The organism is Salinigranum marinum, from assembly GCF_024228675.1.
GTDB lineage: Archaea > Halobacteriota > Halobacteria > Halobacteriales > Haloferacaceae > Salinigranum > Salinigranum marinum.
Genome location: NZ_CP100461.1, coordinates 2,635,446 through 2,860,721, shown reverse-complemented (window position 1 = coordinate 2,860,721; position 225,276 = coordinate 2,635,446). Strand labels below are relative to the sequence as shown.

210 protein-coding genes, 3 tRNA genes and 5 pseudogenes (1 of these 218 cut by a window edge) are annotated in these 225,276 nt (G+C 66.5%); 116 read left to right on the top strand and 102 right to left on the bottom strand.

The window, feature by feature from the left end; all coding sequences use genetic code 11:
• The 4 genes from NKJ07_RS14160 to NKJ07_RS14145 all read left to right on the top strand — a co-directional run.
• A protein-coding gene (locus NKJ07_RS14160; RefSeq protein WP_318567454.1) for a carboxypeptidase M32 crosses the window boundary here: on the top strand, positions 1–1,261 show its 3' portion. Its footprint begins 266 nt before the window's first position; 1,261 of the gene's 1,527 nt are visible here — the last part of the coding sequence; its start codon lies off the left edge, out of view; the stop codon is at positions 1,259–1,261.
• A 133-nt stretch (positions 1,262–1,394) separates the two neighbouring features.
• On the top strand, positions 1,395–1,580 hold the full coding sequence (locus NKJ07_RS14155) for an HVO_0416 family zinc finger protein (RefSeq protein ID WP_318567453.1): 186 nt from the start codon (positions 1,395–1,397) through the stop codon (positions 1,578–1,580).
• Between the two features lie 128 nt (positions 1,581–1,708).
• On the top strand, positions 1,709–3,550 hold the full coding sequence (locus NKJ07_RS14150) for an ATP-dependent helicase (RefSeq protein ID WP_318567452.1): 1,842 nt from the start codon (positions 1,709–1,711) through the stop codon (positions 3,548–3,550).
• A 3-nt stretch (positions 3,551–3,553) separates the two neighbouring features.
• Positions 3,554–4,717, top strand: coding sequence for a M24 family metallopeptidase (locus tag NKJ07_RS14145; RefSeq protein ID WP_318567451.1), 1,164 nt, complete (start codon positions 3,554–3,556; stop codon positions 4,715–4,717).
• A gap of 53 nt (positions 4,718–4,770) precedes the next feature.
• Here the strand turns inward: NKJ07_RS14145 and NKJ07_RS14140 are convergent, their stop codons facing one another.
• Positions 4,771–5,019: a DUF7533 family protein gene (locus NKJ07_RS14140; RefSeq protein WP_318567450.1), complete on the bottom strand. Its 249-nt coding sequence runs from the start codon at positions 5,017–5,019 to the stop codon at positions 4,771–4,773.
• Positions 5,020–5,177: 158 nt separating this feature from the next.
• On the opposite strand from NKJ07_RS14140, the gene NKJ07_RS14135 reads away from it, so the two are divergent.
• Complete coding sequence (locus tag NKJ07_RS14135; RefSeq protein ID WP_425504768.1) at positions 5,178–7,004, top strand: SLC13 family permease; 1,827 nt, start codon at positions 5,178–5,180, stop codon at positions 7,002–7,004.
• 90 nt (positions 7,005–7,094) lie between these two features.
• Here NKJ07_RS14135 and NKJ07_RS14130 read toward each other — a convergent pair whose 3' ends face one another.
• Positions 7,095–7,754: a DUF502 domain-containing protein gene (locus tag NKJ07_RS14130; RefSeq protein ID WP_318567448.1), complete on the bottom strand. Its 660-nt coding sequence runs from the start codon at positions 7,752–7,754 to the stop codon at positions 7,095–7,097.
• A gap of 113 nt (positions 7,755–7,867) precedes the next feature.
• On the opposite strand from NKJ07_RS14130, the gene NKJ07_RS14125 reads away from it, so the two are divergent.
• Entirely contained in the window at positions 7,868–8,485 is a 618-nt protein-coding gene (locus NKJ07_RS14125) for a riboflavin synthase (RefSeq protein WP_318567447.1), read from the top strand.
• A 4-nt stretch (positions 8,486–8,489) separates the two neighbouring features.
• On the opposite strand, the gene NKJ07_RS14120 is transcribed toward NKJ07_RS14125, so the two are convergent.
• Positions 8,490–9,500 (bottom strand): PrsW family intramembrane metalloprotease, encoded by a 1,011-nt coding sequence (locus NKJ07_RS14120; RefSeq protein WP_318567446.1) that lies wholly within the window; start codon positions 9,498–9,500, stop codon positions 8,490–8,492.
• Between the two features lie 146 nt (positions 9,501–9,646).
• Between NKJ07_RS14120 and NKJ07_RS14115 the strand changes: the two genes are divergently transcribed.
• From NKJ07_RS14115 to NKJ07_RS14100, 4 genes are all read left to right on the top strand, one after another.
• On the top strand, positions 9,647–10,021 hold the full coding sequence (locus NKJ07_RS14115; RefSeq protein WP_318567445.1) for a DUF7532 family protein: 375 nt from the start codon (positions 9,647–9,649) through the stop codon (positions 10,019–10,021).
• Complete coding sequence (locus tag NKJ07_RS14110) at positions 10,018–11,421, top strand: ribonuclease FAU-1 family protein (protein WP_318567444.1); 1,404 nt, start codon at positions 10,018–10,020, stop codon at positions 11,419–11,421. The genes NKJ07_RS14115 and NKJ07_RS14110 overlap by 4 nt, the downstream gene beginning before the upstream one ends.
• A gap of 162 nt (positions 11,422–11,583) precedes the next feature.
• On the top strand, positions 11,584–12,093 hold the full coding sequence (locus NKJ07_RS14105; RefSeq protein ID WP_318567443.1) for a DUF8056 family protein: 510 nt from the start codon (positions 11,584–11,586) through the stop codon (positions 12,091–12,093).
• A gap of 128 nt (positions 12,094–12,221) precedes the next feature.
• The gene (locus NKJ07_RS14100; protein ID WP_318567442.1) at positions 12,222–12,704 is read left to right on the top strand and encodes a DUF5812 family protein; all 483 of its coding nucleotides are present in this window, start codon (positions 12,222–12,224) and stop codon (positions 12,702–12,704) included.
• A gap of 50 nt (positions 12,705–12,754) precedes the next feature.
• Here the strand turns inward: NKJ07_RS14100 and NKJ07_RS14095 are convergent, their stop codons facing one another.
• Entirely contained in the window at positions 12,755–13,162 is a 408-nt protein-coding gene (locus NKJ07_RS14095; protein WP_318567441.1) for a cupin domain-containing protein, read from the bottom strand.
• Between the two features lie 154 nt (positions 13,163–13,316).
• Between NKJ07_RS14095 and NKJ07_RS14090 the strand changes: the two genes are divergently transcribed.
• The 3 genes from NKJ07_RS14090 to NKJ07_RS14080 all read left to right on the top strand — a co-directional run bounded on the left by NKJ07_RS14090 (position 13,317) and on the right by NKJ07_RS14080 (position 17,066).
• Positions 13,317–14,150: a phosphoenolpyruvate hydrolase family protein gene (locus NKJ07_RS14090; protein ID WP_318570465.1), complete on the top strand. Its 834-nt coding sequence runs from the start codon at positions 13,317–13,319 to the stop codon at positions 14,148–14,150.
• Entirely contained in the window at positions 14,150–15,376 is a 1,227-nt protein-coding gene (locus NKJ07_RS14085) for a Tm-1-like ATP-binding domain-containing protein (RefSeq protein WP_318567440.1), read from the top strand. Before NKJ07_RS14090 ends, NKJ07_RS14085 begins: the two co-directional genes overlap by 1 nt.
• A gap of 535 nt (positions 15,377–15,911) precedes the next feature.
• Positions 15,912–17,066 carry an NAD-binding protein gene (locus NKJ07_RS14080; protein ID WP_318567439.1) on the top strand — a complete coding sequence of 385 codons (1,155 nt, stop codon included), beginning with the start codon at positions 15,912–15,914 and terminating at the stop codon, positions 17,064–17,066.
• A 285-nt stretch (positions 17,067–17,351) separates the two neighbouring features.
• Here NKJ07_RS14080 and NKJ07_RS14075 read toward each other — a convergent pair whose 3' ends face one another.
• Complete coding sequence (locus NKJ07_RS14075) at positions 17,352–17,678, bottom strand: DUF7968 family protein (protein ID WP_318567438.1); 327 nt, start codon at positions 17,676–17,678, stop codon at positions 17,352–17,354.
• Between the two features lie 97 nt (positions 17,679–17,775).
• Positions 17,776–19,275, bottom strand: a complete 1,500-nt coding sequence (locus NKJ07_RS14070; RefSeq protein ID WP_318567437.1) for a lipopolysaccharide biosynthesis protein — start codon at positions 19,273–19,275, stop codon at positions 17,776–17,778.
• A 497-nt stretch (positions 19,276–19,772) separates the two neighbouring features.
• Between NKJ07_RS14070 and secF the strand changes: the two genes are divergently transcribed.
• From secF to NKJ07_RS14055, 3 genes are all read left to right on the top strand, one after another.
• Positions 19,773–20,648 carry a protein translocase subunit SecF gene (gene secF / locus NKJ07_RS14065; RefSeq protein WP_318567436.1) on the top strand — a complete coding sequence of 292 codons (876 nt, stop codon included), beginning with the start codon at positions 19,773–19,775 and terminating at the stop codon, positions 20,646–20,648.
• Positions 20,648–22,210, top strand: a complete 1,563-nt coding sequence (locus NKJ07_RS14060; RefSeq protein ID WP_318567435.1) for a preprotein translocase subunit SecD — start codon at positions 20,648–20,650, stop codon at positions 22,208–22,210. The genes secF and NKJ07_RS14060 overlap by 1 nt, the downstream gene beginning before the upstream one ends.
• 191 nt (positions 22,211–22,401) lie before the next feature.
• The gene (locus NKJ07_RS14055) at positions 22,402–22,635 is read left to right on the top strand and encodes a DUF7511 domain-containing protein (RefSeq protein WP_318567434.1); all 234 of its coding nucleotides are present in this window, start codon (positions 22,402–22,404) and stop codon (positions 22,633–22,635) included.
• Between the two features lie 30 nt (positions 22,636–22,665).
• Here NKJ07_RS14055 and rnhB read toward each other — a convergent pair whose 3' ends face one another.
• The 5 genes and pseudogenes from rnhB to NKJ07_RS14030 all read right to left on the bottom strand — a co-directional run bounded on the left by rnhB (position 22,666) and on the right by NKJ07_RS14030 (position 27,179).
• Positions 22,666–23,310: a ribonuclease HII gene (gene rnhB, locus NKJ07_RS14050; protein WP_318570464.1), complete on the bottom strand. Its 645-nt coding sequence runs from the start codon at positions 23,308–23,310 to the stop codon at positions 22,666–22,668.
• Positions 23,311–23,518: 208 nt separating this feature from the next.
• A complete protein-coding gene (locus NKJ07_RS14045) occupies positions 23,519–24,859 on the bottom strand; it encodes a tRNA pseudouridine(54/55) synthase Pus10 (protein WP_318567433.1) in 1,341 nt (446 codons plus the stop codon).
• 348 nt (positions 24,860–25,207) lie between these two features.
• Positions 25,208–25,777 carry a DUF4112 domain-containing protein gene (locus NKJ07_RS14040; protein WP_318567432.1) on the bottom strand — a complete coding sequence of 190 codons (570 nt, stop codon included), beginning with the start codon at positions 25,775–25,777 and terminating at the stop codon, positions 25,208–25,210.
• Entirely contained in the window at positions 25,774–26,088 is a 315-nt protein-coding gene (locus NKJ07_RS14035) for a hypothetical protein (protein ID WP_318567431.1), read from the bottom strand. The genes NKJ07_RS14040 and NKJ07_RS14035 overlap by 4 nt, the downstream gene beginning before the upstream one ends.
• A 92-nt stretch (positions 26,089–26,180) precedes the next feature.
• A pseudogene (locus NKJ07_RS14030) lies at positions 26,181–27,179 on the bottom strand (sodium:calcium antiporter).
• A gap of 102 nt (positions 27,180–27,281) precedes the next feature.
• Between NKJ07_RS14030 and NKJ07_RS14025 the strand changes: the two are divergent.
• Positions 27,282–27,601, top strand: a pseudogene (locus NKJ07_RS14025) (succinylglutamate desuccinylase/aspartoacylase family protein); the annotation flags it as partial.
• Between the two features lie 24 nt (positions 27,602–27,625).
• On the opposite strand, the gene NKJ07_RS14020 reads toward NKJ07_RS14025, so the two are convergent.
• Positions 27,626–29,014 carry an MFS transporter gene (locus NKJ07_RS14020; protein WP_318567430.1) on the bottom strand — a complete coding sequence of 463 codons (1,389 nt, stop codon included), beginning with the start codon at positions 29,012–29,014 and terminating at the stop codon, positions 27,626–27,628.
• 319 nt (positions 29,015–29,333) lie between these two features.
• Here NKJ07_RS14020 and NKJ07_RS14015 point away from each other — a divergent pair, with 319 nt between their 5' ends.
• The gene (locus NKJ07_RS14015) at positions 29,334–30,089 is read left to right on the top strand and encodes a competence/damage-inducible protein A (RefSeq protein WP_318567429.1); all 756 of its coding nucleotides are present in this window, start codon (positions 29,334–29,336) and stop codon (positions 30,087–30,089) included.
• Here the strand turns inward: NKJ07_RS14015 and NKJ07_RS14010 are convergent.
• On the bottom strand, positions 30,086–32,311 hold the full coding sequence (locus tag NKJ07_RS14010) for a PAS domain S-box protein (RefSeq protein ID WP_318567428.1): 2,226 nt from the start codon (positions 32,309–32,311) through the stop codon (positions 30,086–30,088). The genes NKJ07_RS14015 and NKJ07_RS14010 overlap by 4 nt on opposite strands.
• 116 nt (positions 32,312–32,427) lie before the next feature.
• A complete protein-coding gene (locus NKJ07_RS14005) occupies positions 32,428–34,479 on the bottom strand; it encodes a DEAD/DEAH box helicase (RefSeq protein WP_318567427.1) in 2,052 nt (683 codons plus the stop codon).
• A gap of 145 nt (positions 34,480–34,624) precedes the next feature.
• Between NKJ07_RS14005 and NKJ07_RS14000 the strand changes: the two genes are divergently transcribed.
• Positions 34,625–35,896 (top strand): MFS transporter, encoded by a 1,272-nt coding sequence (locus NKJ07_RS14000; RefSeq protein ID WP_318567426.1) that lies wholly within the window; start codon positions 34,625–34,627, stop codon positions 35,894–35,896.
• A 41-nt stretch (positions 35,897–35,937) separates the two neighbouring features.
• Here NKJ07_RS14000 and NKJ07_RS13995 read toward each other — a convergent pair whose 3' ends face one another.
• Positions 35,938–36,321, bottom strand: a complete 384-nt coding sequence (locus tag NKJ07_RS13995) for a cupin domain-containing protein (RefSeq protein WP_318567425.1) — start codon at positions 36,319–36,321, stop codon at positions 35,938–35,940.
• Positions 36,322–36,478: 157 nt separating this feature from the next.
• Between NKJ07_RS13995 and NKJ07_RS13990 the strand changes: the two genes are divergently transcribed.
• From NKJ07_RS13990 to NKJ07_RS13980, 3 genes are all read left to right on the top strand, one after another.
• Positions 36,479–37,645 carry a M50 family metallopeptidase gene (locus NKJ07_RS13990; RefSeq protein ID WP_318567424.1) on the top strand — a complete coding sequence of 389 codons (1,167 nt, stop codon included), beginning with the start codon at positions 36,479–36,481 and terminating at the stop codon, positions 37,643–37,645.
• Positions 37,646–37,747: 102 nt separating this feature from the next.
• Positions 37,748–38,575, top strand: coding sequence for a DUF7847 domain-containing protein (locus NKJ07_RS13985; RefSeq protein ID WP_318567423.1), 828 nt, complete (start codon positions 37,748–37,750; stop codon positions 38,573–38,575).
• A 110-nt stretch (positions 38,576–38,685) separates the two neighbouring features.
• Positions 38,686–39,270: an NAD(P)/FAD-dependent oxidoreductase gene (locus NKJ07_RS13980; protein ID WP_318567422.1), complete on the top strand. Its 585-nt coding sequence runs from the start codon at positions 38,686–38,688 to the stop codon at positions 39,268–39,270.
• A 77-nt stretch (positions 39,271–39,347) separates the two neighbouring features.
• On the opposite strand, the gene NKJ07_RS13975 is transcribed toward NKJ07_RS13980, so the two are convergent.
• A complete protein-coding gene (locus NKJ07_RS13975; protein WP_318567421.1) occupies positions 39,348–40,025 on the bottom strand; it encodes an SOUL family heme-binding protein in 678 nt (225 codons plus the stop codon).
• A gap of 963 nt (positions 40,026–40,988) precedes the next feature.
• On the opposite strand from NKJ07_RS13975, the gene NKJ07_RS13970 reads away from it, so the two are divergent.
• Entirely contained in the window at positions 40,989–41,756 is a 768-nt protein-coding gene (locus NKJ07_RS13970) for an IclR family transcriptional regulator (RefSeq protein WP_318567420.1), read from the top strand.
• A gap of 33 nt (positions 41,757–41,789) precedes the next feature.
• On the opposite strand, the gene NKJ07_RS13965 is transcribed toward NKJ07_RS13970, so the two are convergent.
• Complete coding sequence (locus NKJ07_RS13965) at positions 41,790–42,890, bottom strand: zinc-binding dehydrogenase (RefSeq protein ID WP_318567419.1); 1,101 nt, start codon at positions 42,888–42,890, stop codon at positions 41,790–41,792.
• A gap of 207 nt (positions 42,891–43,097) precedes the next feature.
• Here NKJ07_RS13965 and NKJ07_RS13960 point away from each other — a divergent pair, with 207 nt between their 5' ends.
• Both NKJ07_RS13960 and scpC read left to right on the top strand, forming a co-directional pair.
• The gene (locus NKJ07_RS13960; protein WP_318567418.1) at positions 43,098–43,289 is read left to right on the top strand and encodes a hypothetical protein; all 192 of its coding nucleotides are present in this window, start codon (positions 43,098–43,100) and stop codon (positions 43,287–43,289) included.
• Positions 43,286–44,740 (top strand): succinyl-CoA:acetate CoA-transferase ScpC, encoded by a 1,455-nt coding sequence (scpC, locus tag NKJ07_RS13955; protein WP_318567417.1) that lies wholly within the window; start codon positions 43,286–43,288, stop codon positions 44,738–44,740. The genes NKJ07_RS13960 and scpC overlap by 4 nt, the downstream gene beginning before the upstream one ends.
• Before the next feature lie 325 nt (positions 44,741–45,065).
• On the opposite strand, the gene NKJ07_RS13950 is transcribed toward scpC, so the two are convergent.
• From NKJ07_RS13950 to NKJ07_RS13900, 11 genes are all read right to left on the bottom strand, one after another.
• On the bottom strand, positions 45,066–46,178 hold the full coding sequence (locus NKJ07_RS13950) for an NAD(P)-dependent alcohol dehydrogenase (RefSeq protein ID WP_318567416.1): 1,113 nt from the start codon (positions 46,176–46,178) through the stop codon (positions 45,066–45,068).
• A 1,280-nt stretch (positions 46,179–47,458) separates the two neighbouring features.
• The gene (locus tag NKJ07_RS13945; RefSeq protein WP_318567415.1) at positions 47,459–48,097 is read right to left on the bottom strand and encodes a LysE/ArgO family amino acid transporter; all 639 of its coding nucleotides are present in this window, start codon (positions 48,095–48,097) and stop codon (positions 47,459–47,461) included.
• Between the two features lie 127 nt (positions 48,098–48,224).
• Positions 48,225–48,608: a winged helix-turn-helix transcriptional regulator gene (locus tag NKJ07_RS13940; RefSeq protein WP_318567414.1), complete on the bottom strand. Its 384-nt coding sequence runs from the start codon at positions 48,606–48,608 to the stop codon at positions 48,225–48,227.
• A gap of 2 nt (positions 48,609–48,610) precedes the next feature.
• On the bottom strand, positions 48,611–49,195 hold the full coding sequence (locus NKJ07_RS13935) for an NADPH-dependent FMN reductase (RefSeq protein WP_318567413.1): 585 nt from the start codon (positions 49,193–49,195) through the stop codon (positions 48,611–48,613).
• Positions 49,196–49,305: 110 nt separating this feature from the next.
• Positions 49,306–50,244 (bottom strand): winged helix-turn-helix domain-containing protein, encoded by a 939-nt coding sequence (locus tag NKJ07_RS13930; protein ID WP_318567412.1) that lies wholly within the window; start codon positions 50,242–50,244, stop codon positions 49,306–49,308.
• 41 nt (positions 50,245–50,285) lie between these two features.
• A complete protein-coding gene (locus NKJ07_RS13925) occupies positions 50,286–51,485 on the bottom strand; it encodes an MFS transporter (RefSeq protein WP_318567411.1) in 1,200 nt (399 codons plus the stop codon).
• Positions 51,486–51,490: 5 nt separating this feature from the next.
• A complete protein-coding gene (locus tag NKJ07_RS13920; RefSeq protein ID WP_318567410.1) occupies positions 51,491–51,907 on the bottom strand; it encodes a DoxX family protein in 417 nt (138 codons plus the stop codon).
• Positions 51,908–52,285: 378 nt separating this feature from the next.
• Positions 52,286–53,422 (bottom strand): citrate synthase, encoded by a 1,137-nt coding sequence (locus tag NKJ07_RS13915; RefSeq protein ID WP_318567409.1) that lies wholly within the window; start codon positions 53,420–53,422, stop codon positions 52,286–52,288.
• Positions 53,423–53,729: 307 nt separating this feature from the next.
• Positions 53,730–54,680, bottom strand: a complete 951-nt coding sequence (locus NKJ07_RS13910; RefSeq protein ID WP_318567408.1) for a glutathione S-transferase family protein — start codon at positions 54,678–54,680, stop codon at positions 53,730–53,732.
• Positions 54,680–55,531, bottom strand: a complete 852-nt coding sequence (locus NKJ07_RS13905) for a DsbA family protein (protein ID WP_318567407.1) — start codon at positions 55,529–55,531, stop codon at positions 54,680–54,682. Before NKJ07_RS13905 ends, NKJ07_RS13910 begins: the two co-directional genes overlap by 1 nt.
• A 173-nt stretch (positions 55,532–55,704) precedes the next feature.
• The gene (locus NKJ07_RS13900; protein ID WP_318567406.1) at positions 55,705–56,955 is read right to left on the bottom strand and encodes an RNA-guided endonuclease InsQ/TnpB family protein; all 1,251 of its coding nucleotides are present in this window, start codon (positions 56,953–56,955) and stop codon (positions 55,705–55,707) included.
• Positions 56,956–57,177: 222 nt separating this feature from the next.
• On the opposite strand from NKJ07_RS13900, the gene NKJ07_RS13895 reads away from it, so the two are divergent.
• The 3 genes from NKJ07_RS13895 to NKJ07_RS13885 all read left to right on the top strand — a co-directional run bounded on the left by NKJ07_RS13895 (position 57,178) and on the right by NKJ07_RS13885 (position 60,209).
• Positions 57,178–58,026 carry an alpha/beta fold hydrolase gene (locus NKJ07_RS13895; protein ID WP_318567405.1) on the top strand — a complete coding sequence of 283 codons (849 nt, stop codon included), beginning with the start codon at positions 57,178–57,180 and terminating at the stop codon, positions 58,024–58,026.
• Between the two features lie 115 nt (positions 58,027–58,141).
• A complete protein-coding gene (locus tag NKJ07_RS13890; protein WP_318567404.1) occupies positions 58,142–58,786 on the top strand; it encodes a helix-turn-helix domain-containing protein in 645 nt (214 codons plus the stop codon).
• 166 nt (positions 58,787–58,952) lie between these two features.
• Positions 58,953–60,209, top strand: coding sequence for a PAS domain-containing protein (locus tag NKJ07_RS13885; protein ID WP_318567403.1), 1,257 nt, complete (start codon positions 58,953–58,955; stop codon positions 60,207–60,209).
• Positions 60,210–60,767: 558 nt separating this feature from the next.
• Here the strand turns inward: NKJ07_RS13885 and NKJ07_RS13880 are convergent.
• Positions 60,768–61,583, bottom strand: a complete 816-nt coding sequence (locus tag NKJ07_RS13880; protein WP_318566907.1) for an IS5 family transposase — start codon at positions 61,581–61,583, stop codon at positions 60,768–60,770.
• A 245-nt stretch (positions 61,584–61,828) separates the two neighbouring features.
• On the bottom strand, positions 61,829–62,800 hold the full coding sequence (locus NKJ07_RS13875) for a hypothetical protein (protein WP_318567402.1): 972 nt from the start codon (positions 62,798–62,800) through the stop codon (positions 61,829–61,831).
• Positions 62,801–63,464: 664 nt separating this feature from the next.
• On the opposite strand from NKJ07_RS13875, the pseudogene NKJ07_RS24430 reads away from it, so the two are divergent.
• The 4 genes and pseudogenes from NKJ07_RS24430 (at position 63,465) to NKJ07_RS13855 (ending at position 66,250) form a co-directional block, all read left to right on the top strand.
• Positions 63,465–63,774 (top strand): annotated as a pseudogene (locus NKJ07_RS24430) (calcium-binding protein).
• A 76-nt stretch (positions 63,775–63,850) separates the two neighbouring features.
• Positions 63,851–64,846, top strand: coding sequence for a DUF8137 family protein (locus NKJ07_RS13865; protein WP_318567400.1), 996 nt, complete (start codon positions 63,851–63,853; stop codon positions 64,844–64,846).
• Positions 64,847–64,892: 46 nt separating this feature from the next.
• Positions 64,893–65,894, top strand: a complete 1,002-nt coding sequence (locus NKJ07_RS13860; protein WP_318570463.1) for a DUF7983 family protein — start codon at positions 64,893–64,895, stop codon at positions 65,892–65,894.
• Entirely contained in the window at positions 65,891–66,250 is a 360-nt protein-coding gene (locus NKJ07_RS13855; protein WP_318567399.1) for a DUF7964 domain-containing protein, read from the top strand. The genes NKJ07_RS13860 and NKJ07_RS13855 overlap by 4 nt, the downstream gene beginning before the upstream one ends.
• Positions 66,251–66,294: 44 nt before the next feature.
• On the opposite strand, the gene NKJ07_RS13850 is transcribed toward NKJ07_RS13855, so the two are convergent.
• On the bottom strand, positions 66,295–67,992 hold the full coding sequence (locus tag NKJ07_RS13850; RefSeq protein ID WP_318567398.1) for an SWIM zinc finger family protein: 1,698 nt from the start codon (positions 67,990–67,992) through the stop codon (positions 66,295–66,297).
• Positions 67,993–68,042: 50 nt separating this feature from the next.
• Positions 68,043–68,195 carry a DUF7837 family putative zinc-binding protein gene (locus NKJ07_RS24595; RefSeq protein ID WP_484593986.1) on the bottom strand — a complete coding sequence of 51 codons (153 nt, stop codon included), beginning with the start codon at positions 68,193–68,195 and terminating at the stop codon, positions 68,043–68,045.
• A gap of 217 nt (positions 68,196–68,412) precedes the next feature.
• Between NKJ07_RS24595 and NKJ07_RS13845 the strand changes: the two genes are divergently transcribed.
• From NKJ07_RS13845 to NKJ07_RS13820, 5 genes are all read left to right on the top strand, one after another.
• A complete protein-coding gene (locus NKJ07_RS13845; RefSeq protein ID WP_318567397.1) occupies positions 68,413–69,840 on the top strand; it encodes a DEAD/DEAH box helicase family protein in 1,428 nt (475 codons plus the stop codon).
• Positions 69,827–71,188, top strand: a complete 1,362-nt coding sequence (locus NKJ07_RS13840) for a DUF790 family protein (protein WP_318567396.1) — start codon at positions 69,827–69,829, stop codon at positions 71,186–71,188. Before NKJ07_RS13845 ends, NKJ07_RS13840 begins: the two co-directional genes overlap by 14 nt.
• Positions 71,189–71,665: 477 nt before the next feature.
• Positions 71,666–72,223, top strand: a complete 558-nt coding sequence (locus tag NKJ07_RS13830) for a winged helix-turn-helix domain-containing protein (protein WP_318567395.1) — start codon at positions 71,666–71,668, stop codon at positions 72,221–72,223.
• Positions 72,171–72,692, top strand: a complete 522-nt coding sequence (locus NKJ07_RS13825) for a toxin-antitoxin system TumE family protein (protein WP_318567394.1) — start codon at positions 72,171–72,173, stop codon at positions 72,690–72,692. Before NKJ07_RS13830 ends, NKJ07_RS13825 begins: the two co-directional genes overlap by 53 nt.
• A 960-nt stretch (positions 72,693–73,652) precedes the next feature.
• Complete coding sequence (locus NKJ07_RS13820) at positions 73,653–73,898, top strand: hypothetical protein (RefSeq protein ID WP_318567393.1); 246 nt, start codon at positions 73,653–73,655, stop codon at positions 73,896–73,898.
• Positions 73,899–74,847: 949 nt separating this feature from the next.
• Here the strand turns inward: NKJ07_RS13820 and NKJ07_RS13815 are convergent.
• Together NKJ07_RS13815 and NKJ07_RS13810 are read right to left on the bottom strand one after the other, a co-directional pair.
• On the bottom strand, positions 74,848–75,579 hold the full coding sequence (locus NKJ07_RS13815) for a recombinase family protein (RefSeq protein ID WP_318567392.1): 732 nt from the start codon (positions 75,577–75,579) through the stop codon (positions 74,848–74,850).
• Entirely contained in the window at positions 75,576–75,965 is a 390-nt protein-coding gene (locus NKJ07_RS13810) for a hypothetical protein (RefSeq protein WP_318567391.1), read from the bottom strand. Before NKJ07_RS13810 ends, NKJ07_RS13815 begins: the two co-directional genes overlap by 4 nt.
• Before the next feature lie 297 nt (positions 75,966–76,262).
• Here NKJ07_RS13810 and NKJ07_RS13805 point away from each other — a divergent pair, with 297 nt between their 5' ends.
• The 9 genes from NKJ07_RS13805 to NKJ07_RS13765 all read left to right on the top strand — a co-directional run bounded on the left by NKJ07_RS13805 (position 76,263) and on the right by NKJ07_RS13765 (position 85,809).
• On the top strand, positions 76,263–77,357 hold the full coding sequence (locus NKJ07_RS13805; protein WP_318567390.1) for a hypothetical protein: 1,095 nt from the start codon (positions 76,263–76,265) through the stop codon (positions 77,355–77,357).
• Entirely contained in the window at positions 77,357–78,244 is an 888-nt protein-coding gene (locus NKJ07_RS13800; RefSeq protein WP_318567389.1) for a hypothetical protein, read from the top strand. The genes NKJ07_RS13805 and NKJ07_RS13800 overlap by 1 nt, the downstream gene beginning before the upstream one ends.
• Before the next feature lie 156 nt (positions 78,245–78,400).
• Entirely contained in the window at positions 78,401–80,686 is a 2,286-nt protein-coding gene (locus NKJ07_RS13795) for an Eco57I restriction-modification methylase domain-containing protein (RefSeq protein WP_318567388.1), read from the top strand.
• Positions 80,687–80,722: 36 nt separating this feature from the next.
• The gene (locus NKJ07_RS13790; RefSeq protein ID WP_318567387.1) at positions 80,723–81,232 is read left to right on the top strand and encodes an IS630 family transposase; all 510 of its coding nucleotides are present in this window, start codon (positions 80,723–80,725) and stop codon (positions 81,230–81,232) included.
• A complete protein-coding gene (locus NKJ07_RS13785; RefSeq protein ID WP_318570462.1) occupies positions 81,196–81,792 on the top strand; it encodes a transposase in 597 nt (198 codons plus the stop codon). Before NKJ07_RS13790 ends, NKJ07_RS13785 begins: the two co-directional genes overlap by 37 nt.
• A gap of 100 nt (positions 81,793–81,892) precedes the next feature.
• Positions 81,893–83,053, top strand: a complete 1,161-nt coding sequence (locus tag NKJ07_RS13780) for a hypothetical protein (RefSeq protein WP_318567386.1) — start codon at positions 81,893–81,895, stop codon at positions 83,051–83,053.
• A 275-nt stretch (positions 83,054–83,328) separates the two neighbouring features.
• On the top strand, positions 83,329–84,264 hold the full coding sequence (locus NKJ07_RS13775) for a nucleotidyltransferase domain-containing protein (protein WP_318567385.1): 936 nt from the start codon (positions 83,329–83,331) through the stop codon (positions 84,262–84,264).
• Positions 84,261–85,157, top strand: coding sequence for a nucleotidyltransferase-like protein (locus NKJ07_RS13770; protein ID WP_318567384.1), 897 nt, complete (start codon positions 84,261–84,263; stop codon positions 85,155–85,157). Before NKJ07_RS13775 ends, NKJ07_RS13770 begins: the two co-directional genes overlap by 4 nt.
• 4 nt (positions 85,158–85,161) lie before the next feature.
• Positions 85,162–85,809 (top strand): Cap15 family cyclic dinucleotide receptor domain-containing protein, encoded by a 648-nt coding sequence (locus NKJ07_RS13765; protein ID WP_318567383.1) that lies wholly within the window; start codon positions 85,162–85,164, stop codon positions 85,807–85,809.
• Here NKJ07_RS13765 and NKJ07_RS13760 read toward each other — a convergent pair whose 3' ends face one another.
• Positions 85,810–89,466 (bottom strand): helicase-related protein, encoded by a 3,657-nt coding sequence (locus tag NKJ07_RS13760; RefSeq protein ID WP_425504767.1) that lies wholly within the window; start codon positions 89,464–89,466, stop codon positions 85,810–85,812.
• 57 nt (positions 89,467–89,523) lie between these two features.
• Here NKJ07_RS13760 and NKJ07_RS13755 point away from each other — a divergent pair, with 57 nt between their 5' ends.
• The gene (locus tag NKJ07_RS13755) at positions 89,524–90,339 is read left to right on the top strand and encodes an IS5 family transposase (protein ID WP_318566907.1); all 816 of its coding nucleotides are present in this window, start codon (positions 89,524–89,526) and stop codon (positions 90,337–90,339) included.
• Between the two features lie 201 nt (positions 90,340–90,540).
• On the opposite strand, the gene NKJ07_RS13750 is transcribed toward NKJ07_RS13755, so the two are convergent.
• On the bottom strand, positions 90,541–90,759 hold the full coding sequence (locus NKJ07_RS13750; protein ID WP_318567381.1) for a phospholipase D-like domain-containing protein: 219 nt from the start codon (positions 90,757–90,759) through the stop codon (positions 90,541–90,543).
• A gap of 1,339 nt (positions 90,760–92,098) precedes the next feature.
• On the opposite strand from NKJ07_RS13750, the gene NKJ07_RS13745 reads away from it, so the two are divergent.
• Positions 92,099–93,484: a J domain-containing protein gene (locus tag NKJ07_RS13745; protein ID WP_318567380.1), complete on the top strand. Its 1,386-nt coding sequence runs from the start codon at positions 92,099–92,101 to the stop codon at positions 93,482–93,484.
• A 753-nt stretch (positions 93,485–94,237) separates the two neighbouring features.
• Positions 94,238–94,681: a VOC family protein gene (locus NKJ07_RS13740; RefSeq protein WP_318567379.1), complete on the top strand. Its 444-nt coding sequence runs from the start codon at positions 94,238–94,240 to the stop codon at positions 94,679–94,681.
• A 74-nt stretch (positions 94,682–94,755) separates the two neighbouring features.
• Here NKJ07_RS13740 and NKJ07_RS13735 read toward each other — a convergent pair whose 3' ends face one another.
• Entirely contained in the window at positions 94,756–94,983 is a 228-nt protein-coding gene (locus tag NKJ07_RS13735; RefSeq protein WP_318567378.1) for an SDR family oxidoreductase, read from the bottom strand.
• Between NKJ07_RS13735 and NKJ07_RS13730 the strand changes: the two genes are divergently transcribed.
• Entirely contained in the window at positions 94,891–95,613 is a 723-nt protein-coding gene (locus tag NKJ07_RS13730) for a hypothetical protein (protein ID WP_318570535.1), read from the top strand. The two genes, NKJ07_RS13735 and NKJ07_RS13730, sit on opposite strands and share 93 nt — an antisense overlap.
• A gap of 253 nt (positions 95,614–95,866) precedes the next feature.
• On the opposite strand, the gene NKJ07_RS13725 is transcribed toward NKJ07_RS13730, so the two are convergent.
• The 3 genes from NKJ07_RS13725 to NKJ07_RS13715 all read right to left on the bottom strand — a co-directional run bounded on the left by NKJ07_RS13725 (position 95,867) and on the right by NKJ07_RS13715 (position 97,682).
• Positions 95,867–96,046, bottom strand: a complete 180-nt coding sequence (locus NKJ07_RS13725; protein ID WP_318567377.1) for a hypothetical protein — start codon at positions 96,044–96,046, stop codon at positions 95,867–95,869.
• Between the two features lie 286 nt (positions 96,047–96,332).
• On the bottom strand, positions 96,333–97,448 hold the full coding sequence (locus NKJ07_RS13720) for a tyrosine-type recombinase/integrase (protein WP_318567376.1): 1,116 nt from the start codon (positions 97,446–97,448) through the stop codon (positions 96,333–96,335).
• A 162-nt stretch (positions 97,449–97,610) separates the two neighbouring features.
• Positions 97,611–97,682: transfer RNA gene (locus NKJ07_RS13715), tRNA-His, on the bottom strand.
• A 135-nt stretch (positions 97,683–97,817) separates the two neighbouring features.
• Between NKJ07_RS13715 and NKJ07_RS13710 the strand changes: the two genes are divergently transcribed.
• Both NKJ07_RS13710 and NKJ07_RS13705 read left to right on the top strand, forming a co-directional pair.
• Complete coding sequence (locus tag NKJ07_RS13710) at positions 97,818–98,348, top strand: redoxin domain-containing protein (protein WP_318567375.1); 531 nt, start codon at positions 97,818–97,820, stop codon at positions 98,346–98,348.
• An 81-nt stretch (positions 98,349–98,429) separates the two neighbouring features.
• Entirely contained in the window at positions 98,430–98,957 is a 528-nt protein-coding gene (locus tag NKJ07_RS13705; RefSeq protein WP_318567374.1) for an ArsR family transcriptional regulator, read from the top strand.
• A gap of 182 nt (positions 98,958–99,139) precedes the next feature.
• On the opposite strand, the gene katG is transcribed toward NKJ07_RS13705, so the two are convergent.
• Together katG and NKJ07_RS13695 are read right to left on the bottom strand one after the other, a co-directional pair.
• Entirely contained in the window at positions 99,140–101,284 is a 2,145-nt protein-coding gene (katG, locus tag NKJ07_RS13700) for a catalase/peroxidase HPI (RefSeq protein ID WP_318567373.1), read from the bottom strand.
• A gap of 354 nt (positions 101,285–101,638) precedes the next feature.
• Positions 101,639–102,112, bottom strand: coding sequence for a histidine kinase (locus tag NKJ07_RS13695; RefSeq protein ID WP_318567372.1), 474 nt, complete (start codon positions 102,110–102,112; stop codon positions 101,639–101,641).
• A gap of 160 nt (positions 102,113–102,272) precedes the next feature.
• Between NKJ07_RS13695 and NKJ07_RS13690 the strand changes: the two genes are divergently transcribed.
• A complete protein-coding gene (locus NKJ07_RS13690) occupies positions 102,273–102,734 on the top strand; it encodes a DUF5814 domain-containing protein (RefSeq protein WP_318567371.1) in 462 nt (153 codons plus the stop codon).
• A gap of 156 nt (positions 102,735–102,890) precedes the next feature.
• Here NKJ07_RS13690 and NKJ07_RS13685 read toward each other — a convergent pair whose 3' ends face one another.
• The 5 genes from NKJ07_RS13685 to NKJ07_RS13665 form a co-directional block, all read right to left on the bottom strand.
• Positions 102,891–103,313: a DUF8146 domain-containing protein gene (locus NKJ07_RS13685; protein WP_318570461.1), complete on the bottom strand. Its 423-nt coding sequence runs from the start codon at positions 103,311–103,313 to the stop codon at positions 102,891–102,893.
• A 194-nt stretch (positions 103,314–103,507) separates the two neighbouring features.
• Positions 103,508–104,110, bottom strand: a complete 603-nt coding sequence (locus tag NKJ07_RS13680; protein ID WP_318567370.1) for an RPA family protein — start codon at positions 104,108–104,110, stop codon at positions 103,508–103,510.
• Position 104,111: 1 nt separating this feature from the next.
• Positions 104,112–105,047: a replication factor A gene (locus NKJ07_RS13675; RefSeq protein WP_318567369.1), complete on the bottom strand. Its 936-nt coding sequence runs from the start codon at positions 105,045–105,047 to the stop codon at positions 104,112–104,114.
• Between the two features lie 120 nt (positions 105,048–105,167).
• Positions 105,168–105,956 carry an endonuclease/exonuclease/phosphatase family protein gene (locus tag NKJ07_RS13670; RefSeq protein WP_318567368.1) on the bottom strand — a complete coding sequence of 263 codons (789 nt, stop codon included), beginning with the start codon at positions 105,954–105,956 and terminating at the stop codon, positions 105,168–105,170.
• A 281-nt stretch (positions 105,957–106,237) separates the two neighbouring features.
• Positions 106,238–107,272, bottom strand: coding sequence for a PPC domain-containing protein (locus NKJ07_RS13665; protein ID WP_318567367.1), 1,035 nt, complete (start codon positions 107,270–107,272; stop codon positions 106,238–106,240).
• A 263-nt stretch (positions 107,273–107,535) separates the two neighbouring features.
• Here NKJ07_RS13665 and NKJ07_RS13660 point away from each other — a divergent pair, with 263 nt between their 5' ends.
• Both NKJ07_RS13660 and NKJ07_RS13655 read left to right on the top strand, forming a co-directional pair.
• Positions 107,536–107,835: a DUF7091 family protein gene (locus tag NKJ07_RS13660; protein WP_318567366.1), complete on the top strand. Its 300-nt coding sequence runs from the start codon at positions 107,536–107,538 to the stop codon at positions 107,833–107,835.
• On the top strand, positions 107,832–108,887 hold the full coding sequence (locus NKJ07_RS13655) for a mannose-1-phosphate guanylyltransferase (RefSeq protein ID WP_318567365.1): 1,056 nt from the start codon (positions 107,832–107,834) through the stop codon (positions 108,885–108,887). The genes NKJ07_RS13660 and NKJ07_RS13655 overlap by 4 nt, the downstream gene beginning before the upstream one ends.
• Before the next feature lie 48 nt (positions 108,888–108,935).
• Here NKJ07_RS13655 and NKJ07_RS13650 read toward each other — a convergent pair whose 3' ends face one another.
• Together NKJ07_RS13650 and NKJ07_RS13645 are read right to left on the bottom strand one after the other, a co-directional pair.
• Positions 108,936–109,463 (bottom strand): Tfx family DNA-binding protein, encoded by a 528-nt coding sequence (locus tag NKJ07_RS13650; protein WP_318567364.1) that lies wholly within the window; start codon positions 109,461–109,463, stop codon positions 108,936–108,938.
• Positions 109,464–109,529: 66 nt separating this feature from the next.
• Positions 109,530–109,976 (bottom strand): TRAM domain-containing protein, encoded by a 447-nt coding sequence (locus NKJ07_RS13645; protein WP_318567363.1) that lies wholly within the window; start codon positions 109,974–109,976, stop codon positions 109,530–109,532.
• A 300-nt stretch (positions 109,977–110,276) separates the two neighbouring features.
• On the opposite strand from NKJ07_RS13645, the gene NKJ07_RS13640 reads away from it, so the two are divergent.
• The 4 genes from NKJ07_RS13640 (at position 110,277) to NKJ07_RS13625 (ending at position 113,763) form a co-directional block, all read left to right on the top strand.
• Positions 110,277–110,426, top strand: coding sequence for a DUF7837 family putative zinc-binding protein (locus NKJ07_RS13640; RefSeq protein WP_318567362.1), 150 nt, complete (start codon positions 110,277–110,279; stop codon positions 110,424–110,426).
• A gap of 115 nt (positions 110,427–110,541) precedes the next feature.
• On the top strand, positions 110,542–111,255 hold the full coding sequence (locus NKJ07_RS13635) for a hypothetical protein (protein WP_318567361.1): 714 nt from the start codon (positions 110,542–110,544) through the stop codon (positions 111,253–111,255).
• Positions 111,256–111,655: 400 nt separating this feature from the next.
• Positions 111,656–112,153: a hypothetical protein gene (locus NKJ07_RS13630; RefSeq protein ID WP_318567360.1), complete on the top strand. Its 498-nt coding sequence runs from the start codon at positions 111,656–111,658 to the stop codon at positions 112,151–112,153.
• A gap of 191 nt (positions 112,154–112,344) precedes the next feature.
• Positions 112,345–113,763 (top strand): hypothetical protein, encoded by a 1,419-nt coding sequence (locus NKJ07_RS13625; RefSeq protein ID WP_318567359.1) that lies wholly within the window; start codon positions 112,345–112,347, stop codon positions 113,761–113,763.
• Positions 113,764–113,897: 134 nt separating this feature from the next.
• On the opposite strand, the gene NKJ07_RS13620 is transcribed toward NKJ07_RS13625, so the two are convergent.
• On the bottom strand, positions 113,898–114,893 hold the full coding sequence (locus NKJ07_RS13620) for a radical SAM protein (protein ID WP_318567358.1): 996 nt from the start codon (positions 114,891–114,893) through the stop codon (positions 113,898–113,900).
• Positions 114,894–115,080: 187 nt separating this feature from the next.
• Here NKJ07_RS13620 and NKJ07_RS13615 point away from each other — a divergent pair, with 187 nt between their 5' ends.
• Complete coding sequence (locus NKJ07_RS13615; RefSeq protein WP_318567357.1) at positions 115,081–116,205, top strand: DUF373 family protein; 1,125 nt, start codon at positions 115,081–115,083, stop codon at positions 116,203–116,205.
• 92 nt (positions 116,206–116,297) lie between these two features.
• Entirely contained in the window at positions 116,298–117,203 is a 906-nt protein-coding gene (locus NKJ07_RS13610) for a CHAD domain-containing protein (protein WP_318567356.1), read from the top strand.
• A 19-nt stretch (positions 117,204–117,222) separates the two neighbouring features.
• On the opposite strand, the gene NKJ07_RS13605 is transcribed toward NKJ07_RS13610, so the two are convergent.
• Positions 117,223–118,065 (bottom strand): polyprenyl synthetase family protein, encoded by an 843-nt coding sequence (locus NKJ07_RS13605; RefSeq protein WP_318567355.1) that lies wholly within the window; start codon positions 118,063–118,065, stop codon positions 117,223–117,225.
• Between the two features lie 142 nt (positions 118,066–118,207).
• Between NKJ07_RS13605 and NKJ07_RS13600 the strand changes: the two genes are divergently transcribed.
• Positions 118,208–118,663: a DUF4112 domain-containing protein gene (locus tag NKJ07_RS13600; RefSeq protein ID WP_318567354.1), complete on the top strand. Its 456-nt coding sequence runs from the start codon at positions 118,208–118,210 to the stop codon at positions 118,661–118,663.
• A 140-nt stretch (positions 118,664–118,803) separates the two neighbouring features.
• Here the strand turns inward: NKJ07_RS13600 and NKJ07_RS13595 are convergent, their stop codons facing one another.
• Both NKJ07_RS13595 and NKJ07_RS13590 read right to left on the bottom strand, forming a co-directional pair.
• Entirely contained in the window at positions 118,804–119,754 is a 951-nt protein-coding gene (locus NKJ07_RS13595) for an electron transfer flavoprotein subunit alpha/FixB family protein (protein ID WP_318567353.1), read from the bottom strand.
• Positions 119,751–120,539 (bottom strand): electron transfer flavoprotein subunit beta/FixA family protein, encoded by a 789-nt coding sequence (locus NKJ07_RS13590; protein WP_318567352.1) that lies wholly within the window; start codon positions 120,537–120,539, stop codon positions 119,751–119,753. The genes NKJ07_RS13595 and NKJ07_RS13590 overlap by 4 nt, the downstream gene beginning before the upstream one ends.
• A 101-nt stretch (positions 120,540–120,640) precedes the next feature.
• Between NKJ07_RS13590 and NKJ07_RS13585 the strand changes: the two genes are divergently transcribed.
• The gene (locus NKJ07_RS13585; RefSeq protein WP_318567351.1) at positions 120,641–122,854 is read left to right on the top strand and encodes a glycoside hydrolase family 3 N-terminal domain-containing protein; all 2,214 of its coding nucleotides are present in this window, start codon (positions 120,641–120,643) and stop codon (positions 122,852–122,854) included.
• A 14-nt stretch (positions 122,855–122,868) separates the two neighbouring features.
• On the opposite strand, the gene NKJ07_RS13580 is transcribed toward NKJ07_RS13585, so the two are convergent.
• On the bottom strand, positions 122,869–124,170 hold the full coding sequence (locus NKJ07_RS13580) for a helix-turn-helix transcriptional regulator (protein WP_318567350.1): 1,302 nt from the start codon (positions 124,168–124,170) through the stop codon (positions 122,869–122,871).
• Positions 124,171–124,450: 280 nt separating this feature from the next.
• Here NKJ07_RS13580 and NKJ07_RS13575 point away from each other — a divergent pair, with 280 nt between their 5' ends.
• A complete protein-coding gene (locus tag NKJ07_RS13575; protein WP_318567349.1) occupies positions 124,451–124,906 on the top strand; it encodes a type IV pilin domain-containing protein in 456 nt (151 codons plus the stop codon).
• A gap of 50 nt (positions 124,907–124,956) precedes the next feature.
• Here the strand turns inward: NKJ07_RS13575 and NKJ07_RS13570 are convergent, their stop codons facing one another.
• Complete coding sequence (locus tag NKJ07_RS13570) at positions 124,957–125,580, bottom strand: methyltransferase domain-containing protein (protein ID WP_318567348.1); 624 nt, start codon at positions 125,578–125,580, stop codon at positions 124,957–124,959.
• Positions 125,581–125,782: 202 nt separating this feature from the next.
• Here NKJ07_RS13570 and ahaH point away from each other — a divergent pair, with 202 nt between their 5' ends.
• The 13 genes from ahaH (at position 125,783) to NKJ07_RS13505 (ending at position 139,267) form a co-directional block, all read left to right on the top strand.
• Positions 125,783–126,115 carry an ATP synthase archaeal subunit H gene (ahaH, locus tag NKJ07_RS13565; RefSeq protein WP_318567347.1) on the top strand — a complete coding sequence of 111 codons (333 nt, stop codon included), beginning with the start codon at positions 125,783–125,785 and terminating at the stop codon, positions 126,113–126,115.
• Positions 126,102–128,375, top strand: coding sequence for a V-type ATP synthase subunit I (locus NKJ07_RS13560; protein WP_318567346.1), 2,274 nt, complete (start codon positions 126,102–126,104; stop codon positions 128,373–128,375). Before ahaH ends, NKJ07_RS13560 begins: the two co-directional genes overlap by 14 nt.
• 180 nt (positions 128,376–128,555) lie before the next feature.
• Positions 128,556–128,816, top strand: coding sequence for a F0F1 ATP synthase subunit C (locus NKJ07_RS13555; RefSeq protein ID WP_318567345.1), 261 nt, complete (start codon positions 128,556–128,558; stop codon positions 128,814–128,816).
• A 19-nt stretch (positions 128,817–128,835) separates the two neighbouring features.
• Positions 128,836–129,420 (top strand): V-type ATP synthase subunit E, encoded by a 585-nt coding sequence (locus tag NKJ07_RS13550; protein ID WP_318567344.1) that lies wholly within the window; start codon positions 128,836–128,838, stop codon positions 129,418–129,420.
• A complete protein-coding gene (locus NKJ07_RS13545; RefSeq protein ID WP_318567343.1) occupies positions 129,417–130,463 on the top strand; it encodes a V-type ATP synthase subunit C in 1,047 nt (348 codons plus the stop codon). Before NKJ07_RS13550 ends, NKJ07_RS13545 begins: the two co-directional genes overlap by 4 nt.
• The gene (locus tag NKJ07_RS13540; protein WP_318567342.1) at positions 130,460–130,777 is read left to right on the top strand and encodes a V-type ATP synthase subunit F; all 318 of its coding nucleotides are present in this window, start codon (positions 130,460–130,462) and stop codon (positions 130,775–130,777) included. The genes NKJ07_RS13545 and NKJ07_RS13540 overlap by 4 nt, the downstream gene beginning before the upstream one ends.
• A 3-nt stretch (positions 130,778–130,780) precedes the next feature.
• Positions 130,781–132,538, top strand: a complete 1,758-nt coding sequence (locus tag NKJ07_RS13535; protein ID WP_318567341.1) for an ATP synthase subunit A — start codon at positions 130,781–130,783, stop codon at positions 132,536–132,538.
• The gene (locus tag NKJ07_RS13530; protein WP_318567340.1) at positions 132,538–133,953 is read left to right on the top strand and encodes an ATP synthase subunit B; all 1,416 of its coding nucleotides are present in this window, start codon (positions 132,538–132,540) and stop codon (positions 133,951–133,953) included. The genes NKJ07_RS13535 and NKJ07_RS13530 overlap by 1 nt, the downstream gene beginning before the upstream one ends.
• A gap of 125 nt (positions 133,954–134,078) precedes the next feature.
• Positions 134,079–136,067, top strand: coding sequence for a bacterio-opsin activator domain-containing protein (locus tag NKJ07_RS13525; protein WP_318567339.1), 1,989 nt, complete (start codon positions 134,079–134,081; stop codon positions 136,065–136,067).
• 79 nt (positions 136,068–136,146) lie between these two features.
• Positions 136,147–136,881 carry a bacteriorhodopsin gene (locus tag NKJ07_RS13520; RefSeq protein ID WP_318567338.1) on the top strand — a complete coding sequence of 245 codons (735 nt, stop codon included), beginning with the start codon at positions 136,147–136,149 and terminating at the stop codon, positions 136,879–136,881.
• Positions 136,882–136,969: 88 nt separating this feature from the next.
• Complete coding sequence (locus NKJ07_RS13515; RefSeq protein ID WP_318567337.1) at positions 136,970–137,881, top strand: lycopene cyclase domain-containing protein; 912 nt, start codon at positions 136,970–136,972, stop codon at positions 137,879–137,881.
• Between the two features lie 36 nt (positions 137,882–137,917).
• Positions 137,918–138,619 (top strand): V-type ATP synthase subunit D, encoded by a 702-nt coding sequence (locus NKJ07_RS13510; protein WP_318567336.1) that lies wholly within the window; start codon positions 137,918–137,920, stop codon positions 138,617–138,619.
• Between the two features lie 234 nt (positions 138,620–138,853).
• A complete protein-coding gene (locus NKJ07_RS13505; RefSeq protein ID WP_318567335.1) occupies positions 138,854–139,267 on the top strand; it encodes a DUF6276 family protein in 414 nt (137 codons plus the stop codon).
• A 20-nt stretch (positions 139,268–139,287) separates the two neighbouring features.
• On the opposite strand, the gene NKJ07_RS13500 is transcribed toward NKJ07_RS13505, so the two are convergent.
• The 4 genes from NKJ07_RS13500 to NKJ07_RS13485 all read right to left on the bottom strand — a co-directional run bounded on the left by NKJ07_RS13500 (position 139,288) and on the right by NKJ07_RS13485 (position 143,955).
• On the bottom strand, positions 139,288–140,124 hold the full coding sequence (locus tag NKJ07_RS13500) for a helix-turn-helix transcriptional regulator (RefSeq protein ID WP_318567334.1): 837 nt from the start codon (positions 140,122–140,124) through the stop codon (positions 139,288–139,290).
• A 103-nt stretch (positions 140,125–140,227) separates the two neighbouring features.
• Positions 140,228–141,064 (bottom strand): helix-turn-helix transcriptional regulator, encoded by an 837-nt coding sequence (locus NKJ07_RS13495; RefSeq protein WP_318567333.1) that lies wholly within the window; start codon positions 141,062–141,064, stop codon positions 140,228–140,230.
• Between the two features lie 105 nt (positions 141,065–141,169).
• A complete protein-coding gene (gene prf1 / locus NKJ07_RS13490) occupies positions 141,170–142,411 on the bottom strand; it encodes a peptide chain release factor aRF-1 (protein ID WP_318567332.1) in 1,242 nt (413 codons plus the stop codon).
• A 137-nt stretch (positions 142,412–142,548) separates the two neighbouring features.
• Positions 142,549–143,955: an FAD-binding oxidoreductase gene (locus NKJ07_RS13485; protein WP_318567331.1), complete on the bottom strand. Its 1,407-nt coding sequence runs from the start codon at positions 143,953–143,955 to the stop codon at positions 142,549–142,551.
• Positions 143,956–144,175: 220 nt separating this feature from the next.
• Here NKJ07_RS13485 and NKJ07_RS13480 point away from each other — a divergent pair, with 220 nt between their 5' ends.
• Both NKJ07_RS13480 and NKJ07_RS13475 read left to right on the top strand, forming a co-directional pair.
• Positions 144,176–145,693: a MinD/ParA family protein gene (locus NKJ07_RS13480; RefSeq protein ID WP_318567330.1), complete on the top strand. Its 1,518-nt coding sequence runs from the start codon at positions 144,176–144,178 to the stop codon at positions 145,691–145,693.
• Positions 145,694–145,771: 78 nt separating this feature from the next.
• Positions 145,772–145,912, top strand: coding sequence for a hypothetical protein (locus NKJ07_RS13475; protein ID WP_318567329.1), 141 nt, complete (start codon positions 145,772–145,774; stop codon positions 145,910–145,912).
• Between the two features lie 33 nt (positions 145,913–145,945).
• On the opposite strand, the gene argS is transcribed toward NKJ07_RS13475, so the two are convergent.
• Positions 145,946–147,691, bottom strand: a complete 1,746-nt coding sequence (gene argS / locus NKJ07_RS13470; protein ID WP_318567328.1) for an arginine--tRNA ligase — start codon at positions 147,689–147,691, stop codon at positions 145,946–145,948.
• 205 nt (positions 147,692–147,896) lie between these two features.
• On the opposite strand from argS, the gene NKJ07_RS13465 reads away from it, so the two are divergent.
• Entirely contained in the window at positions 147,897–148,601 is a 705-nt protein-coding gene (locus NKJ07_RS13465; protein ID WP_318567327.1) for a DUF120 domain-containing protein, read from the top strand.
• A 1-nt stretch (position 148,602) separates the two neighbouring features.
• Positions 148,603–149,295 carry a 3,4-dihydroxy-2-butanone-4-phosphate synthase gene (ribB, locus tag NKJ07_RS13460; protein ID WP_318567326.1) on the top strand — a complete coding sequence of 231 codons (693 nt, stop codon included), beginning with the start codon at positions 148,603–148,605 and terminating at the stop codon, positions 149,293–149,295.
• Here ribB and NKJ07_RS13455 read toward each other — a convergent pair.
• On the bottom strand, positions 149,290–150,165 hold the full coding sequence (locus NKJ07_RS13455; protein ID WP_318567325.1) for an NAD-dependent epimerase/dehydratase family protein: 876 nt from the start codon (positions 150,163–150,165) through the stop codon (positions 149,290–149,292). The two genes, ribB and NKJ07_RS13455, sit on opposite strands and share 6 nt — an antisense overlap.
• A 103-nt stretch (positions 150,166–150,268) precedes the next feature.
• Between NKJ07_RS13455 and NKJ07_RS13450 the strand changes: the two genes are divergently transcribed.
• Positions 150,269–151,201 carry a branched-chain amino acid transaminase gene (locus tag NKJ07_RS13450; protein ID WP_318567324.1) on the top strand — a complete coding sequence of 311 codons (933 nt, stop codon included), beginning with the start codon at positions 150,269–150,271 and terminating at the stop codon, positions 151,199–151,201.
• A 200-nt stretch (positions 151,202–151,401) separates the two neighbouring features.
• Here the strand turns inward: NKJ07_RS13450 and NKJ07_RS13445 are convergent, their stop codons facing one another.
• A complete protein-coding gene (locus NKJ07_RS13445) occupies positions 151,402–152,034 on the bottom strand; it encodes a DUF502 domain-containing protein (protein ID WP_318567323.1) in 633 nt (210 codons plus the stop codon).
• A gap of 222 nt (positions 152,035–152,256) precedes the next feature.
• Between NKJ07_RS13445 and NKJ07_RS13440 the strand changes: the two genes are divergently transcribed.
• The 6 genes from NKJ07_RS13440 to NKJ07_RS13415 all read left to right on the top strand — a co-directional run bounded on the left by NKJ07_RS13440 (position 152,257) and on the right by NKJ07_RS13415 (position 157,763).
• Positions 152,257–152,799 (top strand): CDP-2,3-bis-(O-geranylgeranyl)-sn-glycerol synthase, encoded by a 543-nt coding sequence (locus tag NKJ07_RS13440; protein ID WP_318567322.1) that lies wholly within the window; start codon positions 152,257–152,259, stop codon positions 152,797–152,799.
• A gap of 98 nt (positions 152,800–152,897) precedes the next feature.
• A complete protein-coding gene (gene pyrE / locus NKJ07_RS13435) occupies positions 152,898–153,434 on the top strand; it encodes an orotate phosphoribosyltransferase (protein WP_318567321.1) in 537 nt (178 codons plus the stop codon).
• Positions 153,435–153,530: 96 nt separating this feature from the next.
• Positions 153,531–154,244, top strand: coding sequence for a phosphoribosyltransferase family protein (locus tag NKJ07_RS13430; RefSeq protein WP_318567320.1), 714 nt, complete (start codon positions 153,531–153,533; stop codon positions 154,242–154,244).
• Positions 154,245–154,424: 180 nt separating this feature from the next.
• On the top strand, positions 154,425–155,831 hold the full coding sequence (locus NKJ07_RS13425; protein WP_318567319.1) for an NCS2 family permease: 1,407 nt from the start codon (positions 154,425–154,427) through the stop codon (positions 155,829–155,831).
• Between the two features lie 134 nt (positions 155,832–155,965).
• Positions 155,966–157,366: an aryl-sulfate sulfotransferase gene (locus NKJ07_RS13420; protein ID WP_318567318.1), complete on the top strand. Its 1,401-nt coding sequence runs from the start codon at positions 155,966–155,968 to the stop codon at positions 157,364–157,366.
• 139 nt (positions 157,367–157,505) lie between these two features.
• Positions 157,506–157,763: a glutaredoxin family protein gene (locus NKJ07_RS13415; RefSeq protein ID WP_318567317.1), complete on the top strand. Its 258-nt coding sequence runs from the start codon at positions 157,506–157,508 to the stop codon at positions 157,761–157,763.
• Positions 157,764–158,021: 258 nt separating this feature from the next.
• Here the strand turns inward: NKJ07_RS13415 and NKJ07_RS13410 are convergent, their stop codons facing one another.
• Positions 158,022–158,996, bottom strand: a complete 975-nt coding sequence (locus NKJ07_RS13410) for a transcriptional regulator (RefSeq protein ID WP_318567316.1) — start codon at positions 158,994–158,996, stop codon at positions 158,022–158,024.
• Positions 158,997–159,240: 244 nt separating this feature from the next.
• Here NKJ07_RS13410 and NKJ07_RS13405 point away from each other — a divergent pair, with 244 nt between their 5' ends.
• Complete coding sequence (locus NKJ07_RS13405; protein WP_318567315.1) at positions 159,241–160,533, top strand: tRNA(Ile)(2)-agmatinylcytidine synthase; 1,293 nt, start codon at positions 159,241–159,243, stop codon at positions 160,531–160,533.
• An 11-nt stretch (positions 160,534–160,544) separates the two neighbouring features.
• Here the strand turns inward: NKJ07_RS13405 and NKJ07_RS13400 are convergent, their stop codons facing one another.
• The 3 genes from NKJ07_RS13400 to NKJ07_RS13390 all read right to left on the bottom strand — a co-directional run bounded on the left by NKJ07_RS13400 (position 160,545) and on the right by NKJ07_RS13390 (position 163,368).
• On the bottom strand, positions 160,545–161,066 hold the full coding sequence (locus NKJ07_RS13400; protein WP_318567314.1) for an NUDIX hydrolase: 522 nt from the start codon (positions 161,064–161,066) through the stop codon (positions 160,545–160,547).
• A gap of 3 nt (positions 161,067–161,069) precedes the next feature.
• Entirely contained in the window at positions 161,070–162,149 is a 1,080-nt protein-coding gene (locus tag NKJ07_RS13395; RefSeq protein ID WP_318567313.1) for a pyridoxal-phosphate dependent enzyme, read from the bottom strand.
• A gap of 262 nt (positions 162,150–162,411) precedes the next feature.
• The gene (locus NKJ07_RS13390; RefSeq protein WP_318567312.1) at positions 162,412–163,368 is read right to left on the bottom strand and encodes a succinylglutamate desuccinylase/aspartoacylase family protein; all 957 of its coding nucleotides are present in this window, start codon (positions 163,366–163,368) and stop codon (positions 162,412–162,414) included.
• 146 nt (positions 163,369–163,514) lie between these two features.
• Between NKJ07_RS13390 and NKJ07_RS13385 the strand changes: the two genes are divergently transcribed.
• From NKJ07_RS13385 to NKJ07_RS13375, 3 genes are all read left to right on the top strand, one after another.
• The gene (locus tag NKJ07_RS13385; protein ID WP_318567311.1) at positions 163,515–164,159 is read left to right on the top strand and encodes a DUF7504 family protein; all 645 of its coding nucleotides are present in this window, start codon (positions 163,515–163,517) and stop codon (positions 164,157–164,159) included.
• 88 nt (positions 164,160–164,247) lie between these two features.
• On the top strand, positions 164,248–165,540 hold the full coding sequence (locus NKJ07_RS13380; protein WP_318567310.1) for an MFS transporter: 1,293 nt from the start codon (positions 164,248–164,250) through the stop codon (positions 165,538–165,540).
• Between the two features lie 50 nt (positions 165,541–165,590).
• Positions 165,591–165,881, top strand: a complete 291-nt coding sequence (locus tag NKJ07_RS13375; RefSeq protein ID WP_318567309.1) for a DUF7536 family protein — start codon at positions 165,591–165,593, stop codon at positions 165,879–165,881.
• A gap of 51 nt (positions 165,882–165,932) precedes the next feature.
• Here NKJ07_RS13375 and NKJ07_RS13370 read toward each other — a convergent pair whose 3' ends face one another.
• From NKJ07_RS13370 to NKJ07_RS13360, 3 genes are all read right to left on the bottom strand, one after another.
• Positions 165,933–166,259, bottom strand: coding sequence for a DUF7344 domain-containing protein (locus tag NKJ07_RS13370; RefSeq protein WP_318567308.1), 327 nt, complete (start codon positions 166,257–166,259; stop codon positions 165,933–165,935).
• Positions 166,260–166,338: 79 nt separating this feature from the next.
• Positions 166,339–166,992, bottom strand: coding sequence for a helix-turn-helix domain-containing protein (locus NKJ07_RS13365; protein ID WP_318567307.1), 654 nt, complete (start codon positions 166,990–166,992; stop codon positions 166,339–166,341).
• 101 nt (positions 166,993–167,093) lie between these two features.
• Positions 167,094–168,320, bottom strand: coding sequence for a potassium channel family protein (locus NKJ07_RS13360; RefSeq protein ID WP_318567306.1), 1,227 nt, complete (start codon positions 168,318–168,320; stop codon positions 167,094–167,096).
• Positions 168,321–168,606: 286 nt separating this feature from the next.
• On the opposite strand from NKJ07_RS13360, the gene citZ reads away from it, so the two are divergent.
• From citZ to NKJ07_RS13320, 9 genes and pseudogenes are all read left to right on the top strand, one after another.
• The gene (citZ, locus tag NKJ07_RS13355) at positions 168,607–169,752 is read left to right on the top strand and encodes a citrate synthase (protein WP_318567305.1); all 1,146 of its coding nucleotides are present in this window, start codon (positions 168,607–168,609) and stop codon (positions 169,750–169,752) included.
• Positions 169,753–169,860: 108 nt separating this feature from the next.
• Positions 169,861–170,037 (top strand): FmdB family zinc ribbon protein, encoded by a 177-nt coding sequence (locus NKJ07_RS13350; protein WP_318567304.1) that lies wholly within the window; start codon positions 169,861–169,863, stop codon positions 170,035–170,037.
• Positions 170,038–170,084: 47 nt separating this feature from the next.
• Positions 170,085–170,474, top strand: coding sequence for a gamma-glutamylcyclotransferase family protein (locus NKJ07_RS13345; protein WP_318567303.1), 390 nt, complete (start codon positions 170,085–170,087; stop codon positions 170,472–170,474).
• Between the two features lie 276 nt (positions 170,475–170,750).
• On the top strand, positions 170,751–171,962 hold the full coding sequence (gene ilvA, locus NKJ07_RS13340; protein ID WP_318567302.1) for a threonine ammonia-lyase: 1,212 nt from the start codon (positions 170,751–170,753) through the stop codon (positions 171,960–171,962).
• Between the two features lie 204 nt (positions 171,963–172,166).
• Complete coding sequence (locus NKJ07_RS13335) at positions 172,167–172,433, top strand: RidA family protein (RefSeq protein WP_318567301.1); 267 nt, start codon at positions 172,167–172,169, stop codon at positions 172,431–172,433.
• Positions 172,430–172,633, top strand: coding sequence for a DUF7981 family protein (locus NKJ07_RS13330; RefSeq protein ID WP_318567300.1), 204 nt, complete (start codon positions 172,430–172,432; stop codon positions 172,631–172,633). Before NKJ07_RS13335 ends, NKJ07_RS13330 begins: the two co-directional genes overlap by 4 nt.
• A gap of 27 nt (positions 172,634–172,660) precedes the next feature.
• Positions 172,661–172,741: transfer RNA gene (locus NKJ07_RS13325), tRNA-Ser, on the top strand.
• Between the two features lie 826 nt (positions 172,742–173,567).
• Positions 173,568–173,855, top strand: a pseudogene (locus NKJ07_RS24425) (hypothetical protein); the annotation flags it as partial.
• 135 nt (positions 173,856–173,990) lie between these two features.
• Positions 173,991–176,642, top strand: a complete 2,652-nt coding sequence (locus NKJ07_RS13320; RefSeq protein ID WP_318567299.1) for a beta strand repeat-containing protein — start codon at positions 173,991–173,993, stop codon at positions 176,640–176,642.
• A 278-nt stretch (positions 176,643–176,920) separates the two neighbouring features.
• Here the strand turns inward: NKJ07_RS13320 and NKJ07_RS24420 are convergent, their stop codons facing one another.
• The 3 genes from NKJ07_RS24420 to NKJ07_RS13305 form a co-directional block, all read right to left on the bottom strand.
• Positions 176,921–177,193, bottom strand: coding sequence for a cupin domain-containing protein (locus NKJ07_RS24420; RefSeq protein ID WP_425504658.1), 273 nt, complete (start codon positions 177,191–177,193; stop codon positions 176,921–176,923).
• Positions 177,139–177,393: a hypothetical protein gene (locus tag NKJ07_RS13310; RefSeq protein WP_318567297.1), complete on the bottom strand. Its 255-nt coding sequence runs from the start codon at positions 177,391–177,393 to the stop codon at positions 177,139–177,141. The genes NKJ07_RS24420 and NKJ07_RS13310 overlap by 55 nt, the downstream gene beginning before the upstream one ends.
• 99 nt (positions 177,394–177,492) lie before the next feature.
• The gene (locus NKJ07_RS13305) at positions 177,493–178,878 is read right to left on the bottom strand and encodes a PQQ-dependent sugar dehydrogenase (RefSeq protein WP_318567296.1); all 1,386 of its coding nucleotides are present in this window, start codon (positions 178,876–178,878) and stop codon (positions 177,493–177,495) included.
• 151 nt (positions 178,879–179,029) lie between these two features.
• Between NKJ07_RS13305 and NKJ07_RS13300 the strand changes: the two genes are divergently transcribed.
• The 6 genes from NKJ07_RS13300 to NKJ07_RS13275 all read left to right on the top strand — a co-directional run bounded on the left by NKJ07_RS13300 (position 179,030) and on the right by NKJ07_RS13275 (position 184,083).
• The gene (locus NKJ07_RS13300; RefSeq protein ID WP_318567295.1) at positions 179,030–179,233 is read left to right on the top strand and encodes a hypothetical protein; all 204 of its coding nucleotides are present in this window, start codon (positions 179,030–179,032) and stop codon (positions 179,231–179,233) included.
• Between the two features lie 120 nt (positions 179,234–179,353).
• A complete protein-coding gene (locus NKJ07_RS13295; RefSeq protein WP_318567294.1) occupies positions 179,354–179,524 on the top strand; it encodes a hypothetical protein in 171 nt (56 codons plus the stop codon).
• A 73-nt stretch (positions 179,525–179,597) separates the two neighbouring features.
• Positions 179,598–179,990, top strand: coding sequence for a DUF7383 domain-containing protein (locus NKJ07_RS13290; RefSeq protein WP_318567293.1), 393 nt, complete (start codon positions 179,598–179,600; stop codon positions 179,988–179,990).
• Positions 179,991–180,207: 217 nt separating this feature from the next.
• Entirely contained in the window at positions 180,208–181,845 is a 1,638-nt protein-coding gene (gene thsB / locus NKJ07_RS13285) for a thermosome subunit beta (protein ID WP_318570460.1), read from the top strand.
• 397 nt (positions 181,846–182,242) lie between these two features.
• On the top strand, positions 182,243–182,935 hold the full coding sequence (locus NKJ07_RS13280) for a DUF7504 family protein (protein WP_318567292.1): 693 nt from the start codon (positions 182,243–182,245) through the stop codon (positions 182,933–182,935).
• A 146-nt stretch (positions 182,936–183,081) separates the two neighbouring features.
• Positions 183,082–184,083, top strand: a complete 1,002-nt coding sequence (locus tag NKJ07_RS13275) for an ornithine cyclodeaminase family protein (protein ID WP_318567291.1) — start codon at positions 183,082–183,084, stop codon at positions 184,081–184,083.
• A 52-nt stretch (positions 184,084–184,135) separates the two neighbouring features.
• Here NKJ07_RS13275 and NKJ07_RS13270 read toward each other — a convergent pair whose 3' ends face one another.
• From NKJ07_RS13270 to NKJ07_RS13255, 4 genes are all read right to left on the bottom strand, one after another.
• On the bottom strand, positions 184,136–185,695 hold the full coding sequence (locus tag NKJ07_RS13270) for a hypothetical protein (RefSeq protein ID WP_318567290.1): 1,560 nt from the start codon (positions 185,693–185,695) through the stop codon (positions 184,136–184,138).
• Positions 185,696–185,890: 195 nt separating this feature from the next.
• Positions 185,891–186,136 (bottom strand): DUF7535 family protein, encoded by a 246-nt coding sequence (locus NKJ07_RS13265; RefSeq protein WP_318567289.1) that lies wholly within the window; start codon positions 186,134–186,136, stop codon positions 185,891–185,893.
• A 66-nt stretch (positions 186,137–186,202) separates the two neighbouring features.
• Positions 186,203–189,118 (bottom strand): leucine--tRNA ligase, encoded by a 2,916-nt coding sequence (gene leuS / locus NKJ07_RS13260; protein ID WP_318567288.1) that lies wholly within the window; start codon positions 189,116–189,118, stop codon positions 186,203–186,205.
• 97 nt (positions 189,119–189,215) lie between these two features.
• Complete coding sequence (locus NKJ07_RS13255; protein WP_318567287.1) at positions 189,216–189,680, bottom strand: universal stress protein; 465 nt, start codon at positions 189,678–189,680, stop codon at positions 189,216–189,218.
• A gap of 588 nt (positions 189,681–190,268) precedes the next feature.
• On the opposite strand from NKJ07_RS13255, the gene NKJ07_RS13250 reads away from it, so the two are divergent.
• Together NKJ07_RS13250 and NKJ07_RS13245 are read left to right on the top strand one after the other, a co-directional pair.
• The gene (locus NKJ07_RS13250) at positions 190,269–190,733 is read left to right on the top strand and encodes a universal stress protein (protein WP_425504766.1); all 465 of its coding nucleotides are present in this window, start codon (positions 190,269–190,271) and stop codon (positions 190,731–190,733) included.
• A 54-nt stretch (positions 190,734–190,787) separates the two neighbouring features.
• Complete coding sequence (locus tag NKJ07_RS13245) at positions 190,788–192,053, top strand: DHH family phosphoesterase (RefSeq protein WP_318567285.1); 1,266 nt, start codon at positions 190,788–190,790, stop codon at positions 192,051–192,053.
• Between the two features lie 181 nt (positions 192,054–192,234).
• On the opposite strand, the gene NKJ07_RS13240 is transcribed toward NKJ07_RS13245, so the two are convergent.
• The 9 genes from NKJ07_RS13240 to NKJ07_RS13200 all read right to left on the bottom strand — a co-directional run bounded on the left by NKJ07_RS13240 (position 192,235) and on the right by NKJ07_RS13200 (position 203,033).
• Complete coding sequence (locus NKJ07_RS13240; RefSeq protein WP_318567284.1) at positions 192,235–192,849, bottom strand: 30S ribosomal protein S7; 615 nt, start codon at positions 192,847–192,849, stop codon at positions 192,235–192,237.
• Positions 192,846–193,274: a 30S ribosomal protein S12 gene (locus NKJ07_RS13235; protein WP_318567283.1), complete on the bottom strand. Its 429-nt coding sequence runs from the start codon at positions 193,272–193,274 to the stop codon at positions 192,846–192,848. Before NKJ07_RS13235 ends, NKJ07_RS13240 begins: the two co-directional genes overlap by 4 nt.
• Positions 193,275–193,455: 181 nt before the next feature.
• Positions 193,456–194,343: a mechanosensitive ion channel family protein gene (locus NKJ07_RS13230; RefSeq protein ID WP_318567282.1), complete on the bottom strand. Its 888-nt coding sequence runs from the start codon at positions 194,341–194,343 to the stop codon at positions 193,456–193,458.
• Positions 194,344–194,672: 329 nt separating this feature from the next.
• A complete protein-coding gene (locus tag NKJ07_RS13225) occupies positions 194,673–195,119 on the bottom strand; it encodes a NusA-like transcription termination signal-binding factor (RefSeq protein ID WP_318567281.1) in 447 nt (148 codons plus the stop codon).
• Between the two features lie 6 nt (positions 195,120–195,125).
• Positions 195,126–196,433: a DNA-directed RNA polymerase subunit A'' gene (gene rpoA2 / locus NKJ07_RS13220; protein WP_318567280.1), complete on the bottom strand. Its 1,308-nt coding sequence runs from the start codon at positions 196,431–196,433 to the stop codon at positions 195,126–195,128.
• Positions 196,426–199,359 (bottom strand): DNA-directed RNA polymerase subunit A', encoded by a 2,934-nt coding sequence (locus NKJ07_RS13215; RefSeq protein WP_318570459.1) that lies wholly within the window; start codon positions 199,357–199,359, stop codon positions 196,426–196,428. Before NKJ07_RS13215 ends, rpoA2 begins: the two co-directional genes overlap by 8 nt.
• Positions 199,360–199,392: 33 nt before the next feature.
• Positions 199,393–201,240, bottom strand: coding sequence for a DNA-directed RNA polymerase subunit B (gene rpoB, locus NKJ07_RS13210; RefSeq protein WP_318567279.1), 1,848 nt, complete (start codon positions 201,238–201,240; stop codon positions 199,393–199,395).
• Between the two features lie 3 nt (positions 201,241–201,243).
• On the bottom strand, positions 201,244–202,809 hold the full coding sequence (locus NKJ07_RS13205; RefSeq protein ID WP_318567278.1) for a DNA-directed RNA polymerase subunit B'': 1,566 nt from the start codon (positions 202,807–202,809) through the stop codon (positions 201,244–201,246).
• The gene (locus tag NKJ07_RS13200; protein WP_318567277.1) at positions 202,806–203,033 is read right to left on the bottom strand and encodes a DNA-directed RNA polymerase subunit H; all 228 of its coding nucleotides are present in this window, start codon (positions 203,031–203,033) and stop codon (positions 202,806–202,808) included. Before NKJ07_RS13200 ends, NKJ07_RS13205 begins: the two co-directional genes overlap by 4 nt.
• Before the next feature lie 241 nt (positions 203,034–203,274).
• On the opposite strand from NKJ07_RS13200, the gene NKJ07_RS13195 reads away from it, so the two are divergent.
• Positions 203,275–203,347, top strand: a tRNA-Asp gene (locus tag NKJ07_RS13195).
• Positions 203,348–203,847: 500 nt separating this feature from the next.
• Entirely contained in the window at positions 203,848–204,252 is a 405-nt protein-coding gene (locus NKJ07_RS13190; RefSeq protein WP_318567276.1) for a hotdog family protein, read from the top strand.
• A 41-nt stretch (positions 204,253–204,293) separates the two neighbouring features.
• Here NKJ07_RS13190 and NKJ07_RS13185 read toward each other — a convergent pair whose 3' ends face one another.
• The 4 genes and pseudogenes from NKJ07_RS13185 to NKJ07_RS13170 all read right to left on the bottom strand — a co-directional run bounded on the left by NKJ07_RS13185 (position 204,294) and on the right by NKJ07_RS13170 (position 208,894).
• Positions 204,294–206,594, bottom strand: coding sequence for a PAS domain-containing sensor histidine kinase (locus NKJ07_RS13185; protein ID WP_318567275.1), 2,301 nt, complete (start codon positions 206,592–206,594; stop codon positions 204,294–204,296).
• A gap of 127 nt (positions 206,595–206,721) precedes the next feature.
• Positions 206,722–207,084: a fluoride efflux transporter FluC gene (locus tag NKJ07_RS13180; RefSeq protein WP_318567274.1), complete on the bottom strand. Its 363-nt coding sequence runs from the start codon at positions 207,082–207,084 to the stop codon at positions 206,722–206,724.
• Positions 207,081–207,416, bottom strand: coding sequence for a fluoride efflux transporter FluC (locus NKJ07_RS13175; RefSeq protein ID WP_318567273.1), 336 nt, complete (start codon positions 207,414–207,416; stop codon positions 207,081–207,083). Before NKJ07_RS13175 ends, NKJ07_RS13180 begins: the two co-directional genes overlap by 4 nt.
• Positions 207,417–207,833: 417 nt before the next feature.
• A pseudogene (locus tag NKJ07_RS13170) lies at positions 207,834–208,894 on the bottom strand (ATP-binding protein).
• A gap of 76 nt (positions 208,895–208,970) precedes the next feature.
• Here NKJ07_RS13170 and NKJ07_RS13165 point away from each other — a divergent pair.
• The gene (locus tag NKJ07_RS13165; RefSeq protein ID WP_318567271.1) at positions 208,971–209,462 is read left to right on the top strand and encodes a DUF7382 domain-containing protein; all 492 of its coding nucleotides are present in this window, start codon (positions 208,971–208,973) and stop codon (positions 209,460–209,462) included.
• Positions 209,463–209,474: 12 nt separating this feature from the next.
• Here the strand turns inward: NKJ07_RS13165 and NKJ07_RS13160 are convergent, their stop codons facing one another.
• From NKJ07_RS13160 to NKJ07_RS13130, 7 genes are all read right to left on the bottom strand, one after another.
• Positions 209,475–210,215: a protein-L-isoaspartate O-methyltransferase family protein gene (locus NKJ07_RS13160; protein ID WP_318567270.1), complete on the bottom strand. Its 741-nt coding sequence runs from the start codon at positions 210,213–210,215 to the stop codon at positions 209,475–209,477.
• Positions 210,216–210,236: 21 nt separating this feature from the next.
• Positions 210,237–211,202, bottom strand: coding sequence for a methyltransferase domain-containing protein (locus NKJ07_RS13155; RefSeq protein ID WP_318567269.1), 966 nt, complete (start codon positions 211,200–211,202; stop codon positions 210,237–210,239).
• Positions 211,203–211,287: 85 nt separating this feature from the next.
• Entirely contained in the window at positions 211,288–211,947 is a 660-nt protein-coding gene (locus NKJ07_RS13150; RefSeq protein ID WP_318567268.1) for a protein-L-isoaspartate(D-aspartate) O-methyltransferase, read from the bottom strand.
• 45 nt (positions 211,948–211,992) lie between these two features.
• Positions 211,993–212,772, bottom strand: coding sequence for a DUF7001 family protein (locus NKJ07_RS13145; protein WP_318567267.1), 780 nt, complete (start codon positions 212,770–212,772; stop codon positions 211,993–211,995).
• 26 nt (positions 212,773–212,798) lie between these two features.
• Positions 212,799–213,728, bottom strand: a complete 930-nt coding sequence (locus NKJ07_RS13140) for a sulfide-dependent adenosine diphosphate thiazole synthase (RefSeq protein WP_318567266.1) — start codon at positions 213,726–213,728, stop codon at positions 212,799–212,801.
• A gap of 440 nt (positions 213,729–214,168) precedes the next feature.
• The gene (locus NKJ07_RS13135) at positions 214,169–214,834 is read right to left on the bottom strand and encodes an HVO_0476 family zinc finger protein (RefSeq protein WP_318567265.1); all 666 of its coding nucleotides are present in this window, start codon (positions 214,832–214,834) and stop codon (positions 214,169–214,171) included.
• A 340-nt stretch (positions 214,835–215,174) separates the two neighbouring features.
• Positions 215,175–216,128 carry an aminopeptidase gene (locus NKJ07_RS13130; protein ID WP_318567264.1) on the bottom strand — a complete coding sequence of 318 codons (954 nt, stop codon included), beginning with the start codon at positions 216,126–216,128 and terminating at the stop codon, positions 215,175–215,177.
• A 188-nt stretch (positions 216,129–216,316) separates the two neighbouring features.
• Here NKJ07_RS13130 and NKJ07_RS13125 point away from each other — a divergent pair, with 188 nt between their 5' ends.
• Entirely contained in the window at positions 216,317–217,378 is a 1,062-nt protein-coding gene (locus NKJ07_RS13125; protein ID WP_318567263.1) for a type II glyceraldehyde-3-phosphate dehydrogenase, read from the top strand.
• A 12-nt stretch (positions 217,379–217,390) separates the two neighbouring features.
• Here NKJ07_RS13125 and NKJ07_RS13120 read toward each other — a convergent pair whose 3' ends face one another.
• A complete protein-coding gene (locus NKJ07_RS13120) occupies positions 217,391–218,596 on the bottom strand; it encodes a phosphoglycerate kinase (protein ID WP_318567262.1) in 1,206 nt (401 codons plus the stop codon).
• A 187-nt stretch (positions 218,597–218,783) separates the two neighbouring features.
• Positions 218,784–219,833 (bottom strand): type I glyceraldehyde-3-phosphate dehydrogenase, encoded by a 1,050-nt coding sequence (gap, locus tag NKJ07_RS13115; protein WP_318567261.1) that lies wholly within the window; start codon positions 219,831–219,833, stop codon positions 218,784–218,786.
• Between the two features lie 190 nt (positions 219,834–220,023).
• Here gap and NKJ07_RS13110 point away from each other — a divergent pair, with 190 nt between their 5' ends.
• Entirely contained in the window at positions 220,024–220,389 is a 366-nt protein-coding gene (locus NKJ07_RS13110; protein ID WP_318567260.1) for an Hsp20/alpha crystallin family protein, read from the top strand.
• Between the two features lie 15 nt (positions 220,390–220,404).
• Here the strand turns inward: NKJ07_RS13110 and NKJ07_RS13105 are convergent, their stop codons facing one another.
• From NKJ07_RS13105 to NKJ07_RS13095, 3 genes are all read right to left on the bottom strand, one after another.
• Positions 220,405–221,274: an ATP-grasp domain-containing protein gene (locus NKJ07_RS13105; protein WP_318567259.1), complete on the bottom strand. Its 870-nt coding sequence runs from the start codon at positions 221,272–221,274 to the stop codon at positions 220,405–220,407.
• A gap of 43 nt (positions 221,275–221,317) precedes the next feature.
• Positions 221,318–221,848 (bottom strand): 50S ribosomal protein L16, encoded by a 531-nt coding sequence (locus tag NKJ07_RS13100; RefSeq protein WP_318567258.1) that lies wholly within the window; start codon positions 221,846–221,848, stop codon positions 221,318–221,320.
• 177 nt (positions 221,849–222,025) lie between these two features.
• On the bottom strand, positions 222,026–222,184 hold the full coding sequence (locus NKJ07_RS13095; protein WP_318567257.1) for a hypothetical protein: 159 nt from the start codon (positions 222,182–222,184) through the stop codon (positions 222,026–222,028).
• Positions 222,185–222,346: 162 nt separating this feature from the next.
• Here NKJ07_RS13095 and NKJ07_RS13090 point away from each other — a divergent pair, with 162 nt between their 5' ends.
• On the top strand, positions 222,347–222,985 hold the full coding sequence (locus NKJ07_RS13090; RefSeq protein ID WP_318567256.1) for a type 1 glutamine amidotransferase: 639 nt from the start codon (positions 222,347–222,349) through the stop codon (positions 222,983–222,985).
• Between the two features lie 10 nt (positions 222,986–222,995).
• On the opposite strand, the gene nucS is transcribed toward NKJ07_RS13090, so the two are convergent.
• Positions 222,996–223,802 carry an endonuclease NucS gene (nucS, locus tag NKJ07_RS13085; protein ID WP_318567255.1) on the bottom strand — a complete coding sequence of 269 codons (807 nt, stop codon included), beginning with the start codon at positions 223,800–223,802 and terminating at the stop codon, positions 222,996–222,998.
• A gap of 220 nt (positions 223,803–224,022) precedes the next feature.
• Between nucS and NKJ07_RS13080 the strand changes: the two genes are divergently transcribed.
• Complete coding sequence (locus NKJ07_RS13080) at positions 224,023–225,177, top strand: MFS transporter (protein WP_425504765.1); 1,155 nt, start codon at positions 224,023–224,025, stop codon at positions 225,175–225,177.
• The last annotated feature ends 99 nt before the right edge of the window (positions 225,178–225,276 follow it).

The following is a 225,276-nucleotide window of genomic DNA, read 5'->3' as shown; positions in this document are numbered from 1 at the left end:
CGTCCGGGAGGTACGCCGCGAGTACGACCGCGCGGTCCGCGTCCCGACCGACCTGGTCGAGCGCATCTCCCAGAAAACGTCGGAGGCGCTGCCGGTGTGGGAGCGCGCTCGCGAGGAGAACGACTGGTCGGCGTTCGCCCCGCACGTCGAGGAACTGCTCGACCTCAAGCGGCAGTACGCCGAACACATCGATCCCGACGCCGACCCCTACGAGGTGCTGTTCGCCGACTACGAGCCCTGTCTCTCGCTCGACCGGGCGGAGGAGATCCTCACCGAGATCCGCGAGACGCTCGTCCCGATGATCGACGAGATCAGGGAGTCGAAGACGCCGATCACGACCGACGCCTTCACCGGCGAGTTCGACCCCGACGCACAGGAGGAACTCGCCCGCGAGGCGCTCTCGATGCTGGGCTACCCGTGGGAGCGCGGCCGGCTCGACACCTCCTCGCACCCCTTCTCGACGGGGACGCAGTTCGACGCCCGGGTGACGACCCGGTTCAAACCGTCGGATCCGATCGACGCGCTCACCGCGACGATTCACGAGTTCGGCCACGCGACGTACAGCCTCGGCCTCCCGGACGACCAGTACGCCACGCCGCTTGGCGAACACCGGGGACTGTCGGTCCACGAGTCGCAGTCGCGGCTCTGGGAGAACCACGTCGGGCGCTCGGTGGCGTTCTGGGAGCGGTTCCTGCCGACGATGAAAGGGTCGTTCCCCCAGGTCGACGGGGTGACGCCCCGGGAGGCGTACGAGTCGGTCAACCAGGTGTACGAGGACAACCTCATCCGCGTCGAGGCGGACGAACTCACCTACCACCTCCACATCGTGCTCCGGTTCGAGATCGAGCGCGCGCTCGTCGCGGGGGATCTCGCGGTCGAGGAGGTGCCTGCGGTGTGGAACGACAAGATGGAGGAGTACCTGGGGATCCGCCCCGAGACCGACGCCAAGGGCTGTCTGCAGGACATCCACTGGTCGCACGGCTCGTTCGGCTACTTCCCGACGTACTCGCTGGGGAGCGCGATGGCCGCCCAGCTCTTCGCGGCCGCCGAAGCCGACCTCGGCGACGTCGACAGCCAGGTCCGAGACGGGGAGTTCGACCCCCTCCGGGAGTGGCTCCGCGACAACGTCCACCGCCACGGCCAGCGCTACGAGACGAACGACCTCGTCCACGAGGCCACCGGCGACGACTTCTCGGCGGACGCCTTCACTGACTACGTCACCGACAAGTACGGCGCGCTGTACGACCTCGATTCGGTCTGACGGCCCGGACTTCCGGTCGGTGTTGGTCGTCACTGACTGTCTCTGCTGACACACTGTATCCGAAATCATAATATGTCAACAAATATCGTGGTAACAGTAAGCATAAGTAACGGTATGCCCTACCATGGCCTGTATGGCAGCCGAACCCAGCGAATACGACGACGAGCTGTTCGACCAGTTCCTCTCGGACCGCGGCCACGACACGACACCGGTACGCTGGGATCGATCGTATAACAAGCTCCAGTGCCCCGACTGCGGGGCGCTGCACGACACGTCCGCCAGCCAGTGTACGGTCTGCGGGTGGAACCCGCGTTCCTGAGGCGGGCGTCGCCGACGCGGTTTTTTGCTCGTGACCGACGAACGGCCTCGCTCGCGCGGGCCGTTCGGACTGGCGGATGACACGACGAGGCACGCCGTTTATGAACCAGCGGGGCGTGCACGGGTACAATGAGCGAAGCTGAGACCGTGACCCGACTGTTCGGTGGGCCGGGGAGCGGGAAGACCACCGCCCTCCTCGACCGCGTCGAGACGCTGCTCGAAGACGAGAGCGTCGAGGTCAATGACGTCCTGGTCGTCTCGTACACGCGTGCGGCCGCCGCGGAGATCCGTGAACGGCTCGCGGAGCGGCTCGACACGACGCCCCGGTCGCTGAAGGGCAACGTCAGCACGATGCACGCGAAGGCGTACGAACTGTTGAACCTCTCGCGCGGCGACGTCGTCGGCGAGAAGGACAAACAGGCGTTCTGCGAGGAGTACGGCGTCGAGTACGAGGACGAGTACAAGAGCGGGGGCCGGCGAACCGCTCGCTCGACGACGTTAGGAAACAAGATCATCGCCACGTCGCAGTGGCTCCAGCGCACCAGTCGAGACGTCGCCGACTGGTACGACGTCCCGTTCCAGTGGAACGTCGAGGAGGTTCGGCTCCCGCCCGACGTCGACCCCAACGCCCAGGAGGGGAACAAGTACACCCCGACGTGGCCGTCCGACGACGACCGCGTCGACGTGCCCGAGACGATCCGGGCGTGGCGGGCGTACAAGGGCGACAACGGACTCGTCGGCTTCGCCGACATGCTCGAACGGGTGAAACAGCGCGCGCTCGTCCCCCACGTCGACTACCTCGTGATCGACGAGTTCCAGGACATCACTACCCTCCAGTACGACGTCTACGAGGAGTGGAAACCCCACATGAAGAAGGTCCTCATCGCCGGCGACGACGACCAGGTGGTGTACGCCTGGCAGGGGGCGGACCCGGACCTCCTCCTCGACACGCCGCGTGACGAGGACGTCGTCCTGCCGAACTCCTACCGCCTCCCGTCGAAGATCCTCAACGTCGTCAACCGCGAGATCCGCCACATCGAGAAGCGCCAGGAGAAAGACCTCAAACCCCGCAAGGAGGGTGGCACGGTCGAGGGCGTCTACAACCCCTCGATGCTCGACCTCGCGCGGAACGTCCGCTACACGGTCGAACAGGACGAGGGGACCGTGATGCTGCTGTTCAGAGCGCGCTACCAGATGTTCCAGTTCATCGACGAGTTCCTCCCGCTGGGGATGCCCTTCTCCGTGATGACCGACCAGCGGATGTGGACGGATCGCCTCTCGGACTACGTCCGCGCGGTCGAGAACCTCGCCGACGACGACCCCGTCACGGGGCTCGAAGCCCGCCGCCTGGCCGACATGCTCCAGGAGTCGGCGTTCGGGACGAACGAGCGCGACGACCTGTACGACCTCATCGACGAGTACGAGGAGGCCGCGGAGACGGACGACCTCGCCGCCATCGACATCTCGGCCGACGAGATCCGCTCGCTCGCGCCGTTCGTCCCCGACGGGGCCTCCGCCTCCGACATGGTCCGGAAGGTGACGAGCTTCCAGCGCAAATCCATCGCCGCGTACTTCGACGGACCCTACCAGGGGATGGATCCCGGCCGAGTCCGCCTCGGCACCATCCACTCCGCGAAGGGTCGCGAGGCCGACCACGTGTTCGTCTCGACCGACCTCACCGAGAAGGTCGTCGAGCAGATGGCCGCCTCGGTGTCGGAGGAAGAACTCGCCGCCCACGGCGTCGACGAGTTCACCTCGACGACGAGCCCGGTTCCCCTCCTGACCGACAACGAGCGCCGGGTCTTCTACGTCGGTATGTCCCGGGCCCGCGAGCGACTCGTCATCCTCGAAAACCTCGTCGACGGCGCACCCACCCTTCCGGTGAGCGTCCTCCTCCACAACGAACTCCGCGAGGAGTCCCTGGAGGAACTGCTCGACGCGGCGCAGGAACCCGTTGCGCCGGAACCGTAGCCGGTGGCCAGGTTCGACCCCGATCGCGTCCGCGCGAGTCGGATCGAGCGGGCCCTCCGAGTCGTCCGCGAGGCCCTCGCGGAGCGCGACGCCGTCGCCTTCGTCCACGCCGGCGACGACGCCGCCAGCGCCGTCTTCGGAGCCGAGGCCGTCGTCGTCACGGCGGACCGCGCCGTCGGTCTCGTCGTCGACCCGACCGACGCCGACGCTGCCGACGCTGATCCCGAATCGAGCGGTGGAGACGGCGACTGCACGCTCCGACGGGTCGACGATCCGGCCGAGGCGGTCGTCCGGCTCGCCCGCGAACTGACGCCCGGGCCCACCGGGACGGCTCTCACTCCGCGTGCCGTGCGTCACGACACGGCGCTGTTTCTCGAACGGGCTGGGTTCGACGTCGCCTCGACGGCGGCCGACGCCGACGCGCGGGCGACGAAGACGCCGGCCGAACGCGACGCTCTCCGGCGACTCGGCTCCGCCGTCGAGGGGGCCGTCGACCGGACGGTCGATCGACTCGCCGCGGACGACTGGCCCGCCGGGGTGGACACCGAGGCCGAGATCCGCGATTCCGACGGCGACGCCGACGCCGGTCCGACGACCACCCGACTCAGCCGCGCGGTCGCCGTCGAACTCGCCCGCGGTGGCGTCGACCCGGCCGACACCCGAGTTCGCGGCGTCGACGGTCGAGTCGTCCCTGGGCGACCCGTCGTGGTCGACTGTCGCCCGCGCGGCCCGGACGGATCGCGGCTCCGCGCCGCGTGGACGCTCGTCGTCGACGGCGACGGCGGCTGGGAGCGTCGGGCACACGTCGCCCTCGAGGCGGCACACCGCGCCGGACGGGGGCGGCTGACCGCTGCGCTCGACGACGAGACCGAGACGGTCGGCAGCATCGCGGGCGAGGTCAGGGCCGAACTGACGGCGTACGGCTTCGAAGAGCCGACCGTGACGGTCCACGGCGTCGGGCTCTCGGTGCGGGAGTCTCCGCGGGATGGCGACCGGATCGAATCCGGGCAGGCGGTCGTCGTCGCCGCGAGCGTCACGCGGGCGGCGGACGGGACCGCGAGCGCGGACCGACGAACCGACCGGGTGACCCGCGCCGAGACGCTCCTTCTGGACGAACGCGGGGGCGTCGAACGGCTCGTCTCGCTCCCGTCGTCGCTGTCGCCGTGAGGTGTCGCGGTCGGCTCGGCGGTGCCGCAGGAGGAAAAAGTCGTCTCGCCGCGTCAGCGGTCGTCGTCTTCGTCGGGCAGCTTCACCGCTTTGCCGACGGCCTTCTCGGCCACCTTCGCCGGCACGTCGGCCGGCGTGGTGAGCTGCCGCGGGAGGACGATCATCAGGACCGCGACGCCGACGAGAACGCCGCCGAGGAACGTGTTGCCGTCCATGAGAGTCGTGAGCCCGAAGACACCGAGCGGGATGGCGAAGACGAGACTCGCCGCCAGCTGGATCGATTCCGCGATACCCATCGCCATGGCCTCGGGTTGGCGAGGGGTCGGTAAAAACACGCCGGTGGCGGATCGACGCGTCGGCGCGTCTCGGCGACAGACACGTCGGTGAGATCGGCGGCGAGCCGATCGAGACGGGCGAACAGCTAAGCCGCACGGTCGGGAGAGACATGTAAGGCGACATGATATTTGGGCTCCCGGTCGGTATCGTGCTGGTGTTCGCACTCATCGGCGTCACGGTCGTGCTGTTCGTGACCGAGGCGATCCCGCCGGACATCGTCGCCATCGGGCTCGTCGTCGCGCTCGTCGTGCTCGGGCCGTGGACCGGGATCTCCCCGCAGGAGGGGCTGTCGGGCTTTTCGAACACCGCCACCGTCACGATCCTCGCGATGTACATCCTCTCGAAGGGGATCCAGGAGACGGGAGTCGTCCGCCGACTCGGCGCCGAGGTCGCCCACCTCACCCGCGGGAGCGAGAACCGCCTGCTCGTCGCGGTGGTCGGCCTCACCGGCCCGATCGCGGGTGTGATCAACAACACTCCCGTGGTGGCCGTCTTCATCCCGATGGTGACCGACCTCGCCGACGACGCCGGCATCTCACCGTCGAAGCTCCTCCTGCCGCTGTCGTACGCGTCGATGCTCGGCGGGACGCTCACCCTCATCGGGACGGCGACCAACCTCGTCGCGAGCGACCTCTCGGCGTCGCTCATCGACCGTCCGTTCGGCATGTTCGAGTTCACCTCCCTCGGCGTGATCGTCCTGGTCGTCGGGAGCGTCTACCTGCTCACGGTCGGGAAGGCGCTCACGCCCGGACGCGTGACGCCCGGCGACCGGACGACCCGGTACGGGATGGACGAGTACCTCGCACGCGTCCTCGTCCCCACGCGGTCCCCGCTCGTCGGTGCCGCCGCCGCGGGGGTCACGATCGACGCCGCGCGCGACCTCGACATCGACATCCTCGACGTCCTTCGCGGCGGGGAGCACTTCATCGCGGCCGACTCCGACCGGGAGTTGGCGGCGCGAGACATCCTCACGGTCCGGGGCGCGCCGGAGGTGATCCAGCGCTTTTGCGACGTCGCGGACCTCCGGTACCTCCCGCGGGCGACCGTCGACGACGCCGACCTCGACAACCCCACCGAGGGGACGCTCGTCGAACTGGGGGTGTTGAGCCAGTCGTCGGTCGTCGGCGACACCGTCGCGGAGGCACGGCTCCGCGAGCGGTACGACGCGACGGTCATCGCGGTCCGCCGCCGGAACGGCGACCTCATCCGCGAGAACTTCGGGCCGACGGTCATCAGGGCCGGCGACTCCCTGCTGTTGCAGACGACCGACGAGACGGTCGAGTATCTGCTCGAAACCGCCGAGTTCGTCGTCACGGGCGAGGTGCACGATCTCATCGAGCGCGAGCGCGAGCGCGAACTCCAACCGACGACGCTGCCGGCGATCGCGATCGTCCTCGGGGTCATCGCCCTCGCGGCGCTCGGCGTCGTCCCCATCGTCATTGCGGCGCTCGGCGGCGTCGTCGCGATGGTCGTCACTGGCGTGCTCTCGCCGGCCGACGCCTACGACGCGGTCAACTGGAACGTGATCTTCCTGCTCGCGGGGGTGATCCCCCTGGGGCTGGCGATGCAGGAGACCGGCGGCGTCGCGCTCCTCGGTGCCGGCGTGGTCACGCTCGCGGGGATCGTGCCCGCGGTGGCCACCCTGGCGGCGTTTTACGTCCTCACGGGGCTGTTGGCGAACGTCATCACCCCCGTCGCCAGCGTGGTCTTGCTCCTCCCCGTCGCGGTCGACACCGCCGGCCGGATCGGGGCCGACCCGTTCGCGTTCGTCCTCGCGGTCACGTTCGCGGCGTCGACCGCGTTCATGACGCCCGTGGGGTACCAGACGAACCTCATGGTGTACGGTCCCGGCGGCTACCGCTTCACCGACTACGTCCGCGTCGGCGCGCCCCTGCAGGCGCTTTTGACCGTCGTGACCACGCTCGGCGTCGTCGCCCTGTGGGGGCTGTGACCTCTCGAATGTGAGCGAGTCGGGCCGGTGAGGGACCGCTCGCCGCGCGTGACGGGAGCGACGGTGGCGCCAGCGATCGCCTCTCGACCGTCAGTCGATGACGCCCGCCGGCAGCTCCTCGGTCATGTCCTCGGCGCTCAGCCCCGTCGTGACGATGATACGGAACCCCCGTCGGACGGACATGTCCAGCTCCCACATGTCCTCCTCAGCGATCATCAGCAGTTTGCCCACGGTGGGGTTCGGGCTATGGGGGACGAAGACGGTGTAGAGGGTCTCGTCGGTGGCCTCTTCGACGCTCTGTGGGCTCTCGTTGGTGACGAAGCCGAGCATCCAGTGGCGCTCCCGGGGGTACTCGACGAGGACGACCCGGTCGTAGCTCTCGGTGGACTCGGTGAGCGAGTCCGACACCTGGCGGACGCCGAAGTAGACGGTCCGCACGAGGGGGATGAGCCGGATCCCGCGCTCGAAGCCGCCGAAGAGCCGCTGCCCGATGCTCTTCGAGGCGAGGTAGCCAGCGAACGTGATCGCGAGCGCGAGGAGCAACGCGGAGACGACCTGTGCGACGAAGACGAGGTCACCCGAGTAGTCGAGCGTGCTCGCGAGGAACGGCTGGACCTGGAGGACGACCGGCCGGATGGTCCGTGTCACCCACCTGAAGACGACCTGCAGGACGAACAGCGTCACGGCGAGCGGCGCGACGAGAAACAGCCCCGTGATGAAGCTGTTCCGGACGCGCGTTGCCAGAGTCATACAGTCGGTCGCGAGGCGGACGACAAAAACGTACGGCTCGGGGCCGGCTCGCTCGTTCCCGTCGCCGGAAGCGAGAGGGAAACCGGTTTGACACCCGACTCCCAAGCGGGGGTATGTTCACCGGTATCGTCGAGGCCACGGGCGAAATCCAGTCGGTCGCGGAGACCGACGACGGCCGCCGCCTCTCTGTCTCGCACGACTTCGACGCCCTCCACCACGGCCAGTCGATCAGCGTCAGCGGCGTCTGTCTCACCGTCGAGCGGTTCGACGAGGACACCTTCGAGGTGTTCCTCGCGGCGGAGACGGTCGAAAAGACGTATCTCGGCTCCGTGGTCGAGGGGAGCGTAGTCAACCTCGAACGCGCGCTCGCCGCCGACGGCCGGTTCGACGGCCACCTCGTGCAGGGGCACGTCGACACGACCGCGACGGTCGAGGCGGTCGACCGCGTCGGCGAGGACTGGCGATACACATTCTCGCTCCCGCCCGAGATCGGACAGTACGTCGTCACGAAGGGGTCGGTCGCGCTCGACGGCATCTCCCTGACGGTCGCCGCCCGCGGGACGGAGACGTTCGACGTGGCGATCATCCCGACGACGTACGACCTGACGTCGCTCTCGGAGAAAGAAGCCGGCGACCCGATCCACGTCGAGGTCGACGTCGTCGCGAAGTACGTCGAATCGATGCTCGAGGGCTACCTCGACGGCGTCGAGGACCGACTCGCCGGCCGGTGATGGGTCACTCGAATTCGTTCTGTTCGGACCGGAACCTGTCCCCGGATGCCGCTCCGTCGCGGTGGGCGGACCGGTAGGCGTCGCGGTAGCGCTTGATCTTGCCGATGAGGAACAGCCCGAACACGCCGTCGAACAGGAGCACGTACGCGAAGAAGGCCACGAGCGGCGGGAGCCCGGTCACCGCAATGATTATTCCGGAACCGATTCCGACGGTGGAGTTGTACGTGGCGTGGATGACCGCCGCGAGGAGCAGCCCCTTGATGACGATGGGCCCCGCGTTCTCGCGGTTGAACTTCGCCAGCCCGAGGTAGTAGCCCGCGATGGCCGAGTAGATGACGTGCCCGGGGCCGGCGAGCGCGCGGACGGCGGTGATGCCGCCCCCCATCCCGATGAGGCCGAGGCCGAGGTCCATCTCGGTCCCCGTCCCGAGGTTCCGTGTGATGTACAGCGAGTTCTCGATGGTCGCGAAGCCGAGCCCCGCCATCGCGCCGTAGACGGCCCCGTCGACGACGGCGTCGAACTCGTCTTGGCGGTAGGCGTGGAGTCGAACCGCGAGGAGCTTGACGGTCTCTTCGACCGGGCCGACGACGAGGTAGAAGAAGGCGACCGAGCCGACGAACTGGAACGCCTGAAACGCCGGCTGTGCGATCGAGTTGAGGATGGCCGCGAAGCTCGCCGTGAGCACGCCCAGCAGGAACGTCGCGACCAAAAGCGACAGCGGTTCGCTCGTCGTCACGTCGCTGTACCAGACGTACGCCGCGAGCCCCAGCGCCGGGACCGCCGAGAGGATCGTGAGCGCGCCGACCTGGAGGTCCGTCAGCGCCGCGAGCCCGCCGATCGCCAAGAGGATCAAGAACGCGAGCACAACGACGCCGATCCGCGCCGTGCCGACGATGAGCCGGTAGATCGCGACTGCGAGGCCATCAAGCGACGTCCGTTCCTCCCACGTCGAGACGTCGTAGAGGTCGACCCCGTCGTCCGAGGCGGACTTGACGGGATCGATTCTGTCACTCATACACCCGTATCTGAGGCGGGGGAGGTTAATGTCTTGTCACCCGTCGTGTGTGTCTGTCGTCCGACACCGAAACCCGTCGCCGTCTCGGCCGAGGGTGACGCGCCGAACGTTGAAGCGTTGAAGACCCCCGCGGTCCACGTGCGAGTATGCATTTCGACCAGCGAACGCAGGCGGCGCTCCGCGACGCCGGGCTCTCCCGCGCCGAGATCAGGCGCGTCTCGAAAGCGGTCGCCGAGGCCACCAGCCGCGACGCGGAGGCGATCGAGTCGTTCTTCGACGGCGTCGAGACGGTCCACTCCGACATGGAGATGGCCCACAGTTCCGCGGACGTCACAGAACACGCCGTGCAGTACGTCGATCTCTACACCCACGGCGCGGAGATCCGCGGCTACCTCCGCTTCGACTCGTGGGGCGTCCCCGTCGAGGGCGGCCGCGTACTGGGGGAGGAGAAAGTCGAACTGACGCTCGGCGGGACGGTCAACGACCGCGTCAGGTTCGTCCGGGATCCCGCGCAGATATGACGGTCCGGGTCCGGGTCCGGGGCATCTACGCGACTGCGCTCACCCACGTGCTCTTGGAAGCGGGACACGACGTGGTCCAGGCGTCGCCGCCGATCCGCCGACGGTTCGAGGAGTCATTCGACGACGCCGACCACGACGTCGCCGTCGAGACCACGGACGACCGCCAGGGCGTCGGCGTCACCGGCGCGTCGTCGCGGGTCGCGTCGGCGACGGCGGAACTGCGGGTCGCGGCCGACACGCTCGCGTGGCCGTCGCCGACGCCCGTCGGAGCGGTGTTCGACGCCCGCGTGGTCGAGACGCGGGGGCGCGGTGCCGTCTGCGACCTCGGCCCGGCAGAGGGGTATCTCCCGTACGACGCGGCCGAGGCGCACGTCGACGACGGCGACACGCTCCGCGTGCAGGTCCGCACGGACCGGCCACCGTGGTGCGACAGGCGGCCAGAACTCGGAACGGGGCTCGAAGCCGGGACCGGACTGGCGACGCTCGACGCCGGCCGGGACGGGGTGCGCGTCGACACGCGCGACGACGCCGCGGGGCGCGAACTCGCCGGCATGACCGATCTCCTCGGCGTCGAGGTGCCCGATGGCTGGGGCGTCCGCTGGCGACACGCCGCGACGGCAGCCGACATGGAGACGCTCCGCGGCGCGCTCGAACGCGCCGTCGAGACGGCCGAGGCGCTCGACGCCGTCCGTGGCGAACCGGTCGGCGGGCCCACCCGCCGCGCCTCGCCGGCGGCGTCGACGTGGCTGTGGTTCGGCCGCGAGTCGCGCTTCGCTCTCGACGACCACCGTCGAGCGGTGACGGCGACGATGCCGGGGCACCACCGGATCAAGGCGGGATCGGAGTCGGCGAGCGCCGGCGTCGACTTCGCCGAGGCGCTCTGTTCGCCCGCGGGCGAGGACGAGTTTCCGTTCGGCGTTGTCACCCGACAGTTCGGCCCCGTCGAGGGGGAGACGGTCGCGATCGGCCACGGCAAGCCGGACGGTCGGCTCATCACGCTCGGCCGCGGTGAGGTGGTCGAACACGACCCCGACGGGACCGTCGCCGTCCGGCGCGAACTCTCCGGTGGCGGCAGCTACGACGCGCTGGACATCCCGCGCGAGCAGGGCGACACCGCGCTCACGAAGTTCCGCGAGGGGCGCTGGTGGTATCCGACCGTCTACCGGAGCGCCGGCGGGAAGCTGAAAGGGACGTACGTCAACGTCTGTACGCCCGTCGAGTGTTTCCCCGACGTCGTACGGTACGTCGACCTCCACGTCGACGTGATCAAACACGCGGACGGACGGGTCGAGCGCGTCGACGACGCCGACCTCGACGCGGCGGTCGACGCGGGCGAACTGTCTGACGACCTGGCCGAGAAAGCCCGAAGCGTGGCGACGAGTCTCGAGAAGGCGCTGTGAATCGGCGCCGTGACCGGAAGCACGAGAACGGGGACCGAGACCAGGGAGCGGAGATCGGGTGTGGCGTCGGCGTTTTGAACCGACGGACGGACAGGCGACCGTCCCGAGAGCCGACGCCGCTCCGACCGCGTCGGTTAAACGCGGCCGTTCCTAACTGCGGGTATGACCGACGGCTACCGGGGGGTCTTCGGCGCGTTCCCGTACGCGTTCCGACAGAGCGACTCGCTGCTCTTTCGGAGCTACGTCCTCGTCGGGGCGCTCGCGGCGCTGGCCGTGACGGTGCTGTTCGGCGCGGGGCTGGTCGTCCTCATCGCCCAGACCGCCGCCATCGAGGGCGGTTCGCTCACCCTCTCGCGGGCGTTTTACGTCGTCGTCGGCCTGTTCGTCGTCGCGCCGCTCGTCGCACCCGTCCTGCTCGTCGCCCGCCGCCACAGGCGAGCCGAAGGGGACGACGTCCGGTACGACCTCGCGCTCTCGCTCGCGGGCTACCTCTTCGTCGCCTCGCTGTACGTCGGACTCGTGGTCACCGTCCCGGCCGACCAGCAGACGACCCCGACGGGAGCCGTCGCGCCGGTCGTCGAGGCGCTGTACGCGCTGCCGCAACTAGCGGGCGTGGTCCCGCCGCTCCTCGCGTCGGCCGTCATCGTCCTCACGCACCGACTGCTCCGGTAGTTCGACGACCGCCGATCCCGTCGACGCCGACCAGACTCCCGGATGCGGACGCAGGTGTCGTCCCGAGAACGCCTCAAAACTGACCGAAGGACGAAAGCGTGAACAGGCGCTGTCGCCTCCGTCCGACAATGAGCAGTGACGACACGTCCGAGAAGACGGGCACGTTCCTGGTCACCGCCGCCGACGAGGAGTCGGCCGTGCTGAAGGACGTACGGGACGGACAGGTCCACACCCTCGCGTCGAACCCCGGCGTCGCGGTCGACGAGGCGGTCGCGGGAACCGTCGCACCCGAGCCGCCGCTGGAAGTCTCGTGGCGACTGGTCGAGATCGACCGCCAGTGGGAGCTCTCGATCGAAGTCTCCGACCTGACGCCGACAGCGTGGGCGCGCGAGGTGGCGGCCGACCAGCCGGTCGGCGAACTCTCGCGGAAGGAGCGGGCCGGCACGGGCGAACTCCACGTCATGACCGTCCCCGAGGAGACGACCGAGCAGGCCGTCGCGGACGTGGTCGACGACCGCGAGGGGACGCTCTCGCGTGCGGCCCGACTGGGCGTCGCGCGCGTCGAGATCCGCTCGGAGCCGGGCGTCGTCGTCGTGCGGTACGTGCCCTGACCGGACGTCGTCGTGTCCACCCCGAGAGTGCGACGGCGGTCGAGCGGCGGTCAGTCGCGCGTCGGGATCTCCCCGGCCGGGACGATGGTACACCCCGGAAGGTCGGCAAGCACGTCCTCGGGGCCCGGCGGGGCGTACACCGCGAGGAGTTTGAGCGTCTCCCACCCCGTGTTCACGGTGCCGTGTTCGACGCCTGCGGGGACGTTCACCATCTCGCCGGCCGTTATCTCCCGCGTATCGCCGGCGACCGTCTGTTCGCCATCGCCGCTGATCACGTAGAGGATCTCGTCGCTGTCGGGATGGGTGTGGAGTTCGTGGCCCTTCCCGGGTTCGAGCAGCACCACGCCGGCGCTGAACCGCTCGCCGCCGGTCACCTCCGGCGTCGCCATCCACTTGAGCGTGCCCCAGTCGAACTGCTGGGTGTCGACGTCGTCCGGGTCGACGTAGTGTGTTGTCATACATTACTCGGCTCACGTGACGAGCGATTAACTGTTTGGTGCGGCGGGGCGTCCCCGCGTCCGCTCGCTTGCGGCGTCCCCCGTGTCCGCGCCGACCCGGTCGGCGCCGTAACACTGATGCTCGCACTCCGAATTAGTGTCAATGGTCATGGCAATGAGACACACGCGCGAGGAGTCGCTGGACCGCTTGCGGGAGACGGTCGCGGAGGGGGAACCGATCATCGGCGCGGGCGCGGGGACCGGCATCTCCGCGAAGTTCGCCGAGCGGGGCGGCGTCGACCTGCTCATCATCTACAACTCCGGGCGCTACCGGATGAACGGCCGAGGGTCGCTCGCGGGGCTGCTCCCGTACGGCGACGCGAACCAGATCGTCGTCGAGATGGGACACGAGGTGCTCCCCGTCGTGGAGGACACGCCCGTGCTCGCGGGCGTCAACGGCACCGACCCGTTCCGCGACATGGACGTGTTCATCGACGACCTCCAGCGGCGGGGCTTCTCGGGGGTGCAGAACTTCCCCACCGTCGGCCTGATCGACGAGGACAGCGGCTTCCGCCAGAACCTCGAAGAGACCGGGATGGGCTACGACAAAGAGGTTGAGATGATCCGCACGGCGTCCGAGAAAGGAATGCTCACCTGCCCGTACGTCTTCACCGAGGAGCAGGCGAGAGCGATGACCGAGGCCGGCGCGGACGTCGTCGTCTCGCACATGGGGCTCACCACCTCAGGTGACATCGGCGCGGAGACGGCGCTGGACCTCGACGCCGCCGCCGAGCGGGTCCAGGCCCACCACGACGCCGCCACGGCGGTGAACGACGAGGTCATGGTCATCTGCCACGGCGGGCTCATCGCGTGGCCAGACGACGCCGCGTACGTCCTCGACAACACCGACGGCGTCGTCGGCTTCTTCGGCGCGTCGAGCATCGAGCGCCTGCCCACCGAGGAGGCGATCCAGAACCAGGCCCGCGAGTTCAAGGAGATCGATCTCTGATGGCGGTCGTCGTCGTCGGAACGCTCGACACGAAAGCCGAGGAGATCGGCTTCGCCCGCGACGTGATCGAGGCGCAGGGGATCGACGTGCACGTCGTCGACGCCGGCGTCGTCGGCGACCCGGGCTTCGAACCGGACACGGCCGCCAACGCGGTCGCGTCGGCCGCCGGGGAGTCCCTCGACGACCTCCGCGAGGCGGGCGACCGCGGCGCGGCGATGGAGGCCATGGGCGAGGGGGCGGCCGCGGTCTGTCGGGACCTCCACGAGGAGGGGGTCCTCGACGGGCTCTTGGGCCTCGGCGGATCGGGCAACACCTCCATCGCGACGCAGGCGATGCGTGCGCTCCCGTACGGCGTCCCCAAACTCATGGTGTCGACGATGGCCTCGGGCGACGTCCGCCCGTACGTCGAGGCGCGCGACGTGATGATGCTGTACTCCGTGGCCGACATCGAGGGGCTGAACCAACTGTCGAGAACGGTCATCTCGAACGCGGCGCTCGCGATGGTCGGGATGGTGTCGAACGAGCCCGACGTCGAGGTCGACGACCGCCCGACGATCGGCATCACGATGTTCGGCGTCACGACGCCGTGTGTCAAACACGCCCGCGCGTGGCTCGAAGAGCGGGGGTACGAGACGATCGTCTTCCACGCCACCGGGACGGGCGGCACGGCGATGGAGAACCTCGTACGAGAAGGCGTCATCGACGGCGTCCTCGACGTCACCACGACCGAGTGGGCGGACGAACTCGTCGGCGGCGTCCTCTCGGCGGGCCCAACCCGCCTCGACGCGGCCGCGGAGACCGGCATCCCGCAGGTGGTGTCGACGGGGGCGCTCGACATGGTGAACTTCGGGCCGCGCGAGGAGGTGCCCGACGAGTTCCAGGATCGAACACTCCACGTCCACAACCCGCAGGTGACGCTGATGCGGACCACTCCCGAGGAGTGTGCCGAACTCGGCCGGATCATCGCCGAGAAGCTCACCGCCGCCACCGGGCCGACAGCGCTCGCGCTCCCGCTCGGCGGCGTCTCGATGCTCGCCGTCGAGGGCGAGGAGTTTCACGATCCCGCGGCCGACGCCGCGCTGTTCGACGCCCTCCGCGAGGGGATCGACGACGGCGTCGAACTCATGGAGTTCGAGACCGACGTCAACGACGAGGCGTTCGCCGAGGCGATCGCCCGGAAACTCCACGAGTACATGCGTGCGGCCGGTCGCGCACCGGAGTCGTAGGATGGGGAGAGAACACGACGGCACCTCCACCGGAAACGGTGGCCTTTCCTCTCTATCGTGCTCCGGTGAGTCCGTCGTCTATATAGATACCTCGTGACGACGCAGTCACGCGCCCGACGCGCTGACGACGACCGACGCGACGGTCACCTCCAGACGAAGCGGTGGCCTTTGTGCTCCGGAGCAGTCGTGTGGAATACACACCCACACTGGAGCGGATCTTCGGTCCTCGACGCGTCCGTGCGGGCACCGCCGCCGATCCCGGCGCCACCTCCAGACGAAGCGGTGGCCTTTCCGCTCCGTCGAGGTACGGACCACTACCAGGAGTATGTATCTACAGCCCCGTCGAAATGCTCAGCGGCCGATCCGAATCGCGTGCTATGTCGGGAGACACGATACGCAGCAACAGCCGCATTACACGAGCCTACTGCGACGGATCTACCCCCCTGTCCAGCACGACGGTCCAAACCGCCCGCTGTTCCGAACGTCTCGGGACCCCTCTGAGCTTTTTATCTGATCGACACGTTTACACGAGCGGATGGGTTGGACAGACGTCGGCGTCGACCGGACCGTTCGTCTCACCTACGTCGTCGCGGGCCTCTCGATCGCCGTGGGGCTCCTCAACGCCAGCGTCGACTTCGGCGGCATCGGGCCCATCGGGGTGCTTCTCTCACAGTCCGATCGGACCGTCCTGAACTACACCGGGGCGCTCTCGGGTCTCGCACTCGCAGTGAGCACCGTCGCGATGCGACGCGGTTTCAGGCTCGGGTGGCTCGCGACGGTCGTGTTCCTCCTGGGAACGACTATCCAGGGGTTCTTCCAGGCGCGAGTGCTCTCACTGCCGCTCACCGTCCTCTCGCTTCTCTCCCTTCTGCTCGTCGTCAGAAACCGACGCCGGTTCCACCGCCCGTTCGAACTCACCGCAGCACAGCGCATCGCCGGTGGAATCCTCCTCGCATCACAGCTGTACATCACCGTCGGCTCGTACTCGCTACGAGCGCAGTTCGGCGGGATCGACTCACTCGGTGACGCGTTCTATTTCGCCGTAGTGACCTCCGCCACCGTCGGCTACGGCGATATCACCCCGACGACATCGTTCGCGCGATACTTCGCGGTTTCGGCCATCTTCGTCGGTGCGGGAAGCTTCGCGGGGGCGCTCGGCGCGCTGTTGCAACCGTCTCTCGAGAACCTCTTTCGACGGTCACAGGGACGCATGATCGAATCACAATTCCAGACGCTCGAGGACCACGTCCTGGTTCTCGGCTACGGCGAACTGACGGAATCGATACTCGAAGGTTTCCACGACGAACCGTCGGTCCTCGTCGTCACCGACGACGAGACGGTGGACGATCAGTCCACGGCGGGTGGCGTAACGGTCTACCCTGCCGACCCGACGGACGACGACGTCCTCCGAACTGCTCGAATCGGAACGGCACAGGCGGTCATCGTCGCGAGTCAGTACGACGGGCCCGGCGCGCTCGCGATTCTGACCGCGAGACAGCTCAACCCCGACGTCCGAATCGTCGCCGCCGCGACGCACCGCGAAAACGTCGCCAAGATGAAGCGCGCAGGTGCTGACGTGGTCATCAGCCCCACGAACCTCGGTGGTCGACTGCTCACCGCGTCTGCGCTCGGCGAGGTGGACGCGGAAGCATTCGAACAGCAACTGCTCGGAGACGAAATGGAGGAGTGAGTCCGTCGGCCGTGTTCACGATCCTTCGACCGGAAGTCGACTCTGTTCGCAGAGCCGATCTATGCCCCGTCTGCAGCACAGCGTGGGCCACCTCTCCGTACCGGGCCCGTCGAAGCGAGAACATCGAATTCAGCAGGGCTTCTCGCACGTATCTCCGGCTGAGGGTTCGAGCCACGGTCGCCCGTCCGCGTGCCGGCCGACGTTCTCCAGTGGAAACCACACCCTTTCGGCTCGGGTTCCCACCGGCTGACACTGTTTCTCACTGTACCGCCGTTCCCGGAGCAGTCAGCGCCGCTGGCCGCTCTCGGCGTTCGGACCGGCGGCGCTCTGGACGCGCCAGCCACCCGCGTGCTCCGCCTCGCGGGTGGTGAAGTCGATCTCGGTGTCTGGACCCATCTCGTCGCCGTCGGTCGATTCGATGCGGAAGCAGACGTCGAGCGAGTCGCCACAACAGCCGACGTCCGCGAACTCCTCGAACTCCCGCCCGACGGTGAGGTCGTCGACGACCTTCCGGAGGTACCCCCGGTACCGATCGCTCTCGACCTGATCGCGACCCCACTTCGAGAGTTCCGCCGGATACGAGAGGACCACCCGCGTCGCCGTTCGTGTCATACCGAGAAGTAAGACACCGCGGCAAAAGAGCGTACTGGGTGGACACGGAGCGTAGCGGGGAAGAGAGGCGCGTCGACGGCCCGATCGGTCCGACCGATCAGCGGACGATGCTGGCGACGACCTGCTGGATGTCCCCGCGCATCCCCCAGCCGGTGCCGAGATCCAGCGCGAGGACGGTGGCCGCGTAGACGACCGCGCCGGTCACCGTCATGACGACCAGTTCGAGCCACGCCGGGAGGGCGACCACGCTCCCGACGTACCAGGTGGCGGCGGCCATCACGCCCGCGGCGACCAGCGGATACGCCGTCTCCGAGAGGATCCGCAGACTCGTCGTCTCGAGCAGCTTCGCGGTGATGTAGAGGTTGATGGGCATGCTCACCAACAGGTTCACCCCGAGGACCAACACGGCGGTCCCCGTGATGCCCCAGCGGACGGTCGCCGGATAGATGAACGCCGCGATGACGAGCACCTTGAGGAGCGAGGTCTTCGTGATGTAGTCGGGGCGGCCGACGCTCTTCCAGAGCGCACCCATCGTCTTGCCGACCGCGCGGTAGACACCGTAGCCCGCGAGGAGCTGCATCGCGGGCACCATCGGGAGCCACTCGCTCCCGAACGCCGCGTCGACGAACGCCGGTGCCACCACGGCGAAGCCGATCCCCATCGGCACCGCGACGAACGACACGAGCCGGACCGTGTTGAGGTAGCTCTCGCGGAGTCGCGGCAGGTCGGTCTGGAACTTCGAGAACGCGGGGAACATCACGCCGGCGATCACCTGGCTCAACTCGGCCGCGGGCGCGTTCGACATCCGATAGGCGTACTGGTAGTACGCGAGCGCCACGGGCGAGAGCAGCCAGCCGACGAAGACGTCGTCGCCCTCGTTGTAGAGGAAGTAGAGGATCGACGACCCCGTGATCCACTTGCCGAAGTGGATGAGGTCGGCCGCCGCCTGCCGGTCGAAACCGATCCCCGGGCGGTGGTCGTGGATGAGATACGAGGCGACGAGGCGGACGACGTCGGCCGCGAGGAACGCGCCGATCCACGCCCACGCCGAGGGGTCGATCAGCGCGAGGACGAGCCCGGTAAAGAAGAACGCGAGCGTCCCGCCGGTGTTGTAGACGAACAGTTTGTGATACTCGAGGTTCTTCTGGAAGTAGACGACCGCGGGGTTCTTGAGCCCGCGGAGGACCGCCGACACCGAGATCACCTGGATGAGCGACACGGTGGCGGGTGCGTCGAACAGGCGACCGATGAACGGGGCCGCGAGGAAGAGGACGGTGAAGACGAGGAGGCCGCGGGCGACCTCCAGGGCGAGGACGGTGTCGAGGTAGCGGTCGACGTTCTCCTCGACGCGCTGGATGAGCGCCTCGTTCAGTCCCACCTCCGTGAGGCTCCGGAGGGCGCTCATCGAGACGAGCGCGATCCCGACGAGGCCGAGTTCGAGCGGGCCGACGAGCCGCGCGAGGACGACGAGAAGGATCAGGGGAAGGAGCCGGTCGACCATGTTCTGGCCGAAGAGCCAGACGGCGCTCTTGGCGGCGCGCTGGCCCGTCCCGCCGCTTGGGACGAGCCGTTTGACGAGTGAGGAAAGGCGGTGCATGATGGCTGTGTCACTGAGTCCCGGCTCGTCGCACGGCGAGGGCGACGGGAGGCTGAGTTGGCGCTACTACCGCTGGCCGGGGCATTGTTATACCGCGGATAACCACCCGCTCGCCCACCAGCAGGCACAACCAGTCTCACGGTTCGCGTCGGCGTTGCCGGGGTTAACGCGCGGCTAAGCGCGAGCGGTCGGCGGGGCACTCTTCCCGTTCGCGGTCGGTCGCGGACCGGGCGGCCGATACCGTCGATGTCGACGACCGTCGCCCCGTCCGGGCGCGCGTCGAGGAGGTACAACGGATGACGCCCGCCCATGGCACGGCCGCGACCGAACCGGGAGACATCGCCGCAGGACGGACGCTGACCGGCCCGCCTCACGACCTGGAACGTGAACACCCGGGGCCGACAGTTCACACGGAACATGCGACGTGCGTACCGCGACGAACGGCTCTCGAATCGTACATAAGAAGGCTTATTCGGCGGGCCGGAACACCGGAGAACATGGTCGAGTTCGACGTACCGGAAGTCGATTACACCCGGTACACGAATCGCCAGCTCGCGGCGGTGCCGCTCGCGTTGCTCGCCGTCTCCCTCCTCGTCATCGCGGGATGGACCGTCGTGACTGGCTCACCGGTGAATCCTGGGTTGGACTTCACCGGCGGCACGGAGCTACGTATCGCGCTCGATTCCCCCGACGGGCAGGCTCGGGAAGAGATCCAGGCGGCCTTCTCGGCGGAGCCGGAGTCGATCCGTTCGGTCCCCTCCGACGGGACGTACATCGTCACGTTCCAGTCGGGTGCCGCGACGACGTCCGAGATCGAGCAACAGGCCGAGGCGGCGGGCTTTCAGATCCGTTCGATCGACGCCGTCTCCGCCGCCTTCGGCGGTGAGACCCAGCAACAGGCGTTGCTCGGCGTCGTGGTCGCCTTCCTCGGCATGAGCGTGCTCGTCTTCCTCATGTTCCGGACGTTCGTCCCCTCGATCGCCGTCGTCATCTCGGCCTTCTCCGACATCGTCATCCCCATCGCGCTGATGAACCTCCTCGGCATCGAGCTCTCTCTGGGGACCGTCGCCGCGCTGTTGATGATCATCGGGTACTCCGTCGACTCCGACATCCTCCTGAACAACCACATCCTGCGGCGGTCCGGTGACTTCTACGAGTCGACCTACCGCGCCATGCGGACCGGCGTGACGATGACCCTGACGTCGATCGCCGCGATGATCGTGATGACCGTCGTCGCCACGCTGTTCGGCATCTCCCTCCTGGCGGCGATCGGCACCGTGCTCGTCTTCGGCCTCACCGCCGACCTCATCAACACCTACCTGTTGAACCTCTCGCTGCTGCGGTGGTACAAGTTCGAGGGGGTGGCCCGATAATGGGCACCATCAGGGACAACTGGCGGATCCTCCTGCTCGTCGTCGTCCTCATCGCGTCGACGTTCGCGCTCTTCTCGCCGACGGTCAACGCGGGCGAGAGCGCGGGCGGGGCCGGCACCGCCTCCGAAGGGATTACCAACCTCCAGTACGGCCTCGAACTCTCCGGTGGGACGCGGATCCGCGCGCCGCTCGTCGGCGTGACCGCCGAGGAGGTCGAGGTCGACACCGCCGACTCCCGTGATGTCGCCCGCGAGGTCGCCGCCGAGTTGGACGCGGCCGATCCCAGCGACGTCATCGTCCGCTCGACCACCCAGACGACCGCGACCGTCGAGGTGACCGCCGAGGGCGTCACCACCCAACAGCTCGGCTCGACGCTCGACTCGCTGGGCTACTCGTACGGCTCGGTTCGTGAGGGCGTCACCGAGCCGACCCGTGCGGAGGTCGTCCGCGTCCTCGAGAACAAGATCAACGAGGCGGGCCTCTCCGGCGGGACGGTCCAGCAGGTCACGACCGCGACCGGCGGGCACTTCATCCTCGTCGAGGTTCCCAACGAGGACCGCTCCGACGTGGTGGACCTCGTCGAGTCCCGCGGGTCGGTCCGCGTCGACATCTACTACCGCGAGAACGGCACGCAAACGACTCGCGAAGGGGTTCTGACGGGCGACGACTTCCAGAACATCGGCACCGCACAGGAGTCCGAACGCGGCCCGTTCGTCCCCGTGACGGTCCGTGACCAAGCCGCGGAGGACTTCCAGGCCGCGGTGGTCGAGACGGGCGTCGCCCAGCCCGGCGGGACGACGTGTACGTACGAGCAGAACCCCGCGGGCACCCAGCCGTGTCTGCTCGTCATCGTCGACGATCAGGTGGTCAACTCCTTCGGCATGTCCCCGGGGCTCGCCCAGAGTATGAGCTCCGGCAGCTGGGCCGACGATCCTGGCTTCCAGCTCACGACGCGTAACTTCTCGGAGGCACAGACGGTCTCGATCAACCTCCGCGCCGGCGAACTCCCAGCCCGCCTCGATCTCGAAGGCGAGGACGGCGGCACGTCGTCGTTCATCTCGCCCAGCCAGGGTGAGAGCTTCAAGACCGACTCGGTCATTACCGGCATCATCGCGGTCCTGGCCGTCGCCGGCGTCGTCTTCGTCCGCTACGGCGAGGCCAAGGTCGCCCTGCCGATGATCGTCACCGCCTTCTCGGAGGTGCTCATCCTGCTCGGCTTCGCCGCCGGTATCGGCTACGCGCTCAACCTCCCGGCCATCGCCGGCTTCATCGCCGTCATCGGCACCGGGGTCGACGACCTCATCATCATCGCCGACGAGGTGATGGCCGAGGGCGACGTCTCCTCGCGGCGGATCTTCCAGTCGCGGTTCAAGAAGGCGTTCTGGGTCATCGGCGCGGCCGCCGCCACCACGGTAATCGCCATGTCGCCGCTCGCCGTGCTCTCGCTCGGCGATCTCCAGGGCTTCGCCATCTTCACGATCCTCGGCGTCCTCGTCGGCGTGCTCCTCACCCGGCCGGCGTACGGTGACATCCTCCGGGTGCTCCTCACCGAGGACCGCTGAGGGCCACTGTTCCTGTCGAGCCCGCCCGCGTTCGGACCCGGACGGCGACCTCCCGTCCGTGGCCGGTACTTCTCACCGAGCGCCGTCCCAGACGCCGACGGTTCCCGACCGGTGAGAAGCGCCGATCGACTTATCGACCCCGTTCGCGTCGGTCGGCCCGTACCGTCCACCGACCGACCCCGTCAGTACCCATGTCTGGAACGCCACACCGCCGAGACGGCGACGCCTCGCCCACAGACTCCCCAGCCGCGGCCGGCGCGGTCGTCGCTGCCGACGCCCCGCTCTACGTCGCCACCGTCGTCACGGCCGTCGACGGCACGGACGAGTGTACCGTCTTCCCCGTCGGCCTGAGCGACGACGACCTCGTCACCACGTGGGTCTCCGCCGCGGAGGGATCGTTCGTCCCGCTCGCGGAGATGCGCTGAACGCTCGCGTCGACCTCGCCACGCACGGACTCAGAACTCGTCGAGCGCCGACTGTTCGGCCGCCCTGAGCACGTCGTCGCAGGTCTTCCACGACGCCCGCGCACAGTCCGGTAGCGACCCGTGATCGCGGACGTACTCGCGGAGGAACGCTCTCGTCGCCGGGTCGCTCGGATAGCCGCTCCCGACCTCGCCGTACTCGTCGGCGAGCGCCTCGACGTGTCGGTCGCGCTCGACCTTCGCGACGATGCTCGCCGCGGCCACGATCGGATCACTGGCGTCGGCCCCGTGTTCGGCCCGCACTTCGACCGTGACCCCCCGGTCGTCGACGCCCGCCGCGACGCGCCGCGCGAAGCGTGACTCCGAGACGTCGCCCGCGTCCGCCGAGACCGCGTCGCCGTCACCCGCGACGCCCGCGAGCGCCTCCGCGTGGGCGTCGACGGTCAGCGTGTTCATATCCGTCTCGGGCGCGTCGATCCGAGACGTGGTAACGACCGCGACGCCGACCCCCTTGGCGACGGCGTGGATCCCGGCGGCGAGTTCCTCGCGGCGAGCCGGCGTGAGCCGTTTCGAGTCGTCGACAGCGGTGGGGAGCGCGTCGGGGTCGACCCGGACCGCCGCGGCGACCATCGGCCCGAGCACCGGCCCTTTGCCCGCCTCGTCGCTCCCGATCCGCACGGGTGTGGACATTGTCGTGGCTTCGGATCTCCGCGGACGGAAAAAACCGTTTCCTTGTGTGCGGTCGGGACGGCCGGGACGTGGAGCAAACGGGGAGCCGCGGACGCCGAGTCGTCTCGGGACGCGTTCGCGGCGGTCGGGGCGGCCCAGCGCGTCCGGCCGGGAGTGGGGACCGCCCTCACCTCACCTCACTCCACCTCACCTCAGTTCACTCCGCGGTCTCGCTCTCGCTTTCGGCTCCACCCTCGCCGCCGTCGTCAGATCCGTCACGGAAGTACGCGTCGTCCTCGAACGGTTCGTCCTCGCCGTAGACCCCGACGACGTCGAGCGCCGTCACCGTCGCGCCGACGCGGAGCAGCCCCGCCAGGCTGGGTTCGGTCCGCCCCTCGTCGCCCGAGACGAGCTCCTTGATGTAGAGGCCGCCCTGACCGTGGATTTCGACGGTCGCGTGCCGGGCGTCCTCCCACTCGCCGGTCGCCTCGTACACCTCCCTGGTGCGGGTGAGGTTCGCCCGCCGGTGGTCGACGCGCTTCGGGGTGTACTGTTCGACCGTCGCACCCGCGAGTTCCGACAGCGCCTCCTCGAACGCCTCTCGTGAGACGTCGTCGTCGAACGCCACCGTGGCGCGGTAGCGCTTGGAGGCGTCGAGCTGCTTCACTCGTTCGACCATCTCGTACGTCGCCAGCCGGAGCCCCTCGACCTCCGCCCGGCCGGCCGCGTGGTCGTTCACCAGCCGTTCGAGCGGTTCGACGCTCACCGTCCGCCGTCTGGGCTCGTGCACCTCGACGACGAACGGCCGGCCGGTGCCGAGCATCAGCGCGTCGACGTCCTCGCGGCCGGCCCCGTGAAACGTCGCCGCGGTCCCCTCCATCGCGTCGCGGATGGGCGGGGCGACCAGCCCCTCGACGCTCGCCTGATAGAGGTAGCCCGTGCCGTCGCACTGTGGGCACTCGCGGTCCTCACCCAGGACACCCCGGCCGTCACAGCGGCCGCAGGGCCACTCGGTCTGGGGGATGTCGCGTTCGAGTTTGCGGTAGCGACCGTAGACGAACGCGGAGTTGATCGTCGCCGATACCTCGTCGGCCGCGACGTCGACGAGGAACTGCACGTCGGGGCGTCCGAACTCCACTTCGGTGCCCGTCAGCCGGCCGACCCGCTTGCCGACCTCGCGGTTGAACTCCGATTTGAACTGCTCGCCCGCGTCGATCGCGAGGCCGGCCTCCTCGCGCAGGAGCGCCTCGTTCTCCTCCACCAGGGGTGGCGTCCGCGTCCCGACCTGGTAGGTGTCGAAGTCGACGCCCTCGACGGCCGCGACGGCGCGCTCTGCCCACTCGTCGAACCGGGCGCACTCGCCCTCACAGACCCAACACTCCTCGGTGGGCGTGGGCTCGAACGGTTCGTCGGCGTCGAGCGCGCGTGCGACGCGTACCGACCGCCCCCGCTCGGCGTTCGTCAGCCCGAAGCTCCGGTCGGCGAACACCCGACCGAGGCAGGCGTCACAGACCGGGCCCGTCGCGTCGAGGGCCCGGCCGTCGTCGAGAAGGCTCATACGCGTGGGTGTATCGGCGGGGGTAACTGTCTTGCGTTGCGCGGTGCAGTCGTCGTGTGGCCGTCGGAGCCCCGTTTGAGACCAGGCCTGTCGGGGCCGACCGAGAGCCAGTGAGCGCCTGATGGACCGGTCCGTGTCTTGATCGGGAGCTGATCGGTCGGAGAGTCGGATTGCGGGCGGCACATAACAGGGTAGCAGTCGCTAGCGCGGCCAAACACCACACCGCATCGCGGTCAGTGTCAGGCCGGTCCGCGCGCCCGTGTACTAGTCTCGCACCTGCTTCACTCGCGTGATCGACACAACCCGTCACGTCTCCCTGCGGATCGACACGACTCACGCGTTCACGAATCAAACGAACCCGAACCGCCCGAGTAACCACCACGCCGCCACGGCGGCGCCGACGCTCACGAGGAGAAAGGCGAGGGTCAACAGCACGGTCACGACGAGGACGTACCGGCGGTCAACCGCCCCGCCCGCGGGGTCGTCCATGCGCGATTCCAGGAGAGCCAGGTTCCGGCTGTTGGCCTTCCAGACGGCGTCGAAGAGGTCGCCGACGACCGGGAGAGAGCCGACGACGCTGTCGACGGCGACGACGAGGAGCATCCGGGCGAGTGTCGCCCGCGGCACGCCTAGCGCCGCCGCCTGCGCGACGACGTACGCCGACGCGACGCTCGTCGGCACGTCGCCCACGCCCGGGACGAGCCCGATCAGCGGGTCCAGCCCGATCCGGTAGTCGGTTCCGGGGACGGTGAACAGTTCGTCGAGCGCGTGCGTCAGCCGTCGGAGCCCCGCGAGTTCCGTCGCCTCGTCGCGGGCGACCCGTTCTCCTTCCCCCTCCCGTTCTGTCTCCGCGTCGGCCGCCCCCCGCATGCCACCGACCGTGGCATCGTCGTCCACCGACCGCACCCCGCCGGTCACGGCTCGTCCTCCGACCCCGGGTCGGCCTCGTCGTCGGGGTGGTCGACGAACTCGGCGTCGACGGCTTCGATCCCGACCGCCTCCATCAGCGCCGTCGCCGCCTCGGAATCGGCGTCAATGTCGCACGCGACCGTCGTCCGGACGCGGAGTGTGAGGTCGTTGAGGCCGGGACGGACCCCGGTCACGTCGAACGACTCGACGCGGTCGACGGCCGCCGCGCGGCGGAGGCGCTCCGCGACCGCGTCCTGCAGGTCGCCGCGGCCGTCGCGGGGGACGCGAAGGTTGAGCCGTGCCTCGACCAGTTCGGACATTCGTCTATCTCGTTACCGTCACGGCCGACCGACAAAAAGACTCGCTGCGGATCCCCGTCGGTGTCGCTCCCTCACCGGTGCGCCAGCGCGGGCTACCCGATGCCGACGAGCCCGAGCGTCCACCGGCCGCCCTCCGAGAGGGCGAACAGCCCACCCTCCGCCCGGGTGAGTTTGCGCCCGGACCACAGCGCGACGACGGTCGCGACGACGACGAGCAGCTACGCGACGCTTTCGAGCGCCGACGGGCTCACGACGAGCGGCTGTATCGCCGCGCCGAGCCCCATGATGCCGAGGAGGTTGAACACGTTGCTCCCGACGACGTTCCCCACGGAGACGCCGACGCTCCCCTGTCGCATCGCGACGAGCGACACCGCGAACTCGGGCGTCGACGTTCCCGCGGCGACGATCGTGCCGCCGATGACCCACTCCGGGAGGCCGGCCGCCCAGGCGAGTCCCGAGGCCGACTCGACCATGACGTGACCGCTCACGAGCACGAGTCCGCCGACCAGGAGCAGGCCGTCGCGGCCTCCGAACGCGGCGCGCTCCGTGAGACCGGTCGTCAGTGTCGCCGATTCGCCCGATTCGCCCGGTTCGCCCGATTCGCCCGATTCGCCCGGTTCGCCGTCGTCGGTCGCGCTGGTCCGCAGCAGGTACGCCGTGTACAGCACGAGCGACCCGACCAGGACGACGCCTTCGATACGGGTGACGACTAGGTCGAACAGCGCCGCCGCCCCGAGGAGGGTCGAGGCGACGAGCGCGATCCCGTCACGGTGAACCAGCGACCGTTCGACGGGGATGACCCGGATCAACGAGACGACACCGAGGACGAACGCGAGGTTGTAGATGTTCGACCCGACGACGTTCCCGACGGCGATGTCGCCGAGCCCTACCAGCGCCGCGTCGGCCGTCACGACGAGTTCCGGCGTCGAGGTGCCCATCGACACGACGGTCAGCCCGATGGTGAGCTCCGTGAGCACGACCTAGCGGGCGAGTCGAACGACCGAATCGACGAGCAGCCGCGCCCCGATCCAGAGGCCGCCGACCGACGCGACCAGCCCCGCGATCTGCACCGCCGTGCCGAATCCAACCATCGTCGGGGGTCTCTCGCGACGAACGCAAAAGCGGTCGGCGTCTCCCCCGCGGGCGAGCGGACCGAGCCGTCGTGGCGGACGGTGATGGGCACCGAGGAACAAAAGCGCTGGCTCCGCGCCGAGACCGGCGGGCTGGTCGACATGCAGTGGGGACCGAACCCGCTCGTGCACGAGGGCGAGACGGTCTGTACGATCACCGACCACTTCAGACACGACGAACACGTCGTCACCGCGCCGTTCACGGGGCTCATCGTGAGCGTCCTGGAGAACCCCGTCGCGCTCCCGTGACACCCCATCTGTCACCTCGTCCGGATCACCGACGAGACCGCACGGGGATCGAACGGGAGATCACTCGCGGCGAGTTCGACGGTTACCGGTCGTACGGCCAGCGGTGGATGGCCGACGACGAGGAAGCGGAGTGAGCCGACGGGCGAGCACGACCCCGCTCAGTCGGCGCGCCCCTCGGCGACCTCCTCGGTCGACACGGCCGGCACCTCGGCCCCGCTGGTGGTCGCGATCGGCTCGGTGGGAGCGACGACCGCGCGGTCCCCACCCGAGAGCGTCCGGAGCGAGAGGACGAGCGCCGCCCCCACGACGACGAGGCCGCCCGCGACGGCGAACGCGGTCAGGTAGCCGAAGGAGGCCGCCCAGCCGCCGAGGACCCCACCGATCCCGCCCGCGACCGCTCCGAGCGCCGTGTGGACCCCGAGCACCTCGCCACGGACGCTCGGTGGCGCGAGCCGGGTGACGATAGCGGTCCCGACGACGGCGATGACCGCCCACGTCAGCCCGATGGCGAAGAGACCGACGCCGGCCGCGGCGAGGCCGACCGAGACCGCGCCGAGGCCAGTGAACACGGCCACCAGCGGGAACAGGAGGCCGCGAGCCGCGAGCGCGCCCGACTGAAGTAGTCGCACGTCGTACGTCGACGCGAACCGCCCGGCCCCCTCGTACAGGACGGCCGAGGCGAGGCTGGAGGCCAGATAGAGGCCGAACACCTGCCCGGAGCCGAAGCCGACCCCGGTGAAAAACAGCGGGAGCGGGGCCCAGAAGGCCGCGAAGCCGGTGAAAAACAGCGTCGCGGCGGCCAGGTAAGTCGCCAGCGCGGGGTTGACCTTCCCCGCGAGCCGCCGCGGGTGGATCCCCCGCGTCGTCCAGTACAGCCGGTTCGGCGAGAACGCGAACGTCGTTCCCTTGATCCCGCGGCGGGAAATCGACAGGATCCGGGCGATCCGCCGGACCCGTCGCTCGCTCGTGACGCGGTCTTCGGGTGCGGGGTGCGGAAGCGACCGCACCGCCCCGAGCGCGCTCGCGCCGGCACAGGCCGCGAGCAACCAGAACAGCGCCCGCGTGGTCGAGCCGCCGCCACCCACCTGCGTCGCCACGAGAGGCCAGGCCGTGCCGAGGACGAGCCCGCCCGCCCAGCCGTACCCCTGGTACTTGTTCAACAGGCCGATCCGCTCGGTCCACGCCGACTCGGGCGCGTCGTCGACGACGAGCATCGTCAGGACGGGCGCGACGCTCGCGACGACGAGCCACAGCGCCGCGTTCGCGACGATGATCGCCGTGATGCTCGACAACAGCGGGATCACCGCGAGCGTGACCGCGACGCCGGCCAGCGTGAGCACCACCAGCGTCCGCCGGTGTTCGACCCGGTTGGCGAGTCGGCCGAAGGCGATCGCGCCCGGCGCGCCGATCACGGCCGCCGTCGCCGCCAACAGCCCGAGTTGGACCGGCGACGCCCCCAACTGGACGATGTATAGCGGGACGAGCAACGACGCCCCACCGAAGGCGACCGAGCCGAGCCCCCACGCGTAGAGCCAACGCTGTCTCATGTATCGGACCTCGTGAACGTTCGACTAAGGGCTACCGATCGATCCGATTCGAAAGCGTTGGCGTCGGGTGTTCTCGCGCCCTCCGCGTGGCACGTCTCGATCACGCGGGGCGGTCGGCGCGGGGGAGCAGCGCGGGACACGGGGCGTCTCGCCGCGTCGGGGACTGTCTCTCCTCTCTGCTCCGCCCCTCCGCGGTCACGGTGGTACCGAGTTCGACACGAGGGACCGATCGCAGTCCTCGAACAGCCCCACCGAGCGCGCAGACCGACACACTGGCCGCCGCCCGTAGACATATGCCGTTGCTCTCCCACCGTCGGGTATGGACGTCGCACTCGTCACGGTCGGCGACGAACTCCTCGCGGGCGACACGGAGAACACCAACGCGACGTGGCTCTGCCGCCGGCTCGCGGAGCGGGGGGTCACCGTCACTCGGGTCCTCACGATCCCCGACGACAGAGCGGTGATCGCCGATTCGGTGCGGGAGTTCTCCCGAGCGTTCGACGCCGTGATCGTCACCGGCGGGCTCGGCGGCACCCCCGACGACGTGACGAAGGTGGCTGTCGCCGACGCACTCGACCGCGAGTTGGCCGTCGCCGCCGACGTCCGGGAAGGCATCGTCGAGAAGGCACAGGCGTACGCCGAGCAGTACCCCGACCTCGCCGACGCGTACGACCTCGACGTCGACTTCGACGCGCAGGCGTCGATCCCCGAGGAGGCGCGGCCGCTCGTCACCGAGGAGAGCTTCGGCCCGGGCTTTGTCGCCGCGAACGTCTACGCGTTCCCGGGCATCCCCGACGAACTGTACGCCATGTTCGAACTCGTCGAGAGCGAGTTCGACGGCCGCGTCGTCTCGGAGACGCTCCACACGCCCGCCCCCGAGGGGGCGCTGAACGACCGTCTCACGGGGGTTCGCGAACGGTTCGATGTCGCCGTCGGGAGCTACCCCGGAAAGGGGCGGATCCCGACGCGGATCAAGCTCTCGGGCGACCCCGAAGCGGTCTCCGAGGCGATGGCGTGGCTCCGCGACCGGGTGGACGTGACCGACCCCCCGGCGACCGGCTCCGGCCCGAACTAGCCGTCGGCGGGCCGCTCGACGCCGCGGATCTCGAAGCGCGCTCCGCCCGCCTCGGAGTCGACGATCGACAGTTCCCAGCCGTGCGCCAGCGCGATCCGGCGCACGCTCACCATCCCGAAGCCGGTTCCGTCCGACTTCGTGGTGTAGCCCGGCTCGAACACCCGTTCGCGCTCGGCGTCCGGGATGCCCGACCCGTCGTCGGCGACGTAAAACCCCGCTCCGTCGTCGAGCGGGCCGACGGTGACCGCCACGGTCGGGCCGCCGTGTTCCACGCTGTCGTCGGCCTCCGGCCGACTGCCCATGGAACCGTGTTCCACGCTGTCCTCGTGAGCCTGCGAACGAGAGCTCGTCGAGCCATGCTCAACGGTGTCTCCGGACTGTCGTGCAGGCCGGTTGCTCGTCGAGCCGTGCTCGACTGAGTTCCGGAAGAGGTTCTGTAACAGCCGCGTCAGCGCCCGCTCGTCGGCGCGGATCGGCCCCACAGCTTCGACCTGGAGCGTCGCCTCGGCGGTGTCGATCGACGTCCAGAGCGTCCGCGCCACCTCGGCGAGGTCGACGTCGCGCACGTCGCTGACGACGCTCCCCTCGCGCATGACCGTCGCGAGGTCGTCGACGAGCGTCCGAACCCGGTCGAGCGACTCCCGGGCGGCGACGACGTGCGTGGTGTCGCCGGTCTCCGCCGCCAGCTCCAACCGCCCTTCGAGCGTCACCAGCGGCGTTTCGAGGTCGTGTGCGAGGATGTCGCCGAACGTCTCGAACTGCCGCGTCCGTTCTTCGAGCCGCCGCTCGTTGGCCTTCCGCTCGCTGACGTCGCGGAAGTACACCGACAGTCCCGTCTCCGAGGGGTACGCCCGCACCTCGAACCAGGTTCCGAGCGGTGGGTAGTACTCCTCGAACGACACGGTCTCCTGGCTCTCCATCGCCCGTTGGTACTCCGCCTCGAAGGTGGAATCGACCGCGCCGGGGAACGCCTCCCAGACCGACTCCCCGAGGAGCTCGTCGGCGGTCCGGTCGAGCACCCGTTCGGCCTGCGCGTTGAGGTAGGTGAAACACCACCCCCGATCGAGCGCGAAGAAGGCGTCGGACACCCGGTCGAACATCGCGGCCTGTTCCCGCCGCGCCTCGACGCGCTCTGTGACGTCATCCTGGAAGCCGACGAAGTTCGTGACCGCCCCGTCGGCGTTGCGAAGGGGACTGATCCACACGCGGTTCCAGAACGGCGTGCCATCCTTGCGATAGTTGCGGAGTTCCACCGTCACCGGCTCCTCGGCGGCGATCGCCTCGCGCATCTCGGTGACCGTCTCCGGAGCGGTCTCCTCGCCCTGCAGGAACCGACAGTTCTCGCCGAGGATCTCCGACTCGGCGTAGCCGGTCAGCCGCTCGAACTCCCTGTTGGCGTAGACGATGCCGTTGTCGGGCAGCGCCGGGTCGGTGACGATGATCCCGATCGGCGCGGCCTCCATCGCCCGGTTCTTGACGAACAGTTCGTGCTCCCGGCGCTCCGCGGCGGAGATGTCCTGCACGGTGAACACCCGCTCGCCGCCGGCTGTCCGCGAGACGGCGATGTCGGCGAGCAGCCCCGTCCCGTCTCGGTGGCGCATCAACACCTCGCCGGTCCAGCCGTCGCCCGCCAGCGCCGCCCGAAGCCGCTCGGCGTCGTCGTCGTCGACGAGCGCCGTGACGGACACGTCGACGAGTTCGCCCTCCTCGTAGCCAAACGTCTCCTCGAACGCCCGGTTCGCGTAGACGACCCGGCCGTCGTCGTCGAGGAGCCCGATCCCCTCCCTCGCGGTCTCGATGGCGTCGACCCGCTGTCTGAGGTCGCGCTGGGCGCGGTACTGCGAGACGAGGTTCTCGATCCGGTTGGCGAGGACGGTGTACTGCTCCGTGCCGCCGCCCTTCTGGAGGTAGTCCGAGACGCCGGCGGAGATCGCCTCGGCTGCGATCTCCTCGCTCCCCCGCCCGGTGAAGAGCACGAACGGGAGGTCGGGATGCGAGTCGCGGACCGCTCGGAGCAGGTCGAGCCCCGTCTGGCCGGGCATCTCGTAGTCGGAGACGACGCAGTCGAACGCCCCCGATCGGAGCTGTTCGAGCCCGGCTGGCACGTCGGTGGCCGTCGTGACGTGACAGGCCGAACACTCCTGTTCGAGAAACACCGATACCATCTCCGCGAACGCCGGATCGTCGTCGACGTGGAGCAGGCGTATCGGACGGTCAGTCATCGTAGACGCGATCGACGGGGGGGCTGAGTCATTCTACCGTTGGCTGGTAACGGACGGATATATTTGTTGTGGGCAACGAGGCGCTCTCGTTCCCTTGGGGACGCGGATACGCCCGCTCACCGCTCCTCGCGGAGCTCCATCTCGGCGACGGTCTCGTACGGATCGAGCCCGTTGCGGATGCAGTCCAACAGAAAGAACGCGTCGCCCGGCGCGAGGAAGTGCCGACAGACGGCCTCGCCCAGTGGTGTCGCCTCGAAGCCGTCGATGAACTCCCACTCGAGCAGTCGGCCCACCGACCGCGTCGTGTCGATGTCGCCGAGCATGCGGTCGTTCAGCCGTTTGGCGCGCTTGCCCGCGACGATGACGTTCGCCAGCGTCTCCTCGGCGGCCGCCGCCTCGTCGTACACAGTCGAGACGTCCTCCATCTCCCCCTTCAGGAGTTTGAACGCGACCTCGTCCTCGGTCATCTCCATCGAACCGTGGTAGGTGCAGTCGGGTTCGACGAGGAGGTAGACCGTCCCGCGGTCGTGGTAATCGGGTCGGCCGGCGCGGCCGAGCATCTGCTCGAACTCCTGGACGGAGAGCCACTCGATCCCCATCGCCAGCGAGTCGAAGACGACCTGCGAGGCGGGGAAGTCGACGCCGGCGGCGAGCGCGGCGGTGGTGACGACGGCTGCGAGGTCCTGGTTTCCGAACATCCGTTCGACGCGCTTGCGGCGGCCGTAGTCCAGCCCCGCGTGGTACGGCGCGGCGTCGTAGCCGATCTTGCGGGCGAGTTCGTGACACCGCCGCCGGGAGTTGGTGAAGACGATCGTCTGCCCGCGGTACCCCTTCGAGGACTCGCTATCGAACTCCCGCGTGACGAGTTTGTCGATGATGCGTGCCTTCTCCTGGCCGTCGGCGAACGTGACGTGCCGCTCGATCGGAACCGGACGCTCCTCGAACTCGATGAGCGTCGCTTCGAGTTCGCGGGCCAGCCACTCGGGGTTGCCGACCGTCGCGGAGAGGTAGATCCACTGCGCACCCTCGTACCCGCCTCGCTTCCCCACCCGTCGCTCGCAGTAGTGTTTCAGCCGCGAGATCATCCCGTCGAGGCGGTGGCCGCGCTGTTCTTCCTTGAGCGTGTGGACCTCGTCGATGACGACCGTCCCGACGTCGCCGAGGTCCCGCCCGGTTCGGAGCGCGTGGTCGACGCCCTCGTAGGTGCCGACGATGACGTCCGCCGAGGGGTCGAACGCGGCGTTCGAGTCCGAGATACGCGACGCGCCCACCCTGATGGTCACGTCGACGATGTCGCCGTACCTGTCCGCGAAGTCCTCGTGTTTCTGGTTGGCCAGCGCCACCAAGGGAACGAGAAAGAGGAGCTTACCCTTCCCCTTCAGGACCCTATCGATCCCCGCGAGTTCGCCGACGAGCGTCTTTCCGGTCGCCGTCGCGCTCACGACCAGCTGGTCCCGTCCCTCGAAGAGGCCGTTCTCGACCGACAGCGACTGCACGGGGAGCAGGGTGTCGAACCGGCCTTCGACGCGGGACTGCAGCGTCGGGTGGAGGTCGAGCGACGAGGTGGGGACGGGGTCGACGTCCTCGACCGTCGCCGACACCTCGTCGAACTTCGTGAGTTCGGGGTTCAGCCCGCCGGCGAGGAGGTTCGTCACCTTGTCGAGATCCCCCGTTTCGAGGAGGAGCTCTTCGAGCCGCTCTTTCGCCGCGCCGGTGATCGACCCCGAGTACGAGAGTTCGCGTTCGAGTTCGCGGCGGGCGCAGTCGGGACAGACGTAGTCGCGGTCGGCCTTGATCGCGGTCTCCCCCGTGATGGGCGAGTACCGACCGTTCGAGGCACAGTAGCGGCAGGTCCGGACCGTCAGCGCGTCGAGCTGGTAGCCGTCGAGCATCTCCGTCAGCCGCTCGCGGGCGCGTTTGGAGGTCTGCTGGGAGATCCGGATCCGGGCCGCGCGTCGGGCGAGTTCGACGAACTGCCCCGGGTCGCGGGGCTCCTCCGACGACCCGCGCTTGATGCGGAACTTCGCCGGGCGGGGCCCCGCGGAGGTCTCCTTCAGTTCGAGGATCGCGCGGAACACCCGACTGCCGTCGCGCTGGACCACCACGAGGAAGTTCTCGCCCACCTCGTGGAGGAACAGCGTGTCGACCTGCCCGACCTGCTGTGACACGACGCGTGCTACGGGGAGCGGGTATTTCAGCGGTTCGTCTCCCGGTCGCCGTCGAGCGGGACGAGCGACCCCGACGGCGGCCGGAAGCGGAAGGGCGTTCCGCAACACGCCCCGTTTATCTCGCGGTCGCTGCTACCGGGGTACTGTGTTCACCATCGGCGGGGCGGGATCGTCCGCCTCGAAGCAGACAGCGCTCGTCGTCGGGCTCGTCAGCGGCTCGCAGTTCGTCAACCACGCGTTCCTCGTGCTCTTGCCGCCGGTGCTCCCGATCCTCTCGGCGGATCTCGGCGTCTCCATCTCGCTGTTGGGCGTGGCGATGGGCGTCCAGGCGCTGGTCAACACCGCCTTCCAACTCCCGTTCGGCTACTTGGCCGACCACTACGATCGGACGATCGCCCTCGGGGTCTCGTCGGTGCTCGGCGCGCTCGGCGCGCTGATCACGGCGCTTGCGTCCGGCTTTCCCGAACTGGTCGCCGGACAGGTCGTCCTCGGAATCGGCGTCGCCGGCCACCACGCCGCACACTACCCGCTCCTGTCGGACGCCACCACGGAGGACACCCGCGGCCGCGCGTTCGCGGTGTACAACTTCGGCGGCAGTCTGGGCTTCGCGACGCCACCGGTGGTCTCGACGTTCGTCATCGCGGTCGTGGGGCTCACCTGGCGTCACGCGATCGGCCTGGTGGCCGTGGTGGGACTCGCGTACGCGGTGGCGGTCACGGCCGTCTTCGCCTGGCGCGTCGACGACGCGATCACGGCACCGAACGTCGAGGCGTCAGTGACCGACACTCCGCTGGCAGACCGCGTCCGCACACAACTCCGGGCGCTCGTCGCGGCCCCCGGCATCCTCGCGGTGGCCGTCCTCACCCTGCTCTCTTCGACCGCCAACTGGGGCGTGACCTCCTACGCCGTCGTGTTCCTGACGGACGCCTACAGCCTGTCGCTGGGCGTCGCGAACGTGGTGTTGACCGGGCTGTTCGTCGTCGGCGCGGGCTCGATCCTCTTCGGCGGCTACCTCACTGATCGCTTCGGCGGCGGCCGCGTCCTCGTCGTCAGCTTCGTCGGCCTCACCGGCCTGCTCGGGCTCGTCTCCGCGGCGGTCGTCCCCGCGGTCGTCGCCATCGGGCTGTTCCTGCTCCTGGGTGGTGTCAGGAGCCTGGCCAGCCCCGCCCGAGACCAGTTGACGGAACGGTTGGCCACCCGCGGCACCGTCGCGAAGAGCTTCGCGATCGTCACGATCGGGATCATGCTCGGCAACGCGATCGCGCCGCCGGTGTTCGGCTACCTCATCCAGCGCGTCGGCGTGCAGACGACGTTCTTCGCGATCACTGGCGTCGCCCTCGGAGCGACCGTGGTCACGCTCCTCGTCGTGGTCACGTTCGTCGGCGAACCGAGGCCGGCCCCCGTGACCGACGGCTGAGCCGCCGCTGTCAGCGTCTCGGTTCGACGCCGGCCGCCCGGTCAGCCCTCGTCGACCAGTTCGATCGAATCGTCGCCGTTCGGCACCGCACAGAGGAACGCACCCTCCTCGTCGCCGTCGTTGCGGTACCAGTGGACCGTCCCGGCCGGAATGAGGAGTGAGTCACCCGCCCGCACCGTGAACTCCTCGTCGTCCAGTCCGACCGTGTACTCGCCGTCGAGCACGTACTGTTCGTGTTCGACCTCGTTCGTGTGTCTCGGCACCTCGGCACCGGGCGCGAGCGTGAAGCGCCGGATTGCGAAGTGCGGCGCGCCGTCGGCGTCGGAGACGAGCACGCCCTTTCGCATCCCGTCGGCGGCCCCGACGTCCTCGTACGCCACGTCGGTCGCCCGTCGGACGAGCGGTTCCGTCTCGGTGTCGGTCATGTCGACACCCAGACCGCCGTCGGAGTAAGTTCTGTCGGCGCGCCGTCCCCGGCGGTGGATCGCCGACCGCCGACCGCCGACCGCTGCGCCGTTTTCGGACTCACTCGACGCCCGAGAGACAGGTCGGTTTAAGAACGTCCCCCGACTAGAGCCCCGTATGCGAGGAATCCGTATCGGGAGCGCGTTCGGTATCCCCATTCGTCTCGACCTCACCTTTCTCCTCGTGCTCCCGCTGTTCGCTTGGCTCATCGGCTCCGACGTGGCTAACCTCACCGGCGTCATCAACGGGCTGTTCGGCACCGCTATGGCGCCGGAACCGCTCACGGTGGGATCGATGCAGTGGATCCTGGGGAGTGCGGCCGCGCTCGGCCTCTTCGTCGGCGTGTTGCTCCACGAGTTCGGCCACTCGCTCGTCGCCATGCGCTACGGCTACGAGATCGAGTCGATCACGCTCTGGCTCTTCGGCGGCGTCGCTCGCTTCACCGAGATCCCCGAGGACTGGAAGCAGGAATTCACCATCGCCATCGCCGGCCCCGTCGTGAGCGTGCTCATCGGCGTCGTCTCCTACCTCGGCTTCGTCGCCCTTCCCCTCGGCGACCCCGTGCGGTTCGTCCTCGGCTACCTCGCGCTGACGAACGTCGCGCTCGCGGTGTTCAACATGCTCCCCGGCTTCCCGATGGACGGCGGCCGCGTCCTCCGCGCGCTCCTCGCCCGCAACCGCCCCCACGCCCGGGCGACGCAGATCGCCGCCGAGGTCGGTAAGGTGTTCGCGTTCCTGCTCGGGATCTTCGGCCTGTTCGCCAACCTCTTCCTCGTCGCGCTGGCCTTCTTCATCTACATGGGCGCGTCCAGCGAGGCCCAGCAGACGGTGATGAAAGCCGCGTTCCAGGACGTCGTCGTCCGCGACATCATGACCCCCCGCGAGGAACTCCACGTCGTCGACGAGCGCACCTCGGTCACCGACCTCATGGGCCGGATGTTCCGCGAGCGCCACACCGGCTACCCGGTGATGGACGGCGACCGACTCGTCGGCATGGTCACGCTCGACGACGCCCGCGGGATCAGAGAGGTCGAACGCGACGCCTACCGCGTCGACGACGTGATGTCGCGCGAACTCGCGACTATCACGCCCGACGCCGACGCCATGGAGGCCATCGGGACGATGCAACAGCGCGGCGTCGGGCGACTCCCGGTCGTCGACGATTCGGGCGAGTTCGTCGGGTTGGTCTCCCGGTCGGACCTCGTCACCGCGTTCAACATCATCCAGTCGCGCGGCTCGCTCGACTCGTTCGCCCGGGAGCCGTCGTTCGACGTGCGGACCTGATCCGATCGACGTCGCCCGACCGGACGTCTCGTGGGCCGACCCCGCGACGGACGTGATCATCAACGGTTAACACGCTGCCGTGTGATCTCCCGCCCGCAACGTATGTCCCTGGACATCTCCAAAGCCCTCTCCGACGGTTTCAGTCGCACGTTCGAGCGGAACGGACTCCTGCTCATGCTCGTGTTTCTGGCCTTCGGCGCAGTCAACGCGGTGGCCGGACAGACGCTCTCGGCCGCCGCCGCCCGCTTCGCCCGCCAGCAGCTCGAACAGCTCCCACCGGGGGCGATGGCCGGTCCAACCGGTCCGGCCGGTCCGGCCGCCGCGTTCCCCGGAGCCGAACAGACGCCGCTCGCACTCCCCATCCCGCTGCCGGCGGCGATCGTGACAGCGCTCTTCATCGCCCTCGTCGCCGAGGCCGTCCGGATCGTCGCCGTGCGCACGCTCGTCAGCGACGAGACCGAGCGCATCCCCGAGTCGTTCGTCTCGCGGAACATCGTCATGGCCACGCTCAACGGCTTCGTCGGCGGCATCGTCGTGCTCATCCTGGTCGCCGTCGGCCTCCTCTTCCTCGTCGTTCCGGGCGTGTTCCTCGCCATCTCGTTCTTCTTCGTCCGCCAGGAGATCGCCGTCGAGGACCAGAACTTCGTCGACGCGCTCTCGGCGAGTTGGGAGCTCACCTCGGGGAACCGCCTCGGCCTGTTCGGACTCGCGCTGGTGCTGGTCGTCATCGGCCTCGTCGTCAGCGCGGTCGCCGGGGCAGTCGGGTTCGCCGGGATCGCGATCCTGACTACCGCCGTCACCACCGTCGTCGGCGCGGTGACGACCGTCTTCAGCGTCGCCGTCGCCGCGCGGGCGTACGACCAGTTGAAGTACCCGTCCGACACCGTCGGTCACGGCGACACCGGCTCCGAGTGGGACGTCGAGGTGTAGTCGCCGCGTCGATCGGATCGGTCGGACTCCCCGGTCGGAAGTCGGTGCCGACCCGCTGACGCCGTCCAACTCGTGTAACGTTTATGATCGTGGCTTGCCATCTCCCGGATATGGCAGACGTACTCATCGTCGGCGGCGGCCCCGCCGGCCTCAGCGCCGCACTGTTCACCGCGAAGAACGGCCTCGACGCGGCGGTCTTCGACACGGACGGGACGTGGATGCACAAGGCTCATCTGTTCAACTACCCGGGAATCGGCTCCGTCGACGGGTCGAACTTCATGGCGACCCTCCGCGACCAAGTCGACGATTTCGGCGTCGAGCGCCACCAGGCAGAGGTGACGGCGGTCGACGCGACCGACGACGGCTTCACTGTGACGACCGACGACGGCGACCACACCGCCGACTACGTCGTCCTCGCCACCGGCGCGAACCGTGACCTCGCCGAGGGGCTCGGCTGTGCGCTCACCGACGAGGGCATCGTCGAGGTCGACGTGACGATGGAGACCTCGGTCGAGAACGCCTACGCCACCGGCGCGATGGTCCGCGCGGAGGAGTGGCAGGCCGTCATCTCCGCCGGCGACGGGGCCGCGGCGGCGCTCAACGTGCTCACGAAGGAGAAGGGCGAACACTTCCACGACTTCGACACGCCCGCGACCGCCGAGGAGGTCCTCGGCTCGCTCGTCGACGAGGCGTGACTGCCCGGTTCGTGGCGGCCACGTCGACGTGACGTCAGGGGGGTCGCCGTCGGGCGCGTGGCGCGGACGCGACCGACTCAGGCCTCGACCTGCGCCTCGCCGATCGGCACTTCGATCTCGTTCGTCCGCATGAACGGCGGCGTCCACGGGTCGTCGTACTGGAGGAGCACGGGAATGCCCCGCACGTCGATGCCCCGATCCGCGAGCCGTTCGAGCAGGCGCTCCCGTTCGGCGTCGACCCGCCGCTCCGTCGCGTACCAGGAGAACCGCCGAACTGCGACGATCCGCGGCGGTTCGAGCACGAGCCGAACCTCGGGGTCGGTCGGCGTCGGTGCGGTCTCCAGGGTGGTGTCGGAGGGCAGGTAAAACGACATCGTCACGCCCTCCCCGTCGTGTTCCGACCGATCGGGGGCGATCGTGGAGACGGTTTCCCCGCGGACGTCGACCATCCTGACGGGAGCGGTCATGGAGAGCGAGTCGCCGCGGGTCGCGACGGGTGTCGTCATCGCGATCTCCTCGGCCGCCTCGTTGGCCCCGGTGATGTAGCCGAAGAGCCGCCGGAACGCCGTCCGCTGGTCGGGTGCCGTCGTTTCGGCGAGTATCGCCCGGTGGTACTGACGGATCTCGACCCCGTCGAACTCCGCGAGGGTCTCGAACGGCACGCGCTCCGTCTTCCGCGCGACGTACGCTCCCCACCCGATCCACAGCGCCGCGAGCCCACCGATCCCGAGCACGAACTTCTCTCGCGTTCTCATACGGGCGTACACGACCGCATCGGGCAAAAATCGCCTTCAGCATCGGCCTGAACGACCTCGCGGAGCGACTGTCTCGATCGGCCTGAACGATCTCGCGGAGCGACTGTCTCGATCGGCCGGAACGACCGAGGCGCGGTCCGGGTCAGCCGTCCCGCGTCGGTACCGACACGAGGGCGACGCGGGACGGCCGACTCTCCTCAAAGCGTCGATGGCCCCGTGAACGACTGGCAGGATCTCGCCGGTCCCCGCTCCGTCGTCGGAGGGATACCACCCACCCAGTCAGTACGCAAATTATCAGTTCGACAGGTATCTATTATTTCAAATATATCTGGTCGGGCCAGTCGTGACCGGAGCCGTCGTCCCGACGGTCAAATACGGCTCAGACGACTTAAAAAGCCGGAAGAAGCCTTTTTTCGGGCGGACCACGGAATAACAGTGGATGCGCGGGAGACGAAGCAGGGGAACGGAACAGAACCGTCCAATCAGTGGATCCTGCCACGCTGACCGCCTCGAACGTCGTCGATCCTCCCATTTACGAGTCGGTGACCGTATTTATTCTTCTCACAGAATGAATCAAAAACTGACTGGATACAAATACTACGGCCACGTCGGGCAGTGGTGTCCGGTGACGGGAGCAGGCTCCGCACGTCGACGTCCTGGCGAGTGTTCGATCAGGTCGAACGATATCCACGTCAGAGACGCCGCGATGAGCGGGGAAGACGGCTCGCGACGTGTCACTGACGGCCGACGAATCTCGGTCGGTCACAGGGGCGATCCTCGGATAGCGAACACGCGGTTCCGCAGAGATCCGACACAAGGCGACACGATACGTTGTCGCGGCTCGCGGTTCGAACGAGCAGCCGTGTGGTGGAATCAGGGGCTGTTCGATCCCGCGGGCCGGCGACGACGACGCCGTTCGACGTGAGCGGACGGTATAAGTGACTGGCCGCAGTACGAGCGGTCATGTCGTCACGAAGCAACGGCGGGGGGATCCGTTCCGACGTGAAGTTGCTGTCGATCATCGAAGAGCTCGCCGAGCTCCACAGAGCGGGGGTGACGACGCTGTCGGACCGGCTCGACATGCCGAAGAGCACGGTGCACGCGCATCTGCAGACCTTACACGACGAGGAGTACGTCGTGAACGAGGACGGCCAGTACCGGCTCGGACTGAAGCACCTCTACTTGGGGACGGTGGTCAGGGATCGGATCCCCGGCTACCGATTCATCAAGGAGAAGGTGGACGAACTGGCCCAGACGACGGGCGAACGGGCCCAGTTCATCGTTGAGGACCACGGGCACGGCGTCTACGTCTACCGGGCGGTGGGGCCGAACGCCGTCGAGACCGACTCGGGGACCGGTAACCGCGTCCCGCTCAACGCGATCTCGGCCGGCAAGGCCATCCTCGCGTTCATGCCGCGCGAGCGTGTCGAAGCGATCCTCTCCGACGTCGGGCTCCCGGATCGGACGGACAACACGATCACCGACGCGGACGAGTTCTGGCGGGTGCTCGAAGAGATCAGAGCCGACGGCTACGCCCACAACTACGAGGAGAGCACGGCCGGGCTCCGAGCCGTCGGCGTCCCCGTGCTGAAACCCGACGAGGAGGTGATCGGCGCGATCAGCGTCAGCGGCCCCTCCAACCGGCTCAGGGGTGAGCGGATCGAGCAGGAGATCCCGAACGAGATCCTGGGCGTCGTCAACGAGATCGAACTCAACATCCGGTTCTCGTGAGTCGCCACCGGCTCGGCCTCCCCTCGATCGGAGTCAGTGGCTGTGGTCCGGGAGTAGCGTGGCACGGGTGACAGTTCGATCCTCCGAGGCGTGGAGCGCCTCCTCGACGTCGACCAGGTCGTAGTGTGCGTCGATGAGGTCGTCGTACGGGTAGTCGTCCACGTGGTCGTCGAGGAACGACAGCGCCTTGCGGAGGTACCAGGGGTGGTAGCGGACGACGGCGTGGATCGTGACCCCGCTACGGGTGAACCGTCCGGGGTCGAACTCGGTCGTGTGACCCGGGTTGAGGTTCCCCATCTCCAGGTACTGGCCGCCGTTTCTGACCAGCTGGACGCCTTCGGCGAACGCCGACGGAACGCCCGCGACCTCGATGCCGACGTCCGCGCCCTCCCCGTCGGTGAGTTCGTGCACACGCTCGACCCGCGCCTCGACGGTGTCGTACTCGCGGAAGTCGATCAGGTGATCGGCACCGAACGCCGCCGCCCGATCGAGGCGTCCGTCGACCCCCTCGATGACGATCGTCTCGGCCCCGCGTTCGTTCGCGACGGCGACCGAGTTGAGTCCGAGACCGCCCGCACCCTGGACGACGACCGTGTCGCCCTGGGAGACGCCGACCTCGTCGATCCCGAACAGCACCTGCGAGAGGGCGCAGTTCGCGCCGGCGGCGACGTTCGGCGGGAGGCCGTCGGGCACCTTGTAGAAGTACTGCTCGGGGTGGATGTAGTAGTGGCTGGCGAACGTCCCGTGGAAGTGCGGGGGCTCTTCCGGCGGCTTCGACCAGTACTCGTAGGCGTTCTCACAGAGGTTGAACTGCCCGCGCTGGCAGGCCGCACAGCGCTGACAGGTCAGGTAGTACACCGGCGCGATGAGGTCGCCCTCGGCGATCGGTTGGCCGGCGTAGTCGGTCTCGACGCCGTCGCCCAGTTCGGCGACGCGACAGAGCGCTTCGTGACCGAGCACTCCCTCTTTGACCTGGGGGTGGTAGCCCTGCCAGATATGGAGTTCGGAGCCGCAGACGTTAGCCCGCTCGACTTCCGTGAGGACGGCTCCGGTCTCAGGCGTCGGAAGCGGGAACTCCTTGATCGAGAGGCGTTCCGGCGCTTCGAGATAGACGAGTTTGCCACTGGTTGTCATCGTCCCGCTCGAACGCAGACCAGCGCTCGTAATCAAGGTACCGGTGAGGTGGTGGTAGTACCGCTCACACGGCGGTTCGGCGGCCGCCGAGACGACCCGCTGCCGCGGCGCGGTGTAACAACTGTTATACTGGCTGGAGCGAGAGTACGTGTTAGCAGGAGATGGCCCCGCCCAGTCCGGCGCACTGGCACGCCCTCGATGACAGACATGACTGACACAGACACCGAACACGACCCCAGCGTCGCACGCTGGCGGGATGGACAGGACGTCGACGAGTTCGAGAGCGACGTGGACACACGCCTGCCCGCACGGACCGAGACCGGCGGCGTCCGGGACGCGATTGCGACCCGACCGCACGACCGGCTCGGAGACGTCCGGACGCACCCAGCACGACGATGACCGACGGCTCCCGCCTCGTCGGCGACCTCCCGGTCGTCTCGGCCGACACCGCGGCGGACCACGTCGGCGACACCGACACGCTCGTCGTGAGCGGGTTCGGGAGCGTCGGCAACCCCAAAGCCGTGCCGGAAGCGCTCGCCGCGAGCGGACGGGACCTCGCGTTGACCGTCGTCTCGGGGGGCAGTGCCGGCGAACAGATCGACGGGGATCTGGTCGAGGCCGGCGCGATCGCCCGGCGCTACCCGTTCCAGGGGCACGCGGCGTCGCGGACGGCGATCAACGAACGCACCATCGCCTTTCACGACACCCACATCTCGCGGCTCGGCGAACAGGTCGAACTCGGCGGGTTCGTCGACGCCGACACCGCGGTCGTCGAGGCGGTCGCGGCCGGCCCCGGCTGGCTGATCCCCTCGACGTCGATCGGCCACACGCCGGCGTACGTCGCGGCCGCGGACCAGGTCATCGTCGAGGTGAACCACGGCCAGCCGCGCGAGCTCGCGGCGCTCCACGACGTCTTTCGTCCCGGTCTGCCGCCGGATCGAGAGCCGATCGATCTGTCGGGCCCGGGCGACCGGATCGGGGACGCCCGGATCCGGTTCTCCCCGGAAAAGCTCGTCGCGGTCGTCGAGACCACCGCTCCGGACACGCCGTACAGTTTTCGGGAACCGACCGCAGCGGACCGGACCATCGCCGCCAACTTCCGCCGCTTCCTCGAAGAAGAGTGCGAGCGCAACCCGGCGCTGGAGACGACCATCCGCCTCCAGTTCGGCGTCGGAAGCATGGGCAACGCGCTGATGGGTGCGCTATCGTCGTTCGACGCCGACGGCCGACGGCTCGACTACTTCGGGGAGGTCATCCAGGACGGCCTCCTCGACCTCGTCGACGACGGCACGCTCGACGCCGCGAGCGCCACGTCGCTGGCGCTGTCGACGGAGGGCCAAGAGCGGCTGTTCGCGGACACGGAACGGTACAGCGACGGCGTCGTGCTCCGGCCCGCCAGCGTCTCGAACCGTGCGGAACTGATCGACCGGTTCGGCGTCGTCGCGGTCAACAGCGCCGTCGAGGTCGACCTCTACGGCAACGCGAACTCGACGCACGTCGGCGGGACCGAACTGCTGAACGGGATCGGCGGCAGCGGCGACTTCAACCGCAACGGACTGTTCTCGATCACGGCGCTTCCCTCGACCGCCGCCGACGGCGACGTCTCCCGGGTGGTGCCCGCGGTCTCCCACGTTGACCAGACCGAACACGACGTGTCGGTCGTGGTGACGGAACACGGCGTCGCGGACCTCCGCGGGCTGAGCCCCGTCGAGCGGGCGGAGCGCCTCATCGAACGGTGTGCGCATCCCGACTACCGCGACCGGCTCCGGTCGTATCTCGACCACGCGACCAAGCGGGACGGACACGTGCCACACGACCTCACTGTCGCGTACGATTGGATGGATCAGTGACCCACGACTGAACGGTTTCGGTGGTATCAGACGACGCGCGCTGACGCGCCGACGCGCTCGTCAGTTCGGCGGAACCGGACGGAGAATGGGGGGGGGAAAGCACGGGGGGTCCGCCCGGCCACCGTCGAGAACGCGTGACCCCCGACTCGAACGAATGCCACCCGAGGTGAGATCCGTATCAGGGGATGGTGAGCGCTCTTTGTCGACGGCGTCATTCACGTTTCGCCACGTGGATATAACCTTTTTCACGTCGCCGGCGGACCGTCGGGATCAGCGGTGAGTGGTTCCGCGGCCTGACCTCTTCTCCGGTCCCGACCGTCGCCGGTCACGGACTGTCCATCTGCAACACCGGTTTGATCGTGGTCCCCTCCTCGGCGTCTTCGATCGCCTCGTGGAGCTCGCCGAACTCGTACTTCGTGACGATCTCGTCGAAGGGGAACCGGCCCTGCTGCCAGAGGTCGAGCAGCGTCGGGATGAACAGTTCGGGAACCGCGTCGCCCTCGATGATCCCCCTGAGCTTGTGGCCGAAGTGGAACGTGTGCATGTCGAGGCTGACTTCCGTGCCGGCCGGTGCCGCGCCGATCAGCCCGCACTCGCCGGGGATCCGCGTACACTCGACGGCCTGCCGGAGGACCTCGGGGACGGCGGTCGTCTCCAACGAGTAGTCGGCACCGCCGCCGGTGATCTCGTGGATCGCGTCGACCGGTTCCTCCTCCTCGGGGTTGATCGTGTGTGTGGCACCGAGCTCCGCGGCCTTCGCCAGCCGGTCGTCGTTCAGGTCGACGGCGATGACGTCCGTACAGCCGGTGACGTGTGCGGCCGCCATCACGGAACTGATCCCGACCGAGCCGACGCCGAAGACGGCGACGGACGAGCCCGCCTCCGGTTCGAGGGCGTTCATCACCGCGCCCGCCCCGGTCTGGATGCCACAGCCGAGCGGCCCGACGATCTCGAGTGGGATCTCCGGGTCGACCTTCACGACGTTCCGTTCGTTGGCGATCGAGTGTGTCGCCCACGACGACTGCGAGAAGTACACTCCGTTGATCCGCTCGCCGTCGCGCGAGAGCGGACTGGATCCGTCCTCGGTGCGTCCTCCGAGGAAGTTGTGTTCGTAGAGGTTCTCGCAGTACGGGATCCGCCCGCTGAGGCAGTTGCGACACTCGCCGCAGAAGTCGTAGCTCATCGCGACGTGGTCACCCACCTCGACGTCCGTCACGTCGTCGCCCACCGCCTCGACGACACCTGCCCCCTCGTGTCCGAGCACCATCGGGAACGGCGTCCCGTAGAAGTTCTCCGCCGTCGAGAGATCCGTGTGACAGACCCCGGCGCTGACGACCCGGACGAGTACCTCGTCCGAACGCGGTTCCTCGTCCAGTTCGAGCGTCTGTATCTCGAACGCTCCACCCTCCTCCTCGACGACCGCTGCTTGAATTTGCATTGTCTTCGATGATAGACATTCGACACCTGTTACTTAGCTGTTCTGTCGACGTGCGGGTGGGCGGCCTCGGGCCAGCGACGGGGGTATCCCCGATCGAACTGCCCGCTATCCCCGAGGTCACGGGGGACCATCCCGACACTCCCGTGACCGTGAGGACCGGGAGCCTGGGTTGACGATCGGATTTGTTCAACCACGTCGAACAAACGGAGTGACCGAGCGAGACACCCACCCGCGCGATCGGTAACCGTGTCTACGAGTATCACGTCGGGCGATTCCACCGAACGAGCCGCACACACCTTACGCTCATACGTTTGTAACGACGTTCCTCCGGTGCGACCGGTCGGTCGGGCCGTGCTCCCGACCGGAGAGGTCGCAACACGGTCGCGCCGCCGACACACTATATTGCCACCCGTCGACCGGTTCACTCGTCTCGTCCGGTGGCTCTCGACTCTGGTCACCGGCACACGCGCGGTGCGTTCTCTTTTGTTCGACCTAGTCGAACAAACTCGCGAGGTCTGTCACCTCGGTCGAAACCCTCGTCTTTCCCACTCTCACGGTTCGACTCACCCGGTGCGGTGGTCGGACTCGAGTCGAATCGGGCTGAAACGGTCGCGAACCGCCGACCAGCGTGTGGTGGTCGTCGGCAACCGAGACGAACGCTTATTCGATCACGTTGAACACACGGTGCGTGATATCGTCTTTCGCTAGCACGCCGCACAGTTCGTGGATGACGTCATCCGATGCTTCGTAATTCATTACTCGCCATTGTGTCGGTAGACCGTCTCGCGAACGCGGCTCTCTATTCGTCGCCCGCGTCGACAGTCCGGGGAGAGAAGGGGCGTCGATCGACCCCTGGACCCTGTTCTCGGGGACGCGCCACCGAACCGGGCGGTCTGGTCGTCGTGGGCCCGCGTGTGCGGCGGCGCCAGCGCATCGCCGTCCGATCGCGGTCGATCGCCTCCGAGTTCTCTCGATCGGCGTTCGTCCCGACGAGACAGTCGTGAGTCCCGCCTCCGGTCACTCGTCGTCGAACTGTACGAGGCGGCCACAGTCCCCAGTTCGCTGCCGGACGTCGAGGACCGCGTCGACGCGCCGATACCCGTTCTCGTTCGTCACGGGCGAGGGAATCCGCGTTGTTCCCCAACCCCGGTGCACGGTCGGTGTCTCTGTCTCGCCGACACTGGGATGTTTCGCCCGAAATGCGGTTTGCAGTTCTCCGTCCCTAGAATTTTTGAGAATCTACTTCTAAATATTCGTCCACGTCGACCACGGCGGTCGTCTCACACCACACCAACCGCCGTGGCGAACTGCCACCCCATGTACAGTGCGACGAGCCAGACGACCGCCGCCGCGATGGGGTTGACGTATCTCGTCCACCGCCGACCGCCGTCCTCGACGGACACCTTCGAGCCGGCGACCGCGAGACCGACGAACCACGTCCACGAGACGAACAGACACGCCGCAGTGAACGCGGCCTTGCCACGGTCGTCGTACGCGAGCGCGCTCGTTCCGATCACGCCGATCGTGTCCAGTATCGCGTGAGGGTTGAGCAGCGACACCCCGGCCGTGAAGCTGATCTGTCGCCGCGGTCCGAGGGACGTGGTGTTCTCGGGATCGAGCGCCAGCCGTGGGGAGGTCAGGATCGCCCACCCGACGTAGACGAGAAACACGACCCCGACGCCGAACAGCACGGTCTGGAGCCACCCGTACCGCAGCACGACCAGCGAGACGCCGGAGACCGCGAGCACCACGAGGACCGTGTCCGCGACGCCGGCCGTGACCACGGTCGGCGCGGCGTCCCGCAGGCGCGGCTGGAGCGTCCCCTGCTGGAAGACGAAGACGTTCTGCGGGCCGAGGGCGACGATGAGCCCGCCTGCCAAGAGGAGTCCGTGAACGAACGGCGTGACGAGACTACTCACGAGAGCACGTTCCTCCCACGTGGGTACCCAACACCGCCGCATACATCTATGATCCGTCTCAGAACTGCTGGGGGAACCGTCGCTCCTCGATCCGATCGACCGCGCCACTGCCGCCGAGCCGGGACCGTTAGCGTCCTCGAAGACCGGTGCTCGACCCGTCTGCGGCTTCAGCGGTCCACTCCTGGGCCCAGTCGTCGAGCCCCGACAGCGCGTCGAGGAGCTCCTCGCCTTTCGTCGTGAGCGCGTAGTAGACGGCGACGGGGGCGTCCTCCTCCACGCGTCGGACGACGACGTCGTTCTCGACCAGTTCGTCGAGCGCGTCCGAGAGGGTCTTCGAGCGCGCGCCGGTGGCTCGCTTGAGGTCGTTGAAGCGCTTTTCTCCCCCCTCGAGTGCGTGGACGACGTTCATCCGCCAGGGCGTTCCGACCTGCTCGATCGCCTCGACGACCGGACACGCCGATTCGTTCCGTCGCTCGATCTCGTGACGTCTGGATTCGGTTTCGGCGGACACGGTCAATCAGCCGTCGGAACGGCGCAGGCAGTCGTGGTTTCGGGGTACGATTCGACACCCGCGTACGCGACGAGGTCGGCTCCCAGCGCATCGACCCGTTCCGCGAGCGCCTCGTCGGTCAGGCATCCGTCCTCGAAGGCGTCGTGTGCCGTGGGGATCGCGACCTGTCGCGGGAGTACCCAGGCATCGAGTGCTCGCGACACCGACCGGAGGTGTTCCAGTGCGGGGGTCGGGAACCCACCGCCGGAGACCACGAGCAGGCCGACCACCGTCCCCTCGAACTCGTCGAACCCGCAGTAGTCGAGTGCGGTCTTCAGCACCGACGAGTACGATCCGTGGTACATCGGCGTCCCCAACACGATCGCGTCGGCCTCCCGGACGCGGCGACGGAGTTCGGTTGCGTCCCCGGCGTCGGGGCGGTCGGGGTCGAACACCGGCAGATCGAGCGCCGCGAGATCCACGAGGTCGGTCGTCGCGCCGCTCGACGCCGCCGCGGACAGCGTCCGTTCGAGCGCCTGTCGGGTGTAACTCCCCTCGCGCTGGCTGCCACACAGTGCGACGATATGTTCGCTATCGGTTACGTCCATTTCTCGTTGTGTTCCACGGATGTAAGGCAATTAAGCGCTCGGTGAACTCAGTTCCAGTAATAAATTTGATAGTTATTATCTCCTGTGCAGATCCTCGTCGGAACCCGCTTTTACTGGTCCAAGGAAGCCTCCTCGACGTGCTCGAACGACTCGTCGAGGGTGAAGCCCAGCGGCTCGTTCGCGTCGGGAATCGTCACCGTGACGCGCGTGACGTCGCCCTCTTGGACGGTGACGGCGTCGGCGTCGACGACGAACCCGAGCGCCCACAGGGGCGTCTCCCGGACGTCGACGCCGGCGTCGCAGAGTTGCGCCGTCACGGTCGGTCGAGTCAGCAGGACGACCCCGACGGGGATGAAGCTGTAGAAGCTGCAGCGGTCGCAGTCGACCGAGACGACCGCCGAGTGCTCGCGGGCGAAGTACTCGTCGTACCGGTCGAGCTGTTCGAGGACGCCGATGCACGTCCCCAACTCGTGGACGCGACTGGCCAGTTCGCGATCGATTCGACCGGCACAGAACGGGCAGACGCCGTCGAGGGCACACGACCAGACGAGACGCGTCCGTCGGTCGAAGGCGGCGACGATCCCCTCGGGCTCCCGATCGACGGTTCCGCCGGGATCGAACGGCCACTCCAGCGTGCGGTCCCCACAGCCGAGACACCGGACGCGACCGATGTAGTCGGTGTCGTACTCGAACCGGAGTCCCTCCCCGCACTCCCGGCAGTCGTCGTCGAGTTCGACCGGCCCGACGGTCACTTGTTCGTGGAAGACGCCGCTCTTGATCGCGTCGAGGACGCGGTGGCCCGGGTACTGCAGCTCGTAGCCCGCGTCGGTCTTGGCGACGAACTGTCCCCGGAGCTCCGAGAGGTGATAGGTGAAACTCCCCGAGTCCCGTTCGCCGACTGCCTTCCGCAGCTCGGAGAACGACAGCGAGAAGCCGGGAGCGTCCCAGAGCGCGAGCAGTATCTCCAGCCGGAGGTCGTGACTCAGCGTCATGAACGCCGACTCGGCGTCCGTCGCGACCTGGTTCCTGTCGGACGGTGCATCGACCATACCTGTCAGGCTCCCGCCACCCTGTTAAACGTTGAGTCGTCCTAGTCGAGCGTGACGACGCCGAGGATGCCGGCCCCGAGGGCGGCGCTGAGGCTCCCACCGAGCAGCGTCCCCTGGTAGCCGACGAGGCCGCCCAAGAGCGTGAACAGCGCCGGTCCGACGGCCTGACTCACGCCGATGGTGGTCGTCTGCAGGCTCATCACGCCGGCCCGGACGCCGTCGGGCGCGAGCGCGCTTATACTGGCGAACAGCGTGGGCGTGACGAGACCGTTCCCGGTGCCGAAGACGAGCAGTGCGCCGACCAGAAGCGGGACCGTACTCGCGTGTGCGACACCCAGGAAGCCGACGGCGTACAGGCCGAACCCACCGACGACGAGCGTCGTCTTCGACGCCCGGGCGGTCAGTCGGCCGTTCTGCGTCGAAACCGCGGCCGTCACCAACAGCACGGCGCTGGTGACGAGCCCGACCGTGTGCGGCGCGAAGCCGAACGTGTCGGAGAGGTAGAAGGGGAGTGCGGTGTACAGCCCGCCGAAGAGGAGGGTGAAGGAGACGAACATGGTGCCGTACAGGACGAGCGCCTGGCGCGCCGGGACGAGACGCAGTGCCGCCCGGACGTAGCCGCGATCGTCGCCGTCGGGTGACGAGTCGGAGTCGTCGAGTGCGACCCACACCAGCCCGGCGACGGGGAGCGTGAGCGCGTACACCAGAAACGGCGCGTTCCAGGCGTGCGCAGCCAGATACCCGCCGACGACCGGGTACACCGCGGTCCCGAGCGAGAGCACGGCCGACGTGACGCCCATGACCGCATCGTGCCGCCGACCGGTGTACCGGTCTCCGACGACCGTCATGGCGAGCGCCGAGAGGACGCTCCCGGCGGCGAACCCCTGGAGGCCGCGGAGGGAGAGCGCAACGGTAAAGCCGTTCGTGAACGCGATCGCGGAGCCGGCGAGCCCGAAGAGCACGAGGCTCCCGGTGAGGACCGCTCGCCTGCCGACCCGGTCGGCGAGCGCACCGATGATCGGAGCCAGCAGGATCCCGGGAAGCGCGTAGAGCGTGATGAACAGCCCGGCCCGCGACTCGGAGACGCCGAACACTGACTGGATCTCCGGGAGCGTGGCGCTGATCAACGGGACGTCCAGCGGCGTCATCAGCGTGGCCGCGAGGATGGCGATCAGTGCCGGCGACCGCCACGGAACGCCCGCCGTCCGCTCGGCCCGCGTCGAGATCTCGGTCGCACCCATCGCTCTCAGAGCCCTACGCCGACCGCCAGCGGCCAGGCCACGCTCGACAGCGCTGCGAACACCAGCGCCGTACCGAGCAGACCGACGTTCTTCAGGAAGTGAATCTGTTCGTTCTGCCGCTCTTCGCCCTCCTGGGCCCAGAAGTCGTGCATGATGACGGTTATCGGGGCGAGGAAGCCAGCCACTGCCAGCGCGCCCACGGCGGGGTAGACGCCGACGAGGACCGCGAGGGCACCGGCGATCAGCCCGAGGCTTCCCAGCGGGACGCTGACGGCGGCCAGCGGTACGCCCTTGTGTTCCGCGTACCCCACCGACGATTCGAGGTCGAGCAGGTTCCCGAGGGCGAGGTAGCCGATGACGAGTGCGAACAGGAGCCGACTGAGGAGGAACGTCGCTCCCGACACCGTCGAGGTGAACACCATCAGCGCTCGCCTCCCGTCGAGCCGCGGGTGGGTCGATCATCGTGCGTCTGTGCGGTTCGGATCGTCGTGTATCGAGTGTCGGTCGGTGACATCGTTGCACGAGGAGAGAGGGACCCCGACCGGATATATTTCAGACAAATTATAGTAAACCAGGTTTCGCCCGGGAAACCGGATCGTCGGAGTGTCGGGTCGGTGACCAGATGGGCCTTCGAGACGCCTGAAGGGGGGAGAATACGTCCGACCGTCCGAACCCTCGACGTACATATCGGGCTGTCTATGAGACCCAGCGCGTGGCCCACCGCATCGCGTCGACGAGTCGGCGGGACCGATCAGTGAATCGGATCCCGGCGAGGAACAGGATTTCCGACCCTGTGTCGGCTACCGTTCTTCGATCGGGGTCCACGACCGTCCGGTCTCGCCGATGTAGCGTGCAGTCGGTCGGACGAGTCGGTTGTCGTCTAACTGTTCGAGTCCGTGCGCCATCCACCCGGCCACCCGTGAGACGGCGAACGTCGCGCTGAACAGTTCCTTCGGGATCCCGACGCCGTCGAGGAGCACCGCGGTGTAGAACTCGACGTTCGTCTCCAGTCGCCGTCCGGGCACGTGGTCCGCCAGTATCCCGGTCGCGGTCGCCTCGAACGCCGTCGCGGTCTCGAAGAGCGCCGCGTCCCCGTCCTCACGCTCCTCGGAGACGCGCGTGGCGGCCGATTCCAGGACGGCCGCCCGGGGATCTCGGACCCGGTACACCCGGTGGCCGAACCCCATCAGCCGCTCGCCGGCGTCCAACGTCTCGCGGACGTACCCCTCGGAATCGCCCGATTCGTGGACGTCTCGGAGCATCTCCAGGACCGGTCCCGGTGCCCCGCCGTGGAGGGGCCCCTTGAGCGTCCCGACGGCGGCGGTCGCCGCGGAGACGAGGTCGGACTCGGTCGAGACGACGACACGGGCGCTGAACGTCGACGCGTTGAGGCCGTGGTCGACGACGGCGGTGAGGTAGGTTTCGAGGCCGTCGACCCGGGAGTCGGACGCCTCCTCGCCGGTCAGCATGTACAGGTAGTTCGCCGCGTGACGCAGGTCGTCGCGGGGGGCGACTGGTTCCCGTCCCTGTCGGTATCGCCAGTACGCCGCCACGATCGTCGGGAACACTCCGATCACGCGCCTGACGTCCGTCTCGGAGTCCTGCTCCTCGACCCCGAGTGTCGCCGCTGCGACGCCCATCCGGAGGGCGTCCATGGCCGGTTTCCCCTCCCGTGCCGCGCGTTCGAGCACCGCCAGTACTTCCTCGCCGATCCCGCGGTGGGCGGCGAGTTCGGCCCGAAAGTCGGCTCGCTCCTCGGCGGTGGGCAGACGCCCGTTGAGCAACAGGAAGACCGTTTCTTCGTACGTGGCGTTGCCGGCCAGGTCGTCGATCGGATACCCGCGAACGAGGAGTTCCCCCGCCTCGCCGTCGATCCGGCTGAGCCGTGTCTCCGCGACCGACACCCCATCGAGGCCTGGCGCGTGCGCGTCGGTCATCGTCCGCTCCACTGGGGTCCGTGACTGCGCTCGCTGCGTTGCATCGGTACGCCGACCCACGAGTCCGACGCGCAAATAGTTCAGACAACCCGCGGCACACCTGGTTCCCCGGAAGACACCTGCGTGGTCTGCTCCGGCCGCGACTCGCTTCCGTCGGCGTCGAGGTCCACTCCCCCGACCGGCGGAACGCGTTCGTGGACGCGTCCGCTCGGCGCGACCCACCCCGGACAAGCCGTCGAACACGGGCGTCGCGGTGAAACACGCCCGCCGGCGACACCGTCCCCACCGTGGTACCGTCTGATGTCCCCTACTCCCGCATCTGCCGTCGCGCTTCGACCGACTCCGTCCAGTCCTGCTCGGGGCCGACCGGGACGATACCCGTCGGGTTGATCTCGCCGTGGCTCCGGTAGTAGTGGGCCTTGACCTGGTCCATGTTACAGGTCTCCGCGACGCCCGGTGTCTGGTACAGGTCCCTGGCGTAGTCCCAGAGGTGGTCGAAGTCGACCAGCCGGCGGACGTTACAGTTGAAGTGGGTGTGGTAGACGGCGTCGAACCGATACAGCGTCGGGAAGAAGAACACGTCGGCGAGCGTGAGGCGGTCGCCGACGACGTACCGGTTGCTCCCGAGGTGGTCGTCCCACCGCGACAGCGCGTCGAAGAGCGCCCACACCGCCGTCTCGTAGTCGGCCTGCGAGTCGGCGAACCCGGCACGGTAGACGGCCGTGTTGATCGTCGTGTGGATCTCCTCGATGGCATCGTCGATCCGCTCGCGCATCGGTTCGGGATAGAGGTCCCGGTCGGTAGTCGCGAGGTGATCGAACTCGGTGGCGAGCATCCGGGCGATCTCGGCGGACTCCTCGTGGACGATGGTGTGGCGCTCCCGGTCGTAGAAGACGGGGACAGTCACCGGTCCCGTGTAGTCTGGGTCGGCCTCCTGGAACACCTCGAAGAGGGTGTCGTGACCGTGTACCGAGTCCGGGGTACAGTTCGCCTTCCCGGGGGTGAACTCCCACCCTCGGTCGTGGCGAACGGGATCGACCACGTCGACCGAAACCGCCCCGTCGAACCCGAGCAGTCGGCGCGTGAGTGCCGCCCGGTGCGCCCACGGACACGCCCGCGAGACGTAGAGGTGATACCGACCCGCCTCCGCGGGGAACGTCGCGTCGGGTGCGTCCTCAACGCGGTCGTCGAAGGCGTCGTGGTCGTACTGGTCGCGGGTTGCGTCGGGCTCCCACTCGCCGTCGTGGAGCAGGCCCATCAGTCGTCACCCCCGTCGGTCGTCTGCCAGAACAGGCCGGTGCCCCGCCGCTCTCGAACGAGCGCTCCGTCGTCGACGAGCGACTCCAACACCTGTCGAGCGTGGTCGTCGTCGAGGTCGTACACTTCCGCGACTTCGCGCGTCGCGACGGGGCCGTACGCGGCGACGAACCGCCTGACCGGCGGTGGGGACGAGGGCTCCAGCGACGGCGCGACCGACCGCAACTCGGCCGCGAGGGTGTCGAACGACGCGAATCCGGTCGCTCGACGGCTGCCGGACGGTCCCTGGATGTGATAGGTCGGGAACGCCTGGACGCCGGCGTCACGGGTCCGCGAGAGGTCGTCCTCGAACGCCGCGCGTGCGGTTCCGTCGTCCAGAGCCGCGGTGAAGTCGTCGACGTCGAGGCCGACCGACCGCGCAAGGTCGACCTGGACGTCCCGCTCGTTGACGTTGCGCACCTGCGTCGCGTACGCCTCGCGCAGGCGTCGGAGATACCGGTGGGCCAGATCGACGTCCTGCTGTCGGGCGGCGGCGAACGCCACGCTCGCCGGGTACGTCGACCGTGCCGGGTTCGCCTCGAAGATCTCCACGTCGACGGGCATGCCGTGACGCTCGGCCGCGTCGAGCCAGTGCGGGGCGACGTCGCTCGGGGCCGCGATGTCGTTTGCCGCGTCGTAAAAGCCGTCGAAGTCCTCGACGAGTCCCCCCATGACGTACCCGATTCGTACTTGCGCGCCGAACGCGGTGCGAAGGTGTCTGATCACGGGCTCCGAGCCCCAGCACCACGTGCACATCGGGTCCGTGAACTGGGTTATCGTCGGCCGGTCGGTCGCTGTGTCTGGATGCGACATACCGACGACTACTGCCCGCCGTCGGATATAGTTCAGACACATTACAATAAACCAGGTGTACCGCGGTGTAGTGGGTCGTCCTCGGCTCCCTCGCTCCGACGACTTGGCTAAGTGACATCCTCCCCGTCGTAAACGACGGGGCTTCCCATACCGCAGGTGGGATATTTGCTGGTCTACGACATGACCTGTTCTCGCGGGGAAAACGCCCTACTCTCCGAATCAAACAAGTATGTCGATGGCTGTGCCACACAGCCGTTACTCCTATCCTCACCGTGAGGACTCGGAGTTATCTTCTGACGCATGTTCTCCGCTCCGTTGCAATCCGCGTTGGCTACCAACGTACACGACTGACAAACGTACAATCCACGGTGCTTGCGGTTCGACTTCGCGTCGTCACCACACCGTGAACACGTCTTCGAGGTGTTCCATTCGTTCTCCTTTAGCACCTCAACACCACGTTCTTCGCCTTTGTACGCGAGGTACTGGTAGAGACGGTCGAACGCCCACGTATGCAACTTCTTGTTGCCAGTCTTACCCCAGTCAGAGTTACGCACGTCTTCAGGCCAACTCACCGCAAGCGTGCCAACACCGCGTTCAACACACTCCGTTATGATGGTATCTGAGAGGACGTGGTAGAAATGTGATTCACGGTCTGCGAGTTTCTGACGCGCCCACATCGACTTCTCGGACGGGCCGTTCTCACCTTCCGTGTCGTACTCAGCACGTGTGAAGTAGTGTTTATCCTGCTTAAGCAAGTTACCGGGGTACAGGACGTATTCGTCGGGGAACGCGACCGTGGCGATGTTCTTGATACCGAGGTCGATACCAGCAACACCATCGCCTGCGGAGCCGTTGGTTTCGAGTTCGACTTTGCAGACGAAATGCAGTTCCCATTCGTCACCGTTCCAGACGGCGCGGACGTTCTGCACCGAGTTGACTTCCGAGAGGTCAACGTCGGGGCGCGTCCGGTACTCACAAAGCAGGAAGTCCGACCAATACTCTTTCAGGTTCGAGCCTTTCGAGAGCCGGACTCTGTTGTTCTCGGGGTCGTGTTTGAACCCGTCTTCTTTGAACGTGACCGTACTACGTGGTCGAGTATCGCCGTGTTTGCGGTATCCGGGCGGATTTGCCGTGTCGTCTTTGTGTCGCAGGTCGAACCATGACTGGAAAGCGTCAGAAAGTTCTTCGATGACTTTCTGACTGGATTGTGCGTTCAGGTCTTTCCAGCACGCTTGGTTCTTCATATACGATTTCAGCACGCCCTCATCGGGAATTTCGCCGGTTGCGTTCCAGATGCGGTCGGCTGTCCATCGTGCGACGTTCCAGATTTTCGAGGCGGAATCTCCGAGCGAGTCAAAGCCATCGCAGACCTGCCGGTGGTTCTGGATGGAACCAACGTAGGTGCGAGTGACCTCAATCGCCATACATAGCCTATGTAGGTAAACCTAATTAATGGTGTGGATTAGCGTGGAATATCCGGCCTGCTACCGGCGGTGGACTGTGGCGGAGTTGTCGGATTCACTCCCGCGGTAAACGGCGGGATTCTCTCCTCGTAGAAATAGTGCCGCACGCATCCGGCACCAGTTCCTCACCCCCCGGGCGTGTACGTACGAGTGATGGCGACCTCGGATCGGTCCTCGAGAGCAATGTCGGACCGGGCGGACACGAACACCGTGTGGCTGGACGACGAGCGACGGCTCACGTACGCCGAATACGGTCGCGCCGAGGGGATCCCGGTCGTGTTCCTCCACGGGACACCCGGCTCCCGTCGACTGGGCGGGCTCCTCGCGCCGGTCGCCCGGCGCGCCGGGATCCGGGTGCTCGCGCCCGATAGGCCGGGGTACGGCAGGTCGACGCCGTGGCCGGACTGGTCGGTCGCCGACGCCGGCGCGTTCGTCACCGCCGTCCTCGACGACACCGGCGTGGAGACGGCCGGCCTCGTCGCGTTCTCCGGCGGAAGTCCCTACGCGCTCGCGGCAGCCGAGACGCTCCCGGGTCGAGTCACCCGGGTCGACGTCGTCGCGGGTGCGACGCCGCCCGGCGTGGGCGGCGCGGTTCCCCTGATGCAACGGGCACTCGCGGGGATGGCGACGGCGACGCCGTTGCTCCTTCGTGGACTCTTCCGTGGCCAGGCGTGGCTCGCCCGGCGGCTCGATCCCTCTGTCGTCGTCTCGCAGTACACCACGGGCGACGCCACGTCGGTGCCCGACGGCGTCGCGCAACTGGTAAAAGCGGACTTCGTCGAGGCGTTCGCCCGGCACCGGAGCGGTGCCGTCACCGAGTTCCGCGAGTCGACCCGGGACTGGGGGGTCGACTTCGCGGCCATCGACCAACCCGTGCATCTCTGGCACGGCGAAAGCGACACGAACGTCCCGCTGGCGGGCGTACGGCGTCTCGAAGCGCGCGTCCCGACCGCACGGCTGCACGTCCTCGACGCGGACCACCTGCGGACGCTCCTCCGCTGTCGATCCGACGTGCTGGGCGGCCATCGGTGACACGAGCGTTCGGTCCGTCCGCGTCGCTGGCTTCCTCTGTCGGTCCGACGCGGAGCTACCCGAGAGCGAGCCACTGATTGATATACCGCACGCCCGAACAGCCCGCCACGGCTGCATGAAACGCATCCAGTTCGCCGTCACCTACCCGGAGCGACTCCGCCACCCGCTCCACCAGCGGGTCGTGGGCGAGTCGCCGATCGGACGGGTGGACCTGCTGATGTGGAGCCCGACCGAGGACGCGACGACGCTGCTCTGGTGTGACGGCGACCCGAAGTCGACGGCGGAGGCTGTGGAGGCTATCGACTCGCTTCTCGTGAGCGCCGTCGTCGAAGAGGCCGACGGAACGTACGCGTTCCTGCGGCAGGCCGACTACGAGTTCCCGGGAGCGGTCTTAGAGACCATCGCGGCGTCACGGGTCGTCTTCCTCCCGCCGGCCCGCTTTCTCGACACGGGCGAGGTCGAGTTCGAGGCGGTCGGCGAGGCCGAGGCGCTCAGCTCGTTTCACCGGGCGCTCTCCGAACTCGGCGACCTCACCATCCGACAGGTCCACGAGTTCGCGCGCAGGCGCTCGTCGTCGCGCCTCACCGACCGACAGCGGGCGGCGCTCGATGCGGCGGTCGCCGTGGGGTACTACGAGGTCCCTCGGGAGGGGACCGTCGCGGACGTCGCCGCCGTGCTCGACTGTGCGACGAGTACGGCCGGGGAACTGCTTCGGAAGGCGGAGGCCGCGGTCGTTCGAAGCTACACCGAACGGCGGTGAGCACCGAGAGGGACAGGTCGAACGCCTCCACGTGACGAGTTACTCCACTCCGACACATGTGACGGCCTCCCAGGAGCACTCGGCGGGATTCGCTCCTCGACGACCGAGAGATCAGTGAACTTCTCGCAGCCCGAACTTTGATTATCTCGTTACGAGTATCCGACCTATGGGCGAACCAACACGTTCGCCAACCGAGGGGAGTGCGATCATCGCGGCCTCGATAGATGGGGCAGGCCTCGTCGAGGGAGAGACGTTCGTCACGGCCAACAGGGAACTGGCCGTGAGCTTCGGATACGACACCTCGGACGCTCTCGTCGGAACGCCGTGGCGTGAGTTGTATCCACGGGCGGAGTGCAAACGCATCGAGAGCGAGGTCCTCCCCGGGGTTCGGCCCGAGCGGGGCTGGCGAGGCGAGGTGGAAGGGGTTCGGAGAGACGGCTCTCCGTTCCTACAGGCTCTGTCGGTCCGCCGCACGGTGAACGGACGGCTCGTCTGGGTCGTTCGTGACCGCAGTGAACGGGTCGATCACCAGCCGAATTCCGAACAACAGCCGCGTTCAGACCGGAAGACGGCCGAAAACGGTGACACGAGAATCGAGCGGAACGCTCCCAAGGCCAACGGAACTGACGGACCCACCGACCTCCCGGAGTCACGGAACCGGACGACACGGTTCCACCCGTTCGTCGAAACCGCACCCGTCCCGATCGCCGTGTTCACCGCCGATCGAGGGATCGTCTACTGCAACGCGAAAGCGGCAGAGTTCCTCGGAGCCGAGGACCAGACAGACGTGATCGGGACGGAGCCGGAGCGGTTCGTGCATCCGGAACATCGTGATCGGGCACGGCAGCGGATCAGCCGGGTCCTCGAAGATCGAGAAGCGACCGAGCCGAGGGAGTATCGGTTGCTCGGACTGGACGACGAAGAGCGATACGGGGAGATCGCCGCCGCGCCCGTCGCATACAACGGCGAACCGGGGGCGTACGTCCTCATCAACGACGTCACGCGACTCAAACGCTCTCAAGAGGAACTCCGCCGCGAGCGACAGTTTCTCGAAGCCGTCATCAACACCGTCGAGGATATCGTGTACGTCCTCGACGCGGAGGCCCAGCTCCGTCTCTGGAACGAAACGCTCGGCGAGACGACCGGCTACACGAGCGAAGAGATCGGGAGTATGCACGCAAAGGAGTTCGTTCCGGAGGGGGAGCACGAGTACGTCCCGGGGTTGTTGGCGTCGATGGACGCCTCCGAGGACCGGCGGGTCGAACTGAGCCTCCTCACCAAGGACGGCGAGTCGATCGAACACGATTTCAGGGGAACGACGTACGAGTTCAGGGGAACGACGTTCGAGGATCCGGAGACAGGTGAGGTGTTTCGCTGTGGAGTCGCTCGGGACATCACCGACCGACTGGAACTTAAGAGATAGTCCGGGTGCGAGAATCGAACCCGAGTGCGGGACCCGCTGACACTCGTCTCGCGTGATTCGATTCTCGCCTTCCGGCTTCCTTCGTCACTACGTTCCTCAGAAAGTCCGGGTGCGAGAATCGAACCCGCGTCTCAGCCTCCACAAGGCCTCGGGCGGGCCGATTACCCAAGCTCCCGTGCAAGCCCGCATCGGGGCATACGGAACGCTGCCCCCGCGAGTGGAATACTGGCTGTTTCAAGCCCTGTGAACCCACTTTTCGCGTCGAGCGGTTTGAAGTCCCCACACCGTCACAAGTCGAGGGATCGTGACGATCTCACTTGAATGCCGGCCTTGGTTGCCCATTAAGTGCCTTGTTGAACGCAAGACAGCGTCGGGGTGGGGTTGCTGATCTACAATTTTACGGCGCTAAAGACGGCTTCTCGCCCTCAGAAGATGCAGTAGCTGTCACTCACAGCGGTTGCTGATGAGTCAAAACTATGGTACCTTGCTCCATTGTTCCGGTGACGGCGGCGATGCCTCTCCCGGATACGTCCGGAGAAGGGGAGCAGACGGCGAGCCCTAACTCGCCGCCTGCGTCAGGTTATGCACGATGCACTTGCGAGTCAGCTCCCGGAACTGGCCATGCCAGCTCCGGGAGCGGAGCTTCTCGCCGTCGTCTTCCTTCAACTGCGAGAAACCTGTCTCGCTCATCCAGCGTTGGTTGTAGTCCTCGTTCATCCGGGCGTTGTGGGCCTTCTGCAACGGTGTCTGCTCCCTGTGCTTGATCAACGGTCGCGTTGAGTTGGAGCGACACTCCTCGCGGAGGTCGCTCCACGAATAGTTCGCATCAGCAGACAACACACGCAGGTCTTCCGCGTTCCGGCGGAAGACCTGCATCCCGATGTGGCCGTCCCAGGCTTTCTTCGTCGTGAAATGAACGTCCTTGATCGCCAGCGAGTTCACGTCGATCAAGATCGTCGTCTTCATCGACTGGAACGAGTAATTCGCGCGGTCGCGGTAGTGGTAGCTGGTTTGATCGCGCTGGAAGCCACTCGCGTCAATCGCGGCTTCACCACTCCAGCCCGCCTGCTCCGCCGAAGCGCGGAGCAGGCGGCGCAGGTCACGCATCCGGTACTCTTGTTCCCACCGGCAGAACGAACTGTAGTGCGGTGCCTCGTCAAGTTCGAACACGGCGAGGACACCGGGCATCTCGTTAAGATAGTCTTCAGTCTCACGGAGGCTCTTCTCCAACTCGACGCGGTACAGAATCAAGGCGATCTGCACCCATTTCGCGTACCCGCCCGCGCCGTCCGGCGCGGCGGGTACTTCCGGGTCGTCAACGTGCTGTTTGGCAAGATCTCGACACATCCGTGCTAGCCGTCTGAGCGATGCCATATCGCCAGACGGCGTCCAATTACGGGTTAGCGTGACGGAATCTTCCCGTGAGAGCGTCTGAAGCTGCCGTTAGTCGACCGCAAAACAAGGCACCATTAAGGCAACCGGGAACTCGTGGCGGTCACACCACGTTTTCGAGTTCCGACGAGACACGACGCCTGCTGAAACGCCCAGTTTACATCGGAAGTCGAGGGGGTGGTGGGGTTGCCGCCTCTCTCGGGGCTCGAATCAACCGCTGCTCGTTGTCATCCTTCGGAACCACCAGTCAGTTCGTCAGCTGCGTCACTCGTGATGGGTCGCAGGCTGTGGTTCGCCGGAAACTCCCACATGTTACGGGGATCCGGGAGTTCGGGGACGCAGATGATTTCGACGCTCACGTCGAGTTCTTCGCCACCGTACTCGAACGTCCCCGAGAGATGGAGGTTGCTCTCGCCGCGGTCGAGGTCGATTTTGTGCGGTTCATCCATCTGCAGACTGCGGATGAACACCTTAGACTCGGATTCGCAGTAGCCCGTGTTCCATCGTTCGACAGTCACCCACACGTGGCCAGTACTCGCTGTCCAGATGCTGCTAAGGGCGGGACGGTCGGCGTCATCGACTTCGTGGGTGTCGTGGACGTTGCGGTAGCTGTCGCCCTCGTAGCTGCTTTCCACTTCACCGTCGATCTCGATTTGCGTAGTCGATAACCCAGAGCGCGACTGGTCGATGATCGCCGCTGCCAGTTCGTCGCTCGAAACCCAGAGGTCGTGTTCGTGCGGGTTGCGTCCAAAGATGGCGGCGAGAATCTCTTCGCCGACTCCTGCGGAATGTTGGACGCCGCTTGGATCGTACTCGGCATCGATGAGAGTCTCCGCGAGTCGGATTTCGCGGGTGGTCGGAAGCGTATTCCAGCCGATTACGAGTTGGCGACGTCTACCAGACAGACTACCGTAGCGGACGCGTGTCGTCACGTACTCGCTTTCCCGGGGTACCTCGCCGGCAGTGGCCTCGCGAGTGTCGTACAGGCGGCGGATGTCTTTTCCTGCTCTCTCGCCATCGTGATGGTTAATGTCGGGAGCAACCGGGAAGTCACGGATGTGTTCGACGTCGTCAGCCTCGCTGGTGTCCGTGCTTGTTTCGTGGATGGTGACGTTGAGCGCGTCAAGCGCGGCCTCGACGTATTCGGAGAAGAGGTCTTCTAGTTTCTCAGTGCCGAGGAATTTGGTTTCAGTGCTCATTTCTCTGTTTGCCGCAGAAACACGCGCTGTCGACGGGGTGTCTGGCACACTCGCGGGGCATGAGGGACTGACCGTTCACGCTGAGATACGCTTCACCTTCTCTGTGGTTCGATCTCGTTTCGTCTTCGATGTGCAGAGTTTCGTTCACTGCACTCTAACAGTCGAGACGTGCTTTCCAGATAAACGGTTACGTGCAGAACCTGCCAACAGACCCCTCTATCCTCGAATCTTTATGTCTTGCCACAAACGATGTTACAACTCCTGACGACCGCTGTTATTCCGGTTAGTGTGTTCCACGCTCACGGGGCGTCGACTCTTCGCGTAATTGTCGAGCCATGTCTGTCTGGTGCCGAGGCGTTTCTCGACGATGTGCCCGTTCAGTTCAGCGCGCACGAAGTCCATCACGTGCTGAGTGTACCAGTCTCGCTCATGAATCATCAATACGCGTCGCCGAAGCGGCGGAATGGTCAGACGAAAATGCAGGATGGCTTCTACAACTATTCGTCCCGGTCTGTTGTACCTACTAACCGTGCACGCTCCACAATTGCGTAAGGTGATCGGTAGATGAAACATTTCGACCAGCTGGAGCGTCTTATGTCTGTGGCGAGTACTGGAGGATATTACGCGGGTCGAAAGAGACGAAGGACGGGAAGAATGAATAGAGATGGAGATTATCGTCGATACCTACAGTCCAGAGGAGCAGGCGATGGGATAGTACGCGTATCTGGACGACACGATAGACTTCCCGTTCGAGGCGTGGTGTGTCACGAAGCGAGTGGAGTCGCCCTTGGAGGAAGGCGAAACGGTACGCGTCATTGGAATGTCCGCGATTGAACCGACGCTTAGACAGATGTGTGACCGTGGAATGGATGGACAGGGAAGTCGGCGTTCCATTGGAGCAGCTGGAACCTATCGACGCCAGTAGTGACACGAAACGAGCGATCAAACACTGGCACTACTGGCTCGATCGCTGACGACCGTGGTTTCACATCCGGCTGGCCGCACGACTGGAGAGGAAACGCATTTCTCCGAGGTGCCGATAGTGTCACTATGGCTCACGAGTGCGACGACTGCGGTGAGTCGTTCGAGACACTCACGCGTCTTCGTCTCCACGACTGCGGTGACGTCCAGTCGGATTCATTATCCACCGCGACCAACCCCAATGAACCACCATCCACGGATTCATCGCCGGCCGAGAAACGGAACGCATCCGTCGCTGAACTCGATACCCTGCTCGACCGGTTCTCAGATGGTGACGTTGACGCACTTCACTACGCAGTAGTAGAGTTCGAATCGGCGCTCTCGGCCGCACTCGAGGAAGACAGCAGTGGAGACAAGTTCCGGGACGTCTTCTGGCCGTACTACGAACGCGTCAGCGGCAAACTCGACGAGGCAGCGAGAGCACACGGGTGGGCGTTCCTCGAGGACGTAATTGAGGCTCATGACCCTACTGTGGAGGACGAACTTCCGCTCGTCACACCCGCAATAGCGAACGCCGTCGGGCGGTACCTCATCCGCACGCGACTGACCGGGGGCGTCGAAGCGATTCCGGTCGAGGCGCTTGAGTATCTCGACGCTGTCGCGGTCAACGCCGACGACAGCGACGACGTCGCACACGAGGAAGTCCACGCGTACGGGTGGGGGATTGGACACCCAGACCACTCGGTCGTCGACCACCTCCGCGCTCGCGTGTCTGAGGACGTCTTCTCGGTCAGCCCGACGCTCGAACACACCTTCTACGCCGACCAGTACGCCGCAATCGACGCGCTCGAACGACTGGTGCGAGACAAGTCGGTTGATGGGACGCTCCCCCGGGTCAACCGTGAAAATATGTCGTACCGTCGATACCTGCTCGACTGCGTCTACAGCCTGAAGATAGACGACTACTGGCCGGGAATGCCACGATATTACGACTGGCACGAGGAGTTCGACTACACCTTCGAACTCGACGAGACAGTCGAACAGCGCATCCGTGACCTTGTTGAAGAGACGGGCTTTGACGCCAATCTACCAAACGACTGGACGTTCCGTGACCTCGGCGTGTGAGCGAACCGACGGCACGCTTTACTCGCAGCCAGACATATGGCCGATAATGCCGTTCAGAGTCACGTGGCACGCGATCCTCGACGAATGTGAGGGTCTCGCCGAGGGTGCGACTCTGCTCACCCCACTCTCACAGAGTCGCTTCCGGATCACCGACGTACAGGATCACCGTATCGTCATCGAATTTCTCGACCGTGACGTGGACGAGACGCGCCCGCTCCAGCGCGAGCAGTTCGAGACGCTCTACGAACGTATCAACGACACATCTGATGGATTTGATCTCTCTCGACTTCCAGCCGATGCCGACCCGTATCCCGCCGTCTTGAGTCTCCATCCACGATTCGAGGTCGACGAGAGCGCGGGCGTGATCCGGGAGACCAACGAGCCGACCGGCACACAGATCATCACGGGAGTGGATGACATTGCATCGAATGAGGGATCCACCGAGCGTACAGAACCCGACGTGAAGGTCTACAGCGATGCCCTCCTGCTCATCGACGCGCTCGAACGGAACGACCTCTCTTCGCTCGATACGCTTGATACGCCTGCTCTCATCAATATCTACACTCTGCTCTCGGACGTACAGCGCGACGCGAACGACCTGCGGCAGAACGTGAGCGACGTGTTGCTGGATCGGCTACACCACGACCAGCCCGTTCATGGACAATTTGGTTCGGTACAACGCACTACGCGTCGGAATCGGAATCTCAAGGATAGTGACGAGGTGCTGGCAACGCTGGAGAACGCCGGAATCGACCGCGAGCGCGTGTTGAGCGTCGATCGTAGCAAAGTCGACGACGCTCTCGACGTGACTGAACTCTCGGAGTCGGATGTGTACGATATCGATGAGACTGAGTACGTGCGGAAGGCCGAAGTCGACGAGGAACAGCGGGAAACGCGACTGCAGGGGCTAAAGGATCGCCTCGCGGCGAGCGCCGATCCCGAAGCTGAACACCTGCGCGAGGAGATTGATGAGTTAGAGGGACGGATCGAAGAGTTGACCGAGTTCAAAACGGGACGGACGTATCACACTCAGTCAGGGGCAGAATGATCAGGGGGTTCCCCGATCGGCCGCTCTCCGCCGGCGAGACGCTCACACTGTCACACGCACGTGACGACCTGCTCGTAATTCCGGCGACCCCGAACAGCCTCGTCGGAAACGATGGCTCTCTCGACGATATCCGAAACGTCCTCGTGTTCACGAGGAACGTCGTAGCGTCACTCGCGTACACCGACGCAGGCGGCTGGACGGTCGTGTCGAAGGTGGCCAATCCGTCGGCGTTCGAAGACGTCCTCGATTCGCTCATCGAGTTCAGAGGCAACAGTCTCGCAGACGAAGACAGGGATGCAATTGTCGAGACCATCGCGGAAGCCTACGAGACGTTCACGGAGCGGACGCTTCGGTGATCGGCTGGCGCGCGTCGAGCGACGATACGTAATCGCCTGTTGTTTCATTTTTTGAGCGCCCCCATTTCGTCGAGGAAGGCGGGCCGGTTCGAGTGCTTCTCTTTCAGGTGCGCGACGAACACCTCGAATTCCTCGTCGAAACCCAACTCGCGCATCTCTTCGAGGTACTCCACGACCGTTCGATAGTGATCGCGCCCGGTCGTGTCCGCGAGGAACGGTTCGAGGCGTTCCTCGTAGACCTCGTAGTACGTCTCTGGATCACAGTCCGCGACGTCATCGCGATACTCGCTCAGAATCGTGAGGCCGTTGTCACCCACTGCTCGCCAGAACGCGTCGTCGGGTTCGTCGCGAGCGGCTTCGATGACTGCCTCGAACGCGTCTGCCATGAGCCCCTCGCGCAGATAGAGCTCGATTAGGTGACGCACGTTCGACCCTTTGAACCGCGCTTCGAAGTCCGCGACGCGTTCCTCCCAGTCGTCATCCGAGCAGCGTAACCGCAACTGCTCATAATACTCCCAGTTCCCCGATTGGAGGAACTGTTCCCGGAGGAGTTCCGTGTGCCGTTCCGGATCCCGGTCGGCGTAGATGTCGATCAGGAAGCGTCGAATCTCTCCGACGTTCGAGAGCGCGTCCAACCCCGCCTCGGCGACCTCGATCGCTCGGTCGACGTCACCCTCATTTACGAGCAATCGGGCGTACTGCAGACAGAACGCCCGAACGTCGAGATAATGTTCCTCATACACCTTCCGTAGCCTCTCGGTATCGTCGAGTGCGTTGAGCACGTCGGCGTAGGTTTCGATGCGTCGTTCGGCTTCGTAGCGACGCGTATCGAACGATCCGATTCCGTAGTCGGTCTCGCTTGTCTCGGGAATAGCGGCCGGGAGGTCGTCTTCGAGGAGGCCGCGCCAGTACCGGAGTTCCGCGTCGTCGGTACAGAGTTCCCAGAGCGCGTCCTTGTACTGTCCTGAAAACGTCCCGACGGCCGGATCATCGCTTGCCCATCGCCCGAACAGGTACTCGATGTACTCGCGCCTCCCCTCGTGGTCGAGATCGGCCTCGTGGATGCACTCGACGAACGCGTCGAGTTCGTCTTCGAAGTCCTCGCCGTAGTAGTCCTGCACCATGTCCATGTTCTCGATACGCACCTCGGTCATCGCGCGGTAGATGGTGGCCGCCTCCAACGGGTTGCCCTGCTCGCGGTGAGTCTCTGCAAGGCCGTGAAATTCCGAGAATCCGGGGCCCTCGTACTGATAGGTATAGGGGCTGCGGTACTGCTGACTCATCTCTTTCCTGTAATCGTAGAGGCTCTGCGTATCCTGCATCTCGAAGCGCGTGAGCAATCGCCGGCGCAGATCGGCGTCACGCTCGCACTCGTTGAGCAGAAAGTCTCGAAGTTCCTCGGGATGTGCCTCCGACAGAATGCGTTCGACAGTCTCTCGATCGTCGTCGAAATCAACGTTTCCTTCTGAAAGTTCCAACAGCACCGCGACGATGTGCTTGCAGTATCCACCCCAGTCGTATGGGCACGTACAGGTGGCATCGATGTCTTCGGGCTGATCACCCTTCTCTTCGATATCGATCTCGACATCGTAGGGTTCGGGCTGGGAGCCCTGCACGGCGGCGCTCACGGTCTGGTCGAAGCGGTTGATGTGCTCAATGTGGTTCTCGTCGCGGTAGCTGACGGCGCGATCAAACACCTCACTCGTGCAGAGGCCACGGATCTGTTCCGGTGAGAGAGTCATGTCGCATCAGGGAGGGAACGCGATGGTATTCGTTGAACGTGGATTGTCCGTCACACTGGTTTGACGACTTCGTCACAAGTCGGGCACTCGGCGAAGCATCTCGTGTTCCCGTTGCCGTCCTTATACTCGATGAGCTTCCGTGCGGGAGCGATCGGATCATCACAGTCCGGACAAGTTCCAAGAGAAGACGGTTCGGAATCCATGGGAATGGGAGGGAGCGTGTGACATTTTCCCTCCATCAAATATTGGAGGATAAACATCATAGCTGTTGTGCTGATCTGCGTTGATTCCCCATGCGTACTGAGAGATTATCACTGTCGCCCAACCGAGATCAGCCAATCAGTCGCTTGTGAACCGTTCGATGACGCCCTCACCAGTACAGCTAACCGCATCAGAATCAAATGACACCTATTGACTGATATGCGGATCGAGTTTGATGACGGGACACTCTTGCTTCGTGACGCACCCAGCGAGGTTCCTCACGCCGAGTGGGACGACCGCATCGACGAGTATCGGGCCAAAGCCCACCACTATCGTTCGATACTCGGTTGGGCTGGGATGTGGAACGATGCTGGTAGTGATGATGGACAACTGGATCTCCAACAGAGCGCAGGTCAAACAGTCATCATCGAAGACGACGCTCGCGCCTATCCCAACCTTGCCCTTAAGCCAGCCGTCCAGATCGAACCGCGCGACTACCAGCAAGCGGCGCTGGACGCGTGGCGTAGTCACGGTCGGCGGGGGAGCGTCGTGCTCCCGACCGGCAGCGGAAAAACCTATCTCGGTATTCAAGCAATCGCCGATGCTGGCGTCGCAACGCTCGTGGTCGTCCCGACGATTGATCTTATGAACCAGTGGCACGCGACGCTGACCAACGCGTTCAGCGAGCAGTTCCCGGACGGCGTCGGCGTACTCGGGGGCGGATCGCACGATGTGACCGCCATCACAGTCACGACCTACGACAGCGCCTATCGTTATATCAACGAGTACGGCGATCAATTCGGGCTGTTAGTCGTCGACGAGGAGCACCACTTGCCGGCACCGACGTATCGGCAGATTCCCGAGATGACGGTTGCACCTTATCGGCTTGGCCTCACCGCCACGTACGAGCGAGCTGACGGGATGCATGAGGTGCTTGAAGAACTGATCGGCCCTGTCGTCTACGAGGAGGCGGTGGACGACCTCACCGGTGAGTACCTCAGTGAGTACGAGACGATTCATCTCTCGGTCGAGTTAACCGAGGAGGAACGGGAGACGTACGACGAAGAGTATCACATTTACCGCACCTACGTCGACAATCACGATTTCGACATCTGGCGAGAGCAGGGCTATCAGGAGTTCTTGAGACGGACGTCCTACGATTCACAAGGGCGTCGCGCTCTCATCGCCAAGCACCGAGCCGAGAGAATCGCCCGTACCGCCGAAAAGAAACTCGACACGCTGGACAACCTCATCAAGCGTCACCACGATGACCGTGTCATCATTTTCACCGCCAACAACGAGTTCGCCTATGACATCTCCAAGGAGTTCATCGTCCCCTGTATCACCCACCAAACACCGACCGACGAGCGTACCGAGATACTTGATCGATTCCGCACAGGCGAGTACTCGATGCTCGCCACGTCGCAAGTGCTGGACGAGGGAATCGACGTGCCCGCCGCGAACGTTGGGATCATCCTCTCGGGGAGCGCCTCCAAGCGGCAGTACGCTCAGCGACTTGGCCGGATTCTCCGACCGACAGATGACCGCGAACCCGCTCGTCTCTACGAGATCATCGCTGCCGACACAAAGGAGAGCTACGTCTCGCAGCAACGGCGACAGGGGGTAACCAATAATGCTAACGGCTGACCTCGCCCGTTCACGCGCCGGCGGTGACTCGGTACAACCGCTGTTCATCGACCCTGACGAGAAGCGATACCGTGAGACCGTCACAGAGTTGATCAGGCTCTTCGACGATCATCTGGGTGAGCCGAAAGGTGACCTCGAGGACGCGATCGACGAGCTGACTGTGGCAGACACCGACTACAAAATCATTCAGGGCTTGGCGAAGCTGCTCCGAGACGAAAGCGAATTCGAGACCGTGGCACCAGTAGAGCCACGCGAGATTCGCCAGCGACTCTTCGAAAAGGCCAACGAGCAGTACCCAATCGTTCGCCAACCGACGCTCGGGGAGGACACTCAGAAGCTAGACGTGTACAGCACGGTTGCCGACGAGTTAGGCATCTCTCTTGGGGAGTGTTACGAAGGGATGTACGCGGACTTAGAGCGCAACAAGCGACTCGTCCGATTCGGCAACCGCGTCTACGAGGATTGCAGTGCGGGGGATATCGAGTCGTCTTCGACCCAACTCACGGGGCAGTCCGGCGACCGCTACCGCGCGAACGATATCACAGTGGATTGGCTTCTTGATCGTTACAACCTCGCGCTCGCACAGGCTGTCCTGTACGACGCCACAGAGATGCGTATTCGCGTGTGGGATCATTTCGGGACAGTGTTCAGTTACGTGAAACTATTCGGGTTGATGCACCGAATCTATCCGATCAACGCCGGGGGTAAGCGGATGGTCAGTACGGATCAAGCTGATGGGTACGAGGCTATCTTGGATGGCCCGGCGTCGCTGTTCTCTCAGACCCGCAAGTACGGTATCCGACTGGCAAACTTCCTGCCCGCACTCCCGTTATGCGACCGTTGGGAGATGGATGCCACGATCGCAGATGATGAGAGCGGAAGTCGGATGCGGACGCTCGCGCTCGACCACACAGATTCGCTTCAGTCGCACTACAGTGCCGGCGCAGAGTTCGACAGCGATGTCGAACGGACGCTCGCCGACAAGTGGGAGCGAGCGAACACCGAGTGGGAGCTGGTGCGCGAGGACGATGTATTGGATCTCGGCGGACAAGTGATGCTACCGGACTTTGCGGTCGAGCACCCTGACGGCCGCCGTGCTCTACTTGAAATTATGGGGTTCTGGACGCCGGAATATCTCGAGAACAAGCTGTCCAAGATTCGGGACGCGGATGTCGATAACTTAATTGTGGCCGTGTCGGAGCGGTTGGACTGCGCCGAGGAGGATTTCGGCGCCGCGTCCGATCGCGTGCTCTGGTTCAAGACTGGAATCCACGTCTACGATGTTGTCGATATCGTTGAGGAGTATGCAGCACCAATAGCCGATCCGCGAGGTCACGAAGCAGAGTAAGACCACCTCTTCTACGTGATTTGTGAACGGTTATGAGATGACTGTAAGACAAAGCTCACGTGCGGGAGATCTCAGTGTCAAATCTACCGTGAAGTGATTGCTCAACGAGATGAACGTGGCTGCCGAGTTCTAAGAGGTACTATACCAAGAGGTCGCGGGATTGCTGGAGGACGCCGCCCAACGGGCCGAGGCCAACGATCGCAAGACAGGCCAACCCCATGACCTGTAAGCGGTAGTCGAGCACACGCGTCCTACAACTATTCCGCCCGGTCTGTTGTATCTACTAACTGACGCCGCCTATACCGTGAGGATTCGCGTTCGGTGAATCGACTGCGCGAAGTACCAGTTTTCGCCGCCCACCGTGGATTGTTGTTAGTGAGGATGTCTGACTGAGCGGGCCGCCGGGATGGTGTATCACGACAGTAGAACAATTATATTGCTCCTAAGGTTAATATGCTTGTGCCTACGAGACTACGCATGACCGACGATCGCCCCGCCGAGGTGAACGAGCGCGTTACCGAGGAATGGAAGTCCGAGACCACTCCCGGTGAGCGCGTTCGCACCGTGATAAAGCGGACGTACGACCCGCAGTCGGTTGCTGCCATCGCCGAGCGTGCGCTGACTTCAGAGACGACCGCACGCAAGCACCTCGGCATCCTCGCCGAGGACGGCTACGTTGAGGCAGTCTCTCTCCGAGATAAGCGCGGGACGTGGTACAAACGCGCGCCCCGGTCGGTCGTCCTCGAACGCGCCCAGCAGATACTCAATTCGGTCGACGTAGACACGCTGGCGGAGCGGATCTCGGAGCTGAGCGAGACCGTCCGCGAGTACGAAGAGCGCGCTGGCGCGGAGTCCCCCCGCGCCGCGGCCATCGACGACTCGGGACTGAGCGCAGAAGAGGTGATCGAGTGGCAGACGGCACGTCGGAACCTGAAACTCGCGCGGGCCGCCCTCGCGCTCGCAGACGCAACCGAGGCCATCGATGACGACACCGGATCGGGCGAGCGGGGCGAACCTGCAGGCATCACCGGTTGACACGATGGAGGACTCCGAGTCGCATTCACTGCGAGGCGCCATCGACGCCGGTGCCCTCCACGATTTTCGCTCCGAGTTCGAGCGCCTCGAACCCCTCGTGAGTGGATCGCTGGACGACCCGGTGAGTCCCAGTGAACTGCGTCTCCAACTCGACGATGGCATCGGCGAGGCGACGACTGCGACCATCACCGTCCGGTGGTCGGTGCGAGACGACTACAACGTTCACTACGGCGACGATACGGATCGGAACCTCCGATGGGACGTTCACCCCCACGCGTACACCGATCCTGACGGTGACGGCCACTTCCACCCACCACCGGACGCGTCGAGCGATGACGACGACGTCGAAGCGTCCTGTATCAGGGTCACGGAACTCGTCCTCGTCGCACGTGCTGTCCATCAGTTGTGGCGGGCTGGGTACGATACCGAGACTGTTGACCCCCTCAACGACGCGATCAACCCACCGTAGGCGCGGCCTCCGCAGCCGGCTGGTGGTGTAGCCGATTCTTGAGACCGCCGCTGACAGTCATTGCCCGGGGCCGCTCTGATGCGTTGAGAGCACTGGTAACCGTGGAAACGTCTGTTGACGGTGTGTAAGGAGGTGATGTCGATCTAATCGCTACGGGAGTCCGGTACCGACCATGTGATGCCAGCCCACGTACTGCTGGCGAGGACGAAGACGCGTTTCACAAATACTCCTCTCGGCCGGTGCTCTCTGCTACTCCTCGCAGGTGATAGTGATACCCCTCTCGTTTCCGATGGACGTGTCTTGGTCGGAGATCATCGGTGTTCGGTTAAGACGAGGAACCAGTAGACGGCAGTGAGATAGTGTAGGCAAAAACAACCATAATTTCATTCTGCAACTGACGAATAATTCTTCGACACTTTGCGTAGAGCCGATGATCAGAAGCGTGGTGCACCAAGTGCATTACGGTCAGTTCTGGCGAGCTTGTCGAAGTCGAACGATCAACTCGCGCGTTGTGGTACTGCGGTCTTCATCAGTGTCGAAATATGCTGTGAGGATCGCTTCGACGATCTCGGAGCGGCTGGCTCCGAGATCTACGCAGTCCTCTACAAGATCATCGAGATGATGAGCAATCTGTGGTGAGGGTGAAATGCCGAATTTCGGTCGTGTCATTGCTTCTTCCCGCTTCTAGTGCACTCAGTGCACTATAGCTACATCGATCAGCATACGCTTCCGCTCAACATGAGACTCACCTCAATGATTCACGAAAGTCTCGCTCCCGTCTGCCGATTTTCTTAACCGAACACGGATGGGTCGGAGATACATCCGGTCTGATTGATTCCTTTCGGTTCGTTGCATCGAATTGCTTTGACGGGATCGAGCGTCCACAGCGTGAGTATCCTCTCTCGGGTCATTCGACCCACCGGTAGCTATTAGAATGTTCGCTGCTGCGCAGGGCCCGCGATGCCGATCAAGACCGTGGGGTTTCCAGACGACTTCGTTGACCTGATGGAGGAAGAAATCGAGAAGCACGACCAGTTCGACACCATCGACGAGTTCGTGGTGTGGGCGTCCGCTCGGGGATTGATCGAACTGGTTCAGCGCGCTCAACCCATTGAATACCCACTTCAAGGCGCCCACATCAGCGAAGAGGAACGAGTGCTGCGTGACCGAATCGTCGCAATCGAAAAATCACCGTCAAGACGGTAGCCTCTGGCCGCCTCGGACAGGCGACGAGATCGCCAAAGGAGTCGAACGAAGACGCAGTCGCTCGGTGAACGGCCTATTTCTTTTTCCCAACCGTCCTACGAAATGCCCTACGAACAATTCGTAACGAACGCATCCTACGAAATGCTCCACGAGTTTCGTAACGAAAGCCTACGAGATGGAAGAACGTCAAGTATATTCCGTGGGGCGAGGTCGGTAATGTCCGAGGCCGAGTATCCCTCTATGAGTTCACCTATGCCTGAAATCACTATGAGCGATTTTTATGAAGCGTCCTATGAGATTCATAGTGAAATCTTATGAGAAAATACAACGTCAAGAGTAACCCCCCGGTACCCCCGTAGTAATGCTCCCGGGCCGAATGGCCGCATCGTTCTGGGACTGCTCACATCGCTCCACACTTTCGGAGCTCCAAATGTCGGGAGTTTGATTATTGGTCAAACCGAGAGAAGATTCCATTTCTCCGTTGAGCTGGTATCAGTCCCGGGGAGTTCATCGGAAGTCAGGGGGGTGTGCTGGTGACTATGCCGGATCACTACGTCTGAAAGAGAGTTGCCCGGGCAATCCCGATGAGAGAGGAGGGGGTTCAACCTCTGAGCGGAAGAGGGACACGTGTACGAATGACCCACGCGGGTACTAAACCGACACAGACCGGTGTCGCACCGATGCAATCGGATTGAAGTCCTGTGGAAGGGGCTATAACGGCCCGAGTACTCCGGGCGTACCTCATCACAATAATCCTCCACCACAATTCCGTGTTTAGGCCAACAATACCGGTATCGATCCGGGAATTCAGAGGGATAGTTCACCGCCCGCAAGTGCGGGCGAGCGAAGACTCCCCCAAACCACCGGCCCCACTGAAGGGGCCATTTATCTCGTCACGTCGAAGCATCAAAACTGCTGACCTGAGGGGGTTTTCGCCGATAGATTGAGATCAGTCGTCGGTCGTCTCGTGGTCGCCCTCCGACCAGACTACTTCGAGTTTGTGACCGAGCTTCCCACCTTCGGCGACGGCTCTGTACTTCTCACGACGCGTGAGCAACTTCGAGATGGTGCTCCGAGAGAACGGTGCGGATTGTTCCATCTCGTCATATGTCGCACCCCCCTCTCGCATCTCAATGACATCGATGACCTCCTCAAATCCGTCTCCTCGGGTCAAATAGTGTTTCTGTCGGTCGTATGCGAGTCCGGTGGGTGGTTCCTTCGAGTAGTAGCCGAGTTCTCTCCGGCGTTCCTTCTCGGCTTCCAGCCTTTCCACCTCACCGCGTTTCCCGTGGTCGTCCGAGAACGCTCGGAACACCTCCATGAGGAAGTCTGCAGGCTTCTCGGCGTTCACGTGGCCACGGTCGACGGTATGGAACTCGATACTCCACTCGTTGAGGTCGAAGAATCTCCGGATCCGCTCTCGGTGGTCGCGTCCAAGTCGTGAACCGTCCCGAACGACGAGGACGTCGAACTCTCCTTCTTCTGCATCTGTGAGCATCTGTTGGTACTCCTCTCGGGACTCGTCCCAACCGCTTGCATTGTAGCCCTCGTTGTAGATCTGATCGAGATGGAAGCTGTTGCGGTCGCAGTACGCCTCGCAGTCCTCAATCTGTCCCTCGATGCTTCGACTCGAGTAGTCGGAGAGACGAACGTAGGCCCGAGCAGTTTGTCGTTCGCTCATCGCTCATCACCCCGCTCACGGGAAGCGGTGGGGGTTGCATAGACGCGTGCGTTGCCGAGACTGAATCTCCAGTTCACGACTGCGTTCTCGCCGACAGGTGCCTCGAAGTGGATACGGATGTCCTTCGGCACAGTCGTCGCGTGGCTGTTCTTCCCGCGCGTGTCGAGGCTCGTTCGATAGACGAATTGTCCGGGGTCAGGATCGTCTTCCCGGTGGAACTCGACATAGACGTCGTTGGTGGCTTCTTCGAAGAACCACCACACTTCGGCGTCGTCTCCAGTCGGGGCTTGGGTGTACGCGAGGAGCCGTGGGGGGATGGTAGTGGCCTGACTTCCTCCTCGTGGCCAGAGCTTGGTCGTGAATTCGTGGTCGTCCGACTGACCCATTTACGTATGTTATTTTGTGCCTTATCTTTATAAACCCGAGCCGGTTCAGTGATGTATTCGGACTTACGGGTAAGTCCGAACGGCTATCACCACGATCAGTCAGACAGTGCGACACGACGTACTATCGGTACGAGTGATTGTGAGACGGAGATACCAGTACCCCTATGTGTTACGGCATAACAGTGAGTCTAATGTCTCCTCTTCCGGCGTTCGAGTCTACTTCCGCCATGGTCTGCTAACAATTATCACATTCCGTGTTAGATACACTACCCTGAGAAAATCCCAACAAGAGTCAACATGTCCACCACGTCCATACAGAGTAGACGAGACCTCTTCGATCTCTTCCAGCATACAATTGAAGGCACGTACGACGAGCTGGTGGATGATCAAGAGCTTCAGCCCGGACAGACGATGCTCAAGACGTTCCTCATCGAATCCAACGTCTCCCCGGCCGAACTTCGGGAGAGAGTGGACATCGTCGCGACTCGCGAGGTGGACTTCGATCTCGAAGAACTGGTCATCCGACGAAACAGCACCGAGCATACATTCTTCCTCGATCACGAGGATTCACGGTTCTGGACGCTCTATACCCTTGAGGAGTCGGAAGACGCGAAGAATGTAGTGGGTGACATGGTGAGCGGTGTACGGAACGGCCTCGACTACACGTGGATGCCGGTCGAGCAACAGCGCATCATCATGGACATGGGCGAGTTCCGAGATGTGGGGATCAGTTACGACGCTGACGAGGTGTTCACCGAAGACTACATCGACGACCGGCTGGATTTCGGCGACCTCTCTGTTCGAAGCAGTGGCAGAGGGACTGGCACCCTATTCGACATCCTCGACAGCCACGAGGAACTCTCCAGTTTCCTCAGTCTCGCCAGCGTCGGCATCAAGCGCGAAGTGGACGACTCCTTCGTTCTCGAGCGCGTCACCCACAACGGACGGTTCACCACGTCGGGAGGGAACTCCATCCAGCTTCATCTCGACACCGTCGCCGACATCAAACGCCGATATGCGACGCTCCTCGAACGTATCGAGGAGAACCACCGCCTCTCTTACCAGTCTCGTGAACACGGAACTGGGATGAGCGGGGCACCCCTCGTCATCGAGTTGGACAACGAAATCGAGGACGTCCATGAGTTCATCGAGAACATCATCACGGCGAAGAACCCACTCCGTCTCTGGGGCGCAAAAACCCAACTTGACGAACAGTACTGGAAGGTCAAGGGAGTCGATCTCCACAACAACGACAAGTTCACCATAGAGATCTGTCCGGAGTGGCTTCGACTCTACCTCGGCGAGGACGCGTGTGGGAACACCGCTCTACGCATCTACTCGAACCTCCAACGGCACTACGACTCCAACGCGGTGATGGAGGTGCAGGAGTGATGGAGAACCTGTCTAACCACACTCTCCAGATGAACGCGTGGATCGGTCTGTGCCAGTTGGACAGAACATTCCCCAACGCCTTGAGAAGCCTCGGCTACACGGTCGACATCATCGACCCGGAGTTCGTTCATGAAGGAGAGGGGGTGAACCCCGACCTGATCCTCACCAGCCGGGCACACAACCACTCCATCGTGATCGACTGTAAGTCAAAGACGTTGGAAGAGGATCAGAACGAGAAGTACGAGGCCATCCACCAGTCCCCCGACTTTCTCATGACTCGGGGCATCGTCTCCTCGGCGGACGCCAGCGAAGACTTCGACGCCGAGTTCACCTACTCGTCCTTCGCCGACCTCTCGGTAAACCCGTTCCTCCCAGACAACGACTTCGCAGTCGTTCAATTCGACGAGGACGCCAACCAATACATCGTGCGGACACTAGAGGACTACGAGTTCAATCTCGCCGACCTCCAAGACGTGTTCCCAATTTTCACCGGTACACGGCGACTCCCGACCGACTACTTCCCGTTCGACGTCGGAACTGGTGAGGACGACTACCGCCAGTTCACAATCAGCATCCTCCAGTCAACCGTCCACGTCGCTCTCGAACAGGACACGTTCGACGCCGATGACCTCCTCAAAGACGCGCATCCGCTCTGGATTGACCTTGATAGGGGGCTGAAGAAGGAGCTTCGGGCGCACACTAAGACCATCCTGACCGAGTATCAACGACAGGGGCTGAACGAGCACATCAAAAAGATACAGGCAGGGAACAAAGACGAGTGGAAGGTCGTCTCTAAGTCTCTACAGGCACTCCAGCGGAAGGTGGACGAGTTCGTCGACGACGTTCAGACCAAACTGGAGCAGACCTCTCTCGACGATTTCGAGTGAGGTGCCACGCATCTCCGCCACCCTGTCATTCGTGACTTGGATTTATTTTGTTCCCTCCGAAACTCCCGTGTCGTGACACGCCAGTCTATCACTGCGGACGATATCAGGAACTGGGATTCTCTCAGCGATATTGCGACATCTTTCCAGAAGCGAGGATTGAAAAAGCGACCGAACCTCGGTGAGGAGAACGAACTCGTCCTCCAGCTCACCGACACGGAGTTCATCGTCCTCGTCGAGGCTGGCCCGGGCGAATCGGCATCGGAGTTCAAGCCCGACAATCGGAACCGCAGGACGAACCTCGTGGCCACCAACGACTATGAGGAGTTCACCTTCCTCACGCGTATCCGGAGCTGGGAGGGGCAACAGCACGGGCGCATCAAGCACCAGAAGCTCTCGTTCACGAAGACGCAGATGACCAGCGAGAGCGGCGAGAAGAACACCGTCCTGCAGAAGCTCAACGCCATCGAGTATGGCTCGGTCGAGGCAATTCAGGACACGCTCTACGACACCAAGCAGGTGGTCAAGGAGTTCTACCAGCAGTTCGAGCAACTGCGCACCGACCTCGTTCAGGAGGTCGCCGGCATCCCCGACGACCGAGGCGACGCCAAGCAGCGGTACGTGCAGGTCGTTCTCGACCGGATGATCTTCCTCTACTTCATCCAAGAGAAACGCCTGCTCGACCGCGACGTGGAGTACCTCCACGACAAGCACGAGGACGTCGTCGCCGAGGGTGGCGACGTGTACGACGACTTCTACCATCCGCTCTTCTTCGAGATGCTCGCCGAGGGGAAGCAGAACCCCGACTTCGGGAGTCTCCCGTACCTGAACGGTGGCCTGTTCTCGAAGAATCCGGTTGAGGAGGAGTTCGACGACCCACGGCTGGGCGACTCGTCGGAGCGCACCAACGAACTGTTCGGCGAGATCCTCGACTTTCTCTCGGACTGGAACTGGAACGTGGACGAACGGCTCGACATCGTCGACCCAAAGAACCTCTCGCCGGCCATCCTCGGCCACATCTTCGAGCAGACGGTCAACCAAAAGGAGATGGGGGCGTACTACACGCCCGAGGAGATCACCGGGTTCATGGCCCGGCGGACGATCCACCCGTACCTTCTCGACCAGCTCAACGAGGCTGTCGACGCCGAGTACGAGGAGATCGACGACGTGTTCGGCTTCTCCGCCGTGGACGCTGATACCGGTGCAGAGGCCCTCGCAGACGGTGGAGCAGTCACAGCGCAGGTTCCGACCGAGAACGTCCAGACGCGTCACGTCGAAACGCTGTATCACGACGTGCTGACGGAGATGCGCGTCCTCGACCCGGCGGTCGGGAGTGGGGCGTTCCTGCTCGCCGCACAGGAGGTGCTGCTGGACATCTATATGCAGTGCATCGAGTTCTTCCAGCAGCTCGACGCCGAGGGGAAGGGCTGGGAGCTGGAGAACAAGACGCGTGACGAACTGGAGGAGATCGAGACAGGGAGAGGAGGAACCTCCCTCTACGCAAAGCGCTCGGCCATCCTGAACAACCTGTACGGGGTCGATATCGACGAGGGTGCTGTCGAAATCTGCAAGCTCCGCCTGTGGCTCTCGATGGTCGCCGATATCGAAGACGAGCCAAGTGAGGTTGAGCCACTGCCGAACATCGATTTCAACATCCGACAGGGGAACAGCCTCATCGGTCAGGTGGATGCGGTCATCGAGAGCAACGAAGACGGGGACAGCGAGCTAGACGCGTGGGAGAGAAAAGCACGTTTCGAGGACGTCAAGGAGGCCATCAAGAAACACAAGCGTGCCGAGACGAGTGCTGAGGCACAGAAGTGGCGGAAAGAGGCAGAAGCTCGGATCGAAGAGCATCGTGAGAAGTTCGACGACATCCTCCGAGGAGAGTTCCAAGATGCGGGCTTCGACGACATCACTATCGAGGAACTCCGAGAGTGGTCGCCCTTCCACTGGCCGTTAGAGTTCGCCGACGTGTTCGAGCAGGGCGGCTTCGACGTGTTCATCGGGAACCCGCCGTGGGATATGCTCTACGCGAACCGTGACGACTTCTTCATCCGGTACGACGAGCAGTTCCGCATGTATCCCTCGGAGGAGAAGGATGAGGTGATGGAGGATCTGCTTTCCAAGCCTGACATCGCACAAGAGTGGGAAGCGTATCAGGACTCGATGGAGACCCGAGCGGACTTCTTCACCAAGGGGGACACCTACAAACTCCAGTCGCCGGTGGTCGGTGGTCGCACGATGCCGACGAAGAACGAGCTGTCAGCTCTCTTTCTGGAGCGAGTCTTCAAGCTCTCTCGAGACGGTGTGAAGGTGAGTCTCCTTCTTCCCGGTACCATCTTCGGTGGAGTGATGGGCAAAGACCTCCGGATGCACTTACTGAATCACACCGACGTGGAGAACCTCATCGGCTTCGAGAACAAGGGCATCTTTCATAGTGATTAAGGAGGTTATTTACCGGTCGACATAATAGAGTTGGTAATGGGTCGGCTCGATGAGATTACGCTTGAGGAACTCTACGAGCTCAAAGAGCAGATAGACGAAGGGAAGCCGCGAGAACGTGTTCTCGCGGCGATCGGGCGCAAGCAGGGCGATCAACTGGAGACGCTGGCTGACCGCCACGGCGTCGTCGAGAAAACGATCCGCAACTGGCTTGATCGGTTCGAGGAAGAACCGATCGAGCAAGCTCCTTACGACGCTCCTCGCCCAGGAGGCCCAGCAAAGATCGAGGGACAAGACCGTGAGCAGCTGTTCGAACAGTTGCAACAGCCGCCAACTGAACTCGGCTACGATCAGCAAGCGTGGTCAGCCAAGCTCCTGCTTCACCACGTCAAAGAGGAGTACGGTGTTGAATACCACGAGAACTACGCCTACGAGTTGTTGAGAGAGGCCGGGCTGTCCTTGCGGACAGCACGGCCTCAACACCATGAGGCAGATCCTGAGGAGAAGGCTGAATTCCAGGAGACAGTCGAAAAAAACGGCCCGAACTGAGTGAAAAAACGGTCGTTGTCGTCGACCAGTTTACCAAACACGTCGGAACCGTCCAGCGGCGTGGCTGGTTCCCGATCGGCTCGAATCCGACGATAGAGACTGCAACTTCTTGGAAGTCGGTGACAGTGCTGGGCGCTGTCACCGACGACGGTGACAGCTTCTTCTGCTGGACAGAAGAGAATCTCACACGGAAACACGGGATTCGACTGTTAGAGGCGTTGAAACAGCGCTTCGGTGACGAGTTAGTGGTGTTTCTTGACCGGGCAGGCTACTTCTGGGCGCGAGATCTCTGGGAGCACGTCAGCGGAGACCGAGCGACCGAAACTGTCGGAGACAGTTCGGTCGCGTGCCTCCGCGGTGACGATCTCGACGTCTGGTACTTTCCGTCAAAACTCCCCGAATTGAACGCAGTCGAAGGCTGCTGGGACCAGCTGCAGGAGTGGTTCAAGTACCGTCTTATTCCAGATCTCTCGACGCTGAAAGACTACATTCCACGAGGACTGAGCGCAATCACCGAACCAAACATCTGGCCGTATCTTACTGGTAAAGATTCGTCTTAATCACTATCAGGCCATCGATGATCGGTACCGATTCGCCATCTTAACCTTCGAATATGGAGGGAGAACGTCCGAACTTCGAGGAATATTCAACCAGCGCGACATGGATGTTGTGTACCGGATTGGGGAGGTAGCGGCCAGCATCCCACGTGACGTCCTTGTCAGTTACTCTCCTGAGGGGAGAATCTTCCCCTCCATCACTTCCCAAATTGAGGTTAGCGTCCTAGAGAAAGTGGTCAATCAGCTTTCCTTGGATGAGGACGTTGAGGACGCGTGGTCAGTAGATGTACTCACCAAGGAGTTCGTTGAGTCGACGGACAAGGACAGACTACAGACCTCACCCGAAGATGCAGACTATCCGGTGTATGGTGGGAAGAACATCCATCAGTTCGAGTACGACAACTCCCACGCAGAGAGCTTGGACGGGCCCAAGTACTGGAGCCGCGGGATGTACGACCCCCCAAACAGCGCACAGTATCGAGTCCGAGAGAAGAAGTTCAATCGTGGCCATCTCAAGCGTTCAATCTACGAGGCCTTTGGAGGCCCAGAGACGAGTCAGTCACAGGTTCAGTTCGTGGATGAGCTTCTTGAAGAGCATCGCGGCCACGGACTCAAGGAAGAAGACGTGCTCCTTGACTGTACCGAGTATCGAATTGGTATTAGGGACGTCTCTCGGTCGCGTGACGAGCGAACGATCATTGCGACCGTGCTTCCCAAGGAGGTCATTTGCCTCCACACGATTAACACGCTCAAACCGTTCGCTATCGAGCCCGAGGAGGAGCATCTCTCGGAAGCTCCGATTCGCTCACCCTACGTACGGCGGTTCACCGACCACGAGCTGTTTGCGGCCACAGGACTACTGAACAGCATAGCATTCGACTTCCTGATGCGAACGAAGGTCGAGACTCACATCGTGAAGCGGGAGCTGCTCGAATCTCAGATGCCCCGTCTCACCGAGGGAGACGACTGGTTCCACTACATCGCCGAACGCGCTGCTCGCCTGAACTGCTACGGTGAGGAGTTCGCCGAGATGCGCGAACGACTCGGCGGGATCGAACCGGCGACCGACCACCGCAAGCGGCGGGAGTTACAGGCGGAGATCGACGCCGCCGTGTTCCACGCGTATGGACTCGAACGGCGAGACGTGGAGTTCGTCCTCGACGACTTCCACCGCGTGTCCAATCCTCGAATCATGACCGAGGAGTACTTCGACATGGTGTTCGAGAAATTCGACCTCCTCGCCGCAGAGGGCCCCTTCGAGTAACCATATCACCGTCGTTGATTCGGGCATCCAGCGTTTCTGTCTGATAAACGTTCTATCATAACCGGCCAGATCGGCTGCTGAACCCCCTATAGATTCCTGTGGAAACCACCGGACGCGAACGAGAAATATGCTATTATTTCACTTTCACCACGCTTACGTATCCCTTATGAACGTTCCTTTCCACTATCAAAATGGATGTCACGAGAACAACCTTCATCCACTGAACGAACGCAGACCCACGCCAGCGCCCTCGAATCTGGGGGGTGCTCCTGCCGGTGAGTATTCCGAACTCCAAGTTCGACGACTGGAAGGGCACAGGAGCGGATGCCGGGTCGGCGACTGCACGTACGCGCATCATCAACGCTCTCGAGATGGATCGGTCGTCACTACCTGACGACATCGAGTTCGATACGTTCCTGCAGGGGTCATACAAGAACGACACCCACACCTACGGATCGAGTGACGTCGACGTCGTCGTCAAACTCGAATCGGCGTGGCTGGCCGATACGTCGAACCTCGACTCCGAGGAACAAGCCCGGTACGATCGCGACACCACAGATGCAGACTACACGTATCGAGACTTCCGCAAGGACGTGTTCAACACCCTGAAAACCCGCTTCAACAGCACGACATCGAAGCCGGTGGTGTGGGACGGGAAGGCCATCGAGATCAACGACGGGCCACTGCCAGTCGATGTTGACGTAGTGCCCTGTCGAGACTACCGAATCTACCGGTCGTACCCATCGAATGGAGAACCGGACATCGACCACGGGATGGCATTCAGTCCTCGGCACAGCACCGAGCGCATCGTCAACTTCCCGAAGATGCACTACCAGAACGGGACGGAGCAACACGCGAACTTCAAAGAGACGGTTCGGATCTTCAAGAACGCACGCGACTACTTCAACGAGAAGTGGGAGTCCCCGTACCGCATCGATGCTCCATCATACTTCATCGAGTGCCTCATCTACAACGTCCCCGAGCGCATCCTACGGCGGTCGAAGCGAAGCGACCGGTTCGAGGAGATTCTCGACCATCTCCAAGCCGACAGCACCGACCTAACGACGTTCGATCAGGTGTCCGAGATGGAACCCCTGTTCGGCACCAGCAACACCCAGTGGGACGTCGACTCGGCCATGACGATGCTCACCCACCTCGGAACGATGTGGAACGACTGGTACGACCAACACAATCGCCGTCTCTTCACATGATCGAGCGCAGGAAACTGGAGCGGTGGACGAAGGCCGAAACGGCTGATCAAGACGAAGCGCGAGACACACAGCGCGCAATTCGGGACGAACTCGAAGAGGGGCGTCTGGAGGGTGTCAGCGACGGGCTTGAGTTCGCCACCTATCTCCAAGGATCATATCGGAACACGACGATGGTGTACGATTCCGGAGACGTAGATATCCTAGTCATCCGGACAGACAAGTACCACGCCGACTTCTCGGACACACCCGAAACCTCGGCCGAACACGCTCCGACCCAAAATCCACGGCAGATGTTCGAGGAGCATGCCGAGGGTGTCTATCGAACCCTTCAGGCACAGTACGGTACCCGAAGTGTCGAACGGGGCGACAAAGCCATCGAAGTGGATTCTAAAGACCTCCCACTCGGTGCCGACGTGGTTCCGTGTCTCCAGTACCGACGGTTCTGGCCTCGGCAGTCCGGGAACCATATGAAGGGCATCGTGTTCTGGACTGCCGAAGGGACGAAGGTGGTGAACTTCCCTCGGCGGCACCGGATAATGGGCGAGCAATACAACGGCTGGTGCGCCGGCAACTACAAGTCGACCGTTCGGGTTCTCAAGAACTTCCGGAACACACTCGTAGCGAACGGTACCATCGAGAAAGAGGATGCCCCCTCGTACTTCGTCGAGTGCCTTCTCTCGAACGTGGAGGTGTCCACTATCGCCCATGGGGACATCCGAGACCGGATCGAAGGCGTCTTCGAAGAGCTTGAGTCAGCAGCTGAGGGGGGATTTCCGGACTACACGGTGCAACACGGAATGAGCCCGCTCTTCGGTGAGAAATCGACACAGTGGAACACCGACCAAGCGGAAGAGTTCGTCAGAGCAGCTCGCACCCTCTACGAGGAGGATTAGTCTGATGCACACGTATTCGACCGACAACGACAACAGAATCGTGGTTTACGGCCTTCTGGGAGTCGTCTCGTGGTTTTTGATTGTCTGGATCGGTCAAGCAACATCTCTGCTTGCGAGTAGTGTCCCAGCCCTCGCAGGTGGTACGATCTCGTGGGGTGTCGCATTCACAATACTCTCGAAGGGTTTCAGCCAGAAGGTGTGGAAGACGAAGATCTCTCGTGTAACCGGTGCCTCCAAATCGCCGGATTTCTCTGGAGAGTGGGATGGCTACATCATGACTTCGTATGGCGGTGACATTCCGGAGTCAGCACTCCACGAGTCGAACGCTCCCGAGGCAGATATGCAACGAGTTGCAGCGTCGCTACACATCGAGCAAACGTGGCGAGAAATCGGCATCCATCTCTCCACAGACAATTCCGAATCAGACAGCACCGGTGCGACGGTGCTAACCAAGGATGGTCGGTGGCCGAGTTTGACGTACCAATACGGGAACAAACCCGGGGCAGACACCGAACCTTCGATGGCATCACACGACGGTACTGCTGACCTGTCCCTCAAGCACAATGGGCCACAAGATGTTCTGGAGGGGTTCTACTACACCGGCCCCGGTCGAGAGAACTACGGCGAGATGTATTTCGAGCGTCGGGAGTGACTACCGACCGACGACACCCCAACAGACGAGACGTGCCTGAACCGAACTTTCGCCGACGAGGGTATCCTGATACTCTGACGAGGCCTCGATGTTCTCTTCGAGGAACGCGTCGAGTTCGGCGAGGAACTCCTCGGGTGGCCACTTGGTGAACGAGTCGTACTCGGGGTGATGTCGGAACGTCTCCCTGAGAATTCGATCCTCGTCCGTGTTGGCCAGCTTCACCTCGTTCAGTCGGTCGTGGAGCGCAGTGGCCCACTCACCGAGTGTTTCGTGGTTGTCGTGGGGAGCGCTCCCGTCACCGTAGTTCGGCACGAAGTAGTGGCTCACGAAGTCCAGTATGGTCTCCTGTTCCTTCGAGAGCTGTTCGCCCTGTTTGAACGCCGCTCCGACCTGCCCCTCACGGATGGCTTCGAGTCGGGCTTCCAGATGCTCTTCTATTACACCTCGGTTCGACAGCACCGAGTCAGTGTTGCCCTCGACTGGTTCGCCGACCGTGTTCGGTTCGATGCCCAAGTGCCGAACTGGTCGCTCCTTGACCTCCCCTGAGAACGGCTTGTAGTAGAACGCGCGACGCACGCGTCCCAGCGGTGCGGGTTCGGTCTCACCGGTCTCCTCATCCTCGAACCAGAGATGCGCCAGCCCGAACACGCCCGGTCGTGGGCCGGAGTCGTGATCCACGGCGTTCGTGTACAGCATTTCGCGCTCGCCCGGACTGTCGTCGAAGTAGTCCTCGGCGAACTCGAAGTCGTCCGCTTCGAGGTCGTAATCCTCGTCGAGTTCCTGCTTGAGCAGGTATCGCTCGAACGCCGCGCTCTCGTCGCTCCCGGCGTTTCGGAGGAGTGGATTCTTCGAGGTGTCGTCCAGCTCGTTGTAGTCGTCCACTTCGCGTGACTGACGGAGCGATCGTTCGATCTCTTCGACCTCCAGTTCCCCGATGGTCTTCTGTGTCTCGACGCCGGCCCGCTCCAACACGGCGTCCTCGTTCGGATCGAGGATATTGTTCTCCTTCCCGACGATCAGCGCGATGTCGTCGATCTTCGCCTGAAGCCGCTCCAGTAGCTTGATCGCCGCCTCGATGTCTCCGTCCGGATAGAAGTTGTGGACGTGCTTGTCGGCCGTCGACCCGATGCGGTCGATGCGACCGACCCGCTGGACGATCCGCATCGGATTCCACGGGAGGTCGTAGTTGACGACGACTCCGATGTCCTGCAGATTGACCCCCTCGCTGAGCGTGTCCGTGGCGACGACGTACTCCAGCTCTGTCTCGTCACTCTCCGCGAGCGTTCGTTGATAGCCAGATGCCTCGGGCGCGAACCGCTTGATGATGTCCTGTTTGTTCTCGTCCCCTCCCTTCACCACGGCACTGTTTGCATCGGTCAACGGCGAGTCGGGATCCTCAATCAGCGTGCGGTGGACGTAGTCTGCGGTCGCTCGGTACTGGGTGAAGACGAGAACTTTCTGTTGGTGGCCGTTCAGCACCTCGGTCAACCGGTCGATTTTGGGGTCACGGAACGCACGGAGTGCAAACACCGCCTCGTAGAAGTCGAGCGTGGCTGTGTCAGCCTCCGACAGATCACTGCTCGGGTAGAGCGTCGGGTTCGGGTCGTCTTCGGGCACGTCCGGGAGGACGGCCGCCCCATGCTCGGCCAGCCACTGCTCTAGCTCAACCTCGGCATCGGCCACCCCGCCCGTGTCCTCGGCGACCCGACCGATAAACCGCGAGAGGAAGTACGCGAGTAGCGTCAAGTCTTCGCGGATGTACTGCTTCACTTCACCGACGGTCGCGTCCGCGAGTTCGAGCTGGTCACCTCGGTCATCATCGCCACCATCTGCGCGGAGTGCCCCGGTGTCGAACCCGAACTCCTCGAGTGACTGCTCCAAGTCCTCCGCAGCATCTGCGCCCTCGACGAAGTCGTCGATCGTCGCCGACGCGTCGTCGTCCTGAACGGCCCGCAACACGTCTATGTCTTCCTCGTCGGGGAGCCCATCGAGGAATCCCAGTAGTGCGCGCTCGCTCTCGTGGAGCGTCTGAATCGACTGCACGAACGCGTACGTCGAAGACTCCAGTCGCTTCAGAAGGTTCAACTTATAGAGTGCCTTCAGCGTCCCGCCTGCCTGCGGGTTTCGGATCGTGATGTGCGGGAGGTGGAGCGCGTCCATCACGTCGGGGAGCATCCGATAGATGGGTTGGTAGGCTGGCGGCAGACTGTACTGCTCCTTGGAGAGCGTGGGGGGCTTGAAGCTCATCTCGAAGTCCTCGTCGTCCTTGATCGTCTCCTTGACGTGCTTACGTGTCCGAAGCACCATCACATCGTTCAGAATCTCAGAGATTTCTGCCGAGTGGCGCTGCAGCTGCTCGGTCAGTTTCTGTTGCTCTTCGTCGGTGACTTCCTCTTTCCCTGCTGCAATTCGCTTGCGTTGCTCTGACTTCTCGATGTAGTTGTCGAACGCCGAGAAGTCCAGTGAGGCCTTGTTCATCAGCTCTTCCGCGCTGGTGAACAACCCGATAAGATTCTTCAAGTCGGTCGCGGAGTTGTTGATTGGCGTCGCAGTCAGCATGATCATCGTCTGATTGCGGAGCAGCCGGAGATTGGCGTGACGACGCGTCCCCTTGTAGTCGTCATCGTGGTCGGGATTCGGTCGCCATCGACCGGAGTTGCGGAATCGGTGGGCCTCGTCGATTAGCACCACGTCGAACGCATCGTTCAGTTCCTGCACCGCCTCGTACGAGAGATTCTGGAACTTGCTGATACTCATGACGTCGAGATGCGTCCCATCGACGTCCAGCCCGAAGTACAGATTCCCGTCCTCGTCGGTCGCGTCCTGCAGGAGGTCGCGCCACTGGTCGGTCAGGTTGGCCGGGACGATGAGTAGGCATCGGTCACCTTGTTGCCGGTAGTCGTAGAGCAGCTCACTCCCGATGAAGGACTTCCCGAGGCCGACCGAGTCCGAGATGATACAGCCATCGTAGCGCGAGAGCTTCTCTTTCGCGCTCTCATAGCCGAGCGCTTGGAAGTAGTAGAGAGGGCTGTCACGCGTTCCAACGTTGCCGCTCAGTTCGTCGTACGCGAGGAGCTTGTACATCTCGAACGGTTCGATGTACGTTCCGACAGTCGCCTGTGTCTCCTCGTCATCGGCTCCCTGCTCTTTCCGTTCCTTCCACTCCTGATACCGATCACTGTCCTCGATGAGCTGGACGATCTCCTCGCTGAAGCCCTCGGCGTTGGCCCACTGATTGTCGTACCACTCCTCGAAGGCCTCGACGTCACCGCGTTCTTGGCTCGTGAGATTGAGCTCGATGTTGTGGCGTTGGCCGCTCTGTGAGAAGTTGGACGATCCAACGATCGTGACACTGGCTCGGCGGTCGGTGTCTCCCTCTCGGATGCTCGGGTCGTCGACGACGCCCCGGAAGCATGCGCCCTTGGCGTGGAAATAGCCCTGCTCGGGATTCCGTACACGTACATCGACGAGACCGTCGGCGATGAAATCTCGGAGTCGGTCGAGTCGACCGAGCTGGGCATTGTTCAATTCGGCGATGTCATCTTCCAGCTCTTGCTGGAACCGTTCGTGGAGACTTTGTCCCTCGGTGATCTCGTCGGCCGTCTGTCGGTTGGTCTTTCGATGCCTTGTTTTGCGGTCGACTAACGGCAGCTTCAGACGCTCTCACGGGAAGATTCCGTCACGCTAACCCGTAATTGGACGCCGTCTGGCGATATGGCATCGCTCAGACGGCTAGCACGGATGTGTCGAGATCTTGCCAAACAGCACGTTGACGACCCGGAAGTACCCGCCGCGCCGGACGGCGCGGGCGGGTACGCGAAATGGGTGCAGATCGCCTTGATTCTGTACCGCGTCGAGTTGGAGAAGAGCCTCCGTGAGACTGAAGACTATCTTAACGAGATGCCCGGTGTCCTCGCCGTGTTCGAACTTGACGAGGCACCGCACTACAGTTCGTTCTGCCGGTGGGAACAAGAGTACCGGATGCGTGACCTGCGCCGCCTGCTCCGCGCTTCGGCGGAGCAGGCGGGCTGGAGTGGTGAAGCCGCGATTGACGCGAGTGGCTTCCAGCGCGATCAAACCAGCTACCACTACCGCGACCGCGCGAATTACTCGTTCCAGTCGATGAAGACGACGATCTTGATCGACGTGAACTCGCTGGCGATCAAGGACGTTCATTTCACGACGAAGAAAGCCTGGGACGGCCACATCGGGATGCAGGTCTTCCGCCGGAACGCGGAAGACCTGCGTGTGTTGTCTGCTGATGCGAACTATTCGTGGAGCGACCTCCGCGAGGAGTGTCGCTCCAACTCAACGCGACCGTTGATCAAGCACAGGGAGCAGACACCGTTGCAGAAGGCCCACAACGCCCGGATGAACGAGGACTACAACCAACGCTGGATGAGCGAGACAGGTTTCTCGCAGTTGAAGGAAGACGACGGCGAGAAGCTCCGCTCCCGGAGCTGGCATGGCCAGTTCCGGGAGCTGACTCGCAAGTGCATCGTGCATAACCTGACGCAGGCGGCGAGTTAGGGCTCGCCGTCTGCTCCCCTTCTCCGGACGTATCCGGGAGAGGCATCGCCGCCGTCACCGGAACAATGGAGCAAGGTACCATAGTTTTGACTCATCAGCAACCGCTGTGAGTGACAGCTACTGCATCTTCTGAGGGCGAGAAGCCGTCTTTAGCGCCGTAAAATTGTAGATCAGCAACCCCACCCCGACGCTGTCTTGCGTTCAACAAGGCATCTTTCGACCCATCAGGATGCGAAACGGTGCATACTCCATCTCCGAGGGATCGCGGAGATTTGCCAGCTCGTCTTTGATGAGGTCGAACCCTGAGATGTAGAAGTAGCCCGTTGCGATCCGAATCTCCTCGCACTCGGGGATGACTTTCTTGTACGCGTCCTCGAGGGTTCCGTCTGTGTTGTCGACGAGCGGGTCGAGTGAGAGCATCAGATGGTTGGTAGTCTGGTGCCCGTATGTTGAATACTTCGCCGGGGAGAATATCGGCACAAGATACAATCCACCTCCTCGGATCAATTCGACAAATACCGTATCTCGATCGAGACAGTTATTATAAGAATACGCATGAGTGATAACTAAATTCAACTCATATCTGTCTTAACACGACTACCCGTGTGAGAGGTGTCCCACTGGGGAACGCGGTCACTGGGCGTAAATGCTCTTGACGAACCATATGACAAACATTTAGATACCCGTTCACCCGCTCGCAAGTACAGGCGGTAATGACTTCCCCCAGATCCGCCACTGGCCCGTTGATGGGGCCACCCGTGGCATCACCATCTGTCTCCTGTGTGAAAGGCGACACCCTAAGGGCGTGTACGCCGGTTGGTTGTCTCTGAATACATCCCCGATCGTCTCGCATACGTCTCGGTTCCGACGCCAGTTGTCCCCGATGTGCCGCCGATCTCGTCGCTCTGCCACTTCAAGATCGTTGGAAATTGTCGTTAGCAGTTCTTATGATGTCTTGACAGCCGATGAGGTTCCACTTCATCGCCGAACAGAGGTTACATCTCGATGAAGGGGTGGTTCCCGGAGGCTACCACGGGATCCAGCACTCCATGAAGGACAGGACAAGGTACTCGAGACCTCACCGCGCAAGATCGGGTTCAACGTCGTCGCCGAGGGAAGCGCCCACGACGGAGGTCGAAACGCAGGTGTCATCGTCGGGACTCCGAACAACAAAGACGAGTATTGTCTCTCGGCCGTCATCCATATCCAATGACTCCGAGATGGTACCGAAGACAGAAGAGACTAACCACAATCTGACTACAGAACGCCGAGACACGTCCATCACGCCGCCGCGGGTCGTCTACGGTCAACACGGCGGTGAAACACGTCGAAGCCCGAGAAAGGACGCCAAGACACGTGTCGGCGGGCGCAGATGACGGTCATCCCCGCGGGTACTGCACCGATCGCTCAATCTTGCACGCAGGTCGCGTCGTACGATGCCGATGTATTGATCGGGTGTCGGCAGCCGCCGTTCGATGGTCGTCACTTTCGATACCTACAGAACTTCGTCTAGATCTTATTTTTATGCCGGTTCTCTCGGGAGTCGTAGGGGTGGGGAAGGCTCTCTCAATACCGTCGGAAGAAGCCCTCAAACCCTCGTTCTCCACGTCCCCACTCCCAGTCTATCCTCTCGCCAACTCAGGACTCTACTACTACTACTGATTACGTATACAGTTTGTTAGTTTGTGTTGGTTCGTTAGGAGTTTTTGATGCCGGGGCGAGGCGGTTATGTGTACGAGACATATACAATCTGGTGCGAATGGGCGAACGACGTGCCTACACGGTACGAATTGACGAAGACCTCCACGACTATGCGGATGAGGTATCTGATAAGACGAACCTAGCGAAAGTTGACGTTCTTGATGAGGCTCTCCGACGGCTTCAGGAAGCTTCGACCATCAGCGAGGATGGACAGTTCCTCGTGGACGACTATGGCTCCTTAGGCGGTAATGCAGGGCGTGACCGACTCAGCGAGGTTCTCGAGAACCAATGTGAGATAATGGAGATGCTGAGGGGTACCCCTCCCGGCTCCGACGAGGACGTCCCAAAAACAAAATCTCAGCCGGATCCTGAGGACGACGGGAGTGGCGACAACTTGAGCACGAAGTCGTCGAACAAGCCCGTGCCCGTCGGCGAGAATGACGGTAAGCCACCTGAAGTCGCCGAGACGGAAGAGACAATGGCGTCCGTGTCAGGGGACATGCACCACGACGTGTGTATCGATCCCGAGACAGTGGCCGAGATCCACACTCGGAAGTCGGATATCGTGGCACACACCAAGGGCGATCTACTGCCGGCACTCCGCGGGATGATCAATTATCGGCTCGAACACGACGTGCTGTTCGACGCGTGTGTGGACTGGGACGAAATCGAGTCGATGATCACGAGTGAGTTGGGACTGTCGGAACAGACGGCGAGGAACTACCGGAAGGACATGGTGCGCGAGGGACTTATCCGCCCACACCCGTCCGAGGACAACCGCATCGTCGGCGACGATGCATACGACGAGGTGCTGTGCAAGGCGGCATCGGTCGATCACCCGTCCGAGGTGGCTCACGAGGGGATCTACCCCGACGACGTTCGTGGGTTCATCTCGTGGGCGTTGCGCCAGCAGGACTGGGACGAAGGAGGTGTCTACGTTGACGAGGACGCGTGGGCTATCGACGTATGGCAGATTATCCGCGAAACCGTGGAGAAGATTCTAAAGACGAAGTCATCGAGTCGGCGCGTTTCGGAGTCGATGACGGCGGATGAACAGATGCGTGGCGCTGCACACGTGGTGAACAAGTTGGCGGTGTTGCTCAGTGAAGTGACGGACATCGAACCATTTGGAGTCACTACATGTGCAATCCGAGCTATCGAGTTCAAGAGTACGTCTGACATTGGTGACGAGTGGTACGAGATGTGGGCCGAGACCGTCGTTGAAATTGAATCCACGATCTACGGTGGTGACGGGGACGAGGACGATGTGGACATGAACGAGGTGGTTGAAGTTCTCGATGGCGTCGACCAAACCTCCACGGAAGACGAGATTCGCAAGGCCCGTGCGGAGTACTTCCTCGAACATCACCCTGACCAAGGTGGTGACGGTTACGACGAGGAGTACCAACTCGTGGTGGATGCAGGTTCCGCCCTTGGCGATTAATGGTCAAGTGGGTGTCCTCCTTGGACGAGTGTTTGAAACCACTTGACAACTTGAACTCAAACAGAACGAATGAACATTAGAAGCACTACTATCGCGTGTGAGCAATGTGGGGAGGTTCAAATCACCCCTGATGGAGTGTTGGCGTGCAGTTGTACCGAGGCCCCCGAGGAAGTGATTCGGATGCACGCGATGCTTCCAGCGGCGTGGAACGTCATCGAACCCAAGCCAGTCTCGGCGTAGTTCCTCGGCGAAAGTCTGCTAAGTGGGGGTGACGTGTCTTCTTTGTTTCACTGGATTTGTCCGTGTCTATTAGTCTACGCGAGTGATGACCGAGATGTTGGTTGGCCTGCCCGGTGAAGATCCGTCGTCTCTTATGCATACCGACGGTGTGAACCGCCGAGCGCGGTCGAGACTGTTCGAGCGGTACCGGAGCGATGCTCCGTCCGTCTGCTGTCTCGTCTCGACATTCAACCGGAACAAGACCGGTTCCCGTCCCGACCATGGAGGGGTACCGAAACGTGTGCTGGAATAGGGTGAGATGGACGGCTAATCCGCCCGTTCGGACTTCCGTCGTGAGACGAAGCACCTCTATGCGCTCGGTCATCTCCCCAGAGGCCAGCGCGTCGCTATCGGTGTGCGTGAGATTGCTTGTTCCCCGTTTACTCGCCGTCCATCCCAAATCATCGTCTGGATAGCGCAAACGTTGATTTCAGTCCCCGGTGCTATTACACGTCCCCGAGCTACATCCACGGTATGTCTCGAGATGGCACGGTCACAGGCATCGACCATGTGGAACTGTTCGTCGCCGATTGGGACGACGCCGCAGCATGGTACGAGCGCGTGCTGGGTCTGGCGCCGGACGTGTCCTTCGAAGAATGGTGGGCGACCGGGAGGGGGCCACTGGTGCTGTCAGTCGACGACACCACGAAATTGGCCCTGTTCGAGCGGGAGACGGCGACCCGCGGACAGGCGGTGAGTCCTCATCGAATCGCCTTCCAAACGGACGCTGCCGGATTCCTCTCGTTCGTCGACCGGCTGGATACGCTTGACCTGACCAACCGTGACGGCGAGCCAGTGTCCCCTGCCGACGTGGTCGACCATGACCTCTCGTACTCGCTCTACTTCACGGATCCTGACGGCAACTGGCTCGAACTCACGACGAACGACCACGATACTGTGGCTGCCGAACTGGGGTGACGCAGGCGTCCGGCCACAACGAGGACTGCCCCTCGTCAGCGTAGTCGCGTTATCGGGGCCATCGTGTAGCTACCTCAGAGGCTCATGCTGGCGACGGAACCTCCGTCGACACGGTAGTTCGCACCCGTGACGAACGACGCGTCATCGTTCGCGAGGAATGCGATGACGCCGGCGACCTCTTTGGGTTCGGCCACACGTCCGAGTACGATGTGAGGGCGCTCCTCGGCGAGGAACCGCTGTTCGGCTTCGTCGACGCTGATTCCCCGTTCGCTGGCTATCTCTTCGAACACGGCTTCGACCATCAGTGTCTTCGTCGTGGCTGGCGAGACGGCGTTGACGCGTTCTCGCGCACCGCAGATATCCGCCGGTTCCTGATCGACGCGTACGCCGAGTTCGACCCAGACCGACGGAAGGCGCTCCTGCGGGAACTGTTCCTGCAGACCGGCGACTGGACACACTACGAGGAGTTGCGAACGCTCTGTTCGGACGAGCAGTGGGCGGAGGTCGTGACGACACTCGAAGCCGAGTTCGAGGAGTCATACGTTCGTCGCCTGACTGACCTCTATCTGCGCGAGGGACGTACCGAGGAGGTGTTCGAGACGGTTATCGATGCGGCTCGCAACGAACCCGACGACGCGTTCTGGCGTACGGCGGGTGACAGTGGACTCACGATTTTGAGCGAGTATCGAGCAGACGTCTCTGCGCACGACCCGAGGACGTACTTCGAGGTGTACAAGGAACATCTCGAACCGTTCCTCGCCGAGACGACGGGCCGGAAACACTATCGGACGGTGATCGAGTACCTCGAAGAGATGCGGGAGTTGGGGTTCGAAGAGGAGTTCGAGGCGTTCGTCGTACGCCTGAAAGAGAAACACTCGAACCGACCAGCGTTCCTCGACGAGATAGAGGAACTCGACGTCGAAGGTGGGTGAGCGACGCACAGGGGCGGGGAATCTTCCCAGCATAGCGACAACCTGTCGCCGGAGTTTCGAACCAGTAATACTAGCAGAAGTTTTCGTAACCTATTAAATAACAGATTTTTGGTTTGTTGGACTCATACACGAGATAGATCGGCTACACCAAATAATGCTTCAGAAGCCGTCTCACGCGAGGTCTGCGATCCCCTGTGCTTACGTACCACTGGAAAAATCCACTCGCGGGTCGATCTCGGACGAGACAGTGACGCTATGCGGCGAAGTGCTGCTTGAGTTCGTCGGTGGTCACTTCGATGCGCTGGTCGGAGCCGTCCACGGCTTCGAGTTTGGCTGCCGCGAGGTGCCAGCTGCCGTATTTGGCGATCTGTTCGAATTCGGTCTCTGCGTCGAAGCCACGGTAGGGCTTGCTGAGGGTGAATTTCATTCCCATACTACACCAGACGTCGCCTGAGGCAAAAAAATTTACTACAGAACGAATTAAAATTATCACGAACGAACTGGAACAGTGGCTGTGGTGTGATTCTGGACTCAGCTCGGGCCGAAAATGTAGTACGCGACCGCAGAGATCACTGTTCAGCCGATCAGTGTCTAAGTGTGTCTCGCGACCGAAACGCGTGTTGTTTCCCGCACAGCTCGTTCTGACACTCACAATATAGTATGTAGTCGAATGTATGGTCTCTTTTGTTATTCTTTCCCGCCATTCGAGTGGGCAGTACTCACATCCTGTCGAGGGCGTCTCTGCGGTCTTCAGGCGGTGCCTGATCGTACCGCATCGTCGTCTGTTCAGACAGGTGGCGGAGTTGGTCTTGCGCGGCGGCGAGACCCTCTTCACGAGCCATGTACGTTCCAGTGGAGTGTCGGATGGAATACCACGAGATATCTCGATTCTCGGTCGAGATCCCGGCCTCGGTGCAGAGCTTCCCGAGGATGTAATTGAGGGCATCCGACCCGAACGGATTACTGTGGCTGGTGAGCCAGAGTTCGGATCGACTGTCGTACTTCGGGCGAGTTCTGCGCTCGTCGAGCCACCGTTCGAGATGACGGGCAGTGTCCTCACGGAGGCTAACAGTCCAGTTCTCGCCGCCGTTCGTCCCCTTACTGTCCTGTTCTTTTGGAATGCGCAACACTGCGTTCGGCACGTCCACCCACGAGACGCGTGCACGTTCGACTTCGATCGGCCGCAGTCCAGCATCGAGACCGGTTGCGACCAGACTGGGAATCTTCCAACTCGTCGCCCGTTCCCAGTCTTCACGTGTCACGTCGCGTTTCGGCTTCTCGAAGCGTTGTGCGAGGTGGATGTTCCACCGGTCACGTTCGTCTGCAGACGCGTGGTCGTAGGACGGGATCGTGGCGTAGTCCAAGGCGGCGTCGCGAATCAGCTGCCGTTCGTCGAGGGTGAGATAGTCACGAGCGTGGTGGGTTTGCTGACCGGGAGTGTAGGTCTGCTCTGGTTCCCACTCGCCGGCACCTCTCTCGTACTCACGCCACGAAAAGTACCGTTTCAGAGCTTTCACGTACTGGTTCTTGTTCTCGTCCGACCAGCTCCTCCCGCGAAGCTCCTCGATGAACGCATCGGCGTCACCCTGCGTCAAACTGGCCGTGTATCCGTCGCGCTCCCACAGCCATCGATATATCTTCGAGAGTCGGTAGGCGGTGTTCTCGACCACCGAGTGGCTGTATCCCTTTCCTTCAGCTGGAACTCTGCCGCTCGTCCAGAGCCACGTGAGGACTTCTCGGCGATGGTCGCGGTAGTCTTCCATCTGCAGGCGGTTCAGCTGCTTCGCGTCGATGTCGTGGACGAGGGGGATGTCGTCCGGCAGGTCGTCCGTCATATCTGTATTTGTCCTGATAGTTTGGCGGAATCGACGGACGGCGCGGGGATGGCCTTCGAGAACTCTTGGCAGCCTTTTCGGCATACAGAGCTTCTTGTGAATCTGTGGAATACAGATTCCTCTGCAGAAGCTCTGAAACCATAGTTTCCGAAGGAATTGGAAGTCCGGGTGCGAGAATCGAACCCGCGTCTCAGCCTCCACAAGGCTGAAGGATGACCATTACCCCAACCCGGACGCGCTGGTTGCTTGCGTCTGCAATAAAGCCAGAGTCGTGTGCAGTCAAAAAGCGTTACGACTCGGATTTCGGTCGCGTGCGACCGTGACACACGGGCGCAGGAGGTTCATCGACACACTCCGCGTACGTGGAACATGCTCCAGACAGGACAGACTGCCCCGGCGTTCACCCTGCCGGGTGCCGCGGGCGACGCGATCGACGACCACGCCCTCGCGGAGTACGTCGACAGCGGCTGGTCGGTGATCCTGGTGTTCTACCCCTTCGACTTACATCCGGCGTGTGTCTCACAGCTGTGTGCGGTCCGCGACGCCGGTTGGCTCACGCTGCTCGACGACACGGCCGTGTTGGGAATCGGCGCGGATAGCGTCCACGCCCACCAGCGGTTCGCCCGCGAGTACGACGTGGCGTTCCCCCTGCTGTCGGACACCGACGGGCGGGTCGCGGAGGCCTACGGCGTCCTCGAACCGGAGTTCGAGGGGCACCGGCGGGTGCCGGGGATGGCGCTGTTCGTCGTCGATCCCACGTCTCTGGTACAGTTCGCGTGGCGCGGCGACATCGGGGACGCGGGACCGGAGTTCGCGGCCGTGGAACAGGCCACACGCTGTCGCGGCGACGAGTGTGAGCTCTCCGACCCCGACGAGGGGGCGGAACCGGTGGGCGAGTGAGTCGCCACACGGCGGCCTCTCTGGTAGGACCGACGCACAGCGGCCACAGCTATGTCACTCCGTCGGTGCAACCGCCGACCCATGCGACCGTCCGCCGGTTCGACCGACCTCTTCGAGTGTGCCTCGTGTGGGAACGTTGGCGTCGGCACCGGATCGATCCGCTGTTGTGACCGTCCGATGGAAGCGGTCGACGACGGCGCGCCGCTCGAAGAACCGTCGCTCGCCGACCTGCTCCGGAGCGTCTTCGACATGTCCGACACGGAACTCGAACTCTGCCTGTGCGTCATGGAGGGCGGCGAGTTGACCGTGAACCAGTTGGCGAGCGAGACCGACTACGACCGGAGCGTCGTCACGCGCCACCTGAACCACCTCGTCGGCCTCGGGGTCGTCGAGAAACGCCGTCGCCTCCTCGAACGAGGAGGGCAGGTGTATGTCTACACGCCGCGAGAGCCCGAAGTCGTCCGTCGGGAACTCACGCGGCTGTTCGCGGCGTGGGTCGCTCACGCCGCGGCACTACTCGACGACCTCCGTCGGGAGAAGGTCGAGTCGATCGTCGAGCGCGACGACGAGGCGCCACAGTGGCGGGTGTTTCAGCGGAAACCCGAGTAGTCGGGGGACGGTCTCGTCGAACCGCTCGATCGGTGGCAGCTCTCGGGGGTCGTACTGCGGAGACCGCGCGTATCGATCGTGACGTGCCAGGTCGGCCCGGGGTTCGTGGCGACCCACCACCGAGACGTCACACCTGGGAACCGACCGGGAACTGGGAACAGATCCGGCGGTTCTCAGCTAGATCAATCGAGGTCGAAGCGATCGAGTGTCATCACTTTGGCCCACGTCTCCGCGAAGTCCCGTACGAACTTCTCCTCCGCGTCGTCACAGCCGTAGACCTCCGCGATGGCCCGGAGCCGGGAGTTCGACCCGAAGATGAGATCCACGCGGGTACCCTTCCACTCGAGTTCGCCCGTGTCACGGTCGCGCAACTCGTACACGTGCTCGGACTCGGTGGACTGTTGCCACTCCGTGTCCATGCCGAGCAGGTTCACGAAGAAGTCGTTGGTCAACGTCCCCGGCCGGTCGGTGAAGACACCGAGGTCGGACCCCCGGTAGTTCGCGTCCAGCGCGCGCATGCCGCCGACCAGAACCGTCATCTCCGGAGCCGTCAGGTTCAGCAGTTCCGCCCGGTCCACCAGCAACTCCTCCCCGGGTCGATCCGCCTCGTCCGAACGGTAGTTACGGAAGCCGTCCGCCGTCGGCTTGAGCGCCTCGAACGACCCGGGATCGGTCTGTTCCTGCGAGGCGTCGACGCGGCCCGGTTCGAACGGGACCGTCACGTCGTAGCCGGCGTCCGCCGCCGCCTGCTCGACGGCTACGTTGCCGCCCAGAACGATGAGGTCGGCGAGCGAGACACGCGTCTCGTCGGCGCGCGAGTCGTTGAACTCCGTCTGGATCCGTCTCAGGGTGTCCAGCGCGGTCGCCAGTCGCTCCGGTTCGTTCACCTCCCAGTCTCGCTGCGGTCTGAGGCGGACCCGGGCCCCGTTCGCCCCGCCGCGTTTGTCGCTGTCGCGGTACGTCGACGCCGACGCCCAGGCGGTTTTGACCAGTTGGGGTACCGAGAGGTCCGAATCGAGGAGCTCCTGTTTGAGCGTGGCGATCTCCTCGTCCCCGATCAGCTCGTGGTCGACTGCCGGGAGGGGGTCCTGCCACAGCATCTCCTCGTCCGGGACCTCGGGGCCGAGGAACCGTGACGGCGGCCCCATGTCGCGGTGGGTCAGTTTGTACCAGGCCCGCGCGAACGCGTCCACGAGCTCCATCGGGTTCTCGCGGAAGCGCTCGGCGACCTCGCGGTAGTCGGGGTCGCGGACGAGGGCGACGTCCGTCGTGAGCATCATCGGGGTCTGCTCAGCGCCAGGGTCGTGGGCGTCCGGGGCCTTGTCGATCGCGTCCGCGTCCGCACCCTTCGGCCGCCACTGCCACGCGCCACCGGGGCCCTTGTGGGGCTCCCACTCGTACTCGAACAGGTTCTTGAGGTAGTCGAAGTCCCACTGAATGGGAGCGGCCGTCCAGGGCCCCTCGATGCCGCTGGTGATGGTGTCCCCGCCCTTGCCGGTGCCGTGTTCGTTCTCCCAGCCGAGACCCTGCGCTTCGATGGGGGCCGCTTCGGGCTCGGGGCCGAGGTTGTCGCCGGAGTCGGCACCGTGGACCTTCCCGAACGTGTGGCCGCCGGCGATGAGTGCGACCGTCTCCTCGTCGTTCATCGCCATGCGGTCGAACGTCTGTCGGATGTTCTTCGCGGACGCGACCGGGTCCGGCTTCCCGTCCGGCCCCTCCGGGTTCACGTAGATGAGCCCCATCACGCTCGCGCCGAGTCCCTCCTGGATCTCCCCGGCCTCGTCGAACCGCTCGTTCGTCTCCATCTCGGTCTCGGGACCCCAGTCGACGGACTCGTCGGGCTCGAAGGCGTCCTCGCGGCCGCCGGCGAAGCCGAACGTCTCGAACCCCATCGACTCCAGGGCGACGTTTCCGGTCAGGATCATCAGGTCGGCCCACGAGAGTTTGCGGCCGTACTTCCGTTTGACCGGCCAGAGCAGCCGGCGTGCCTTGTCGAGGTTCGCGTTGTCCGGCCAACTGTCGACGGGCGCAAAGCGTTGTCTGCCGCCGGCCGCGCCGCCGCGACCGTCGCTGGTCCGGTAGGTCCCGGCGCTGTGCCACGCCATCCGAATAAAGAGCGGGCCGTAGTGGCCGTAGTCCGCCGGCCACCACTCCTGTGACGTCGTCATCACCTCCTCGATGTCCGCCTTCACCGCCTCGAGGTCGAGCGTCTCGAACGCCTCGGCGTAGTCGAACTCTTCGTCCACTGGATCGACCTGGCGAGCGTTCTGGTCGAGAGTCTTCAACGCCAACTGATTCGGCCACCAGTCCTGGTCGGACCTACTCATGGACTGTCGGTTGTCCCGTTCGCGTGTTAATGCTTTCTAACTCGGAAAAATAATTTTCTTTTTTAGACAATAAATTGTACAATATATGAATCGTTGTCAGTGATCGACCCGTCCCTCCGTGCTCGGCACCGGTCACTCCGGGTGCAGCCTCTGACAGTCTCGGTGGGGCCGAATAATCAAACGGCGGGCCGGCACGACAGCACGCCCGACGAGCCAGGGAGGATTGATCTCCGAAGCGTATCCATCGGTACCGAAACCCCTCTCGTCGTGTTCGTGGCAAAAGGCTTCGCCGAGGCCTCGGTCCCGAAATCGGACGGTCGAAGTCTCGGCCGTCGTTTCAGCGCGGGGAGGCGGTTAGAGCCGATCTCCGGTCGCGACGTAGGCGCCGCCGAGGACCAGCCCGTAGACGACGTGCCACAGGAGCGACGGGATCGCGAAGTTCGGGAACGGGGGTGAGGCGGGTGAACCGACCGCACTCAGCCAGAGGGGCATGAGCAGCGCCGCGAGGCCAACCCAGGTAACGACGCCCCAGACGAGGCCGAGTCCGAGGCGTTTTCGCGGCGAGTCGAGGCCGAACGCGCCCGCCAGGCCCGCGTAGACGACGCCGAGGACGGCGCCGTGCGAGACGTGGACGACCAGTCCGACTCCCGGACTCGGTGGCGGTGCGAGCGTGTACAGCGAGGGGATCGCCACGGCGACCGTGGGGAGGTTCATCGCGGCGACGAGCGCGCCCATCGCGAGCGCGCCCGCGACGCCGCTGACGACGCCCGCTTTCCAGTTTCCGACCGATACGCCTGGTTGCCGTGCCGTCGATGTCGTGGTTGACACGGGTGTACACTGTCGCGGGGGCGTCAACGGGTTTGGCCGACTGTGGGCGCGTCACCCGGATCGGCGACACCGTTATACCGACCCGTTCGCCTCTCCGTCTGTCCCCCACCGTGGAGCGGGACGCTTTTGCCACCGTGGCGACCACTGTGGATCACGAACCGTGGCCATCACCGACAAGATCTACCTGAAGAACCACAGGCAGATCGTCTCACAGCTCGACACCTCGATCCCGAAGGGGGCGTTCAAGGGAGCGACCATCGAACTGCTCTACTCGGGCGAGGGCCTCTCGAAGGTCGACGATGCGACGCGTGACCGTCTCCTCGACTTCGCGACCGACTTCCTCGACTGCGACAGCGAGGACCAACTCTACACGGGCTACCCCGAGCGACAGTTCATCCGCTATCTGCTCGAACTCCGTGCCGAGGGGCTGGGGCCGGACGCCATCGTGGACGTGATGGGCGACGACTACATGCTGTACGCGTACCCCGGTGACGTGCTCTCGTTTCTCGACCAGTCGGTCCGGACGCTCGAGGCCGTCGAGGCGCTCGCAGAGGTCGACGGGAACCGGGCCGCGGCGCAGGAGGCGGGGGAGGCGAAGCGATCGCTCGCCGGCCGCCGCTAAGACGGAGACGACGCTCATCCTTCTCGTCGTCCCGTTCGACGTTCTGGTCCACTCGGAACACGTTCTCCGGACCGTACCGACGCTTCAGCTCGGCCAGTCGGTCGTCGGTGTCACGAACGCGCCCGAGCCCCGACTATTCAGAAAACTGTCATAAAACTACCCCAGCCGGAACGACGGCTCCTCGCGCTCGCCCCCGTCGAGGTCCTCGAGCTGGATGACTTCCTCCTCGTCGTTCTGTTCCTCCAACTGCTCGCGGAGGTAGTTGACGTAACCCTTGTGCTCTTCCAGCTGCTCGCGGAGGTGTTCGGCTTCGAGTTCGAGACGTTCGTGCTCACGGATGAAGCTCTTCGGCACCTTCACCTTCGGCGGGAAGCTCTCGGACTCGTCCTCGCTCTGCTGCAGCTGTCGGAGTTCGTGCTCGGGGACGACCCGCACCTGGCCGTCCTGGGCAACGAGCGTGTCGACGTAGTCGCGGAAGACGGCGGACAGCGAGATGTCCCGTTCCTCTGCGATCTCACGAAGCGTCTCGAACGAGTCCTCGTTGACGCGGAACGAGATTGTTTTGTTCTTGTTGCCCATGACTGATTCTACCACGGAATGCAGCCCGCTCGTACTTAATGGTTCGTCAGACATCGGGCCGTCGGTCGGGGCTCCACCGCTCGAACCGACTCGTTCCCACGACGACCTCGGCGCGACCGGTCCCGTCGCCGGCCGGCGGACGCGGTGCTAGCCGAGGGTCGGTCGGATGACAAAACCCGAACCGGCACCGACGGTTACGCCGTCGGGGCCTCGTCTAGTTCGCCCGTCTCGTCGAGGCTCTGTAGCGCCGCGATGGCCTCCTCACGGTACTGTTCGACCGCGAGGTCGTACCGCTCTTTGGCCATCTGTGCGTAGCGGTTACCCTCGTCGTCGAACGTCCGAACCCGTTCGAGGGTGCGCTGGGCGGTCTCGACGACCCAGCGGTCCCGGGTTGCGGCGTCGACTTCGGTGATGGACTCGGGCCGGACGCTCACGATGACGCCGTCGCCGTCGTCGGGTTCGTACGTCCGCGGCTTGCCGACGATGGCGACGTACGACGGCGCGTCGAGGTCGCGTAGCGCGGCGGCGGCTTCGGGCTGGTACTGCCCGGCGTAGACGAAGAACGTCCCTGTCGGGTCGACGATCCGGCCGCGCCAGTACTCGGCGTCGTCCCCGATGTCTTCCTTCTCGGTGAGGGTCCCGACGAGGAACACTCGGTTGGCCCGCTCCCCGGAGGGGAGGAGCAGGTAGACGGGTGCGCGCTCGTCGTCGCTCTCGGTGAACGTGTAGCTGGCGTCGTTGAACTCGCCCGCGAAGACGCGCCGGGCGACTTCGCGGGTGGGGATGGACTGGCTCATGTCAGATCGACCTCGCGTCGGACAGCAGGGCACTCGCATCCGCGGCCGCGGGCGCGGAGAGCTGTTCGAAGTCGTCGACGAGCAGGTAGCGACCGAACGTCGGGCCGCTCACCCGGTAGTACCGACCCAGGACGTCGGCGCGCATGTCGTCGGCGACCACGGTCGTGTCGAGCGCGTCCATCGCCCGCTGTTTCGCTTCCTCTAAGCTGACACCGGTCAACTCCTCGGTCGTCTCGCGCCCGAAGATCACTTCGTGGACCTCCGCGCCGTCGTCGAGAACGCCCTTGATCCGGAGGTCGAACTCGCCCTCGACGTTGCCGTGTTCGGAACAGCGGCCGTTCTGGAGCACGCGGGTACAGTCCTCCTCGGGACAGCGCTTGATCAACCCGGATCCCGACTGGATGTCGACCAGCGCGCCCTCGGCCTCGCTGGTGTCGTCGCCGACCTCGATCTCCTCGTCGAGTTCGGTGATGGTCGTCGTCCGGTTGAGCTTGATCGAGAAGTTGCCCTGGTACTCGTCGGTGACGACGTTCGAGAGCGTGTACGAGGCGCCCTCGTCGAGTTCGGGCAGGTCGGAGGTGGTAAAAGCGACGAACTTCTTCGTCCCGGACTCGTCGCCGACCAGGCCGACCTGTGAGATGGAGTCGCTGCGGGGCTCCCAGAGATCGACGACTTTGACCGTGACGTCGACCCACTGTTCGTCCGCGTCGATATCTCCCAACTGCACGGCCTGCGAGCCGCCACGACCGAGGTCGTCGCGCTCCATGCCCGCCTCGTCGAGGTAGCTGTTGGTGACGCTCCGGCGCGCCTCCTCGACGGGCACGCGGTACTCGTTGACGAGGTTGTCGAGCCGTTCTTCAACCTCGTCGACCGAGAGGTCCAGATGGTCTGAAAACTGCGATACGATCTCTTCGGCGTGGGTACGCAAATCGCTCATGGTTTACTCGCCTCCGCTTCGTTTTCAATGGGAGGCGTACGACGGTTGGTTCCCGATGGTATAAAAATTTGCGCGAGCGAAGTGAAGCGGACGCGGGCCGACCGACGGACGTCGACGGACTCACAGCACCAGTTCGGCGACCACGGGGAGGTGATCGGACGGCGGGCGGCCGTCCCAGTGGTCGGCGAGGACGCCGTGTTGTCTGACCGCGATATCGCCGGTGACGAACACGTGGTCGATCTTGCGGTCGGGCGCGCCGTCGAACCGCTCGAACGTCTTCGTCGGCCCGTGGTGAGGGTGGTCCGAGACGCTCATCGCGTCCGTGAGTGGTAGTCCCCGAACGCCGTCCCGCTCGGTCAGGACGCGGTACGGCTCGGAGCCGGGCGTGCAGTTGAAGTCGCCGAGCACCACCACCGGGAGGGACGGGCTCCCGTCCTCACCCGCGCCGCCGAGGTGACCAACCAGGGTCCTGAGCTGTCGGGCGCTTCGCACGCGGGCCCGATCGCTCTCGTGGTCGAAGTGGGTGTTGCAGACGACTGCTTCGACCCCGTCGATCCGCAGTCGCGACCACGTCACGAGCCGGGGCTTGCCGGCGCTCGGGTAGGAACTCCCCGGCACGTCGGGGGTCTCGGAGAGCCACACGGTGCCGTGTTCTTCGGCCGACACCCGCTCGTGCCGCCGCCCGAGCGGACAGTGCTCCCCCTCGGCGTCGCCGTCGATCCGTCCCGCCGCTTCCCACGCGTACGCCGGAAGGCGCTCGCGGAGGTAGTCGTACTGGTGTGCCAGCGGCTCCTGCAGGCCGACGATGTCGGGTGCGTGAAACCGGACGACGCTCGCGACCATCGCTCGACGGTGTTCCCAGGCGTTCGCCCCGTCGGCCGCAGTGTCGTAGCGGACGTTGAACGTCATGACCCGACACCGACCCGTCGTCATACCTCGCCATTGGCTGCGGATCACTTCAAACGCTCCCTTATCGGGGAAACACCGGACGGTCTCACACACGTCTCCGCGGCGTACTCCTCGACAACGTCAGTCGAACACACGGAACGGAAGTGTGGGCCGTCGTCTACTCGTCGGTTCCAGCCCTGCACTGGACGCAGAGCGGCCGACCCTCGACGGTGTGGGGACGAACACCGACCCGCGACTTGTCTCCGATTCGGTCGGATTGCCGTCGATGGGTTCGGTGTTGGCTACGCTGCCGCCGAACTCACTTCGGTCAGCGTCACGGCGTAGGATCCGGTCGACTGCTGGACCCCGGCCACCTCGAGGTAGTAGGTACCGTCCCTCGGTGCGGTCAGCACTAGTTCGCCGGACGACTCGCCACTGATCCGTTCCGAGTCGATCACCTGCCGGTTCGGGCCGTACACCGTCACGTCCACCGGGCCGTGGAAGTCGTACTCGTACTCGGCTCTGATCACGGTCCCGGCCGTGGCATCGACACTGAAGACGTCGACGTCGCCCGCTTCGAGTGTGGCCTCCTGTGTGACTCCGAGCGTGATCGGCGTCGCCTGATCGAAGTCGTCGCCCTCGTCCTCTCCTGGCTTCTCGGGCTTGTCTGGTTTTTCAGGTTTTTCAGGTTTCTCTGGCTTCTCTGGCTTCTCTGGCTTGTCTGGTTTTTCAGGTTTCTCTGGCTTCTCAGGTTTCTCCGGTTTTTCGGGTTTCTCTGGCTTCTCGGGCTTGTCTGGCTTCTCCGGTTTTTCAGGTTTCTCTGGCTTCTCTGGCTTCTCGGGCTTGTCTGGTTTTTCAGGTTTCTCTGGCTTCTCAGGTTTCTCCGGTTTTTCGGGTTTCTCTGGCTTCTCGGGCTTGTCTGGCTTCTCCGGTTTTTCGGGTTTCTCTGGCTTCTCGGGCTTGTCTGGCTTCTCCGGTTTTTCGGGTTTCTCTGGCTTGTCTGGCTTCTCCGGTTTTTCAGGTTTCTCTGGCTTGTCTGGCTTCTCCGGTTTTTCAGGTTTCTCTGGCTTCTCGGGTTTCTCTGGCTTCTCTGGCTTCTCCGGTTTTTCGGGTTTCTCTGGCTTCTCAGGTTTCTCTGGTATTTCGCCGTTCGGGCCCTGGACCTGTCTCAAATCGGTAACGTCTTCTATCGCAGTCTCACTTTTGAACCCGTTATTCTCAATTTCTCGATAGTCAGCTAGCGCGGTCCCCACCGGGACGCTCAGAACGACCAACAGTACCACTGTAGCTACACTAAAGCGTCGGAGGATTCCGTTGAACGTTTTTTTACGTTGCATGAGGATTCCCTCGAAGCGGTCTCACACGCTTATGCGTGATAAGTATTTATCAGATTTCCGAGAGACAATTTTTCACTGACAGATTCTTATAAAGTAAGCTGACACGTTGGGTGATCCATCGAGTGTTGGCTTCTCATCCGCTCGTCGCGACCGGCTCGTCGACGGTCCTCTCCTCTCAGACGCCTGTCTCTTCGACCGGTTCCGGTCGTCGCTCCGCAGTCCGTCAACGTCTAAGTGGCCGCCCTGCGACAGTCACATCGAAGATGACCGATCCCGACCGCGACGGTGACGACCGCTTCGACCGGTTCGTCCGAACCACGTTCCGGCGGGCCGGCCGGCGCTACGCGGAGGCGAAGCGCGCCTACCGCGAGGGTCGTCTGGGGGAGGAGTTCGACCTCCCGACCGACGACGAGGGCCGCGCCCGGCTCGTCTGTCGCCGCCACGCCGAGCGCCGCGCCGTCGACGTCGACGCCGCCGGCCGGCCCGACTGCTTCGAGGCCGGCCACGCCGACTGCGAGGGCTGTGCCGAGGACGTCCGCGAGGGGGTCGTCGAGACGTGGTGACCGAGGCGACCGGGACGCCGCCGCTCGTCGCGCTCGTCCTCGCCGGGGGGACCGGTTCCCGGCTCTACCCCGCCTCGCGGTCGACACGCCCGAAACAGTTCCTCCCGCTCTTGGGGGAGACCACGTTGCTCGAACGCACGGTCGCCCGTGCCGACTTCGCCGACCACGTCGTCGTGAGCACGCGTCCGGGCCTCGAAGCCGACGTCTCCGAGCTCGTCCCGGACGTCGACGAGGTGGTCGTCGAACCCGCCGGCAAGGACACTGGACCCGCGCTCGCGTACGCGACCCACCGGATCGAAGCGCAGTACGGCGACGACGTCGTCGTGCTTTCCCTGCCGAGCGACCACCACGTCGGCTCCCGGGAGGCGTTCGCGGCGACGATGCGCCGCGGCGCGCGGGTCGCCCACGAGGAGGGCCGCCTCGTCGCGTTCGGCGTCGACCCGACGCGTCCGGATACGGGCTACGGTTACATCGAACCCGGGACCGACCGCGGGGCGTTCTCGGAACTCGCCGCGTTCCACGAGAAACCCGACGCCGAGACGGCCGAACGCTACGTCGCCGAGGGGTATCTGTGGAACGCGGGGACGTTCGCGTGGACGCCGCGGGCATTTCGGGAAGCCGCCCGTGACTCCCCGCTCGCGCCACTCGTCGACGCGCTCGACGAGGGCCGCGTCGAGGAGGGTTTCGCGGCCGTCGAGCCGACCAGCATCGACTACGCCGTGATGGAGCGGGTCGACGACGCGGCCGTCGTCGCACTCGACGTCCCGTGGGACGACCTGGGCTCGTGGGACGCGATGGCGCGGTTGCTCCCGGCGGACGAGGACGGAAACGTCACACAGACAGGGGACGCCGGCGGGGGAGACGCCGAGGGTGCACTGTTCGTCGACAGCGGGGAGAACGTCGTGGTCTCCGACGGCGCGCATATCTCGCTCGTCGGCGTCGACGGACTCGCGGTGGTCGCGTGGGACGACCGCATGCTCGTGGTTCCGAAGGCCGAGGCCCAGCGCGTCCGCGAGGTCGTCTCGAACCTGCAGGACGCCGGTCGGTTCTGATCCGATCCGACCCCCGGCGCGGTTCACACTGGCCCCGTCTGGGCCCGTCTACTGGTCCGCCGTCGACCGCCGAACTCGGACGTTCCCGTCGCTCGTGACCCCGACGAGGAGGGACTCGCAAACCTCCCTGCCCTGGACCGCCTCGTCGGCGGCGTCGCTCACGATCTTCATCAGGTCCGGCGCGGTGTAGTTCACCTTCACGCCCGCCTCGTCACAGGCGTCGTAGACGAGTTTCGGTACGTCGTACAGATCCGTGCCGACGTCGACCTCGACCGTGACGGGGGCCGACAGCGCCTCGGCGAACGCGATCGTCTCGCGGGCCTTCTCGATGTTGGCTCGCGCGCTCGCTTCGATGCTCGACACGTTCGCGCGTGACGTCTCGATGCGGTCGGCGATGGTCGCCTGGCGGACGCTCCGCTCGCGGAGCACCAGTACCTCGGCCTGCCGGCGCGTCAGCACGTTCGTCTCTGGGTCGAACCCCGCTCGATCGAGGAGTGCGTCGATGTTCACGTCGCCCCCGTCGTCGCCGTCGTGGCTCGTCTCGGCGTCGGCGTCCGAGGCGTCCGTGTCGTCCATACCGGATACTGCAGGCCGGGCGAGAAAAAAACAGCGCGTCGACTGCCCGTCGCGACTCGACGGGAGTTACTGGCCCCAGAAGTTGTCTCGGCTCCCGAGCGCCTCCGGGCGACTTCGCTCGCTCCGGCGACCGCCGCGCTCGTCGGGCGGCGAGTCCCCCTCTTCCTCCTCGGGATCGAACGGCAGTTTCTCGACGACCTCCTTCGCCGTTGCGTGGTTCGACTTCACCCGATCGATGCGGACGATCGCACGGCAGTCGGGCAACAGCCCGTCGACGAGGACGATGAAGCCGTCGTCCGTCCGGCCGACGCCCGCGCCGCTCTCGTGGATGTCCGTGACCTCGATCTCGACCTCCTCGCCGGCTTTCACGGGCTGTTGTTTGAGTTCGTAGATCGGCATGTCGTAGCTGTCACACCACTCGGCGCCCCCCTTGTCGCCGTAGTACTGACAGCCCATCCCCGCGATTCGCTCGGAGAACCGAGGACACTCGTCCGCCAGTGGGCAGTCGGACATGTGGTGGACTACTCGGGGGGCGCTCTAAACGCTTGCGCCCCGCGTTTCCTCGCCGTTCTCGGGTCCGACGCCGTCTCTCTCCACGCGCGACGGTCGCCGATCGCCACGCGGCGGACGGCGTGGGGGCCAGACCAGTCCGTCTCGCTCAGTGTCTGGAGGAACAAACGTTATCTGCGTTCGCCGTGTCATGTTTGACGGGGGAAATTGAGCGAGCATGGCACCTCGGGGGAGTCCGACCCACACACGTGGAGTGGGACCGATCGTCAGCCCGCGCTCTCGCTGCACGCACCCTCACAGCCTATGAGTACGAACTCGTCCCCGCTCGGTCGCTGTCCGGAGTGCGGACAGTCCATCCCGGCCGGCTGGACGCTCATCGAGTACGAACGGGACGACGGTGTGGGGATCTTCGCCGAATGTCCCTCGTGTGAGGCGGTCGTCCGCCCGGAGTGAGTCGTGGGCGCTCGCCCGGTCCGACCACGATACACGATGGGAGTAGCCCAGCCGATGGCCGCGCCCTCCCCACCGCTGGCGGAACCCATTTGTCCCCGCCTTTCCAACCCCGGACATGGCACACCCGCCCGGTACGAACCGCCACGTCCCGGAGTTCGCGCTCGTCACCGGGGCGTTCCTCTCGCTGTCCGCGCTCGTCGCCGGCGTCGTTCTCACGGGTGACGTCGTCCGGTCGCTCCTGACTGCGGTCGTCATCCTCTACCCGTTCACCGCCTACGCGGTCACCCACTCCGACGACCCGACGGGCGTCCTCCCGCCGCGCGTCACGTCCGTCACCGCCGCCGTCGTCGGCGTCGTCCTCGCCGGGAGCGCGCTCGTCGCGGCGCTCCCCGGTCGTCTCACGGCTGACCTCCCGTACGCGCTGGTGCTCGGGGCGACCGTCGTTCTCCCGCCCGCCGCGTACCACGTCCGCTACGGCGAGCGAGCCGACCGCGTCAACCCGCTCTCGCCAATCGGGACCGTCGCCGCCACGACCGTCGTCGCCGTCGCCGTGCTCGGATACGGACTGCTCGTTGGCGGTGCGGTGTTCGCCGCCGCGACCGCGCTGCTCACCTTCCTCGCCGGGGCGGTGTACGCCCGGGGCAGTGGCGCACGACTCTCCGTCCGAACCCGTCGCCGGTTCGTCGCCGGCGGTGCCGTCACGGGCGTCGGCGTCGCGCTCGTCGGGCTCGTTCGCGGCAGTACGCCGGAGGCCTGGCTCCTCGTCGGGCTCTGCGTCGTGGCCGCACCGACGCTGTTTTACGCGCTCACCGCGCCAGAGCGCGTCTGACCGGGACGATCGCGCCGTATCGTGTCGGTGAAAAAGAATTTTCGCCTGTGGAATCGTTCACGGCGTATGCACCGACTGACGACCGTTCGACGCGGGCCCGGCACGAACGCATGGTGAGTTCCGGCCCATGGCCCGTCCTCCTCGGGGTCGGTGGCCTGTTCGCGATCGTCGGTCTGCTCGTCCTCCGGAAAGCCGCCGGGCTGCTCGGAACGGCTATCCGCCTGTGGCAGGTCGATCGGGTCGAGACGGCGTCGCTCACACCCGGTGGCTCCGTCGCGGTCGACGGGACGATCCGCCCCGCGACCGACGAGTTCGTCGACAGCCTCTCGGGGGTCGACGGCGTCGTGGTGTCGACCTCCGTCGCCCGCGAGGACCCCGGTTCGAACCAGGGCGAATCGCCGTGGACCGCTTCCACTGGAACTACCGGACGCGCCCGTTCCGCGTCGAAGACGACACCGGCGAGGTACTCGTCCGGCCTCCCACCGGGGAGGACCACTCCACCCGGTCGATTCCGGCCCCGGACATCGACCTCCCGACGCGCTCACGGGTCGTCGGAACCGACGGCATCCCCCGAGAGATCCAGGCGTACGACGACTCAGTCGGCGGACTCCCACACACGCCCGGCGAGACGACGCTCCGGTTCGAGCAGGGCGTCGCCGCCACCGGCGACGACGTCTACGTCGTCGGCGAGGCCGTCCGTGCGTCGACCGACCACGGCGAGGCGGTCGTCCTCTCGGGGCGGACGGACCCCAGCGGGTTCACCGTCTCCTCGTCGAGCGGCGGGTCGCCGCTCCGACACGCCGCCGAGGGGCTGGTCGTCTCGGTGTTCGGCCTCGTCGCGACGCTCGTCGGCGGCGCGATGCTCGCGTTACTCGTCGCACGGACCGTCGGGCTCTGAGGGTGCCGTCACCCCAGCACCGACTCGTCCCTCTTCGCTGCCACGTGTCGGCCGAGGGAAGCGTCTATGTCGTCCGCTTCCGTTAGGGACGGTCGGATGACACGGACAGCACCGTCGGCCGCGGTCCCGTCGACGACCGGGACGCCCGGTTCGCGCTCACACCTCCGACACCGCGCCAGGGCGGGCCCGTCGTGACCCGGTGGAGGGAGACCGCCGTCGACCACCACCTCGCACGACTCGACCCGCGGGACTGCCGGGCGTTCGTCGCCGACCTGTGGGTCGCCCGCGGCTTCGAGACGCGCGTCGACGGCGACGTCGTGGTCGCGACCCGCCGCGGCGACCCGGTCGTGCTCTTTCCCGCCGTCGGTGGCCGCCTCCGCGCGCCGTCGCCACCGTCCCGTTCGGTCGACGTCGTCGTCGCCCCCCGCGGGGGCGAGGCCGCCGCGGCGCTCGCGGAGACGCACGACGCTCGCGTCCTGACCGCCGCGGACCTCCGTGAGATGCTCCGGTACGCGGTCGCCCCCGCGGACGCCGAGGCGCTCTGTGAACGGCACCTCGGAAGCCCTCCCGCAACCCTCCAGCCCCCGCTCCGCGCCCGCGTCCGGGCACACGCCTCGCGCGTCGAAGCTCGGTCGTCAGCCAGCCTGGCGGCGGTCGTCGCGCTTCTCGCGCTCGTCGGTCTCACAACCGGCGTCGTTCTCGACGGCTCCACCGCCGACGGTCTCGGCGGTGCGGGCGGCGCGACCGACGGCACCGCCGACGCGACGGCGGGCGCGACTGCAACCGAGCGGGTGGACGACGCGACACCGCCCGGCGACCGTGCAACCGGAGCGGACGACCGCGACGAGGTCCGGACGCTCTCGGGCCTTCCGGGCATCGGAGGCGAGGGGGTGACGAACCTGACCGCACTCGCGGCCGCCCACGACCGCGCGCTCGGCAACCGGTCGTACACGCTCTGGATCGACACCTACCGGCCGTTCAACGGCGACCCCGACGCGCCCCGGATACAGCGGGACACCGACATCGCCGTCGACGGCGCGGAGTACTCCGTCAGCGAGAGCCTCGAACGGGGCGACGAGCGACGGGTCGTCCGGGCCGTCTACTACGACGGCACCGACTGGTACGTCGCCGACCCCGCTGACGAGACGACGGTCCACCGGATCGACGGCACCACGACCAACCTCTCGGTCCCGCCCGATCCCCGGTCGCTCCGCGAGACGCTCGTCACGCGCTACCTCGCGACGCCGGTCACGGACGTCACGGACCGAACCCGGGTCGGAAACACGGTGCGTTACCGGCTCGAAGGCGAGGGGCTGCCGTCGGGCTTCGACCGCGACCGGGTGTACAACTACAGCTTCGTCGCGACCATCGGCGACGACGGGTTCGTCTACCGGGCGACGGTCGAGTTCTCCGTGGTCACCGTCGAAGGGAGCTACCGGCTCCGCTTCGAGTGGACCTATGGCCGGGTAGGGTCGACGATGGTCAGCCCACCGGTGTGGATCGATGGGGCACAGCCGACGACTGCGACGCCGCCACCGACACCGACACCGTCGACGCCGGCCGCGACGAACGCTTCGACGGCGACACCACTCCCCGACGAGCGCGACTGACGCTCGACGAGCGCCGGTCGTCGACCGACGCCAGCGGCATCCCCGCTTTTCGGCTCGTTCGCTCCCAGCTTTTCGGCTCGTTCGCTCGCTTCGCTCGGTCACTCGCGCAAAACCTGGATCAAAACGCACCGTTCTCACGCCAGCGGGGTTCGTTCCACGACAGTGCCGTCGACGGTCGGGTACTGCTCGACGATCTCGCCCTCGGGGACGTCGCCCGCCTCGATCATCTCCTCGAGGAGCCACCAGGCCACCTCGACGTGTTCGGACTTCACCGTGTAGAACTCCTCGGGGACGCCGAGCGCCTCCAGTTCCTCGGGCGTGACCCACGTCTTCCCGTAGACGAGGGTGCCGTCGTCGGTCACGTCGTCGAACGGCCGGCGGAGGTTGCGGGCCATCCGTTTGAGCCGGCGGCGGTGCTGGGCGGCGTCTTTGAATACGGAGGTACAGAAGTACACCCTGTCGTGGCTCCCCATCACGTCGAGGATCTCCTCTTTCGGGGACTCGACGGCGCTCATGTGTCCGTCGCGGAGCTCGAACCCCTCCTCTTGCATCCGTCGGAAGTTGCCGTCGGACATCTCGAACTCGTTGACGTTACAGAAGTCGGCCGCACCCTCGTCGAGGAACTCGAGGAACTCGGGTTCCGCCCGGATGCCCGGGATCTCGAACGCCGGGGTGAGCCCCTCCTCGCGGGCGACGTAGAGGATCTCCTCCCACTCCGTCCCGTGGAGGTCCCCCCACTGCTCTAGGGGTGGATGAAAGCGGATCTCGTCGAGCCCCGCCTCCGCGAGTCGGCGCATGTTCTCGCGCCCGCCGGTGATCCCCGTGTACAGGTGCGTGTGGTGGTCCTCGCCGAACTCGTCTTTGAGAAGCGAGAGGTAGTGACAGGTCCGGTCGAGCGCCTCCTGTGGTTCGCCGCCCGTGATCGACGTCCCGAGCGCGTCCATCCGTCTGGCCTCTTCGATCACGTCCGCGTCGGACTCGACGGCTCGCTCGTTCGCGTACACCTGCGTGACGTTCTTGCGGTTCTCACCCAGGGGACAGTAAAAACAGTCGCGCTGGTCGCAGTAGCCGTAGACGAACAGTACCATCTTCCCGCCTTTGGCGCACTGTTCGCAGCCCTTCGAGATCATTCGGTACTTTCCCTAGACCCGTGGAGCGTCAAAAACCGTGCGACTTGCACCGCTCGGCCGACGAGCGCGTCCCACGGGAACGCGACACCCAAGACGCCGTCGACCTGCGCGCCCGCGTCCGGCCACCGGCTGTCGATTTCGCCCTCGTCCCGAAAACAGATATACGACGACGACGTACCGTTTGCCGATGCTGTTGGTCCTCTGTGTCGACCTCGACGACGACCTCGGCCGAAAGACCGGCTTCGACACGCCGGTCGTCGGGCGTGCGGCCGTCGAGGAGAGCGCGGTCGCCCTGGCCACCGCCGATCCGGAGGACTCCGACATCAACGTGCTGTTCCAGGGGATCCACACCTACGATGACCTCTTCGCCGAGGGCGGCGAAGAGGTGGAAGTCGCCGCCGTCACGGGTGTCGACGGTTCGGACGTGAAAGCCAACCGCGCCATCGGCGAGGAGATCGACACGGTGCTCGCCTCGCTCCAGACCGGCGAGAACGTCCGTGCCATCGTCATCACCGACGGCGCACAGGACGAGTCGGTCCTCCCGGTCATCCGCTCGCGGGTGCCGATCGACGGGGTTCGCCGGGTCGTCGTCCGGCAGGCCCAGGACCTCGAATCGATGTACTACACGATGAAGCAGGTGCTCGACGACCCCGAAACCAGGGGGACGATCCTCGTCCCGCTCGGGATCTTGCTCCTGATCTACCCGTTCGTCACCATCGCGTCGTACTTCGACGTCCCGGGTGCCGTCGTGCTGGGGCTCATCTCCGCGCTGTTGGGGCTGTACTCGCTCTTTCGGGGGTTGGGCCTCGAGACGGTCCTCGACGATGTCGCCGAACGCGGGCGTAACCTCCTGTACGCCGGCCGCGTGACGCTCATCACGTACGTGGTCGCCGCGGCGCTCATGACCGTCGGCGGCGTGCGCGGCGTCGAACTCCTCCGGACCGTCGACGCGGCCGTCCCGGGACGCCTCGGTGCCGGCGTCGTCCTCGCGGCGCTCGTCCACGGTGCAGTCCAGTGGTTCGCGGCCGCCGGCGTCACCTCCTCGCTCGGACAGGTCACCGACGAGTACCTCGCCGACCGCTTCAAGTGGCGCTACCTCAACGCCCCCTTCTACGTGATCGCCATCGCGGTCGTCCTCCACGCCGTCTCGGGCTTCTTCCTCCCGACCGCGGCGGGCGTCTCCACGCTCTCGCTGACCGATCTCGCCGTCGCGCTCACCGTCGGCACCTTGCTCGGGGTGTTGAGCACGCTCGCGTTCGCCGTCGCGGAGTCGCGCTTTCCCACCGGTGTCGAGACGGACGCGTCTGCGTGAGGCGGGTCGTACCCCCACCGACCGATCGGGACGCGGGGCCCGACCAGGGCCGGCCGAACGACTTTTTTCGCTCACCACGAGAACCCGTGGGCATGGACTACACGCTCGATCCGCACGAACCCGTCCCGGCGGAGACGAAGCGAATCGTCCGATCGCTGGTCGACGACGGCCTCGACCACCTCGCCGAAGAAGCGCCCCACGAGGCGGTCCACGAGGTCCGAAAGCGGTGCAAGGAGGTCCGTGCGACGCTCCGGCTCGTCCGCGGCGTGCTCCCGACGTACAGCGAGGAGAACGCCCACTACCGCGACGCCGCCCGTCGGCTCTCGCGGATCCGGGACGCGCAGGCGCTTCTCGAGACGTTCGACGACCACGTCGTTCCCGCGGTCGAGGCGGACGAACGGCTCGACAGCGACCGCCTCGACGCCGTCCGCGAGACGCTCCTCGACCGCCGTGACACGCTCGCCGCCGAGATGGACCTCGACGCGCGGCTGGACGCCGTCGGACGGGACCTCCGGCGCGGGAGCGAGCGGATCGACTCGTTCCCGCTCGCCACCGACGGCTTCGACGCCGTCGCCGGCGGCCTCCGAAAGTCCTACCGCCGGGGGAGAGACCGGCTGGCCGACGCGTACGCCGATCCAACGACCGAGGCGTTCCACGAGTGGCGCAAGCGCGTCAAGTACCACCGCTACCACTGCTACCTGCTCAGACCCGTCTGGGAGAAGCCGATGAGGGCCCGTCGGAACGAACTGAAGCGGCTGTCGGATCTCACGGGCGACGAGCACGACCTCGCCGTCTTCCGCGAGACCCTGCACGAGGAGGAGCTGTTCGACGCCGAGACGCGCGAGACGCTCGACCGAACGATCACCGGCCGCCGGGCCGAACTCCGCCGGGCGGCGCGTCCGATCGGCGAGCGGCTGTTCGTCGAAGAACCCGACGCGCTGGTCGCCCGACTGGAGGGGTACTGGCGGGCGACGGTAGCGTACGACACGGAGTCGTGAGTCGTCGCCAGTCGACGGCCTATCGCTCCCGCACCACGACGAACTCAGCGAGATCCCGCAGATAGCCCAGCGCCGCCGTCTCGTCGAGGTCGGCGCTGTCGAGCGCCGCGAGCGCGCGGTCGGCCTCCGCGCGGGCCCGTCCGTTCGCCGCCGCGGGTTCGATGTCGGTCACCTGCACCAGCGAGGGGCGGTCCATCGCCTCGTCCTGTCCGGTCGGCTTGCCGAGTTCGTCGGCGTCCGCGGTGGCGTCGAGGACGTCGTCGCGGATCTGGAAGGCGACGCCGACGCGCTCGGCGTACTCCCCGAACGATTCGACCGTCATCGGGTCGCCATCGGCGGCGACGACGCCGAGTTCGGCGGCCGCGCGGAACAGCGCGCCCGTCTTCCGTCGCGCGAGTTCCATGTACTCCTCGTCGGTCGTGGGGCGGGCGACGAGTTCCGTCGCCTCGCCCTCGCTCAACTCGACCATCGATTCGGCGACGATCTGTGTCGCCTGGTCGTCGACCGACAGGAGGGCGAACGCCTCCCCCAGGAGGCCGTCCGAGCAGATGATGGCCGGGCCGTAGCCGTACTCGGCCCACGCGCTCGCCGTTCCGCGCCTGACTCCCGAGCGGTCGATGATGTCGTCGATGACCAGCGAGGCGTTGTGGACGAGTTCGACGGCGACCGCGAAGTCGACCGCGTCCGCGGGTGCCCCGCCGACCGCCTCGCAGGAGAGCACCGTCACGGCCGGTCTGACGCGTTTGCCACCCGAGAGCGCCACGTGATCGAGCTCCGCCGACAGCTCCGCGGGGTCGACCGACTCGACGACCTCCTCCAGCCGGTCGTTCACCAGCGCGACCCGGCGCTCCAGGTACTCCATTGGCGGCTCTCAGGACGGCGTGGGCAAGTAGGTAACGGAACGCGGGAACTGTCACCCGTCTGCCGCGGCGGCCCGTCCGGCGGCCCGTCGTGACTCGTGCGTGCACGACCAGCTTTTTCCGACCGGCGCGTCCTTGTGACGTATGGACGACCGCTCCACCGACTTCGACGACGAGTTCCACGGAGACGTCGATCTCCCGCCGACGGTCGACGAGGCGGCAGTCCGACGGATGCGGTTCGTGAGCCGGCTGCTCGACGAGCGCGTCCGTCTCCCGGGGACCGACTTCCGCGTCGGCCTCGACCCCGTCCTCGGGGCGCTCCCCGGCGCTGGCGACGCCGTCGCTGCGGGCCTCTCGCTGTACGTCGTCGCCGAGTCGGCGCGGCTCGGCGTCCCGTTCACCACGCTGCTCCGGATGCTCGCGAACGTCGCGATCGACGTCGCGGTCGGCTCCGTCCCCGTCGTCGGCGTCCTCTTCGACGCCGTCTGGAAGGCCAACGTCAGGAACTTCGAACTGGCGCTCGACGCGCTGACCGATGCCACTACCGACGACGCGTTCGACGAGGACGCGGCGAAGCCCATCACCATCGAGGTCGACTGAGCCCCGTACCGGAAGTCCCACCTCGAACCGGACGCTACTCGAACTCCTCGATCAGCGCCGGCACCACGTCAGAACCAGCTTTTCGGCTCGCTCACTCCGTTCACTCGCGTAAAACCTGGACCAAAACGACCTCGGAGGCGCTACTCGAACTCCTCGATCAGCGCCGGCACCACGTCGAAGAGGTCGCCCACGATGCCGTAGTCGGCGATGTCGAAGATGGGCGCGTTCGGGTCGGTGTTGATCGCCACGATGGTGTCGGAGCCTTTCATCCCCGCGACGTGCTGGACCGCGCCCGAGATGCCGACGGCGATGTACACGTCGGGCGTGACGACCTTCCCGGACTGGCCAACCTGCCGGTTCTTCGGGAGCCAGCCGTTGTCGACGATGGGTCTGGACGCGGAGAGCGTCGCGCCCATCGCGTCGGCGAGTTCCGCGACGAGTTCGATGTTCTCCTCCTCTTCGATCCCGCGCCCGACCGAGACGAGCACGTCGGCGTCGCCGATGTCGACGTCGCCGCCGGCGACCTCCTCGAAGCCCGTCACTCGCGAGCGGACCCGTGACTCGTCGACGGCGAGGTCGAACGGCTCGACCGCGGGGTCACCGTGGTCCTCGGCCGGCGGCCACTCCCCGCCGCGGATCGTCACCGCCACGCGCTCGGCGTCGGTTTCGATCGTGGTCTCGACCTTCGAGGCGTACATCTCCCGCGTGGCGACGAGGCCGTCCTCGAACGCGAGCTCGACGGCGTCAGTCACCAGCGGGCGGTCGAGCGCCGACGCCACCGCGGGCGCGTAGTCGAGCCCGTTGACCGAGTTCGGCATGAGCACGACCGTGGGGTCGAGCTCGGCGTCGAGCACTTCCACCACCTGCAGGTAGACGTCATGGTTGAACTCCTCGCCGTGGTCGACGGTGTGGATCGTGTCGACGCCGTCGAGCGAGAGGTCGTCGGCGAAGCCGTCGACGTCGCCGGAGACGCACGCGACGTGGAGGTCGCCGCCGAGGTCGTCGGCGAGCTCCCGGCCCGCCGTGACGAGTTCGTAGCTCACGTCGCGCAACTGGCCGCGGCGGTGATCGGCGACGGCGAGGACGGTCATTCCGCACCCACCCCCTTCTCGCGGAGGACGGCCGCGAGCTCCGCGCCGGCCTCCTCGGCGCTTCCCTCGAAGATCGTCGCGTCGGACTCCGTCTCGGGTTCGTACATCCCCGTCATCGTGAGCGGGCTCTCGACCGCTCCTGCGTCGAGCCCCAGCTCTCCCAGGCCCTTCGGCGCGATCTCCTTCGACTGCGCGCTCCGGATCCCGCGAAGCGAGGCGTACCGCGGCTCGTTGATCCCCGTCTGGATCGTCAACACCGCGGGGAGGTCGACCTCGGCGTGCTCTTCGACTCCGCCTTCGAGCTCGCGGTGGACCTTCGCCACCTCGCCGTCGAGTTCGAGGTCGTTCACCACGGCGGCCCACTCGTAGCCGACGCGTTCGGCCAGTGCGACACCCGTCGCGCCGAAGCCGTCGTCGTTCGCCTGCACGCCCGTCAGCACGAGATCCGGCTCCTCCTCGGCGACGACGGCTTCGAGGAGCCGCGCCTTCGCCTCGACGTCGAGCAGGCCCGCGCCGGCGATCGCGTCGTCCCACACCCTGACCGCGCGGTCGACGCCTTTCGCCAGCGCCATTCGGATCGTCTCCTCCGTTCGCTCGGGACCGATGGTGACGCTCACGACCTCGTCGGCGTGACCCGCCTCGACCAGCTGGACCGCGGCCTCGACGGCGTACTCGTCCCACTCGTTCAGGTCGTACTCCAGATACTCGGCGGCGATATCGAGGCCGTCGATCTCGAAGTCGTCCGCGGCCTCCCCGACCTCCTTTACGGTGACGAGAACCTTCATATTCGATCCATCCAGTTCGTCGGCGCTAAACCTTTTCGGAAGAGCCACCGCCGACGGCACTGGCCGATGGCTTTACCACGGCGTCGGATGAGCCTCCGCGCATGACTCCTGATTACCCCCGTGACGACGACGGACGGGTCGACGTCGACGCCCTGCTCCAGGAGATGACGCTCGCCGAGAAGGCGGGCCAGTGCGCCGGCACGTACGTCGGCGAACTGGACGACGTCCAGCGCGTCGCCGACGTCGAGTCGCTCGTCGACAGTCACCACCTCGGCGCGGTGACGCCGTTCGGCTGGGCCGGATCGCCGCACGTCGACCCCCACGACGCCGCCGCCGTCGCCAACCGCCTCCAGCGATACGCCGTCGAGGAGACCCGCCTCGGGATCCCGCTTCTCGTGCCCGTCGACGCCGTCCACGGCCACGCGTACGTCGACCGCACCACCGTCTTCCCGCAGAACCTCGCGCTCGCGGCGACCTTCTCGCCGGCGCTCGCCGAACGCGTGGGCGAAGTCACCGCGCGGGAGGCCCGCGCGACCGGCGTGACGACGAACTACGGGCCGACGTGCGACGTCGCCCGCGACCCCCGCTGGGGCCGAACCTTCGAGACGTTCGGCGAGTCGCCGTTCCTCGTGAGCGCGATGGCCGCCGCGAAGGCCCGCGGGCTCCAGGGCGACGGGCTCGACGCCGACGGAAGCGTGGCCGCCACCGCCAAACACTTCCCCGCATACGGGGGGCCGCTTCGCGGGGAGGACGCCTCGCCGGTCGAGGTGTCGCTCACCGAGTTCCACCGACTGTTCGTCCCGCCGTTCGTTGCGGCGCTCGACGCCGGCGTCGCGTCCGTGATGCCCTGTTACAACTCCATCGACGGCGAACCCGCCCACGGCTCGCCGCGCTTCGTACGAGGACTGCTTCGCGAGCGCCTCGGTTTCGACGGCGTCGTCGCCTCCGACTGGAACGGCGTCGAGATGCTTCACGCCGACCACCGCACCGCCGAATCTTCCGAAGAGGCCGTCGGCGACGCGCTCGTCGCGGGCGTCGACGTCGGCTCGGTCAACGGCGCACGCCACGCCGAGGCCGTCGTCTCGCTCGTTCGCGAGGGCGAACTTGACGAGGTGACCGTCGACGCCGCGGTCCGCCGGATCCTCGCGCTGAAGCGCGACCTCGGCCTCTTCGACGACCCGCTCGTCGACGAGGACGACCTCGACGCGGCGCTCCGCCGCCCCGAGGCCGTCGACCTCGCCCGCGACGTCGCCCGCGAGGGCGTCACGCTCCTCGAAAACGACGGCCTGCTCCCGCTCGATTCTGACGCCCATGTCCTCCTGACGGGCCCCAACGCGGACGACCTCACGGCACAGGTCGGCGGCTGGAGCGTCCTCGACCCGAGCGAGGGGACGACGCTCCGTGCGGGAGTCGAGGCCGCGAGCGAGGGAACTGTGACGTACGAACCCGGCGCGACCCACCGGGACGCGGTCGACATCGAGAGCGCGGCCGCCGCGGCGCGCGACGCGGACGTGGCGGTCGTCGCCCTCGGCGAGGGGTGGTATCTCCACGAGTTCGGCCCGAGCGAGATGAGCGGCTCCGAACCGGGGGCGTTCCCCTCGCGGCACGACTTCGGGCTCCCGGACGCGCAGTCGACGCTCCTCCGGGCGATCCACGACACGGGCACGCCCACGGTGCTGGCGCTCGTCTCCGGCCGGCCCCTCCCGATCCCCTGGGCGGCCGAACACCTCCCGGCGATCGTCTTCACGCCACCCGGCGGGACGGAAGGCGGCGCGGCGCTCGCCGACGTGCTGTTCGGCGCGGAGCCGGGCGGGTCGCTCCCTATCTCGGTTGCGCGGTCGGCGGCGCATCTCCCGACCCACCACGACTACGTCCGCCACCCACACCCCATCGGCGACCACGAACATCCACCGTCGTACGACCCGCTGTACGCCTTCGGTCACGGGCTGAGCTACGCCGACGTCGCGGTGACGGACGCGACGCTCTCGACCACGACCGTCACGCCCGGCGAGCCGGTGACGGTGTCGGCGACGGTCGAAAACCGCGGGGACAGCCCGGGGAGCCAGGTCGTCCAGGCGTACCTTCGGGACGAGTACGCCTCGCGCGCCCGACCGGTCCGCGAGCTCTGCGGCTTCGAACGGGTCGATCTCGACCCGGGTGCGACGACCACGGTGGATCTCGTCGTGTCGCCAAGCGCGATGGCCGTCGTCGATTCGGACGGCGCGCGGACGATCGAGCCCGGCGAGTTCACGCTGTCCGTGGGACTGTCCGCGACGGACGCCGAGGCCGTCAGCGTCGGGTTCGTCGTCGAGTAACCGGACGTTACTCGTTACTCGCCGTCGCGGCCGTCCTCGACGACCGTCTCGTCGGGGAGCGAAATGAGGTTCTCGCGGCCGAGCCGGAGCTTCTCGACGCGGCCTTGCTCCGCCATCGCCGACAGGAGCTGCGACACCTTCGCGTCCGACCAGCCGGTCTCCTTGACGATGTTCGCCTGCTTCATCCGCCCGCCGCGCTGTTCGAGGAGGTACTCGACGCGCTCCTCGTCGGAGAGCAACTCGAAGTCCGGTTCCTCCTCTCCTTCGTCCGCTGCGTCGTCCGGCGGCTCCTCGACGGTCCCCGGTTCGGCATTCGACCCTCCCGCGGCGGCCGGCGGCGTCGTGTCGGGTGTCGCCGCCACCTCGTCGGCGCTAGTCGACCCCTCGCTTTCGGTCGCCGTGGTCTCGCCGCCGTTGGTCAGGGCGGTCCCGTCGGGCGCCGAGCGCTCCGCCGAGCGGCCGCGGTAGACGAGGAAGCCGATGAGCGCGAGGACGACCGCGACGGCGACGCCACCGGTCGTGATGAGCATCCAGGGGATCTCCGCCTCGTCGCCCGGGCGGTAGGTGACGACGAGTCGCTCCTCGCTGGCGAACTCCCGCGGCCCGTCGATGATGAGCGAGCCGTTCTGCTGTTGGATCGGGAAGCTCGTGCCGCTGATGACGAATCCCGGCGGGGTGACGACCGTGAGCCGCTGATCGGCGCCGAGCGACGACAGCCACGTCCCGCCGTCGGTCGTCGCGAACACGTCACCGAGCTCGAGGCTGCCGTCGTCGTTCCGCTCGAGGAAGTTCGTCCAGGTGAACGACAGGCGGACGACGCCGGTCGCGTTCCCGACCGGCTGCGTGTCGGCGGCGTCGGGAGTCGTGTCGACGCCCGTTGCCGTCCGCGGAGTGGTCACGTTCCGCTCGACCGTGGCGTTCCGCTCGACGTCCTGGATCTGCATGGGTCGGCCCGTCGACTCCGACGCCTGGTCCGCCACCGACCGGAAGACGCCGACGTCGAGCCCGATGTCGGACCGGCCAGCCTCGTACTCCCGTGCGAGCGACCGGAACGCCTCGACTTCGTTCTCGTCTGCCAGATCGTACCGGTACGTGACCGTCCAGCGAGCGTCGGTGTCGGCTTCGAGTTCGACGCGGATCTCCGTCGCCGGTTGGTCGTCGTCGACCGTGGTCTGTGCGATACCCCGCTGGGCGACGAGACCCGCGGCTGTCGCTGGCTCCCATCCGTCGTCGACACCGGTGGGGACCAACGCTGCCGCCGGTGCCACGCCGGAGAGGATGATGAGGAGGGCGAAGATGAGCGCGGCGCTCCGCATGTGCGTTCGTTCTCCTCATCGGGGCGTCAAAACGCTTTCCATACCCCGAACGGCGGCGCGTCTCCCGTTCGCCGGCGGTTTTAATGAGAGAATAACGACCCGTTCAGCCGGGACTTCGCCGGTGGTTGTCCCGCCCGCGAGGGTTCAAATACGGTGACGGAGCCACTCCCGCGTGACGATACGCTCGCCTCTCGACCACCGCTGGAGACGTCGGGTCGGCCCGTCGACGACGGCCGACAGCAACCCGTCGGCTCGGACGACAGTCACCGTAACGGGATAGATGCGCGCGCTCGCGCCGCTGGCAGGCGTCCTCCTCCTGGCACTCACGGTGGGGCTCGCCTCCGTCGCCGCGGGGGCCGTCTTCGCCGCCGCCGACGTGACCGACGGTCCGCCGCCACGAGCGTCGCTGTCGCTCGCTGTCGAGGACCGGACGCTCACGTTCACCCACCGCGGCGGCGACACCCTCGACGTCCGCCGACTCAGGCTCGTGGTGACGGTCGACGGCGACCCGCTCGCACACCAGCCACCGGTGCCGTTCTTCGCGGCCCGAGGGTCCCGCTCCGGTCCGACCGGACCGTTCAATCGCGCGACCGACCCCCGATGGTCGGCGGGGGAGGTCGCGACGCTCCGCGTCGCCGGGACGAACCAGCCGGCGCTCTCGACTGCGGACATCGTCACCGTGCGCGTGTCCGTCGGCGGCACGCCGCTCGCGGATCTGTCGGCGCGTCCGTCGTGAACCGATCGGCCGGTGTCGCCCGACTCGGCCGGCTCGGCCCTCTTCGGGCTTCAGGCGTCGGGAGCGCGCGCCACGGTGACGATCGCGCGCGGCGAGCCCGGTCGCCGCTGGAGGACGCGGTGTTCGATGTCGTCGAAGCCGGCCTCCTCGAACATCCGCTGGGCCTCCTCCTCGTCGTAAAACAGCATGATTGCGTCGGCGAGCTTCTGGAACACCGAGGACTTGGGATCGTCGGGACCCACGACGAGCACCTGGTTCCCCGGCTTCACCACGCGGCGGAACTCCACGAGCGCGTCGACGGGGTTGGGCCAGTACTCGATCGACCCCGACGACCACACCACGTCGAAGCTCCCGTCCTTGAACGGGAGTCGTTCGGCATCTCCCCGGTAGAACTTCACCCGGTCGCGCTTGCCGAACTTCTCGAACGCCTTCTCCATCTGGTGGATCGACTGGTCGAGACCGTGGACGTCGTCGGTGCGTCCGAGGAGCCCCTCGGTGGCAAAGCCCGTCCCGCAGCCGACGTCGAGCACCCGGTCGTCCCGTTCGATCTCGACCATCGAGAGTGCCTCCTCGCGCATCTCGTCGTCCCAGATGAACGGGTTCACCTGGTCGTACACCTTGGAGAGATACTTGTAGAACAGGCGCGCGCGAGCCTTGTTTTCGAGGACTCCCATCTCGACCGGGCTTAGGAGTCGCCGGTCATAACGGTGCGGATTTCCGGTGACGGCTGCGCCGGGACCGGGCGCGTCGGCGTGTCCGCGGTGCCGTCGACGCGATCGCCCCCTCCCGCTCGCGGTGGCCTCGTTCGTCCCGCTTTGCGCGGGTGTTCCGCAAACACCTTATACGCCGCTTACACACCTTCCGGGTGATAGGAGAATGCCGAGACCAGAGGTTCTCGACCGAATCAAACAGGCCGAACAGGAGGCCGACGAGATCGTCGCGGAGGCCGAGTCCGACCGCGAGGAGCTGATCTCAGAGGCACGAACAGCGGCCGAGCAAATCCGGGCGGAGGCCGAGGAGGAGGCCGCCGAACTGGAGGAGTCGCGGCTCGAATCGGCCCGCGAGGAGATCGAGGCCGACCGCCAGCGCCTGCTGGAGGAAGGGGCCGACGACCGCCAGCGGCTCCGCGACGAGGCCGAATCCAACGTCGAGGAGGCGGTCGAGTACGCTATCGACCGGTTCGAGGAGGCGGTGCATGCTCAGACCTGAGCAGATGAGCAAAGTGTCGGTGACGGGCTCGAAGAAGGTCATGGACGACGTCGTCGAGACGGTCCACGGCCTCAACCTGCTCCACGTCACCGAGTACGACGGTTCCTGGGACGGCTTCCAGCCGGGCAACCCGACCAGCGGGGCCGAGTCCGCCTCCGACAAGCTCGTCACGATCCGCTCGATCGAGAGCATCCTCGACGTCGACGAGAGCGACGCCGGGCCGACCCGCGTCGTCTCCGACGAGGCCCTAGCGGAGGACCTCGCAGACGTCCGCGCCCGCGTCAACGAACTCGACGATCGACGCAGCGAGATCGAATCCGAACTCCGCGACGTCGAAGAGCAGGTTGAGGGAATGGAGCCGTTCGTCGACCTCGGGATCGACCTCGACCTCCTCTCGGGGTACGAGTCGATCGACGTGTCGGTGGGTGAGGGCAACCGCGACCTCGTCGAGGACGCGCTCGCCTCGTCGTCGGCGGTGCGCAACTACCGGGTGTTCGTCAGCGACAGCGGGTCGACGCTCGGGATCTTCGCCCGGCCGGCCGAGGGCGAGTCGCTCTCGGATGCGCTCGTCGGCACGGAGTTCGCCGCGTTCGCGATCCCGGACGTCTCGGACGTGCCGGACGACATCAAAGGAGCCGACGGCGCGGTGCCGCCGGAGACGTACGTCCAGGAACTCGACAGCCGTCGCCGGAAGCTCCAGTCGCGACTGGACACCGTCGACGACGAACTCGAAGAGGTCAAGCTCGACGCCGCGGGCTTCCTGCTCGCCGCGGAGGAGCGGCTGTCGATCGAGGTCCAGAAGACCGAAGCGCCGCTCACCTTCGCGACGACGAAGAACGCCTTCGTCGCCGAGGGCTGGATCCCCACGACGCGGTACGGCGACTTCGTCGCCGAGCTCACGGACGCGGTCGGCGACCACGTCGAGATCCAGCGGCTCGAAGACGCCCAGTTCAACCGCCACGGCGGCGAGGAGCTCCGCGAGCAGTACACCGGTGGCGGTACGCCCGCGGCCGCGGACGGCGGCGGGACGGAGGCGACGGCGAACGCCGACGGTGGTCAGGAAGTGAAAGCCGACGGCGGAAGCGTCGTGATGCGGAACGACGAGCCGCCGACCATCCAGAACAACCACAGCGTCGTCAAACCGTTCGAGGTGCTCGTCAACGCGGTCGGCCGCCCGAAGTATACGGAGTTCGACCCGACGCTGCTCGTCTTCCTCACGTTCCCGGCTTTCTTCGGCTTCATGATCGGCGACCTCGGATACGGGATCATTTACACGCTGATCGGCTACGGCCTCTACTCGAAGTTCGAGTCGCCGGCGTTCCGGTCGATGGGTGGCATCACCATCGCGGCCGGCCTCTTCACGATGCTGTTCGGTATCCTCTACGGCGAGCTATTCGGCCTCCACACCATCGCGTCGGTGTTCTGGGAAGGCGTCGTCGGCCTCGAACACGCCCCGATCGAGAAGGGGCTCTCGCCCGCCACCGCCGAGTGGGCGCTGGCGTGGCTCTTCGTGAGCGTACTCATCGGCATCGTTCACCTCAACATAGGCTGGATCCTCGACTTCATCGAGAACCTCGAGTTCCACGACTTCAAACACGCGCTCTACGAGTCCGGTTCGTGGCTGCTGATGGTGAACGGTCTCTGGATCTGGATCTTCAGCGACGTCGTCCGGGGGACCGCTCCCGAGTTCATCTACACGACGTTCTCGAGCGAGGGAGTCATCGCGCTGGGCTTCTCCGGCTTCCCAGTCGTCGTCGGATGGGCGGGGCTCGCGGTGTTCGCGGTCGGACTCGTCCTCCTCATAATCGGCGAACCCATCGAAGCCGTCGAGTTCCTGAACGTGCTCGTCAACGTGCTGTCGTACACCCGAATCGCCGCGGTGTTGCTGGCGAAGGCAGGGATGGCGTTCACCGTCAACCTCCTGTTCTTCGGGGTGTACGTCGACAGTAAAGGCGGGTGGCACTTCGGCGTCGACGGCATGCCGACCATTCCGGCCGGCACCGACTCCGTAATGTATCACGGCTACGAGGTCACCGAGGTCATGTTCGGCGGCCTCGTCCACGGCGGCTTGGCGTTCGTGCTCGTCGGCCTCCTCGTGCTCGTGATCGGTCACGCGCTGGTGCTGGCGCTCGGCGTCACGAGCGCCGGTCTACAGGCGGTGCGTCTCGAGTACGTCGAGTTCTTCAACAAGTTCTTCGACGGGGGCGGCACCGAGTACAGCCCGTTCGGCTACGAGCGGAAGTACACCGCCGACGACTGACCCCCGTTCACCCCGTTCGTTTGCACCTCACGCGGATTACTCCGCGACCAGATGTAACTCCGTTTTCAGCCGAATAGAGCGCTGTCAGTGTCTTTTGGGAAGCTTTATGATGGCCCTGCCTCCACACACGAACGTTCGGAGACGACCACTACGGACACTACCGAGCCATACCACACAACTATGATTGACGCTGCAACCCAGATGGCGAACGTCGTACTGCAGGAAGGCGCATCCGCTCCCGCGATCCCCGCTCAGGCCGCTGCCGCCCTGGCGGTCGGACTGGCTGCGTTCGGTGCGGGCTACGCCGAGCGTGGTATCGGTGCCGCCGCGGTCGGCGCGGTCGCCGAGGACGAGAGCCTCTTCGTGCAGGGACTGATCTTCACAGTGCTGCCGGAGACGCTCGTTATTCTCGCGCTCGTCGTCGTCTTCCTGGTCGGCTAAGCACCTCTTTCCCCTTACAATGAGTTTGGACACAGTTGTCGAGGACATTCGAGACGAAGCCCGCGCGCGCGCCGAAGAGATTCGTGCGGAGGGTCAAGAGCGCGCCGACGAGATCATCGCCGAGGCCGAAGCCGACGCCGAAGCGATCGTCGAAGAGCGCGAGCAGGCGGTCGAACGGCAGATCGCCCAGGAGCGCGAACAGGCGGTCTCCGGGGCCAAGCTCGAGGCCAAACAGGAACGCCTCGAAGCGCGGCGCGACGCGCTCCAGAGCGTCCGACAGCAGGTCGAGACGGAACTCGGGGGACTGTCGGGCGACACGCGCGAGGAGCTCACGCGAACCCTGCTCGAAGCCTCCGCCACGGAGTTCGACGAGGGTAGTGAGGTCGTCGTCCGCGGTCGGGCGGCCGACGAGGCGCTCTTGGAGGAGATCATCGCGGAGCACGACGGCTTCTCGCTCGGCGACGAACCCGTCGACTGTCTCGGCGGTGTCGTCGTCGAGTCGGAGACCTCGCGCGTCCGGGTGGACAACACGTTCGATTCGCTCCTCGATACGGTCTGGGAGAACAACCTGAAGGACGTCAGCGGCATCCTCTTCGACCAATGAGCGCCGCCGGCAGCTCGAATCCGGAGTACGTCAACGCCCGCGTTCGAGCCCGTCGGAGCGCCCTCTTCGCGGACGAGGACTACCGCAAGCTCGTGCGGATGAGCACCGCTGAGATCGCCCGGTTCATGGAGGAGTCGGCGTACGAAGAAGAGATCAACGCGCTCGGGGCGAGACACTCCGGCGTCGACCTCATCGAGTACGCACTGAACCGGAACCTCGCGAAGCAGTTCGACGACATCCTCGGCTGGGCGAAGGGTCGGCTGTACGACCTGATTGCCCGCTACCTCCGGAAGTTCGACGCGTGGAACGTCAAGACCGTCATCCGGGGCATCTACTCGGACGCCTCCCGCGAGGAGATCGAGGCCGATCTCATCCGTGCTGGCGAGTTCGACGACCGCCTCGTCAACCGGCTGTTGGACGCTCCCAGCATCGAGGAGGTCATCGACACGCTCCACCGGACCATCTTCGGGGCTCCCCTCGAGGAGGCGTTCGAGGAGTACGAGTCCTCGGGCGTGTTGGTCCCGCTGGAGAACGCCGTCGACCGCGTCTTCTACGAGAACCTCCTCTCGGAGGTTCGGTGGGACGAGGCGACCGAGCAGTACCGCGATATCCTCCTGGCGGAGGTCGACTTCCGGAACGCGCGGAACGCGCTGCGGCTGGCCCGCAGCGGCGCGGACATCGACCCTGCGGAGTACTACATCGCCGGGGGACAGCTGTTCTCCCGCGCGGAACTCGGCAGCCTGGCGACGAACCCGGACGAACTCGTCCAGCGGATCCGCGACTCGACGTACGGTGACGACCTCTCGGAGGCGCTCGACGACTTCGAGTCGGCCGAGAGCCTCATCGCGTTCGAGCGCGCGCTCGAAACGGCGCTGTTGGAGTACTCGTCGAGCTTGGGGAACGTCTTTCCCCTCTCGGTGAGTCCGGTGATCTCGTACATCCTCGCGAAGGAGCGCGAAGTCGACAACATCCGGGCCATCGCCCGGGCCCGCGAAGCCGGTCTCTCCCCCGAACAGATCGAGGAGGAACTGGTGATACTATGAGTCAGGAGATCGCGGTCGTCGGGAGTCCGGATTTCACCACGGGCTTTCGCCTCGCGGGCGTTCGGAAGTTCCAGAACGTCCCCGACGAACAGAAGGACGCATTGCTCGACGAGGCCGTCATGGAGACGCTCGACGACGACGAGGTCGGCATCATCGTGATGCACGACGAAGACATGGACCACCTGTCCCGGCAGGCTCGACAGGCCGTCGAGGGGAGCATCGAACCGGTGCTCGTCACCCTCGGCGGGGCCGGGTCGGGCGGCCTCCGCGAACAGATCAAGCGAGCCATCGGCATCGACCTAATGGACGAATAAGACATGAGTCAGGCAACACAGGACGTCCGCGAGGACGGCATCATCGAGAGCGTGAGCGGTCCGGTCGTGCAGGCCGTCGACCTCGACGCCCGCATGAACGACGTCGTCTACGTGGGCGACGAAGGGCTGATGGGCGAAGTCATCGAGATCGAGGGCGACATCACCACCATCCAGGTGTACGAGGAGACCTCGGGCGTCGCCCCGGGCGAACCCGTCGAGAACACGGGCGAACCCCTCACCGTGGACCTGGGGCCGGGGCTTCTGGACTCCATCTACGACGGCGTCCAGCGTCCCCTCGACGTCCTCGAATCCAAGATGAACAGTGCGTTCCTCGACCGCGGGGTCGACGCCCCGGGGATCGACCTCGAGAAGGAGTGGGCCTTCGAGCCAACCGTCGAGGCCGGTGACGAGGTCGCCCCCGGCGACGTCGTCGGCGTCGTTGAGGAGACGGTGAGCATCGACCACAAGGTTATGGTGCCGCCCGACTCCGACGGCGGCGTCGTCGAAACCGCCGAGGCCGGCGACTACAACGTCGAGGAGGCGGTCGTCACCCTCGAGAGCGGTGAGGGGATTTCGATGCACCAGGAGTGGCCGGTCCGCTCGGCCCGACCCACCGTCAGGAAGCAGACGCCGACCGAACCGCTCGTCTCGGGCCAGCGGATCCTCGACGGGCTGTTCCCCATCGCGAAGGGCGGGACGGCGGCGATCCCCGGGCCGTTCGGCTCCGGGAAGACCGTCACCCAGCACCAACTCGCCAAGTGGGCCGACGCGGACATCGTCGTCTACGTCGGCTGTGGCGAGCGCGGCAACGAGATGACCGAGGTGATCGAGGACTTCCCGAACCTCGACGACCCGAAGACGGGCAACCCGCTGATGGCCCGGACTTCGCTCATCGCCAACACGTCGAACATGCCCGTGGCCGCACGGGAGTCGTGCGTCTACACTGGCATCACCATCGCGGAGTTCTACCGCGACATGGGGTACGACGTGGCGCTGATGGCCGACTCCACCTCGCGGTGGGCCGAGGCCATGCGCGAGATCTCCTCCCGGCTGGAGGAGATGCCCGGCGAGGAGGGGTACCCCGCGTACCTGTCGGCGCGCCTCTCGCAGTTCTACGAGCGTGCCGGCTACTTCGAGAACGTCAACGGCTCCGAAGGCTCGATTTCGGTCATCGGTGCCGTCTCGCCGCCTGGCGGCGACTTCTCCGAGCCGGTCACGCAGAACACCCTGCGCATCGTCAAGTGCTTCTGGGCGCTCGACGCCGACTTGGCGGAGAGACGGCACTTCCCGTCGATCAACTGGAACGAGTCGTACTCGCTGTATCGGGAGCAGCTCGACCCCTGGTTCGAGGACAACGTCACCGCCGAGTGGTCGGAGATCCGTCAGTGGGCGATCGACACCCTCGACGAGGAGGCCGAACTGCAGGAGATCGTCCAGCTCGTCGGGAAGGACGCCCTGCCGGAGGACCAGCAGCTCACCCTCGAGGTGGCGCGCTACCTGCGCGAAGCGTACCTCCAGCAGAACGCGTTCCACCCGACGGACACCTACTGTGAGCCGGCGAAGACGTACGGCATCCTCACGGCGATCAAGGCGTTCAACGACGAGGCGTTCGACGCACTCAACGCGGGCGTCCCGGTGCCGGAGATCACGGCCATCGAGGCCGCCCCGCGCCTGAACCGGATCGGCGTCCAAGAAGAGTGGGAGGCGTACATCGAGGACCTCCAAAACGAGATCGCAGAACAACTCCGGGAGAAGTACTAATGAAGAAGTACCAGACTATCACCGAGATCAGCGGTCCGCTGGTGTTCGCCGAAGTCGACGAACCGATCGGGTACGACGAGATCGTCGAGATCGAGACGCCCGCGGGGGAGACCAAGCGCGGCCAGGTGCTCGAATCCTCCGAGGGCCTCGTGGCCATCCAGGTGTTCGAGGGCACCACCGGTATCGACAGGAACGCCTCCGTCACGTTCCTCGGCGAGACGTTGAAGATGCCCGTCACCGAGGACCTCCTCGGGCGGGTGCTCGACGGCTCCGGCCAGCCCATCGACGGCGGCCCGGAGATCGTCCCCGACGAACGTCGTGACATCGTCGGTGCCGCGATCAACCCCTACTCCCGGGAGTACCCCGAGGAGTTCATCCAGACGGGTGTGAGCGCTATCGACGGCATGAACACCCTCGTCCGCGGTCAGAAACTCCCCATCTTCTCCGGGTCGGGCCTGCCGCACAACGACCTCGCGCTCCAGGTCGCCCGCCAGGCGACCGTTCCCGAGGAGGAAGAGGGCGGCGAGGAGGCCTCGGAGTTCGCCGTCATCTTCGGCGCGATGGGCATTACGGCGGAGGAGGCAAACGAGTTCATGGAGGACTTCGAGCGCACCGGCGCGCTCGAACGCTCCGTCGTCTTCATGAACCTCGCGGACGACCCCGCCGTCGAGCGGACGGTCACGCCCCGGCTGGCGCTCACCACCGCCGAGTACCTCGCGTTCGACAAGGGCTACCACGTGCTCGTCATTCTGACGGACATGACGAACTACTGTGAGGCGCTGCGCGAGATCGGTGCCGCCCGCGAGGAGGTCCCGGGTCGCCGGGGCTACCCCGGGTACATGTACACCGACCTGGCCCAGCTGTACGAGCGCGCCGGCCGGATCGAGGGCCGCGAGGGGTCGGTGACCCAGATCCCGATCCTCACGATGCCGGGCGACGACGACACCCACCCGATCCCCGACCTGACGGGGTACATTACCGAGGGGCAGATCTACGTCGACCGCGACCTCAACAGCCAGGGCGTCCAGCCCCCGGTCAACGTACTGCCGTCGCTGTCGCGGCTCATGGACGACGGGATCGGCGAGGGGCTCACCCGCGCCGACCACGCCGACGTCTCCGACCAGATGTACGCCGCGTACGCCGAGGGCGAGGACCTCCGCGACCTGGTGAACATCGTCGGTCGCGAGGCCCTCTCCGAGCGAGACAACAAGTACCTCGACTTCGCCGAGCGCTTCGAGGACGAGTTCGTCGACCAGGGCTTTACCACGGAGCGCTCCATCGACGAGACGCTCGACATCGGCTGGGACCTGCTGTCGATGCTGCCGAAGGAGGAACTCAACCGGATCGACGAGGAACTCATCGAGCAGCACTACCGCGACGACGAGACGAGCGAAGCGGTCGAGGCCGAGGCGTAACCCCGCGACTGACCACCCCGTTTTCGCGACCGACCACCGAGCACCGACCATCGAGCGGCGCGTCCACGCGCCGTCCCGCCCCGGATCGGCGGAAGCTATTCGCGTCCCCGTCGCGATAAGCCGGTATGACCGAGGTCCCTCGTGGGAGCCGTGTGCTCCTCGCCACCGGCGACGACGCGCTCCGGTCGCGTGCGGGCGCGCTCCTCGCGGACGCGTTCGGCGGGGACGGCGTCGTCACCGTCGACACGGTCGACGACGCCGTCGCGGCGGAGGGCGTCGACTGTCTGATCGTATCCATCGACCTCTTCGACGGCGCGCTCGCTCGCCTCGCGCAGGCGACGGCCCCGCCGGTCGTCGTGCTGTTGCCACCCGAGAGCGGCTACGCGACCGACGAGGTGTTCGAGGCCGGCGTGGCCGACGTCGTCCCCGTCGACGGGTCGAACCGGTTCGCCCGGCTCGGCGAACGGGTCGCCAGCGTGGTAACCTGGCAACAGCGTCGACCGGCGGCGGTCAGCCGGATCACCGAGGAGCTGAAAGAGCGCGCCATGGACGAGGCCCCCGTCGGCATCACAATCGCCGACTTCTCGCTGCCCGACCGGCCGCTCGTTTACGTCAACCGGGCGTTCTGCGAGACGACCGGCTACAGCGTCTCGGAGGCGCTCGGCCGCAACTGCCGCTACCTGCAGGGTCCCGACACGGATCCCGAGTCGGTCGCCGAACTCCGTCGCGCCGTCGACGCCGGCGAGTCGACGTCGGTCGAACTCCTGAACTACCGCCGCGACGGGACGGAGTTCTGGAATCGGGTCGACATCGCCCCGATCGAGAACGCTGCCGGAGAGGTGACCCACTACGTCGGGTTCCAGACGGACATCACGGCGCGGGTCCGCGCCGAGGAGGCGGCCGAACGGTACGCCGCCGAGGCCGACCGCGAGCGCGGGCGGCTCCAGCGGCTCCTCGACAACATCGAGGGGGTCCTCGAAGACGTCACCGGCGTCCTCGTCCGGGCGGAGAGCCGGTCGGCGCTCGAACAGGGCGTCTGCGAGCGCGTCGCGGCCGCGCCGTCGTACGCCTGTGCGTGGGTCGGCGACTGCGATCTCTCGCCCGACACGGTCGTTCCGAAGGTGTGGGCCGGCGACGACGCGGACGTGGTCGACGGTCTCGTGATCGACCGCGACGACGCGGCCGACCCGGTCGCGCGGGCGGTCTCGACGCGGACGCCCGAGGAGGCGACCGACGCCGACGGTGGCTTTCACGCCGGCGTGACGCTCCCGTTCGAAGGACTCGTCGCCGTCCCGCTGCTCCACCGCGACACGCTCTACGGCGTGTTGGTGGTCTACACTGACGAGACCGTCGAGGACCACGAACTCGTCGTGCTCGGGACGCTCGGGCGGGCGATCGGCGCGGCGATCGACGCGTTCGAGAGCCGACGGACGCTCCTGACCGAGAGCGTCGTCGAACTCCGGGTCGTCGTCGACGATCCGGACGTGCCGCTGGTCCGTCTGGCGGCCGCGACGGACTGCTCGCTCACCTCCGAGGGCGTCGTCGTCCGCGACGACGGCACCATCCTGCTTTTCGTCTCGGCGACTCCGCCGACGGCCGACCTCGCCGCCGTCGCGGACACTGGGATCGACGACGTCCGGCGGGTCGGTGACGACGTCGACGCCGGGCTGTTCGAGGTGGCGCTCCCGCCACAGTCGCTCCTCGCGCTGGTCGCCGAGGCGGGCGGCCGGCTGACCGACCTCTCGGTTGACTCACAGGAGCGGTCGCTCACGCTCACCGTCACGGTCGCCGACCGGTCGACGGGACGGGCGCTGCTCGACGACCTCGAGGGCGTCTCGTCCAGCGTCCGGGTCGCACGCATCCGCGAACGCGACGCCCCGCCGGCGACCCACCGTGGGTTCGTCGCCCGCGTCGAGGACGACCTGACGGAGAAACAGCGTACCGCGCTCCAACTCGCCCACGTCGGCGGCTTCTTCGAGTGGCCACACGGCATCTCCGGGGACGAACTCGCCGACGCGATGGGCGTCTCGCGGTCGACGTTCCACCAGCACCTCCGCGCCGCCGAGAAGAAACTCGTCTCGCGCTTCCACCGAGGAGACCCCTCGTCAATCTAAGGACGTTATAGGTCACTTAGGACATCCCAACTAGTTCGGTATTCGCGTTATGCCCTCGCGCGCCCTCCTTTCGTTTGCAATGGCAACTCCAGGCAGTGAATCCATCTGGCTGTGGCTCGGTACCGCCGGGATGACACTCGGGACGCTCTACTTCGTCGCCCGCGGGTGGGGCGTCGACGACCCCGAACAGCAGCGGTTTTACATCATCACCATCTTCATCACCGCCATCGCCTCCGCGGCGTACTTCGCGATGGCGACGGGCTTCGGACTCACCCAGGTAACGGTCAACGGGCAGGTGCTCGACATCTACTGGGGCCGGTACGCCGACTGGCTGTTCACGACGCCGCTCCTCCTGTTGGACCTCGCGCTGTTAGCGCGTGCGAGTAAGAACACGATCTACACGCTCGTCGGCCTCGACGTGTTGATGATCGGGACGGGCGTCATCGGCGCCCTCGCCGCTTCGTCGGCCACCGTCCGGATCGTCTGGTGGGCGATCAGCACGGTGTTCCTGCTGTTCCTCCTCTACTTCCTCATCCGCGCGCTCAACGAGGCTGCGACGAGGCAGACGCCGGAGGTCCGGAAGCTGACCAGCACGCTTCGGAACCTGCTCATCGTGCTCTGGCTGGCGTACCCCATCGTGTGGATCCTCGGCACCGAGGGCACCATCGGTATCATCCCCCTGTACTGGGAGACGGCGGCGTTCATGGTGCTCGACCTGACCGCGAAGGTCGGCTTCGGGTTCATCCTCCTGCGGAGCCACTCCGTCTTGGAGGCGGCCACCCAGCCGACCGGTGCGGCACCGACGGCCGACTGACGCCGGCATCCGCGGTCGCCCGTTTTTCGAACGTCCACTCGCCTCGACACATGCTCGTACACCACTCAACCGTTGACCGGAGCCGACCGTGACCCGCCTCACCTACCTCGCGTTCCACGCCGTGTTCGTCGTCCCCCCGCTGGTCGTCCTCGCCGTCGCCGCTTGGCGTCGCCGGGCGCGACTGGATCGCTCGGCGTGGCGGGCCCGTGGCCTCGGGCTGGTGCTCCTCACCCTCGTCGCGCTCGTCTACACGACGCCGTGGGACAACTACCTCATCGAGCGCGGCGTCTGGTGGTACGGCGACGGTGCCGTCGTCGCCACGGTCTGGCTCGCACCGGTCGAGGAGTACCTGTTCATGCTACTCCAGCCGGTCCTGGCCGTGCTGTGGGTCTCGCTCCTCGCGCCGCCGAACCCGGGGGCGGTATCGGTCACGCGCCGCCAGCGACTCGTGGGCGTCGTCGCCGGCGGCGTCGTCCTCCTCGTCGGGGTCGTGCTCCTCCGCGACGCGCCGACGTACTACCTGGGCGCTATCCTCGCGTGGGCAGGTCCCGTCCTCGCCCTCCAGTGGGGGTTCGGCTGGCCCGTCCTGTGGGCGACTCGGCGAGCGCTCGCTCTCGGCGTCGGCGTCCCTACCCTATACCTCTGGGTGGCCGACCGGGTCGCTATCGAACTCGGCGTCTGGGTCATCTCCGAGACGTACACCACCGGCGTGGCGCTGTTGGGCCTGCCGGTCGAGGAGGCGGCGTTCTTCGTCGTGACGAACCTGTTCGTGGTGCAGGGACTGTTCTTGTTCCTGTGGGTGCTCGAACGGTGGGGATGGACGACCCCCGCCTCCACTTCGGCTCCCGCTCGCACCGCCGACGCCGCAGTCTCGGCGGCGACACCGGGACGTGAACCTGCCCTCCGCACCGATGGGTCGCCGCCGAGATCCGGGCGGCCCTGGCGCGGTTGGTCGACTCGCAGTGGGCGGCGCGGCCGGGAGGACCGGGAACGACAGTAAAAGGTTAACACCCCGGGCGAACAACATCGGACAAGAATGGCCGAAGACGTCAAACCGACGCGAAAGAATCTGATGGCCATCGAGGACCGCATCGAGCTCTCCGAGCGCGGTCACGACACGCTCGAACAGAAGCGTGACGGCCTCATCATGGAGTTCATGGACATCCTCGACCAGGCGCAGGACGTCCGCTCCGAACTCTCCGACGACTACCAGAACGCACAACACAAGATCAACATGGCGCGGGCCATGGAGGGCGACGTCGCGGTCCGTGGGGCCGCCGCGGCGCTCAAAGAGCACCCCGAGATCACGACGCAGTCGAAGAACATCATGGGCGTCGTCGTTCCGCAGATCGAGTCCTCCCGGGTCAAAAAGAGCCTCGACCAGCGTGGCTACGGTCTCCTGGGTTCGAGCGCCCGGATCGACGAGGCCGCCGACGCTTACGAGGAACTGCTGGAGACGATCATCCTCGCCGCCGAGGTGGAGACGGCGATGAAGAAGATGCTCGAGGAGATCGAGACGACGAAGCGCCGCGTCAACGCGCTGGAGTTCAAGCTCCTCCCCGACCTGTACGAGAACAAGGAGTACATCGAGCAGAAGCTCGAAGAACAAGAGCGCGAGGAGATCTTCCGGCTGAAGAAGATCAAGGCGAAGAAGGAAGAAGAGGAGAAGGAAGCCCGCGAGGCCGAAGCCGCCGCGGCCGAACCCGACGAGGTCGAGCGCGTCTCCGCGGACGACTGATCCGGCCACCGTCTTCTCTCTCCCTTCTCGCCGCCCGCCCGGTCCACGCCACCCTCGGCTCCCGACGGTCGTCTTCGCTCGTCGCATACGTCCCCGCCGACCGTGCCGTCCGACCGGACGTGCGATCGCTAGACGGGATCGAAACCCGTCCGACGTCACCTTCTCCGTGGCCTGTCTCCCGGGAGCCTCTCACCGGCGTCGACGTTTTTGTCCCCGCCGAACCTCCACCACGGTATGGCCTGTTCTGCCTGCGGCGGCGGCCGCGTGACGTTCGCCGTCCCCGCGTCGCTCCGTCCGTACGCGCCCGACGAATCGCCCCACGCCGCGCTCTGTACCACCTGCCTGCGGGTCACGGCGGTCGACGACGCCTCGGCCGGGTCCTCCGGGACCGCCGACGCGGCTGCGGTCGACTGGGGGCCGCTCCCGTCGGGCGAGGCGGGCGTGGCGACGGCCCTCCTTCTCGGACTCCTGGACTCGCTCGCGCTCCGGCGGGCCGACGTGACGGCCCTCGTCGACCACGCGGAGGCCGCCGGCGGCGACCCGCTCCTCGCGCTCGACCGTCTCTCTGGGCTGGCGTCGAGTGGCGAGATCGACCCCGAGGTGGCTCTCGACCGGCGGACGGCCCAGCTCCAGTCGCTGCTCGGCTGAGGAGACGGAGGCCTCGACGCTCAGCCGCCGCGGTCGCCGTCCGCACCGGCGTCGCTCCCGCCGGCGAGGAAGTCGTCGGTGAACTCCGTCGCTGCCGACCGGCGGCGCTCGAACGCCTCTTTGCCCCAGGCGACGGCCGCGTCGGTGTCGTTGACGATGACGCCGTCGAGTCGGCCACCGTCGCCGTAGACGACGACGGCGACTCCTGTCCCGTCCAGTGATTCGATCACGAACAGGTCGTACGACAGGTCGTCGATCTCGTAGGCGCGGTACCGGCCGGTGACGGCCATCTCGTGACGCTTGTCGAGGTACCACTCGCGGAGGTGGGACGCGAGATTGCTCGTGTAGACGACGTCCGCGTAGCCGCCGCGCTCTGTCACCATCTCGTGGAGCCGTGCGGACGCCTCGGCGTCGTTGATCGCGCTGGCGCAGATCCACATCTTCGTCGCCCGTTCGAAGCGCTCGATCACCTCGTTCGCCGGCCGGCCCATCGCCGGCGGTTCGCTCCGGTGGGCCGTCGCGCCGTCGAGCAGTTCGGGGCCGACGTCGGCCGTCGCCGGGAGTTCACGGAGCAGATCGCCGAAGCGTGCGACGTCGGCCGTCCGCTCGCAGTAGCGACGGTACGACTCGTGCGCCAGCCGTCCGGCGCGCGTCGCCGTGACCCCGCCCCGGTCTCGTCGGACGAGCCCCGCCCCTTCGAGCCGACGGACGGCCCGGTCGACCGTCGACCGCGAGACGCCGAGTTCGGCGGTGAGCCCGGACTTGTCGGAGCCGCCCTCGACGAGCATCGCTAACATGTTGGTTCGCTGATCGGCGAGGCGACGGAGTTCGGCCGCAGCGTCGTCTTCCGGCGTCATCGCTCAGTCCGGCTCCCTCAGGACACCGTCGCTGTCGCCGTCACCGCCGCCCGACTGGGTGGCGTTCGGTCGTGTCCTCGCTCGGCTCGGCCACCGACGACGGTCACTCGCTCTCATCGTCCTCCCCGTCGCCGCCGTCCCCGCCGATCCGGAAGTCGTCGGTGAACTCGGTCGCCGCCGCCCGGTAGCGTTCGAACGCCGCCTCGCCCCAGGCGACGGCCGCGTCAGTGTCGTTGACGATCGTCCCCCGGAGCGTCCCGGTTTCGTCGTAGACCATCACGACGACGTGCGTTCCGTCGTCGGTGTCGACGAGGAAGAGTTCGTACGGCAGGTCGGCGATCTCGTACGCGCGATACCGGTCGGTCGCGATCATCTCGTGGTGCATTCGGAAGTACTGCCGTCGAACGTGGTCCGCGAGGCCCTCCGTGTAGACGACCGATCCGCGTCCGCCTTCCTCCGTGACCATCCCGTGGAGTTTCGTCGTCGCGGCGGCGTCGTTGATGACGCTGGCGCAGGCGCGGAGCCTTGTCCCGTCGCCGATGAGCGCGGTCACCTCGTTCGCCGGCCGACCCGTCGCCGGCGGCTCGCTCCGGTGGGCCGTCGCGCCGTCGAGCAGTTCGTGGCCGACATCCGCGGCCGGTGAGAGCTCTCGGAGCAGGTCGCCGAAGCGCGCGATGTCGGCCGTCTCGTCGCAGTAGCGACGGTACGACTCGTGCGCCAGCCGTCCAGCGAGCGTCGCCGTGACCCCGCCCCCGTCCCGTCGGACGAACCCGCTCGCTTCGAGCCGGCGGATCGTCCGGTCGATCGTCGACCGCGAGACGTCGAGTTCGGCCGTGAGCTCGGACTTGTCGTAGCGCCCGCCGACGAGGACGGCCAGCGTCTCGGCGCGGCGTCCGACCAGGCGGCGGATGTCGGCCGTGTCGTCGCCACCCCTTGTCATACTCCTTCACACGAGAGTGGAACGTATATATTGTGGGAACTGTCCAGGTCTGTGCACTCTCGACCGATACGACAGGTCGTGACGGGAGTCGGCGGCCGAGGGTGTTTACACACCGGTCGAGTAGCGCAGAATGCCGGCAATGCCACCGAAGGCGTCGTACAGCTGCTCTCCCTTCTCGAAGTCCGTCGAGATGAATTTGGTCTCGGTCCCGCGCTGTTCGGCGAGTTCCATCAGGTACTCGATGGCGTCGGTCCGCTCGGTCACCTCGGCCCCGCTCCCGTCGTCGCAGGTGTGATCGGGCGTGGCGTGGCGGCGGTCGACGAGTTCGAACTCCTCGGTGCCGTCGCAGTCGTAGACGACGATGTCCGATCGGAGGTCCTCCGAGAGGAGGAGCCGATCCACGGAGCCCATCACGAGGTTCTGTCGCGTGGGCTCGAAGCCGTAGGTCGCCTCGTCGCCCCGGTGGAGCTTCTCGAAGAACTCCTCCATCTGTTTCTTGTCCTTGACGACCTCCTGGTCGGCGAGGACCTCCTGGCCGGCGTCGACGAGGTCGTACAGCCCCGACTCGTCGGTGTACGCGACGTCGAACTTGCCCAAGACCTTCTCTTGCAGTTCGTGGTGGAGGTAGTCACCGTCGAGGAACTCGTCTTTCGTCGGCGAGGGGCCGCCGACGAGGACGCCGTCGAGGTCGTGGCGCTTCGGGACGAACAGGTCGTTGGCCATCTCCGCGACCTCCTGGTAGAAGTTGTCGATGGCCTCCAACCTGAGACGGGCGAACCGTTGTGCGGACTGGCCACCTTTCCGCTGCTTGCCGGGGACGAGCGACGAGGCGGACTTGACGGGTTCGACCCGCTTGCCCTTGAGCCAGCCGACGTTGGCCTCCCGGCGGTCGAGTACGACCAGCCCGAACAGGCCCTTGTCCATCAGCATCTCCTCTAACGGCTCGGTGAGAAAGGCCGAGTCACAGTGGTAGCGGAACGACTGGATCGGCTCCGGCGGGTTCTCCAGGACTTTGGTGACCATGTCGGTCTGGCCACCGCCCGAGTCGATCGCGCCCGAGAACAGCACCATCCCGTTGTCCGGCGGGTTCTTGTAGTAGCGCAGGCGGTCCTTGATGCTCGTCAGTGCGTCCTGGACCGCCGTCCGGGTCTGCTTGGATTTGATGTTGCTCGCCTCGGAGTGCTCCTGGGTCACGTGAGCGACGATGTCCGAGATCTGCTTGTCGGGGGGAACGTAGATCGAGACGAGCTGTGTCCCCGACCCCTCGTACTCTTTGAGGTCCTCGATGACCTTCCGGAACTCGTACTTCCGGCGGTCGTCGCTGACCTCTTCGGCGTCGGTACTCATTACCCGTACTAGCCCCGCCGGTGGCTAAGTAAGCTTTGACTGGTTGGTCCGCGCGTGGTTCTCACGCGCCTCGGCGCTCGTGACGACGCTCCGGCCGGCGACCCGTCGGTCGACGCCGCTCTCACCCCGCGACCGAGTCACTCCTCCGGCGTGACGGAGACGTTCGACTGGAAGACGTTCTCGGGATCGTACTCGGCTTTCACCGCGCACAGCCGGTCGTAGCTGTCCCCGTACGCCTGCCGCGGCCAGTCCTCCCACTCCTGCTCGTCGACCCCGACGTACCCGACGTACGCCCCCTCGCCGCCGAGGTCACGGAGTCGACGCTCGGTCTCCCGTGCCCACGCCAGGTGTGCCGGACTGTCGTGGGACTCCCAGGCGACCTCGACGACGACCAGGTGTGACTTGTCGGCCCACGCGAACGCCGACTCCGGCCCGCTCCCGACCGCATCCCCCATCGGCCAGATGCCGACGCCGTCCATCCGGCCGGGTGCCGCGTCGGTCCGTTCGAGGGCGCACCGGTGTATCTCGTCGGTCAGGTCGTCGACGAACACGGACCGGTGGACGTACTTCCGTCCCCACGGGTGGAGCATCGTGCCGAGTTCGTGCAGCATCTCGTACGGCACAGGCTCGCTGTTGTCGACCAGGGGGTCCGTCACGGCCCGGAGCGGCGCGAACGCCTCCATCCCCGCCTCAGGGTCGCCGGCGTAACAGCCGATGAGCGCGACTGCCTCCTCGCCGTGGTGCTCGGGCGGCATCCCCGGGATGGCGGGGACGTCCGCGTAGTTGCAGATGACGGTCGCCTCGGGTGGCGCGTCGGTGGCGAACTCCCGGAACGCCTCGAACACCTCGGTCGCGGCGTCGCGCGGATAGAACACGCTCAGCCCGGCGACGATCGGGCCGACCTCGCCGCAGTCAAACTCGAACTCGGTGACAATCCCGAAGTTGCCGCCACCGCCGCGGACCGCCCAGAACAGGTCCGCATTCCGGTCCGGGGTCGCGGTACGGACCGTCCCATCGGCGGTGACTACCTCGACCCGACGGAGCGCGTCGATCGAGAGGCCGTGTTTCCGTCGGATCCACCCGATCCCGCCACCGAGTGTCGTTCCGGCCATGCCGGGACAGCCGGCACTTCCCGTCGGTGGGGCCAGCCCGTACTCCTGGGTCTCGCTCAACACGTCCGCAGTCTGGGCCCCCGACCCGACCGTGACGACGTTCGCGTCCGGATCGACGTCGACGTGGTCGAGGTTCTGGAGGTCGACGACGACCCCGTTCTCCGCGATGGCACTGCCCGCCTGGTCGTGCGCCCCGCCGCGGACCGACAGGTCGAGATCGTGTTCGCGGGCGAACGCGACCGCCCGAGCGACGTCCGTGCCGTCGGCGACACGAACGATCACGGCAGGATACCGGTTGATCAGCCCGTTCCAGACGTCCCGAGCGCCGTCGTACGCGCCGTCGTCGGGGAGCAAGAGTTTCCCCTGCACGTCCCGAGCGAGTCCGCCGATCGCCTCCTCGCCGAGCGCACCGACCACCCCGAGTGGATGCATGTCAGACGCCATGTGATACGGTTCGGCCGTGTGACCGCTCACGTCTATGGGTTGTTCAGATGTGATCTCTGACACGCCGGTCTGACGGCGGCCGCCGGGTTCCGCTCGTGACCGCACGGGGCGGGGTGGTCGAGTCCCCCCAAGATCGCCAGCGTCGAGAGTTCCGATCGGCTTCGGCCGGTGAAATTTTATATATCCCCCACGGTTCGTTTCGGACAGCATGGGACGGGTCTACGCGGTCGCGAGCGCGAAAGGCGGGGTCGGCAAGACCACCACCACGGCGAACCTGGGGGTCGCGCTCGCCGCCGCCGGCCACCGGGTCGCGGCCGTCGACGCGGACGTCGGCATGCCCAACCTCGGTCGGATGCTCGGACTGTCGCCCGACGGCCCGACGCTCCACGACGTCCTCGCCGGTGAGGCCGCTCCCCTGGAGGCGGTGTACGAGGGGCCGCGGGGGCTCGCCGTCGTGCCCGGAACGGCGACGCTCGACGCCTACGCGATGGCCGACCCTCGCACGCTCCGGTCGCTCGTCGCGGCGCTCGCCGACGAGTACGACGTCGTCCTCGTCGACACCGGTGCCGGCCTGAGCCACGACACCGTCCTCCCGCTCGGCCTCGCCGACGCCGTCATCCTGGTGTCGACGCCGTCGCCCGACGCCCTCGGCGACACGGACCGAACCCGTCAGCTCGTCGACCGCGTCGGCGTCCCGGTCGCGGGGCTCCTCCTGACCCGCGTCGACGCCGGGGCCGCGGACGTCGACGCGCTCGTCTCCGAGTTCGGGGTCGACCTCCTCAACGTCGTTCCGGAGGACCCGTCCGTCGAGGCGGCCACGGCCGCGGGCGACCCGGTCGTCGTGTCCGACGCCGACTCACCAGCCGCCGCGGCGTACCGGTCGATCGCGGGCGCGCTCGCCGCGGCGGCCACGGACGGCGCCGCGACCGACGCCGCGACCGATGCCGCGACCGACGCCGACGCGGTCGATGCGGACGAGACGCCGGAGAGCGGAGCCGAGACCGCGACCGAGACGACAGCTCCCCCCGGAGGGATCGACGAACTCGATCTCTCGTCGGCGCTCGACACGGCCACCGACGCGGACACCGCCGACGACCTCGACGCAGTGTTCGACCTCGACGACAACGCGGGTGACGCGGACGACGCCCCGTCGCCGGCCGGACCCGACGCGGACGAAGCTGACGCGGACCACGCCAGCGCGGAGGTGATCGACGACGACCACGCCGACGCGGACGAGACCGAAGACGAAGACGAGGGCAGCGTCGAGGACGCGGACTCGGCCGGTGGACTCGCCGCGACGCTCGCGGACGTCGAGTCCAGTGCCGGCTCCGACGCCGACTCGGGCGACGACGTGGCCGACGAGCCACCGGAACACGGCGACCTGGCGGACGACCCCCCCGACGACGACGAGCCGGTCTCCGTCGCCGACGCGGTCGCCGAGGCGGAGCCCGACGCGGACGGGGAGGTGACGTTCGACACGGCCCCGGACGACGCCGCCGGCATGGACGTGACGATCCAGCCGGACGACGCACCCGATATTCCCGACGCGGAGTCCGACGCCGAGTCGGACTCTGCGACCGATCCCGACGACACGCCGTCCGGGGCGGCGGCCGCGGCGACCGACGCGGACGAACACGAGGGCGACGACGCGGGCTCAACGGACGCCGACGCCGGCGAGACCGAGGAGAAGAAGCGGAAGGGGCTGTTCGGGCGGTTCTTCGGGTAGCTCCCGGTCCCTGGTTCGTTCGACGGAACGAAGAGCGCGAACGAGAAGTTCTTTTACGCGGCTCCGACGACGGTTCGTATGGCTGATTCAGACGCGGTTCCGTTCTGGTGGCTCGTGCTGTTCTTGCTGCTCGCCCTCGGACTGGGTGCGGCAACGGTCCTCGGCGTCGGCGGATCGCTCATCGCCGGCCTCGTCACTCCCGTCCCGGTCGCCGGCTGAACGAGACCGGGGCCGCTCGGGATCGTCCGGCCGCTACATCGACGTCGGGGCCTCGACGCCGAGGGTGTCGAGGGCGTTCGCGACCGTGTGCCGAGCAGCGCGGACGAGCGCGATGCGGGCCGCTCGCACCTCGGGGTCCTCGGCGGACAGCACCGGGCACTCCCGGTAGAACGCGTTGAACGTCTCGCTGATCTCCCGGGCGTAGGTGGCGATCGCGTGCGGTTCGAGGTCCGCCGCGGCGGCTTCGATCCGCGCGGGGAAGCGTGCGATGACCCGGAGCAGTGCCTGTTCTTCGGGTTCGGTCAACGCCGACGCGTCGACCGTCCCGTCCACGTCGGCCTCGGCCAAGATCCCACAGCAGCGCGCGTGGACGTACTGGACGTACGGCGCGGACTGCGCCTCGAAGTCGAGCGCGCGCTCCCACTCGAAGGTGATCGACTTCGTCGGCTGTTTCGAGACGATGTCGTAGCGGACCGCACCGATGCCGACCTGGTGGGCGATGCGGTCGATGTCTTCGTCCGTGAGGTCGTCGTCGCGGACGCGGTCGTCGAGCCGGGATTCGACCTCGTCGCGGGCGCGGGCGACGGCCTCGTCGAGCAGGTCGTCGAGGTCGACGCCGGTGCCCTCGCGCGTGGACATCCCGCCCTCGGGGAGGTTCACCCACGAGTAAAACGTCGACTCCAGCCGCGAGGTATCGTTACCGAGGACGTCGAGCGCCGCTTTCAACTGCTCGGCCTGGAGTTTGTGATCCTCGCCGAGGACGGTCACGGCGCGGTCGAAATGTTCGAACTTCCACTCGTGGTGGGCGAGGTCGCGCGTCGTGTACAGCGTCGTCCCGTCCGACCGGAGGAACACGAGCCGTTTATCGATCCCGTGGTCGGAGAGGTCCAACTGCCACGCGTCGTCCTCGTAGACGGCGTTGTCGGTCTCCTTGAGTCGGGAGACGACCGCGTCGGCGGAGCCGTCGCGGATGAACTCCGTCTCCTTGACGAACGCGTCGAACTCGGCGGGGAGCCGTTCGAGCGACTGGCGCATCCCCGACAACACCTGGTCGACGACGCGGCCGACGCGCTCGAACGTCTCGTCGTCCCCCGCTTCGAGCCCTTGCATGATGGCTTCGATCTCGGTCTCGGCGGCCTCTGTCTCGGCCTCGTCGGCCTCGTCGAGCCACTGGTTCCCCTTTCTGTAGTACCGCACGAGCTCGTAGTCCGGCCGGTCGCGCTCGGGGTCGGGCAGGTCGTCCTCGTCGAACGTCTCGTACGCCCAGGTGAAGACGGCGACCTGTCGGCCCGCGTCGTTCACGTAGTAGTGCCGTTCGACGTCGTAGCCGGCGTAGTCGAGACAGCGGGCGATGGCATCCCCCAAAATGGGATTGCGGGCGCGGCCGACGTGGACCGGGCCCGTCGGGTTCGCGGAGGTGTGCTCGACCACGACGCTCGTTTCTTTCGACTGGAGCCGGCCGTACCCGTCGTCCTGGGCGGCGTCGAGTGTCGCCTCGTCGTACGCCTCGGTGACGTGGAAGTTCACGTACGGCCCCTGGGTGTCGACCGTGCCGATGTACGCGGACGCGTCGGTCGAGATGGCGTCGACGATGTCGGCGGCGATCCGTGGTGGCGGGGCCCCGACCTCACTTGCGAGCCGGAACGCGACGCTCGAAGCCAGGGTGGCCGAGACGTCCTCGGGTGGTTCTTCGACGCCGAGATCGTCGGTCGGCAGATCGAGGGAGTCGAGTGCCGCGGAGAGGGCCTCCTCGACCTCCGCTCGGAACTCTCTGAACATGGCCGTGGCTACCCTCGCGTCCGGTATTAGGGTACCGAGTTTCGCTCGCGACCCGCGGCGGCGCGCCTGCCTCGACCGACACGTTTAGCCCACGGTCGCCCGTAGCCGTACTCCCCACCGACTTCACTGCCGCGAGGACTGTAACGATTCTGTTACGCATCTCACATCCGATATCCTTATCCCGGACGGTTCCCAACCAACTGGTATGTCAGAATCGGCAGGGACCTCCGTCGTCGGCCACGACGAGCTCGCCGCGCTGAAGCGGGTCGCGCTCGACGGTGGCCTGATGGGCCCCGTCAAGATCTCCTGTTCGGGGCTCGCCTCGGGACTGGGGACGTCGAGTCAGACCGCCTCCCGGCGGCTCCAGCGGCTCGACGAGGCCGGTTACCTCGACCGCGACGTCGTGAGCGACGGCCAGTGGGTGTCGGTGACCGAAGCGGGGGAGGCCGCGCTCCGCGCGGAGTACACCGAGTACCGCCAGCTGTTCGAAGAGCCCGACGCCGTCACGCTGGAGGGGTCGGTCACCGGCGGGATGGGTGAGGGCAGACACTACATCTCGTTGCCGGGCTACATGACCCAGTTCCGCGACCGGCTCGGGTACGAGCCGTTCCCCGGCACGCTCAACGTCGATCTCGTGCCCGACAGCGTCCGGTCACGACCCGGGATCCGCTCGCTCGACGCCGTCCCCATCGACGGCTGGGAGGACGACGAGCGGACGTTCGGTCCCGCGACGTGTTACGCCGCAACGCTCAGTTCGGACGGCGAGGCGTACGAGGGTGCCCACATCATCGTCCCCGACCGGACCCACCACGACGAGACCCAGCTGGAGGTGATCGCTCCCGACCGGCTCCGCGACGTGCTGGGGCTGGCGGATGGCGACGAGATCACCGTGCAGGTCGAGGCGATCTGAGATGTCGCCGACCTCGAACACCGACCTCGACGCGCCCGAACCCGTCACCCGCGCCGTCCGGGCGTTCCGCGACGGCGGCCCGGTATTGATCCACGACGCCGCCGACCGCGAGGGGGAGACGGACATCGTCTACCCCGCCGGTGCGGTCACCCCCGACGCGGTCGCTCGCCTGCGGAACGACGCGGGGGGGCTCGTCTGCGTCGCTCTCGGCGACGGCGTGGCCGGCACGCTCGACCTCCCGTTCCTCGACGCGGCGCTGGAGCATCCGACCGCGGCCGACCACGACCTCGCGTACGACACGCGGTCGTCGTTCTCGCTGACGGTGAACCACCGCGACACGTTCACCGGGATCACGGACGCCGACCGGTCGCTGACTATTACCAAGCTCGCCGATGTCGCCGCGTGGATCGACGCAGACGACGGCTACGACCTCGCCGACTTCGCCGACGAGTTCCGCTCGCCCGGACACGTCCACCTGCTCCGTGCGGCGTCGGGGCTCCTCGACGAGCGCCGCGGTCACACCGAACTGGGCATCGCGCTCGCCCGTGCCGCCGAGCTCCCGCCCGCGGTCGTCGTCTGCGAGATGCTCGACGACGGGACGGGCGGCGCGCGGTCGACGGCCGACGCGCGGGCGTACGCCCGCCGTCACGGCCTCGTCTACGTCGAGGGCCGCGACATCGTCGCCGAGCTATAGCGCCCGCCAGCCCCGCCGGGGCTCCCACCCGAGCAGGTCCCGCGCCTTCGCCGTCGAGACCAGGCTCTCGTGCCCCTCGAACTCCTCGTGTAGCTCTACGCCGGGATACTCCCTGGCGACGAGTTCCGCGGTGGGGCAGTCGACGGTCGTGTCCGCCGCGGCCGCCCAGACGACCTCGTGGCCCGCGTGGTCCGCTTCGACGGCATGGGCGACCAGGTCGGCGGCGTCAGCCGCGTGCAGGTACGCGAAGAGCGTGTTGTGGATCGAGTGGTACGACTCGTGTTCGCGCACGGCCGCGAGCGAGCGGTTTGCCTCGACGAACGCCGCCTGGACCTCCGACTCGCGCGGCATCCACGGCACGCGCACCGAGGTGATCGTCGGGGCGTCGGTCCGTCGACCGACCCCCTCGGCGGTGACTTCCATCACCTGTTTTGCGAGTCCGTACGGGTCCCGCGGGGTGAGCGGGTGGTCCTCGTCGACCGGGAGATACGACAGACGGACGGGGTCGGGGTCGAAGCCCGCCCCGAGCGCGCTCATGCTCGACGCCAGAACGACGCTTTCGACCCCGAACGCCTCGCTGGCTTCGAGGACCTGGTACGTGCTCTGGACGGTGCTCCTGAACGTCGTGTGGCCCGGCGCTTGGTCGGGATCCGACAGCATCCCGAGGTGGACGACCGCGTCGGCGTCGCTTCTCGCGATGACGCCGTACGCGTCGCCGGGGTCGGTCATGTCACCGCGGAGGTGGTCGTCGCCGACGTCGCCACCGGAACGGGAGTTGCCGACGACGCGGTACGCTTCCTGGAGGCGAGCGACGACGGCCGGGCCGACACGGCCGGTCGCGCCCGTCACGAGGACGGTGTCGATGGACATGGCCCAACTGCGTGCGAGCGGCGCAAAAGGGTGTCCCGTTCGTGTGGCTTGTGATCAGGCCGCTTGCTGATGATTTTATAACGGTGGCCGGCTACGAGCGAGTATGAGCTTCGACGAGATGGACGTCGATACGATCTGGCAGGACGGCGAGTTCGTCGACTGGGACGACGCGCAGATCCACGTCCTGACGCACGGTCTCCACTACGGCACCGGCGTCTTCGAGGGTGTCCGGTGTTACGACACGGAGGAGGGCCCGGCGATCTTCCGCTGGGAGGAACACCTCGAACGGTTCTACCAGTCGGGCAAGCCGTACAACATGGAGATCCCTTTCTCGCGGGAGGAACTGACCGAGGCGACGCTGGAACTCATCCGCCGCCAGGACTTAGAGTCGTGTTACATCCGTCCCATCGCCTTCTATGGGTACGACTCGCTCGGCGTGAGCCCCCGGGACTGCCCTGTCGACGTCGCGATCGCCGCGTGGCCGTGGGGTGCGTACCTCGGCGAAGAGGCGCTCGAACAGGGCGTCGACGTGATGGTCTCGTCGTGGCGCAAGCACGCGTCGAGTCAGATCCCCACGAACGCGAAGACGACGGGGCTGTACGTCAACTCCCTCCTCGCCGGTGAGGAAGCGCGGAGAAACGGCTACGTCGAAGCGATCGTCCTCAACAAGGAGGGCCAGGTCGCCGAGGGACCGGGCGAGAACATCTTCCTCGTCCGCGACGGCGAGATCTACACCCCGGGACTCTCCCAGAGTATTTTGGATGGAATCACCCGACAGACCGCGATCACCCTCGCTCGCGAACACGGCTACACCGTCCACGACGACGCCACCATCTCGCGCGGCGAACTCAACACCGCCGACGAACTGTTCTTTACGGGGACCGCCGCGGAGGTCACGCCGATCAGAAAAGTCGACAACGTCGTCATCGGCGACGGCTCACGCGGCCCCGTCACCGAGGAACTCCAGCAGGCCTTCTTCGATCTCGTGGAGCGTCGCACCGACGCCCACGAGGAGTGGTTCACCTACGTCGAGTAGGCGTCACTCGCTCGCCGTCGTTGCTGCTTCGGACGGGTCGGCCGAGGAGTCGCTGCCGAGCCATCCCGCCGGGACGACGAGAAGGGCACCGGTACGCCGGAAGAGCACACGCCTGGCGGACAGCACGGGGTGTCGCCTGCGGCGTGTCGAGCAACCCCCTTCCGGGCCGCGGGGCCGTCGGTGACCGCCGATCGGGAGCGTCAGGACGACTCGGTCGTGATGTCGACCGATCCCGACGACTCGCCGTCCGAGTCGGGTTCCTCGAAGACGTCGATCTCGACGCCGTGGTCCTCCTCGGCGAACCCAGCCGAGAGGATGCGGGTGAGCGCCTCCTCGACGCGCTCGTCCGTCTCCGTGATGTCCTCCGATTCGACCTCCATCACGAAGCCGGTGGTGATGTTCGGCGCGGTCGGCATGAACAGCACCTCCCGGCCGTCCTTCGTTCGTTTGCCCGTCTTGAACGCCGTCATGCGGACGCCGGGCCACACCTCCAGACGGACGGGCTTCTGGAGGTCTTCGGTCCCCGTGAGCGCGGTTTCGACGGCCAGCTTCGAGGCGTTGTACAGCACCCGCACCAGGGGAACGCGATTCATCACGTTGTCGAGGCCGGCCTCGAAGAGGCGGCCGGCCGTCGTGCGCATCAGGTAGCCCACCGAGAGAACGAGCATCGTGAAGACGACGATGGCGACGAGGACGCCGAACGGCTGTTCGAGGTCGCGGATGACGGGCAGGGACGCGAGCTGCGAGTAGAGCCAGTTGACGACGAACAGGATCACGAGTATCGGGACTAAAACGACCAGGCCCGAGGCGAAATCGCGTCTCCACGAGGACATCACCAGACGATTGGCGGCCGGCCTTATCAGACCTTCTTTCCGCCGTCACGCTCGTCTCGCCCCGCCGGTCCGTTTCCTCTCCGTCCGGTCGTTGGCGTCGCCGCCCATCGTCGGTGCGCTCGGTCCGCAGCGCCCGCGGGCGTCACCTTCCTCGGGAGCGTCCCGGCCGTCGGTTCGACCGGAACCCGTGGTGTTTTACGCCCCGTTGTCCCAGTCGAGGACATGCTCGTCCCCCTCGTCGTCGGCGCACTGTGGGCGATGCTCCCCGCGTATGTCCCCAACAACGCGGCCGTGCTCGCCGGCGGCGGCCCTCCCATCGACGGCGGGCGGACCTGGGGCGGCCGCCGCCTCCTCGGCGACGGCAAGACCTGGCGCGGGACCGCCGCCGGCACGGTCGCCGGCAGCCTCGTCGCGCTCCTGTTGAACCAGGTCGCCCCGGTCGTCGAGCGGCTCCTCGGGTTCGCGCTCCCGGCGTTCCCGCTCCGGGTCGCGTTCACGCTCGCGTTCGGCGCGATGCTCGGCGACATGACCGCGTCGTTCGTCAAGCGACGGACGGGCCGCGAACGTGGCGCGGCGTTTCCCGGCGTCGACCAACTGGACTTCGTCGTCGGCGCGCTCGGACTCACCGCGCTCGCCGCCCCCGCCTGGTTCGCCGCGACGTTCCCCCTCCCGGTGCTCGTCGTCGTCCTCGTCGCGACGCCCGTCCTCCACGTCGTGACGAACGCCATCGCCTACCTGCTCGGACTGAAAGCCGAGCCGTGGTAGGGCGGCCATCCCCCGACGCGGCTCCCGGTTTGAGCCGACGCAGCGACCGCGCCGACAGACCACCTCGTTTATACTGTCGCGGCGACCGACACAGGTCGATGACGAACCAGGAACTCATCGCGGCGCTCACGGCCGCTGACGCAGTTCGGTTCGGCGAGTTCGAACTCGCTCATGGGGGCACCTCGGACTACTACGTCGACAAGTACCTCTTCGAGACCGACGCGCACTGTCTGGAACTCATCTCCCGGGCGTTCGCCGATCGCGTCGGCGACGCGAGGCTCGCGGGCGTCGCCCTCGGGGCCGTCCCGCTCGTGGCGGTCACGAGCGTCGAGACGGGAAATCCGTACGTGATCGTCCGGAAGAAGACGAAGGAGTACGGCACGGCGAAGCGGATCGAGGGCCGGTTCGAGGCGGGCGAAGAGGTCGTCGTCCTCGAGGACATCGCCACGACGGGGCAGAGCGCCCTCGACGCCGTCGCGGCGCTTCGGGACGCCGGCGCGGTCGTCGAACGGGTACTGGTCGTCGTCGACCGCGAGGAGGGCGCACGGGAACGACTCGCCGACCACGGCGTCGAACTGGAGTCGCTCGTGTCGGCGTCGGAACTGCTCGCCGATCACGACGTCGACGCGTCTTGACCCGACCGAGCGCGCTGGTGCTCCCACATTCGTGGATACTCTCTGGCGTGCCGTACATCGACGTATTCATACTTGCGTAGGCGTGTCGTCTGGGGTATGAACAGAGCGGAGAAGGCGGCCCTCCAGTTGCAGGCGGTCGCGGTCCTTCGGATGTTGAAGGAGACACGGACGTACGACGAACTCGCCGCCCTGACGGAGTTACCGGCGGGAGACCTCAACCGATACGTCAACGGACACGTCCTCCCGGGTGTCGACCGCGCCCGCCAGGTCGTCGACGGCGTGGGGCGCGAGGCGCTGGCGACGGAACTCGAAGCGCGGGTGACGTTCGACGACGAGGGGTACGTCGACAACTCCGGCGTCGTCTTCGATCAGTCCTTCCTCGACCTCGTCGCGCCCGTCGCGGCCAACGCCTTCGGCTTCGAGCGCCCCGACGTCGTGCTGACCGCCGCCACCGACGGGATCACCCTCGGCGCGGCGATGGCGTCGTACTTCGACGCCCGCCTCGCGTACGCGAAGAAGTCGAAGGAGACGGCCGTCGAGGAGTTCATCGAATCCCGACAGCGGCTCGACTCGGGCATCGAACTCACCTACTACCTCCCGGCGGCGGCGCTTTCTCCCGGGCAGTCGGTGCTCGTCGTCGACGACCTCATCCGCTCGGGCGAGACCCAGGAACTCCTCTTGGACATCGCCGCGCAGGCCGACGCGGACCTCGTCGGCGTCTTCGCGCTCATCGCCGTCAGTGACGAGGGCGTCTCGCGGGCCCGCGACCGCACCGATGCACCCGTCGCGTCGCTCGCGTCGTTCGACTGATCCGGCCTATTCGTACCGTCCGACTCGTACGTCCCCCTCGCGGCGTCCGTATGCACGTCCGTGTCTCTTTATCGGATGAGTTCCGTTTTCGGTCTCGTATCTATACACGAGTGTGCATTTTCGGGTGGCTGAGATGGGAACGGTTAAGTAGGCGGTTCGGGCTATGCAGAGACGTGTAACATGGGGCTGGAACAGACCCTCGTCGACTACTTCGACATCGACCAGTACGACACCACCGTCCGGACCGAGATCCTCGCCGGGGTGACGACGTTCCTGACGATGAGCTACATCGTGATCGTCAACCCCGCGATCCTCGCGGGGATCCCCGATGTGAAGCCCGGCATCATCATTCCGGGGTTCGATCCCGCCGCGGTCCGCTCGATGCTCGCCGTCGTCACCATCCTCGCGGCGGCCGTCGCCACGCTGACGATGGCGCTGTACGCGAACCGTCCGTTCGGGCAGGCACCCGGTCTCGGCCTCAACGCCTTCTTCGCGTTCACCGTCGTCGGCGCGCTCGGCATCCCGTGGCAGACCGCCCTCGCTGCCGTCGTCGTCGAGGGGCTCATCTTCATCGTTCTCACCGCCATCGGCGCCCGTGAGTACGTCATCAAGGTGTTCCCCGAACCGGTGAAGTTCGCCGTCGGCACCGGGATCGGACTCTTCCTCGCGCTCATCGGCCTCGAAGAGATGAACATCGTCGCCGCGGATCCGGCGACGTACGTCACGCTCGGCCCGGTCGCCGCCGACCCCATCGCCATCCTCTCGGTCGTCGGCCTCTTCCTCACGTTCGCGCTGTACGCCCGCGGGATCCGCGGGTCGATCATCGTCGGCATCGTCCTCACGACGGTGCTGGGGTGGATCGTCACCCAGGCCGGCCTCGTCGCCCCCGACGCCGGCCTCGTCGCCGCGCCGACGGCCGCGCAGTACGACATCACGCCGCTCGCCGGGGCGTTCGTCGCCGGCCTCGGGAACGTCGAGGCCTTCTCGTTCGCGCTCATCGTCTTCACGTTCTTCTTCGTCGACTTCTTCGACACCGCGGGCACCCTCACGGGAGTGTCGCAGGTCGCTGGCTTCCTCGACGACGATGGCAACCTGCCCGACATCGACCGGCCGCTGATGGCCGACGCCGTCGGGACGACCGTTGGAGGCATGCTCGGCACCTCGACGGTGACGACGTACATCGAAAGCGCCTCTGGCGTCGAAGAGGGCGGTCGGACGGGGCTGACGGCGCTCACCGTCGGCCTGCTGTTCGTCGCCTCCCTCGCCGTCGTCCCGCTCGCCGCGGCGATCCCGCTGTACGCCTCCCACATCGCGCTCGTCGTCATCGGCGTCGTGATGCTCCGCAACGTCGTCGACATCGCCTGGGACGACATCACCTACACCGTGCCCGCCGGCATGACGATCCTCATCATGCCCTTCACGTTCTCTATCGCCTACGGCATCGCCGCGGGCATCATCTCCTACCCGATCGTGAAGGTCGCCGCCGGCGAACTCGACGACGTCCGCGCCGGCCACTGGGTGCTCGCCGCCGCGTTCGTCGTCTACTTCGTCGTCCGCACCAGCGGCGTGCTCGCTGCGCAGGTGTAGCCCGGTACGTCACCGTCCCACGAAATATCACATTCGAAACACTCTCTGTCGCGGCTAAGTCTCACAGTAAACTGAACACCGTTCTGGCTGTTTTCACAACATATAGGTCCGTCTGCGTACACTATACGTGACAGATGCCCTCTCGTCAGCGGTGGGCCGTCCGCGTCGTCGCCCTCCTGGTCGTCTTTGGACTCCTGACTCCCGTCGCGGCCTCCGCGCTCACCTACCAGCCCGACCCCCGCTCGGATCTCCAGTCCGGCCGCATCACCAGCCCCGCCAACGGGACGACCGTCGTCAGCGTGCAGGGGTACGTCTTCGACGGCAACACCAACCCGAAAAAGCCCGCCCGCATCATCGGGATCGGTGAGCGGGGCGAGACCAAGTGGGTCCACGACGACTCGGTCGACAACGGCGCGTGGTTCTTCGACGTCGATCCGCTGCCGAACGGCAACCTCCTCGTCTCGTCGCCGCGGGCCGGCGACACCGTCGTCTACGAGTTCGACCCCGACAGCCAACGTCGCGTGTGGCAACAGGGCTTCGACATGACTGACACCCACGACGTCGATCGCCTGAGCGACGACGAACTGCTCATCGCCAACATGCGCGAGTGGAACGCCACCTCGGAGACGAGCGGCGACCGAATCGTCGTGTACAACCGCACGACCGAGGAGATCACGTGGGAGTGGTACTTCCGCGACCACTTCCCCGCGAGTACCGACGGCGGCTACAACGACGACTGGAGCCACGTCAACGACGTCGACTACATCGGCGACGACCGGATCCTGCTGTCGCCGCGGAACTTCGATCAGGCGATCGTCGTCGACATGGACTCCGGCGAAATCGTCCAGCGACTCGGTTCGGATGACGAGTACGAGATCCTCCGCGAACAGCACAACCCGGACTACCTCGTCTCCGAGGACGGCACCCCGACGATGCTCGTCGCCGACAGCGGGAACAACCGGGTCGTCGAGTACGCACGCGAGAACGGCACGTGGGTCCGGACGTGGAGCGTCGGGTCGAACACGCTCAACTGGCCCCGTGACGCCGACCGCCTCCCCAACGGGAACACCCTCATCACCGACACGCTCAACCACCGTGTGATGGAGGTGACGCCTCGTGGCGAGGTCGTCTGGGAGTACTACGCCACCTGGGGGCCGTACGACGCCGAACGCGTCGCCCACGGCGACGAGTCGTCGGGGCCGACGATCCGCGATATGAACGCGAGCGGCACGTACGACATCACCGGGAGCGCCGAACTCGCCCCCGGCGGCGACGACCGCGTCTCCTTCCCCGCGCGGATGCGCGCGACGTTCGCCGAGACGCCCATCGAAGGCCCCATGACCGCCGTCGCCACCCGCTGGGCACATCTCGCCCCGTGGTTCCGCCCCGTCTGGATGTCCAGCTGGGACTTCGCGTCCGCCCTCGGCGCGGGGTTCGTCCTCCTCGGCTGGGGGGTCGTCGAAGCCGTCGTCGCCCGGAAGCGGATCGTCGCGGCGCTCCGGAGCGCCGTCGGACGCGGTTCCAGCCAGGGGTGATCCGCGTCCTCCGACGCCGCCCGCCGTCGGATCGCCGTCGGGTCGGGCGTTCGCACTCGTCGTGACGCACACGACGGTTGTGACGCCCCCCGGCACAGCACCGCCGACCTCTTATCACAGAAGCCCCTACGCGGAGGCGATGTCAGAGCTCGTCCTCTACGAACTGCCCGGCTGTCCCTTCTGTGCGAAGGTGAAGAACAAGCTCTCCGAACTCGGTCTGGAGTACGAGTCCCGCGAGGTGCCGCGTTCGCACGGTGAGCGGACGGAGGTCGAAGAGATCAGCGGACAGACCGGGGTCCCGGTCCTCGTCGACGAAGCGCACGACGTCGACGGCATGCCGGAGTCCGGCGACATCGTCGCCTACCTCGAAGAGACGTACGGGGCGGGCGCGAGCTAACCCGGAGCCGCCGCTCCGGGCGATTACTCACTGTATTACTCACTGTCGTTCACGTCGCACGCTTCACCGATAGGGAGGGTCCCGGAACAGGTGGAGCGTGTGACATTTCTCCCCCTCCCTACGTTCGCGTAGGGCTGCCACTCGCTTAACTGTTACAATGGGCGAGATCGTGTGAACGACGCCACGCCGGGACTGTCCGGTTCGGCGACGGATCGGTCCGACCGAACGCGTTCGCGAACGTGTCCGCGCCCGATCGAGTTACGACTCGGCGGGTTCGCTCGTCCGATCGCGGATAAGATCGCGGATATCGTCGGGGTCGTCCATCGCGGCCAACTCCTCGCAGGAGACGATGGCCGTCCGGTCGACGGAGTCGCGTTTCGTCCGTTCCTCGGTGAAGTACACCGAGCGCGTCCGCGTGACCTCGCCGAGCGACGACATGATACGGGCGCGCTTCTCGGCGCTCCGGTTGAACGCCGAGTGCCCGGTGAGCACGTGCATCCGTCCCCGGCGGTCGCTGTCCTCGGAGACGGCCTTGAACGGGGCGCGCATCGTCGGGTGAACGTCGTAGCCCGCCCGCGTGAGGACGGCGACGACGTGTTCGTCGTCGGGGTCGGCCTCGGGGTCGTCGGGCGTGGGCTCGGCCTCGTGCACCTCGTCGGCACCGTCCATCACCTCGACGGGGTTCGAGAACGGTTGATCGAACAGCTCCTCCAGTTGGATCGCGACCTCGATCGAGGCGTTCATACCGTCCTCGTACTTCGAGACGGTGCGCCGGGAGACGCCGAGTTCGCTCGCCAACTGGCCGAGACTCCATCCCTTCTCCTGCCGCTCGTCGGCGAGCAGGTCGCCGTCGATGTTGACGTACAGTCCGCCGGGAGCCGCGTAGATGAGCGGCGGCACGTCCTCGATGAACAGATCCATCGCCGTGTCGGGGTTGAACACCGGCACGCCGTGTCTGAAGTAGACGACCCCCGGTTTGAGGTCCTCGTTGCGGGTGCGCATCCCGACGACGATCGGCGTCGCGTCCAGATACGTCCCGAGTCGGCGCATCTCCGCACCCGTCGCGCCGTCGAACGCGTCGATGTTCCCGAGGACTTTCAACAGGACGAGATCGTCGCCGCGACGGGCCGCCAGGTCGAAACTCTTGGGCCGGATGGCACAGCGGTCGCTCACGACGAACCCTGCGTCTCGCAACATCGCGGTGACGTTGCCGATCAGCGCGGACCGCGACATGGGTATCACTAGGCGACTCCTCGGATATATGTGTTTCTCACACGGTTGTGAGCCACGTCCGGCGATTCTCCCGTCATCTGGCCGATGTGTTTATATACGTGTTCACCGAGGGTTCGTGACCCCCTCCGCGGCCCCGACTAGGGACGTGCTCCCCGTCGGCCGTCTCTCGACTGTCCCTCGAGCGCTGTTTCGGACCGCCGCTCCGTGCGAAACGGGTTAGTCCCCCGGCGGCGAACGCCGCGGCATGACCGTCATCGCGCTCGACGACACCGACTCGCGCGAGCGCGGTATGTGTACGACGTATCTCGCGACCCGGCTGGCCGAGCGCCTCGAAGCCGACGGCGCGACGGTCGACCGACGACTGCTCGTCCGACTCAACCCCGCCGTCGAGCACAAGACCCGCGGGAACGCGGCGCTGGCGCTCCACACGTCGTGCCCACCGGACGAGGCGCTCGCTCACGCCTGCGGGGCGGTCGAGCGCTGGAGCGAGTTCGCGGACGACCGGACCAGCCCCGGCGTCGTCGTCGCCCCGAACGAGCCCGCCGCCGTCCCGTCGTCGGTGGCGACGTTCGCCCGCGAGGCCCTCGTCGATCACCACTCGCTCGACGACGCGCTCGCGCTCGTCGCCGAGCACGGCTATCTGCATCGGGGATGGGACGGCGGTCGCGGTCGGATCGGCGCGCTCGCCGCCGTTGGCGCGTGGGCCGCCTTCGACGAGTGGACGTACGAGCACATCTCCTACCGCGTCTTCGAGCGGTGCGGCACGCCGCGCGGCGTCGACGCCGACTCCGTCTTCGCGGCCGCCGACCGAGGCTACCCGACCGTCTGGGATACCGTCGACCGGGGGGAGGGCGAACCGGTCTGCGTGCCGAACGCGCCCGGCCCGATCCTCCACGGAATCCGCGGGGACGACCCCGGCGCCTGCCGGGCGGTCGCCGCCGCCGTCGATAGTGAACCGATCGACCGGAGCGCGACCTTCGTCACCAATCAGGGGACCGACGCGCACCTCCTCGACGGGGCGGCCGACACCGACCTCCGCGACGGCCGCGCGTACCGCGTCTCGGGCGTCGTCGTCGACCCGCCCGAGACCCGCCGGGGCGGCCACGTCTTCGTCGGCCTCCGCCGCAACGACGCCGAGACGGCGACCGCCGGCGGCCACTCCCTCGACTGCGTCGCCTTCGAGCCGACTAAACGGTTCCGCGACCGGGTGCGGGCGCTCCGAGTCGGCGACCGACTCACCGTCTGCGGCGAGGTGTCGCGCGGGACGCTGAAACTGGAGAAGTTCGCCGTCCGGTCGCTCCGCAGGGACGCGCCCGCGACGCCGGTCTGCCCCGACTGCGGACGGACGATGAAAAGCGCCGGCCGCGGGCAGGGCTACCGCTGTCGCGACTGCGGGACGACGGGGGAGAAGGAATCACGACGGATCGATCGCGACCTCGAACGCGGCTGGTACGAGGTACCGCCCTGCGCGCGTCGACACGTCGCCAAACCCCTCGTTCGTGGGGGATTCGACGCGCCGACGCATCCCGAGCGGTAGCCCGTCGGCCACTAGTCGAACAGCGCGAGCGCACGGTCGAGCCGCCCGGGAACGTAGTCGAAGGCGAACTCCACCGTCGAAAGGTCCTCTCGGTGGACGAACCGCGCCGCGCGGGCGTCGGTCCCCGGCGAGAGCGCGCCGGTGGTCTCGCGGCGCTTGACCGTGTAGCCGATCGTGACGACGTACTTCTCACCCCACGGCACCATCTGGAGGGCGTCGACGAGCGTCAATCCCCCGGGATCGACGCCGAGCCCCGTCTCCTCTTCGAGTTCGCGGGCGGCCGCCACCGCGGGTCGTTCGTCGACTTCGAGGTGACCGCCGGGGTCACACCACCGCCCGGCACCGGGGTCGATCCGACGCTGCACGAGGAGGACCGAGTCGCCGTCGACCACGACGACGGCCGCGCCGGGGACGGGGTTGCGGTAGACGACCCGGTCGCACGACGGACAGCAGTGTCGCGGACGGCCCTCCCGTTCGACCGTCGTCAGCTGGTGCCCACAGTGCGGACAGTACGAGGGGACGTGCGTGACCATTTCTTATCCCTTCAGGCCGCTGCCGGTGAGTGCGACGACGACGTCGTCGCCCCGGTCGAGGACGCCGCGTTCTCTGAACGTGCGAAGCGCCGCGGGCGCGACCGCACACGTCGGCTCGGTGTAAAAACCGTGTCCGTGGAGCGCGTCGAGTTCCCGCTCGACGGTCGTCTCGGAGAGCGCGACGACGTCCCCGTCCGTGTCGTCGATCGCCTCCAGGATCGCCGCGCGCTGGACCGGATCGCGGATCTGGATCCCGTCGGCGACCTCGTTCGTCCCGTCGGGCGACGAGCCGTGTACCGCCTCGGCGACGGGCGCGTAGCCCGCGGCCTGTGCGCCCAGCAGTCGGGGGATCCGGTCGGTCCACCCCGCCTCGACGAGCGCGCGGAAGCCGCGGTACGCCCCCAGAAAGAGCGTCCCGTGGCCGAGCGGCGTCACCACGGCGTCGGGAACGTCCCACCCGCGCTGGGCGGCGATCTCGAGCGCCATCGTGGCCGTTCCGGCGAAGAAGGCGGGGTTCCACGCGTGGCTCGCGTACCACCCGTCGCCGCGCTCGACGGCCGCGACGCAGGCGGCGGTGACGTCCTCCCTGGTGCCCTCGACGCGGACCGGCGTCGCGCCGGCGCGCTCGATCGCCCGCAGTTTCGACTCCTTCACCCCGGCCGGGACGTAGATCTCCGCCTCGACGCCGGCGCGGGCGGCGTAGGTTGCGACGGCCGCGCCCGCGTTGCCCGACGAGTCCTCGACGACCGTGTCGACGCCGAGTTCGACCGCTCTGGAGAGGGTCGTCGCCGCGCCGCGGTCCTTGAAACTCCCGGTCGGGAAGACGTACTCCAGTTTGAACGTCGCGTCCCATGCCTGGGCAGACACGAGCGGCGTCCACCCCTCCCCGAGCGTCACTGCCCGGGCGACGGGCAGGAACGCCTCGAACGCCCAGAGCCCACGATCGCGGTCGAGTTCGTGCCGAGGCGGTGCCGGGGAGTCGGGGAGCGGTCGCTCGGCGAAGTCGAGCGGCGCGCCGCAGGAACAGCGCCAGCGGTCCTCGTAGATAGCGCTGCAGTCGCGACAGCGGAGAGCCGTGGTCATCACCCGACCCTTCGAGCCGCCGCGCCCAATGTGTTCCGGGACGGTTCGGTCGTCGTCGACGGGGGGTCGTCGTGGTCGCTGCCGTCGCCGGCCCCTTCCCACGCGCCGATGGGAGCGACTCTCCGACGACCGACAGGGAGCTGCGAGGCTCCTGCGTCGCTGTTCGCGGCACGACCGGCCGACCAGGGGACGAACGTTTTTGCTCGAGCTTTTTTTGCCGCGACCGGCCCGAAGGGCCGTGGTGCGCCGGAAAAAAAGTCGTTCAGTAGGTATCGATGTTCGTCCCGACGGAGCAGACGTACTCGCCGGTGGCGACCTGCGGGAGCCGCCGCGTGCGCCAGAAGATACCCGAACTGTCTGCCGTGACGCGCGCTTTCAGCGTCCCGAACGGATCGGTCACTCGAAAGAGGGTGTCGCCGATCTCGACCTCCTCGGTGAGTTCCTTCTCGAAGTGGACGAGTCCGCCGCTGGGCGAGCCGTACTGGTCGAACCCCTTCGCGCGGGTCTGCGGGCCGGGGTCGACCGTGCCGTCGAGGAAGCCGTAGCCGCGGAGGACGTTGAACACGCCGTCGACGCCCCGCTGGATGCTCGTCTCGTCCCAGCCGACGCTCCCGCCGAGTTCGGGGTCGATCGTCGGGATCCCCTCGTCGGGGCCGGCGCGGGCGATCTGGCCGTCGGGCCCCTTCTGATCGAGGATGTAGCCGCAGTCGAACGTCTTCGCCAGCCGCAGACACTCGCGGTAGAGGCGGTGACGCGAGCCACACCGGACGCGCGTCTCGTCGATCATCCGGCTCGTCGATCCCTGGTGGAGGTCGAGAATGAGGTCCGCGCGCCGGGCCGCCTGGAACGTCGCGTGGGTGATGCGTTCCGAGGAGGTCCCGTTCTGGTCTCCGGGGTAGGTCCGGTTCATTTTCCGGTCGTCGATGGGGTTGCGGTGCTGGGCGACCTGGAACGCGTGGTAGTTGACGATGCCGACGAAGAGCACCGTTCCGGAGAGTTCCGTCGGATCGAGCCGTGGCACGACGCGGCTGATGACGCCGACGCCGTTGAGTTCGTCGCCGTCACTGACCGCCTGCACGTAGAGCGTATCTCCCGGCTCGGCTCCGTTGACGACGGCGACCGGAAGCCCGATCGGACTCCCGTCGCGCGTCTCACCGACTTCGAGCCGTCCCGTCGCCACCTCCCCGGGGGCCGCGTTCGCGCTTCCCAGTGTCGTCATTATGGGACACTGGTCCGGCCCCCTCTTTATGCGTTCGGTCCCGGCGGGCGAGCGATGTCGCCCGGCCGCCGGATTCGTTTCTCGTCGGGTCACATAGTATAAACCGTGTAACAAAATTTATCTCATTGCGTATCGTATTGTAATATATGTCCGACGACTGCCGAGCCGCGAGGGGGGTGCGCGAGCCGGCGGTGATAGACACGCTCCCGCGACTCAAACGACGCGGCTGTAACCTGCTCGTCACGGGCACCGTCTCCGACGCGACGGCGAACCGGGCCACACGGCGGCTGCTCGGCGCACCCGACGTCGAACGCAAGCGGATCCTCGTCCGGACGGTCGACGCCCCGCCGGTCGCCGAGTTGCTCCCGACCGGCGTCACGGCCGACGACTCGTCCGTCCGCGTCTTCGACTACCGACCGACCGGCGTGGCGTGCGACTCCTTCGGCTCGCTCGGCGGGCTCGCCAGTGCCGTCTCCAGCGCCGTCGACGACTTCGCCTCGCGCTCGACGCCGCTCGTCGGGGGGGAACTCCGCCTCTCGATTCCGTCACTCGGCTCGCTCGTCGCCACCCACGACATCGCGTCCGTCGAACGGTTCCTCCGGCGGACCACCGACGCGGTCGTCGGGGCCCGAGGGATGGGCCACTACCGCTACCCCGGGCCGCGAGTCGACGTCGCCACCCTCCCGCTCGACCGACTGTTCGACGGCTTTGTCGACCTCCGCGAGCACGCCCGTCCGCAACAGCGCCTGTCCCTGCCGACGACGCCGCCGACGGAGTGGGTCGACCTCTAACAGGGCCTCCCGAGCCCTCCCGTGACGAACGTAACCGGCCGTATCCGCCACCGAGACGTATTTCACACCACCACCGGTACCGTCGCGTATGTCCGACGCGGACGCCAGTGTGCGGGGGACGGTCCGACGGTTCCTCGCGCTCGACGGCGACGTCCTGGTGCTCTCGGTGGCCATGTTCGCGTTCAGCCTCGGCTTCCAGATGACCGGTCGGTACATGCCGCGGTATCTGAGCGTCGTCGGTGCCGGGAGCCTCGCGATCGGCCTGTACGGGAGCTTCGGGAACCTCATCAGCGCCGTCTACCCCTACCCCGGCGGTGCCGTCTCCGACCGAATCGGCTCCCGGGCGGCGCTCACCGCGTTCGGGCTCGCCTCCACGCTCGGGTTCGTCGTCTGGTACGCCGCCGGTCCGCTCGCCGACGTCGAACTCGGTCCCACCTCGGTCGGCGTCGTCGTCGTCTTTCTCGGCCTCGTTCTCTCGCAGGCGTGGAAGTCGTTCGGCCTCGGCGCGACGTTCGCCGTCGTCAAACAGAGCGTCCCGCCCGGCAGGTTGGCCACCGGCTTCGCCTCGACCGAAACGGTTCGGAGGCTGGCGTTCCTCCTCGGCCCGCTCGCCGCCGCGGCGATCCTCACACGGTTCGCGTTCGAGGCCGGCTTCCGCCTCGTCCTGCTGGTCGCCGCGGCGGCCGGGGTCGTCGGGACGGTCGCCCAGCACCTCCTCTACGACGCCTCTGCGGACTCGTTCGGCAAGTCCTTCGAGGGGGTGGACACGGTCGTCGCGGACCTCCGCTCGCTCCCCGCGCCGCTCCGACCGTTGCTCGTCGGCGACACCCTGGTGCGGTTCGCCAACGGGATGGTGTACGTCTTCTTCGTCATCGTCGTCACGGAGTTCCTCGCGGTCTCGGTCACCCTCCCCGTCGTCGGTCAACTCTCGCCCGACGCCTTCTTCGGCGTCCTCCTCGCGATCGAGATGGCGATCGCCCTCCTGACGATGGTGCCGGTCGCGAAACTCGCCGAGCGTGTCGGCCTGAAACCCGTGGTCGCGCTCGGCTTCTCGGTGTACGCCGTCTTCCCCGTCCTGTTGATCTCCGCGCCTGCCGACCCGCTCGTCGTCGCGGTCCTCTTCGCGCTCTCGGGGCTCCGCTTCGCGGGACTCCCGGCGCACAAGGCGCTCATCGTCGGCCCCGCCGAGGCCGACACTGGTGGAAGAGTCGTCGGCTCGTACTACCTCGTCCGCAACGCCGTCACGATCCCCAGCGCCGCGGTCGGCGGCTGGCTCTACGCGGGGTCGCCGGCGGTCGCCTTCGGCGTCGCGACGGCCGTCGGACTCGCCGGAACCGGCTACTTCCTCCTCGCGGGCGAGGAGTTCGAGGCGTACACGTAGCCACCGCGAAAACCGACGCCGCTTTATCGGTCGCGTCCTCCCGTCGACACGTGACCGACGAGGTACCCAGCCGCCCCCCATCGGGCGGTCTCGTCCAGGCGCTAAACGTCCCGCGGAACGCGAAGCTGGGCGTGCTGACCGGAGTCGGATTCGCCGTCGCGGTCTACCTCTTTCGCGTGTTCGAACTCCTCGGCCCGTTCGCCGGCACGCGACAGTACCCACTGGTCGGCCCCGAAGGGTGGTTCCTCCTCCTCGCGTTCGTCCTCGCGTCGGCGACGGCGCTGTTCGTGACCGCGGCGCTCACCGTCGCGTCGGCGTACCGCCTCTCGCGGGAACTGTAACCACGGTCGCTCTCGCTGTCGCGACTCCGTGCCTCCCTCGCAGGCTCGCCTTCAGTCGCTCGCGGCCCGGTCGAACAGTTCACTCTCGCCGACGCCGTCGAGCGTTCGGTGGGCCCGCGAGGTCAGTCGGACGTGGTCCGCGCCGGGGTCCCAGTCGACGGCTCCCGTCGCCGCTAACTTCGGGAGGTGGACGTGGTGGAGTCGGACGGCCGTCATGGTCCGTTCCGGCCCGTCGCTGAGTGCGTCGACGAGGTCGTCGAACCCGGTGGCCCCGCCGTTGTCGGCGAGATGCCACACCACCTCCTGTCGCTGTGAGGAGCCGACCAACTCGCTGACGAAACAGTCTTCACTCTCGTTCGATCCGCTGGTTCGCGCCATACCGGGATGCACTCCGTTCACCGGCATAGTCTTCCGGCTTGTTAGTTCATGCCGATCTTATATTCCGTCCGGGACGCTCTCAGGAGCCGAACGTTCCCTCGACGAGCGCCCGCATCACCTTGTTCGTCCCCCGGCGGAGCCGTTCGGAGATGGCCTGCTGGGAGACGCCGAGTTCAGCCGCGAGGTCCGAGAGCGTCGCGCGCCGGGGCACCTCGAAGTAGCCCCGTTCGAGGGCGAGTTCGATCGCCTCGCGCTGTTCGTCCGTGAGGTCGAGCGGCCGGTCGTTCAACTCCTCCGCGGTGAGGTTGTGTACGCGGCGGACGTTGAGACGGATCTCGTGGCGCTGGCAGTAGTCGCTGAACGTCGACAGCGACTCGTGGTCGTTGAACCGAATGCGAAAGAGCCAGTTGTCGCGGCCGTGCGCTTCGAGGATGGTGGCGTTCGTCTCGACCATCCCGTAGATGAGGCTCTCGACCGTCTCGTCCCAGTCGATCCGGTACAGCGATCGCTCCCCGATGGTGTCGAGGTGGAGCAGTTCGCGCACCCCGTTGCTCCCCCTGACGGCGTTTTCGAACGTCGTTCGATCCCCGCCGCTGACCCAGACGTACGGCATGACGCGCTTCGAGGCGGGGACGACCCGCTCGATCTCGACGTTCATTCCGCCTCCGGCGCGGAGCACCCGCCCCAACAGGAACTGCTCGGCGTCGATGGTGAACTCCGCGACGATGCTCATGTACTCCTCACGCGGAGTAACTGAATAAACTTGTTTACCGGTCCATCTATCTGAAAATTATCAGAAGGTCACGGCGGGTCGAGTGACATATCGGCCCGGCCTCACTCGCCGACGTCCGGCCGATCGCCGGCGCGTTCGCCGAGCCTGACCGCCCCCGCACGGGTCCCCTTGGCGATGATGACGTCCCCGCCCCTGAGTTCGGTTTCGGGGCCGGGCTGGACGACCCAGTCGCCGGTCGCCCCGCTCCGCCGGACCGCGATGATACGCATGCCCGTCTCGGTCTGGACCATCTGGTCGCCGATAGTCGTTCCCGCGAGGTCGCCGCCGGGGACGAGCGTCAGCCGGACGATGACCTCGTCGGACTCCTTGACGGCGGCGGCGACGACCGGATGAGCGGCCAGTCCGTGGAGCACCCCTTCGCTGATCTCCAGCGCCGCGTCGGAGATGACCTCCGTCGAGACTGCGAGATGCATCAACCCCCGGAGGGCGATCGGATCGTCGACCCGGGCGGCCGCCCGGAGCGTCCACGCCTCGAACCGGGATTTGAGTGCGTCGACCTCCGCTTCGAGTTCGGCAACCTCCTCGGCGACGCCCTCGCTGTCGAAGAGCACGGCCCCGTACGCGAGATCGACGGCGAGTTCGCTCATGTTTTTCATCAACACGATGGAGTCGACGGCGCGTTCGAGGTCGTCGATGGGTGCTTCGGGCGCTTCGAGCGCCTGGTACGGCGTCCCGCTGGCGCGTTCGTACACCTCGCTGAGGCCGGTTTCGGGCCCCCGGAGCAGGAGGATGTCGCCGGACTGGAGCACGCTCTCGCGGTCGGGGTTCGTGATCCACCGCCGCTTGCCCGTCGCCTGCTCGCGCCGGATGGCGATGACCCGGACGCCCGTCTCGGTCTCCATGTTGATCGCGCCGAGCGACCGGTCGTCGTACGGCGAGTCCACGCCCACGGGAACCCGCACGATGATCTCGGTCGCCTCCGGGAGCGCCGAGCGGATCGCCTCCGGGAGACCGATGTCCTCGATGACGATCTTGGCGATGTCGCCCGCCGCGTTCGAGATTTTCTCGGCCGCGCCGACCACCCCGAGGACGGGCGCGAGTTCCTCGGCGTCTTCGGGGCTCCGTGCGGCCATCAACAGGCTCATCCGCGCCTGCAGTTGGAGGATGTCCATCCGCTCTTCGAGCGCCAACACCTCCTGGGCGATCTCGTCGTTTCCGAGGAGTACCGCCGAGTACGAGAGGTCGATGAGCAGTTCGGCGGTGTCTTTCATCTCCGCGAGCACCGCCTTCACGCTGACCGGCTCGTACTCCACGTCCTCGGGGTACATGCCACCGCGTATCCTCCCCGCACGCAAAAGGGTTACCCGCCGAATGCGCCGAACTCCGCCGCGTTCGGCGTCGCTCCCACCGATCTCCCGGTCGCTGTCGTCCCAGCCAGTCCGCGTCGCCCCCGTGGGGGGCCAGGAGCGTCCTCAACGATCGATCGCTCTGTCCGCTCACCGCGATGGATCTGTCCACCGCTCGTCCGACAATCGGACGTTCGTCCACATCGGCTCCGAGGGGGGAGCGGGCCGAACGGTAACGCTTTTTTGAGCGGGTCTGAAATCAGCCCCTATGGCAGACGACCTGAACCGGGGGCTGGAGGGCGTCCTGGTCGCGGAGTCGGAACTCAGCTTTATCGACGGTGACGAGGGCAGACTCGTCTACCGTGGCTACACGATCGAGGATCTCGCCGAGAGCGCCTCCTACGAGGAGGTCGTCTATCTCCTCTGGCACGGGGCGCTTCCCACGGCGGCCGAACTCGACGAGTTCTCGTCGGCGATGGCGGCCGAGCGGTCGATCGACGCCGACCTCCACCGCACCATCGCGGCGCTCGCCGACGCCGACGAGAACCCGATGGCCGCACTCCGGACTGTCGTCTCACAGCTGTCGGCGAGCGACGACGAGGCCGGCTTCGACGCCGACGCGGTGACCGACCGCGACCGCAACATCCGCAAGGCCCGGCGGGCCACGGCGAAGATCCCCACCGCGCTGGCGGCGTTCAAGCGCCTCCGAAACGGCAACGACCCCATCGAACCCCGCGAGGACCTCTCGCACGCGGCGAACTTCCTCTACATGCTCAACGACGAGGTCCCCGACGAGGTGCTCGCCGACGTGCTCGACCAGGCGCTCGTCCTCCACGCCGACCACGGACTCAACGCCTCGACGTTCTCGGCGATGGTCACCGCCTCGACGCTGTCGGATCTGTACTCCGCGCTCACCGCCGCGGTGGGCACGCTCGCGGGATCGCTCCACGGCGGGGCCAACCAGAACGTGATGCGGATGCTCCTCGAAGTCGACGAGAGCGGGATGGACCCCACCGAGTGGGTCGAAGCGGCGCTCGACGACGGCCGGCGCATCGCCGGCTTCGGCCACCGCGTCTACAACGTCAAGGACCCCCGCGCGAAGATCCTCGGCGAGCAGAGCGAGGCGCTCGCGGAGGCCGCCGGCGACATGAAGTGGTACGACTACTCGGTCGCCGTCGAGGAGTTCATGCAGACGGAGAAGGGGATCGCGCCGAACGTCGACTTCTACTCTGCCTCGACGTACTACCAGATGGGCATCCCGATCGACATCTACACGCCCATCTTCGCGATGTCGCGCGTCGCCGGCTGGGCCGCACACGTGCTCGAACAGTACGAGGACAACCGCCTCATCCGGCCGCGCGCCCGGTACGTCGGACCCCGGGACCAGACGTTCGTCCCGATCGACGAGCGGTAACGGGCACGCTCGTCCCCCGATACGGCTCAGCTGGCTACCAGGCACTCCTCAGTCCCGCCGTCGTTTATGCTGGCGCACACCGAACCGAGCTTCGGGGTGTGGTACTACATGCCACTTATCCGACGGCTCAAATCGGTCCTGGGTGAACAGTCGACCGCTCGGTCGTACACGTATCTGTGTATGTCGTGTAACGAGCAGTTCGTGAGTGAGGAGTCACACATGGCGAAGGTCTCCTGTCCCGGGTGCGGCGCGACCGACGTCCGGAGCGTCGTGAGCGAAACCTGACGGGCGCTCCGCTGTGGCTTTTTGTCCGCCCGTCGCCTCACTTCGGCATGGACGTCTTCGTTTACGGAACGCTCACCGCTCCCGACCAGGTCGCACGGGTGGTCGACTCGTACGCCTTCGTCGGCCCCGCTCGCCTCCACGGGCTCCACATCGTCGAGGGGCGCTACCCCACGCTCGCCCCCGGCGGTCGGGCGGCCGGTCGCCTGCTCCGGACCGACGATCTCGAGCGGCTCGACGCCCACGGGGGCGTCGACAGCGGGCTGTACGTCCGCGTCTCGCTCCCCCTGATCGACGGCGGCGAGGTCGCCGTCTACGTCGGCGACCCCGACCGGCTCGACGCCGACGCCGACTGGCCCGGCCGCGGCCCGTTCGCCGACCGCGTCCGCGGGTACCTCGCCGACGCCGACGTGTCGGTCGAACCGCTCGTCGACCGCTGAGGACGACGGGCGACGGACGACGTGCGTCGGACGCCCGCGGGGCCGTGTCGCCTCCGTCGGTCAGTTTCACTTTCACCCCGCTCGGATTGGATTTATATCAGTTGCACCGATAGTCTCTATTGCACGTCACACGCGTGCATTTCCCCTCTTCCATCGGTGAGACACCGGTCCGTTCCGCGCGGCGACGCGGCGTCGCCTCCCGTCCACGGCGCCGACCGAGACGACGGCCCGGCGGCGTCCCCCAACCGTTATCGCCCCGCGTCGGCAACTCGGCGCATGCTCTCCCTGGACGACGTGCTCGACGCCGAACCCCGCGTCGCGGCGGTCGCACGCCGGACCCCACTCGATCACTCCCACACCTTCTCGCGGATGACCGGCGCGGAGATCCACCTGAAACTGGAGAACTTCCAGCGGACGGGGTCGTTCAAGATCCGCGGCGCGACGAACCGGATCGCGGCGCTCACCGACGAGGAGCGCGCGGCGGGCGTCGTCACCGCGAGCGCGGGCAACCACGCACAGGGCGTCGCGCTGGCGGCCACCCGCGCGGGGGTCAACGCGACGATCGTCATGCCGGAGTTCGCGCCCATCTCGAAGGTCAACGCCACCCGTCGGTACGGCGGCCAGGTCGTCCTCCACGGCGTCGACTACAGCGAGGCCCAGGCGAAGGCCCACGAGATCGAAGCCGAAGAGGGTCGCACCTACGTCCACGCGTTCGACGACCCGGCCGTGATGGCCGGCCAGGGGACGCTCGGCTTGGAGATCACGGAACAGTGTCCCGACGTCGAGACCGTCGTCGTGGGGATCGGCGGCGGCGGCCTCATCTCCGGGATCGCTACCGCGGTCAAAGCACGATTGCCGGACACCCGAGTGGTCGGCGTGCAGGCCGAGGGGGCATCGAGCCTGGCCGACTCCCTGCAGAAAGGGGCGATCGTCGAACTCGATTCGGTCGACACCATCGCCGACGGGATCGCCACCCGCAGGGTCGGCGACCGAACCTTCGAGGTCATCAGAGAGCGGGTCGACGAGGTCGTCACGGTCTCCGACGAGGAGATCGCGATGGCCGTCACGCATCTACTGGAACGGTCGAAGACGCTCGTCGAGGGTGCCGGGGCGGTGCCGCTCGCCGCGGTCCTCGCGGAGGCGTTCGACTACGCGGACGACGAAGTGATCGTCCCCGCGCTCTGTGGCGGCAACATCGACCTCAACGTCCTCTCGACCGTGATGATGCGCGGCCTCGCCGAGACCGGCCGCTACCTGCGGATCAGGACGATCCTGAAAGACCGCCCCGGCGCGCTGTTACACCTCGCCGAGATCCTCGTCGACCACCGCACGAACATCCACGCTATCCACCACGACCGCGCCTCGAAGGACGTGGCGATGAACGCCGCCGAGGTGGAACTCGACCTCGAAACCCGGGGGGAGGCCCACGTCGCGGATCTCCTCGACGACCTCCGTGAACACGGCTACGCCGTCGAAGTGCTGGTGTGAGTCGTCCCCGTCGGTGACGTCGTAGACGGCGTCGCGGCGGGACGGATCTCACGTGGGAGGGCAACTCCGGCTAACTGGGACTGGTGAACTGGCGCCACAGTGCCCAGTGTGTGGTGCTGGACCTCGCGCGCAACGCGCTGCTCTCACGAGTACACCGGGCTTTTACTCCACGACGTTTTTACCTCACGCCGTCGAGAAGCGCGCATGAGACGCGTCACTCCGACCGACCCCGCCTCCACCGCCGGGGGCGCGCACAGCCAGGGCACGACGGCCGGCGACCTCGTTTTCACCGGGGGACAGATCGCGCTCACGCCTGACGACTTCGCCGAGACGAACGAGGCCGACACCACGTCCTTCGACGGGGAGCCGCCGGCGCGGAGCGCCATCGCGTCCGGCGCGCTCCCGATGGACGCTGCGGTCGAGACCGAAGCCGTCGCCCGCGTCCCGATCCCGGAACCGGTCGAAGCGTGACCCCTCGGACGAAATCGAGCCTCCTGTGGGGGGCCGTCGGCGCGCTCGCCTTCCTCGTCCTCGTCCAGGGCTACGACCTCCTCGTCGGCCTCGACGTGGGGTTCGCCGTCCGCTTCGGGGTCGCCGCGCTCGTCGGGATCGCCGCTGCAGGGCTCATACACCGCCTCGCGCCCCGATTCGGGGCGAAAGGAAGGACTTAAACCTCGCACCGGGATAGGTGGGAACGAGCCGGGATGGCCGAGTGGTAAGGCGCACGCCTGGAAAGCGTGTTCCCTCTGGGATCCAGGGTTCAAATCCCTGTCCCGGCGCCTTCTAACACGACCGATACGGCGAGCACCTCGTGTGCTCGCTATTCGTGAGCGTACGTGTCGATGTCGACAGGGTTTGAACCACGCGAGACGAGCGCAGGGAGTCTCGCAGTCGGGTTCAAATCCCTGTCCCGGCGTTTCTGTCTACCCCGACCTCCGAGCGAGGTGTCCCGTCGCCGGGCGAACGCGACTGGTGTCTGTCTCAGTACAAGTCGGCTGCGAACCGTGCGGTGTCACCGCTCTCGCACGATGGGCCTCAGTTACACTCCTGGACGTGATTTACGAACCGTCGCGCTGCGACGGATTCTCCACACGTTGGACATCGTCTTTCGGGGTCCTTCGCAGGATTCTCCGGTGCCGTCTGGTGTGCTTCGAGGTCGGCTTGCTTCGCACATGTCTGCCACATGCTGACCCAGTGCTCGTCATACTGTTGTCCAATCCGTCGCGTGACCGAACTCCGTGAGAGGTCGTCGAGCGCCTCACGGTTGGTCTCGATCCACGCCTGGACAACCGTTTCCGGCCGATGGGTTGGGAGATACGCGACCCCGACGATCGGTTCGGTACCGGACGGTCCCCTGTGCGGGGAGAACAGTTCGACTCCACGTTCGCGGGCCTCCGACAGGTTACTGACAGGGAGGGCAGACTGGGGTGACGGGCCATGTTTGTCGAGGTACGGTTCAACAACGCGGCAGGACCAATCTTCCGTATTCAGTTCGGGCATAGTCGTGAGTAGTGGTTACGCTGTCACTCGCCTGCGACACGTCCGCTGTCCACTCACCAGCTCCCACTGGAACTACATTTCTCAGGGATATATCTGTTTTCATTTATGAATCTGAACAGGCTACAGATGCAGTTTCAGCCAGAAAGAGGGCATATATGCTTTGTGTCGTTCTCGTTTTGTCTACTACCCGATAACACAAGACTTATTCCAAAACACGACGGATCCATTTCCCGTACCCCTGCCCACGGCGACGTCAATCGAGTAACTCCTGATCACCGATCCGGTGGTCTGGATGAAAGTTGCGTTGTCGATTTGCACTCCAAACCTATGACAAATACAAACAACAAGATCCGCGCCGTCGTACTCGCAGCGCTGATGGTTCTCTCCGTTTTTGCGGGGACCATCGCGTTCACGGGTACCGCGGCTGCGGCAGCCACCGATGCTGCCAACAGCAGCATCACTCCCAATTCGGCCCCGGAACAGTCGTCAAACACTCACACGGTAACACTCTCGGCGACGGACATCGACATGTCTGATTCGACGGATCAGACACTCGTCCTCCAGATGCCGTCCGGCGTCGATCTGAGCTCCACCTCGGTGACGAACACCAACGTCAACACGGGGAACGTGAGCTTCAGCACCGACAGCGTCGACGACGGTGCTGATCAGATCAACGTGACGCTCTCCGACGTTGATCCGGCCAACAGTACCGCGAGTGGGAACATCGAAGTCCAGTTCGACATCACGAACGTCGGTCTGCCCTCGGTCCCGTCCGAAACGACGGTCCAGGCCCAGTACGGCGTTGACTTCAACTCGAACGGCAATCTCGGCGACGCAGACGACGCGGGTCTGACAAACTTCCAGGATATCACGATCACCAGCACCAGCACCCGCCCCGGCGGTGACATCACGAACACGGCGTACCTCGGTGAGTCGGGCGTCGACCTCCGTGGCGTCTCGGGTATCTCGGGCGCGGCGGGCGACTCGGTGACCCTCTACGGTGTCGCCGGTGAGGCCGACGGCTCGACCGCCTCGGTCTCCGACCTCACGAACGCGGACATCTCCGAAGACAACGACTTCACCACCGGCGGGTACAGCACCGCCAGCGGTGACGACACCGTCGAACTCTCGGTCATCGAACCCAGAGTCACCGACGCTACGATCTACCGGGGCAGCGACGACTCCGGCGCTGACGTCACCGACGGCTCCATCCTCACCTCCGACGACACGATCACCGTCGAGGGTGAGTTCAACTTCGAGAACGCCGAAGCTCTCGACATTACCATCGAGGACGAGGACGGCCTCGAAGTCCAGACCACGCTGACTGCCTCGCCCGGTGACCAGATCACCACCTCCGGTGGCGACGTCACGTTCACTGGTCTGACCGACCTCGACACGGGCGAGTACACGGTCACGCTTGAGGGCGAGGACGACCTCGACAGCGCCTCGCGCTCGGCCACGTTCTCGATCCGTGACGAAGACCAGACCATCAACCTCGCCGAGTCGACGCTCACCAAGGGCGACAACGTCGTCGCCACGGTGACCGGTACGCCCGGGCAGATCGGCCTCGTCCGCATCGCCCAGGACGACCTCGACGACGCGAACGGCACCGCGGACAACACCAACGCGTCGAACGTCTTCGCTAACACCGGCGACGTCGTCGGCATCAACGGCACCCAGGACGTCGCGGGCTACTCGGGTGACGAGTACGTCGGCGCCTTCGTCGACCTCGACGACGGCGGCGAAGCTTCGGTCCGCGTCGACTCGAACTACCTCGACACTGCGACGATCGACGTCGAATTCGTCGAGACCGGCATCTCGAACGCGAACACGCCCCTCACGATCGGTGAGGTCGACAACGCGTTCACCAACGACTCGGACGCTGACGCCGAACTGACCGTCGAGGACAAAGAGATCAACATCACGTCCGCCCCGAGCGTCGTCCGCATCGGCGAGGAGTTCACCCTCGAAGGGCAGGCTCCCGAGTCCGACGACGTGAAGGCGTACGCCCGCATCGACAACGACTACGTCCCGCTCGAGGACGACAACGGTGACGCCTCGACGGACAACGTCGACTCCGACGGCAGCTTCTCGGTCGACATCGACTCGGGTCAGTACATCAACCTGCCCGACTCGTACCGCATCGCGCTCGTCGCCGACCCGACTGACGACGTCGCCACGGCGACGCTCGGCGCTACGGGCACGGGCAACGCGGTCGACTCGGACGACTACTCCGAGTTCGAGACGACGACCACCACGACGGTCCGGACGGTCGAAGGCGACCTGACGGCCCAGCTGTCGTCGTCGACCATCGCGGCAGACGTCGGTGACGAGGTCACCCTGTCGGGCACGGCGCTCGGCCAGGGCGACGAAATACTCGTCTACATCGTCGGGCCGCGCGGTAACTTCCTCGCGCTGAACGCCACGGACGGCGTCGCCACGATCGACGTGGACGAAGAGGAATTCGAAGAGGACTACGCGCTGTTCGACCGGCGTGGGACGTACACGTTCATCGTCGTCGGCCAGGGCCGCGACGGCCAGTTCAACGACGGGAACGAGCGTCTCGACCCGACTGACCTGAGCGGACTCAGCACGACGCCGCAGCAGGCGGTCGAGCTGATCAACGACGAGTACACTGGCGCGGGCTCGGACGACCAGCTCGTCGAGCTGACGCTCCAGGCGCAGAACCCGCAGCTGACGATCGACGACTTCACCACCGACGGGCAGGTCGCCCAGGGTGAGGTCACGGTCTCTGGCACCTCGAACCGCGAAGACGAGACGACCGTCTTCATCGAGGTCCTGGGTCAGAACGACAACGTCGTTGCATCCCAGGAAGCCGAAGTCAACGGCTCGAACAGCGAGTGGGAAGCCACGCTCGACATGTCGGACGTCGAGACGGGGACCTACACGCTGCGCGCTGACGACGACGAAGCATCGGCCGAACTCGAGTTCGAGCTGGTGAGCGAACTGAGCACGCCGACGGAGACGCCGGCTCCGGACACGGAGACGGAGACGCCGGCTCCGGACACGGAGACGGAGACGCCGGCTCCGGACACGGAGACGGAGACGCCGGCACCTGAGACGGAGACGACGACGTCGACGTCGACGCCCGGCTTCGGTGCGATCGTCGCACTCGTCGCGCTCATCGCCGCGGCACTGCTGGCGATCCGCCGCGACTAATCTGAACCACGACTGACCGGCGATACCGGTCACTGCGGTTCGCGGTTCGCGGTTTGCGGTTCCATTTTTGACGGGCGCTCACACCGCCAGTGACGAGACTCCTGCCGGCCTCGGTTTTCGGCCCGGATCGGAACGAAGCTCAAAATAGCCTCCGTCGGATCCACGTGCGTGGACGTTAAATTGAGTCCCCGTTTAGCAGGGAGATCTTCACCCCACCGTGACGCGGTCTGGGCGCTGTCCGCGTCGTCGTCGCTACGGCTCCAGCCCGTGACGCTCGATCAGCGGGGGGACGCTGCCAGGATCGATCTCGAAGCCGTACCGTTCGTGGAGCGCGCCGAGTCGTTCCACGGCCGCCCGGTCGGGGTCGGCCTCGTCGGGCAGGATCTCGTCGGTTCGGCGAAGTACCACGCGAACGTGCCCGGACTGACGATCTCGAGAAAGCGCAGCGGCTCCGACCCGGGATTCCAGAACGTGTGCCAGACGCCCCGCCCTTTCATCACGCACTCGCCAGCGTCGACGGTCGATACCTCTTCGCCCTCTTGAACGCCCATCGTTCCTTCGAGGACGTACGAGATCTCGTCTTCGCTGCTGTGTCGGTGGAGCGGTGCAGCGAGCTTTTTGGCCCCAGGATGTGTTCGATCACGGCGACGTCGGTCTCCCCCTCGTCGGGGCGCAGCTCGAGTTCCGCACCGAGGTTTCTGTCGACACCGATCTCGACGGCGTGGTACTCGGATCCGTTCGGCTCGGTCATCGTGAAACGTCGCACCCACCGCATGCTGAGACGGGAGTGAAATACCTCTGGGGGCGGGGGATCGAGGGACCCCGTCGACAGCGTGGTCGCGCCGGGCGCTCACTCGGCGGGGACGATCCGGTGCAACGCCCCGCCCTCCGACCCCGTCCCGACGACGTACAGTTCGCCGTCGGCGTCCCGGCCGAACGACCGGAGGCTCTGGAGCCCGTTCGCGGTCTCGCCGGCCAGTTCGACGGTCGTCGTCGGCCACGGCCTGCCGCCGTCGGGGCGGGTCGCGGCGAAGAGGCGGCCCTGCACCCGGAAGTCGCCGAAGAGGTACACCCCCTGTGCGCTCGGGAACGCCGATCCGCGGTACACCGCGCCGCCGATGACGGAGATCCCGCTCACTGGAGCCCCCCCGTGAGGATACTCGATGACGGGGTCGACGAGGCGCTCGCCGTCGCGGCCCTCGACGGCGGTCGGGCAGTCGTTCGACTGGAAACAGTGGGTGGCCTCCCGCACGTTCCAGCCGTAGTTAGCGCCCTTCTCGACGAGGTTCACCTCCTCGTACTCGTTCTGTCCGACGTCGGCGACGAAGAGGTCCGTCCCGTCGAACGACATGCGCCAGGGGTTGCGAAATCCCCAGGCGTACTGCTCGTCGCGGCCCGCGCGGCCGACGAGCGGGTTGTCGTCCGGTACGGCGTACGGTTCGTCCCCCGCGTCGACGTCGAGTCGGAGGATTGACCCGAGCAGGTTCTCCGTGACGTCCTGGCCGTTGCCACCGCCGACCCCGTCGTACCAGTCGTCGACGTGACCGGTGCCCTGGTCGCCGCCGGCCCCGCCGTCGCCGACTGCGACGTAGAGGTAGTCGTCGGGGCCGAACGCGAGATCGCCGGCGTTGTGGTTCCCCTGCGGCTCGGGGATCTCCAGGATCGTCCGTTCGGAGTCGGGGTCGATACGGGTGCCGTCCTCGCTCGCGCGGAACTCGCTGAGGACGAACGTGTGGCTGAACCCCGACGGCGTGCCCGGGCGCGACTGCGCGCTGTACCGGACGAACAGCCGCCGGTTCTCCGCGAACGCCGGGTGGAGTTCGATCCCCAGCAGTCCCTTCTCGCCGCCGGTCTCGATCTCGCCGCGGAGCTCAAGCGCGGGGCTGTCGCGAAGGCCGTCCGCGTCGTGGACGAGCACCCGCCCGTCCTGATCGGCGACGTACCGGCGGTCGGCGTCGGGAACGAAGACGACGTCGAGCGGTGCGCCCAGGCCGGTCGCGAGCGTTTCGAGCGCGACCGACGCGGGCGGGCTTCCGACTCCCTGCTCGTTCGTCCCGCCCGTCCCGGTCGTCGCTCCGGTTCCGGTGGCGCTCGCAGTCCCCGGCGCAGTGGTCTCGGAGTCGTTCGTGGCCCCCTGTACGGGCGGGTCCGTCGACTGCGAACAGCCGGCGAGGCTGCCGACGGTGCCGACGCACACGGCCCGGAGGAACCGGCGGCGACTCGGTGCGAGGTCCATACCCGCACAGACGGCGCTGGAGGTAAAACGTGTGCGCCCGCGTCCGTCTTGCCTGTGACCACACGCGCCCACGCTCCGGCGGTCTCGATCCGGTCGCCCCGCGTCGATCCCCGGCACAGTTTATGTATCAGCCCGCCCTGGCTGTGGCTGTATGTCCACGAAGTACGACGACTGGGCGCGCGAGGAACTGGTCGAACGGGTGGAGGAACTGGAGGAGACGCGCGCGGCCCTGTTGGCTGCCCTCGACATCGTGACCGATCCCGACCGCGACACCGACGCCGTCCGACAACAGCTCGCCGACGAGTTCGAGCGCGTGGGCGAGGGTGACGTCGCCGACGCGACGCGGGGCTGGTGACGCGTCCGTCGGTGTCACCCGACTCGTCACCGCGTGACCGTCGCCGGCCGTTCGGCACTCCGTCGTTCACCTGGCCTGACGAAACGTTCATACTGGCTGCCGCCGTTGGTGTGGGTGACAATGCCTGACACGAAGAGTGGCCGTGAGAAGAAGGGCCTCAACAAGCTGAACCAGCTGGACCAGCGCCTGGCCGAACGCGAACTCCGGACACTCGACCGCGACGACGAACCGTCGCGGTGGGAGGGCATCCACGGGGACTTCGTCGCCGACGAGCTCCCGGACGACGACTGAGCCCTCGCCGTCGCTCTCTCACCGTTCCGCCGGTGTCGCCGTGTTTATACCTTGCCCACGAGTAGCCTGCGTCGTGTCACACCGTGCGAACTACGCGACGCTGTACATGGGCGTCCAGCTCGCTCCCGAGGGGCGGTCGCTCGCCCTCGACTGGGCGACCAACGTCGGCGACATCACGGAGCCGTACGAGTTCGAGGTGCCGACCGACGACGCACGGGACGCGTACGTGGGTCTGCAGGCGTTCGACGTCGGCGACTACGGCCACGAAATCGAAGTGAACGGGACGCCCTTGACCGGCTTCGACATCCCGCCGAACGAGGGTTGGCAGTACTGGGTCGACACCTTGACTGGGATCGACCTGCAGGCGGGGACGAACACCGTTCGGATCCGTCGCGATCCCGACTCGCGGGACGCTTTCGCCGTCGGCACCGTCACGATCCACTGGAAGGAACCGGTCGATCGGTGATATATAAACACCGGTAAACGGCCGTCGTCAGTGGGCCCGTTCGCCTGTCAGTCTCTCACACGAATCAGGGTCGAAAGCGGGTGCAGCCGCGGTGTTCGCCGCGCTCGTTTCTCCCGCGGGCGACCACCCGGACTCGACGCTCGCTCGAAAGCTTTATATAGAATCACAAACAATCCGGCCATGTACTATGAGTCAGCGCATGCAGCAGGGACAGCCGATGATCATTCTCGGTGAAGATTCCCAGCGCGTCAAGGACCGTGACGCGCAGGCGTACAACATCCGCGCGGCTCGCGCGGTCGCCGACGCGGTACGATCCACACTCGGCCCGAAGGGGATGGACAAGATGCTCGTCGACTCGATGGGCGACGTCACCATCACGAACGACGGCGTCACCATCCTCAAGGAGATGGACATCGACAACCCGACGGCCGAGATGATCGTCGAGGTCGCCGAGACCCAAGAGGACGAGGCCGGCGACGGCACCACGACCGCCGTGGCGATCGCGGGCGAACTCCTGAAGAACGCCGAAGACCTCCTCGAACAGGAGATCCACCCGACGGCGATCATCAAGGGCTTCCACCTCGCCTCGGAGTTCGCACGCGGCGAGATTGACGACATCGCCGAGCACGTCGACCCCGACGACGAGGAACTCCTCCGGAAGGTCGCCGAGACGTCGATGACCGGCAAAGGCGCCGAGCTCAATAAGGAGCTCCTCGCCGAGCTCATCGTCGGCGCGGTCCAGCAGGTCACCGTCGAGGCCGACGACGGCTCCTACATCGTCGATCTCGAGAACGTCAACATCGAGACGCAGACGGGCCGCTCCGCCGGTGAGAGCGCACTCCTGACGGGTGCAGTCATCGACAAGGACCCCGTCCACGAGGACATGCCCGTCGAGTTCGACGACGCCGACGTGATGCTGATCAACGAGGCGATCGAGGTCGAAGAGGCCGACGTCGACACGCAGGTCAACATCGACTCGCCCGACCAGCTCCAGAAGTTCCTCGATCGCGAGGAAGCACAGCTGAAGGAGAAGGTCGACCAGATCGAGGCCACCGGTGCGGACGTCGTCTTCTGTCAGAAGGGCATCGACGACCTCGCCCAGCACTACCTCGCGAAGAAGGGCATCCTCGCCCTGCGCCGCGTCAAGAAGAGCGACGTCAAGTTCCTCAAGAACGTCCTCGGCGCGTCCATCGTCTCCGACCTCGACTCTGCGACCGAGGCTGACCTCGGCCACGGCTCCGTCCGCCGTGACGAGGAGGACGAACTGTTCTACGTCGAGGGGCCGGACGCCCACGGCGTGACGCTTCTGCTCCGGGGGTCGACCGACCACGTCGTCGACGAACTCGAACGCGGCATCCAGGACGCCCTCGACGTCGTCACCTCCACCGTCACCGACGGCCGGGTCGTCGCCGGCGGCGGTGCCATCGAGGTGGAGCTCGCCTCCCGGCTCCGCGACTACGCCGACTCCGTCGAAGGCCGCGAGCAGCTCGCCGTCGAGGCCTTCGCGGACGCGCTCGAACTCGTCCCGCGCGTGCTGGCGGAGAACGCCGGCCTCGACGCCATCGACACGCTCGTCGACCTCCGCTCGGCCCACGAGGACGGCCGGGTCCGTGCGGGCCTGAACGTCTTCAGCGGCGACGTCGTCGACACGTTCGACGCGGGCGTCGTCGAGCCGGCCCACTCGAAGGAGCAGGCGCTCTCCTCGGCGACGGAGGCCGCGAACCTCGTGCTCAAGATCGACGACATCATCGCCGCGGGCGACCTCTCGACCGACAAGGGTGACGACGAGGGCGGCGCCCCCGGCGGCGGCATGGGCGGCATGGGCGGCATGGGCGGTATGGGCGGCGCGATGTAAGCGAGGCGGCAAAACGCGAGCCACCGGCGAGCGGCACACCGCCTCGATACCGAGCGGGGAGCGTACCCTGTCACCGAGGCTGACCGACGACCGCCACGCCCACGCGCGACCGCCGGCCGTACCGTCTTTCGATCGATTCGTTCTTTCACCGCCGACGAGCGACCACCCGTCACCTCGCGCGCGGGCGAGGCGATAAAATTTGATAGTGCCGCCCGTGTATTTATACTCTCTCCCCGGGAGTACCGGCCATGCGACCCGTCTCGCTGGTCGGAGGCAGCCGGGGCGATGGTGCGTCTCGATGCGGTTCGATCGTCGCCACACACGTCGGCGTCTCTCGGCGCGCGACACCGCGTGATCTCGGACCGTCTGTCGGCGGTCGTCACCGGGGTGACTCCCGATGACCATTCAGCCGGGACAGGGAGAGTACGCCCTCGGCGACGTCGCCCCCGACATCGCGCTCGGTTCAGTCCCCGCGGGGACGAGCCTCCTTCTCGTCGGTGCCCCGGACACCGGTGCGACCGACTTCACCTTCCGCGTGCTCGCAGCGGCCCCACGGGCCGCCGAGTGCGTGATCCTCGCGACGACCGACTCAGCCCCGGCGACGCTCACCGAACGGTACCAGTCGGCACTGGAGTCGCCGGACGACCTCGAACACCTGCACGTCGTCGACGCGTTTCACTCCGGTCCCGAGCGGGACATCGGGCCGCTCTCACCCGCCCACGTCGAGGCTGCGTCCTCGCCGGCCGACGTCACCGGCATCGGCGTGGGCGTCACGAACCACCTGCGGTCGATTCCGTTCAACCGGGTCCGACTCGGGCTGGTCTCGCTGTCGCCCATCGTCGACCTGATCGGCTCCGAACGGGCGTTCGCGTTCTGTCACGTGCTGATGAGCCGTATCGACTCTGCCGATCACCTCGGGCTGTTCGTCGTCGACCCGACCCGACACGAGCCAGAACACGTCCGTGTCTTCCAGTCGCTCACCGATGGCGCGTTCAGATTCCGGAACGCCGGGGGCACCCGTGAGATCCGCGGCACCGGCGTCGTCGACGACGTCTCGGAGTGGAAGCCGTGGAGTACCGACGTCGAGTGATCACACTCGCGACCCCGTTGCTGCGCTAGTTCAAAATTTGTCTCTGATAATCGACCAGTTCCGAAAGTAGTTCGAATTATAATCCAGAAATTAGAGTTTGATTCCAATTTAGTATGAACTAAGTGACCCTCGCGTGAACGGGGAGTATGCACACGCTGCTTCTCGACAGCGACGACGTCGACGAGAACACCTCGTATCCGGAGCTCATCGCGGCCGTGGAGGACGCGTTCGCCGCCTACGAGCGCGGCGACGCCCAGATGCCCGCGAAGTCGTACATCGATCTCCCGCAGTACAACGGCGATTTCCGGTCGATGCCGGCGTATCTCCGCGTTGAGGAGTCGGCGCTCGACGAGTCGGGATGGGACGCCGCAGGCATCAAGTGGGTGAACGTCCACACCGACAACAACGCCGCGTACGACCTCCCCACGGTGCTCGGGACGATGATCTACTCCGACCCGCGCAACGCCTACCCGCTCGCGATCATGGACGGCCGCGAGCTCACGATGAAGCGGACGGGCGCGGCCGCAGCGGTCGCCACGGATCACCTCGCTCTCCCCGATGCCTCCTCGCTCGGGATCGTCGGCGCGGGCGTCCAGGCGTACACCCAACTGGAGGCGATCGCGACCATCCGCGACATCGACCGCGTGGTGATCTCCGACCTCGACGACGAGCGCGTCCAGCGCTTCGTCGACACTTTCGAGGGTCGCTTCGACGTTCGTGGGGGGAGCGTCGACGAGGCGGCCCAGTGTGACGTCCTTTCGACGGTCACGCCCGTGGAGTCGCCCATCGTCTCGGCGGTCGGCGACCACACCCACGTCAACGCCATGGGGGCGGACGCCGCCGGCAAACACGAACTCGCCGACGACCTCCTCCTCGACGCCACACTGGTCATCGACGACCACGAGCAGTGCACCCACTCCGGCGAGATCAACGTCCCCTACAGCGAGGGCGTCCTCGGCGACGACGACGTCTACGGCGAGATCGGCGAGATCGTCGTTGGCGCGAAGGACGGTCGCACCGACGCCGACGGCGTCACCGTCTTCGACTCCACGGGGCTGGCCATCCAGGACGTCGCCGCCGCACACGTCGTCTACGAACACGCGCTCGAGAACGACAACGGCACCCCGTTCGACTTCTTCTGCCTCTGAACGCCGCCGCCCGCCCCGCTCGAACACCGGGTCGGCTCCGACGGTCGCGGCCTCACGCCGTTCCCGACCCGGTTGCCGCCCGCAGACAGGTCCCACAGCCGTAGACACTCTCCGTGTCGTCGGGGGGACTCGTCTCTACAGGGTCAGGCGTGCCGACCGACCCGTTCCACGTCGCGTCGGAGACGGCCACGGGGTCGGCGTTCGACGGCACCTCGCCCGCGGTGGCCGGTCGGAGTTCGAGTGCCGCGAGCAACCGGAGGGCCTCTTCGGTGTCGAACAGCCGCGTCCGACCGTCGAGCAGGTCGAGCGTCTCGTCGTCGAAGTCGAGATCGGACGGGGCCGCCCCGGTGACGCGCTCGACGACCTGCCGGGCGTACGGGACGCCCGGCGTCGCGCCGGGGGCGGTCCGGCGGTATCTCGACGCCACGGCCGTGACGAAGTCCGGAACCGACTCCGTCGCGTCGGGGGTGGCGTCGTGTCCTCGCTGGCGGTGTGGCGCGGCGTGGAGCCCCATCTCGGGGAACGACCGCCCGCCGGAGTTCAGCGCGATCAACAGCAGCGTGTTCGCCCGCCGGACCTTCGGCGTTCCGAGCCGCGCCAGCGTCGGGTCCGAGAGGACGTGCTCGGCCCAGACGAGCGTCTCGAGGTACGTGGCGATGATCTCCTCGGAAAGCCCCACCGCGAGGTCCTGGTGGAGCCCCTCGTGGGCGAACAGCGGCGCGAGGACGGCGAACGGCTCGCCCGCGAGGGCGGGATCGACGAAGATCACGGGCTCGCCGCCGTCGACCCGTACCTCCATCAGTCCACCGGACCGTGTCGGGCGTCGCCGCACCGCGTACGGCCGGTCGAAGCGGTTCGCGCCGTCGAGGATGACCGCGTCGATGCCGCGGGCGACGGTCCCGGCGTTCGCGAGCACCCCGGCCAGCGCCACGGCGTCGAACCCACCACCGCTGTCGACGAACCGCGCCCTGGTCGCGGGGCTGTCGAACCGTGCGAGGCTCGCGTCGCGCTCTGCGGCCGTGAGCCGACCACGGTCGACGAACCGGTCGAGGTGTGCTGCGAGGCGCGCTCGAACCGCCGCCGGGTCGTCGTCGGGACGGCCCCGCCGCGGCGGCTTCTCCCCGCGGTACACCCCGCGTCCGAACCAATCGACGTTCGCCGGTTCGTACGCCTTGAACCACAGTGTCGCCCGCTCGGGTACGGCGAGCGAGCCGTCGAGCGTGTGGCTGAACGGGTCCGTCCCCCGTCCGTCGATCAGCAACGCTCGTTCGCCGAACGAGACCACCGATCCCCGACTCACGGGTCCGTCGACGACGAGACGGAGCGCCGCGTTGGTCGCCGAGGCGTCGACGACGTCGACCCTCCGTGCGGTCGTCTCGCCGGCCGCGGGGTCGACGATCGGGACGGTCACGTGGATCCGATCCGGATCGACCACGTCGACCACCTCCGTCGTCCGGACGGTCAGCACCGACCGCGGCTGTGGAACCCCGCCCGCCGACACCTGCTGGACGGTCGTCCCCCGTCTGGCGAACGCCTCGGTCGCCGCCGCGGCCCCCACGACCGCCCCTCCCGCGAGCGCACTCGCTGCCCGAATGAACTCACGTCGTCGCATGGACGGAAGACGCGTTCAGGTCGCATAAGTAGTGACGCGGTACCCTCCGTGCTCGGGATCGATTCCTGATAATCGCCGTGTTCGTCGTGACGACGCCACGGTCGGCCCGACCGGGCGCGTTGACGACGCTCGGCCGTGGGGTAGCCGTCGATTACTCCCGAACGGTCCTCTTACCGCCGCTCCGCCGGTGACCACTCACCCGCCCGCGTTCCGGCCGGCGACCGCGCTGACGAGCTTCTCGAGCGCCCACACGACGAGCAACAGTGGGAGCAGCGGCACGAGCAGGACCAACATCCCGAGGAACACCGCCCAGCCGATCGAGTCCATCGCGACGTCGCCGTGTGACTCGTATCGGGGCGAGACGCTCCGGTACGCCGACCTGAGCACGCCCGCGTCGTCGTTCGCCTCCGCTCCAGCGTTCGTGTTTGAACCCGTACTCATGCGGTCAACTACGTGCTCGGAGGGAATAACGGTTCCCGCGGAGCCGTGGGCCCGCCGCCTGCCCGGTCACTCGATGTGGATCGCCGGCCGGAACGGGACCGCGCCGCCGGCGCGGTCGGCGGGGTCGACGAGATCGTCGTCCGCTTCCCCGTACAGTTCGACGTCCGCGTCGAACTCCCGCTCGAGGAACGCGACGGCGTCGCCGTACACCGCCTGCTCGTCGACGGCCCCCATCGCGGCGAGGGTCTCGTCGTCGATGCTACGGACCTGTTCTGTGAGCTCTCTGACCAACTGGTTCACCTCGTTCCCGCGCTCGCGGAGCCGTTCGTCCTGCATCACCTGCCCCATCACCGCGCCGACGTCGTCGCCGATCTCGCTCACGGTCTCGAACACGTCGTGTTTCCAGTCGGCGGCGACGTACACTCTGATGACGGAGGGATCGGTGCCGGTGACGTCGACGATGTCGTTGATGTCGTCGGCGAGGCGTTCGACCTGTCGCTCGCGGAGTTCGACGGCTTCGTCTTCGAGCTTGGCGGTAGCGACCGGCCACGGGGCGTCCTCGGCGGCCGTCCCGGTCAACTCCTCGTGGAGCTCGTTCGCGAGGAACGGGACGAACGGAGCCAGCAGTCTGAGCCGGGTCTCGAGGACGTGCCGGAGCGTCCACGCCGCGCCCGGCCGGTCGAGGTCGGTGCGGCGACGGTACCACCGTAGCTGTTCCTCGAAGTTGTAGAAGGCCGCCTGCGACGCCGAGCGGGTCTCGGCGTTGTCCATCGCGTCGGTCACATCCCCGATCGTGGTCTGGAGCTTCGAGAGCAGCCAGCGGTCGACGCTCGTGAGTTCCTCGGGGAGCGCCGCGGGCCCGTGGCCGTCGGCGGCGATCGTCGGGGCGCGCTCGTCGGCGGCGTCGATCACCTCGGACGCGCGGTTCCAGAATCGCTCTAACTGTTGGCGGACGCTCCCGACTTGGTCGGCGCGCCAGTCGTAGTCCTGCCACGGCTCCGCCGAGTTCAACAGGAAAAAGCGGACCGTGTCCGCGCCGTACTCGTCGATGGCCGCGCCCGGGAGGACGACGTGGCCCTTCGAGGAGGACATCTTCTGGCCCTCCAAGAGTCCCATCCCCATGATGACGATGCCCTGCGGCCAGTTTGCTTGGTCGAAGAGTTCCGCGTGGTGGAACAGGTAGAACGTGAGGTGGTTCGAGATGAGGTCGTTCGCCGAGAAGCGGTAGTCGACGGGGTACCAGTACTCGAACTCCTCGCGCAGTTCCAGCGCGCGCTCGTCGGGTTCGTCGACCGCGTCGGGGCCGTAAAAGAGGGCGTCGAAGAACGCGCGGTCGAGATCCTCGACTGGGATCTCCTGGATGCGGTCGGCCAACGTGTAATACGCCATGTAGATCGTCGAGTCCGACAGCGGCTCGATCACGAAGTCGCGGTCCCACGGCAGGCGCGTCCCCAGCCCGTAGTTTCGGATGCAGGGCCACTCGTTCAGCCAGTCGATGGTGTGGGTGTACTCCCCGCGGGTGTTCTCGGGGATACACTCCATCCCCGCGACGACCTCCTTGGCCTTCCGCTTCCACGCCTCGTCGTTGTACCGAAGGAACCAGGTGTCCTGCTCGGCGACGACGACGTCGCCGCCACACCGACAGACCACGTCCTCGGAGAACTCCTGCATCGTCCCGAACGCGCCCGCGTCGCGGTAGTGATCGCGGAACCGTCCCCGAACGTCCTCGACGACCTCGCCGGCGAATTCGTCGTAGTCGTCGAGGAGCCGCCCGGCGTGGAACTCGCGGTTGTACAGCTCCTTCGTGGCCTCTTCGAGGGCGGGATCCGTCGAGGACTCGATGCCGCGTTCCTCGACGGCGTCCTTCGCCGGGATCTCGCCGTAACCCTCGATCTCGAGGATCGGGACGGGCTCGATCGCCCCGACCTCGGCGGCGTCGATGCCGTACGCCGCCAACCGCTCGCGGTCGGCTTTCGCCTCCTGTAAGGCGACGTAGTCGTCAGGCGAGTGGGCGGGGACGGACATGACGACGCCCGTGGCGTTGTCGGGGTCGACGAACTCCGCGGGGAGGACCAGGACGGCGTCGCCGGTGATAGGGTTCTCGACCCGCTCGCCGACGAGTCGCTCGCCCGTGAACTCCGCTTCGACCTCGACCGTGTGGTCCTGCAGGCGGAGCTTGTCGACGGCGTGCGTGGAGACGAGCCACGGCTCGCCGTCGACGGCGGCCCGGACGTACGTCGCGTCGGGATCGATATACGCGTTCGTCACCCCGCGCACCGTTTCGGGTCGGAGCGTCGCCATCGGCACGACGACCTCCCCACCGTCCGCCCCCGCGTCCCAGCCGAACCGGACGAGCGTGTACTCCTGGAACTCCGCCTCCTCGCCTTCGAGGATGTCGTGGGTGGTGACGGGCTGTTTCTCGTTCGTGCAGTACTTCACCGGGTGGAGACCCTTCTCCAAGAGCCCCCTGTCGCGGAGGGTCTCGTACTGCCAGGTGATGAACTGCGAGTACCGCTCGTCGTTCGTCGTGAACTCCCGCCGCCAGTCGACCGACAGCCCCAGCTGTTTCATCCCCCGCTTGTAGTGGTTCTCGATGAAGTAGTGGGCGAACCCCATCGGCGTCTCGAGGTCCTGTAGCGTCTCTTCGGGGACGTTGTACGTGTCCCGGAGGACCGACAGCTGCTTCTCCTCGCCCTTCTTCAGCCGTTCGACCGCGCCGATGATCGGCGTGCCGGTGACGTGCCACGCGATCGGGAAGAGCACGGTGTCGCCCTGCTGCCGCCGGTATCTCGCGTACACGTCCGGGACGGTGTACGTCCGGGCGTGTCCGATGTGCATCCCCCCGCTGGGGTAGGGGTACGGGACCGTCAGAAACGTCACGTCGTCGGGGTCGTTGGGATCGCCCGGGTCGGCCTCGTACCGGCCCGTCTCGGCCCAGCGCTCCCGCCAGCGCTCTTCGAGTTCCTGCGGGTCGTAATTCATACGCCCTTGTCCGTCTCGGCGGCCTAAAACTACTGCTATCCGGGCTCCCGGCCGTCCCGCGCGGCACGCGACGGGGCGACGGCTCGAACGGGGCGGATCAGACGGACAGCACCGGCTGGGAGGCGTACAAGAGGACGTACTCGGCGGCCTTCTCGAGCACCTCGCCGGGGTCGCCGGAGACGGGTTCGCGGGGGACGACGATGAAGTCGGATTCGAGTTCCTCGGCGGTGTCGAGGATGGCGCTCCCGGGGTGGCGGGTCTTCACGCGGGTCGAGAAGCCGAAGGCCGTCGAGTGTGAGATGTGGACCCCCTTCTCCGTGGCGTAGTCGGCGACGCTGTCGATGAACGCCTCGTGGTCGCCGACGACGCTCGCCTCGTCGATCGTGCCGTCCTCGATCGCGCGCACGACCTCCTCGCCGAGGAGGTAGACGGCGTGGACCGACGCGCCGTACTGTCCGGCGATGGAGACGGCGTACTCGACGGCGAGCGCCGACTCCTCGCTCCCGTCGACGGGGACGAGCACGAGCTCGACGTCGAGCGGACCCGTGTGCGCGTGTTCCATGCGTGAGGGTGTGACGGCCGGTGGCAAAAACCCGTCGCCTCCGGCGGTATCCCGTCGACGTGCGGGGGCCCTGTGGGGTCGTCCCCGAGAGAGTGTCAGGCTGCTGCCGAGGCGTCGGTCGGGGTCGTGTCGTGGATGGGCACACGTAATGGTCGGCGGCGCGTAATCGTCGACGCGAACACGACGGACCGCCCGACACACGGGCGCGACGAAAGGCCTCACCCTCCCCAGCCGACTCCGTCCCTCACTCGCGCTGCTCGTTCGCTCGGTCGCCCCTCGCGCGTCGTTCGCTCGCGTTGCGCGCTCACTCCCGCGCGCCGACCACCCCGACTACTGCGATGCGGTGACGCGTGCCGCCGCAGGCTCTTGTCCGCGCGAAGAACGCGCGAGGTCCTCGGGAGCGTGCGAGGTGAGCGACCGAACGGCTCGAAGCGCCGCAGGTGCGTCGGTCACGTGGCGTCTCGCCGCCCTGGGGACTGCTCGGTCGCCGCCTCGTGCTCACCGTGAGCAACCAACGGGTACCCGGTGCGATCTTCCGTTATCCTCGATCCAGCACAGACCCGCCACAGACAGTTCCACGCGGGATTTATGTCGTCGCCGTCGGAACCCCGAGACATGTTCGAGACCATCGTCATCGCCACCGACGGCTCCGAGAGCGTTCAGCGGGCCGTCGACGTGGCGCTCGACCTCTCGCGACGGTTCGACGCCGCCGTCCACGCGGTCTCCATCGTCGACACCGACGAGGTGGAGTCGTCGCCAGAGCGCCTCCAGGAGGAACTGGAGACGGCGCTGAAAGAACAGGCCGAGGAGGCGCTTTCGGACGTGCGGGCGTCGACCGATCTCGACGTGACCACCGCCGTCCTCGTCGGACGGCCCGCGGCGGAGATCCGCGAGTACGCCGAACGCCACGACGCGGACCTTGTCGCGATGGGAACCCGCGGGCGACACGGCGAGAACCGCTTTCTCCTCGGGAGCGTCGCCGAGCGGATCGTCCGGACGTGTCCGATGCCGGTGTTGACCGTCAGACAGCTCGCCGCGGACGAGATGCCCTGAGACGCGGGCGGGACACAAAGCCACGCTTTTCCGGAGCCGACCCGAGAGAGCGGTATGGACGACGGTCTCATCGACGACGACGGGCTCTCGCTGTCTCGCAAATCGCGGCTCCCCGGCAAGGGTTTCTTCTATCCGGATTCGCTGGACGAGGAGTACGCCGACGAACGGACTCGCGACGCGGTCGAGGGGGCGGAGGCGGTCGTCGTCGCCGACGCGGACGCCGACGGCCTCGGCTGTGTCGCGCTCGTTCGGGAGGCGCGCGACGCCACGCTCGACGTCGCCCCGTTCGAGACGGAGCTCGTCGCGCGCGTCCAGTCCGGCCCGACCGACACGACCGACCGGAGCGAGGACCCCACGGACGAGGTCGTCGAGGAGACGGACGACCGGAGCGAGGACGAGTCGCCGGTCGCGCTGGTCGCCGCCTCGCCGCACTCGCTCGGCGAGGCGCTCGAACGGGTAGCGGAACACCTCGACCCCGGCGCGGACGTCTACGTCTGTGACCTCTGTCCCGACGGCGTCGACGCCGTCGAGGCGTCGCTTTCGACCCTGGTCGACCGCGCCGGCGGGGTCCGCTGGTTCGACCACCACCAGTGGGACGACGACGTCGCCGCCGCCGTGCGCGCCGCGGGCGTCGACCTCGTCGTCGGCGACTCCGACGAGGAGTGTACGACCGACGTGGCGCTCCGGTCGCTCGACTACGACTTCCCCGCGCGCTTTTCGGAGCTGGCGGCGGTGACGCGCGACCACGACCTCTGGCTGAACGAGGACGACCGGAGCAAGGACCTCGCGGACTACGCCTACTGGACATCGCCGGAGGAGTACGTGACCGTCGTCGGGGCGTACGGCGCGGATCTGCCCGACGCGGTGACGGAGTACATCGCCTACCGCCGCGTCGAGAAGGAGAAACTGATCGAGCGGGCGGTCGATCGCGCCGACATCAAACAGGTCGGCGAGTGGACCGTCGGCGTCACGTACGGGCGGTGCTCGCAGAACGAGGTGGCCGACGCGCTCCGCGAGCGGGGTGCCGACGCCTCGGTCGTCGTCAAACCGGCGGGGAGCGCCTCGCTCCGCGGCTCGGAGACGTTCGAGCGGTGCCACGAGGTGGCCGCGCTGGTCAACGGCGGCGGCCACCCGAAGGCCGCCGGCTGCAAGCCGGAGATCTACGACGATATGCTCGACTACGCCCACCACTGGACCACCGAGGGCGCGACGACCAAGCGCGTCATCCTCGCGGCGTTCGAGCGGGTGGCCGACGCGGTCGATGCGGAGTCGACGGCCGACGCCGACGAGACGGACGAAGGCATCGACACCGAGCGGTAGCGACTCGTCTCACGGCCCGTGACCACGGGGCGACTCCGGGGACGGAGACGGCGGTGGGAGCGACGGGGACTCTGACCTGGGGAAGAGCGACGGTACCGACCCTGCGCTCGCACTCGTGCGGGTGGCGCGCCGTCTCGAAGGTGAGAGAAAAACGGGGAGTGGACCGCTCGATCGAACGGCGTTAGCGGGCGGCGGCGGCGACGCGTTCGCGCTCTTCCTTCTGGCTGATGGCGTACGACTGCATGTCGTAGTCGGCCGCGCCGACGAGGACGCGCGCGAGTGCCTCGGCGGCGCTCGATTTCGTCTTGTACGCGCCGCGCTGGGTGCCCTCGGCGATGAACTTCAGCGCCTGGTCGACGCGCCGCTGGGGGGCGACGTCGACGGCCTGCGGGACCGAGATCCCGCCGTACTTCAGGCGGACGGTCTCCTCGCGGGGGGCAGCGTTCTGAACCGCGTCGACGAGCACCTGCACCGGGTTCTCCTCGGTGCGTTCGTGGACGATCTCGAACGCGTCGCGGACGATCCGGGTGGTCTTCTGCTTGTGACCCGTGTTCTCCTCGGTCTGCATCAGGCGGTTGATCAGCCGCTCGACGATGCTGATCTCGGACTTCTGGAACTGCTTGGAGGCGTGCCGTCCCATCGTGTGGGCGATCGGCGTCACCGCCATGTACCGCTTCGTGCTCGGGTCGGTGTACTCGATCTCGGAGACGTCCCATACGCCGAACAGGAGCGCGTTCGAACGCGCCTCGTCGCTGTCGGCGGGGGCCTCCGGCTCGGGGGATTCGGCGTCGCTCATCGGACCGGCTTCTCCGCGTTCCCGCGCACGAGCTCGATCATCGACACGCCGTTGACCTTTTCGACCTTGTAGTTCACGCCCGAGAGGTCGCCCATCGCGCGGCCCTTCGCGCCACCGATGCCCGCGATGGTGACCTCGTCGTGCTCGTCGATGAACGAGATGGCACCGTCACCGGGACAGAACGCGGTGACCTGCTTGCCGTTCTTGATGAGCTGGACCCGGACACACTTCCGGATGGCCGAGTTCGGCTGTTTCGCCTCGATTCCGACCTTCTCCAGAACGATGCCCCGCGCCTGTGGGGCACCCTCGAGTGGGTCGGACTTCTTTCCAAGACCGCGTTCCCGCCGCGCGTACTTCGAGTCGGACCACCGGTGTTTCTGGCGGTCCTGCTTGAGTTTGCGCGCGGCATACTTGCCGTTCGCCATAGTAACACGAGATTCCCGACGGAGCTACTTAAGCCTCCTCTTTTGTCCTCAGCGAGACGCCCGCAGCGTCGCGTATGACCCCCTGAAACGCGATCTGAGGCGGTTTCGTCGATCGGAGTTACGCCCTCTGTTCGACGCGCAGGCGACGAGCGGTCCCGAGAGTTCGTCTCGACCGGGCCGTTCACTCCGCGTCGACCCGCTCGGCCACGTCGACCGAGAGGTCGCCCGAGAGCTCGTGGGTCGACGCGGGCCCGAGCGTGAGCCCCTCCTCGTCGAACCGTCGTTTCACCCGCCGTCGGAAGTCAGATCGCACCTCGACGAGGTTGACGTCCATCGGATCCGACACCCAGTACTCCGCCTGGATCGTGAGCGCCGTCCCCCCGAAGGCGACGATCCGGGCGTTCGGCGGTGGGTCGTCGAGCACCCTGTCGTCCTCGCGGGCCGTCTCGACGAGCGTCATCAGCGCGAGTTCGGCGTCGTCCGCGTAGGCGACGTCGAGTTGCTCCGTGATCCGGTAGCGCTCCCTCCCGTAAGGCCGGGTGAGCGCGTTGGTCGTCAGCTCCGTGTTCGGGACGGTGACCGTCTCGTTGTTGATCGTCCGGACCCGCGTGACGCGGAAGTCGACGGACTCCACGGTCCCCTCGCCGCCGGACCACGCGATCCAGTCGCCCACGTTGAAGTCGGGATCCGCGATCAGGAACAGCCCCGAGACGAGCGAGCCGATGACGTTCTGACTCGCCGCGCCGACGACGAGCGAGATCGCGGCGATGACGATCGAGGCGTCGGTCAGCGCGCCGCCGTAGCCGGCACCGATCACGCCGGCGACGGCCGCGGCGACGACGACGAGGACGTGGACGTACGTCTCGGTCGCCGTCTCGATGGTCGGGTTGTTCCGGTTCCGCGATCGGACGAGGCCCGCGACCGTCGGGACGACGAGCAGGCGGCCGACGGTGTAGATGAGGATCGCCCCGACGAAGAACCCGAGCGTGCGGAGTGCGACCTCCTCGAGCCCCGCGAGACCCGTCGGGACTCCACTCGGGAGCGTCTGTGCGACGACGGTGTGGGCCATTCGATCCGAGGTGTTGACCGGGAGGTACATAAAGTGTCAGAGCTCCGTGGTCGGCGTTGGGGGTGAGTAGTCGTACGGCCGGTGGTGGCGCGGCCGAGACGACTCCGGTCGTCTCGCCGCGCGAGGGATGACCGAACGAGCGACCGGAGGGAACGAGTGACGGAATCGGCTGGGGAGGCTCGTGGTCGTTTCCGCCCTGGCGCACCGTGTCCGGTTCTGTCCGTTGTCCCGTTCCTGCGACCGACTCCCCGCCGATCGGACGAGTCCCGCATAAATCTCGAACACGAAATGAGAGGTCAAAACACCACTGACGACCGAACTAACGCGGATTACGTCAGCTGAACGTCGTCGAGATCCCAGTGCCGTCGGGCGAGTTCGCGCGCGACGCGGATGTTCCGCCCGTCGACGCCGATCGCGACGCCGCGGTCCTCGGCGTCGACCTCGACGTACGCCACCCGGTCGTTCTGCTCGGAGATCGTGACGTGGTTCACCACCGCGGGTGCGAGCGCGTTCGCGACGAACGCCTCCGCTGTGTCGGCGTCCTCGACCAGCGTCACCTCCCGCCCGAGTTTCTCCTCGACCTGCTGGACGCGTCGCCCCCCTGGGCCGATCGCCTGGCCCATCTCGCCCGCCGCGACCAGGAACGTCACCCGCTCGTCACCCTCGCCGTCCGCGTCGTCCTCTTCGCGGACGAGACAGTCACGGGCGGTCGCGCCCGTGACGTCCTCGAAGAGGGCGATGTACTGACGGGCCGTGTCCGAGAGGGTGACGCGCATCCGCGGCTAGTCGTCGGAGACCTCGGGCTCCGTCCCGAGGACCTCTGGGTTGACGCCCGCCTCGGACGCGTCGATCGAGCCCATGCGGAGGTCGACGTCGCCGGTGCCGATGGCGACCGGCTTGCCGACGATGACGTTCTCGATGACGCCGTCCAGATCGTCGACCTCGCCGTGGATGGCCGCGTCGAGCAGGTGATTGACGGTGACCTCGAACGCCGCGCGGGCGAGCACGGAGTCCTTCGACCCCGAGATACCGTGACGACCGATCGACTCGATCGTGCCGCGGTTGGTCATGATGTCGGCGACGAGCATCAGGTGCCGCACGTTCACGTCGTCGAGCCCCTGCTCTTCGAGCGTCTCCATCGTCTCGTTGATGATCGCCTCGCGAGCGGCCTCCACGCCGAGTTGTCGGTACACCTCGTGGATGTTGTTCGACGTCGTGCGGGTGCCGTCGACGCCCTCGATCGTGAGCACGTCGCCGAACGCCGACCCCTCGGTGTAGAGGACGAACTCCTCGTCGTCGTCGGTCGTCTCGCGGCGGATCACCACCCGGGAGACCTCTTCGATCCCCTTGAAGACGATGTCGCGTAACTCCTCCACGAGCTGGAGGAGCTGGCGGTACGACGGCTGGTTCGGGCCGAACTCGATGACTGTCCCCATCCGCGTCGTCTCGACGCCGAGCGCGTCCTCGATCTCCTCGGCGATCTCCCCCGCGACGCTCCCGACGTCGTCGGCGGTGGGCCACCGCTCGCGCAGGGTGTCCTCGTTGAGGTCGATGTTGACGAGCATGTCCGCGACGTTCGTCGACACGTCGCCCAGCGCGAGGATCTTCGTCGATTCGATCTGCCAGACGACCTCGTGGGCCACGTCCCGTTCCGTGTAGTCGGGGTCGTCGACCTCCTCGATCCGCCTCTCGATGTGGTCGGGATCGAGGTAGACGGTCATCATCGGCGTGTCCGGCGTCTTCCGGGCGTCCACCAGCTCGATGAGCCGCGGCAGGCCCTGGGTCACGTCGATCTCGGCGACGCCGGCGTAGTGGAACGTGTTCATCGTCATCTGCGTCCCCGGCTCGCCGATCGACTGCGCCGAGACCGTCCCCACGGGGTCGAGCGGGTCGACCCGGGTGTCGAGATACCGCGTCTCCGAGGCGCGGGCGATCTCGTCGGCCTGTTCGACCGTCACGCCCTCCCGGGACTCGATGACCTCGTAGATCTGGGTCTTCAGTCGACGCGGGAGTTCGGTATCCTCGACGACCGCTTCGATGTCGGCGGTCACGTACTCGAACGCGCCGGTGGGGTTCGTCTGTTCAGTCATCGGACTCCACCCCCAGGCCCTGTGCCTTGTCGAGCCCCGGCCCGGCGTACTCCGAGAGGTTCGTCGGCGGCTCGGCCTCGCCGAGGAACCGCTCTTTCTCCTCGTCGGAGGCGAACTCGGCCTCGATCACGCGGTCGGCGATGTTCTCGATGTCGATGCTGTACTCCTGCTTCGAGGAGACCTTCACTGGTGAGGTGCCGTCCTCGCCGAACTCGAACTGGACAACGGTACCAGAGGTGTCGCGGACGGAGCCGTCGTACTGTGCTTCCAGTTCGGAGAGGGCGTTGATGAGCCGGCGCTGGAGATAGCCGGACTTCGAGGTCCGGACTGCCGTGTCGACCAGCCCCTCGCGGCCGCCCATCGCGTGGAAGAAGAACTCTCTCGGAGTCAGGCCCGCGCGGTAGGAGTTCTCGACAAAGCCGTGGGCGTCCGCGGAGAGGTCGTCCTTCCGGTAGTGGCTCAGCGTGCGGTCCTCGTAGCCGCGGTTGATGCGCTCGCCCCTCACCGCTTGCTGGCCGACACAGCCGGCCATCTGCGTGAGGTTCAGCATCGACCCGCGCGCGCCGGACCGGGCCATGATGACCGCGGGGTTGTCCTCGGTGAAGTGGTCCTCGGCGATCTCGCCGGCGGAGTCGCGGGCCTTCCCGAGCCGCTGCATGATCTTCATCTCCAGCGTCTCGTCCACCGTTCTTCCAGGAAGGGATTCGAGTTCGCCCTGTTCGTACACCTCGATGAGCTCTTGGATCTGCTCGTACGCCGACTCGATGGCCTCGTCGACCTGCTGGTTCGCCGGCTCCGGGATGGACTCGTCGTCGATCCCGATCGAGAAACCGAAGTGCATGATCGCCCGCATCGCCAGCGCGGCCACCTCGTTGATGAACACGCGGGCGCGCGTCTTCGAGTACACCTTGGTGATCGTGTCGACGACCTCTCCTCCAAAGGCGCCGACGGCGTCCTCGTCGACGGTCCCCTCGATCAGCTGGCCGTCGCGGATGACGACCGTGTCGCCCGCCGACGAGTCGAACTCGAGCGAGAGGTCGTCGGGGAGGAGTTCGGAGAAGAGCTGTCGCCCCGTCCAGTACGGGCCGGTGTCGCTCTCGCCCTCGGGTGCGGGCAGTTCGTCGATGCTCGTCGCCCGCAGGAGGTCGAGCGCCTGCGTCTCCGAGAACTGGGGGTTCTCGTGGGTCAGCAGGTAGGTGCCCGAGATGTGGTCCTGGATGGCGCCGATGATGTTCTCGCCGAACCTGGGGCTCAGGATCTGCTCTTGGACGCGCATCAGGACGCGCGCTTCGGCGCGCGCCTCCTCGTTCTGCAGCGCGTGCATGTTCATCTCGTCGCCGTCGAAGTCGGCGTTGTACGGCGGACACACCGTCGTGTTCAGTCGGAAGGTCTTGTACGGCATCACGACCACCTCGTGGGCCATGATGGACATCCGGTGGAGCGACGGCTGTCGGTTGAAAATGACGACGTCGCCGTCGATTAGATGTCTATTCACCTCCCAGCCGAGTTCGACCTTCTCGGCGAGTTCCTCACAGTTCTTCTCGGTCACCTTCAGCCGGCGGCCGTCCGGTCGTCGGACGTAGTTCGCGCCCGGATGCCCCCCGGGGCCGTTGCGGACGAACTGCCGCGCGTTGTCGATGTTCCGCTCGGTGACGTTCATCGTCTGCGTCATCTCGCGGGCGACGCGTTCGGGGACGCCGACCTCGTTCAGCGAGAGGGTCGGGTCCGGCGAGATCACGGTCCGCGCGGAGAAGTTCACGCGCTTGCCCGACAGCGAGCCGCGGAAGCGACCCTCCTTGCCCTTCAGGCGCTGGCTGAGCGTCTTCAGCGGGCGACCGGAGCGGTGGCGCGCCGGCGGCGTGCCCGAGATCTCGTTGTCGATGAACGTGGTGACGTGGTACTGCAGCAGTTCCCAGAGGTCCTCGATGATGAGTTGGGGAGCGCCGGCCTCACGGTTCTCCATGAACCGCTGGTTGATCCGGATGATGTCGACCAGCTTGTGCGTGAGGTCGTCCTCCGACCGCTGGCCGTTGTCGAGCGTGATCGACGGCCGGGCGGTCACCGGCGGCACCGGCAGCACCGTGAGGATCATCCACTCGGGGCGGGCGCGGTCGGCGTCGACTCCCAGGACCGCGATGTCCTCGTCGGGGATGTCCTCGAACCAGTCGCGGATGTCGGAGGGCATCAGCTTGTTCATGTCCTCCTCGGTGAGGTCGATGCTCAGCGCCTTCTCCAGCTTCTTGCGGTCCTCGGACTTTGGCCGAAAGGTCCCCGAGAGGATCTCGTTGATCCGGTCCAGGGGGATGCCCGTCTCCTCCGCGAGTTCCTGCGGGGCGACGCCGTGGTCGTCCTCGTCGTCGGGGTCGGGCTGCATCGCCTCCGCGATGAGCTCGGAGTACTCCGCCGAGAGCACGTCCTGGACCTCGTAGTACGTGGTGGGCTTTTCGTGTTTGATGTCGTGCTGGGGCGCGCTACAGTCGGGGTGCGGGCAGACCTTCGCCTTACGAGCCTGCCGGACCGCGGCTTTCAGCGCGTCGTTGGGGTCCTCGCCGAGCTCCTTCGCGCGCTCCAGTTGGGTGCGGTACTCTTCGCGCTCCTCCTCGACGAGCGCCAGCCGGCCGCACTCGCGGCAGGTCGACCGGAGCAGCCGTCGGATGAGCTTCGTGAAGCCGACGTGGATGACCGGCGCGGCGAGTTCGATGTGGCCGAAGTGGCCGTTACACGACCCCGAGTGCTGGCCGCAGGTTCGACACTGCAAGCCGGGATCGATGACGCCCAGCCGGGGGTCCATCAGCCCCATGTCGATTGGGTAGCCGTCGTCGTCGTACGTGTCCGCCGTGATGACCTTCGTGGCGGACATGTCGCGGTACGTCTCGGGGTCCATCAGCCCGAAGTGGATCCCGCCGAGTTCCTTGGGTGTCTGCATTGACATGTGTGGTGTGTGGGGTGGAAAGGGGAGTTAGACCGCGTCCTCGAGTTCGAGCCGCGGCCGGATGCCGAGCGCGACCATCTCGTCGAGGAGGAGCTTGAACGCGTAGCTCACCTCGATCTCGTGGATGTTGTCCTCGTCGCCGGTGATGGGGTCGTAGATGCGGCGCTGGTCGACGTCCTCGACGGCGACCATCCCGGTGTCGGCGGAGATGTAGACGTCCTCGCGGTCCGAGGAGTCAAGCAGGCGCTCCTTGAGCGCCATCGCCGCGCCGTGACCGATGAGCACCTCGCGCTCCATCTCGCCGACGCGGAGGCCGCCCTCGCGGGCGCGCCCCTCCGTCGGCTGTCGCGTCAGGACCTGCACCGGCCCGCGAGAGCGGGCGTGCAGTTTGTTCGACACCATGTGGTACAGCTTGTGGTAGAAGATGGTGCCGACGAAGATCTCCGCCTCGATCTTCTCGCCGGTGACGCCGGAGTACATCACTTCCTTCCCGGACGATTTGAAGCCGTGTTCCTCCAGCGCGCCGCGGAGTTCCTCTTCGTTCTCGCCCTGGAAGGCGGTGCCGTCGACGCGCCGCCCTTCGAGCGCCCCGACCTTCCCGCCGAGCATCTCCAGGACGTGGCCGACCGTCATGCGCGAGGGGAGCGCGTGAGGGTTGAGCACGAGGTCGGGGACGACCCCGTCCTCGGTGAAGGGCATGTCCTCCTGGGGCGCCAGGTGACCGATGACCCCCTTCTGTCCGTGGCGGGAGGCGAACTTGTCGCCGAGTTCGGGGATCCGCTGGTCCCGAACACTCACTTTCGCCAGCTTCGAGCCGTCCTCGCCCTCCATCAGGGTGACGGTGTCGACGACGCCCGACTCGCCCGAGCGCATCGTCACCGACGTCTCACGCCGCTTCTGTGGGCTGAGCCCGCCCATGTCGTCCGGCTCCTCTAAGAAGCGCGGCGGGGAGGTCTTCCCCAGGAGGACGGAGTTCTCGTCGACGACGGTCTCGGGGTTGACGAGGCCGTCCTCGTCGAGGTGGGTGTAGGCGTCCTCGCCGCGAGCCCCACGGACGTCCTGGGAGGGGATCTCGAAGCGGTCCTCCTGGCCGCCGGGGTACCGCCGTTCCTCGCCCTCGTAGGTTCGGAAGAAGTGCGAGCGGGAGAGGCCGCGTTCCACGGAGCCCTTGTTCATGACGAGCGCGTCCTCGATGTTGAACCCCTCGTAGCTCATGACGGCGACGCAGAAGTTCTGCGCCGCGGGGCGCTCGTCGAAGCCGATCTGCTCGGTCGTCTGGGTCTTGACCATCGCCAGCTGCGGGTAGTGCAGGAGGTGCTGGCGGGTGTCCGGTCGGATCCGGTAGTTCGCCGCGGGGAGCCCGAGCGACTGCTTCATCATCCCCGCGCCCATGGTGATGCGCGGCGAGGCGTTGTGCTCGGGGTACGGGATCATCCCCGCGCCGATCCCGAAGATCAGCTGGGGGTCGATCTCGAGGTGGGTCGTGTCCTGGGTGTCCGAGTCCGGGTGGTACTCGACGTCCTCCTCGTCGACGGCGACGAGGATGTCCTCTTCCTCCTCGGCGTCGATGAACTCGATGAGCCCCCGCTTGACGAGGTCCTCGAACGTGAGTTCGCCGTTCTCGACCGCCTCGACGTGCTCGTCGTCGAGCATCGGTTCGCCCTGTTCGACGACGATGAGCGGCCGGCGGGCGCGTCCCGCGTCCGCGTTGATGATGACCTCGCGGGTGCGGTCTTTGACGCTCACGTTGACCATCTGCGAGACGTCGCCTCGTCGGCGTGCTTCGCGGATCTGTGCTGCGAGCTGGTCCGGGTCCGGATGGGTCCCGACCAGGCTCCCGTTGACGTATACCTTCGCTTCTCGTGCCTGAGCCATTGTTTAGTCGTCCGCCGGTGTGGTCTCGATGCCTTCGAGGCCGGGCATGCCCTCGACGCCCATCGACGCGAGTTCGCGTTTGAGCGCCCGCTCGTCCTCGACGTTCTGCGACAGTTCCATCGCCTGTGCGAAGTTCTTCACCAGCCCGCAGTTCGGTCCCTCGGGGGTCTCGGAGGGGCAGATCCGTCCCCACTGGGTCGCGTGCAGGTCGCGCGCCTCGAAGTGCGGCTGCGAGCGAGACAGCGGGCTTCTGAGGCGACGGAGGTGCGACAGCACGCCCATGTAGTCCGTCCGGTCGACGAGCTGGGAGACGCCCGAGCGGCCGCCGACCCAGTTGCCGGTGGCGATCGGATGCTCCAGGCGTTCGGTCAGCACGTCCGACCTGACGACCGTGTTCACCGTCAGGTTCCGGTTGCGCATGTTCGCGCGTTCGAGCTGGTACTTCACGTCGCGTGCGAGCTTGTTCAGCGCCGTCCGGAAGAGGTCGCGCATGAGGTCGCCGGAGACTTTCAGGCGCTTGTTCGCGTAGTGGTCCTTGTCGTCGGAGTCGCGCCGGCCGAGCGCGAGCTCGAAACACGCCTCGGCCATCCGGCAGAGGTAAAACGACTTGTTGATCCGCACTTCCTCCTCGTCGATGCCGTCCTCGTGGAGGTGCGGCAGGAGGTAGCGATCGATGACGTAGTTGGCGCGTTTGAGCTGGTAGTTCTTGCCCTGGCCGCCGGCGACGCGCTTGCCGAGCGCCTCGATCGCCTGCTCTTCGGTCTGAACGGGCGCTTCCTCCAGGTTCTCCAGCATGAACTTCACGATCTCGGGGTCGTCCGAGACGCGGTGGACGATCTCCTCGTCCGATTCGAGCCCGAGCGCGCGGACGAGCGTGACGAAGTTCACGGAGCCCGAGACGCTCGGGAACGACACTTCGAGCAGTCCCTCGCGGTTGCGCTCACAGAGGACGAGCGCGCGGTAGCCGCGGCGCTGGGAGAACGTCTTCGCGACCTGGATCTCGTCGCCGTACTTCGTGTCGTACTCGGCGAGGATCTTGTTCGGCGCGAGGTCCTCCGACGTCATGAGGACGCGCTCGGAGCCGTTGACGATGAAGTAGCCGCCGGGGTCGACGGGGTCCTCGCCGATCTCGACGAGGTCGGCGTCCGAGAGCTCGGAGATGTTGCACTTGCGGGAGCCGACCATGATGGGCATTCGCCCGACCTTGGTCTCGGTGGAGTCGAGGACGACCTCCTCTTCCTCCTCGCCGCCGCGGACGATGGACATCTCCATGAACACCGGCGCGGCGTAGGTGATGTTGCGCAGGCGGGCCTCCTGGGGGAACAGCAGTTCCTCGGAGCCGTCTGCCTCCCGCACGCGGGGGGTCTCGACGCGGATGTCGCCGAGTTCGACCCACACCGGCTCTTCGCCCTCCTTGTCGCCGATGTCGGTGTCGATCGTCTCCTTCTCGTCGACGACCTCCTGCATGCCGCGGTCCAGGAAGTTGTTGAACGAGCGGAAGTGGTGTTCGGCGAGCCGTTCCTGTGAGAAGTACTCTCTCGAGATGGTGCGTCGTGACTGTCGGTTCATTCGATCACCAGTCGGTAGACGACCGCCTCGTCGGTCGTTCGCGAGTCGCGGATGATCTCGATGACGTCGCCGATCTCGGCGTCGTCGGGGAGCGCCGGATCCGACTTGCGAATCTTGGGCAGGTTCACCCGCTCGACGTCGTACTCGGTCATTACTTCCTCGATCGCTGGTTCGTCGAGGATGGTGTGCTCTGGGACCAGTGTGTGTTCGCTTACGTTGACCATGGATGTCTGGGTGGGTGGGAAGAAGCTCTCACGAGATACTACAGTTGGCTTTCAGTGCCAGCCATTTAACGCTTGTTAACCGATGCGGGTAGCACCGCTCACCGACCGCAAGCGGGCTGATACCCCTACACATGAGCAGACGTGATAAATGCCTTGCGGAGCGGCCGACGGTAGCGTTTCACACGCCGCGAAGAGATGGTAAGTCTTATTTACAGAACCCGGCTACGACTGAGTGCGCACTGCCCGGATGGTGTAGTGGCCTATCATACGACCCTGTCACGGTCGTGACGCGGGTTCAAATCCCGCTCCGGGCGTTTCTGCTGATGTTGACTCCTCAGCGGGGCGTCCCGTCGCGCCGAGCGCACGTGCGAGTCAGCGTCTCCGAGCGGTTACGAGCGGGATTTGAACCAGAGAGTCGAACGTCAGTGAGCGGAACGACCGTGGTTCACAATCCCGCTCCGGGCGTCTTTCTCTCGAACTCGCCCGCCGAGCGAGGCGTTTCATCGCCGAGCGAACCGCGTGGGTAGCTGATCGGTCGTGTCGACGATACGGTTCCCACCGCCGACACGGCGGCGACCCCTGCGGTCAGCGCGATGGTGCCTCACCCTCCCCAACCGATTCGCGTACACCCTCGCTCCGCTCGGCTGTTCGCTTCATCCACCGGAGCGACACGTCGCTCCGAGCCGTTCGCTCGCTGCGCTCGTGAAGGCCTCGCGCACGGGTCGCGGACCGGCGTTCGTGACGCCACGCGCCACCGCGTTCCGCCCGCCCCGGTCCGCACGACCTTTGCCCCCCGCTCTCGAACCGGGTCCCGATGGCCGCTCACGTCCCCGAGGAAGGCGACGTCCACGTCGTCGAGCGCACGTTCACCGCCTGCGAGGTCCGCGAGTTCGCCGCTCTCTCGCGGGACACGCAGGCGATCCACACCGAGCGCGACCCGCCGATGCTCCACGGGCTGTTGACCGCGACGCTCCCGACGCAGATCGGCGGCGACCTCGCGGTACTCGCCCACACGATGGAGTTCGACTTCCTCACGCCGGTCTACGCCGGCGACACGGTCCGGTGTGAGTGGACGACAGAACGGGTCGACGCGCGTCCCGACCGCTACGATCTGGTCGCCACGGCCGACTGCCGGCGGACCGCCAGCGAACTGGCGGACGCGGCCGAGACAAGCGTGCTTCGCGGTCGGGTCGAAGGGATCGTGTGGCGCGACGCGTGACCGACGCCGCCAGGTCGCCACGCGTCCGCCACCGCAGGCGGCTACTCGATCCGCTCGCGGGCCGCGGTGTCGACGCCGCGAACCTCGAACCGGGCCCCGCCCGAGTCGCTCGCCGTCACGTCGAGCGCCCAGCCGTGCGCCTCGGCGATGCCGCGGACGATCGAGAGACCGAAGCCCGTTCCGCTATCGCCCGTCGAGTACCCCCGCTCGAACACCTTCTCCCGCTCGCTCTCGGGGATGCCGGGTCCGTCGTCCTCGACGAAGAAGCCGTCGTCTAGCGGACCGACCCGGACGTGGGCCACCGCGCCGGTCCCGTCGCCGTCCGCCGGGTCCGTCGAGCCGTCTTCCACGCTGTCGCCGGCCTCCGGCCGACTGCTCGCTGAGCCATGTTCAACCGCGTTCCGAAAGAGGTTCTCGAAGAGCGTGCCGAGTCGCTCGCCGTCGGCGTCGATCCGCCGGTCGTCGACGACGTCGAGCGTGGCCGTCCCGGTTTCGACGGCGGTCCAGGCTCGGTCTGCGGCCTCCTCGAGCGACAGTTCCTGCGTCGTCCCGACCGTCTGGCCCTGCCGAGCCAGCGCGAGCAGATCGGTGATGAGGCGGTTCATCCGCTCGTGGGCGCGTTCGACGCGCTCGAAGTGCGGGGCCGGATCCTCGTCATCCCCGTTGGCCGGGCACGCGTCGCGCGCGAGACCGAGATAGCCGCGCGCCACGGATAGCGGGTTCCGGAGGTCGTGACTCACGACGGAGGCGAACGCCTCGAGCCGTTCGTTCTGCCGGGCCAGTTCGTCCTCGCGGTCGCGGAGGACGGCGACGCGCGCCGCCCGCGAGAGGGCGACCTCGACGTTCGCGGCAAGGATCTGCGCCAGCCGCCGATCGGATTCGTCGAACCCCTCGGCCTCCGTCGACCCGAGCGTCAGCAGTCCCCCGTCGCCGAGCGGGAGATACATCGCACGGTCGATCCCGACGTCGGTGACCCCGTGGGCGGAGAGGTCGTCGACGACCTTCGACTGTCCGACCCGGAACGCCTCCCACGCCATGTCGACCTCGGGCCCGTCGGTCGGCCGTTCGCCGAGCACCGACTCCGTCTCCTCGGACACGGCCGCGAGCCGGAGCGTCTCGCTTTTCGGCTCGTAGAGTCGGACCGCCGTGACCGGGTAGCCGAGGATGTCGTTCGCGGCCCGGACGGTGATCTCGGCGATCTCCATCCGGGACTCCGCCCGGATGAGGTCCCGCGTCGTCTCGTGGAGTCGTCCGAGCGTCCGCTCGATCCGTTTCCGTTCCGTGATGTCCGTGTAGATGGCGTACCCACGATCGGTCCCCTCGCGGTCGAACGGCACCGATCGGAGCAGGAAATCGCGGACGTCGTCGGCCGTCGATCGCCGGACCTCACGCTCGAACGGCCCACCAGCGAGCCCGTACAGCCGGTACGCCGCCGACGTATCGTCCTGCTCGGGACCGATGAACTCGTCGAGGTTCGAGCCGACGACCTCGTCGCTCGTGAAGCCGAAGACGCGCTCGAACGTCGTGTTCACGGCGCGAACGATCGGTTCGCCGTCGACGTTCTCGACGTCGACGATCGCGTCGCTGGTGTTCTCAAACAGCGAGGCGATCCGGTCGCGCTCCTCGCGGATCCGCGCTTCTCGCTCCGCTCGGTCGAACGCGACCTCGGCGGTCGCGCCGAGCGCTCGCACCAGCTCGAACTCCACGGCCACGCCGCCACGGCCGCCCACGAGGAGGCTCCCCCGCTCGCCGATGGGAACGACCGCCAGGACGCCGGAGCGCTCGATCTCCGGACCGCCCGCGGGTGTCCACTCCTCCGTCCCCGCCGCGACGGCGGCCGCGATCGCTGGCTCGTCGAGGAGCTCCGTCTCGAACCCCGTCGTCGCGGCGAGGACGGTCGCTCCGTCGCCGTCCGCGGTGGACTCGACGACGGCGGCGTCGGCGCCCAGGGTGTCCTCGATCGACTCGACGACCGTGGCCGCGACGGCCCCGTACTCCTCGACACGCATCAGTTCACGCGCCAGCTCGTGCAACAGCGTGAGCTGTGTCTCGCGTCGTTTCGACGCCGTCGTCGTGACCCGCTCGACCGTCTCGGCCAACCGGAACCACGGTTCGTGGCCGTTCGTCACGTCCCGGCGGACGTACGTCGTCGCGCCCAGTTCGTCGACCCGTGACGCGAGCGTCTCGTGAGTTCCGGAGCCGAACAGCACGACGGGGCCTCGATAGCCCACTCGCCGCAGGTCGGCGACGACGGACGACTCGTCACCGGCCTCGTCCGGGGTCACGACGACGCAGTCGGCGCTCGGCGCGCCCGCCACCGCGCCCGGATCGGCCCGTTTCACGTCGAGACCTGGCGCGGCGCGACGTACTCCGTCAACGACGTTTTCGTCCCGTCCGAGGTACAGCACCGTCGTCATCACTCGAGGTCTGTCAGCCGAAACGTGGCCCGGGGTATAGACTCTTTACGGCTCAGATGACTGTCTGCACCGCGGCTCCCCCCACGGCGACGCCGCCGAGCGCCGCGACGAGCATCAGCGCCGCGTAGCGGGCGGCGGCCCACCGCTCGCCGGCCACCGCCCGTTCGGCCACCCCGACCGCGAACGACGAGAACGTCGTGAACGCGCCGCAGAACCCGGTTCCGAAGACGAGCAACACGCGCCCGTCGAGCGGTGCGGCGACCAGCGCCCCGAGCACGACGCTCCCGAGGACGTTCACGACGAGGACGCCGCGACTGCCGAGACGGGTGTCGACGCCGAACCGGGCGAGCGCGCCGAGCGTCCCGCCGAGTCCGACGAGCAGCGCCGGCCACAGCCCCACGCCGGCGGTCGTCACCGACGCGTCCCCCACGCGATGCCGATGAACGCCGCCGCGATCCCCAGCGCGTAGTTCGCGCCGACGTTCACCAGGCCGGCCGCCGGAGCGAGCGTCGCCGTCTCGACCGCGAACGTGCTGTACGTCGTGAACGACGAGAGCAGCCCCGTCCCGACGAGGACCCGGGTACGGTGGTCGGTGACGAGCGTGACGAGTGCTCCGAGCGCGAAGCTCCCGAGGACGTTCACGACGAGCGTCCCCGGCACGCCCGGGACGGCCACGCCGACGGCCCAGCGGAGGAGAGCGCCGGCGAAGCCGCCGCTTGCCACGTACACCGGGTCGAGTCGTTTCATAGCCGCGACGATTCCGCCGATCTACTCGTCGCTTTCGGTTCGGCCGGTGCGCACCGGACGCTCGCTCTGCTCCCCTGGGCCGTCGCGACGAGGCCGCAGTGACGCGTGCTGAGCGGTGGCGCGTGCTGAGCGGTAGTGCGTGCTGAGCAGTGGCGCGCGCTGGCGCGACCTCGTGTCGCGCCTCCGCCGTGCGAGGGATGAGGACGCGAGCGAACGGAGTGAGCGAGCGTCCGAATCGGCTGGGGAGGGTGTGGTGTAACTGCGCCAGGGACCGTCTCGCCGCGTTCCTCGTGCTCCCCGCGTTCCCCGTGCCCCCGCGCTCTCGACAGCATCCGCCGACCGATCGACCCGCCCGAGTGGCGGCAGGAGGACGCAGCGCCAGAACGCGAGTACGTCCCCGCTACGTCGACCTTCTCGCTACGTCGACCGCTCCCGATCCACGAACGAACTGGCCCGCGGGCTCGACCCCTCGTGTGCCGTCTCGCGCTCGCGGACACGAACCACGTGCACCGACTCGGTGCGATCGTCGAGACGAGCGCCTCGCCGGGCTCGCTGGGGAGGCGCTCGTGGAGTCGGCCGTCGACGTACGTCGCCTCGCACGCTCCGAGCGCCGCGACGTCGTCCGCGGCCGTGAGCCGGTAGGCGACGAGGAGGTCGGACTGCGAGGCGACGACCGGCGGTAGGACGCCGGGACGCTGTGTCGCGCAGACGAGGCTCACGCCGGGGGCGCGCCCCCGGGTGAGGAGCGTCTCCAGCGCCGCGGCAGCGACGCCGTCGAACGCGACGTGGGCCTCGTCGACGAACAGCCACGGGAGGCTGTCGAGCCGATCCGCGACGCACGCCTCGTACACCCCGCGGGCGACCGCGTGGATCACCGCTCCGCGCGCACCGGGTGGCTGTGCCGAGCAGTCGAGCACCGTCACCGGGGCGTCGACGAGGTCCCGCGCGTCGAGTCCGTCGGGGTCGAACGCGTCCCACGAGGCGGCCAGCCGGAGGTGGTTCGCGGCCGCCCGGCGGACGTCTCCGTCCGCGTCGCCGTCGGCGACGTGGTCGCGCATCCCGGCCAGCGTCTCAGCGGCGGCTGCGGCCTGCCAGACGAGCGCCCCCGCTGGACTCGCCGGATCGAGCCCCACGAGTTCCGGCCACGACCGTGGCGGGACCGTCGCCGTGCGGACCGTCGGCTCGCCGACGAGACGCCCCCACGACCCGAGGCCACGGAGCGCCCCGATGGGGTCGACGACGACCGGCGTGACGCCCGGCGTTTCGGTACACTCCTCGGCGAGCACCCCGAGCGTGTACGACTTGCCGTAGCCGCGTTTCCCCACGACGAGCGCCGCGTGCGGCCGATCGAGGTCGACGCCGACCGTCGCGCCGGTGCTCCCGTCCCGCGCGCGGTACTGTCCCAGCCGGCCGGCCGGTCCCGGCGTCTCGCCGTCGATCCTCCGACCGGCTTCCCTGTCTCGTCCGAGGACGTGCATGCCGCCGGGTGGCTTCCTCTCCCGATATAAACCATCGGCCGAGGCTTCAAGTACGAACCCGCGGCCACCGCGTGGTATGTCCGATCCAGACCGACCCGGACCGTTCCGTTCGACCCTCGGCCGCGAACTGTCGCGCTTTCGCCGTGACCGCCGCGCCATCGAGGGGCTGCCCGTCAGACTCGTCGTCGCGCTCGTCGTCGGGGTGGCGAGCATCAGCGTGATGTTGAACATGCTCACCGGTGTGGAGGGCCTCGCCGTTACGGAGCTCGACGTGCGTCCCGAACCCGACGTCGTCGCGCCCGGCGAGCAGGCGATCGATCTCGTCGTCGTCGACCCCGACGGCGATCCCGTCCCCGGCGCGACGGTCGTGGTGAAAAGCGGCGGCGTGTCGATCGACGGCGTCGTGACGGCCGAGACCGACGACCGCGGTGTAGCGTCGGTGACAGTAACGCCGTCACTCCTCGCTCACCAGCAGGACGGGACGCTCGTCGTGAGCGTGAAACCACCCGCGGGGAGCCAGTACGTCGACCGCCGCGGCAACACCGAGATCCTCGTCGTCCGCTCCTGACAGTACGTCGAATCAGAGATGTTCATCCCAGTCGATCCACTCCTGCTCCCAGCCGGTGGGCGCGAAGTAGCCCTGCCGGGCGAACTCGGCGTCCTCGCGCTCGGTCCGGTTGCGCGGCGACCGGCGCTGTTCCCCGTCGATCAGGAGCGGGCGGAAGGCGACGGGGCCGAACTCCGCGACGACCTCGCCGTCGGCCCCGTCGTCCGCGACGGCGACGAGCCGCTGTGAGGTGCCGCCGCCGCCGAGTGGCATGACGAGCCGTCCGTCGGGCGCGAGTTGGCCGAGGAGCCGCCGCGGCGGGCGGACCGCGCCGGCCTCGACGAGCACCCGGTCGTAGGGTGCGTACTCGGGGAGGCCGTCCGCGCCGTCCCGACAGTCGACGAGGACGCCGTCGTAGCCGGCGTGTGCGAGGTTGCGGCGCGCGTCGTACACGACCGACCGGACGATGTCGACCGCGTGGACGCGCTGGGAGCCGACGAGTTCGGCCAGCACGGCGGCCGTGTACCCCACGCCCGCGCCGACCACGAGCACCTCCTCGTCGCCGTCGACCGCGAGCGCGCCGAGCAGGCGCGCGGCGAGCTTCGGCGCGAGCACGCGCGTCCCCTCGTGCTCCGACGAGCGGTTGTCGTACGGGCGGTCGTCGACGAACTCGTGGCGCGGGACGGTCCGCATGGCGTGGGCGACGTCGGCGTCGAGGTCGAGGGCCTGTTCGAGGCCGTCGACCATGTCGTCACGCACCACCGCGATGTCCATACCCCCGCTCGGCCCCCGACACTAATCAACGCCACGCTCGCGGCGGCCGACGACCGCCCCCTGATCGGTGCCCGACACGTCGCGCGTCTCCCGGTCGACGAAGCCTGCCTCGTCGAGCCAGCCTTCGACCGTCTCCGCCGCGTAGGCGTCTCCTCGGCCGACGGCGAGGCGTTCGACCGCGACGCGTCGTGCCCTCGCCGACCGGCCGCGGAGGGGTTCGAGCACCACGACGGCTCCGCCGGGGCCGAGCGCGTCGTGGGTCGACCGGAGGAGCGCGCGGTTCGATTCGGGTGAACGACGCTGGACGACGCCAGCGAGGACCGCGAGGTCCGCGTTGTCGACCGGAACGGCCGTGGCGCGCTCGGCGACGACCGTCTCGACGTCCTGGCCGGCGAGCATCGGGCCGACGGCGTCGAGGACTCGCGCGGAGTCGACCAGCGTCGCCCCGTGGCCGCGACGGGCGAACTCGGCGGCGTACCGGCCCGCCCCCCCGTACACGTCGACGACCCGCTCGGCGTCGGGCGCGGCGTCGACCGCGGCGGTGACACCCGCCCGAACCTCGCCGGCGGGGCGCGCGACCTGTGCACCTAGCCGGTGGCGGAGCCGTTCGCTGGACACGTCGGGCTCGTCGGCGTCTCCGGCCGCATCGTCCCGCGATCCGCCGTCCTCGGCCCCGAGGTCGGCGATCGAATCGAGCAGATCGAGCGCCCGCGGGGTCGCGCCGATCGACCGGACGTCACGCGTCGCGAGAAACCCCAGCGCGCGGTTCGTCGGCTCGTACTCCTCGCCGACACGCCGCAGGTAGCCGTAGTCGGCCAGGGTCCGCACGAATCGTGCGGCCGTCGCGCGATCGAGTTCGGTCTCGGCGGCGACGCCGTCGGCCGTCCCGGCCGTCGTCGTGAGCGCGTCGAGCACGCCCGTCCGGCGGGCGCTCCACAGCAACAACAGCTCCTCGTGGTCGGGCCCGGGGCCGTCTCGGGTCGGCATACGCGTCCTGTGTACTCCCGATTGAAAAACGCGGCCGTCGGCAGCCAGCCGCTGTCGGCCGTCGTGCCCGTCCACACCGCGTCGACTACCCGTTCGTCGCGTCGGCTTCGCCGCGCATCGGCACGAACCGAACCCGACCGTGCGTCTCCCGCTCGATGTCCGTCTCCGTCGGCGTCAACACGACGAGCGTCTGAACGTGCTTCCCCTCGGGGGCGACGACGCGGCCGCCCGATCCGACCTGGCGGACGACCGCTTCGGGCACGCTCGCGGGCGCGCAGGTGAGGTACGCTCGGTCGTACGGCGCGTGCTCGGGCCAGCCCGCGAAGCCGTCGCCGTGGCGGACGTGGACGTCGTAGCCGAGCCGCGCCAGCCGGGTCCGGCTCTCGCGGGCGAGTTCGGCGTCGTACTCGACGCTGTAGACGTTCCCCGGCCCGACGATCTCGCTCACGACGGCGGCGTGATAGCCACAGCCCGTCCCGATCTCCAGCACGCGGTCGCCCCGTTCGAGTGCGAGCAGGTCGGTCATGATCGCGACCATGTGCGGCGCGCTGATCGTCTGGCCGTTGCCGATCGAGAGCGGCCGATCCTCGTACGCCCGTCGCCGGCTCCCTCCCGGGACGAACTCGTGTCGCGGGACCGCCCGGAGCGCCCGCGCCGTCGCCCCGCGCTCGACGTGGCCCCGTTCGACGAGCTGGTCGACGAGCCGATCGCGGGCGGCGTCGAGGTCCTCGGGGGTGTGCCCCATGGCCGGGCGTACGACGCCGACTGTGTTACAACTTGTCGTGGCCGCCTACCCGTACCGGGCGGCGTGGCGCTCGCAGAACGCCGGCTCTCGAAGCTGCGCCTCGACGACGCCGGGCTGTCTGTGGGAGTCGGCGAGGCGGCACGCGTCGGTGTCACAGAACGCCTCGCCCGTCTCGACGTAGTGGACCGCCTGGAGGACGTACCCTTTCAGCGCCTCGGTCGTTCGGGGGTCGTCGTCGATCAGAAAGTCGCCGTCGACGACGGATTCGAGCACCTCACGGGGCGGCGCGTCGCCCGACAGCATCGCGTGGGCTCCCTGCTCCCGGTAGTACGCCTCGGGCCTGGCGGGTGCCTCGTACAGCCCCGGCACCGACACCAGCGCGGGCTGTCCGAGGACGTTCACGCGCTTGTGCCAGCGGCCGTCGTGATCGCCCCACGTTGCCATGGCCCGGTCGACGAGGGCGACGTGTACGGTCGACAGCGGCGCTTCGCTCGAGGAAAGCCGGGCGTTCAGCGCGCGCTGGAGTGCGCGGCCGTCGTACAGGACGCCGCCGCCGCGGTCCGGATCGGCGAGCACACGCTCCTCGTAGCGGACGACGCCGAGCATCGCCGTCCCGGTGTCGCGCTCGAACGGCGAGTGGACGCGGGCCGCGGCGAACGACTCGGCCAGGTCGGTGCGGCTCTCGCCGTCGGCGGCGCGCGCGAGGAAGCGTTCGCGGACCCGCACGTCGACCGCCGGATCGAGCCGCTCGCGGAGCCATGCGCCGATCTCCTCGGCGTCCGCGGCGGTCGTGGGCGCGCGGTAGAGGACGACGGTGTCGACCATGCGACGCTCGCTCGTTCCCCGTCTGGTCAGTCGTCGGCGGGCGTGCGCGCCGTCATCTCCACGTCCGGCGCGTCGACGCCCAGTTCGTCGATCGCGGCCTGTGCGGCGCGCTTACCCGAGAGGAGCATCGCGCCGAACGTCGGTCCCATCCGGGGGAGCCCGTACGTCGTCGCCACCGCCATCCCGGTGGCGATCAGGCCGTCGTGGACGAGGCCGGTGTGTTCGACGACGGCGTCCTCGCTCTCGCCGACCCACATCGAGTCGTGGCCGGGCGAGTCGTGGCCGGGCGCGCCGTACTGTCCCTCGTCGGTCTGGTCCATCCCGGTGTTGTGCTCCGCGGCGTGCGAGAGCCCCGGGGCGTCGAGGACGCCGCGCTCTTGGAGCTTCGAGACGGCGACGGCGTCGTGACCCGTCGCGTCGATCACCAACTCCCCCTCGACGGCGATCGGGTCGACGCAGGTGATCTCGCGCGGGAGGGCGTGGACCGGCGTCCAGTTCATCACGATGCCGCCCACGCGGTGATCCTCGCGGATGACGACGTCGGTGAACTCGGTCATGTTCTGTGTCTTCGCCCCCGCGTCGCAGGCGGCCTTGATCAGCCCCGAACACGCCTCCGGGCCGTTGGCGACGTACAGCCCCTCCGTGTCCCGGGCGGGCTTGTAGTCGACGTCGAGGTCGTCGAGCACCGACTCCGCCGGCGAGCGGACGGTCACCTTGTTCATCAGGAAGCCGCCGAGCCAGAAGCCGCCGCCGAGATAGTTGTTCTTCTCGACGATCATCGTCTTCACCCCCCGCTCGGCCAGTTCCTTCCCCGCCATCAGCCCCGATGGCCCCCCGCCGACGACGATCACGTCGCTGTCGGAGAAGTCCATGAACTCCTCGGTCCACTCCTGGCCGATTGCCCGCGTCACCTGTGCCTCGCCGACGTCGCTGAACGTGCGATCGTCCGAACTCATAGTGTATTACTAGGTAGTATGATGCAGTGGTAAAATGGTTGGGGTGGGAACGGGCCGGCACCGATCGGTCACGGCCCCGCCAGGCGTGCGGTGGCGCGGCCGAGGCGACTCCGGGTCGTTCCCGCGAACCGCCGGCGACGGCGTGAACGGGAAGCAGCGAGGCCGAAGGTCTCACCGGCCCTCGTCGCGCGAGGGCTTCGGGAGCGAGCGGCGCGAACGACCGAACGGCTCGAAGCGAGCGCGTCGCTTCGGTGGACGACTGAGTGACCGAACGGAGTGAGGGCACGAAGGACTCGGCTGTGGAGGGTGTGGCCGTACCCGCGCTGGCGACCGTCGATCGACGCACGACGACCCGGGCTCACGGCAACCAGTCTCTCGGTGAGCGTGTCGAACGAACGGAAGAACCCCGGAACGAACTCGAACCGATCCCTACAGCCGTTCTACCAGGCGGACCACGCCGCGGTCGTGGTGTCGCGCCCGTAGAGGCGTTTGACGTCCTTCGCGAACACCATGTCGCCGTCGTGATCGAACTTGTCGAAGCGGTAGTCGGCCGCGTCGGCGTCGGTGCGGACGTGGATGCCGTCGATCTCGAATTCCTCGCCGCCGGCCGATTCGACCTCGCCGACGACGAACTCGTGGTCGCCGGGAACCTGCATCTTCAGGCTGCGCGAGGCGTCCGTCCTGGTGTCGTTCGGGTGGATCGTGACGTTCACCGTGACGTTGTCCACCACCCGCGCCCAGATCGTGTCGACGTCCGCGACCACGGCCTCGTCGACGCGCTGTTCGGGACCGACTTCGAGCGCGGTGATCCGGACCTGCATCAGCGCCTCGGGCGTGTCGACGATGAACTCCTCGCCCACCGCGACGTCCTCTTCGGTGGGGGCGTCGACCGTCGTCGACAGCGAGTCGCCGTCCTGCGAGACGACGACGTCGACCGGGATCTCGCGGGGTTTCTCGATCTTCTCCTTGTGGACGTGACCGCACTCGGTACAGCGGACCGTCGACTGGCCGTCCGGCTTGATGATCTCGTGGACAGTCTGCTCGCCCGGCGAACAGGACGGGCAGGCGAGCGGCACGCGCTCGCCGGCGTCGGGAATCGTGCTCATACGCCCTCGTACTCCGTCCACCCGTGAAAAGGGCACGTTTCGCCGGTTCCGTGGGTGCAAGTGGCACGGCTCGTCACCCGAGACAGGTCGATCCACCGAACACGCACGGGTGTCGGCAGGGGAGAGAATCAGTCGGGAACGGACGACGGCTGTCCGATCCGGTCGCCAGGGCAGTTTCAGCCATCCCCTCCCCAGCCGATTCGGACACTCGCTTACTCCGTGCGCTCGTGTCCTCATCCCTCGCGCGGCGAGGCGACCTCGTGTCGCCTCGGCCGCGCCACCGCAAGCCGCGCTCTCGGAGCGGACGGTCCGGCCGTCGTTCGACTCGACCCGCCGCCGGTTACGCTCGCGGAAGTTCCACTTCCTCCCCGTCGGCGTAGACGGTCGGCTCCCGAACGATCCCGTCTAAGTGGAGCGGTGCCTCCGTGTCACCGCCGATCGAGGCGTCGTCGCCGATGGCGATGTGGACCGTTCCGGCGGCCTTCTCGTCCAAGAGCACCGAACCGACGAGTTCGGAGACGCCTACGTTCGTCCCGATGCCGAGTTCCGCGAGGTTGTACGCGTCCTTCCCCACCGACTCGGCACCCGCTTCGACCTGTTCGCGCACGGCGTCGTCCGAAATGTCGGTCACGGAGCCGTCTTCGACCGCGAACCGGAGTTCGTGGTCCAAGAGGCCGTGCGGCATCATCGTCCCGTCGACGACGTACGTTCCCGAGGCGGTCTCGGGCGAGACGAACACCTCGCCCGCGGGGAGGTTCGAGAACGCCCCCGCGTCGTGGACGAGGCCCGTATCCGAGCGCCACTCACGGTCGCCCGGCTCGAACGTGATGTCCGTCCCCGCCTCGGTCGTCACCCGTATCTCCGTCGCCCCCGAGACCTGCTCGAACACGTCGCGGCAGTGCCGGGCGATGGCCTCGTAGTCGGCGTCCAGCCCCGCGATCATCACCTCCTCCGTGATCCCGGGCATCGTCGCGCCGCGCGCCCCGTTCTCGCAGGCGGCCGAGCGGGCGCGGGTGTGGCTCAGGCTCTTCGTCGTCGGCGCGACGAAGACGTCCGCGTCGCGCATCGCCGCCGCGACCGCTCCCGGGGGCTCCGCCCCGTGTTGCGGCCCCGGCGGATACCGCAGGAGTACGACGTCGTCGGTCACCTCGCGGCCGGCCTCGTAGAGGCGCTCCCCGATCGGGCGGCGCTTGTCGTCGGTCACGACCACGAACGCTTCCCCCGGCGCGACGGCGAGACACTGTCGGACGGCCGTCGCGGCGGCCTCGTCGAGCGCGGTGTCGGACACGTCCATACCGCCGCGAAAGCCGCGGACTCTGTTAGCTCTTCCCCCTCCCGCGAATCGACCCTTTCATCCACGACCGTCGCCGCGGATCTTACCGCTCGCGCGGCGAAAACATCGGATCCGTTACTCGTCCAGGGGTTAATTTCTCCGTGTTAGGGTCCGAAATAACTAATTACCTGTCTCGTCGATAAGCGGGTATGTTGAAGATCGGAGTCAACGGCTACGGGACGATCGGGAAACGCGTCGCGGACGCGGTCACAGCACAGCCCGACATGGAGGTCGTCGGGGTCGCGAAGACGCAGCCGAACTACGAGGCACACGCGGCGGTTCGCCGAGGATACTCGATGTACGCCGCGATCCCCGAGCGCGCCCCGCTGTTCGCCGAGGCGGGCATCGAACTCGCCGGCGCGGTCGACGAACTCGTCGCGGAGGCGGACATCGTCGTCGACGCCACGCCCTCCGGCGTCGGCGCGGAGAACAGGGAGCTGTACGAGACGCACGACACCCCGGCGCTCTTTCAGGGCGGGGAGTCGCCCGACGTCGCCGACGTGAGCTTCAACGCCCGCTCGAACTTCGATGCCGCGGGCGATGCCGACTACGCGCGGGTCGTCTCCTGTAACACGACGGGGCTCTCCCGGGTCATCGCGCCCCTCCAGGAGGCGTACGGCGTCGAGAAGGTCCGCGCGACCCTCGTGCGTCGCGGCGGCGACCCCGGCCAGAACACCCGCGGCCCGATCAACGACATCCTCCCGAACCCGATCTCCGTCCCCTCCCACCACGGTCCCGACGTCCAGACGATCTTCGCCGACCTCGACATCGACACGATGGGCCTGAAGGTGCCCGCGACGCTGATGCACGTCCACGCGCTGAACGTCACGCTCGACGAGCGCGTCACCGCCGCGCACGTCCAGGCGCTCCTCGAGGGGGAGAACCGCCTCTACGTCATCCCCGAGGGGATGGGCATCGACGGCGTCGGCAAGCTGAAGAACTTCGCGCTCGACGCCGGCCGACCCCGCGGCGACCTCTGGGAGAACTGCATCTGGGGGGAGTCGATCGCCGTCCGCGGCCGCGATATGTACCTCTTCCAGGCCATCCACCAGGAGTCCGACGTCGTCCCCGAGAACGTCGACGCCATCCGCGCCGTCATGGGGGTCGAACCGCAGGACGAGTCGATGCGGCGCACCGACGACTCCCTCGGCGTCGGCATCAGCGGTGATCCGGCGGGGTTGAGTAAGCAACGCGCGCCGGCCGACGACTGATTCTCGATCGCCTCACTCCGTCTTCAGCAACTCCACGGCGACGAGCGGTTCGCCCGTCAGCGCCCGGATGTACGCGCCGCCGGCGATCGAGACGTGCGAGAAATCGTCCTCGCTCAGCCCGTACATCTCGATCGCGCGGGAGGTGTCGCCGCCGCCGACAACGGAGAAACAGTCGGTGTCGGCGATCGCTTCGAGGACGCCGACCGTCCCCGTCGAGAACCGTTCGTCCTCGAACAGCCCGAGCGCGCCCTTGACGAAGACGGCATCGGACTCCCGGATCGTGGGCTCGTACACCGCGATGGTCTCGGAGCCGACGTCGAGGTACGGGCGGTCCTTCTCGTCGATCGCCTCGACCCTGACCTCGGCCCGGTCGCCCGCCTCGTCCTCGTAGGCGAGGTCGGCGGCGAGTTCGATCCCGTCGCCACGCTCCTCCAGGAGAGCCTCGATGGTCTCGTGGTTCTTCTCCCACTGGTCGTCGAACAGGGCCATGTCGCCGACGTCTCTCCCGACCGGGTGCCCGGCCGCCCGGAGGAACAGTTCGCCGGCGATCCCGCCCAGACAGAAGGTGTCGACCTTGTCGCCGATGGCGTTCATCACCGAGATGACGTCCGTCGCCTTCGTCCCGCCGACGACCATCGTCACGTCCCCCTCGAACTCACGGGTGGCGATGGCGGAGTTGGCCTCGTACTCCGAGACCATCACGCGGCCGGCGTACGCGGGCAACACGAGCGGGAAGCCGACGAGCGAGGCGTGCGCGCGGTGACCGGCGGAGTACGCGTCGTTGACGTACGCGTCGAACTCGGGGGCGAGCGTCGACACGAACGCGCTGTCGGCGTGTTCCGCGGGCTCCTTCTCGGGGAGTTCGTCGTCGGTCATCCGCGTGTTCTCCAAGAGGAGTACCTCCCCCGCACCGAGGTCGCGGATCGCCTCGATCGCGGGGTCGCCGAACGTCGAGTCGACGAAGCCGACGTCGACGCCCGCGTGGTCGGCGAGGATCGCCGCGTGCCCTTCGAGCGAGACGAAGTCGTCGTCGCCGGGACGGCCCTGGTGGGCCATGAGCACGACGCGGTGGCCAGCCTCGGCGAGGTCGCTGACGGTCTCGGCGTGGCGCTCGAAGCGGCGGTTGTCTTGGACGACGCCGTCTTCGATCGGCGAGTTCAGGTCGAGCCGGACCAACACGCGCTGTTCGGGGGGGAGGTCGTCGAGTGTGTTGAACATCACCCGAGAGAACGCGCGACGCGTACTTAGTGGTGGGCGGCTTCGACCGCGGCCACGGTCGTGGTCGTGGTCGAAACAAAACCCGACCGGCCGGCGCTGGGTCGCCGACGGCTCCCGCTCGGGGGTCGAGGCCGCCAAAAAGTTCGTGTTCGTCGGTCGTGGGCGCTTCCTCGTGGACGGAGCCGACTCAGTTGTCGATGACGTAGGCGGCGACGTCGAGCATCCGGTTGGAGAAACCGTACTCGTTGTCGTACCACGTCAGGATCTTCGCCTGTGTGCCGCCGGCGACGACGTTCGTCGAGTCGAGGTCGACGTACGACGAGTGCGGGTTGCCGAGGATGTCACGGGAGACGATCTCGTCGTCGGTGACGCCCAGGACGCCCGCCATCTCGCCGGCCGCGGCGTCCATGAACGCGTCGTTGATCTCCTCGGCGCTGGGCTCGGCCTCGAGGTTCACGACGAGTTCGGTGAGCGAGCCGTTCACGGTCGGCACGCGGATCGCCATGCCGTCGAGTTTGCCGTCGAGCTGTGGCAGGATCTCGGTCGTCGCCTGCGCCGCACCCGTCGACGTCGGGACGATGTTCTCCGCGGCGGCGCGGCCACGGCGGCGCTTGGCCTGCGGCGCGTCGATGATGCTCTGGCTCCCCGTGTACGAGTGGACGGTCGTCAACTGCCCCGCGACGATGCCGAACTCGTCGTCGAGGACCTTCGCGACGGGCGTGACGGAGTTCGTCGTACAGGAGGCGTTCGAGACGACGTCCTCGCCGTCGTACTCGTCCTGATTGACGCCGTAGACGATCTGCTTAACCGGTTCGTCACCCTTCGGCGGCGCGCTGATGACGACCTTGTCCGCTCCCGCCGTGAGGTGCGCCGCGGCGTCTTCACGCGTCCGGAAGATGCCCGTACACTCCAGCGCGACGTCCACGTCGAGGTCGTCCCACGGGAGTTCAGCGGGCGACTGCACGTTGTAGAGGCCGACGGACGTGCCGCCGATGGTGAGCTGTTCGCCCTCCAGTTCGACGCCGTCGAGCCGCGGCATGACCGAGTCGTACTTGACGAGGTACGCCATGTCCTCGAACGACATCACGTCGTTGATGCCGACGAGTTCGATACGCGGGTTCTCCAACACCGCACGGAAGATGTTGCGACCGATACGCCCGAAGCCGTTGAGTCCCACCCTGACGACCTCCTCGGGGGAGACGTCGTCGCCGGCACCCAGGTACGATTTTTCACTCATAATCGAGTTAGTTACGGTTGTACGTGCTCCACCGTGGGCTAAATCTGTTTCGGAACCCTCATCATCGCTTCGGTGTCATCTCGATCGACGCTGACGTGGACTCCCTCGCTCGGTTTCGCCCGCGTGGGTAATTCTCGCGGATGATTCGTGTTACAGAAGGTTTTTGGTACGAAGAAACATACCTCTGTGTATGCGAAGAGACGACCGTGACGATCCGTTCGACTCCATCTTCGGCGAGATCGAACGGATGATGAGCGAAATGACCGGCGGCGACACGACCGGATTCGCCTCCGAGACCCACGTCGACGTCTTCGACGAGGGCGACACCGTCCGCCTCGTCGCGGACCTTCCCGGCGTCGAGAAGGACGCGATCGACCTCAAATGTGACGGGGAGACACTCACGGTTTCTGCGGCCTCGGACCGACGTGAGTACGACGAGCGCATCCGTCTCCCCGCGCGCGTCGACGAGCACTCCGCCGCCGCATCGTTCAAAAACGGCGTGCTCCAGGTGACGTTCGACAAGGTCGAGGACTCGGCGGCCATCGACGTCGAGTAACGCCGCGGACGGGTTTTAGCCGGGAGCTCGCGCCTCGACGAGCCCCGCCAGCGCGTCGTAGAAGCCGTCGTCGTACTTCGTGGCGTCGTCGATGGTCGGCCGCGCGTTCGTCTCGCTCACGACCACCCGCTCGTCCGAGACGAGCAGGTCCACTCCCAGGTAGTCGATTCCGAGCGCCGCTGCCACCGACTCGGCGAGTCGTCTGTATTCGGGGGACAGATCGACCCGTTCTGCCGTCGCCCCCCGATGGACGTTGTGCTTCCACCGACCGTGTTCCCGCGACTCGGCCGACAGCCGTCGTTCGACGCCGCCGTAACAGTCGCCGTCGACGACCATCGCCCGGTAGTCGCGCGCCCCGGGGACGAACTCCTGGACGAGGTACGACTTGTCGCCGGTCGCGCGGTAGTCGTGGACGAGGTCGAGGTAGTCGACGACGCCCAAGAGCGAGTCCTCGTCGGCGACTTTGGTGACGCCGATCCCGCGGGTCGCGGAGTTCGGCTTCACCACGAGCGGGTACGCCATGTCCGAAACGGCCGCGACGACCGCCGACTCCGAAACGGGGTTCGACAGCATGACCGTCTCGGGAACCGGGAGGCCCGCCTGCGAGAGGGCGGCGACGACCCCGCCCTTGTTCCGCGAGGTCAGGATCGCCTCGCGGTCGTTCACCCACGGAACGTCGAGCAGCGCGTCCAGCGCGCCGCCCTCCATCACACGCGAGGGGTAGACGAAGCCGACGTCGACCGCGCGGTCGACGACCGCATCGTCCGTGAGGGGGATCGGGCGCTCCTTCGAGCGGAGCGCGACGACCTCGATCCCGCGCTCTTCGAGCGGGGCGCGCATCCGCTCGAACGTCTCTTCCTGTGTGGCGACCGCCAACCGGAGCATACCCTACGGGAGGAACGACGAGAGAAAAACGGTTCGACCGGTCTCAGGCGACGAGCAGTTCCTCGCCCTTCTCGACGACGATGCGGCACGGTGGCGACATCTTGTTGTACGAGCGACGGAGCGCGTCCTTCGCGATGTCTGCGTGTTCGGGCTGGCAGTAGATGCTGAAGACGGTCTCGCCGTTGGGGACGCGCGCGGCGGTCCCGACGGGCTTGCCGAACGACTGACGCATCCCGTCGGAGACGCGGTCCGCACCGGCACCGGTCGCCTGCTTGTTCTCGCGGATGACGTGGTGCGGGTGCTTGTGGAGGATCATCTTGTAGTTCTCCTGCCCGACGTGCTTCAGCATGCGGCGGTTCGCCGACAGGCGCGCCGACTCGAGCGAGCCGTGACGGATCTGACACTCCTCTTCGACCCGGAGACTGATGTGGACCGGATAGTCGTGGGGGCCGGTCTGGAGGTTGCCCATGTTGAACTGTGCGATCTTCGAACCGGGGACGCCAGTGATGTACTCCCGTCGGGTGTACGCCGACGTGTCGATCTCCCGGTACATCGAGGCCGGTTTGTCTGCCATGGTTACTTGCGTTGGCGAACGGCCACGCGGGCTAAAAGGGCTTCGAAGCGTCGCCCGCGCCGTGTGCGAGTTTACCGCCGTGGGCCGCTCACGGGCGGGTTCGGAGGCGGTCGGACGCCGGGTCGATCCGGGCGGACGGCCCCCGGCGCGTCCGGTTGCACTACCGCGGAGACCCGCTCAGAGCACGAAGACGCCGAACTCGTGGCCACACCCGCGGCAGACGAGGTCGCGGCCCCGGAGCCGCTCGCCGCCGCCGTCGGTGAGGATCGCGTCGAGGTCGGTGCGGACGGCCGCCGCGCAGGACGGACACGAGAGTTCGAGCTGGTCGGTCGACATGGGTTCGACTCACGGTGGACGGACGGGTAAGTATGTGTTCACTACTCGTGGTAACGTCTCTCAACTCTCCCCTCAGGGACCGCTTGTGGCCGTCCAGATCGGCGTCCGCGGCCGGGGGAACCGAACGTGCTTTCGCCTCCGGCCAGCGTCTCTCGGGCACCGATGCTCCTCGTCTGCGACACCGAGGTCGACCCCGACACGTACGGCTATCTCCCGCGAGCGCTCCGCGGGCTCCTCCCCGACCACGAACGGTACCACTACCCGACGCGGGGCGGCGAACCGTCGCTCGACGGCGTCGACGCGGTCGTCGTCACCGGGAGCACCGCGGGCGTCTACGAGGCCGACGAGCGCCCGTGGATCGAGGAGGCACGCGGGTTCGTCCGCCGGCTCGTCGACAGGGGGATCCCCACCCTCGGCGTCTGCTTCGGCCACCAGCTCGTGAACGACGCGCTCGGGGGCCGCGTCGAACACCGCGGGCTCACGGCCAGGCTCGTCGACGCGGACCTCGACGACGACCCGCTCTTCGCCGGCGTCTCGCCCGCGCTTCCGATGGTTCACGGCGACCACGTCGTCGAGACGGGCGACGGCATGGAGCCGATCGCCCGCGCGGCGTACTACCCGCTGTTGGCGACGCGTCATACGGCGGCACCCGTCTGGACCACACAGTACCACCCCGAGTTCACCGCCGACGTCCTCCCCGCCATCGAGCGGGACTTCGGCTGGGACGGGACGCGCGAGTTCGACGGCGTAAATACAGAACGAACGGTCGAGAACTTCCGTCGACTCGCGGCTCTCGACTGACCCGACCCGGTCACTCTCGCCCGCGCCCCTCGCCTGCCTCCACGCTCTCCTCGCTGCCCGCCTCCACGCTCTCCTCGCTGCCCCCGTCCGGGCTCGTCTCTTCGTCGCCCGGTTCCAGCGGCACGAACCCGAGCCCTTTCTCGTCGAGCAGCGCCGCGGCCCGGTCGGTCACGGACGGGGCGACGAGCACCCCGCGGACCGCGGCTTCGTGGTCCTCGCGGCCGGCGGCGTCGACGTACCCCTGGAGCTGTCTGACCGCCGCGGGGCCGACGCGCCGGCGTTTCAACTCGACGATCAGCGGTCGTCCGTCGACGTCGCGGCCGAACACGTCGATCGGTCCGGCCATCGTCTCCCGTTCGGTCTCGAGCGGCTCGAACCCCGGTTCGACGAGCGACGGGTCGTCGAGAACCCTGGTTCGGAGGTCCTCCTCGCTCCCCACGAGCGCCAGGTCGGCTCGCTCCGTCACGGAAAACGACGAGAGCTGGTCGACGCGCTCGAACCGGACGTCGAGTCTCTCATCCGGTGTCGACCGCCGGGACTGCACGCGGAGGCGGCCGTCGCGGACGCTGGCGCGGTGTTCGCTCCCCGGCGGCTGCCAGTTGACCGGGGTCCGCTTCTCGTCGGTGTGGACGAGCGCCGAGCCGTCGGGCTTCAGCAGGAGGAGACGGTCGCCCGGCCCGAGTGAACTCGACGCGCGGCCGTCGTACTCGACGGTGCAGCGACCGAAGACGACGACGAGGTCGCCGCGGTCGAACGCGCCTTCGAGGGCGACCAGGGCGTCGCGGTGGGCGGGCCGGTGGAGAGTCTCGACGCTCACGCCCGGGCTTGTTCGGCGGCGCACAAAAACGGCGCGCTCCCCCGGACGACGCGCTGGCGACCGGCGGGCACCGCGCCGGTCTGGTGTCGTCTGTCCACAACAGAACCAGCGTTTATACACTCCGTATCGTCCGGACTGTTAGTCACCGATGCGCAACCGATCCATCTCATCCCGCCGACGGCGGGTGCTTCTCGTCGTCGCGGTGGCGGAGCTGCTGGTCATGTCGCTTTGGTTCAGTGCCACGGCCGCCGCGCCGGAGCTGGCGACCGAGTGGGGGTTGACTCCATCGGAGACGGCGTGGCTCACGATCGCGGTCCAGCTCGGGTTCGTCGTCGGGGCGTTCCTGTCGTCGGTGCTCACCCTCTCGGACGTCGTCCGGCCGCGCTACCTGTTCGCGGGCTCGGCGTTCTTCGGTGCCGTCCTGACGGCGGCCATCGCCGGGTTCGTGAACACGGCGCTTCCCGCGATCGCCCTCCGATTCCTGACGGGCGTCGCGCTCGCCGGCGTCTACCCTCCCGGGATGAAGATCATGGCCGGCTGGTTCCGCGAGGGCCGCGGCTTCGCGATCGGCGTCCTCGTCGGCGCGCTGACGATCGGCTCCGCCCTGCCACACCTCCTCCGGGGGATCGGTGGGGTTGGCCAACCACGACTCGTCCTGTACGGGGCGGCCGGCCTCGCCGTCGCCGGGGCGCTCCTCGCCCTCCGGGTCGAACCGGGACCGCACCAGCCACCGGCCGCCCCGTTCGACCCGAGCGCGCTGGGCCGGATGCTCCGCGACCGCGGGACGATGCTGGCCAACGGTGGCTACTTCGGCCACATGTGGGAGCTGTACGCCGTCTGGACCTGGATCCCGGCGTTTCTGATCGCCAGCCTCTCGGCCAGCGGCAGCGGTGTCGGGGTGTCGCAGACGGCGTCGTACATCGCGTTCGGGACCATCGGAGTCGGCGGTCTCGGCGCGATCTCTGCGGGCGTGGCTTCCGATCGGTTGGGCCGCACGACCGTCACGAGCGTGTCGATGGTCGTCAGCGGCGCGGCGTCGGTCCTCGCGGGGTTCGTCTTCGGCTCGTCGCCCCTCGTTCTCGTCCCGTTCGTCCTGGTCTGGGGGTTCGCTATCGTGGCCGATTCCGCCCAGTTCTCCGCAGCTGTCTCGGAACTGGCCGAGGAGTCGTACGTGGGGACCGCCCTCACCATGCAGACCGCGATCGGCTTCCTGCTCACCACCGTCTCGATCCAGCTGATCCCGATGGTGGTGGACGTGGTCGGGTGGCGGTGGGCGTTCCTCCCGCTGGCGATCGGGCCCGCACTCGGCACGGCGTCGATGCTCCGACTCCGTGGGCTCCCCGAGGCGGAGCGACTCGCGGGCGGCCGCCGGTGAGGGGCGGTCGGTGCGGTCGGCCAGTCGAGCACCCGCAGTCGACGCTCTACGTCTGCGAGAACTGTCACCATTCTTATACCCCCTCCCGTTGTCTGTCCG

Bases quoted from the DNA above. Each gene is read 5' to 3' on its own strand.
- NKJ07_RS14155 (WP_318567453.1), top strand. From the start codon at position 1,395: ATGGCAGCCGAACCCAGCGAATACGACGACGAGCTGTTCGACCAGTTC.
- NKJ07_RS14150 (WP_318567452.1), top strand. From the start codon at position 1,709: ATGAGCGAAGCTGAGACCGTGACCCGACTGTTCGGTGGGCCGGGGAGC.
- NKJ07_RS14140 (WP_318567450.1), bottom strand. From the start codon at position 5,019: ATGGCGATGGGTATCGCGGAATCGATCCAGCTGGCGGCGAGTCTCGTC.
- NKJ07_RS14130 (WP_318567448.1), bottom strand. From the start codon at position 7,754: ATGACTCTGGCAACGCGCGTCCGGAACAGCTTCATCACGGGGCTGTTT.
- NKJ07_RS14125 (WP_318567447.1), top strand. From the start codon at position 7,868: ATGTTCACCGGTATCGTCGAGGCCACGGGCGAAATCCAGTCGGTCGCG.
- NKJ07_RS14120 (WP_318567446.1), bottom strand. From the start codon at position 9,500: ATGAGTGACAGAATCGATCCCGTCAAGTCCGCCTCGGACGACGGGGTC.
- NKJ07_RS14115 (WP_318567445.1), top strand. From the start codon at position 9,647: ATGCATTTCGACCAGCGAACGCAGGCGGCGCTCCGCGACGCCGGGCTC.
- NKJ07_RS14110 (WP_318567444.1), top strand. From the start codon at position 10,018: ATGACGGTCCGGGTCCGGGTCCGGGGCATCTACGCGACTGCGCTCACC.
- NKJ07_RS14105 (WP_318567443.1), top strand. From the start codon at position 11,584: ATGACCGACGGCTACCGGGGGGTCTTCGGCGCGTTCCCGTACGCGTTC.
- NKJ07_RS14100 (WP_318567442.1), top strand. From the start codon at position 12,222: ATGAGCAGTGACGACACGTCCGAGAAGACGGGCACGTTCCTGGTCACC.
- NKJ07_RS14095 (WP_318567441.1), bottom strand. From the start codon at position 13,162: ATGACAACACACTACGTCGACCCGGACGACGTCGACACCCAGCAGTTC.
- NKJ07_RS14090 (WP_318570465.1), top strand. From the start codon at position 13,317: ATGAGACACACGCGCGAGGAGTCGCTGGACCGCTTGCGGGAGACGGTC.
- NKJ07_RS14085 (WP_318567440.1), top strand. From the start codon at position 14,150: ATGGCGGTCGTCGTCGTCGGAACGCTCGACACGAAAGCCGAGGAGATC.
- NKJ07_RS14080 (WP_318567439.1), top strand. From the start codon at position 15,912: ATGGGTTGGACAGACGTCGGCGTCGACCGGACCGTTCGTCTCACCTAC.
- NKJ07_RS14075 (WP_318567438.1), bottom strand. From the start codon at position 17,678: ATGACACGAACGGCGACGCGGGTGGTCCTCTCGTATCCGGCGGAACTC.
- NKJ07_RS14070 (WP_318567437.1), bottom strand. From the start codon at position 19,275: ATGCACCGCCTTTCCTCACTCGTCAAACGGCTCGTCCCAAGCGGCGGG.
- secF (WP_318567436.1), top strand. From the start codon at position 19,773: ATGGTCGAGTTCGACGTACCGGAAGTCGATTACACCCGGTACACGAAT.
- NKJ07_RS14060 (WP_318567435.1), top strand. From the start codon at position 20,648: ATGGGCACCATCAGGGACAACTGGCGGATCCTCCTGCTCGTCGTCGTC.
- NKJ07_RS14055 (WP_318567434.1), top strand. From the start codon at position 22,402: ATGTCTGGAACGCCACACCGCCGAGACGGCGACGCCTCGCCCACAGAC.
- NKJ07_RS14045 (WP_318567433.1), bottom strand. From the start codon at position 24,859: ATGAGCCTTCTCGACGACGGCCGGGCCCTCGACGCGACGGGCCCGGTC.
- NKJ07_RS14035 (WP_318567431.1), bottom strand. From the start codon at position 26,088: ATGTCCGAACTGGTCGAGGCACGGCTCAACCTTCGCGTCCCCCGCGAC.
- NKJ07_RS14020 (WP_318567430.1), bottom strand. From the start codon at position 29,014: ATGAGACAGCGTTGGCTCTACGCGTGGGGGCTCGGCTCGGTCGCCTTC.
- NKJ07_RS14015 (WP_318567429.1), top strand. From the start codon at position 29,334: ATGGACGTCGCACTCGTCACGGTCGGCGACGAACTCCTCGCGGGCGAC.
- NKJ07_RS14010 (WP_318567428.1), bottom strand. From the start codon at position 32,311: ATGACTGACCGTCCGATACGCCTGCTCCACGTCGACGACGATCCGGCG.
- NKJ07_RS13995 (WP_318567425.1), bottom strand. From the start codon at position 36,321: ATGACCGACACCGAGACGGAACCGCTCGTCCGACGGGCGACCGACGTG.
- NKJ07_RS13990 (WP_318567424.1), top strand. From the start codon at position 36,479: ATGCGAGGAATCCGTATCGGGAGCGCGTTCGGTATCCCCATTCGTCTC.
- NKJ07_RS13985 (WP_318567423.1), top strand. From the start codon at position 37,748: ATGTCCCTGGACATCTCCAAAGCCCTCTCCGACGGTTTCAGTCGCACG.
- NKJ07_RS13980 (WP_318567422.1), top strand. From the start codon at position 38,686: ATGGCAGACGTACTCATCGTCGGCGGCGGCCCCGCCGGCCTCAGCGCC.
- NKJ07_RS13975 (WP_318567421.1), bottom strand. From the start codon at position 40,025: ATGAGAACGCGAGAGAAGTTCGTGCTCGGGATCGGTGGGCTCGCGGCG.
- NKJ07_RS13970 (WP_318567420.1), top strand. From the start codon at position 40,989: ATGTCGTCACGAAGCAACGGCGGGGGGATCCGTTCCGACGTGAAGTTG.
- NKJ07_RS13965 (WP_318567419.1), bottom strand. From the start codon at position 42,890: ATGACAACCAGTGGCAAACTCGTCTATCTCGAAGCGCCGGAACGCCTC.
- NKJ07_RS13960 (WP_318567418.1), top strand. From the start codon at position 43,098: ATGACTGACACAGACACCGAACACGACCCCAGCGTCGCACGCTGGCGG.
- scpC (WP_318567417.1), top strand. From the start codon at position 43,286: ATGACCGACGGCTCCCGCCTCGTCGGCGACCTCCCGGTCGTCTCGGCC.
- NKJ07_RS13950 (WP_318567416.1), bottom strand. From the start codon at position 46,178: ATGCAAATTCAAGCAGCGGTCGTCGAGGAGGAGGGTGGAGCGTTCGAG.
- NKJ07_RS13935 (WP_318567413.1), bottom strand. From the start codon at position 49,195: ATGGACGTAACCGATAGCGAACATATCGTCGCACTGTGTGGCAGCCAG.
- NKJ07_RS13930 (WP_318567412.1), bottom strand. From the start codon at position 50,244: ATGGTCGATGCACCGTCCGACAGGAACCAGGTCGCGACGGACGCCGAG.
- NKJ07_RS13925 (WP_318567411.1), bottom strand. From the start codon at position 51,485: ATGGGTGCGACCGAGATCTCGACGCGGGCCGAGCGGACGGCGGGCGTT.
- NKJ07_RS13920 (WP_318567410.1), bottom strand. From the start codon at position 51,907: ATGGTGTTCACCTCGACGGTGTCGGGAGCGACGTTCCTCCTCAGTCGG.
- NKJ07_RS13915 (WP_318567409.1), bottom strand. From the start codon at position 53,422: ATGACCGACGCGCACGCGCCAGGCCTCGATGGGGTGTCGGTCGCGGAG.
- NKJ07_RS13910 (WP_318567408.1), bottom strand. From the start codon at position 54,680: ATGGGCCTGCTCCACGACGGCGAGTGGGAGCCCGACGCAACCCGCGAC.
- NKJ07_RS13905 (WP_318567407.1), bottom strand. From the start codon at position 55,531: ATGTCGCATCCAGACACAGCGACCGACCGGCCGACGATAACCCAGTTC.
- NKJ07_RS13900 (WP_318567406.1), bottom strand. From the start codon at position 56,955: ATGGCGATTGAGGTCACTCGCACCTACGTTGGTTCCATCCAGAACCAC.
- NKJ07_RS13895 (WP_318567405.1), top strand. From the start codon at position 57,178: ATGTCGGACCGGGCGGACACGAACACCGTGTGGCTGGACGACGAGCGA.
- NKJ07_RS13890 (WP_318567404.1), top strand. From the start codon at position 58,142: ATGAAACGCATCCAGTTCGCCGTCACCTACCCGGAGCGACTCCGCCAC.
- NKJ07_RS13885 (WP_318567403.1), top strand. From the start codon at position 58,953: ATGGGCGAACCAACACGTTCGCCAACCGAGGGGAGTGCGATCATCGCG.
- NKJ07_RS13880 (WP_318566907.1), bottom strand. From the start codon at position 61,583: ATGGCATCGCTCAGACGGCTAGCACGGATGTGTCGAGATCTTGCCAAA.
- NKJ07_RS13875 (WP_318567402.1), bottom strand. From the start codon at position 62,800: ATGAGCACTGAAACCAAATTCCTCGGCACTGAGAAACTAGAAGACCTC.
- NKJ07_RS13865 (WP_318567400.1), top strand. From the start codon at position 63,851: ATGGCTCACGAGTGCGACGACTGCGGTGAGTCGTTCGAGACACTCACG.
- NKJ07_RS13860 (WP_318570463.1), top strand. From the start codon at position 64,893: ATGCCGTTCAGAGTCACGTGGCACGCGATCCTCGACGAATGTGAGGGT.
- NKJ07_RS13855 (WP_318567399.1), top strand. From the start codon at position 65,891: ATGATCAGGGGGTTCCCCGATCGGCCGCTCTCCGCCGGCGAGACGCTC.
- NKJ07_RS13850 (WP_318567398.1), bottom strand. From the start codon at position 67,992: ATGACTCTCTCACCGGAACAGATCCGTGGCCTCTGCACGAGTGAGGTG.
- NKJ07_RS24595 (WP_484593986.1), bottom strand. From the start codon at position 68,195: ATGGATTCCGAACCGTCTTCTCTTGGAACTTGTCCGGACTGTGATGAT.
- NKJ07_RS13845 (WP_318567397.1), top strand. From the start codon at position 68,413: ATGCGGATCGAGTTTGATGACGGGACACTCTTGCTTCGTGACGCACCC.
- NKJ07_RS13840 (WP_318567396.1), top strand. From the start codon at position 69,827: ATGCTAACGGCTGACCTCGCCCGTTCACGCGCCGGCGGTGACTCGGTA.
- NKJ07_RS13830 (WP_318567395.1), top strand. From the start codon at position 71,666: ATGACCGACGATCGCCCCGCCGAGGTGAACGAGCGCGTTACCGAGGAA.
- NKJ07_RS13825 (WP_318567394.1), top strand. From the start codon at position 72,171: ATGACGACACCGGATCGGGCGAGCGGGGCGAACCTGCAGGCATCACCG.
- NKJ07_RS13820 (WP_318567393.1), top strand. From the start codon at position 73,653: ATGCCGATCAAGACCGTGGGGTTTCCAGACGACTTCGTTGACCTGATG.
- NKJ07_RS13815 (WP_318567392.1), bottom strand. From the start codon at position 75,579: ATGAGCGAACGACAAACTGCTCGGGCCTACGTTCGTCTCTCCGACTAC.
- NKJ07_RS13810 (WP_318567391.1), bottom strand. From the start codon at position 75,965: ATGGGTCAGTCGGACGACCACGAATTCACGACCAAGCTCTGGCCACGA.
- NKJ07_RS13805 (WP_318567390.1), top strand. From the start codon at position 76,263: ATGTCCACCACGTCCATACAGAGTAGACGAGACCTCTTCGATCTCTTC.
- NKJ07_RS13800 (WP_318567389.1), top strand. From the start codon at position 77,357: ATGGAGAACCTGTCTAACCACACTCTCCAGATGAACGCGTGGATCGGT.
- NKJ07_RS13790 (WP_318567387.1), top strand. From the start codon at position 80,723: ATGGGTCGGCTCGATGAGATTACGCTTGAGGAACTCTACGAGCTCAAA.
- NKJ07_RS13780 (WP_318567386.1), top strand. From the start codon at position 81,893: ATGGATGTTGTGTACCGGATTGGGGAGGTAGCGGCCAGCATCCCACGT.
- NKJ07_RS13770 (WP_318567384.1), top strand. From the start codon at position 84,261: ATGATCGAGCGCAGGAAACTGGAGCGGTGGACGAAGGCCGAAACGGCT.
- NKJ07_RS13765 (WP_318567383.1), top strand. From the start codon at position 85,162: ATGCACACGTATTCGACCGACAACGACAACAGAATCGTGGTTTACGGC.
- NKJ07_RS13755 (WP_318566907.1), top strand. From the start codon at position 89,524: ATGGCATCGCTCAGACGGCTAGCACGGATGTGTCGAGATCTTGCCAAA.
- NKJ07_RS13750 (WP_318567381.1), bottom strand. From the start codon at position 90,759: ATGCTCTCACTCGACCCGCTCGTCGACAACACAGACGGAACCCTCGAG.
- NKJ07_RS13745 (WP_318567380.1), top strand. From the start codon at position 92,099: ATGGGCGAACGACGTGCCTACACGGTACGAATTGACGAAGACCTCCAC.
- NKJ07_RS13740 (WP_318567379.1), top strand. From the start codon at position 94,238: ATGTCTCGAGATGGCACGGTCACAGGCATCGACCATGTGGAACTGTTC.
- NKJ07_RS13735 (WP_318567378.1), bottom strand. From the start codon at position 94,983: ATGGTCGAAGCCGTGTTCGAAGAGATAGCCAGCGAACGGGGAATCAGC.
- NKJ07_RS13725 (WP_318567377.1), bottom strand. From the start codon at position 96,046: ATGGGAATGAAATTCACCCTCAGCAAGCCCTACCGTGGCTTCGACGCA.
- NKJ07_RS13720 (WP_318567376.1), bottom strand. From the start codon at position 97,448: ATGACGGACGACCTGCCGGACGACATCCCCCTCGTCCACGACATCGAC.
- NKJ07_RS13710 (WP_318567375.1), top strand. From the start codon at position 97,818: ATGCTCCAGACAGGACAGACTGCCCCGGCGTTCACCCTGCCGGGTGCC.
- NKJ07_RS13705 (WP_318567374.1), top strand. From the start codon at position 98,430: ATGCGACCGTCCGCCGGTTCGACCGACCTCTTCGAGTGTGCCTCGTGT.
- katG (WP_318567373.1), bottom strand. From the start codon at position 101,284: ATGAGTAGGTCCGACCAGGACTGGTGGCCGAATCAGTTGGCGTTGAAG.
- NKJ07_RS13685 (WP_318570461.1), bottom strand. From the start codon at position 103,313: ATGGGCAACAAGAACAAAACAATCTCGTTCCGCGTCAACGAGGACTCG.
- NKJ07_RS13680 (WP_318567370.1), bottom strand. From the start codon at position 104,110: ATGAGCCAGTCCATCCCCACCCGCGAAGTCGCCCGGCGCGTCTTCGCG.
- NKJ07_RS13675 (WP_318567369.1), bottom strand. From the start codon at position 105,047: ATGAGCGATTTGCGTACCCACGCCGAAGAGATCGTATCGCAGTTTTCA.
- NKJ07_RS13670 (WP_318567368.1), bottom strand. From the start codon at position 105,956: ATGACGTTCAACGTCCGCTACGACACTGCGGCCGACGGGGCGAACGCC.
- NKJ07_RS13665 (WP_318567367.1), bottom strand. From the start codon at position 107,272: ATGCAACGTAAAAAAACGTTCAACGGAATCCTCCGACGCTTTAGTGTA.
- NKJ07_RS13660 (WP_318567366.1), top strand. From the start codon at position 107,536: ATGACCGATCCCGACCGCGACGGTGACGACCGCTTCGACCGGTTCGTC.
- NKJ07_RS13650 (WP_318567364.1), bottom strand. From the start codon at position 109,463: ATGGACGACACGGACGCCTCGGACGCCGACGCCGAGACGAGCCACGAC.
- NKJ07_RS13645 (WP_318567363.1), bottom strand. From the start codon at position 109,976: ATGTCCGACTGCCCACTGGCGGACGAGTGTCCTCGGTTCTCCGAGCGA.
- NKJ07_RS13640 (WP_318567362.1), top strand. From the start codon at position 110,277: ATGAGTACGAACTCGTCCCCGCTCGGTCGCTGTCCGGAGTGCGGACAG.
- NKJ07_RS13635 (WP_318567361.1), top strand. From the start codon at position 110,542: ATGGCACACCCGCCCGGTACGAACCGCCACGTCCCGGAGTTCGCGCTC.
- NKJ07_RS13620 (WP_318567358.1), bottom strand. From the start codon at position 114,893: ATGATCTCGAAGGGCTGCGAACAGTGCGCCAAAGGCGGGAAGATGGTA.
- NKJ07_RS13615 (WP_318567357.1), top strand. From the start codon at position 115,081: ATGCTGTTGGTCCTCTGTGTCGACCTCGACGACGACCTCGGCCGAAAG.
- NKJ07_RS13610 (WP_318567356.1), top strand. From the start codon at position 116,298: ATGGACTACACGCTCGATCCGCACGAACCCGTCCCGGCGGAGACGAAG.
- NKJ07_RS13605 (WP_318567355.1), bottom strand. From the start codon at position 118,065: ATGGAGTACCTGGAGCGCCGGGTCGCGCTGGTGAACGACCGGCTGGAG.
- NKJ07_RS13600 (WP_318567354.1), top strand. From the start codon at position 118,208: ATGGACGACCGCTCCACCGACTTCGACGACGAGTTCCACGGAGACGTC.
- NKJ07_RS13595 (WP_318567353.1), bottom strand. From the start codon at position 119,754: ATGACCGTCCTCGCCGTCGCCGATCACCGCCGCGGCCAGTTGCGCGAC.
- NKJ07_RS13590 (WP_318567352.1), bottom strand. From the start codon at position 120,539: ATGAAGGTTCTCGTCACCGTAAAGGAGGTCGGGGAGGCCGCGGACGAC.
- NKJ07_RS13585 (WP_318567351.1), top strand. From the start codon at position 120,641: ATGACTCCTGATTACCCCCGTGACGACGACGGACGGGTCGACGTCGAC.
- NKJ07_RS13580 (WP_318567350.1), bottom strand. From the start codon at position 124,170: ATGCGGAGCGCCGCGCTCATCTTCGCCCTCCTCATCATCCTCTCCGGC.
- NKJ07_RS13575 (WP_318567349.1), top strand. From the start codon at position 124,451: ATGCGCGCGCTCGCGCCGCTGGCAGGCGTCCTCCTCCTGGCACTCACG.
- NKJ07_RS13570 (WP_318567348.1), bottom strand. From the start codon at position 125,580: ATGGGAGTCCTCGAAAACAAGGCTCGCGCGCGCCTGTTCTACAAGTAT.
- ahaH (WP_318567347.1), top strand. From the start codon at position 125,783: ATGCCGAGACCAGAGGTTCTCGACCGAATCAAACAGGCCGAACAGGAG.
- NKJ07_RS13560 (WP_318567346.1), top strand. From the start codon at position 126,102: ATGCTCAGACCTGAGCAGATGAGCAAAGTGTCGGTGACGGGCTCGAAG.
- NKJ07_RS13555 (WP_318567345.1), top strand. From the start codon at position 128,556: ATGATTGACGCTGCAACCCAGATGGCGAACGTCGTACTGCAGGAAGGC.
- NKJ07_RS13550 (WP_318567344.1), top strand. From the start codon at position 128,836: ATGAGTTTGGACACAGTTGTCGAGGACATTCGAGACGAAGCCCGCGCG.
- NKJ07_RS13545 (WP_318567343.1), top strand. From the start codon at position 129,417: ATGAGCGCCGCCGGCAGCTCGAATCCGGAGTACGTCAACGCCCGCGTT.
- NKJ07_RS13540 (WP_318567342.1), top strand. From the start codon at position 130,460: ATGAGTCAGGAGATCGCGGTCGTCGGGAGTCCGGATTTCACCACGGGC.
- NKJ07_RS13535 (WP_318567341.1), top strand. From the start codon at position 130,781: ATGAGTCAGGCAACACAGGACGTCCGCGAGGACGGCATCATCGAGAGC.
- NKJ07_RS13530 (WP_318567340.1), top strand. From the start codon at position 132,538: ATGAAGAAGTACCAGACTATCACCGAGATCAGCGGTCCGCTGGTGTTC.
- NKJ07_RS13525 (WP_318567339.1), top strand. From the start codon at position 134,079: ATGACCGAGGTCCCTCGTGGGAGCCGTGTGCTCCTCGCCACCGGCGAC.
- NKJ07_RS13520 (WP_318567338.1), top strand. From the start codon at position 136,147: ATGGCAACTCCAGGCAGTGAATCCATCTGGCTGTGGCTCGGTACCGCC.
- NKJ07_RS13510 (WP_318567336.1), top strand. From the start codon at position 137,918: ATGGCCGAAGACGTCAAACCGACGCGAAAGAATCTGATGGCCATCGAG.
- NKJ07_RS13505 (WP_318567335.1), top strand. From the start codon at position 138,854: ATGGCCTGTTCTGCCTGCGGCGGCGGCCGCGTGACGTTCGCCGTCCCC.
- NKJ07_RS13500 (WP_318567334.1), bottom strand. From the start codon at position 140,124: ATGACGCCGGAAGACGACGCTGCGGCCGAACTCCGTCGCCTCGCCGAT.
- NKJ07_RS13495 (WP_318567333.1), bottom strand. From the start codon at position 141,064: ATGACAAGGGGTGGCGACGACACGGCCGACATCCGCCGCCTGGTCGGA.
- prf1 (WP_318567332.1), bottom strand. From the start codon at position 142,411: ATGAGTACCGACGCCGAAGAGGTCAGCGACGACCGCCGGAAGTACGAG.
- NKJ07_RS13485 (WP_318567331.1), bottom strand. From the start codon at position 143,955: ATGCATCCACTCGGGGTGGTCGGTGCGCTCGGCGAGGAGGCGATCGGC.
- NKJ07_RS13480 (WP_318567330.1), top strand. From the start codon at position 144,176: ATGGGACGGGTCTACGCGGTCGCGAGCGCGAAAGGCGGGGTCGGCAAG.
- NKJ07_RS13475 (WP_318567329.1), top strand. From the start codon at position 145,772: ATGGCTGATTCAGACGCGGTTCCGTTCTGGTGGCTCGTGCTGTTCTTG.
- argS (WP_318567328.1), bottom strand. From the start codon at position 147,691: ATGTTCAGAGAGTTCCGAGCGGAGGTCGAGGAGGCCCTCTCCGCGGCA.
- NKJ07_RS13465 (WP_318567327.1), top strand. From the start codon at position 147,897: ATGTCAGAATCGGCAGGGACCTCCGTCGTCGGCCACGACGAGCTCGCC.
- ribB (WP_318567326.1), top strand. From the start codon at position 148,603: ATGTCGCCGACCTCGAACACCGACCTCGACGCGCCCGAACCCGTCACC.
- NKJ07_RS13455 (WP_318567325.1), bottom strand. From the start codon at position 150,165: ATGTCCATCGACACCGTCCTCGTGACGGGCGCGACCGGCCGTGTCGGC.
- NKJ07_RS13450 (WP_318567324.1), top strand. From the start codon at position 150,269: ATGAGCTTCGACGAGATGGACGTCGATACGATCTGGCAGGACGGCGAG.
- NKJ07_RS13445 (WP_318567323.1), bottom strand. From the start codon at position 152,034: ATGTCCTCGTGGAGACGCGATTTCGCCTCGGGCCTGGTCGTTTTAGTC.
- NKJ07_RS13440 (WP_318567322.1), top strand. From the start codon at position 152,257: ATGCTCGTCCCCCTCGTCGTCGGCGCACTGTGGGCGATGCTCCCCGCG.
- pyrE (WP_318567321.1), top strand. From the start codon at position 152,898: ATGACGAACCAGGAACTCATCGCGGCGCTCACGGCCGCTGACGCAGTT.
- NKJ07_RS13430 (WP_318567320.1), top strand. From the start codon at position 153,531: ATGAACAGAGCGGAGAAGGCGGCCCTCCAGTTGCAGGCGGTCGCGGTC.
- NKJ07_RS13425 (WP_318567319.1), top strand. From the start codon at position 154,425: ATGGGGCTGGAACAGACCCTCGTCGACTACTTCGACATCGACCAGTAC.
- NKJ07_RS13420 (WP_318567318.1), top strand. From the start codon at position 155,966: ATGCCCTCTCGTCAGCGGTGGGCCGTCCGCGTCGTCGCCCTCCTGGTC.
- NKJ07_RS13415 (WP_318567317.1), top strand. From the start codon at position 157,506: ATGTCAGAGCTCGTCCTCTACGAACTGCCCGGCTGTCCCTTCTGTGCG.
- NKJ07_RS13410 (WP_318567316.1), bottom strand. From the start codon at position 158,996: ATGTCGCGGTCCGCGCTGATCGGCAACGTCACCGCGATGTTGCGAGAC.
- NKJ07_RS13405 (WP_318567315.1), top strand. From the start codon at position 159,241: ATGACCGTCATCGCGCTCGACGACACCGACTCGCGCGAGCGCGGTATG.
- NKJ07_RS13400 (WP_318567314.1), bottom strand. From the start codon at position 161,066: ATGGTCACGCACGTCCCCTCGTACTGTCCGCACTGTGGGCACCAGCTG.
- NKJ07_RS13395 (WP_318567313.1), bottom strand. From the start codon at position 162,149: ATGACCACGGCTCTCCGCTGTCGCGACTGCAGCGCTATCTACGAGGAC.
- NKJ07_RS13390 (WP_318567312.1), bottom strand. From the start codon at position 163,368: ATGACGACACTGGGAAGCGCGAACGCGGCCCCCGGGGAGGTGGCGACG.
- NKJ07_RS13385 (WP_318567311.1), top strand. From the start codon at position 163,515: ATGTCCGACGACTGCCGAGCCGCGAGGGGGGTGCGCGAGCCGGCGGTG.
- NKJ07_RS13380 (WP_318567310.1), top strand. From the start codon at position 164,248: ATGTCCGACGCGGACGCCAGTGTGCGGGGGACGGTCCGACGGTTCCTC.
- NKJ07_RS13370 (WP_318567308.1), bottom strand. From the start codon at position 166,259: ATGGCGCGAACCAGCGGATCGAACGAGAGTGAAGACTGTTTCGTCAGC.
- NKJ07_RS13365 (WP_318567307.1), bottom strand. From the start codon at position 166,992: ATGAGCATCGTCGCGGAGTTCACCATCGACGCCGAGCAGTTCCTGTTG.
- NKJ07_RS13360 (WP_318567306.1), bottom strand. From the start codon at position 168,320: ATGTACCCCGAGGACGTGGAGTACGAGCCGGTCAGCGTGAAGGCGGTG.
- citZ (WP_318567305.1), top strand. From the start codon at position 168,607: ATGGCAGACGACCTGAACCGGGGGCTGGAGGGCGTCCTGGTCGCGGAG.
- NKJ07_RS13350 (WP_318567304.1), top strand. From the start codon at position 169,861: ATGCCACTTATCCGACGGCTCAAATCGGTCCTGGGTGAACAGTCGACC.
- NKJ07_RS13345 (WP_318567303.1), top strand. From the start codon at position 170,085: ATGGACGTCTTCGTTTACGGAACGCTCACCGCTCCCGACCAGGTCGCA.
- ilvA (WP_318567302.1), top strand. From the start codon at position 170,751: ATGCTCTCCCTGGACGACGTGCTCGACGCCGAACCCCGCGTCGCGGCG.
- NKJ07_RS13335 (WP_318567301.1), top strand. From the start codon at position 172,167: ATGAGACGCGTCACTCCGACCGACCCCGCCTCCACCGCCGGGGGCGCG.
- NKJ07_RS13320 (WP_318567299.1), top strand. From the start codon at position 173,991: ATGTCTGATTCGACGGATCAGACACTCGTCCTCCAGATGCCGTCCGGC.
- NKJ07_RS24420 (WP_425504658.1), bottom strand. From the start codon at position 177,193: ATGGGCGTTCAAGAGGGCGAAGAGGTATCGACCGTCGACGCTGGCGAG.
- NKJ07_RS13310 (WP_318567297.1), bottom strand. From the start codon at position 177,393: ATGACCGAGCCGAACGGATCCGAGTACCACGCCGTCGAGATCGGTGTC.
- NKJ07_RS13305 (WP_318567296.1), bottom strand. From the start codon at position 178,878: ATGGACCTCGCACCGAGTCGCCGCCGGTTCCTCCGGGCCGTGTGCGTC.
- NKJ07_RS13300 (WP_318567295.1), top strand. From the start codon at position 179,030: ATGTCCACGAAGTACGACGACTGGGCGCGCGAGGAACTGGTCGAACGG.
- NKJ07_RS13295 (WP_318567294.1), top strand. From the start codon at position 179,354: ATGCCTGACACGAAGAGTGGCCGTGAGAAGAAGGGCCTCAACAAGCTG.
- thsB (WP_318570460.1), top strand. From the start codon at position 180,208: ATGATCATTCTCGGTGAAGATTCCCAGCGCGTCAAGGACCGTGACGCG.
- NKJ07_RS13280 (WP_318567292.1), top strand. From the start codon at position 182,243: ATGACCATTCAGCCGGGACAGGGAGAGTACGCCCTCGGCGACGTCGCC.
- NKJ07_RS13275 (WP_318567291.1), top strand. From the start codon at position 183,082: ATGCACACGCTGCTTCTCGACAGCGACGACGTCGACGAGAACACCTCG.
- NKJ07_RS13270 (WP_318567290.1), bottom strand. From the start codon at position 185,695: ATGCGACGACGTGAGTTCATTCGGGCAGCGAGTGCGCTCGCGGGAGGG.
- NKJ07_RS13265 (WP_318567289.1), bottom strand. From the start codon at position 186,136: ATGAGTACGGGTTCAAACACGAACGCTGGAGCGGAGGCGAACGACGAC.
- leuS (WP_318567288.1), bottom strand. From the start codon at position 189,118: ATGAATTACGACCCGCAGGAACTCGAAGAGCGCTGGCGGGAGCGCTGG.
- NKJ07_RS13255 (WP_318567287.1), bottom strand. From the start codon at position 189,680: ATGGAACACGCGCACACGGGTCCGCTCGACGTCGAGCTCGTGCTCGTC.
- NKJ07_RS13250 (WP_425504766.1), top strand. From the start codon at position 190,269: ATGTCGTCGCCGTCGGAACCCCGAGACATGTTCGAGACCATCGTCATC.
- NKJ07_RS13245 (WP_318567285.1), top strand. From the start codon at position 190,788: ATGGACGACGGTCTCATCGACGACGACGGGCTCTCGCTGTCTCGCAAA.
- NKJ07_RS13240 (WP_318567284.1), bottom strand. From the start codon at position 192,849: ATGAGCGACGCCGAATCCCCCGAGCCGGAGGCCCCCGCCGACAGCGAC.
- NKJ07_RS13235 (WP_318567283.1), bottom strand. From the start codon at position 193,274: ATGGCGAACGGCAAGTATGCCGCGCGCAAACTCAAGCAGGACCGCCAG.
- NKJ07_RS13230 (WP_318567282.1), bottom strand. From the start codon at position 194,343: ATGGCCCACACCGTCGTCGCACAGACGCTCCCGAGTGGAGTCCCGACG.
- NKJ07_RS13225 (WP_318567281.1), bottom strand. From the start codon at position 195,119: ATGCGCGTCACCCTCTCGGACACGGCCCGTCAGTACATCGCCCTCTTC.
- rpoA2 (WP_318567280.1), bottom strand. From the start codon at position 196,433: ATGACTGAACAGACGAACCCCACCGGCGCGTTCGAGTACGTGACCGCC.
- NKJ07_RS13215 (WP_318570459.1), bottom strand. From the start codon at position 199,359: ATGCAGACACCCAAGGAACTCGGCGGGATCCACTTCGGGCTGATGGAC.
- rpoB (WP_318567279.1), bottom strand. From the start codon at position 201,240: ATGGCTCAGGCACGAGAAGCGAAGGTATACGTCAACGGGAGCCTGGTC.
- NKJ07_RS13205 (WP_318567278.1), bottom strand. From the start codon at position 202,809: ATGAACCGACAGTCACGACGCACCATCTCGAGAGAGTACTTCTCACAG.
- NKJ07_RS13200 (WP_318567277.1), bottom strand. From the start codon at position 203,033: ATGGTCAACGTAAGCGAACACACACTGGTCCCAGAGCACACCATCCTC.
- NKJ07_RS13190 (WP_318567276.1), top strand. From the start codon at position 203,848: ATGGCCGCTCACGTCCCCGAGGAAGGCGACGTCCACGTCGTCGAGCGC.
- NKJ07_RS13175 (WP_318567273.1), bottom strand. From the start codon at position 207,416: ATGAAACGACTCGACCCGGTGTACGTGGCAAGCGGCGGCTTCGCCGGC.
- NKJ07_RS13165 (WP_318567271.1), top strand. From the start codon at position 208,971: ATGTCCGATCCAGACCGACCCGGACCGTTCCGTTCGACCCTCGGCCGC.
- NKJ07_RS13160 (WP_318567270.1), bottom strand. From the start codon at position 210,215: ATGGACATCGCGGTGGTGCGTGACGACATGGTCGACGGCCTCGAACAG.
- NKJ07_RS13155 (WP_318567269.1), bottom strand. From the start codon at position 211,202: ATGCCGACCCGAGACGGCCCCGGGCCCGACCACGAGGAGCTGTTGTTG.
- NKJ07_RS13150 (WP_318567268.1), bottom strand. From the start codon at position 211,947: ATGGGGCACACCCCCGAGGACCTCGACGCCGCCCGCGATCGGCTCGTC.
- NKJ07_RS13145 (WP_318567267.1), bottom strand. From the start codon at position 212,772: ATGGTCGACACCGTCGTCCTCTACCGCGCGCCCACGACCGCCGCGGAC.
- NKJ07_RS13140 (WP_318567266.1), bottom strand. From the start codon at position 213,728: ATGAGTTCGGACGATCGCACGTTCAGCGACGTCGGCGAGGCACAGGTG.
- NKJ07_RS13135 (WP_318567265.1), bottom strand. From the start codon at position 214,834: ATGAGCACGATTCCCGACGCCGGCGAGCGCGTGCCGCTCGCCTGCCCG.
- NKJ07_RS13130 (WP_318567264.1), bottom strand. From the start codon at position 216,128: ATGGACGTGTCCGACACCGCGCTCGACGAGGCCGCCGCGACGGCCGTC.
- NKJ07_RS13125 (WP_318567263.1), top strand. From the start codon at position 216,317: ATGTTGAAGATCGGAGTCAACGGCTACGGGACGATCGGGAAACGCGTC.
- NKJ07_RS13120 (WP_318567262.1), bottom strand. From the start codon at position 218,596: ATGTTCAACACACTCGACGACCTCCCCCCCGAACAGCGCGTGTTGGTC.
- gap (WP_318567261.1), bottom strand. From the start codon at position 219,833: ATGAGTGAAAAATCGTACCTGGGTGCCGGCGACGACGTCTCCCCCGAG.
- NKJ07_RS13110 (WP_318567260.1), top strand. From the start codon at position 220,024: ATGCGAAGAGACGACCGTGACGATCCGTTCGACTCCATCTTCGGCGAG.
- NKJ07_RS13105 (WP_318567259.1), bottom strand. From the start codon at position 221,274: ATGCTCCGGTTGGCGGTCGCCACACAGGAAGAGACGTTCGAGCGGATG.
- NKJ07_RS13100 (WP_318567258.1), bottom strand. From the start codon at position 221,848: ATGGCAGACAAACCGGCCTCGATGTACCGGGAGATCGACACGTCGGCG.
- NKJ07_RS13095 (WP_318567257.1), bottom strand. From the start codon at position 222,184: ATGTCGACCGACCAGCTCGAACTCTCGTGTCCGTCCTGCGCGGCGGCC.
- NKJ07_RS13090 (WP_318567256.1), top strand. From the start codon at position 222,347: ATGCTCCTCGTCTGCGACACCGAGGTCGACCCCGACACGTACGGCTAT.
- NKJ07_RS13080 (WP_425504765.1), top strand. From the start codon at position 224,023: ATGTCGCTTTGGTTCAGTGCCACGGCCGCCGCGCCGGAGCTGGCGACC.